Source organism: Alphaproteobacteria bacterium, from assembly GCA_016699735.1.
In the GTDB taxonomy this organism is placed as follows: domain Bacteria; phylum Pseudomonadota; class Alphaproteobacteria; order Micavibrionales; family Micavibrionaceae; genus JAGNKE01.
Window position 1 is genome coordinate 745848 of the sequence record CP065008.1, and the last position, 230686, is coordinate 976533.

Sequence of the window (230686 nt, forward strand, 5' to 3'; positions counted from 1 at the left end):
TTGACAATTCGCAAGACATGACAGTCTTAAGTGCCCAGGTGCAGGAGGTCTTGCGCGACCGCCCCGAAACGCCCGCATATCTCATTCGTGGCCACGGGCTTTATGGCTGGGGCCGCACCATGAAGGAAGCCGCGCAGGTTGTCGAAGGCCTCGAAGTTCTGCTATCCTGCGAGCTCGAAATGCTGAAATTGGCAAAGGACATAAGACGATGAGCCGCCTGACGATTTTCCCCGACAACGATCCAAAAACCGCCGAGTTGGATACGGATGACGGCGCAGTGATGGCTAAAAAGCTGCACGAAATCGGCGTGACCTTCGAACGCTGGACGCCCAAGGCGATCCTGCCGAAAGAGGCCGACGACAAGGCCGTGATGGAATCGTATGCCGACGATATAGAGCGCCTCAAGAAAATCGGCAATTACAACACCGTGGATGTCGTGCGCCTCTCCCCTGACAATCCGAAAAAAATCGAAGCCCGTAACAAATTCCTCTCCGAACACACCCACGCCGAAGACGAAGTGCGTTTCTTCGTAGAAGGCGAGGGGATATTTTACCTCCGCACCGGCGGCAAGCTCTACATGACGCTATGCTGCCGCGGCGACCTCATCAGCGTCCCGGCGGGGGTCAAGCATTGGTTCGATATGGGGCCGGAACCGTCCTTCACCTGCATCCGCTTCTTCCAGACCCCGGAGGGCTGGGTGGCGGAATTCACGGGCGACGACATCGCCGACAAATTCCCTAAATTCGAAAAACACGCGGCTTAGAACGGAAAAAAAATGACCAAGTCAAATATTAAAGCGGTCCTTACAGACATCGAGGGCACGACCAGTTCGATTTCCTTCGTCAAGGACGTCCTCTTCCCCTATGCCTACAAGCACCTCCCTGAATTTGTCGAGGATTACAGCGAGGAAATCGCGCAGATTCTTGACGATGTCCGCGCCGAGGAAAAAAACCATGGTCTGACTCAGGAAGAGGTGGTCGAGGTTTTGCAGCGCTGGATCGAGGAAGACAAAAAACTCACGCCCCTCAAAACCCTTCAAGGCATGATCTGGCAGGCGGGCTACGAGGCAGGCGAACTGCACGGCCACATCTATGAAGACGCCGTGACGGGCCTGAAACGCTGGAAAAAATCGGGCCTCAAACTCTATATCTACTCCTCCGGGTCCGTCGCCGCGCAAAAGCTGCTCTTTTCGAATACATCGGCGGGCGACCTGACAACACTTTTCTCTGGCTATTTCGACACCACGACCGGACCCAAGCTCCAGCAGGATTCATACGAGAAAATCGCTCGCGAGATCGGCCTTCCGCCGGAGCAGATTCTCTTCCTCTCCGACAACACGCAGGAAATCGAGGCGGCGTATAAAGCCGGTATGAGCGTCATCGTTCTCGACCGCGACGGAATTCAGGACGATGTCCGCAGACACCGCGTCGTGAAAAACTTCGATGAGATCGAGCCGGAAAAAATCCCGGCCTGAGCAGGGGCGCCATGAAAATAAACGGCAAACATTACCGCTCGATCGAACTCACGGAGAACGGCTGGTCCGTTCGCATTTTCGACCAGCGCAAACTCCCGTGGGAGCTTGTTTTCGTCGAGTTGACGCAAAGAGATCAGGCCGCAACGGCGATCAAGGAAATGTGGACGAGGGGTGCCCCTTTGTTGGCAGCAACCGCCGCCTACGGCCTCTGTCTGGCACTGAGGGAAGACGCCTCCGACGAAAACCTGAAAATATCCTATGATCTTCTCCTCGCCACTCGCCCGACCGCCGTCAATCTCCGCTGGGCGCTGGATGAGATGCTCAAGGCGGTCAAACCCTTTCAGGGTCAGGACAGAATAAAGACCGCCTATGAACGCGCCAAGGAAATCTGCGACGAGGATGTGGAGATTAACCGCCGCATCGGCCTCAACGGCCTGCCGCTCCTGCGCGAATACGCCCGCAACAAACAGGGCAAGCCTCTGAACATCCTGACCCACTGCAATGCCGGATGGCTGGCCACGGTCGATTACGGCACCGTGACATCCCCCATTTACATGGCGCATGACGAGGGCATCCCCGTCCATGTCTGGGTCGATGAAACCCGCCCCCGCAATCAGGGCGCCTCCCTGACGGCCTTCGAACTCGCGCAGCACGGCGTCCCGCATACCGTGATCGCTGACAATGCCGGCGGCCACCTCATGCAGATCGGAAAAGTTGACCTCTGCATCGTCGGCACCGACCGCGTAGTCCGCAATGGCGATGTCTGCAACAAGATCGGCACCTATCTCAAGGCGCTGGCCGCTTACGATAACAACATCCCCTTTTATGTGGCTCTGCCTTATCCGACCATCGACTACACGCTGGAAAAAGGCGAGGATATCCCCATTGAGGAGCGCAGCGCGGAAGAGGTCACCCATATCGAGGGCCAGACGGTCAGCGGAGCGATTGAAAAAATTAAAATCACCCAATCCCCGGCGGCCAATCCCGCCTTCGACATCACGCCTGCCCGCTATGTGACCGGCTACATCACGGACCGGGGCTACTGGAACCGAATTCCAGAACGCGTGGAAGATTTCATAAAAAAGGCGGTTTAGAAATGACGGCAAAGGAAAAACCCGCGAAGACCTTGGCGACCACTTTGCTGAACGTGGCGTGGCTATCGGTTCTGCTGGGCTTGGGAATGGAAATCCTTCTGATTCTGGCCGCTGCTTATTTTGGCAGTGATAATGCGACCGCCGCGATTATAGCCGACGCCGTGCAGAAAATCTCCTGGTCCACTTTGGTCTGCAGCGGCGTAGCAGTGGGCATGGCCGCAGGAAAAATGCGCCCGCAGGTGATGGGCTTGGCTGGATTGATTGCTGCGCCCGTCGCCTTCTATACCGCCAAAGTCCTGCACAAAAGCGCCTCGCAGGCGCTGGCCATCGCGGGGCAAGCCGCAGTGGGCGGTCCGTCCCCCGTCCTGATCGTCTCGATAAAGGCTCTGGAATACGCGGCGCTGGGCTTGATTATCGGCACCCTCTCGAATCGTCCGTCCTTAAGCCTCTGGCACAATCTGCTGGCGGGTCTGCTGATCGGGATCGTTTTCGGAGGCACGATTGTCTATCTCATGGTCACCATGGCCACCGAGCCACTGCCCCCGCTGGGCATTGCCACCCGCTGCATCAACGAGATCATCTTCCCCGTGGGCTGTTCGGCAGTCCTTTTCGCGGCGCAAAAAATCGGCGAAAAAGGCGCCGAAACCACGCAAAAGGAGGCGAATCTGGAGCGCGAGTTCGCCCACGAGGAATAGGGGAGGCACGGGCCAGGAACCCCTAAAAAAGGCTCTTTTTCAGGCCGTTTCGTTAACTTTTGCTAAAAATTTACAAATGCTGTAGAATTTTGTATAAGTTTAGAAAATGAGGGGGAGTGTGCGCCAAAAGGGTCAGCACACCGCGAACAAAACAAAAGGAAAACAAAGACATGTCATTGCTTCGTTTCGAAATGCCGGATATGACCCAGGGAATTGATCTCACAGGCCAGCAAAACGGCCAGAAAAGGGACGTGGCCGATCCGAACGCGAATGTCAATGAAAGGGTTCTGGCCGGAGCCAATATTGAGGACATATTAGCAACGGGCGTGGATATCGACCGCAACGATCTCGCCCGCGAAGAATATTTCGACAATGCACTTAGTTCCGTTAATCTCCGCATGACCGATATCGATCTGGTCAATATGCAGCAACAGCGCGTTGCTAAGGAGGGCGTAGCCACCGATCTCCTCGAAGTTGGAAGCACAACAGGCGACAAGCTCGGCTTGAGCGACAGGCTGGAAGTCACAACGGATCAACTCCTGCAGGCCCGCAGTGGTAATCGGGAAGTCGCCCTCAGCACCCTGCACCGCGAAGACGGCTGGCACACCTATGACCCGGATAATGAACATGGAATATGGCAGGTCGGCCACCACCACGACAATGATGGCATCTACAGCGATTTCCGGGCCACGATCAACGGAATGGCCGTCAGCATGAGCCTTCAGGGTGTGGATTGGAACGACTTGAACCAGGCGCTCGGCCCGATGGGCAATCTCGATCAGATGCGCGATGCTCTGGACGGGCTGAATGATATTGCCACATCCCGCGCAGGTCTGGCCGGATTCGGTGCCTTCTTCCAGGCGCTCGATCAGGATCTGTTCAACCGCCAAAAGGTCGAAAACCCGAAAGCGACCGATCTGCGCACGCCTCTCGGCACCCCCGAAGAGGACATCAAGACCCCGCAGATGGCCTACAGACCGCCCGAGAAACAGCTCGACGGTCCCGGCGGCAGTGGCCCCGGAATGTCCATGGGCGCCCCGAATATGCGGGTTTAATAGCCAGACGGAATACCGGAAAACCGGGCCACAGGCCCGGTTTTTCATTTCGTGCGTGACTCAGTTGTCGGCAACCGCAGAATCCTCTAGGGTCTGGAAACACGCTTTTTCTGGAGGATATCTCATGCGCTCATTTCTCGCCGTTATGACGGTTCTTTTTTTGGGGTTCTGGACCAACCCGGCCTCAGCGCAGGGTGTTCCTGTGAATACCATCGGCGCCCGCACCATCAACGTCAGCGGCGAAGCCGAAATCCGCGTCGTCCCCGATCAGGTGTTGATTTCCCTGACCGCTGAGAGCCGCGGCCCCGACCTCAGCGCCACTCAGAAGAAAAACGACGAGGCGGTGAAGGGGCTGGTCTCTTACGTAACGGAAACCTTAGGGCTGAAAAGGGAACACATCCAGACCGACTACACCACCGTGAGCCCCACCTACCGCTCCTGCAATTACGAGGATGAAATGAGCGGCCGCTGCAACCCTCTGGACATCGTCTATTACAGCGTCCGTAAGGGCATCCAGATAAGGCTGAATGACCTCTCCCGTTACGAGGAATTGGTTGCAAAAGCCCTGCAGATGGGCGTAACACACATCGACAACATCCAGTTTATCACCACCGAACTCCGCAAGCACCGCGATTCCGCCCGAGTGCAGGCAGCAAAAGCGGCCAAGGAAAAGGCCGAAGCCATCGCCGCGGTACTGGGGGTAAAGATAGGAAAGCCCGTGTCCGTCAACACCCAGAATTTCTCCTCTTTTTACTGGCACGGCTACGGCGGCGGACCTCGCGCTTATAACCAGATGACCCAGAACGTTATTCAAGAGGCCGCACCGCCAGCAGGCGGTGAAGGGGAGGGCGCACTGGCCCTCGGCCAGATCAACATCACCGCCTCGGTGCAGGTGACGTTTGAGATTGAATAAATTCCCAATGATTTGCAAAATCCACTGCGGGAGATTACGTTTTCCGTGTAAAGCGTTTTGGAGAAAAAATGCATGAAAAAGCTAGTGCTCATCATCTGCCTGTCAGGATTTTTCTCTTTTACTGCGAATGCCCTAGAAAAAATTGATAATGAAAAGGAGCAACGCACGCTAAGCGTCTCGGGCGATGCAACGGTTTTGGTCGCCCCAGATCAGGTTGTCATTTCTTTAACAGCCGAAAAACGGGGATTGAATGTTCTGGAGATACACAAAAAAAATGACGAAAGCGTGAAAGCACTTAAAACCTTCCTCACACAGGAGAAAAAGGTAAAAAGCGAGCACATCCAAACGAACTATATAACCGTTCAACCCGTATACAAAAAATGCGGTTTCGAGCTGATCAGGCTTGGCAAATGCGACTCGGAGCAAATTGAGTATTACAGCCTATCAAGAACCATGAAAATCATTCTCGACGACCCTACAGCGTTTGAAAGCGTGATATTCAAGTGTCTTGAACTGGGACTGAGCCGAATTGACAGTGTCGAATTTCTGAGCACTGATTTTAGAAAATACAGGGATCAGGCGCGCGGCATGGCCATGAAGGCGGCACAGGAAAAGGCCCTTTCGCTTGCCGAGCCCTTGGGCATGAAAGTCCTTAAGCCTTTGGAAATTAAGGCTGAGGATTCCTCAACCTCTCCATCTTGGAACAAACTCTATGTTGTCGCGTTTAATGTAAGGACTGAAGATGAAGATCCATCTGAATTAGGCCCTAAGATCCAAAGCGAAGGGTTCGGCCAGATCAACATCACCGCCTCGGTGCAGGTGACGTTTGAGATTGAATAAAATCCTCAGGATTTGCAAAAATTGCCTGAGGAGTTTAGATTCATTCTGAGGTGCCATGATGAAAAAATTTCCGGCCTTATCACTCCTTCTCAGCGCACTGATCGTTGCGGGCGCGGTTCTCTATCACGCCCAGACCCACCAGAGGTACCAGATCGCCAGCGCCGGAACGATTCCGGCGGTCTACCGGGTCGATACCCGCACGGGCGAGGTCTCCGTCTGCTCCCCCCTGGGAGGAGAGGCCGGGTGCCAGTCCATCGAGGGTTTACAGCAAAGCGTCCTGGCGACCACCGCCGGCCTGCAGGAACAGCTCAGCCAGTCGCAGGACCAGTTCATGCAAAGCGCGGAACAGATGGTCTCCGGTCTCATGGGCATCATGAACGTCATGAAGGAGGACAAAAAGAACCAGGAGGAATCACAACAAAACGCGGAATAGGAACGGATATCACAGAATTTGTCAGTTTTCGATAATATTGCTAAACTGGCCCAACAAGAATTACGGGTGAAGCGTGAAGAAGGATTTTTCGAAACCTTCGGGATTTGATATGCGAGACGGGGAGGAAATGCCTGTCGCCGCAGGCGTCTTTTGCGATATCACCGGCACCCTCATTTCCTACGATGAAAAATCCCCGGACATTCAGACCAATCATGACGTCGTAGCCTTCTTGCGCTATATCCGCGACGTGCGCCAGCGCTCGGTGACCCTCTGTTCGCGGGTACAGGAAAACGCCCTCACCCCCGCAGCTTTGCACGAGGAGTTCGGCTTTGTGGTCGGAAAGGCGATTTACCGCGCCCAGATCATGGAAGTCCTGATTGACAACAACCCGGACGAATATCTCCACGCCGAACATAAATTCGGCCCAGAGGCGCTCAAGGGCTTCGCCAGAATGACGCCGGAAAGACAGCATCAGCTCTACGCCCTCCTGACCGGGGATAAAAGTCCAGCGCCAACGCATCAACGGGCTGCTTTCGAACAGTAAGCCGTTTAACCTGAAGCAGTTCGGCACACCTCATCCGCGCAGGCATGAACTTCCACCGTCAGATGCCGGATGCCAAGTGCAGCGGGCAGAAGGCTTTTGTAATAATCCGGTTCCCGCGGGTCGTGGGTGACGATCCCGATAATCGCCGCATAAACCCCCGGCGCGATCAGCCAGACATGAAGATCGAAAATCTCGGTCTGACCGTCGGATTCAATCGCCTGCCGGACCGCATCATGAATCTCCTCCGGCGCCTGATAATCCAGCAGCCTGAGGCCCGTCTGCCGCAATAGGCTCCACGACCAGCGTAAAATCAGAACCGCCCCGACGAATCCCATGACGGGATCAAGCCACACCGCGCCGAAATACTTCCCGGCCAGCAGCGCAAAAATCGCCAGAACGGAGGTGAGCGCATCCGCCAGCACATGCAGGTAGGCCGACCGCAAATTTAGATCGTCATGGGAATGATCCTCGTGCGAATGATCATGGGTATGATCGTGCGGGTGGTGATGGTGGTGATCATGTTGATGACTATGACCACCGTCCGAGCCGATGTTCAAGATCAGAACCGACGCGGCATTCACGGCCAGCCCGACAACCGCCACGAGGATCGCCCAGTCGAAGACTATGGGCTGCGGGTAGAGCAAACGCTCCCCGCCCTCCCAGACCATCGTCACGGCAAACCCGCCCAGCAGGACCGCGCCCGTATAGCCGCCCAGCGCGTTGATCTTGCCCGTCCCGAACGTAAAGCGCGGATCGTTCGCGTATTTACGGGCATAGACATAGGCCAGCGCGTTGATCCCCAGAGCCGTAGCGTGCGACCCCATATGCAGCCCGTCGGCCAGCAGCGCGATGGACCCGAACTGGATCCCCGCCGCGATCTCGACAACCATAGTCACCACGGTAATAACCAAAACGATCAGGGTGCGCCGCTCCGCCTCCTGCTTCTGGTCGAGGCCAAAACTGTGCAGATGCCCGCAATGTTTATCAGGGTGGGTTTTCATGCCGTAACGGTAGAGAAATTGAACAAGGGGGAAAAGCGAAAAAACGCAAGAATACCGGAAACTGGCAGGGGCAGAGGGGATTGAACCCACGACCTACGGTTTTGGAGACCGCCGCTCTACCGCTGAGCTATACCCCTGTAAGGCCGCTTAAGGCCTCGCAGTCTTACGCATTTCTATCACAAATCTCAAGAGTTTTCTATTCTTGTGGAGCCAGCGGGTTTTTTAGGCGAACTTTCAATTCCTTGCCGCTGTAATCGGGTTCCTCTTGATTTTCCCGCGCAAAACCCTATAAGAATGATCTATCGGCCTTCCGCGGGTGTAGTTCAATGGTAGAACACTAGCCTTCCAAGCTAGATACGTGGGTTCGATTCCCATCACCCGCTCCATTTTTCCTTTTATCTACATTCCGGGCAACGGCCACCGTCAAACAAAGGCTCTAAGCCTCCCCTATTCCTTATTTATTTCAGCGTTTGAATGGGCTAGCGTAAAAAACGCTTTAGAGGGGGATCTGAGGAATGCCGATTCTGGACTGGCTGGATCGTGACCGGGACGTAAGGGCGGCGGAGTCCGTGCCCTACCGCCTGCTCGAAAGCGTGGAGAGCCTCTCCTGCGGCGACCCGGCCGCCCCGAATATGCTGATTCAGGGTGACAATCTGGAGGCGCTCAAAGCCCTGCTGCCCTACTATTCCGGGCAGGTAAAATGCATCTTCATCGACCCGCCCTATAACACGCGCAGCGCCTTCGAACATTACGACGACAATCTGGAACATTCCCAGTGGCTGTCCATGATGTATCCGCGCCTCGAACTGTTGCGGGAGCTGCTGTCCGAGGACGGCAGCATCTGGGTCACGATTGACGACAACGAAGTGCATTATCTCAAAGTGATAATGGACGAGATTTTTGGCAGAAAAAACTTTCTATCAAACTTTATCTGGAAGAAATCTTATGGTGGAGGAGCAAAAGCAAAGCACTTTGTTGGACTGCATGAGCATGTTTTGGGATATGCAAAAAATCTGGATACTTTTCCTGAGTTATTCCTACCCCCAGATGAAAGTGTTTTGAAATACTACAAGTTCACAGATGAAAAGTTAAATGAACGAGGGCCATACAGATTACAGCCATTAGCCACAAATAGTATGGATGAGCGCCCAAATCTTAGATATGCAATCATTGCAGATGATGGCTATGAAATATGGCCTCAAAAGCAATGGCAATGGTCACGTGAACGCGCACTCTCTGCACAGCAGAATAATGAGTTAGTGATTGTAAAAAAGAGCGGAAAATACACCGTTTCGTATAAACAATATCTTAAAGATAAAGATGGTGAAGAAAGGCGAACCAAGCCCAAGAGCATTATTGATGGGATTTATACGCAGCATGGCACAAAAGAGAGCGTTGAGCTTTTTGGACAAGAAGACAAGTTCTCATTTCCTAAACCAGAAAAGTTGATCTGGACTATTTTTGAGGCGTGTTCTGCGCCGAATGATCTTGTACTTGATTCCTTCCTAGGTTCTGGCACGACTGCTGCTGTGGCGCATAAAATGGGCCGCCGCTATATCGGCGTGGAAATGGGCGAACACGCCATCACCCACTGCCAGCCGCGTTTGAAAAAAGTGATCGAGGGTGAACAGGGCGGAATTTCAGAGGCGGTGGGCTGGACGGGCGGCGGCGGCTTCCGCTTCTATAAACTCGGCGCCCCGATTTTCGATGCGGAGGGGAATATCAACCCGGCAATACGCTTCCCGCATCTGGCCGCCCATATCTGGTTCTGCGAAACCAGGACCGCTTATGCGCCAGCCAAAAAGAAATCGCCCCTGCTCGGCGTCCATAACGGCACGGCCTATTACCTGCTCTATAACGGCATTCTGGGCGACAGGACCGTGAACGGCGGCAACGTCCTGACCCATCCGATCCTTAAATCCCTGCCACCGCATCACGGGCCGAAGGTGATCTACGGCGAAACCTCGCGCCTGTCGCCCGAACGCCTGCGGAGCCTGAAGATCGTCTTCAAACAGACCCCCTATGATGTGAAAGCGCGATAGGAACCGGCCATGAGCAACGTGCAGTTAAAAAACTACCAGATCAAAACGCTTGAGACGCTCAAGGCGTACCTGACCACGGCGCGTTTCAGAACCGCGAAGGATGCCTATGAAGGTATGGATAAGCCGGGTGTCGTCAATGTGCGCCCCTTCAGGCCGCTGCCCGATCTTGAAGATGTGCCTTTCGTCTGTCTCCGCCTGCCCACCGGCGGCGGCAAAACGCTGCTCTCGGCGCATACCGTGCGGATTGCCGCAGAAGTGTATCTGGAGCGCGATTATCCGCTGGTCCTCTGGCTTGTGCCCAGTAACACGATCCGCCAGCAGACGCTGGAAACCCTCAAGACGCCGGGCAACCCGAATTACGAGAGCTTAAGAGCCGCCTTCGATGGGAACTTTATGGTTCTGGATATTACGGATTTCACCATGATCCGCCCCCACGATCTGGCCGGTAAGGCGGTTATCGTGGTCGGCACGGTGCAGACCATCAAGACCGAGGAAGCTAACACCGATTCCCGCAAGGTTTACGCGCATAACGAAAACCTTGAACCGCTCTTCTCAAAAATACCCGAAGGCTTTACGGGATACGACACGATCCGCGAGGGCCATCATCAGGGCAAAATCCGCTTTTCCTTCGTCAACCTGCTGCGGATGCACCGCCCTCTGGTTCTGGTCGATGAGGCGCATAACAATTCAACTACGCTGGGCCTTGAGCTTTTTAAACGGATCAACGCCGCGTGCGTGATCGAGTTCACAGCAACCCCGGCGAAAGACAGTAACCAGCTTCACAGCGTATCGGCTATGGACTTGAAAGCCGAGGAAATGATTAAGCTGCCGATCGTCCTGACGGAACACCAGACATGGGATGAGGCGGTGCGGGATAGCATCCTGACCCGCAAGCGTCTGGAGGAAAAATGCAAGGGCGAGGACGAATATATCCGCCCCATCATTCTCTTTCAGGCGGAAAACAGGGCGCAGGATATAACGTGGCAGGTGCTGAAACAGCACCTGATCGAAGTCGAGAATATACCGGAGCATAAAATTGCTGTCGTTACGGGGGATCAGCGGGAGCTGGACGGGATTAATCTGTTCGATCCGGCCTGCCCGATTGATTATGTAATTACCGTGCAGGCTCTGAAAGAGGGCTGGGATTGCTCCTTTGCGTATGTGTTCTGTTCCGTTGCTAATGTTCATTCCGCCAAGGATGTTGAGCAAATCCTGGGCCGCGTCTTGCGGATGCCTTACGCAAAAAGACGCAAGAATGAAGACCTGAACCGCGCTTATGCCCTTGTGTCGCAAACCTCATGGCCCAATGCGGTCAAGCTGTTGCATGACAGGCTGGTGGACAAGATGGGCTTCGAGGAGCAGGAGGTTGACGAAAGCATCGAAACGCGGCAGCCGAACCTCGATCTTGGCGGAGACCAGGACGGGCTTTTCCGCCAGCCCGATCCAGTTGTCCTGCATCTGCGCGAAGCGGCGGATTTGAACGATTTTGAGGAAGAGGATAGGAAAAGCCTGCAAATTGAGAACACACATGAGGGCGTGATCGCCACGGTCACAGGGGCAATCAGCCCCGCAGCGATAGAAAAACTGGTTAAAAAGGTTCAGCCGGAGATCAAGGCGACCGCCAAAGTGCAGTTGAGCATCCATCAGGCAGCCTTATGCCGCGCCGTAGCACCCGTTAATCGCGGCGAAAAGTTCATTATCCCGCAACTCTGCTTGCGGATTGACGGTGAACTGGAACTGCCCGAAGAAGGCACGTTCCTCTATGCCGGGGACTGGAAACTGACCGGGCCTGAAAATCTGACGGAAAGCGAGTTCAAGCTTCAATCCGATGGCAAAGCCTTTTCGATTGATATTGAAGATGGCCAAGTCAGGCACCACTTCGTGGCGAATACCGCGCAGATGAACCTCGACCTGGTGGATACGGGTTGGACTGTCAATGCGTTGGCCCAGTGGCTCGATAAACGCTTGCGACTACCGGACATATCGCAGCCGCAGATGCTGGAATATTCACGGCGCACCGTTGCATGGCTCGAGGAGGAGCGCAAAATCCCGCTTACGGCGCTGGTGCGGGGACGCTTCCTGCTCCAGAAAGTGCTGGAAGGCAAAATTAAGAAACACCGCAGCGAAGCCAAGAAGCGCGGCTATCAGACCCTGCTTTTTGGGCCTGAACCGAAGGTGGAGGTCTCCGGGGAACTTAACTTCTCGTTTGAACCGGATATTTACCATCCGCAAAGGCGTTATCAGGGTGCATTTCGCCCGGTGAAGCACTTTTACCCGGTCATTTCGGATATGAACGGCGAAGAAGCAGAGTGTGCCAAGGAAATAGAAATGCTGGGCGATAGAGTGAAATACTGGGTTCGCAATATCGAACGTGACCCTAAGGCTTTTCGTCTGCCGACATCAACGGATTTTTTCTACCCTGATTTTATTGTGATGCTCAATGACGGGCGCATTCTGGTAATCGAATACAAGGGCGAACAATATCGCGGCACACCGGATGTTCAAGAAAAACAAAATCTAGGTCAACTATGGGCCCAAAAATCTGGTAATCTTTTTGTTATGGCTTGGCAAAAAGAAAAAGGCCTGAATATTTACCAGCAATTAGATGATGTTCTCAGAAAATAAATTGACATAAATTATACTTTCCTTGCCTATGCCAACCTCTCATATACTTTCCGCATAAAAATGTTGTGTGATGTCTTGTTTTAAATAAGCCAGAAGTAAAGCCGATCAACTCCCGAACAAAAGCTTGAGTGAGACATACAGAATTAACAATCCCGTGACTCTTTGGATATAGGCCGGGCTAAGAATAGTACAGCTTAAACGCACCCCAACCTGCCCCCCGATTAACACCGCCAGAATGAGAACAGTGTAAGGCATACCAGCGCCGATAAACTCAAGGCTTTCGGTCTTGAACATCTGCCCGCACAAACCGGCCAGAGAATTCACGAGGATGAAAAAGGCGCAGCCGGCACTGATCTGCTGGGCTGTTCCCCATTTCATAATATACAGTGCGGGCGCCAGGAAGATCCCGCCGCCGATGCCGGTTAACCCGGCCAGAAAGCCGAGGCCCACACCCATGGTGGGGTACACAAAGGGATACGCCAGGGGCTTTTGAGTGTTATCAGCGTGATCGTCGTGTTTTTTCGGCCAGAGCATCCTGACCCCTGACGCCAAAAGCGCAACCCCCAGAAGGACACTAAAAAGTGTTTCAGGAATTTCGACTAAGCCGCCGATAAACGAAGCCGGAATTGAATAAAGCGTCAGGGGAAGCATCCGTTTAATGCTCAGGTGCTTATGACGGCTGAACTGCCAGACGCCCCCGGAAACGACGACGATATTACAGGCCAGCGAGACCAGAGGAATCACCCGGTAATCGGTTCCGTAAAGAACAAGAAGCGCATTATAGGTCGAACCTCCCCCAAAGCCCACGCTGGAATAGACGAGAGCGGTAGCAAGGAAGGCCGCGAACAGGAGGGGCACAGCACCACCGTTTGCGTCTTCATGGTTTACGCGGACGGCTGTCGCTGCGGACATCGACCTGAAGAATGATATCGATACCGTCTACATGCGCGAACAGCCCCTTCGCGTTTTTGCCCATGTCGGAGAGCTTCCTGATTTCCTCTGGAGTTGTACAAAGCATCAGACAGGACTCGGCCTTGTCGAGGATCAGTTTGAGCGGAGCCGTTTTAAAATCTTCGTAAAATTCATGCGGATCGGGGTCAATGACCATAGAAAAATGGGTTCGGCCTATAATAACCTTTTCTTCGATCACGCTACCCGACAGAAGCCCCTTCATTTCGTGCTCCGTAATCTTGAAGGTCACGGAAGACGCGCTGACTTTGACTTTCATAATTTACCTCATGGCCTGTTTCCACTCTTCAGGAGTGTTGATGTTTTTCATACAAAAAGAGAAATGTGGGGGCACCTTAAGGACGACGGCATCCTGAACCTCAAGCAAGGCACGGACAGAATCCCCGGTATATTTCTTGAAAGGCGGAATAAGATAAGCCGGGAGAGGAGAGCTTTCGAAATACGCGCTGATGTTTTGCTCGATCAAGTTGAGCAGAAAATCAGGCGTAAGAAACGGCATATCCACCGGGACAAACAGATAGCCCCGATAACCGGGAATAAGTTTCTGGATGCCGGACATCGCTTGTGCAGGGCCAAAGAAAGGCCGCGCATCGGGAATGCATGGGTATCCCTCAACAGTGCCGCTGACGAAAACATCACGAAGACCCGTTTGAAGAAGTATCTCAATCATATGCCGCACTAGCGGTTTTCCGTTAAATTCCATCAGCGCCTTGTTCTTCCCCATGCGGCGGGACTGCCCCCCAGCCAAAACAATACCAGCAATATCCGCAGTGTTACGCATGATTGACCAACCGGATTCTTTGAGTGAACATAGGGGCTGAGGTCTCTTCGTCGTGCAGGGAATGACCGGGCAGCCAAGTGCTTCGCCCGCTTTCATAGTGTTCCTGCTTCCAGATTGGAGCGCGCTTTTTGATTTCCTCAATCACGTAGCGGCAGGATTCAAAGGCTTCTAACCTGTGCGGAGAGCTGACGGCGATAACGAGGCTCTTCCCCCCTACGGGAAGTTCACCCTTGTAATGAACCACGACATACCGCGTTCCGGGCCAGAAACCTTCGGCTTCGCTGCAAATTTCTCGGAAAGCTTTCTCCGCCAGACCGTCATGAGCGTCATACGTGATGCCCGTTACAGATTGCCCCTGATGATGATTACGGACCGTCCCGATAAACAGATCGATCGCGCCATGGCCGTCATCGCGCACGAAATCGACCAACGGCGCCAGATCGATTGGATCAGAGGTAACGCGGACAAGGATAGTCATGGACACTAGCCTCCGCAAACCGGGGGAAGAAGAGACAGGTTGCAATCAGATTCGATCACAGAATCTCTGTTGATAATGGAGGTCTCTGTGGCAAGGGCGGAGGACTCGATCAGGGCTTTCTGATGATTGCCCAATGAGGAAATGAGCATATCCTTTAAATCACGAACGCTGACAGGTCCGGGGACATCGAAGGCAATATCCTGCCCGAATTGACGGAAAGTCCCGAAAAACTGGATGGTTACGATCATGATTGAACCTCAAATCCTTGCTTTTTGATCTTGTCGAGGGCATCGCCGATAAAAGGACTCAGGACGTCCCAGCATTCTTGCACGGCCTTGGGAGAACCGGGCAGCGCGATGACAAGAGTAGCCCCCACCATTCCCGCAGTCGTGCGGGACAGCCACGCGGTATCCGTAAAATAAAGGCTCTCGGAACGAAGGACATCGCCAAGCCCCTCAAGAACCCGGTCGCAAATGACGCACAAAGCGTCGGGCGTTACGTCTTTGGGGCCAGGCCCGGTGCCGCCGGAGGTCAGCAGGAGATCAGGCTTTTCCTTCTGGCAAATATTCAGGATCGAGGCAGATATATCGTCCTTCTGATCGGGTATAAGAGTCTGAGAAAGTAAATTTGCCCCGGCCTGTTCAAGTAAAACCTTCAGGATCGCTCCGGATTCATCCTTATAAGTCCCGGCCGAGGCCCGGTCGCTCATCACAAGGATCGAGGCGGATTTCCCCTTTAAAAAGTGCGGATCAGGCAGTTGTCCCACCAGCCAGTCGGGTATTCCCTCAGGGTTCACCCATGTGCCGCTTTTGCCGCCGGTTTTCACAAGCAGGCGGACACCCTCAATCAACAGGCTGGGATCTGTCCCCTTGGTCAGATCCCAGATGGTCAGAAGCGCCGCATTGACCCCGGCCAAGGCTTCCATCTCCACACCGGTTTTAGCGAAGGCGGCGGCTTGAGCATAGACAGTGACCGCATGATAATCTGCGTCCAGGTCACAGTGGATCGTCACCTGATCCAATGGCAGCGTATGGCACATGGGAATGAGATCGGGTGTCTTTTTGGCTCCAGCTATGCCTGCGGCTTCGGCAAGCGCGAGTACATTTCCCTTGGGAAGGCTCCCGGTCCTGATGGCGTTAAAAGCCTCGGCGTTCATGCGGATTGTTCCGCAGGCAACGGCCCTGCGCCGGGTTGGCCTTTTCCTTCCCACGTCGATCATCGTAAAGTTCGGCTTGTTGCTGACGGGAAAACTTATAATTTCGTTGCGCCTTTTCATGGTCTGTCTCTCTGTTATCCGCCGATGGAGGCTAGGTGGCGTGTCGATCCTGAGTGTCCTTCATGCAAAAAGTGCCCTGACTTTTTGAAGTTCATCAGTTTCAGGATTGTGTCCTTAAGCTCTTCCCGTTGTCCGTCGCATTGAAGCAGGGGTCTTAAAGGGAAGCCGCCTTCACCGAAAAGGCAGAGGTGAAGAGCGCCCTTGGCCGAAACCCGCAGGCGGTTGCAGCTTTTGCAAAAATCCTTGGAGTAAGGGGCGATCAGGCCAATGGAACCAAGGCTTTCCTTATGAACAAATTCAAGGGCCGGTCCTGAATCGTACCCACGGGGCCGGAGGGTCCAGCCCAGTTGAAGAAGACGTTCGGTCACGGCCGCGCCGGAAAGGTGATGATTTTGGAAGTAATCCCGATTATCGCCTGTTCGCATCAACTCGATAAATCTCAGGGAGATGGGCTTATCGGCGACAAATTGGACGAAAGTGTCTAGTTCCCTGTCATTGAAATTTTTCAGGAGCACGGTATTAACCTTAACGGAATCGTATCCAAGCTTGAGGCAGCTATCCAAGCCTTCGAGTATCTCTCTCAAACGGTCATGTCCCGTAATTTTTTCGAACTGTTCAGCGTTAAGGGAGTCGATGCTGATATTAATATGCCGCAGACCGGAATCGTAATAGGCCTTCGCTTTCTCCAGCAATTTATAACCGTTGGTCGTAAAGGCCAGCTTTCGGATACTTTCAATACCAGAAATATTTCTGGCGATATCAAGAAAATCCGGGCGGATCGTCGGCTCGCCGCCGGTCAAACGGATTTTCTGAACGCCCAATTCAGAAAAAGTCTGAACGAGCCTTAAGATTTCAATCCGCGATAAAAACATCTCGCAGCCGTTCTTGTGGTATCCGTCGGGAAGGCAGTAGCTGCAACGGAAGTTGCAGACATCCGTAACCGAGAGCCGCAAGTACGGGAAGCGCCGCCCGAAGGCATCCGCCAGCAATAAGGACCCAGACACAAAAATTCTCCTTTCCTATCGGGGAGGCCGGGGCGTTTCCACCGCGACCCCGGCTGAAAGGCCATATCCTTGAAGGGACTTAGGCGCAGACAGCTCGGAGCAGTTCACTCTCAAAACCCGGACATCATGGGGGAAGTAAGAAAAGGCTGACTTGATTTGAATCAAGTTAAAAAAATTATTGACCTGCTGGAATGCCAAATGATTACAAAGGTTTAGATTGAATTCATGTAGGAAGAGAAAAGATGATATTGGCCCAAACCATTAAAAGGACGGCACTATTTCATGCAGTTGATATGCCGACAATCGAAAGTCTGGCCAAGCAGTGCCACCAGAAAAACTACGAAAAGGGACGCGATCTCTTTGTGATGGGAGACCGTGCCGATTCATTTTTTATTATTCTGGGCGGATGGGTGAAGCTCTACCGCACCTCCAAGGAAGGAGAAGAAGTGATCATCCACGTTTTCGGCCCAGGAGAGTCCTTCGCCGAGGCTGCGGTATTCGGAGACAGCAGGATCTACCCTGTCAATGCCCAGGCTGTCGAAGACGTAACGGTGATTGAGATACCACGAAGTATTTTTACTCATAAAATTGAAAAGGACAGCAGGTTCGCTCTGCAAATTTTAGGTGCTATCGCCGCCCGTCAACACTATCTGGTGCAGCAGCTTGAGCAGGTGACGACCCGCACAGCACCACAGAGGATAGGCGCATTCCTGATCCGCTTTTGCCAGAAGACCAAGCAGGGGCCGGGGGGCTGGACAGTAAGTTTGCCTTACGACAAATCAATTATATCGACAAGGCTCAATATCAAGCCGGAAACCTTTTCCCGTGCGCTGGCGAAACTGGAGCCATACGGCGTTGAGCTTCAGGGACGTGATATCGTGATCACGGATATGTATGAGTTGGCCGAATTTTGCGATGTGCCGATGGTAGAAATTCCCTGCTGATATGTTGCAAGGCAAAACAGTTATTTTTAGTAGTTATCATCTAGATGTGCTAAAATAACACAAAAATAATGAATCCTTTTTTTCAGTTGTATTTATTGCGACTGACAATCCTACAGAACAGGAGGTTTGTCATGACAACTTTATTTGAATCAGACATTACTTATGACTTTGATGATGGCCTTGGCCCGGTTCCCGCATATCGACATCCGAACGGCGGGGGATGGGTTTCTGAAACAGCACAGGTCGAGAAGACGGCAACGGTCGGCCCGCAAGCACGGGTTCATGGCTACGCAGTCATCAGGGACTTTGCTGTAATTAACGAAAGGGCGGACGTGTCGGGTTATTGCGTGGTCAAGGACTATGCCACAATCCGGGGCAATTCCGTTGTGAAGGGAACGTGCGAAATTTCCGGAAAGGCTGTAATCGCCGGGGAGGTTTTTCTGTCCGGCCACATTCGCATAGGAGGCAATACGGTCTTGGAGGGTAAAGGAGCATATTTCAGCGAGGTGGATTGTCTGGTCTGTCCGGCCCTTCTTGATGAAAATTATTTATCTACCCACGAAAACCCCTGTCTGGATTGTCTGGAAAAGCAAAAGCTGGCAACCAAAGAGCGCAATTTCAGATCAAGGCGTGTTCCCGTCTGGGCGCGGTTGAAAAAGAAACGGTCCGAAGGAAATAAGGTAGGCGACAAAGCATAAAGACCAAAGGGTTGCAGAGATCACGATCCAGAGTGTCGTTTCCGAGGGCAGGAGGATCGGGCCGAAGACCCGAATCACGGCAGCCAGTTGAATCAAGATGAATGAAAGGGTGGTCAGACGGCTGGCCCTTAAAACACGGCCTGTATGCCCCAGCGTGACACGGCAGATCATCCCCAAAATCATGGAGCCTATGCATCCGGCAGTAAGGGCATGGATCACGGCAGGTATGGAAAACAAACCAAATCCCGTCAGGGAAAGAAGCGCAAGTCCTATAACAAGCCAGAGGTATCCGGCATGAAGAATCCAGAGCAAAGGATCGCTGCCCGTCTTAAGAGTATGATAAAAGCGCATCCGCAAAAGATGAATCAACGCGGAAAGTGCGGCGGATAGCCCTAGAATAACCGTACCTTTGGCGAAAACAAGGCTGAGCGTGACAGCGAAGAGCGAGAGCAGGGCGGCTGCATCTATCCGGCCCTGATCCGTCTGGTAGGCTTCGATCCCCTTCCTTCGCAGGGCAGCGACGGTAAAGGAGGGAATGATTCTTCCTCCAATCAGGGAGACCATCATGATAATGATCATAAGTGCGGTGTGAAGTGCAGTCATATCCGTACTCAGGAGAAACCAGAGATCGCACCCGAACAGAAAACTGAGCAAAAGCAGAAAGATAAAGTTTCTTTTATTCCAGCTATGCAAAAGGGGAAGAGCAAGGGCGATGGCCAAGGCGGGTATAAACAAAACTTCCGCAACTATAATGAGACCTTCGGGCAGCCCAAGATCAAAGTTCATGACGATTCGACCCAGAAGCCAGAGCAAGGAAAGACCAGCGAGCCGGATTTGCCGGACGGGGGCGCCGCCGGTCCAGTTCGCAACTGCCGTGAGGAGGAATCCTGCGACGATGGCCATACTGAAACCATAAATCATTTCGTGTGCGTGCCAGGAGATCGCATCCAGAAAGACCAGCGGCGGGGTAACGTAACCCGCATAAAATCCTCCCCAGATCCCGATTGTAAGGACACCGTAAAGGGCGCCCATCAGAAAGAACGGACGGAAGCCTCTTCCCCAGAAGGGAATATCAAAGATTAAAAACACAGATCCCTCCGCAAAAAGCGTTTCAAACGGGAGCTTACCGGACTCAAAAGAATATCCCTTGATCTGAATCAAAGGATGAAATCAGCATCATTGAACGAGAGGCGATGTGGAGCCCTCCAAACGGAAGCCACTGATCTTAGCGCGACCGGCCAGAATCTGTACGTACTGCTGAAAGGCCTTGCGCCAGCTTTTTTCATGGAGATCCTTGGCAATCCATTCCGCGACATTTTCAAATGGCAACTGTTGCCCCTCGGCACGGGCATGAACCTTGATGATATGGTAGCCGACTTCCGTTCTGACCGGGTCGGCCGATATTTCACCCGCCTTCATGCCAAATAGCGCGGCCTCGAAGGCTGGCATGGTCTGGCTGCGGCTGATTTGCCCCAGCCTTCCCCCCTGAGCGGCGGAGGAGCAGGCCGATTCTTCCCGTGCAATGGTCTCAAACTGACTCGGTGAGGGTCTCAGTCTTTCAAGTGCAAACTGGGCCTTCAAAAAAGCGTTCGAGCGTGTCTCCTCATCGCCGGGGGGGGCCAGATAGAGGATATGGGAAGCTTCAAAGAGCGGGGAAGTGAAAAAGCGGCCTTTGTTATTGTTATAATAGCGCTTGCAGGTCTTTTTGTCCGCACACGGCACCTTGATTTCTTTTGCCAAAAGCTCGTCAATAACCGGATCAGGGTTCATGACGGCTTCCTCTCGGCCGCTTATGCCGAGCTCGGAGGCTCTTTGCAGTAAAAGCTCACGGATCACCAGAGCGCGCATAGCTTCATACTTGGCAGAAAAGAGGCTTTCCGCAGGATGGTACTGAACCTCGGTGCGGATATCATCGGGTGAAATCCTGATGCCGTTAACTTCAATGCCGGGAGCCAAAGAAACCATCGTCCACCGTTCTATGTTGCGCGTTTACGCACGATCTGATACGGGCGGGCCACATATCCGAGCGGAGCGCTCAAAGCATGGACAAGCCGCGTAAAGGGGAAAACCACCAGCAGGAAGAGGCCAAGCGTAATATGCATCTTAAAGACCAAGGCAACGTCCGTTAGGAACAGGTGGGCATTCCCCCTGAACGTGACGATATGTTGCGCCCAGTTCATGAATTTGACCATTTCATGCCCGTCGAGGTGGTGCATGGAAACCGGAATGGTCATGAGGCCTAGCAGGAGCTGAGCGAGAAGCAGGACAAGAACCGCAATGTCTGCAAACGAGCTGTTCTTGCGGATTCGGGGGTCGTAAAGCCGCCGATGTAAAAGAAGCAGCAGGCCAATCAGGCAGAAAATGCCAGCAATCCCTCCGGCGGTAATAGCCAGAACCTGCTTGGCGCCATGGGAGATGCCGATCGCATCAAAGGCCTGTATAGGAGTCAGAAGGCCGACCGCGTGTCCGGCAAAAATGACAAGGATACCCAGATGAAAAAGAACACTGCCCAGTATTAGCTGTTTGCGCCGCAGAAGCTGGCTGGATTTTGTGCGCCACGAATAAGGGTCGCGGTCAAAGCGCAGGACGCAGCCAAGCAGAAATATAAAAATCGCTATATAGGGGAAAATCTGAAAGAGAAAAAAATTCCAAAAGCCGCCCATGATTAAACCCTTTCATCGTCCTTGTAATTGTTAATCCGTGCAAGCATCTCCTCGGCTTTGGGGCAGCCGCTTTCCTGCCCCGTAGTCTGAGCCGTATTCTCGAACGCGAATTGCTCTTCCCATTCCCTGTCGATTTCTTGAGTGGTAAGGGCATTCCCGGCGGATTGGATCAGGTAAGCTTCGACCGCTTCGGGATCGGGTGACCGTGAAGCCGTTTCGGCCATAGCATCCATAATATGAGCGTAGAAGGAACCGCGGTTGCGTAAACGCTCGGCCAAGGATGAAAGGATATTAACAACGCTCCCCAGTGTTTGCGAAGCCTCGGCATGACCGAGGGTTGAAACATATTCGATAAACAAAGGCAGGTAATCCGGCGTTTCGGCCGTGTTTATGAACAAGTCCGCCTCTTCGTAGACGCGCAGCAGGTCGGCCAGAGCCTGCCCCCGGTCGCGGGAATCCCCGTGAATATGTTCAAATAGATGCAAGGAAAGGGAGGGCGTGCGGTCGAAAAGCGCAACGTACTCTTCCTGAAGATCCAAAAGATCCTTCGAGTGGAAATCGGCAAAAGCCGCATCCATCTTTTTCAGACTTGTGGAGGAAAGCCAGCCTTCGGATTTCAGAAACGATGAACACTCTCCTAGAACGGCCAGATGATCCTGAGTGGGGTAAGTCAAGAGAAATCCTAGTATTTTTAAAGTACGCATGACGCTCTCCAAAGGGCTAGTGCCGCCCGCCTCCACAGGAACCGCAGCATCCGCCGGACTCGTGGGGATTTTTAGGTTCCTTTTCGCTGGCGGCAGGATCCTGGACCAGATTTTCAGGCTTCTGCGGACTTTTATCCTGTGCTTTCAAACCAAGGGCTTTAAGAACATCCATAAGACTCTCCTTTGTTAAACTTTAACTACAACCGCCGCAGCTTCCACCGCCGCCGCAGCCACTTTTGACCGCCGAAGACTTTTCATAGAAGTCGCGCTCAAAAATCGTATTTACTCTGTTGCTTCTTGTGCTTCCGGCCTGTCCGCGGGATTGTTGGGGATGCTCAAAAAGGTCAATCGCGCTGTTGCTGTGCGACGAGCAACCGTTTCCGAACGAAAACCCGCATCCGCCGCTTTCCCCGTATGCATCCAGAGTTTCCTCCCGGTGACCAGTAGGAATGACGTAACGGTCTTCGTAATTGGCGATAGCCATGATTTTGTACATATCCTCTACCAGATCTGTGGTCAGACCGACTTCCTCAAGGACTCCGGCATCGGGCTTGCCCTCGAACATCTTGCTCCGCATATAATGGCGCATAGCCATCATGCGCTTAAGTCCCAGGCGAATTGGTGCTTCCTTCCCGCCCGTGAGCATATTCGCCAGATATTTGACTGGAATACGCATATCGTCTAAGTCCGGCATGATGCCATCGGACCGCGAAGGAATCTTGCCCTGCGCCGCCGCCGACTGGACCGGAGAGAGGGGCGGAATGTACCAGACCATCGGCAAAGTTCGGTATTCAGGATGAAGCGGGAAAGCCACTTTCCAGTCAATCGCCATCTTGTAAACAGGGGAGTTCTGGGCACCCTCGATCCAGTTATCCGGAATGCCGTCTTTCCTAGCCTGCTCGATGACCCTTGGATCGTGCGGGTTCAGGAAAATGCTGCACATCGCCTCATAGAGGTCTTCCTCTTTCACGCAACTGGCAGCCTCTTCGATACGGTCAGCATCATAGAGAATGACTCCCAGATAGCGGATCCGCCCGACACAGGTTTCCGAGCAGACCGTAGGATCGCCATTTTCAATGCGCGGGTAGCAGAAGGTGCATTTTTCCGCCTTTCCCGATTTCCAGTTGTAATAGATTTTTTTATATGGACAGCCCGAGATGCACATCCGCCATCCTCTACACTTGTCCTGATCGACCAGAACGATCCCGTCTTCCTCTCGTTTATAGATCGAACCGGAAGGGCAAGAGGCTACGCAGGTCGGGTTAAGGCAATGTTCGCACAGGCGCGGCAGATACATCATGAATGTATTCTCGAACTCACCGTACATCTCCTTTTCGATATCCTTGAAGTTATAGTCCTTCTTGCGGCGCTCAAACTCCGTTCCCAGTATTTCTTCCCAGTTCGGTCCCCAGTGAATTTTCTCCATCCGCTCTCCCGTCACCAGCGAACGAGGCCGAGCGGTAGGCATGGTTTTCATCTCCGGCGCTTTCTGAAGACGATCGTAATCGAACGTAAAAGGCTCATAATAATCGTCGATTTCGGGAAGATTGGGATTGCCGAAGATATTGGCTAAAATCCGCCAGCGGCTGCCCTGCTTGGGATGAATCTTGCCGTTAGCGTGGCGAGTCCAGCCGCCGTTCCATTTCTTCTGGTTTTCCCATTCCTTGGGATAGCCGATCCCCGGTTTGGTTTCGACGTTATTAAACCAGACATATTCCATGCCTTCGCGGGACGTCCATACGTTCTTGCAGGTGACCGAACAAGTATGGCAGCCTATACACTTGTCTAGGTTCAGAACCATGCCAATTTGTGCTCGTATTTTCATTATTCTGCCGCCTCCACTTGTCCTTCTCCGTCCATCCAGTCCACCCGGTCGATCTTGCGGACAATCACAAATTCATCGCGGTTGGAACCGACAGTGCCGTAATAATTAAACCCATAAGACAACTGGGCGTAGCCGCCGATCATATGTGTTGGCTTGACGGTTGTCCGGGTGACAGAGTTATGAATTCCACCGCGGGCGTTGGTGATCTTGCTGCCCGGGGTGTTCACGATTTTCTCCTGCGCGTGGTACATCAGCATCATGCCCTCGTTCACGCGCTGGGAAACAACAGCACGGGCGACAATGGCGCCGTTCGTATTGAAAACCTCCAGCCAGTCATTGTCCCTCACGCCAATTTTCCGTGCATCGACCTCGCTGACCCACACAATCGGGCCACCCCGCGAAAGGGTAAGCAGATGCAGATTGTCCGAGTAGGTGGAGTGAATGCCCCATTTTTGGTGTGGTGTTATGAAGTTGAGCAGGATCGTCGGCGATTCCTTGCCGTGCTTGTCCAGCATAGATTGAACAGTGCGCGTATTAATTGGCGGGCGATAGGACACCAGAGCCTCACCGAAATCAATCATCCACGGGTGATCCTGATAAAGCTGCTGACGGCCGGTCAAGGTTCTCCAAGGGATAAACTCATGAACATTCGTATATCCGGCGTTATAGCAGACATGTTCGGACTCAAGGCCGCTCCATGTGGGGGAGCTGATGATCTTGCGTGGCTGCGCCTGTATATCGCGGAAGCGGATTTTTTCCTCCTCCTTGGGCTTGGCCAGATGCGTATGATCGCGACCGGTAATTTTGCCAAGCGCCGCCCAAGCCTTAACAGCGACTTCGCCGTTTGTTTCCGGGGCAAGGCTAAGAACCGCTTCGCAGGCATCAATATCGGTTTCGATTTTAACGCGCCCTTGTTTTTCACCGTTGAGTTTTTTTAGGAAATCAACCTCATGCTGCGTATTCCAGCCAATACCTTTTCCCCCATTGCCCAATTTTTCCATCAGCGGACCAAGGGTCGTAAACCTCTCATAGGTCGCCGGGTAATCGCGCTCCACCACTTTCATGGTTGGTGCCGTTTTGCCCGGAATAAGTGGGCATTCACCCTTGCGCCACTCCTTAACATCGGGTTGAGAGAGTTCTCCAGCCGTATCGTGCTGTATAGGATTCAGGACAATCTCTTTTTCTACCCCCAGATGACCAACACAAAGCTCCGAGAATTTTTTGGCAAAACCTTTGTATATTTCCCAATCGGATCTGCTTTGCCAGACCGGATCAATGGCTTTTGAAAGCGGGTGGATGAAGGGGTGCATATCGGAGGTATTGAGATCGTTCTTCTCATACCAGCTAGCCGTCGGCAGCACTATGTCCGAATACATACAGGTTGTGGACATACGGAAATCAAGGGTAACAACGAGATCAAGTTTTCCCTCGGGAGCCTTGTCATGCCATACGACTTCCGATGAACGGCTTTTTCCTTCCGCTCCAAGATCCTTGCCCTGCACGCCATGCTGCGTACCAAGAAAATATTTTAGGAAATACTCATGTCCCTTCCCGCTGGAGCCTAGAAGGTTGGAGCGCCAGACAAAGAGGTTTCGCGGCCAGTTTTTTTGATCGTCCGGGTCTTCGACGGACATACGCAAATCACCCTTTCCCAGACGCTCGACAACGTAATCCACGGCATCGCGCCCTTTGCTTTCAGCCTCTTTTACGAGGCTTATAGAGTTTTCCTCAAGCTGAGGGAAGAAAGGCAGCCAACCCATTCTGGCGGATTTGACGTTGCAGTCCATCAGCGTCCCGGACCACTGCCCACGATCGGCCAAAGGCGAAAGAATTTCATCCAGTTCCAGAGTTTCATAACGCCACTGATCGGTATGGGCATAGAAAAAGGATGTGGAGTTCTGTTGACGCGGCGGACGGCTCCAGTCCAGCGCGAAGGCTAAAGGCGCCCAGCCCGTTTGGGGGCGCAGTTTTTCCTGACCCACATAGTGCGACCAACCGCCTCCGGATTGGCCGACACAGCCACAGAAGACCAGCATATTGATGCAGGCTCGGTAATTCATATCCATGTGATACCAATGGTTCATCGCTGCACCGATGATGATCATCGACTTGCCCTTGGTGATGTGTGCGTTCTGGGCAAAGGCCCGGGCGACATGAATCACCTTTTCGGCCGGAACGCCCGTAATGCTCTCCTGCCATTTAGGGGTATAGGGGATGTTATCTTCATAGCTTGCGGCAACGTGATCGCCGCCCAGACCTTTGCGCTCAATACCGTATTGCGCACAAAGAAGATCGAAGACGCAGGCAACGGCCACTTTCTGCCCGTTCAGGTCAAGGACGCGCACGGGAACATTGCGCCCCAGGACATCATCGTTGGCATTGGGCTCGAAATATCCTGTCTCATGTGTCTGTCCGCCAAAATAAGGGAACCCCACTTTGACGATATCATCATGCGCCCCTAAAAGAGTTTTGCGAGGGCGAATGGTTTTTCCTGTTCTCGAGTCTGCGGGGGAGATATTCCATTTCCCTTCCTCTCCCCAACGGAAGCCGATCGATCCCGTAGGCACGGTAATCTGATCCGTTTCCTCATCAAAGCAAACGGTTTTCCACTCGGGATTGTTTTTCTCGTTCAAATCACCCTTGAAATCGGATGCTCGTACCATACGCCCTGGCACAAAAAGGCCATCCCGCTGCTCAAGCTTGACCAAAAAGGGCATATCCGAGTAGGCACGGCAGTAATCATCGAAATATTCCGAAGGATTTTCGAGATGAAACTCCTTGAGAATGACATGCCCCATCGCCATGCCGAGTGCAGCGTCAGTGCCCTGACGAGGGTTCAACCAGATATCGCCAAACTTGGAGGCTTCGGAGTAGTCAGGCGTAATAGTGACGACCTGGGTTCCCTTATATCGGGCTTCGGTCATGAAGTGAGCATCGGGCGTCCGCGTCTGCGGCACATTTGATCCCCACATGATGATAAAGCCCGCATTATACCAGTCGGCGCTTTCGGGAACATCCGTCTGTTCGCCCCATGTTTGCGGGCTGGATGGGGGAAGGTCGCAATACCAGTCATAAAAACTCATGCAAACGCCGCCGAGAAGAGACAGGTAGCGCGAACCGGCAGCGTAGGAAATCATCGACATGGCGGGAATAGGAGAAAAACCGATGACACGGTCTGGCCCGTACTCCTTGATAGTGTGGATATTTGCGGCCGCGATGATCTCATTGACCTCATCCCACCCGGCCCGCACAAAGCCGCCAAGGCCGCGAACCAGCTGATAGGATTTTCTCTGGGCAGGATCCGCCTGAATGGCTGCCCATGCCTTGACGGGGTCGCTGCCGGATTTTTGTTTGGCGCTCCGCCAGAGTTCGAGTAACCGTTTGCGGACCATGGGATATTTCAGGCGGTTGGCCGAGTAGATGTACCAGCTATAGCTCGCGCCGCGCGAGCATCCGCGGGGTTCATGATTCGGGAGATCAGGTCGCGTACGGGGGTAATCGGTTTGCTGTGTTTCCCATGTAATCAGGCCGTTCTTGACGTAGATTTTCCAGGAGCACGACCCAGTGCAGTTGACACCGTGCGTGGAGCGGACCACTTTGTCGTGCGCCCAGCGGTCCCGGTAGGCTTTTTCCCATCCCCGGTTCTCATCGGTGGTAATCCCGTGGCCGTTTGAAAAAGGCTCACGTTTCTGGGAAAAGTAAGTAATCCGGTCTATGAAATAGCTCATGCTCTAAACTCCTGATGGCCGCATTGTGTCCATATCCGCAAAACCTCCCCTTGATCTGAATCAAGGGGAGAAGAATAGTTACGGATTTTTGTATTTCGCCCCGGGTCTGAGATACGCCGCCCAGTTCAGAATGAGGCAAAGCATATAAAATCCTGCAAAACCATAGAGCGCCAGTTCGGGGGTTCCTTGCTCGATCTGCTCTCCGAAAACGATCGGGATGATGAAGGCGCCGTAAGCGGCCACCGCCGACGTCCAGCCCAGTACCGGGCCAGCCTGCTGCCGGTCAAAGACTACAGCGACGGTGCGGAAAGTCGATCCGTTGCCGATGCCTGCCGCCAGAAACAGGGTCATGAAGGTTAGAAAGAAGGGCATGAAAAAGACTTCCGGTGTCGCGGAAGCATAGGCGGCCTGCATATAGTGCGCCGCGCCGAGAGCGCCTGCGACCATAACGACAGAGCATATCTGTGTGACCAGTGCCCCTCCCATTTTGTCAGACAGCAAGCCGCCGATAGGACGGATCACCGCTCCGATAAACGGCCCGATCCATGCGTAGGTGAGCGCACTGGGGGCATTCGGATTCGCCAGCGTATGCGTCAGGACGCCATCCGGCCCCGCAACGTGCTGAAATCCAAAAATAACCTTGATCGAGAGAGGCAAGGCAGCCGAATAGCCGATGAACGATCCGAACGTCATGGTGTAAATAATCGTCATGATCCAGGTATGCGGATGGCTGAAGATTTTATACTGGGCACGCACACGCTGGCTGAGTCCGGGCAGGATAGCCAGTATTCCAACCGTGGCCGCGATGACAGCGGGAAGCACGATCCATTTGCTGACATCCAGACCGGAGCCGTTTGCGCTTTCAGGGAGGATCAGCCAAAGCCCGACGACGGAAGTGAGCAAACCGACGGCCAGCATAACTGCAATCTTAATAAAGGAAGACAAGGGGTTGCCAATTTGCGGAGAAACGTGTTCGGCCCGCACGTTGCTTAGCATCATCCAGGACAGGATAGTCAGGGGAACAAGGATGGCCGCCCAGATGTAACCGGAGTTGGCGATCCAGGTAGCAGAGCCAGCCGGGATTTTTCCAATCAATGTGCCGGAATCGCTGGTCAGGATCATCGGGTCGCCGCCAAAGAGCCCGAAAGTCATCACAAACGGAATAAGAATTTGCGTAGCCGTAACACCGAAATTACCTAAACCGGCATTGAGCCCGAGGGAAAGCCCCTGCATTCTTTTCGGGAAGAAAAAATTGATGTTCGACATTGAGGAGGCAAAATTGCCGCCTCCGAAACCGCAAAACAGGGCAAGAAGTTGAAAGACCCAGAGCGGCGTGTTGATATCTTGCAGCGCGATACCTGTTCCAACCGCCGGAGCGATCAAAAGCAGGGTGGTAAAGAAGATCGTATTCCGCCCGCCCGCGAGCCGGATGAAAAAGGATGAAGGAATACGTAAAGTCGCACCAGAAAGTCCGGCGATGGAGTTCAAGGTGAACAGGTCGGTCTTGCTGAACGGAAAGCCCAGATTAAGCATCTGCACGGTGATGACGCTCCAGTAAATCCAGACGGCGAAGCCGCAAAGTAGACACGGAATGGAAATCCATAACGTTCTCCACGCGATGCTTTTCCCTTCCGCTTCCCAGAACGCCTCGTTCTCGGGATCCCATATCTGAAGATCTTTAGCCATGACCGTCTCTCCTTAATGTGTGTTGTTATGGGGGGCATCCCCAAGTTCAGGCAGGTATTTTGACTTCTGGAGGTTGCGCTCCATCAGGATGATTGTTATATGCATCCAAACCAGAGCCACCGCGACAAGGGCGAACATCAGCATGAAACAGCTGGTCCAAATATTCAGGACATCATTCATGAAGCCAAAGCATATGGGCAGAAAAAAGCCACCCAGCCCGCCAATCAGTCCGACGATTCCGGCCACAGAACCGACATCGTTTGGATAATAAACCGGAATATGTTTGTAGATCGCGGCTTTGCCAAGCGACATAAAAAAGCCCAGGACAAAAACAATAGCTGTAAAGGGGATAAACCCCCACCCGAAGCTGAAAGCAATATCGCCCTTGATGCCATGAACGACGTAATCGGTCTGCGGATAGGACAGAAGGAAACAGCAACCGGCACAGACGAAGAATGTCCAGTACATGACCATCCGTGCGCCGTATTTATCGGACAAGTATCCGCCGACGGCCCGAAAAAGAGATCCCGCTACGGAAAACAGGGCAGCCAGAACGCCTGCGGTCTTGATGTCCATACCGTACACACCCACGTAGTAGCGCGGAAGCCACAGAGCCAAGGCGACAAAGCCTCCGAAAACGAAAAAGTAATAGAGGGAAAAGCGCCAGACCTGCAGCTTCTTAAGAGGCTTAAGTGAATCCCACATTGATTTAGGCGCCGTCTTGGAGGCCTTTTGTGCCTGAATTTGGGGCTCGTCTTTGGTCATGATCCAGAACAAAACGGCCATGACCACTAGCGAGACCGCCCAGATCTGCGCCACGGTATGCCAGCCGTACGAAACCATCACAAATGGGGCAAGGAACTTGGTGACGGCGGCCCCGATATTGCCCATACCGTAAACACCTAAAGCTGTTCCCTGATGAGCCTTGTCGTACCACTTTGAAAGGTAAGCAATGCCGACAACGAAACTTCCGCCCGATAAACCCACGCCTAGAGCCGTGAGCAGGAGCATTTCGTAAGTATCGGCATATATCAGGCACCAAGTGAAGAAAGCAGAGGAAAGCATCACGGCCATGAAGATCGGGCGACCGCCATATTGGTCCGCCCAGATTCCTAAAAATAATCTTACAAGCGAGCCGGTAAGAATGGGCGTACCGATGAGCAGGCTGAATTGTGTATCGTTCAGCCCCAAATCTTCCTTGATTTGGACCCCGATAATGGCAAAGATCGTCCAGACGGCGAAACAGATCGTAAAAGCAAGGGTCGTAAGAGAGAGCGCAAAGTTCTGGTCTGTTTTTAAGCTCATAGGTGGCCTCCGACAACATATTAAAATAGCGTCATTTTTTTAGGGAATGGTGCTTCTCTTCCCTCAAATTTGCGCGTAATATTGCACCCGCTAAGGAAGGCGGACTTGATTCAGATCAAGCGCAAGCAAATAGAGAACAGCGAAAAGAAAAGACATGATAACCCTTCCCAAGGATTTACCGGGTGCTAGAAAACCTCAGATTTTCGACGGGTTGCAGGAGGACAGCCTCCAGAAGATTTTATCCCATTCCGTTATTCAGGAGCATGACCCCACTCACCTACTTGTGCAGCAAGGAGACAAGCCTCAAGGCCTGTATCTCGTCCTGGAGGGAACGCTGAAAACCCTTCGGCTCAACGAAGACGGCCACGAAGCAACGATACGTATGCTGGAGCCGGGGGATACCTGTATGGAGGCTGTTCTCTTTATGGGCGGCCCATCGCCGATATCCGTGCAGTCTATGACAAAATCAAAACTGCTGATGATTCCAGAGCGTACAGTAAAAAAGCAGGTTCTTGAGGATTCGCATTTTGCCGTCAACATCCTGAAGATTGTGACCCATCACTACAAAAACGCTATGCACCAGATCGACGCCATGAATATCAAGACCCCCCTTCAGCGAGTCGGCTATTATTTTCTGACAAAGCATCTGGAGGCCGGTCACGACAATTTGGAGTTTTGCCTGCCTTTCAGAAAGCAAACGATCGCCAATTATCTGGGAATGACTCCCGAGACTTTTTCCCGGACGCTCAAGCAGATGAAAGGGTTGGGGATTGAGGTTGAAGACGATAGCATCCGCATGAAGGACGCTTTTGCCCTCTGCCATTTTTGCGATGCCGATACGGCTTCCCTATGCCAAAGACACAACAAGGAAGAGTGCAAGGAGTGCCCTCTTCATCACTAAATAGCCGGATAGACCTCAAACAGTTCGTTCTGTACGATTTCGGAATGATCTTCGGGGATGTGCGCCCAGGCATTCATGGTAAGGAACGGACGGGTTTTAAAGGATTCCTGTCCGTCCAAAATCTCGAAGGAGACCTGCCCGTTTTCTGTATGGTTAAGTACGCATTTGAGGATCAGGTGTAATCCGGGTTTTTTGGACAAATTCGTCATACAATGTGCAAACAGGGGCTTTTCAGGGGGCTGCCTTTGCAGAACACGCAGGGCTTCACGGACAAAAAAACGCAACCCGACCGCCGTCGCCACCGGATTTCCGGGCAATCCGAAATACGGAATTCCTGAGGGAAGATGCGCCAGAAGATTAGGCTTTCCGGGCTTGATTCGAACCTTATGATATAAAATATTTGCGCCGATGGCCTTTAAAGCCTCTTTAACAAAATCGTATGTTCCCGCAGAGACGGCTCCCGAAGAAACGATAAGGTCAAATCCGTGCGCCTGCGCATCCGCCAAGGTTTTTGTAAACATGTTCGGGTCGTCTCTAAGGGCGTGAATCGCGTGAACTTCCGCGCCGAGTGCCTGCAAATAAGATTGAGCAAACGGCCCGTTCGAATTGTAAATCTGACCGGGACCAAGCGCCGTGGCCGGATCGTCGATAACCTCATCCCCGGTGGAAAGAAAAAGGATTTTTGGCTTTTTATAAACCCGTAGAGCAGGCACACCGGCGGTGGCCAGAGGCAGAATATGCAGCTGTGTAAGATATTGTCCCCTCTGAACGAGCGGGGAACCGGATTTAAAGTCCTCTCCGGCGCGCCTGATATGTGCTCCGGCCTTAGGCAGGGATGCGAAGATCACCCTGTCTGCCGTCACTTGCACATCTTCGAAGGGAACAACAGAGTCCGTGTCAAAGGGAATCGGTGCCCCGGTCATAACCTGCCAGCACCCGCGCTCGAAATCTAAACCTTCCACGCTTTGTCCGGCAGCAATAATACCCGACAAAGGCAGCGCAAAAGGCTCAGGAAACCGTGCGGCTTTGAAATCTGCAAGCCGCACGGCAAAACCGTCCATCGCTGTGTTGTGAAAGGGCGGATTATCAACTCTGGCCTGAATATCATCTGCGCAAACACGCCCCACAGCGGAGCCAAGAGAGACAGTTTCAACATCCAGACTGCGGGATTTAATCAAGTCCGAGATCATACGCAGGGCATCACGATAAGAGATCATGAATGCTCTTTACTCAGTCCGTCGCTTTATCGCAAGCCGCTTTTTCCTTGTGGCTTAAAATTATGGACGAAGGTTTAAGAACAGAGAAGGAAGGAAGCGCTTCGAAATCGCATGCGCCACCGAGGTATGACGAGTTTGGATCTCGAAAATCTGGCAGGGAAGAGGAAGAAGACATCTTATAACCTCATTTTTAAAAATAATATAAGCATATCAATGGGATCATAGAAGGCTATTCGGTCGTTTGATCTGGATCAATATATATGGACTTCTCCGACCCTAATCTGTCCTGCATGAAAAACCGGGCAGGCAGACAAATACACAGGAGCGGGCAAGGATCGTCTTTGGCAAGGGGACTCTATTTTTTGTTCGCTCCTCTTCCTTTACCCCTCGTCAATAGAACCTTCGGGCGGATGATGGCGGCGGTAAGCGCAAAGCGGCCCGAATTGTTTGAAAGACTGACCGGACACTATCATAAAAAAATTCTGATCGACCCGACCAACCTTCCTTTTGTCATAGAATTATCTCCCGATCCCTTTAGGCCAAGGCTCAGAGCTCATCGAAGGGGCGCGATCAGAGTGGCGGATGCTCGGATCAGCGGTTCGTTTCTCACGCTTTTAGGTCTCATTGACGGGCGTTTGGACGGCGACGCTCTTTTTTTTAGCAGAGACATAAAGGTGGAGGGTGATACCGAAGCCGTTGTAAGTCTTCGAAACGCCTTGGATGACATTGAGGGAACGATTGCACAGGACGTTGCAAGTTTTTTCGGTCCCCCCGGTCGCGTCGCTCTTAGCCTGACAAGAAGGATAGGTAATCGTGTCAGCAGAGCATAAACCAGAACTTGTCTGTCCCGCCGGTACCCCTGCTTCGTTGAGGATAGCGGTCGATTCGGGGGCGGATGCCGTTTACTGCGGGTTCAGGGACGCAACGAACGCCCGCAATTTTCCCGGTCTGAATTTCACCGTGGAAGAATTGAGGGCAGCCGTGCATTACGCCAGGAAAAAATCGGTCAAAGTTCTACTGGCGATCAACACTTTTCCCCCTGCAGGTAAATTCGGCCTATGGAAAAGCGCCGTCGATCACGCCTTGATGCTGGGTCTGGATGCCCTGATTGTCGCGGATATTGGCGTGGCTCATTACGCGCGTCAGAATTATCCTCATGTAAGGCTTCACCTTTCGGTGCAGGCCGGAGCGCCTTCACCGGAAGCCATCAGGTATTACTGTGAGGAATTTGGCGTCAAACGCGTGGTCCTGCCCCGCATACTGACGATCCCTGAAATCCGTCAGCTCAAAAAAGAGATACCCTGTGAAATCGAATGTTTTATCTTTGGCAATCACGGTCTGATGGCTGAGGGACGTTGCAGCCTTACAAATTACGCAACGGGCCTGTCCACGAATATGGATGGAGTATGCTCCCCCGCGCAATACGTGGCCTATGAAGAGCAAAAGAACGGTGAGATGACGACAAAACTGAACGGTTTTGCGATAGACTGCTTTTCCTGCACTCAAAACCCTGGATATCCGACAATCTGCAAGGGCCGCTACCGCGTGCCGCATAAGACGGAGGGCTACTACGCGTTTGAGGAGCCAATTAGCCTGAACCTTGCCGAGCTTTTGCCCGATCTCATAGCAGCCGGGGTCGATGCCTTCAAGATTGAGGGGCGCCAGCGGTCCAAGGCTTACGTCCAGAAGGTTGTCTCCTCATGGCGCAAAGCGATAGATCGGGTTATGGCGGGAAAGGATATTGATATGCCTGATTTGCTGTCGCTGACAGAAGGTCATAAACAAACCCAGGGCGCGTATCAAAGCAAACGTTGGAGATAACAGAAGATGCAAGGAAAATTGACGCTTGGTCCTGTTCTTTTCCATTGGCCTGCAGAAAAAAAACGCGATTTTTATTTCAAGATCGCTGATGAAGCGCCTGTCGAAACCGTGTATCTGGGGGAAGTGGTCTGCTCAAAACGTTCGCCCTTTTTTGAGCAGTATTATGATGAGGTTGCTGAACGCTTAAATGCTGCGGAGAAAAAGGTTGTCTTTTCAACCCTGGCGGAAATCATGCTCCCCAGGGAGCGAAAAATGACCACAGGCTTATGTGAGTTAACGGATTTTGAAATAGAAGCGAACGATACCACTGCCCTCTATTCTCTCAGGGGCAGGTCGCATCGGGTAGGCCAATACTTTAATGTGTATAATGAGGAAACAATGGGATTTCTCTCCAAGCAAGGAGCCTCACATATCGCTCTCCCTGCGGAATTGCCGAAATCGTCCCTGAAGATACTCGGTCAAAAGGCCGAAAGCCTAAAGATCAATCTGGAGGTGCAGGTTTTTGGGCGCGTTGGTCTGGCGCTGTCCGCAAGGTGCTATCACGCCCGCGCTCATGGACGGATCAAGGATAACTGCCAGTTCATCTGCGAGGAGGATCCAGACGGCCTCCCTTTGCAAACCCTCGCCGGACAAGATTTTCTGGCGGTAAACGGCGTTCAGACGCTTTCCTATTCCAGTCTTAACTTGATCCATGAAATGAAAGAGATGGCGTCTATGGGCATAGGGTGGTTCCGATTATCACCCCAGGACTGCGATATGGTCGAGGTTGCCAAATGCTTTGAAAGCGTTATATCCGGCCGCGTTTCCTCTAAAGAGGGGGAGCAGCAACTCTTGAATATATCGAATAAATTTCCGTTTTCTAACGGATTTTACTACAATAAAGAAGGACATCGTTGGATCGACCGTGTTTAGGATTTTTTTGAGCCTCTTGTTAATGATGGTCTTGCCCTCAAATGCTTTGGCAAGCACATTGTGTTGTGTTCAGGCCGTAAAAAAAACCACCGCGACCGAAAAACCGTGCCATCAGGAGTCGCAGCAACATGAGCATAAGGCTCATAAGTGCGGAGATTGCGCGTTTTGTTTACTAGGCACCTTTATTAAAACCTCTCAAAACAGATTTGGTTCCTTCGTCTTGCGCCCAGACAATCTTGAAACAAAGGTGGACTTTTCAAGCTATCGGCCCAACCCACCCTTTAAGCCTCCCAAAGCAGCCCGATCAGATCGAATAACCTGATTATAAATACATTCTAAAATTTAAAGGAGATCATCAAATGATCAGACTCACTTTAACCTTGGCATCAGTTCTGCTTTTGGCGGCCTGTGCCGGTATTACTGCCCAAACTTCGCAGTCTTCTGCGCCTTCTATGTGTCATGCATCGGGCACGTGCTCGTGTTGTCAAAAAGGCGAGTGCAAACACTGCGATTCCTGCAAGTGTTGTTCAAAACATATGACGGGATCGGCGTCTGAAAAACCGTGCAAGGTTTGTGAGGAAAGCGAGAAAGCTTCCGAAGCAGCCAAAAAGTAATATGCCTTGAAAAGTCGGCGGCCGGTGAGATTCGGCCGCCGATTACTGTCCCTGCATAACCGTGTGATTGCTTAGACCTGCGAACAGTCCCAAGTCGGGGTCGGGCTGTCCTTCTGTGATGTATTTTTCAATGCAGCACGCCAGCACAGGAGCGAGCAGATAACCATGGCGGAACAATCCGTTACATCGCATATATCGGTTTTGGGAATCAATATGAAGACGGGGGAGGTTGTCAGGATAAGCGGCTCTGACCCCCGATTGTAAGTGTAATATTTTAGCCACGGCAAAGCTCGGATGAAGCGTAAAGGCCGCACTCAGCAATTCCATTGCGGATCGTGCGGTAACCAGCCCATCGGCATCGCCCGCACTTTCGATCATGCTCGCGCCGACGGCAAAGATGTGATCGGGTCGGGGAATGATATAGAGTGGATAGCGAGGATGCATCAGTCTGACAGGCCGGGAAAGGTGAAACTCTTTATTTCTGATAATGACGAGTTCTCCTAGAACACCACGCAAATCACGATCCAGATTTTCTACATATCCCCGGCAATCGACGACCCAATGGAAATCGGTTTTCAGCGTGGCAGGATCGGCCTCCGCATGAACGATCTGTCCTCCGTGTTGAATATAACACTCCATAAGCATTTCAAGGGCTTGAGCGGGGATCAAAAAGGCTTCATCGGGAATAAAGATTCCCTTTTGAAAAATTCGATCCAGACAGGGCTCCAATTCTCGAATCTCTGCACCGCCTGTCCAAGACCATCGGTGACCTAAAATTTCAAGATTTTTGGCAAATCTCTCAAGCATATGACTATCAGCCGGATGGGACAGCAGCAGGCTTCCGGTCTTATGAATGAGCTTATGGGCGTTTTCCTCTCCTAGGATTTGGCTCCATAGCGCTATGCCGCGCAGTCCAACCTGAACCAGCCTCATGGGTAGTGTTTCTATTTCACTGTAGGGGGCCAGCATCCCTCCGGCGATGCTGCTGGGGTTGACAGGCGGAAACTCCTGCCTTTCAAAAATGGTGACCCTGTGACCAGCATGGGCTAGAAAGCATCCCGTCTGTAAGCCTGAAATACCGGCTCCGATGATCGCAACCTTGTGGCTCATAAGGGGCGTTCCTGACAGCCGAGGCGTACGAAAAGAATATCCCATGAAAAGCTTGTTATTCCTTTGGAGTCCAATGTTCTGCAGGCCATGCGGATTTCCGCAGGAGACAAGGGGCGAATATCACTTCGTCCACAGGTGGTCCCTGTGTTTTTAAGGGATTTTAAAAAGGAGTAAGCGTCCTGAAAGTTTTCCCGAAAAACCCGCTGGCGATATATCCCGCGGAGAGGAAGATGAAACTCAAGCAGAGCGCAAGGAAAATGAAGTTCATCGAGAACCTTGCGCCATTCCAACAAAGTATTCGGGCCGGGCATATTAAAAAGCAATGTCCCTGTCTCCTTTAGCATGGTTTTAAGATTCATCAGCCCCGATTGTAAGTTTTCAAACCATTGGAACACCATATTGGCAACGATTAAATCGTAGGTTTTTCCGGTCTTTTGCACTTCACCGTCAAGAATTGACCAGGTGACTCGGTCGCATACGACATTACTACGCGCACATTTCAGCATTTCGGGACTGACATCGGTAACGTGAAGATTCTGAGTCTGATAGACATTCACAAGCTGTCGAGTAAAAAGACCACTTCCGCACCCGATCTCCAAAATATCGGATTTCTCCGGCAAGGATGGAAGATCATCGGCGAGGTACGCAGCAACCTGACTTTGGACCCTAGCCCAAGCAGCATAGGTCTTCGCCCCCTTATCGAAGGCCAAACGAACATTATTTTTCCAGTCTGAGGCCATCGATAAAGTCCATGATTTTAGTAGAGCACCAGCGAGGCTCTGACCAAGGAAGGCTATGTCCGCCCAATTCACGGATTTGCAAGGGATAGCCCGACCAGTGCTGCCTCATAATTTTGATAGGTAAAACAGGATCGTCCTTGGCTGTAAGGCTTAGGACAGGAAGACCCAGATTACGGATTTCCTTGGTGGCGTTGTCATGGATCAGCCAGTTCATGCCCTCTTGCAGTCGCTCAAGGTCTAAGAGGGAATTTTCAGGATGAATCCCGCAGCGTCTCCAGAAGACTCCCATCTGTGGGATGGGATCCTTCGTCAAGCGCTGCTTCATGGAAAGAAGAGCTTCCTCTTCAGAAAAGACCCTGAAGTTATAAAACCCGTTGATTGCGATCAAAGCCGACATCTCCATGTGCCGATTCTTGAGTGCCCACAGGGTTCCAAGTGAATGCGTGACATACACTTTCTTGGCTCCTGTACTCAAAGCAGAGCGATCCGAAAGGCCATCAAAGCTCCCCTTGATGAATCCGAGGTCAATAAAGGTCTTAGGAATATCCCAGAAATAGGCCGCCGTCTTATCCCAAAAGTCAGGCCCGTTACCCCATCCATGCACGAAAACAAAATGAAACCCCAAGCTCACCGTCCTTTTTCTGAGGCCTGATTATTACCGACAAAAAACCTGTGAGAATTGATCCAGATCAAACCCGAAAAACAACATATGGCGTATTAATATCGAAATGCATACTAAATCTAGTATGTTTAAAACTTTTCATCACAAAGCCCTAAGCTTTCGCTTCTGCGATGGATCAGAAGGCGGAGAGCTCATGGTCAAATAACTCTTAAGGAGAACCGTATGTCTTCACCCGCTCTGAAACGATCTGCCATGGAAACACCCCAATTATCTTCTGGAAACTGCCTGACAGGGCATCCGGTCCATCCACGGACGGATCAAATCGTTACATTATACGGGGGGCAGCAGGTCGATTGTTCAGAGGCCGTCAGCGAGTACATCTCCGGTTCCGACTGGCGGATCAACGCGAATGCCAACACGGGTTACTCGAATGCCGGAATGATTAACAACGTCGCGGGCAAGGTGATCGCCAATTTCTGGCTGGATGAAATCTACAGTCCTGAAGAAGGAACGGCGCACCGCCACGGCGATATCCACATCCACGATCTCGACTGTTTGACCGGATATTGCGCCGGCTGGTCGCTGCGCGAACTTCTCAACAGCGGGTTTAACGGCGTTGCAGGGCGCGTATCTTCCCGCCCGCCCCGCCACTTCCGCGAAGCCTTGGGGCAGATGAGTAATTTTCTGGGAATCCTGCAGTCCGAATGGGCCGGGGCTCAGGCTTTTTCCAGTTTCGATACGTATCTGGCACCTTATGTCTTTTACGATCAGCTCTCCCTCAAAGAAGTTAAAAAAGCGATCCGGCAATTCGTTTATAACCTCAATGTTCCGGCACGCTGGGGCCAGTCGCCCTTTACCAATATTACGCTGGATATTACCGTCCCCGAAGATCTTCAGAATCAGTGTCCGACCTTCAATAATCTCCACCTGTTTAAGGGCATAGAAAGGGACGATCTTCTCCTAAAGGCGCAAGGCCGGGACATGGGGATTCGGACCCTTGAGGACGTGACGTTCAAGCATTTCACCCCCGAGATGGAAATGATCAACATCGCCTATTATGAGGTCATGACCGAAGGGGACTCAACCGGACAGCCATTTACCTTCCCCATTCCTACGGTCAATATTACGGAGGATTTTGATTGGGACAGCAAGGTAGCCAAGGCGATTTTTGAAAACACGGCCAAGGTCGGATCGTCCTATTTTCAGAACTTTGTCGGCAGTCAGTTTCTTGTCGATCCGGTGACAAAGGAACGCCAACCCAACCCCGAAGCCTACTCTCCCGGTGCGGTTCGTTCGATGTGCTGTCGGCTTCAGCTTGACCTCAGGGAACTACTAAAACGCGGTAACGGTCTGTTCGGTTCCGCCGAGATGACGGGTTCCATCGGAGTAGTCACGCTGAACATGGCGCGTCTGGGCTTCCGCTTCAAGGGCGATCTTGCGGGATTGATGGGGGAGATAGACCGCCTGATGGATATTTCCAAATCCACTCTGGAGAAAAAACGGATTTTCGCGCAGAAAATGTACGACCGTGGTCTCTATCCCTATACGGCGCGTTACCTTCCGTTTTTCCGCAACCATTTCTCGACCATCGGCGTGAACGGGATGAATGAAATGATTCGCAATTACACCGGCGATGCCTTCGACATCACGGATGAGCGCGGCATCAATCTCTGCCTTGAGGTTCTGGATCATATGCGCGCCAAATTGGTAGGTTATCAGGAGGAAACAGGAAATCTCTATAATCTTGAAGCCACCCCGGCGGAGGGAACTACATACCGTTTTGCGAAAGAGGATAAAAAAAGCTACCCTGAGATTATCCAAGCCGGGACAGGAGAGAATATATACTACACAAACTCCTCGCAGATTCCGGTCGATCACACCGACGATCCTTTCGAGGCTCTGGAACTGCAGAACCGTCTGCAATGCAAATACACTGGCGGAACCGTTCTTCATCTGTATATGAATGAAAAACTCTCAAGCGCTGAAGCCTGCAAAAGGTTTGTAAAAAAAGTTATCAGCACCTATCAGATGCCCTACATCACGGTCACGCCTGTCTTTTCAGTTTGCGATACGCACGGATATCTGAACGGGGAGCAGGCAGAATGTCCGCACTGTGAGGCCAAAACCAAAGTTTGGACTCGCGTCATGGGGTATTTCCGGCCTGTAGACAGCTTTAACAAAGGCAAACAGGGCGAACACCGTCAGCGCCGCCATTTCGTCGAGGACTGGGTGGAGACTGGAAACCTGTTTACAGGCGTTTGACAGATGGCGCTCACGCCTCAAAGTTCTAAAACCACCCGAGGACGCCCGGAGGATCATCCGGGCGTCCTTCCGGTCTATTCCGTAACGCCCTTCACCATGCTGGACTTTCCCGAACGGACGGCCTGTATTATCTGGTTTTCGGGATGCAATATGCGCTGCCCTTACTGCCACAATCCGCAAATCGTCAAGGGCCGAGGGCGCGGCGATATCGGTCAGGTCATGGACTTTCTGCAAAGACGGCAAGGTCTTTTAGACGGCGTGGTCCTCTCCGGCGGCGAAGCCTCAGCTTACCCCAGATTACCCTCTTTTATCAGGGATGTGAAAGCGCTGGGCTACGCTGTTAAGCTGGATACGAATGGGTTGCGCCCGGATATTATTGAGGATTTCCTGTCCCAAGGGTTTCTGGATTACATCGCACTCGATTACAAAGCACCGCCGGAGAAGTTCAAAACAGTGACGGGGACCGATAAATATGACCTCTTCTCCCGGACCCTGGAGATATTGTGCTCTCAAAAAGCAGTAGAGTTTGAGGTTCGTACGACTGTTCATACGAGCCTTATAGATGAAAATGATATTACAAAAATTATGGCTGATTTGGAAAAGCGCGGCTATGAGGGATTTTATGTTCTTCAAAACTTTATCAATAGCGATGACCGCCCGACTTTAGGCTTAATGCCTCCTCAAAAGCGAATACTTGACAGGGCGGCCATAAAACAACATCAACCATTTAGACTAACGTTTAGAAATTTCCCTGGGTGACTTGATTCAGATCAAGCGATTTTCTGAAACGCGGCACTAGACTCCGCGCCAGTTGAAGATGCGAAGTGAGGTTAAGTCCATGAACAAGAAGATAATTTTATGCCATTTGTTGGCCGGCGCCAGTTTTCTGGCATTTCCTACGCCCTCTCTGGCTGGAGATACCCCCGAGAGTCTGGTGAGCGAAGGGCAGGTCTTTGGCGAGCTTCGCTACCGCTACGAATATGTCGATCAGGACGGTCCGGCCCCGATCGCGGATGAGGCGAGGGCTTCGACCATTCGGGCAAATTTGGGAGTCAAAACGGGCGAATATAGGAATTTTCAGGCACTGCTGGAGGCTCAAGTTGTAGCCAATGTCGGCGCCGATGATTTTAACGACACGGTCAACCGTCAAACGCAGTTTCCGGTCGTCGCTGACCCTGACAACGAGGACATCAATCAGGCTTGGGTTTCATGGAACGGTATCAAGGGGGCCGTCATAAAAATCGGGAGGCAGGGTATCAATCTCGATAACCAGAGGTTTATTGGCACGGTGGACTGGCGGCAAAACGACCAGACCTTCGATTCTGTAGTCTTCAACTACTCGGGATTGGAAAAGGCAAATTTGACCTATGGTTACATCGCGAACGTGAATAGGGTTTTCGGCGACAAGCATCCTCTGGGCGATCTGGACTCGACCAGTCATATCCTCAATGCCTCTTACGGCGTTGCTGACTGGCTGAAGGCCACAGGTTATGGATACTGGCTAGAGTTTGACCGTCTTCCCGCTCGCTCATCGCAGACATACGGCCTAAGATTGACCGGAAAACAGGCAATCGATGAGAATTGGGCTTTTTCCTATGAGGCTGAGGTGGCCAGACAATCTGACCGCGGGAATAATACGTTGAATTACGATGATTCTTATTACCATATAGCACCGTCCGTCTCCGGGCATGGCCTGACGCTGACGGCGGGGCATGAGGTTCTGGGCGGGGACGGAAGCCACGCCTTCCAGACTCCATTGGCGACACTTCACAAGTTCAACGGCTGGGCGGATAAGTTTCTGGATACGCCGGCAGTCGGCCTCGAAGATGCCTATATCAGCGTTTCCTACAAAGTCTCAGGCGTTCACAAGAACGTCGATGGAACCACTCTGAACGCGGCCTACCATGACTTCGAAGGGGAGGAGAGCGGTGATTTCGGGTCGGAGTTTGATGCTTCCATAACAAGATCATTCGAACTGCCTAAGCCGCTTCCTATGGAAAAGCTGAACCTCATGGTCAAGTATGCGGACTATAACGCCGAAGACACGCCCTACACGGATACGCAGAAAATCTGGTTCCAGGTGGGGGTAAGCTTTTGATTGGGAGCCGTACCTGATAAATAGATCTGTGGAGTTTTAACCATCGTTAATTTGTTTAATAGAACTTGCGGAGAGGTTCTATCAGAAGTTCGCACGAACTCCCAATAAACAGCAGTAAATTCTTGGCAAGAAGACTATGAAGTTCTGCATAGGTGCTTTTGAAATAAAAAAAGGGGGCAGAATTGGGGGCAGAGTGTAAGTTCACATTGAGACTCTCTTCTGAGTATCAAATGCTTAGCTTTTAATTGCGATTCCCATCACCCCAGCCGACCCTCCGCCTCCGTTCATCCTCATGCGTTGACGTTCAAAAAATCCTTATAAAACAAAGGATTCCAAAGCCGCTTGCGTTCGTGCTAATACTTTTTCCTCTGAAAAATATCTGAAAAAACAAGGACCAGACCCTAAAGTTTGCTAACTCAGAGTAAGACTGTTAAAATTCTTTCATTATTAATGGGTTTATAGAAAAGCGCGATAATTTAAGGAATGAACATGCCAGATCCCTCAGAAGGCCTATTCAATCCGAACTGCAGTGGGTGGAATACGATAGGCAGGACCAAACGCTGAGCCTGATCCACGACGAAGGCCAGATTCAGGATCTGGGTATCCGCCTCAACGACGCCATGCGACAAAATATCAGCCAAGGCTGTGAAATTACGCTCGTAAAACTGGAAAACGGCAAACTGCAAGACGAGCAGAGAGTTGTATTGGTAATTAAGAATTATGAAGGTTAGTACCCTTTATCGCAACTGCAGTCGCCGCAAAAAAGGGTCTGAAACGGCGCACACCGAGTCAAAAACCCGTTGACACACGGCCCGTCTTTTTCTAAACCACTGGGATGATTGCAAAACCGCTGACGCGGGTGGATTGAGTTGACTTTAAAATGATGCGAGGAGCATGACAGACCATGGCAAAAGAGAAATTTGAGCGGAACAAGCCGCACTGTAATATTGGGACGATTGGTCACGTGGACCATGGGAAGACGACGCTGACGGCGGCGTTGGCGGGTATTTTCGGCAAGGGCGAGACGGTGGATCAGATTGACAAGGCTCCTGAGGAGAAGGCGCGGGGGATTACGATTTCGACAGCGCACGTGGAGTATGAGACGGCGAACCGTCACTACGCGCACGTGGACTGCCCGGGTCACGCGGACTACATCAAGAACATGATTACAGGTGCTGCCCAGATGGACGGAGCGATTTTGGTGGTGAACGCGGCGGACGGGCCGATGCCGCAGACGCGTGAGCACATTCTGCTGGCCCGCCAGGTGGGCGTACCGGCGCTGGTGGTGTTTTTGAACAAGGTGGATCAGGTGGACGACCCTGAGCTGCTGGAACTGGTGGAGATGGAGGTGCGTGAGCTTCTCTCATCTTACGAGTTTCCGGGCGACGAGATTCCGATCATCAAGGGATCGGCTCTGGCCTGCGTGGAGAAGCGCGATCCCGAGATTGGGGAGAATGCGATCCGTGCGCTGATGAAGGCAGTGGATGAGTATATCCCGCAGCCCAACCGTCCGAAGGACAAGCCGTTTTTGATGCCGGTCGAGGATATTTTCTCGATTTCGGGTCGGGGAACGGTGGCGACGGGCCGGATCGAGCAGGGCGTGGTCAAGGTCGGCGAGGAGATTGAGATTGTGGGCATCCGCGCAACGCAGAAGACGGTGGTCACGGGCGTTGAGATGTTCCGCAAGCTGCTGGATAGCGGAGAGGCCGGGGACAATGTGGGCATCCTGCTGCGGGGCACGAAGCGCGAGGATATTGAGCGCGGTCAGGTGTTGTGTGCGCCGGGGAGCATCAAGCCGCACAAGAAGTTTGTGGCGGAGGTTTATATCCTCTCCAAGGAAGAGGGGGGCCGTCATACGCCGTTCTTCACGAACTACCGCCCGCAGTTTTACTTCCGCACGACGGACGTGACGGGGATGGTGCATCTTCCGGCGGGGACCGAGATGGTGATGCCCGGGGATAACATCAACAACATGGAAGTGGAGTTGATCACCCCGATTGCGATGAACGAGGGTCTGCGCTTTGCGATCCGCGAAGGCGGCCGCACCGTCGGCGCCGGCGTCGTCTCCAAAATCATTGAGTAGGGAAAAAGCCCTTAAAAAATCGAAGAACCCCGCCTGTTTCCGGCGGGGTTTGTTTTTTTATAAAAAAGCACGAATTATTGTTATAATAAGCACTGGTCAGGATAAGTTTTTATATGAGGAAAATATGTTAAATAAATTTGGTTTAACGATGCTCGTATTTTTAGGTATGGCTTTATGGCCGATTCCGAGCTTTGCTCAGGAGGAGTCTGTCCCCTTACAACCAACGCTTCAAGCCCCCCAATATCCTGATGTTTTACCTTACTCGGAATTGGCCTGTAAAAACTATGAGGAAAAAATCAGTTATATTTATAAAGGATCCAGACGTTCTAGCACTATGGGACCATTAAGAGTAATGTATTCAAGATGCCCTTACTATGACCCATTCGGGGAAGAAACTTTAAGGAGTATGCTGAAGCTATCAGAAATGGCGAAGAGCAAGGATCCTTTAGAAGCTATAAACTCCATCAAAGATTATAAAAATTTGGTTCGTAAGCATCTTGCGAATCTGTCTGTTGTCCAGATGGCTATGGAAATAAGCAGGGAGGACTCCAGATACGGTGATCCTGATTTTTTTAGAGAAGTAAAAAAAATGATTACGGAAAGTCTGACTGAAAAAAAAGGTGACGGAACGGAGTTATACAGGCCAGTAAAAATTACAACGATGGGCGAACAAGACTACATAGTATCTAAACAAGACGGAAAAGTTGAAAAAAGCGAAATAATAGAGGCAAACGGCATCTTCTATAATATATATGACTTTGTCGCCTCAGATAAGAAAACACGCTACAGCCTGTTTCTGGATATAACCACACCAATGTCGGCTATTAAAAGCCGAAGCGAGGAGTTGGAAAAAAGCAGAAAGCTGGATCTTAATGTTCAATAGAAAAACTTAGGAAAAAATCTACAAATTTTGGCGGTTTCGTGTCTCAATTTTTATTTTCTGCTGATAAAGAATTTGGATTTTCTCTTGAACACTATAGGCACCTTCAAGCTCATTGCGAATATCCTGTAAAATTTTTTGCAAAGAGACCTCGTTGTGCGTAACGGCGCAATCCTTTCCATGAATTGAACCTCCCTGATCCATACTGTTTTCTGCAGGCAATAAAAAAGATTGAATAGAAGAGACGAGTTCCAAAATGGCCTGTTTATCGCTCTGGCTTAAATCAGGGGGGAGGATATCTCTCTCAAAACGCCTAAAAAGATCAGAACAGTTAAAATCAGTATTTAGTGTACGGGCTGACCGTAACTCAGAAAAAGGGCTCTCATTATTTACATAGGGAGTGTCCAGCCACTGTATATTTGAATCGTCTTCCGTATCCCCGCTGGCAGTTTCGAGAGCATTGAAGTTGCTTGTTTTTTTCTGCTCCTCGTTGTTTGTGATTAAGCCTTCTTCCTGAAGCGGAGCGGTCTCTAATATCTGAGATTTAGAGGATTCCGGTTGAACAGAGGGATCGAGCTCAGAGTGCTGAGATCCGGTTTTAACAATAGAGCGGGGATGACTCTCAGAAACATTTCCCTCAAGGTTGGTCCGCAAGACAGGCGAATTAGAGCTTTCTTCGTATTCTTTTAAAAGGGCCTTCCCCTCATTCTGATCGGAAACTGTACCATCAGAGTTTGACAAATCAGCGCCCAACCTCAGCCTCAGCTCCTTATTCTCCTCTTCCAGCTGCGCTATCCGGCTTTCAAGAAGGCGCAACTCTCTCCCGTCTTTTTGCGATTGTGAAAGTCCAAGAACATCCTGCCCATTTGTACAAACGGAGAGTTTGTTACGCAGCGACTCCTTCTCTTTCTCCAGAAGGCTGAATTTCTCATAAAAGCCGCGAAGCGTCTCCTGATCGACACAACTGGCATCAACTTCATCGTCAACGGCGAACGACCCCGCGCTGTGCCCAAAAAAGCACAACGTGAGTAATAGCCAACAATGAAGCATTACTAGTTTTTTCATAACAGAAATTTGATAGGGACAAGAACATATCCCCGTATTCAGATTAATTAAGATCCAGGGAAACCCCATCCATTATTTAGGCTTTTCCTCCTTTCGTTAACAGCTTTCACAAAAACCATGCTTGTCCAGAAATCCTATTTGACGTAACAAAGCATAGCTGTTTTTGATGAGCTTCAAATCGATTTCATATTGCCGGGTGCGCGAAGTAAAAAGCCGTTCCTCACCCTCAATCAGGCTCACGATATCTCCCTCGCCAAGCTCAAACTGCTCGGTGTTAAGGGCTTGAAGATCCGTATTGGCTTCGATCTCCTGTTGCAGGGTGCGGTGTTCGTTCTCAAGAGCCAAAATCTGATTATAAGCCACCTTGAGTTTTTGCATAACGTCACGCTGAACCCGTTCACGGCGGTAATCGACCTCGTTAAGCTGGCTTTCGATCTTGCCCTTGGAGGCGTCCCGGGCATAACCATCGAAAATCTTGTAGCTGACTTGAAGAAGGGCGATCGCGCTGCGGTCGCGTCCGACATCGCCCCCGGTATCGTGCGACTGGCTCATTTCTACGATCATATTGACGGTCGGAAGAAAGCGACCGTTAACGCTGTTCAACTGGTGTTCCAGCGCCTTTTTGTCGGAGGCATTCATAAGGAAATTGGTATTGTTCTCTTCCGCCAGTTTCTTGTACTGGTCCAGCTCGATCTGGACCAGATCGCCTACCTCAGGCAGCTTTGCCCGGAAATCGGGAAGTTTTCCTGTAAGAAACTCTAGGTCCGTCAAGGTATCGTGGAGCGCGGCCTGGGCGTTCTGGTAATCGGACTGGGCAAACGCTAGGCGGGACTCGGCATATTTCAATTTTGTCTTGCTCTCCGCTCCTGCCTCAACCATTAGGCTGATTTTATTGCCAATTTTTGTGAGTTTTCCGATGAAATCATCATACTCGTGCAAGGTTTTTTGCATTTTGTAGACTTCCATATAGGCTTCGATGGTTGTCTGGAGAATGCGCTCCTGAATCAAATCACTTTGAAGCTTGGAGGACTCTTGCAGCGTTTCGCGTCGCTTCACCTCTTCACGGCTGCTCGAGCCGTCATAAAGCAACTGGTTTGCGGAGAGTATAAACTCGGCGGAGGGGTTGGTGTTGCTCTTGCCGATAATCGCGTCCGGATCCACGAAATTCGCCGGGGCGTTATACTCCTCGCCCGCCTTGAGGGTAGCATCGATCTGCGGGTAGAGGATCGCCTCCGCTTCCTGTGTAGAAAATCCGGCCTGTTTTTCCTGTTCCAGCGCGATATTGATTTCAGGGTTATTATGCAGGGCAAACAGAATGGTGCTTTGCAACGACAACTCAAAGCCGCTCTCTTCGGCATGGGAGGCAGAAAAGCTCAGGAAGAGCAGAAGAAGTCCCAGAAAAGCATGTCTTGGCACCCTCGTAAGTCCGCAGATTGTTCTAGTTCTCATCGGCAGCCACCGATATTTTGAGCCAGTTATAACCGCTGTCGATCTCCTGCGGCTTCGAATATTCGACCTCGACCTGATGGGGCGCAACCTTTTCACGGATCAGGACGTTACGAACGTTCAGCGACCGCGCAAGGCTGATTTCACGCGATACAGACAGAGTCTGAGCATGAGGATTATCGCTGGTGATCAGCCGGAAAGCGAGAGGCCGCCCCTCTGCCTTCTGCAAAACTTGATCGAGATAGGCTTCGATGACGGCAATCGTTTGATCGGAGAGGTTCACATCATTCTTGTTATAAAGAATGACAAGGCTGTTATCCTCCTTGATCTCTGTTTTCTGGTCCGTTCCGGTTGTCATTTCACCGCGCACCTGCTCAAGAACCTTCTTAAGTTCCTCGACTTCCATGTTCAGAGCCGTGTTTTGTTGTTCAAGGGCTTGGTCTGCGTCTTGTTGTGGCTCGACATGAATATCCTCTTCAAGACTCGCTTTAAGCTCTTCAGGAGTAATTTTTCCCGCAAGAAGCTCTTCGATTTTCTTTTTCATCTCGGTTGAAACGGCCACATCGATCCGCTTCTGTGTTTCGGCCTCCATCTTCTTGCGGGATTGTGCATTAAGCGAATACATGACGAACGTGGTGATGAGGATAAAGAAAAGGAACATCATCAACACGGAAGAGAGGATATCGACAAACCCCGGCCAAGCTATGGCACCGGCATCGTCATCGCGGCGGTCTCCGGCCATATCAGTTTACTCCTCACGCTGCAGAGCCGTCCGGCCCGGGCTCCCGGCGCTTTTTGCTGCCGTTTGTTTCTTGATCTGGAAAAATAGACATATAGGTTCCGGTATTGCCTTGCCGGATTTCTTCAAGAATGGAATTCATTTCCCAGACCAGATTTGAAAGCGCGGCGGTATTATCGCCCTTCTGCCCGGTTTCACGAAGCTTCTGGACTTCGCTGACAAGATTGGCCTGAACCTGACTGAGCACCTGGAAAGTGGTGTTGACATCGTGCATTTGCTGGGTCAGTTGGCTTAAGCGGTTGATTTGCTGGAACGCGAGGTCTTCGCCCGTCGCTTTGGCATGAGACAGATGGCCGCTGATCTCGAAGAGGCTGTCTCTGATACTGGAGTTTAAGCGCAAAGAAGGGTCGATGCTCTGGGAGATATATTGCAGGGAATCCTTAACCGCCCCCATGCGCGCCCCCATGCGCTCGGTCGCCATGAAGATGTCTTTCTGGTAATCGTGAATTTTTTCGGTCTGGGCGATGCTTTTCTGCATGGCGTCGTTCGATCTAGACAGGGCAAGGGCGATCTGGCCCATCTTTTGGTTGCTTTTGGTCGAAAGATACACGAACCCGGCCAGCCAGGCTTTGAGATCGTCTGATTTCGGAACGTTCTGTCCCTTGGTCTTGTCCTGCAGATGCGGATTCAGCTTGGGAATCCGTAAATCGATCCAGCGACTGACCTCCTCGACGAAGTTATTCTGGGCATGACCGCCGAAGAAATTTAGAAAGCCAAGGAAAAGTGATCCCGCCAGACCGAACAGGGACGCACTGAAGGCAACCCCCATACCCTCAAGCGGCGCGGCAATTTTTTGTATAAAAGCGCCCAGATTGTCGCCGCCACCTGATTGGGACGGAGCATCGAAGGAATGGGAAACCTCCGACATGGCCTCCCCGACATCGTCGATGGCGTCCAAAAGCCCCCAAAATGTTCCGATCAGACCCATCATGACAAGAATACCTGAAAGATAGCTGACCACGTTCCGCTCGTGCCGCATACGGCTGCCGAATTTGGATTTGATCAGTCGGGCATCGTTATCGGTGAAGTTCATGTGCCCGTATACGGAGAGATTATCCAGAGCACCGTGCATATTCTGGATGTTCAGCATCGCCCCGTCGGAGTTAAGGCTTTTTTTAAGGCTCTCGATACTGTCGCGGTCCGTGTCGCTCGACTCCTCGGCCTTCTCGACTTTTTTCAAAAACCGCAAAGTCCGGTAGAGGTCGTAATTATTGGCAAAAGCTTTGTAAATCGCCCAGAAAATGATGAAAAAGATCGTGGCATTGAGTTGCGGTGCGGTCCAAAACCCCTCGTTGAGCCTTTCCCGAAGCATATACGAAACGACAAAGAAACCAGTCGTGCACAGCACCATAGAGGGGGTGATGAGTTGAAATAAAGACAGGTTAACGTTAGCGGATGAAGATCCTGAGGTATCTGATTTCATTGAAAATAATCGCGGAAGTGAATACGAACGTAAACACCTAATCATAGGTCCGATATACTTGAAACACAAAGATAAACCGCCACTTTTCCCCAGTTTTAAACCCCTGGCAGGGTATAAAATCCTAAAATTAACATAAAATTTAACTTATCGGCCTAAAATGGGAGGGTAGAGTTTAACCGGATTTAAGGATTCATCCGATGATCAACCTCGTAGACGCCTCAATGCCCGGCCCGTCTGAGCAGAAAGTCCTGCACGTCCGTCCAGGCGATACGATTGATTTTAAAGAAATAGTTTTGGAAAAAACCTACGTGGACATCATCGGTCCCGACGTAATCCTGACGAACAGCGAAACAAAAGCAAAAATCATTTTTCCTGGTCTGGGCCTGATTCTTTTTTCAGCCGAAGAAGCGCCGCAAATGCTGGTCAACGGGGAGGTAATGACCCCGGCGGAGCTGCTGAGCAAAATAGGCCGCGTTCACAACATCACGACAGAAGATTATTTAAGCTTTACCAGCATCGACCTCGATGAGGGCGCATCAGACGGGGAGCAGTCGCTCGAAGAGGGAGAAATTATTATCCAGGAAGAACTGGCCATGGTGTTGGTCAGGGGGCAGCCGCAGAAGGATGCAACCGACCCTGAAACGGCCCGCGAGGAACTGGAGGAAATCGAAGCGCTGCTGGATTACCGTTCGACAGTTCATGATGATGCCTTTGGCACGCCCTACCTGCTGCCCCTCAAAGTCTCCCTCGATAAAAGCTCAAGCCAGCAAAGGCCGGAGGAGGTTGACCCGAACCTTAACAATTTGGCACGAACAGTTTTTGATTTTGATACGAGGATGCTTCAACTCGCCTCTGTAGATCCTGCGGCGGGCGCAGATGTCCATGGCGGCGGTGGGTCCGAGCTTGCGGCCTTCGATCCCGGCGCCAATCCGCAATATTTCGGACAGGAAACGATCGATAAATCCGGAGACAATTCGGGCCTGGTGATCTATGCGGATAACCCGGATTTCTTCGACGACTCGCACGGCGCCCGCAACATCCAGATTTCTCCGAACCTTCCGGACGACTTCGACGTCACGGAAGTAAAACTGACTATCCAGAACATCGTGGGCACGGTCACTCCCTCCGATTTCTCGGTGTTCGGCGTTCTGGACGATGGGACGGGCTTTAACGAGATCGCTGCAGCGTTTAATCCGGCAACCGGGACGTTCACAATTCCGGCGGCCTCAATCCAACTCGACGGCCGCGGCGATATCAACCTTGTTCTGGTGTATGATCAGGCCTTCGCAGGGGATACGTTTGAAATCCTCATAGAGTCGACGGCGGAGTTCGATTTCCTGAGCGGCGGAACTGTCCCGGAAAACCCGATCCAGACGGAAACCCTCACACGCACGGTCAAATTCACCAATGACTACGCCAGCGAAGGCGGCGGGTTTGACTGGTATCTGGAAACCACGCCGAACGATACCCGCATTTTTTCAGGCAGCGGCGATGATACAATTTACGGCGGCATGGGAAGGGATTTTATTGAAACTAACGGCGGCGATGATACGGTCTACGCCGACTCCGGCGATGGAGCCGGAGACGATGAGATTGACGGCGGCGAGGGTGGAGAAACGACAGGCGATACGGTGATTTACACGGGTCGCCTGGAGGCGATCAGCGTCGATCTCGGCGCAGGGGGAGCCGTGGCGGACGGCAGCGGCTTTTACGATGTGACCGTCGGCGTAGCCGGAGAAACCGATAAGGTCAAGAATATAGAAAATATCTCGGGCGGCTCTGGCGACGACACAATAATTGGCGACAATGACGCATTTGGAAACATTTTATCGGGAGGAATCGGTGACGACCTGCTCATGGGCGGCCTCGGCAACGATACGCTGACGGGCGGAAGCGGCACCGACACACTCAGTTACGCCTACATCACGGGCGCCGGCGCGGGAATCACGATCGATTTGTCGGCAGCATCTGTGAATGCGGGAGCGGGCGACGTCGATACGATTGGCGACCTCTTCGAACACCTCACTGCGACCAGCCGCGATGACACGATTATCGGAAACACGCAGAACAACGACATCGACGGCGGCGGCGGCACGGATACGGTCAGTTACGCCGGACGCGCCGGAACGGGCGGATTGACAGTAGATTTCAGTGTCCTTGATATTGACGGGATGTCCGTCCTGACCTTCGGCAGCATCGCCGAGCAGGACCGCCTGATCCGGATTGAAAACCTGACCGGAACCGGGCAGGGGGACACGGTAACAGGCGATGCCGCGAACAACATCTATCTCGGCTTGGCCGGAAATGACACGATCAGCGGCGGCGTGGGCGCTGACACGATCGACGGCGGGGCGGACAACGACACCCTGAACGGCGATGCCGGGGACGACAGCATCAGCGGAGGTGCGGGCATAGATGTCATAGATGGTGGTGCAAATACGGCCATTGGCGACACTGTAGATTATAGCGGCGAGTCGGGCATCCTCGACGCCAATTTGACCACGGGCGTAGTATCGGCAGACGGCGCAGGCAGCACGGACACTGTCACGAATATCGAAAACGTGCGCGGCGGCAGCGGCACCAACACGATCCGCGGCAGCGCGGCAGACAACGTCATGACCGGCGGCGCCAGCACAGATAATTTCTATGGTTCTCTGGGCAGCGACACCTACACCGGAAACGGCGGATCGAACACGCTCGATTATTCCGAGCTTTCATCGGGCAACATTGACGTCCGCTGGAACGGGGCTACAAACACGGTCAATAAGGGCGCAGGGGGAACAGACAGTTTCACAGGTGTGCAAACCATTAACGGCAGCATTCTCGCCACAGACACCCTGACCCTTCTGGTCGCGGGCCTGACGGTGCAGAGCTCTGGCGCTTACTTCTCTCCCGATGCTCTGGCAACCTTGATCGGCGTTGAAAATGTCGAGGGTTCGACCGGAGCGGACACCATCCACGCAATGAACACGGGAACAACCGACAACACCATCAACGGCAACGGCGGCAACGATATTATCTACGGCGGCGATGGCAATCACACTTTGGACGGAGGTCTGGGAACGGACACGCTGCGCTTCGGCACGGCCTCGGCTATCGCCTTTAACCTCAGCACATCCACGGCGGTCTTTGCTACTTATACCAACGGCTTTTCCGGATTCGAGGAATACTATCTCGGTTCGGCGGGCGATACCGTCACGGGGTCCGCAGGTAATGACGGCCTAGTTCATGGTGAAGACGGAAACGACACCTTCCAGGTCAGTGCGGGAATCGACTCCTTCGACGGGGGAAATAATACGGATACCTATGAGTTTCTCGGCGCGGCAGGTGCCATCAACGTCAACATGACCCTCGGCAGCAATCAGGTGATCGACGACGGGTTCGGCAACACGGAAACGATCACATCCATAGAAAATATCTCGGGCACGAACCTGGCCGACACGATCACCGGCAGCACGGTTGCAAACACGCTGCTCGGGCGCGACGGCAACGATATCCTCAGCGGCGATGCGGGAGACGACACGATCAGCGGCGGCAACGATGATGATACCATTAGCGGCGGCGCGGATAACGACACCCTGAACGGCGATGCCGGGGACGACACCATCAGCGGCGGTGCAGGCGTGGATGTGATCGACGGCGGTGCGAATACAGCCATGGGCGATACCGTGGATTACAGCGCGGAAAGCGGCGCCGTGACGGTCAACCTGACGACGGGCGTGGTGTCTGCTGATGGCACGGGCAGCACGGATACAGTAAGCAACATCGAGAACGTGCGCGGCGGCAGTGCCACCAACACGATAACGGGGAACGCCTCGAACAACGTGATTACGGGCGGCGCCAGCACCGATAACTTCTTCGGCTCTCTGGGCAACGACACCTATACCGGCAACGCGGGAAGCAATACCCTGAATTATTCCAGCTTGTCCTCCGGCAATATCGACGTGCAGTGGAACGGTGTAGGCAACACGATTATCAAGAGCGCAGGGGGAACGGACAGTTTCACGGGCGTCCAGATCATCAACGGCACGGCCCTGACCACCGACCGTCTGACGCTGCTGACGGCGGGTCTGACCGTTCAGGCCTCCGGCGCCTATTTCTCTCCAGATGCTTTGGCAACGCTCATCGGCGTGGAACGGGTCGAAGGCTCGGCAGGTTCGGACACGATCTTCTCGATGAGTGGCGCAGGCGTCAACAACACTATCAACGGCAACGCAGGCGATGACATCATTTACGGCGGTAACGGCACCCATACGCTGAACGGTGGCTCGGGCGGCGAAACGCTGGGCGATCAGTTGGTCTTCACGACAGCCTCCAACATGACCTTTAACCTCTCCACATCGACCGCGGTGTTTGGCGGATTCACCAATACCTTCGCGGCCTTCGAACGCTACCAGCTCGGCAACGGCACGAACACGATCACGGGGTCTGCGGCGGCGGACGGGCTGGTCAGAGGCGGAACGGGCAGCGACACCTTCAACGCCAGCACCGGAGCCGATCAATTCGACGGCGACGGCGGGACCGATACCTACAATTTCGCCTCCACGACCAACGGCGTAACGGTCAATCTCCTCCTCGGCAGCAATCAGGTGACGAACGACGGCTACGGCAACATTGAAACGATCTCCAATGTCGAGAACATCACCGGATCGGGATTTGTAGACAATATTACCGGTAGCGCCGTTGCCAACACTTTGATCGGCAATAACGGCAATGACATCCTGAACGGAGACGCGGGTAACGACAACATCCAGGGCGGTAACGGCGACGATATCATCGACGGCGGCGCCGACAACGACACGATTGATGGCGGCGCTAACAACGACACGATTGCAGGCGGCGACGGCGACGACAGTATCGTCGGGGGCACAGGCAACGATACCATTGACGGCGGCACAAATACAGCCGTAGGGTCGGCCTCCGGTGGCGACACGGCCAACTACAGCGCGGCGACGACACTCGTGACCGTCGACCTCCAGACGGTCGGTGTGAATGCAACCGGAACGACCATCGGCAACGATACCCTCACGAATATCGAAAACGTTTCCGGCGGAACGGGCAATGATATCATCCGCGGCGATGGCAATTCCAACAGGTTCGTCGGTAATAACGGCAACGACTCCCTGAATGGCCGCGGCGGCAATGACTTCCTGTTCGGGAGCGCCGGGGACGATACCCTGATCGGGGGCGCCGGGAACGACAGGCTGGACGGCGGCACGAACTTCGATACGGTGGATTACTCAACCGCAGCGGGCGCCATTACCGTAAACCTGGTGACAGGGGCCGTCAGCAACGACGGGGACGGCGGTGCCGACACACTAGTCGCCATTGAATCCATCATCGGGACAACGGGCAATGACACGGTCTCCAGCGCTCACAGCAACTATACCCTAAGCGGCGGAACAGGAACCGATACGCTCAACTACGCCTTCACGACGCAGGGCATAACAGCCAATCTCAGCGGCCTCGGAGCGGTCATCACCGGAACCATCAACAAGACCAACGGCGCCGCCGTAACCACCGACAGCGTCACCAACTTCGAAAGCTTCGTCGGCGGCAGTGGCAACGATATCTTCACCTTCAACACCGACGCAATGATCGACGGATCGCCGCTTCTGGGCACCGTGAGCGGGGGAACCGGAACCGACCGCCTGAACATCAATAACAGCCTGTCCGGCAATAACCTGACCGCCAACAACATCAGCGGTACGACGATTGCGGGAATCTTCAGCAATATCGACGAACTCAACCTCACCGGGGCGACCGTGAACGGCAACTATGACGGCGCGGACTACACCCTCTCCAACGATGCCGACGACTTCGACCTGACGCAGGCCAACGTCGAGGCGCTGGTCGGTGTGGGCGGAACGCTGGCCCTGACGGTCAGCTCCACCTTCGACCTCTTCATCAGCGGCGCGACCAATGCCGGCGGCGGCGTCTACCAGTGGGGCGCGACCACCGTCAACGTCACGGCGGTCTAAAACCGCAGGGACAACTTGCCGCGCCGCGTTGTGGGCATAAGCCTTTTCTGCTAACCTCAGGACAGTAAATCGACGGCAATGTGTAACGGCGGTTTCACGCCGCATTTTCCATTTATGACAACGATGACGACTAAAGAACGGGCGAAGGACAAGCCCCGCACACCGCCGCAGGTGGAGGTAAAAACAAGCCTCGATCCGCTGCTGGAATGTTTTCGCTATACGCTCTCCTTGCAGGGCATGACGCCGGACCTTCAGTCCCTGACGGACTCCCTTCCTCAAACAGGGGAAGTCTTCGAACCCTCCGACCTCCAGCGCCTCGCCGAAAAAATGAATGTCTCGGCCCGCATCAAGAAAATCCCCTTCGGCCTTCTGCAGGAATTGGTGACACCTGTGATACTGCTTCTTCAGGACCGTAAGGCGGTGGTCTATCTCCCCGGCGGCGACGAACCCGGAAAACTCTTCGCCTCGGACACGGGCCTTGCAGCAGGAAATCTGGAAAATCTTCGCAACGCCTATCTCGGTCACGCGATTTTGGTAACGCCGAAGGGAAAAGATCAAGAAAAAACCGAGCATATGTGGAAGCAAGGCGCCATCGACTGGTTTTGGGCGCCGATCAACGCCTATTGGCAGGGCTACGCGGAAATTATTGTCTGCTCTCTGTTCATCAATCTCTTTATCATCGCCATGCCGCTTTTTACGATGAATGTCTATGACCGTGTGGTTCCAAACTTCGCGGTCGAAACCCTTCAGGTTCTGACCATCGGCATCACGCTGGCCTTTATTTTCGATTTCCTCTTTCGCACAATCCGCGCCCATATCCTTGAAAAAATCGCCGCAAAACTCAGCGTCAAATTCGACCGCGACCTGATGGCGCACCTGATAGACCTTCCGCCTGAAGCCATGAGCCTTTCGATCGGCGAAAAGGCGAACATCTTTAAGGAGCTTCAGGGCTTAAGGGATTTCTACTCAACCCGCCTCGTTCCGGCCTTTGTAGACCTGCCCTTTACTTTGCTTTTCCTGATCGTGATTTACCTGATTGCCCCGTCGGTGAGCTTCGTTCCCGTTCTGGGGATTATCATGATTCTGGGGCTGCAGATGGGTGTGCAATCTCTCCTGACCCGCCGCACGAAGGAAATGTTCTCCTCCTCTCAGTCGAAATCCGCCGTGATGGTCGAAATGCTGGGTGGGTTGCAGACGATCCGTATGTTTGGCGCAGGGGGCGCCCGCCTGCGCCGCTGGCACGATGTCTCCGAACGCTCGGCCAACAGCACAAAACGCAATCAATCCGTCATGAACGCGGCGGCAAATATTTCGAATCTCGTTATGACGCTCGTCAATATTTTTGTCGTCTTTTTCGGGGTCTATGCAATACAGGCTGGAGATCTCAGCGTCGGCGGCCTGATCGCGGTCACCATCCTCGCAGGCCGCGCCATCGCCCCCGTCACAGGAGTTGCGGCCGTAGTCTCAAGGCTCAGGCAGTCCCGCGATGTCCTCAAGATGATCGACAGCATCTTCTCGGTTCCCGTTGAAGGCGACCGCGCCGCGAACATCAGTGCCAAGGGGCCATTCACGGGCCGTATGGAACTCCAGAACGTCTCCTATAAGTACAAGGGCCAGAGCCTCGCGGCGGTGCAGGGCATAAACCTGAACATCAGCGCGGGAGAAAAAATCGGCCTCATCGGCCAGACCGGAGCAGGAAAATCAACCCTCGCCTTTCTGCTTGCCGGATTGATCCACCCGCAGACGGGAACGATCCTCTATGACGGTTTCGCGCACGACACCATCCTGTCCGCAGAACTCCGCCGCTCCATCGGCTATGTCCCCCAGAAATCCTTTTTCTTCTCCGGCACGATCCGCGACAACATCCTGATGGGCGCCGAAGACCTCACCGAACACGACTTCGCGCAGGCCGCCGAACTCTCCGGCTTAAATATGTACATCCACCAGACCGGGCAGGGCTTCGACACTGAAATCGGCGAGGGCGGGATCAGGCTGTCCGGCGGGCAGCAGCAGGCCATCGCGCTGGCCCGCGCCATGATCCGCGATCCCTCCATCCTGATTTTCGACGAGCCGACAACGGGCATGGACAACCTGCTCGAACAGCAAATCCACCAGAATTTGAAAACCTATTTGCGGAACAAAACTTTTATCATGGTGACCCACCGCACGACCCTCCTGCCTCTGGTCGAGCGCCTGATCCTCCTGACCAAGGGCCGACTCGCCGCCGATGGCCCGCGGGATGAAGTCCTGCGCCGTTTGGGCGCTCAACCGGGGCAATTCGGGGAACGCGCATGACTGAATTCAGGCTCGATAACTTTGACTCGGACAACTGGAACTACCGGCCCTTGCTCTATGCGGTCATCGCGTTGCTTCTATGCTTCCTCGCCTGGGCGGCCTTATCCCAGATCGACCAGCAGGTCCGTGCTACCGGGCGTATTATCCCCTCCGGTCAGGCCAAGCTGATTCAGCATCTCGAAGGCGGCATCGTGGATCAAATTCTTGTCAAGGAAGGCCAGCGCGTCCAGCAGGGCGATCCGCTCTTTCAGGTCCGCAACCAGAGCGCATCCTCGGAGCTGGAGGGCAGCCGCATCGCTCTGCAGGCGCTCGATATCCGCACAAAACGCTTGCAGGCCGAACTGGACGGAGAGGAGGAATTTTCAGTCGAAGAGCAGAAAGCGGGGGAGGGCTTGGAGGAAATTGCCAGGAACGAAGCTCTCCTTTTTAAATCCCGTATGCAGGCCTACAAGGAAAAAGTCGGCGTTTTCAAGGAGCGCGAAAACCAGAAAACTCTCAAGCTCGATGAATTGAAGGGCCAACTCGGCAACTTGCAGGCGGAAAGAAAAATCGCGCAGGATCAGCACGCGATAAACGAAAAACTCAAACGCTCGGGCGCGATCTCCGAGTCGCGCTATCTCGATTCAAAAAGCCGTATAGGCGACTTCAACACCCGCATCGGCAGCATCGATAAAATGATTCCGGTGACGCAGGCGGAACTCGAAGAGGTCAAACAGCAGACCAAGGAGCTCGCCGAGCGCCTGAAAACCGAAATCCTCGATGAAATGAACAAGGTCGAACTCGACCGCCAGAAATTGCAGGAGAAAATCAAGGCCGACCGCGATCAGGTGGACCGCACCGCGCTCTCCGCTCCGGTGACCGGACTGGTCAATAAGCTTTACGTCAACACGCTGGGCGGCGTCGTCAAGCCGGGTTCCGTGCTTGCTGAGATCATCCCCCTGGAGGATAGCCTGATCGTCGAGGCGCGGATGCAGACCAAGGACCGCGGACTGGTCTGGAACGGCCTTCCGGCCAGCGTCAAAATCTCGGCCTACGACTCGACTGTGTATGGAACACTCAAAGGTACAATCACAGAAATCAGTGCCGATAGCCTGACCGATGACTCCGGCGCGGTCTTCTACCGTGTCAAAATCACCCTCGACCCCGACTCGGTGAAGGGCTTCGAACCCATCTTCCCCGGCATGAGCGTAGAGGCGAATATCCTTTCCGGTAAAACGTCAGTATTGCGCGCAATCTTTAAGCCGCTTTTACGCCTGCAGCAGAATGCCCTGCGCGAACCCTGACGCTATGCACAAAAGATTCCCTGTGGGAATCGCTTTTTTCTCTTAAAGTCGCGGCGAACATTTGCTATGGCTAAAGCAGTTCATTGATATCGCGGGAGAGACCATGACCCTGAAAACCGCCCTGCATGACGCGCACGTGGCGCACGGAGCCAAAATGGGTCCGTTCGCTGGATACGATATGCCTCTTTACTACAAGGAGGGCGTCCTTAAGGAGCATGAGTGGGTTCGCGCTTCGGCGGGTATCTTTGACGTCTCCCACATGGGACAGGTCATTATGGAGGGGCCGGGGCTGGCGACCTTTCTCGAAAAAATCACGCCATCCGCTTTTCAGAACAAACAATTCGGCCGCGCCCAGTACACGGTGCTGACTAACGAGGAGGGCGGCATCGTTGACGACCTCATCATCACCCGTCTGGAGGAGGAGAAATTCTTCATCGTGGTCAATGCCGGCTGTAAGGAAAAGGACATCGCCTGGATCAAGAACCAGATGCCCAAGGCCATCACGCTGGATTATCTGGCCGACCGCAGCCTGATCGCCGTGCAAGGCCCGAAGGCCGAGGCGGTAATCAGTGAACTCTTCGGTGTCGATACGTCCGACCTCCCCTATATGTTCATCATGCCGGATATAGAAATTATGGGCGAGAGCGTGCATATTTCACGCTTGGGCTATACGGGAGAAGACGGCTTTGAACTCAGCGTGCCGAATGAAAAGGCTCTGGATGTTTGGAACAAGCTGGCCGGCCATAAATCCGTCAAACCGATTGGCCTCGCCGCACGTGATTCTCTACGCCTGGAAATGGGCTACTGCCTGTACGGGCACGATATCGATGGCGCCACGTCACCCGTCGAAGCCGACCTTGGCTGGGTTATGAGCAAGACGAATAGCGATTTTATTGGTGCAAAACGCGTACTCAAGGAAAGGGACGGCGGCCCCTCACGCTTGCGTGTGGGCGTGAAGCTAAACGATCCCGGCGTTGCCCGCGAAGGATCGGAAATCTTTAATGAAAAGGGCGAAAAAATCGGAACCCTGACCAGCGGCGGCCCGTCCCCGACCCTGAAAATCTCGATCGGGCAGGGCTACATCCAATCGGGCTTTGCCAAGCCAGGCCAGAAAATCTTCGTGGACGTCCGGGGCCGCAAACTGGCCGCGGAGGTGGCGGATATGCCATTTTTAAAGCCTAAAACCAAATCTATGAAAAAGAAGGATGCAGCATAAAAAGCTGGATCGGACTGTTGAACTTGTTATTTCTCTAAAAAAAGAGGTGAGTATGAGCGCTCTAAAATACACCAAGGACCATGAATGTATCTTCGTAAAAGACGACATCGTCTGGATCGGGATTACCCCTTACGCACAGGATGCTTTGGGAGATCTCGTATTTGTGGACCTCCCGGAAATTGGTAAAAAGGTCGCCAAGGGCGGCGATGTCGCGGTTATCGAATCCGTAAAGACGGCGGCGGAAGTATACTCTCCTGTCCCCGGCGAAGTGGTGGAAGTGAACAAGGCCATGACGGGTGAACTCGACCTGATCCGCAAACCTGTAAACGACAATGGCTGGATCGTAAAGGTCAAAGTCACCGACAAGGGCGCCTTGGCCGAATTGATGGACGAAGCCGCGTATAATGAATACCTGAAAGGACTCTCCTGATGCGTTATCTGCCGCTGACCAACAACGCCCGCCAGTCGATGCTCAAAAGCATCGGCGTAAAGGATGTCGATGCCCTCTACAGGGATATTCCCAAACAGGCTTTCATCAAGGGGCGGGCAGACCTCCCTCTGCATAAGGGGGAGCTAGAGGTGGAGCGTCTCATGGGGTCTTACGCCAATCAGAATACGGCGGCTCCTGATGGTCCTTTCTTTCTCGGAGCGGGAACCTATTACCATCACGTCCCCTCAACCGTGGATTACATCATCCAGCGCTCCGAATTTCTGACCGCCTACACACCCTACCAGCCCGAAATCGCGCAGGGAACCCTGCAGGTCATCTTCCAGTACCAGACGATGATCAGCCGCCTGACCGGGCAAGATATTGCCAACGCCTCCATGTACTGCGGCTCCACGGCTCTCTCCGAAGCGGCGCTGATGGCTATGCGCCTGACCAAGCGCAAAAAAATCGCGGTCGGGACGCCCCTGCATCCCCATTACCGCGACGTCCTTAAATCCTATATGGGCAACTTTGATGATGTGGTAATCGAAGATGCCGAACCCGATGAGCAGGCAGCCTGCGTCATCGTCCAGTCGCCGGATTTCTTCGGAACGCCCCACAAGTATGACAAATGGCGCAAGCTCTGCGACAAAACCGGAGCGCTTCTGGTTGTATTGGTCACGGAAATCGTTTCGCTTGGACTTCTTCCACCCCCGGCAGAAGCCGATATTGTCTGCGGCGAGGCCCAGTCGATCGGTCTGGCCATGGGCTTTGGCGGCCCGCATCTGGGATTTTTCGCCTGCAAGGAAGCCTACCTTCGGCAAATGCCCGGGCGCCTGTGCGGTATGACCGAGGACGCGGACGGACGGCGCGGCTTCGTGCTCACCCTCTCGACCCGCGAGCAGCATATCCGCCGCGATAAGGCGACATCGAACATCTGCACCAATCAAGGCTTATGTGCCTTGGCCTTCACCGTTCATCTGGCGTTGCTGGGCGAGGACGGGTTCAAGCGTCTGGCCCGACTGAACCATGAAGCGGCGTGCCGACTGTCTGACACATTATCGGCCATCAAAGGGGTTAAGATCGAAAACGAATCGTTCTTCAACGAATTTGTAATCGAACTGCCAAAGCCTTCCAACCCCGTTGTCCAAAAACTGGCGAAACAGGGAATTATTGCAGGATATCCTCTGCAGGGGAACAAACTGCTCGTGGCGGCCACAGAAATGACTACGGATGAGGATAATGCAACGTTCGCCAAGGCCTTGAAAGAGAGTCTATGAAATTAAAAACGCTCGTTGCCGTTGTCCTTTTTATCCTTTGCGGGGCTAACGTCGCGCAAGCAGAGAAAGCTTGTACGCAGATGTGGTGTCAGGAGGGCACGACCGTCAATCTGAAGTCCGATACGTGGCCGCCGGGAAACTACGAATTCGTGATCACGGCCGACGACCGGACAGTAACCTGCAAATCCACCCTTCCCTTCAAAGCTTGCGAAGGCAACACGAACTGTGACGGGGAGGGCGTGACGATCGGCGAGTCCGGCTGCGCCCTGCCTCCGGAAGCGCATAGCTTTCACGCAATCATGCTTCCTGCTATTCCCGAGAACATCAAAATCGTGGTGACCCACGAAAGCGGCAAAACTTTTTCCTATCAAACCCCTTTAGAAAAAAACTGCTTTTTTCCGAACGGTGAAGGTTGTGATCCCAAACAATGCTGCTCGGCCATGCAGGACTTGATCTTGGATTGGAAGGAATAGCGCATGAGTTCATACCAAGGGTTCATACTCTTCTTGCTTGGTATCCTGACAGGCCTATCTTTATTTGGTGCTGTAAGCTTTTTTAGCCTAGGCGACACAGGTAAAAAGCTTCTCCGCTGTGAAGCGGACAACAGAGAGATAAAGATAGGACTGATTATCAATGAACGCAACCGAACCGTGACCTTGGAAGGAAAAGACATATCGTACGAAAACATTAAGACTTTTTCTGACTCCTTAATCTATGCAAAATGGAGCCATAGCAAAGGATATACGGAAATAAATCTGGATCGTTTAACCGGTGTTCTGGAAGTAACTGAAACTTCAAAAAACGCATCAAAAAAAGAATACAAGAAATTCGACTGTGCACATATAACACAAAAATTTTAGGAGTAAGTCAAAGTGAGCGCGGAAGCAAAAATAACGAAGGCAATAGAACAAATGCAAAATATACCCGGGAAAACGGCCCTAGAGAACAAGGGTCTTCATTATGAGGAAAACCTTCTCTGGGAAAAGGAGTTCAGCGACCGTCCGGGCGTTGATCTTCCTGAGTCGAAAGGAACAGCCCTCCGCACGGGATCAAATGAACGCACGCGGGTCGGCCTTCCGCAACTCAGTGAGCCGCAGGTTCTTCGGCATTTTGTACGAATGAGTACATGGAATTTTTCGATCGACCACGGGTTTTTCCCGCTCGGTTCCTGCACGATGAAACACAACCCGCGCCTGAACGAAAAAGTTGCTCGAATGAAGGGATTCGCCCATATTCACCCGATGCAACCGGAAAGCACGGTGCAGGGCGCTCTAAAAGTCCTCCACGAACTCCAGAATTGGCTCGCTGAACTCACGGGCTTGTCCGGCGTGTGTCTGGCTCCGGCGGCAGGCGCACACGGGGAATTAGCAGGCATGATGACTATTCGCCGCGCCCACGAGCTAAAAGGGCAGGGACACCGTAAAATTGTTCTCACGCCCGATTCTTCGCACGGCACCAACCCGGCAACGGCGGCCATGTGTGGCTACGAGGTCAGAAACATTCCAACAAAAGACACAGGGCGACTGACGGTCGAAGCCTTCAAAAAGGCTCTTTTCGAAACCGATCCCAAAGGGGCAGACATTGCCGGAATGATGGTCACCAACCCCAACACCTGCGGGCTTTTTGAAACCGATATCATCGAAATGGCCGATCTGCTGCATAAGGCTGGGGGTTATTTCTATTGCGACGGCGCGAACTTCAACGCGCTTGTCGGCAAGGTCCGCCCGGGCGATTTCGGTGTGGATGTCATGCACATCAATCTTCACAAAACGTTCTCGACGCCGCACGGCGGCGGCGGTCCAGGTTCGGGGCCGATCTGCTGTACGCCTGAACTGGCCAAGGCGATGCCGGTGCCGACTGTCATTAAGGACGGCGAGACATATAGGCTGGAAACGGAACAGGATCGCCCGGAAACCTTGGGGCGTTTGAAAGCCTTTCAGGGCCAGTTCGGAATGCATGTGCGCGCACTGACATACATGTTCTCCCACGGCGCAGACGGACTGAAGCAGGTCTCAGAAGACGCGGTTCTTAACGCCAACTATATCCTCAGTCAGCTCAAAAACGATTACCACGTCCCCTTCGAAGGGCCGTGTATGCATGAATGCCTGATCACAGATAAGACCCAGAAGGAATCCGGCGTCACGACCCTTGATATCGCCAAGGGTCTGATTGAACGCGGCTTCCATCCGATGACCGTTTATTTCCCGCTCGTTCTCCCCGGTACGATGCTTATCGAGCCGACGGAAACCGAAAGCAAGGACTCACTCGATCGCTTCATTACGGTCATGAAAAATTTCGCGGCCGACATACGCTCTGGAGAGACGGACGTTTTCCATGATTACCCTCTGTCTTCGCCGCGCCGCAGGCTCGACGAGGTCCAGGCGGCTCGAAACCCGATCCTGAAATGGAATGACTCCTGATAGGCTATCAGAGCCTCAGTCAACATCTTTGTTGTTGTGGTAATGAAGGACCGTATCCACGATTATGCTGATCAGCAAAGTGGGGTCTTTCTCATGCTTTGACAGGCAGCGCGAGATATTCAGCTTATCGCACTCATCCTTGGAAATTTTCCGCATATCCAGACCGGTGAGAAGAATGACAGGGGTCGTGATGCCCATCAGCCGTATTTCGCGCACAACATCAAGCCCGGATTTCCCCTGATCAAGTTTATAGTCCACGATATAGATATCGTGAATGTTCTTCTTCATCTCCCGGAGTCCGTCCTCGAAAGACCCGGCCCAGTCCATCTTGTGTCGGAAATCGCGCCCGGTTTCCAGACTCATCTGGGTCAGGACAAAATCCGTTTCCGAATCGTCGATCATAAGGATTTTTGTAATATCTTCTTCGGTATGTGTCACCAGGACATCCCAGAGTATAATTGACCACAGAAACCAACGCAGAAGACAAGGTGAGGCGAACCAATCCAGCCTACCTTTCCATTATAACTTTTAATTGCATTGAACAAAGCAATTCTTTTTGAAAAGACGAAGAACATGAAATTTATGCTGGTTTTTGGCTTTTTTTTGGTGTAGTAACGGCTATTCCCTAAAAATTGATCCTATAAAACGGCAAGAGCCGCCGCGACACAGGTCAATGAAGGGTAAAATAAAGACAGTCATATCAAGGGCTTGTGGCTAAAGTTAAGAGGAAGAAATGGCAAAAACCGGACCCGTGGAATACCTGCGTCAGGTCAGAAACGAAATGAAAAAAGTCACCTGGCCGTCCCGTCAGGAAACGACGGTCAGTATGATTGCGGTTTTTATTATGGTTTTTTTGGCATCGACCTTCCTGTTTTTCTCGGACCAGATTATTGCCTATCTGGTGAGGTCAATTATGAGCATCGGGCTATAAAGGAAAAGGATTAAGACAATGGCTAAACGCTGGTACGTTCTTCACGTTTATTCAGGTTTTGAAGCAAAGGTGGCCGAAGCCATCCGCGAAAAGGCAAAAAAACAGGGTCTTGAGGACAAGATTGAGGAAATTCTTGTACCGATGGAGGAGGTCGTCGAGGTGCGCCGCGGGCAGAAAGTTAGCGCCGAGCGCAAATTTTTCCCCGGCTATGTACTGGCGCGTTTGGATATGGACGATAACGTCTGGCACCTGATTAAAAACACACCCAAAGTCAGTGGCTTTTTGGGCGCAGGCGGCAATAAACCTGTCCCGATCAGCGAAGCTGAGGCCCAAAGAATTTTAAGGCAGGTTCAGGAAGGGATCGAGCGTCCGCGTCCGTCGGTCATCTACGATATCGGCGAGGAGGTCAAGGTGACCGAAGGCCCGTTCGCCTCCTTCAACGGCTTTGTGGAGGAAATCGACGAGGAAAAGGCCAAGCTAAAGGTTTCTGTTTCAATCTTCGGTCGCGCCACCCCGGTGGAATTGGAATTCAGCCAGGTCGAGAAGCTCTGAGGCTTAACGGACTTTATCCTTAAAAAACGCCCAAACTTCTTCGGCGGTCTCGAAATCCCTGTTCTGGCCGTCAACAATGAATCGGAAAAGCGCCCGGTAATGGTGCTTGAGGCTTGGCTCCGTGTGGCCACCTCCAATGACCTTTATCAAAGCCACGGGCGCTGGCCCGAAATACAAATATTTCCTTGCTTTGGTGCCGTCTTCCGGATCGTGGTCCGAAAAGTCTGTAATGACCGGACGGGGATCGGCACCGTTATTTATTACCCACCATGCAACGGAATCCTCGACCGACAAAACGGTCCCTCTGTGCTTTTGTTTGGCTTCTTTTGCAACGTGCCCACCTTCGTAAGGTAGCAAATGATCCTCAGTTCCATTGATAAAAATTACAGGAACAGGCTTTTTTTTAAGAATTCACACGCGCTGAATTGAGGCATAGCCGCCGCCACTGGGGAGATCGCAGCAACTATTTCTGGAGCTTCCAAGGCTAAGCGCAGGGACATATGCGCCCCATTGGAAGTTCCGGTTACATAAATTCTTTTGGCATCAACATTTTTCTCACGGAGCAACGTATGAATGAGCAGTCTGATGAAGCCAAGATCATCGGAATGTGTCTTAGATGATTTGTCCTTACGACAGTCGTTCCAGTCCTTAAATCTACCAGCGCTGACAAGCCCTTTCGGTATGGCAACGATAAATCTTTCGCGACGGGCCAGGTCCAGCCAGGTACGGTTGGGATTATTATCATTCATATTTTTTTGCGCACTGCCCATATAACCGTGAAGGACAATAACGAGTGGACGCTTTGCTTCGATGTTTGGATATGGGTCGTAAAGATCATATGTGCGCTCGATCCCTCCGGAAATAAGCCCTATATAATTGGTGTAGTCCTTAAGATCAAACGCACGGACCGGAGGAAAGGCCGTAACTAGGAACAGAAAAAGGCAAAAAACCCCGACCGCGACACTTCTGAAAATAAAAGGCTTCATGAATTCTAGGCGCTCCACATAATCTTGAACTGCTCGGGCTTGAGGACAAGTTGTACAAGAGTGTTCCCAATCCTATCCAGAAATTCAACGGTGCATGAGGGCTCAGGCTGTTCATGGACGGCGACGATAAACCCGTGCTTGCCGCTGACCAACCCGTATTCCGGGAGATCGACAGAAAGCGTGATGACATCGTCTTTTTTCATGGAGCCCTTTTGGGTTCAGGTTTCTTATGCCCGCGTTCCCTCTATAGTCCAGCAATCGTTTTGCGGCAAGGGAAGGGGGCAATAGAGGTTAATTTTTTTCTTGATTGATCGGAACCAAGAGTTTATGGTCCGCCAAATCGTTGTGGGAGGCGTTCTCAAAAAGCCCATTGGGCGCCGCACCACGAAACCTTAACCTTTAAGGAGTAGACAATGGCAAAAAAAATAACAGGTTATATTAACCTGACCATCCCCGGCGGAGCGGCCAATCCGTCGCCGCCTGTAGGTCCAGCCCTCGGTCAGCAGGGCGTGAATATCATGGAATTCTGTAAGGCGTTCAACGCCCGTACGGAAAGCCAGAAAGGTGTTCCCACGCCGGTTGTCATCACCGTTTATGAGGATCGTTCATTTACCTTCATCACCAAGACCCCGCCCGCAAGCTACTTCCTGCTGCAGGCCACCAAGCGTGAAAAGGGCTCCGGTACCCCCGGTCGTGAAGTTATTGCCCAAGTCAGAAAATCGCAGGTGCGCGAAATCGCCGAAAAGAAAATGGTCGATCTCAACGCTAACGATATCGACGCGGCGATGAAAATTATTGAAGGCTCGGCCCGTTCTATGGGCATCGAAGTCGTGGAGGGATAAGTCATGGCGAAAGCAGAAAGCAAGAAGAAATCCGAAGGCAAAAAGCCGAAAAAACAGCAGGTTGTGGTCGACCGCAATAAGTTTTACGGAATCGAGGAGGCGGTCAGCATCCTCAAGGCGGATTCGAAGAACCGTAAGTTTGATGAAACCATTGAAATTGCAATCAATCTTGCGGTTGACACGAAACACGCCGACCAGCAGGTCCGCGGGATGCTGAGCCTTCCCAACGGCACCGGCGCGAAGGTCCGCGTGGCTGTCTTCGCCAAGGACGAAAAGGCCAAGGAAGCGAAAGCCGCTGGTGCTGATATTGTCGGCGCTGACGATCTGGCGGAGAAAATCCAGAAGGGCGAAATCGATTTCGATCGCTGTCTGGCGACCCCGGACATGATGGGTCTCGTTGGCCGTGTTGGTAAGATTCTCGGCCCGAAAGGGCTGATGCCGAACCCGAAACTGGGAACTGTGACGCCGAATATCGGCGAAGCGGTCAAATCCATGAAGGGCGGAGCTGTTGAATTCCGTGCGGAAAAGGCAGGCATTATTCACGCCCGCGTTGGCAAAGCCTCTTTCGACGAAGCCAAGCTGGTGGAAAACATCCGCGCCTTCTATGAGGCGATTATCCGGGCCAAACCCGCCGGAGCCAAAGGCAAATACATCAACAAGGTGTCCGTAACATCGACCATGGGCCCGGGGATCAAGATTGATCCTGAAACCCTTCGCAAGACGGCCTAAGTAGCTCTCTGACGGAAAAATTTATAAAGAAGCCCGGTTTTTTCCGGGCTTCTTTATTTTGGCTCTTGTCAAAGACGAAAGATGTGATTAAGAGTCATTCTCAATAAAGAGTAACTCTTACTATCATCAAGGAGCACAAGTTGATGTACCGCAAAATGACCCTTTTATCCTGTGTTGCCATTACACTCTTCAGCCCGTCTCAGGCTAAGGCCGAAGGGTACATTCTGCAAAATCTGGTCGCAAACCGGCAGATTTATATGCCCGAAATCGTCGATCCGCAGATGGTCAACGCCTGGGGTCTGGCGATCCGTCCGGCGGGAGCGGGGGGTCATTTCTGGATCAATAACACCGATACAGGAACGGTCAGCCTTTATGTTGGCGATGTAGGCGGGAAAAAGCTCTTTCAGGATGATGTCAAGCGGATCACTCTGCCCGCCGCGGACCCGAAGGCCGAGCATTCCACTCCGACGGGGCAGGTCTTTAACGGCGTCGAGACGGAGTTCGTGGTGATGACGCATGATGGCATCACCGGCCCCAGCAAGTTCATATTTTGCACCGAAGACGGCACGATCATCGGCTGGACTGAAAAAAAGAATGACGATGGAACTTTTATTCGTCCCTCTCATGGCGTGATTACCGTCGATCAATCTAAACAGGGAGCGATTTACAAAGGGATAACCGTTTCCGTCAACCGCGAAGGCGGAAACCGACTTTATGCGGTGGACTTCGCCAACAACCGCGTCGATATATTCGATTCCTCCTTTAAACCTTTGAAGATCGAAGGAGCATTCGCGCATCCAGCCGGAGTTCCCTCCGATTACGCGCCCTTCAACGTGCAGGAGCTGGGCGGCATCCTCTATATAACCTATGCCAGACTGACAAAGGAACCCGGCGAAGAAGAGCAGGGCACCGGGCTGGGCTATCTTGCGGCCTTTGACTATGAAGGCAAGCTGATCCGCGAGTTCGAGGGCAGAAAAGATCTCGACGCCCCTTGGGGGCTGGCGATCGCACCGGCAGACTTCGGTCAGGCGTCCGGCCGTCTGCTGGCCGGCAACTTCGGCGACGGCAAGATCGTGACGTTTGATCTGGAAAGCGGCAAGCAGGAAGGCGTTTTGAAACGGCCAGATGGCAACCCGCTGGAAGTCGAGGGACTTTGGGGCATATTGTTCGGAAATGGTCAAAGCCTTGGCGATACCAACGCACTCTACTACGCCGCCGGCCCTGCCGAGGAGGCGGACGGTGTCTTCGGAAAAATCGTCTGGACACCATAAATTATCTCAGAAAACGCTTGACGGGCAGGTTTTCCTTCTATAGACCTGCCCGTAGTTTACAAAAACCTGTCAGGGACTGCAGGGGCTATAGCTTAAAAAGCCTGCACAGATAGGAAGAATAAAAAGCCAAGCCTAAGATCAAGGCCGCTTTTCTTCTTTCAGACTGATCCCCGCAGGCGGCCAAAAGGCCGCTTTAGTTTTTTGGGAATTTAACTTTGATCGTGGAGACAAAGCCATGGGCATGAGCCGGGCAGAAAAAAACGAGGAAATCGTGGCGCTGAACCAGCGTTTTAACGAGGAAGAGCTTGTGGTCGTCACCCAGTATTCCGGTCTGACCGTTAAGGAGCTCACCGACCTGCGGAACGAACTCCGCAAGAACGGTGCAAAATTCAAGGTTATTAAAAACCGCCTCGCACAGCGCGCCCTGAAAGGGACGAAGTTCGAGAAGCTGGAAGATATGTTCGCCGGCCCGACCGGCATCGCCACCTCAAAAGACCCTGTGGCCGCCGCGAAAGTAACATTTGAATTCGCCAAGAAAAACCAGAAGCTGATTATCGTTGGCGCGGGCATGGGCGAAACGGTTCTCGATCCCAAGGGCGTGGAAGCGCTGGCCAAACTGCCGAGCCTTGACGAAATCCGCTCCAGGCTGGTGGGTCTTCTGGTGGCGGCCCCGACCAAGCTGGCGGGAGTTCTGCAGGCTCCGGCCCGCGATCTGGTGGGCGTAACTAAGGCTTACGGCGAGAAACAAGGTTAGTTTTTTAATTTTCAGAGAAATGATCAAGTTTAAATTCTAAGGAGGAAAAAATGGCTGCTGATCTGAATAAAATTGTTGAACAACTCTCGACCCTGACGGTTCTGGAGGCTGCGGAACTATCCAAGCTTCTCGAAGACAAATGGGGCGTAACCGCGGCTGCGGCTGCTCCTGTCATGATGGCAGCGGCTGGTCCGGGTGCGGCTCCTGTCGAAGAGAAGGACAGCTTCAATGTCGTTCTCGTTGACGGCGGCGCAAACAAGATCAATGTGATCAAGGAAGTCCGCGCAATCACCAGCCTCGGCCTGAAAGAAGCCAAGGATCTGGTCGAAGCGGGCGGCAAGACCGTTAAGGAAGGCGTCAAGAAGCCCGAGGCCGAGGAAATCAAGAAGAAACTCGAAGCCGCCGGCGCCAAAGTCGAGCTGAAATAATCTTCGCCTGAAACATCAAGCATTTCCCGCATGACTTTAAGGGTGTGGGAAATGCTAATATTTCATGGAATGAAGGTTGACAAACAGCAAAACGATGGTCCATATAGCTTACAAAATTTCTGAGACAGACGTGAAACCCGTACCCGTAACGGATGCCGCTTTGCGGAAAAACTAGGGATTTGAACCTGTTACCCTGATGTTGAAGGGGCAACAGGTTGTTTTTGTTTGCTTGATTAGCAACTTTTGGAATTTTTAAAAGGTGAGAAGAAATGAGCGCAGCCAAGACCTCAAGAGCAGTAACGCAGGCCAACGATATCAGCAGCTTTACCGGCCGCAAGAGGATCCGGCGCAATTTCGGACGCATCCGCGAAGTCGCCCAGATGCCCAACCTCATCGAGGTGCAGCGCAATTCCTACGAACTGTTCCTTCAAAAGGACGTTCGCGCCGAAGACCGAGAAATGCGTGGCCTTCAGGAGGTTTTCTCCTCCGTCTTCCCGATTAAGGATTTCAGCGACCGTGCGGAAATTGATTTCGTAAAATTCGAATTCGAAGATCCCAAATACGATGTGGATGAGTGTCAGCAGCGGGGGATGACTTACGCCGCACCACTGCGCGTGACCTTGCGCCTCTCGGTCTTTGATGTGGATCCTGATTCGGGGCTCCGTTCGATTCGGGACATCAAGGAGCAGGACGTCTATATGGTCGATATGCCCCAGATGACCAATAACGGAACCTTCGTCGTGAACGGCACGGAGCGGGTTATCGTCTCCCAGATGCACCGTTCCCCAGGCGTCTTCTTCGACCATGACAACGGCAAGACCCACGTTTCCGGTAAATACCTCTTCTCGGCTCGTGTCATCCCCTACCGCGGCTCATGGCTCGATTTCGAATTCGATGCCAAGGACATCATGTTTGTCCGTATCGACCGTCGCCGCAAGCTGCCATTAACCACTCTGCTACGCTGTCTGCACAGCGCGGAAACCGAAAAACTCCGCAAGAAAGCCGAAGACAAGGGCGAAGATATCGACCCGCTGCTAGTCCAGGGAATGTCAAACGAGGAAATCCTGAAGACATTCTACGATGTGATTGTCTACGAACAGGACAAAAAGGGCTGGCGCACGGCTTTCAACCCGGACAGGGTGCGTGGGATCAAGCTGAATTACGATCTGATAAACGCGAAAACCGGACGCACTGTTGCCAAGGCCGGGGAAAAGATCACTGCACGAGCGGCCAAAAAATTGGCCGAGGCTGGATTGGAGGAAGTCCGCGTCGAGAGCGAAAACCTCGTCGGCAACTTCCTCGCCGTTGATATCTTTGACCAAAAAACCGGACTGGTTCTTTTCGAGGCCGGCCATGAAATCGCGCAGGAAGATTTTGCCAAACTTGAGGAACTGGGCGTCAGCGAAATTCCTGTTCTGTCCATCGACTTCCTCAATGTTGGACCCTATATCCGCAATACACTGCTGGCTGACAAGTGCGACACCCGTGAAGCAGCGCTGGTGGATATCTACCGCGTTATGCGACCCGGCGAACCCCCGACAGTGGAATCCGCCGAGGCGCTCTTCCAATCGCTCTTTTTCGATGCCGAGCGCTACGACCTGTCCTCTGTGGGTCGGGTCAAAATGAACGCCCGTCTCGACCTAGAGGCAGACGATCAGTTCCGCGTTCTGAGTAAGGCCGACATTCTGGCGATCGTGAAATACCTCCATGGCCTGAAAGATGGCCGCGGCGAGGTGGACGATATCGACAACCTCGGAAACCGCCGGGTCCGCTCGGTCGGCGAACTCATGGAAAATCAGATGCGTATCGGCCTTCTCCGCATGGAACGGGCGATCCGCGAACGGATGTCCTCCGTGGATATCGATACCTATATGCCCCACGACCTGATCAACTCGAAGCCAGCCCAGGCCGCCGTGCGCGAGTTCTTCGGCTCCTCGCAGCTCTCCCAGTTTATGGACCAGACCAACCCGCTCTCGGAAATCACGCACAAGCGCCGCCTCTCGGCCCTTGGCCCCGGCGGTCTGACCCGCGAGCGCGCCGGCTTCGAAGTCCGCGACGTACACCCGACCCATTACGGTCGGATATGTCCGATCGAAACGCCCGAAGGCCCGAATATTGGTCTGATTAATTCGCTGGCCACCTTTGCCCGCGTGAATAAATACGGCTTCATCGAAAGCCCTTACCGCAAAGTCTCAAAGGGCAAAGTGACCGATGAAGTCGTCTATATGTCCGCGATGGAAGAGGCCAAATACGTGATCGCGCAGGCGAATTCCGTACTCGATAAGTCGGGCAAGTTCGAAAGCGAACTCGTCTCCTGCCGTCAGGCCGGCGAGAACATCATGTCCCAGCCCGAAACGATCGAATATATTGACGTTTCGCCCAAGCAGATCGTCTCTGTCGCGGCCTCGTTGATCCCGTTCCTTGAGAATGACGACGCGAACCGCGCCCTCATGGGATCGAACATGATGCGTCAGGCCGTTCCGCTGCTGCGCTCGGCCGCCCCGATCGTCGGCACAGGCATGGAAGCAACGGTAGCGCGGGATTCCGGCGCCGCCGTCTCTGCCCGTCGCGCCGGCATCGTGACCAAGGTGGACGCGACCCGGATCGTCGTTCAGGCCACCGAGTTTGAAAAGGCCGATGATCCAGTCGTGGACATCTACAAACTCTCCAAATTCCAGCGTTCCAACCAGAACACCTGCATCAACCAGCGCCCGCTCGTAAAAGTCGGAGATGAGGTCAAGGCGGGCGATATCGTGGCGGACGGTCCTTCGACCGACCTCGGCGAACTCGCTCTGGGCCGCAACGTCCTTGTGGCGTTCATGCCTTGGAACGGCTACAATTTCGAGGACTCCATCCTCATCTCCGAACGCATCGTCAGCGATGACGTCTTCACCTCGATCCATATCGAGGAATTTGAGGTCATGGCCCGCGACACCAAGCTGGGAACCGAAGAAATCACCCGCGACATCCCCAACGTCGGCGAAGAGGCGCTCAAGCACCTTGACGAGGCGGGAATCGTGCACATCGGCGCCGAAGTCGCCCCCGGCGATATTCTGGTCGGTAAGGTCACACCCAAGGGCGAAAGCCCGATGACGCCCGAGGAAAAACTCCTGCGCGCCATCTTCGGTGAGAAGGCCGCGGACGTGAAGGATACCTCCCTGCGCCTGCCGCCCGGAGCCATCGGAACGATTGTCGAAGTCCGCGTCTTCAACCGCCGCGGCGTCGATAAGGATGCTCGAGCGCTTTCTATCGAGCAAGCCGAAATCGAGCGTCTGGCCAAAGACCGCGATGACGAGCGCCGCATCCTCGAAGATGGCTTCTACGGTCGTCTGGAACAAATGCTGGTCGGGCAGAAACTGGCCTCGGCTCCCAAGGAAGCCAAGCTGAAAAAAGGCGAATCGATCAAGAAAGCCGATCTCGCGGAAATCAAGCGCGGCCTCTGGCGTCTTGTCTCTGTCGAAAGCGAGAAGCGCATGGCCGAAATAGAGGCTATGACCAAAACCTTCGATGCCGCCGTCGATGATCTCAAGAAACGCTTCGAAAACAAGGTCGAAAAACTCCAGCGCGGCGATGAACTGCCTCCTGGTGTGATGAAAATGGTCAAAGTCTTCGTGGCTGTAAAACGCAAGATGCAGCCCGGCGACAAGATGGCGGGACGTCACGGCAATAAGGGTGTGGTCTCCAAGATCATGCCGGCCGAGGATATGCCCTATCTGGATGACGGAACGCCTGTTGACCTCGTTCTGAACCCTCTGGGCGTACCCTCGCGGATGAACGTGGGACAGATTCTCGAAACCCATCTGGGTTGGGCGTCCGCAAGCCTCGGCAAGCAGATCGGCCAGATTATCGCGGCCTTCGAAAACGCCAAAAAGCCGACCGAGCAGGAAATGAAAGACCTGCACGGCAAGCTCAAGGACGTTTACGGCGAACGCGAGTTCAAGGATCGTGTCAGCCAGCTTGAACAGGGCGACCTGATCGAGATGTGCAAGAACGTCAGCGTCGGTGTGCCGATGGCCACCCCCGTCTTCGACGGCGCACATGAACAGGACATCACCGAGTTGCTGCAGAAGGCCGGCCTCGACCGCTCCGGTCAGGTCCGCCTGATCGACGGCCGCACAGGCGAATATTTCCACCGCCCGGTCACCGTCGGCTACATGTACATGCTCAAGCTCCATCACCTTGTGGACGATAAGATTCACGCCCGTTCCATCGGGCCGTACTCTCTCGTCACGCAGCAGCCTCTGGGCGGTAAGGCCCAGTTCGGTGGCCAGCGCTTCGGGGAAATGGAAGTCTGGGCGCTTCAGGCCTACGGTGCCGCCTATACGCTGCAGGAGATGCTCACCGTCAAGTCCGACGACGTGGCGGGCCGCTCCAAGGTCTACGAGGCGATTGTGCGCGGTGAAGACAACTTCGAAATCGGAATCCCCGAATCCTTCAACGTCCTGACCAAGGAACTGAAGGCTCTGGGCCTGAATGTCGATATGAAGCAAACCGCTAAGTAAGGGTAAGGGCGGACGGAAAGACTGATGCAAGCGATCGCGACATTCCTGTCTGCATTGGTTCTGGCGGCGTCCATCGCCGCCGGAGGCTTGTTCCTGCGCGAGGGGATGATCCGCTTCAACGCACAGCAGGGGGTTGTTTCCGTCAAGGGGCTGGCGGAAAAGAGCGTCGAGGCCGATCTCGGCGTCTGGCGCATATCCCACAGCGTCAAGGAATGGGATCTTCCTGCCGCTCGCCAGAAGCTGCAGACCAACCAGCAGGCGATCGAATCCTTCCTGAAACAGAATGGCTTCGCACCAGAGGAATACGCCCGCAAGAGCATTTCCCTTTTTCAGGGCCGCGAAGTCGCCGCGCAGGTCGGAGAGGTCCAGGAATACAAGAACACCTTTGAAATGACCCAGACCATAACGGTCCGCAGTCCCAAGGTGCGGGAGATCGAAAAGGCCGCACAGAATACCTTCGCCTTGATCGCGCAGGACGTTCTGCTCACCAATTCCGACCCGGTGTATATGTACACCAAACTGAACGAGGTCAAGCCGGACATGATCGCCGAGGCGACCCGTAACGCACGCGACGCGGCCACTCGCTTCGCGCAGGATTCCAACAGCAAGGTGGGAAAGATTCTTTCCGCCGATCAGGGATGGTTCAATATCCTCTCCGCATACGGTGACGAGGTGGAGAACGAACAGGCCTCGATCGAGAAAAAAGTGCGCGTAGTAACCACAGTGAATTTCACCCTGATTGATTAAAATCAGGACCAAGACAGAAGAGAAAAGGGCGAAGACGATGAATGAACTGATGAACTTGTTTGGCCAGCCGACCGGACCGCAGAGCTTTGACACGATCCGCATTTCTATTGCATCTCCGCAGCAGATCAACAGCTGGTCCTTCGGCGAGGTAAAAAAACCCGAAACCATCAATTACCGGACCTTCAAACCAGAGAAGGACGGACTCTTCTGCGCCCGTATCTTCGGACCCGTGAAGGACTATGAATGTCTTTGCGGCAAATACAAGCGTATGAAATACAAGGGAATCATCTGCGAAAAATGCGGCGTCGAAGTGACCCTGACCCGCGTCCGCCGCGAACGCATGGGCCACATCTCCTTGGCCTCGCCCGTCGCGCATATTTGGTTCCTGAAATCGCTGCCGAGCCGGATCGGCCTCATCATCGATATGACTCTCAAAGAGCTGGAGCGCGTCCTCTATTTCGAAAACTTCATCGTCATCGAACCGGGCATGACTCCGCTCAAGCCGATGCAGCTTCTCTCCGAAGACGATTATTACAACGCCCAGGACGAATACGGCGAGGAATCTTTCCGCGCCGGAATCGGCGCCGAAGCGCTCAAGGAAATCCTCTCCGCGATTGATCTGGAGCAGGAACGCCTGAAGGTCGAGGAAGACCTGCGTGAAACCAGCTCCGAAGCCAAGCGTAAGAAGCTCGTCAAGCGCCTGAAACTGGTCGAGGCCTTTATCACGTCCGGCACCCGCCCGGAATGGATGATTCTGGACACTGTCCCGGTCCTCCCGCCCGAACTGCGCCCACTCGTTCCCCTCGATGGCGGCCGCTTTGCGACCTCCGATCTGAACGATCTCTACCGTCGCGTCATCAACCGGAACAACCGTCTGCGCCGCCTGATCGAACTCCGCGCCCCGGACATCATCGTCCGCAACGAAAAGCGGATGCTGCAGGAAGCCGTAGACGCCTTGTTCGATAACGGCCGTCGTGGCCGTGTGATTACCGGCGCGAACAAACGCCCGCTGAAATCCCTCTCCGATATGCTCAAAGGCAAACAGGGGCGCTTCCGTCAGAACCTGCTCGGCAAGCGTGTGGACTATTCCGGCCGCTCCGTGATCGTGGTTGGCCCGGAACTCAAGCTGCATCAATGCGGCTTGCCCAAGAAAATGGCTTTAGAACTATTCAAGCCGTTCATCCTCCACAAGCTGGAAATTTACGGTCTGGCCTCGACGGTCAAGGCCGCCAAGCGCATGGTCGAAAAGGAACGCCCCGAAGTCTGGGATATCCTTGAGGAAGTCATCCGCGAGCACCCCGTTCTCCTGAACCGGGCGCCCACGCTGCACCGCCTCGGCATTCAGGCGTTCGAGCCGGTCCTGATCGAGGGCAAGGCGATCCAGCTTCATCCGCTCGTCTGTACGGCGTTCAACGCCGACTTCGACGGGGACCAGATGGCTGTTCACGTCCCGCTCTCGATTGAGGCGCAGCTTGAAGCTCGTTGTCTGATCATGTCCACCAACAACATCCTCTCGCCCGCCAACGGCAAGCCAATTATTGTTCCGACGCAGGATATCGTTCTCGGCCTTTACTATCTGTCCATTGGCCGCGACGGTGAAATCGGTGAAGGCATGATCTTCCGCGGTGCCGGGGAAATCGCCCACGCGCTTCAGGAAAATGTCGTCAGCCTGCACGCCAAGATCAAGTGCCGCTACCGTGATGTGGACGAACAGGGCAATCCGAAAACCGTTCTGGTTGAATCCACACCAGGACGTATTCTCATGTCTGAATTGCTCCCGCGCCACCCGCAGGTGCCGTTCGCGCTAATCAATCAGGTGCTGACCAAAAAGGAAATCATGTCCCTGATTGACATCGTCTACCGCTATTGCGGTCAGAAGGAAACGGTCATTTTCTGCGACCGTTTGATGAAGCTTGGCTTCCGTCATGCCTGTATCGCGGGCATTTCCTTCGGTAAGGACGACCTCGTCATCCCCGAGGCAAAAAAGAAACTGGTCGATGCCGCTTACGAAAAAGTCAGCGAATTCGAGCAGCAATACATGGATGGTCTGATCACCAAGGGTGAAAAATACAACAAGGTCGTCGATATCTGGTCGCGTTGCACCGACGAAGTCGCGGACGCGATGATGAAGGGCATATCCAACATCGAATCCGGAAAGCTGAACGCCGTCTACATGATGGCGCACTCGGGCGCACGGGGTTCCGCGGCCCAGATCCGCCAGTTAGCGGGAATGCGCGGCCTCATGGCTAAACCCTCGGGCGAGATCATCGAAACCCCTATTATCTCAAACTTCAAGGAAGGTCTTTCGGTTCTCGAATACTTCAACTCCACCCACGGCGCCCGGAAGGGTCTGGCCGACACGGCGCTGAAGACCGCGAACTCGGGTTACCTCACCCGCCGTCTGGTTGATGTCGCGCAGGACGCCATCATCACCCAGCATGATTGCGGAACGGAAAACGGAATCATGATGCGCGCCGTGATGAACGGTCCCGATGTCATAGTCTCTCTGTCCGAACGCATCCTCGGCCGTGTGCCGTCTACGGATATCAAGAGTCCCCTCACCGGCAAGACGATTGCTGGCGCCGGGATCATCATTGATGAGGTTACAGCCGAGCAGGTAGAAACCGCGGGCGTGGACGAAGTCAAGGTCCGTTCCGTTCTGGTTTGCCAGGGGGATAATCATGGCATTTGCTCCAAATGTTATGGCCGCGATCTGGCCCGGGGAACCGAAGTCAACGTTGGCGAGGCCATCGGCGTGATGGCGGCCCAGTCTATCGGCGAGCCGGGAACCCAGCTCACCATGCGGACGTTCCACATTGGCGGCGCGGCGCAGAAGGGCGCTGAGCGCTCCCATGTCGATGCGAATATCGAAGGCAAGGTTGAAATCCGCAACAAGAACCTCGTTAAGAACTCCGCCGGTGTCACCATCATCATGGGCCGCAACACGGAACTCGTCATTCAGGACAAAAAGGGCGCCGACAAGGCAACTTACCGCGTTCCCTACGGCGCACGCCTCTTGATCGAAGACGGCGCCAAGGTCAAGGCCGGAGAAAAAATGGCCGAATGGGATCCCTACACCCTTCCGGTCATTACCGAAAAGGACGGTGTTGCCCATTACTTCGATCTGGTGGAGGGAATCTCCGTCGTCGATCAGGCCGACGAAGCAACCGGAATTTCTTCCCGCCGCGTCATCGACTGGCGTTCACAACCCAAGGGAAGTGACCTCAAACCGCGCATCGCGCTTCTGGACAAAAAGGGCAACATCATCAAGCTGCCCAACGGTCTGCCTGCGAACTACGAACTATCAGTGGACACGCTCCTCTCCGTCGAAAGCGGACAGGAAGTCAAGGCAGGGGATATCGTCGCCCGTATCCCCCGTGAAACCTCGAAGACCCGCGATATCACCGGGGGTCTCCCGCGTGTGGCCGAACTATTCGAAGCCCGCCACCCCAAGGATTTTGCGGTCATCGCAGAACTGGACGGTTACGTTGAATTCGGCAAGGACTACAAGTCCAAGCGCCGGATTGTCGTCCGCCCGGTCAATGTAGATGAGGAAGCCCGCGAATACCTGATCCCGAAGGGACGCCACTTGGCCGTTCAGGAAGGCGACTTCGTCCGCAAGGGCGACCGTCTGCTCGACGGATCGCTAGTGCCCCACGATATCCTGAATATTCTGGGTGTAGAGGCGCTGGCCGAATACCTGACGAACGAGGTACAGGAGGTTTACCGCCTGCAGGGCGTTCGGATCAACGATAAGCACATTGAGGTGATTGTCCGCCAGATGATGCAGAAGGTGGAGGTATCCACCACCGGCGACTCCACGTTCCTGGCCGGAGAGCATATCGACCGGGAGGAGTTCGAGGAAGCGCGCCGACGCTATATCGAGGAAGGAAAGATCGCACCAGAGGGCAAACCGGTCCTTCAGGGGATCACGAAGGCCTCGCTGCAGACCCGTTCCTTCATCTCGGCCGCCTCTTTCCAGGAAACGACGCGTGTCCTCACCGATGCCGCCGTCAACGGCAAGGTGGACCGCCTGAACGGCCTCAAGGAGAACGTCATCGTCGGCCGCCTGATCCCGGCGGGAACCGGCGCATTCGTGAACCAGATGAAACGTCTCGCCGCTGAACGCGACGAAGAGGTTCTGGCCAATATGCCAAAACCCGAAAGCCTCGAAGATCAGGCTTCTGCCGAAGCACAACATGAAAGTTCAGAATCCCGCCCGCGCAAGGAAGTTGCAGCGGGATAGCACCGAATAATATGAACTGTATTTCTAAGAACCCCGAAAAGGGGTTCTTCTTTTTTTTATGTGTGTTTACCCATCCTGACTTTGAAGCAAGAATAAAGAAAGAGAAATAGCCAGGCTACTAAGCCTGAAAGACTGATCAAAGCGCCGACTTGCTCCTGAGGCAGAGCGGGTATGAAAAAAGACAATGTGTAGGCTCCTGGCGGCAAATTCACAGAAATCTGACCATAGGGCTCAAGAGGGCTTATCACCAAATCGTTGTGGTTGCCGTCTTCAAACGTAATCTGTGAACGCCAACCGATAAAGTGAAATTGCCTCAAGATAAAAACTGTCTGGTCTGGTGAATTAACTCGAAAAACCATCTGCCTCGGCAAATTCTTCATAATCGTGACCTCGGCAAGAGGGCCGTCAAACCTCCATAGCGGGTACGCAGGCGTCTTTTCGACGAAATCATGAATAGTGACCGTCATTTCCTTGTTTTTCGGTATAAACTCGCCGGTAAGGATCTTGTGCTTGATACGATATTCAAAAAACGCCGAGTCAGGATGCCACGAAAGCCTCACGAAGTTGAAGGTAAACAAACTGAGGGCAAAAAAGGCGGAAGATATAAGGCAGAGTCTGAAAAAAGACACGAAACGGTCATTCTGTCTACCCGATGGAGGCATTGAAATAAAAAACGCGATCAACGAAACGAAAAAAAAGTCCGAAAGCATCAGGAGCCGAAAAGGAAATTGAATTTTCTGTAAAGGTTCAAAAAGAACCCAAACGAAATGAGAAAAGGGCGTCATCAGGAAAAAACAAAAACCAGCAGAAAGCATGAAAGGAAGACCATCTTTGACTCTACTTTCGTCCAAGTTGAGAAAAAAATAAACAAACAGGGCAAGAGGAACAAAAAACTGAAAGCTGGCGATTGCAAAAAGCAGCACTCCGTAGTTTTTGAAGACCGGAGGCCATGAAGAGGAGGGCCACCACAGGAACCATTGCTTGTAGTCATAAAAGGGGCCGCTCCAAAGCACTTGCGAACGCACGGAATCTAGCAGAGTTAAAGCAGGGTAGAGGTAAATGCCTGCAAGGCACCCGCCAAGAAAAAGACAAAACAGAAAAACGCCAAAGGTCGAAATCTTTTCAATACTACGTTCATGAGCAGTCAAAATACTGCAGCCCTTCGCAAAAACCAGAAAAGGTGTCACGAAGACGGCGCTGGGCAGGTGGGTGACAAGGAAAAGCGCATAGACTAGTGCCAGTAAGATACCGAGAACATACTTGGGGAATGGCTGCCGTAAAGAAAGCAAAAACAGCAAGGGAATCCAAGCAAAGGCCGCAAATTCGGCCACGTTATTACGCTCGTAAACATCGATAAATAAATGGTAGGGCGCGATCATGTAAAGAAGGGCACCGACAACAGAAGCGTACCTTGAACAAAATGATGAAAGCCAAAAGTAGCAGGTAATGCCTGATAAAATTAGGAAGAAAGAAACGTTAAGAATTAGAACATGAAGAGTATCAAACTGTTGAAGTCCGACGATATCAATAAAATAGCTGACATAATAAATCAGGGGGGGATAAAAAAACAGATTGGCGCCACCAAAGCCGTGATTGATATTATGAAGCCACCTTGGGTATAGCTCTCCGGCTTGTACTTGTTCTTTAAATGCTTCATAGGCTATGATTTGGTTCTTGTAATCATCTCCGATGGGAAAACCGTTGAAAAACACAAGCCAAAGAGCTCCTAAACCCATCAAGGCGATTAGGAAAAGATCAACAAATACAGATCTTCTAATAAGCAAAGCTAATCCCCGTAAAACTTACCCCTACAAGCTCCCTTAAACAATAGGGGCTTTGAGAACAGGCGGCAAACAGCTTTTAACAGATTCAAAGCTTGACACGCTTTTGACCCACAGCTATAGTCCGCGCCACTGATTACGGATTGGCTGGCTGTAAGCCGTTTCCGGGCCAAAGAATCGGCCTGTAAAAGGAGCTTAAACGCAGCTGTAGGCTTTATCGAAAGGGCTCGGGATTGACCCCCAAAAGCACCAAGTAGATCAAGCGCAACATCCGCCGATAAAGTGCTTGGATCTTCTTTAGCGCGGACCAGGCGGGCGGATGCTCTGCGGAAAAATGCGGATGTCACTTGACAACCCGCAAAAATCCGCGCTACATGCCGCCATCCATGAAAGAAAATGCACGGCCCTGCGGTGCGGGGTTTTAATTTTGTTTAACGAAGGAGTGGGCAAAACGATGCCAACCATTCAGCAGTTGATCCGCAAGCCGCGGAAAAAAACGGTAAAACGCAAAAAGAACCGGGCGCTCAAAAGCAATCCGCAGCGCCGCGGCGTATGCACCCGCGTCTATACGACAACCCCGAAAAAGCCGAACTCCGCGCTTCGGAAGGTTGCCAAGGTGCGTCTGACCACGGGCCTTGAGGTCATCTGCTACATCCCCGGCGAAGGTCACAATCTTCAAGAGCACTCCGTTGTTCTGGTCCGCGGGGGTCGGGTCAAGGACTTACCGGGCGTTCGCTATACGATCATCCGCGGAACCCTGGACACGCAGGGGGTTAAGGACCGCAGGAAGTCCCGTTCCCGTTACGGCGCCAAACGCCCGAAATAAGTATTAAGTGAGGAAAAAAGCACATGTCACGTCGTCGCAGAGCAGATAAAAGAGAAATTCTTCCAGACCCCCGGTTTGGGGACTTGGTCCTGTCTAAATTCATCAACTGCGTAATGGAGCAGGGGAAAAAGGCTGTAGCGGAATCGATCGTTTACGGAGCCATTGAATCTCTTGAGAAAAAATCGGCCAACGAAAATAAAAAGGACAAAGAGAGGGACGGTGCAGCCCCCGTAGAGTCTGATCTGGACGATGCAATCGCGGTCAAGAGCCGGGGTCTGCGCCTCTTCCATGACGCCCTTAAAAACGTCCGTCCACGCATCGAGGTACGTTCCCGCCGGGTCGGTGGTGCAACCTATCAGGTTCCCGTCGAGGTCCGCAATGAGCGCGCCTTGGCGCTGGCCATCCGTTGGATTATCGATTCGGCCCGCCGACGCGGTGAAAAAACAATGAAGGACCGTCTCGCAGCGGAATTGTTCGAGGCAGCTAACGAGCGTGGCGCAGCGATGAAAAAACGCGAAGACACCCACAAGATGGCCGAGGCGAACAAGGCCTTCGCGCACTATCGCTGGTAATCACGCAGAATAGACTAAGTAAACGGAACGGATAAAGAGAGACATCATGGCACGCGAATACCCCTTGGACCGCTACCGCAACTTCGGCATCATGGCTCACATCGACGCTGGTAAAACGACGACCACTGAGCGCGTCCTCTATTACACCGGAAAATCGCACAAGATCGGCGAAGTGCATGACGGTGCCGCCACCATGGACTGGATGGAGCAGGAGCAGGAGCGTGGGATCACGATTACCTCTGCCGCCACGACCACCTTCTGGAAAGGCCCGGCCAACGGAACGCATCCCGGCGAAATGTTCCGTCTCAACATTATCGACACCCCCGGACACGTGGATTTCACGATTGAAGTCGAGCGCTCATTGCGCGTCCTCGACGGCGCGGTATGCCTGCTCGATGGTAACCAGGGCGTAGAGCCGCAGACCGAAACCGTCTGGCGTCAGGCCGACAAATACCGGGTGCCCCGGATTATCTTCGCCAACAAGATGGACAAGATCGGCGCCGATTTCTACGATTGCGTGGACAGCGTCAAAAAACGCCTCGGCATCAATCCTCTTATTTTGACTCTTCCCATAGGTCTCGAAAGCGATTTCGTAGGCATCGTGGACCTTCTGAACATGAATGCAATCATCTGGAACGCCGAAACTCTGGGCGCTTCCTTTGACATCGTGGAAATTCCCGCCGATCTTAAGGATAAGGCGAAGGAATACCGCGAAAAGCTGATTGAAATGGCCGTCGAAATGGATGACGCCGCGATGGAGATGTATCTGGAAGGAAAAGAGCCGGACATCGCCACTCTGAAAAAATGTATCCGCAGGGGGACGATCGCTTTCAAAATCATCCCAATGATGTGCGGCTCTGCCTTCAAGAATAAAGGCGTACAGCCTCTGCTGGACGCGGTCGTAGATTATCTGCCCGGTCCGCTGGATGTGGGCGAAATGAAAGGCAAGAAGGTGGATTCCGATGAGGATGAAATCCGCAAACCTGACGATGCCGAGCCGTTCTCCGCTCTGGCCTTCAAGATCATGAACGACCCCTACGTGGGAACCCTGACATTCGCACGCATCTATTCGGGTGTGATTGAATCGGGCTCCTATGTTCAGAATTCGGTTAAAGGCAAGCGCGAGCGCGTCGGTCGGATGCTGCTCATGCACTCCAATAACCGCGAGGAAATCAGCATCGCGCACGCCGGAGATATCGTGGCGTTCGTCGGCCTCAAGGAAACCACGACCGGAGACACGCTGTGCGACGTCAACAAACAGGTCGTCCTTGAGCGCATGGAATTCCCCGAGCCGGTCATTGAAATCGCCGTTGAGCCGAAAACCAAGAGCGACCAGGAGAAAATGGGCATCGCGTTGCAGCGTTTGGCGGCCGAAGACCCGTCTTTCCGTGTCTCCGTCGACCACGAATCCGGCCAGACCATCATGAAGGGCATGGGCGAGCTCCACCTCGACATTCTCGTAGACCGGATGCGCCGCGAATTTAAAGTGGAAGCCAATATCGGTAAGCCGCAGGTGGCCTACCGCGAGACGATCACAAGAAAAGCCAGCGTGACCTACACGCACAAGAAACAGACCGGCGGTGCCGGACAATTCGCAAAAATCGAGTTGGTTTTTGAACCGGGCGAACGCGGATCAGGCTTCGAATTTGAAAGCAAGATCGTCGGCGGCGCAGTTCCAAGGGAATACATCCCCGGCGTGGAAAAGGGTTTGACGATCGCCAAGGAAACCGGCGTGATCGTCGGCTTCCCCTGCGTGGATCTGAAGATCGCCCTCGTGGACGGTTCATACCACGATGTGGACTCGTCCGTTCTCGCCTTCGAAATCGCGGCCAAGGCCGCCTTCAAGGAAGGGATGGCGAAAGCCGGGCCCCAGCTCCTTGAGCCGATGATGAAGGTCGAAGTGGTGACGCCCGAGGAATACATGGGCGACATTATCGGCGATCTGAACTCCCGCCGTGGACAGATCAACAACATGGAAAACCGCGGAAACGCAAAAGTCATCACCGCTCTGGTGCCGCTGGCGCAGATGTTCGGCTACATCAACGACCTCCGCTCCAAGTCGCAGGGCCGCGCACAATACACCATGCAGTTTGACCACTACGAGCCAGTGCCCTCAAACATTGCGGAAGAAGTCAGGGCATCCCTCGGGGGCAAGAGCTAATTAAATTTTATAGATAAGGAAGGAAAAAGACCATGGCAAAAGAGAAATTTGAGCGGAACAAGCCGCACTGTAATATTGGGACGATTGGTCACGTGGACCATGGGAAGACGACGCTGACGGCGGCGTTGGCGGGTATTTTTGGTAAGGGCGAGACGGTGGATCAGATTGACAAGGCTCCTGAGGAGAAGGCGCGGGGGATTACGATTTCAACGGCGCACGTGGAGTATGAGACGACGAACCGTCACTACGCGCACGTGGACTGCCCGGGTCACGCGGACTACATCAAGAACATGATTACAGGTGCGGCCCAGATGGACGGCGCGATTTTGGTGGTGAACGCGGCGGACGGGCCGATGCCGCAGACGCGTGAGCATATTCTTCTGGCCCGCCAGGTGGGTGTACCGGCGCTGGTGGTGTTCCTGAACAAGGTGGATCAGGTGGACGACCCTGAGCTGCTGGAACTGGTGGAGATGGAGGTGCGCGAGCTTCTCTCATCTTACGAGTTTCCGGGCGACGAGATTCCGATCATCAAGGGATCGGCTCTGGCCTGCGTGGAGAAGCGCGATCCCGAGATTGGGGAGAATGCGATCCGTGCGCTGATGAAGGCGGTGGATGAGTATATCCCGCAGCCCAACCGTCCGAAGGACAAGCCGTTCCTGATGCCGGTTGAGGATATTTTCTCGATTTCGGGTCGGGGAACGGTGGCGACGGGCCGGATCGAGCAGGGCGTGGTCAAGGTCGGCGAGGAGATTGAGATCGTTGGCATCCGCGCAACGCAGAAGACGGTGGTCACGGGCGTTGAGATGTTCCGCAAGCTGCTGGACTCGGGAGAGGCCGGGGACAACGTGGGCATCCTGCTGCGCGGGACGAAGCGCGAGGATATTGAGCGCGGTCAGGTTCTGTGTGCGCCGGGCAGCATCAAGCCGCACAAGAAGTTTGTGGCGGAGGTTTATATCCTCTCCAAGGAAGAGGGGGGCCGTCATACGCCGTTCTTCACGAACTACCGCCCGCAGTTTTACTTCCGCACGACGGACGTGACGGGGATGGTGCATCTTCCGGCGGGGACCGAGATGGTGATGCCCGGGGATAACATCAACAACATGGAAGTGGAGTTGATCACCCCGATTGCGATGAACGAGGGTCTGCGCTTTGCGATCCGCGAAGGCGGCCGCACCGTCGGCGCCGGCGTCGTCTCCAAAATCATTGAGTAAGAACGCGAAGATACAAGGGACATATCATGGAAACCCAAAGCATACGCATAACGCTCAAGGCCTTTGACCACCGCATACTCGATACGGCGGCTTCGGAGATCGTGAATACGGCAAAACGAACCGGCGCCCGCGTTCGCGGTCCGGTGCCTTTGCCAAACCGCATCAAGCGCTTTACGGTCATCCGTTCCCCGCACGTGGACAAGCGTTCGCAGGAGCAGTTCGAAATGCGGACCCACAAGCGGCTGATGGATATTGAAGACCCCACCCCCCAGACGATCGATGCTCTCATGAAGCTCGACCTTCCCTCCGGCGTGGATGTCGAAATCAAGATCGGTCAGGCGGCATAAGAAAACAAATATTAGGGATTAACGCTATGGCTAAAATTCTGAGATTTAAGGACGGACAGATGATCAGCACGGACCGCATTACCGGGCTCGTGAAATTCGACCGCTATCCGGACAATACGCCAGTGGTGCAGGTCACAGGCATTGATGGTCATGTCACCATCGAATGCGGCAGCGCTGCGGAGCAGGAGCAGGTGCTACACACATTGGGCAAGAAACTGGAAAGATATCATGACATTGAGGATATGACCGACCTCGATGATAATATCAGCAAGAAAGTTAATTAAAGGAAAGCTGTTATGAGAACAGGATTGATCGCAAGAAAAGAGGGCATGAGCCGGGTATTCGACGCCGAAGGGCGTCAGGTTCCGGTCACGGTGCTGAAGGTGGATGATTGCCAGGTCGTGTCGGTCCGCAGCGAGGCGAAAGATGGCTATGTCGCGCTCCAGATTGGCGCGGGCAAGGCGAAGGTCAAGCGCACGAGCAAATCCAACCGCGGCCATTTCGCCAAGGCGAAGGTCGAGCCGAAGAAAAAACTCGCCGAATTCCGTGTCACGAATGAAAACGTTCTCGATGTCGGGGCCGAACTGGGGGTCAATCACTTCGTACCCGGCCAGTTCGTCGATGTTACCGGCACGACGATCGGTAAGGGCTTCGCAGGCGGTATGAAACGCCACAATTTTGGCGGTCTGCGGGCTTCGCACGGCGTGTCCGTTTCGCACCGTTCGCACGGTTCGACAGGTCAGCGCCAGGATCCCGGCCGTGTGTTCAAGGGCAAAAGAATGGCCGGACACATGGGCGATGTCCGTGCGACCAGCCAGAATCTGCTGGTCGTGGATGTGGACACCGACCTAGGCATCATCCTCGTAAAGGGTGCGGTCCCCGGCGCAGAAAAGGGATGGGTTTTGATCCGCGATGCGGTTAAGAAACCCCTGCCTAAGGACGCACCATTCCCGGCTGGTCTGAAACAGGACGCCTCCGCAGCAAAGGCGAAGGAAGAGTCTCCTGAGCTCGCCCCGCAGGCAGAAAACGAAAATTCCGGTGAGGCAAAGGAATAACCCATGAAACTCGCAGTCAAAAATCTTGATAACAAGAACGTCGGTGAAATCACCCTCGATGAATCCGTATTCGGCGTCGAGGTGCGTAAGGACATTCTGCACCGCATGGTGAACTATCAACTCTCCAAGCGCCGTGCAGGCACTCACAAGGTGCAGATGCGCTCCGAAGTGACCGGAACAGGCGCAAAGCCCTGGAAGCAAAAAGGCACGGGCCGCGCCAGGGCAGGCGACCTGAAAAGGCCGCAGGATCGTGGCGGCGGTGTGGTTTTCGGCCCGCATATCCGTTCCCACGCGTTCGATTTGCCGAAAAAGATTCGCAAGCTGGCCCTGAAAATCGCCCTGTCGGCCAAGGCAGCAGAAGGCAAGATCGTCATCATCGACGAAGTCAAGGCCAAGGAACACAAGACCAAGCCGATGGCCAAGGCGCTGGAAAAACTAGGGCTGAACTCGGCTCTCATCGTCGGCGGCAAGGAAATCGACGTGAATTTCGCCCGCGCAACGGCGAACATCCCGAGCATAGATGTTTTGACGTCTCAGGGGGCGAACGTGTATGACATCCTGCGCCGCGATGTTTTGGTGCTGACGAAGGAAGCGGTCAACGACCTGACGGAAAAACTCAAGAGCGAATAAGGCACAGAAAAAGGATTGAGGCGATGGCAAAGGCAAAAAAAGCAGAAGCGGCAGAATGGATGTACGAACTCATCCGCCGTCCGCACGTAACTGAAAAGGCGACGATGGGCAGCCAGAACGCCCAGTTGACCTTCCGCGTCCCTGTCGAGGCGACGAAACCCAGGATCAAACAGGCGGTAGAAGTTCTCTTCGGTGTGAAGGTGAAATCCGTCAATACATTGATTCAAAAGGGTAAAATTAAGCGTTTCCGCGGAATGAAGGGCCGCCGCTCCGATTTCAAAAAGGCGATCATCACTCTGGAGCCCGGTCAGACAATCGACACCGAAACAGGAATTTAAGAACGTAAAGTTTTAACTATGGTGATCCGCCGATAAGGGATGATTAAAGGAAGAAGACGATGGCACTGAAAAAATACAACCCTGTAACGCCCAGTCAGCGTCAGCTGATTCAGGTGGACCGCAAGGGACTCTGGAAAGGGGCACCGGAAAAGAAACTGACCGAAGGCAAGAAAAAGAGCGGCGGTCGCAATAACCACGGCCACATCACAACGCGCCATATCGGCGGCGGTCACAAACAGCGCTACCGCATCATCGACTGGAAGCGTGACAAGAGAGACATCGAAGGCACCGTCCTGCGACTGGAATACGACCCGAACCGCACGGCCTTCATCGCCCTGATCGAATATCCTGACGGTGATCGCCGCTATATCATCGCGCCCCAGCGTCTGGCGCCCGGCGCGAAAATCGTCGCGGGCGAAAGCGCGGACATTAAGCCCGGCAACGCCCTCCCGCTCAAAAATATGCCCGTGGGCACAATCATTCACAATATCGAAATGAAACCCGGCAAGGGCGCACAGATGGTCCGCTCCGCCGGAACCTTCGCGCAGCTTGTGGGCCGCGATCAGGGCTACGCCCAGATCCGTCTGGCATCCGGTGAGCTGCGCGTCGTCAGCGCCGAGTGCATGGCGACCGTGGGCGCGGTTTCTAACCCCGACCACATGAACGCCAACGACGGCAAGGCCGGACGCACCCGCTGGAAGGGCCGCCGCCCGACGGTCCGCGGCGTTGCCATGAACCCGGTCGATCACCCGCACGGAGGCGGCGAGGGCCGTACATCGGGCGGACGTCATCCGGTTTCCCCGTGGGGCAAGCCAACAAAGGGCTATAAGACACGCAAGAAGGCCAAGTGGACGAACAAGTCGATCATCCGCCGCCGTAAGAAGAAATAAGTTTTAAGGAGAAAAACACATGGCACGTAGCGTTTGGAAAGGCCCGTTCATCGAGAGAAATCTCCTCAAGAAGATCGAGGAGGCTCGCACGAGCGGCAAGAACACCATCATCAAAACCTGGTCGCGCCGCTCGACCATCCTGCCCAACATGGTGGGACTGACGTTTGGTGTGCACAATGGCCGGAAGTTCATCCCTGTTCTGGTGACAGACCAGATGATCGGCCATAAATTGGGCGAATTCGCGCCGACCCGCTCGTTCACCGGTCACGGCGGCGACAAGAAGGCGACCAAGGAAGCATAAGGTAAGAAGGAAGAAATATCATGGGTCAATCTGCAAATCCCAAACGGCTGAAGGAAAACGAGGCGAAAGCATCCGCCAAGTATATCCGCATCAGTCCGCGCAAACTGAATCTCGTGGCACAGACCATCCGGGGCAAAAGCGCTTCGAAGGCTTTGATCGATCTCGAGTTCTCCAAAAAGCGCGTCTCTGAAAGCGTCCGCAAGCTCCTTCAGGCCGCTGTCGCAAACGCCGTGAACAATCACAATCTGGATGCGGACCGTCTGGTGGTTGCGGAGGCCCATGTCGGCAAGTCCGTCACCATGAAGCGCTTCCGTGCGCGGGCCAAAGGGCGCGGCACACGCATTATTAAACCGATCAGCAATATGACCATCATTCTTAAAGAAGCAGACGAGGCATAATTCATGGGACAGAAAGTTAATCCAATAGGTATGAGGGTCGGCATCAACCGGACGTGGGATTCCCGCTGGTACGCCGGACGCGATTATGCAGACAAGCTGGTCGAAGACCTCAAGCTGCGCGAATATATTTTTGAACATCTGAAGCCCGCAGGCGTCAGCAAGGTGATCATCGAACGCGCCGCAAAGCTCACCAAAGTTACGGTTCATACGGCCCGTCCCGGTGTAATCATCGGTAAGAAGGGCGCAGATATCGAAAAGCTCCGTCAAAACCTCTCCCGCCGCGCCGGTGGGGACGTCAGCCTCAACATCGTCGAGATCCGCAAACCGGAAATCGACGCCCAGCTTTGCGCTGAGGGTGTAGCCCAGCAGCTCGAGCGCCGCGTATCTTTCCGCCGCGCCATGAAACGCGCCGTTCAGAACGCCCTGCGCTTCGGCGGACTGGGAATCAGGATTAACGTTTCGGGTCGCCTGGGTGGCGCCGATATCGCGCGTATGGAATGGTACCGCGAAGGCCGGGTGCCTCTGCATACCCTCCGGGCAGACATTGACTACGGTACGGCCGAAGCGCTGACCACCTACGGGATCATCGGCGTGAAGGTCTGGATCTACAAGGGCGACATCATGGATCACGATCCGCTCGCCCGTGATAAGAGATCCGGTGATACCAAGGCCGGGGAGATTTAAGGACTTTACCCCCTGAAAAAATTAGTTATAAAAGACTGGATTTTGACAGGGAAATGAGATAAGGTTCCGCCGGATTTGCCAAGGCAGCCAAAAATCTCAAGCATATGGAAACTATTGTTCAGAGAACAAAAAGTCCATGTGACAAGATTTTTTTTGTGTGAGGCGTCCCCGGTGGGACAGAGATAGATAGAGTTTTAACAAGGTAAGCAAGACAGAGAATAAAGATGTTAAGCCCCAAGAAGTTTAAGTTCCGCAAGCAGTTTAAGGGCCGTATCCGTGGCAATGCCAAGGGCGGAGCGACACTGGCCTTCGGCGAATATGGTTTGAAGGCTCTCCAGCCTGATCGAATCACTTCGCGCCAGATCGAGGCCGCGCGCCGTGCGATCACCCGTCACCTGAAACGTCAGGGCAAGCTCTGGATCCGTGTCTTCCCCGATGTTCCGGTTTCAAAGAAGCCTCTTGAAGTGCGTCAGGGTAAAGGAAAGGGGCCGGTTGAATTCTGGGCCTGCCGGATCAAACCCGGTCGTATTATGTTCGAACTCGACGGCGTCTCCAAGGAGTTGGCCCGCGAAGCCTTGGACCTTGCTGCCGCCAAGTTGCCGATCAAGACCAAATTTGTGGCCCGTATCAATGCTGAGGAGAACCACTGATGAACGTCGAAGATATCCGCGCAAAAACAGAAGACGAGTTGAAGGCTTTGTTGCTGGACCTCCGCAAGAACCAGTTCAACGCCCGCTTTCAGAAAACCCAGGGGACACTGGAAAACACGTCTGAAATCCGCAAAACGCGCCGCACTATCGCTCGTGTCAAAACCATTCTGACCGAAAAGAAGTCCGGAACGCCAGAGGCCAGGAGGGCGCCGAAAAAAGCGGCGGATAAACCCAAAAAAGCCAAGGCAGAAACAAAAAAGGCCGCGTCTAAAAAGACCAAGGCGGCATAAAGGATAAGAGGAGCAAAACAAATGCCACGTCGGATACTCGAAGGGAATGTCGTCAGCGCAAAAAACAACAAGACCGTAACGGTCATCGTTGAACGGCGCTATATGCATCCCGTTTATAAAAAATATCTCAAGAGCACGCAAAAATTCACGGCGCATGACGAAGCCAACACCTGCAAGGAAGGTGAGCGTGTCCAGATCATCGAATGCCGCCCGCTCTCCCGTACGAAGCGTTGGGCGGTCATCGGCAAGGACGGGCAGGCGCTCCTCCCCCCCCGCAACTCCGAAAAGCGCAAGCTGAAATCCGGTCAGGCTCCGGCCGCTGAAAAGGCCGAAAGCAAAAAGGCCCGCAAGGACGAAGCCAAGACAAAAAAGGAAGCCGCCCCGAAAAAGGCTGCTTCTGAAAAGAAATCCAAAGCGAAGAAGGACGCCTGATCATGATTCAGATGCAATCCCGTCTGGCCGTAGCCGACAATAGCGGCGCCCGAGAAGTCCAGTGCATCAAGGTTCTGGGCGGCTCCCACCGCCGGACTGCCAATATCGGCGATGTCATCGTGGTTTCGATCAAGGATGCTATTCCTCGTGGTCGCGTCAAAAAGGGCGAGGTCCGCCGCGCCGTGATCGTGCGCACGAAGTTCGGCCTCAAGCGCCGCTACGGCGAGCAGATCCGTTTCGACGGTAATGCCTGCGTACTTATCAACAATAACGGTGAGCCGATCGGCACCCGTATTTTTGGCCCCGTGACCCGCGAACTGCGTGCGTCCGGTTACATGAAAATCATTTCTCTGGCATCGGAGGTGCTGTAAGGATGACCAAGGCAGCGCGTAAAATAAAAAAAGGCGACAAAGTTGTCGTCCTCGCCGGTAAAGACCGCGGAGTAAAGGGTGAGGTTCTCAAAGTCCTCACCGAAGAAAACCGCGTGGTCGTGCAGGGCGTGAATATGGTAACCCGCCACCGCAAACCCTCCCAGATTTCCGGGGGCGGCATTGAAAAAAAGGAATCGTCCATTCACGTATCCAACGTGGCGCTGCTTGACCCCAAGTCGGGGGAAGCAACGCGGGTCGGATACAAGGTACTCAAAGACGGGAAGAAAGTCCGCGTCGCCCGCAAATCCGGCGAAACGATTGAATAAGGATAGAAAAGCGAGAAAGCCATGAAACCGCGCTATAAAGAAATATACGAAAAGGAAATTGTACCCGCGCTCGACAAGAAGTTCGGTTACAAGAACCCGCACGAACGTCCGCGCCTCGACAAGATCGTCATTAACATGGGTGTCGGCGAAGCGACTCAAGACCGCAAGCACATCGATCAGGCCGTTAACGACCTCTCTCTGATTGCAGGGCAAAAACCGGTGGTCTGCAAGGCAAAGAAATCCAACGCGTCGTTTAAAATCCGAGATGGCCAGTCGATTGGCGTGAAGGTCACACTACGCGGCAACCGTATGTACGAATTTCTCGACCGTCTGGTGACCATTGCACTGCCCCGCGTCCGCGACTTCCGCGGCATTAACGGCAGAAGCTTCGATGGCCGCGGCAACTACGCCATGGGCATCAAGGAGCATATCATCTTCCCGGAAATCACCTACGACAAGGTAGACAAGATCCGGGGGATGGACATCATCGTCTGCACAACGGCAAAAAGCGACGAAGAGGCCAAGGAACTGCTGCGGGCGTTCAAGATGCCCTTTAGAAATTGATCGGCGAGTAAAACGAAGCATTAGAAAGATAACAACAGGAAGACACAAACAATGGCAAAACTCTGTTTGATAGAAAGAGACAAAAAACGCAGAAAGCTGGTCAAGAAGCTCGCGGTCAAGCGCGCGAAGCTTAAGGCGGCCGTGCGTAACCTCGACCTTTCGGCCGAAGAGCGTTTCGAGGCGATGCTGAAACTCGCTGAGATGCCCCGCAACTCCGCGAAGATACGCATCCGCAACCGCTGCCAACTCACCGGGCGCCCGCGTGGTAACTTCCGCAAGTTTAGCCTGTCCCGGATTGCATTGCGCGATCTGGCCGCCAAGGGTCAGCTCCCTGGCGTAACCAAGTCCAGCTGGTAAGTAGGAGGATTGAACGATGAGCATGAATGATCCCCTCGGCGATATGTTGTCCCGCATCCGTAACGCCCAGAAAGCGAAACTGAAGATGGTGCAGTGCCCGCATTCGCGCCTTCATGAAAAAGTCTGCGAAGTTCTCAAAGACGAAGGTTACATCCGCGGCTACACGGTTCAGGATTTGGGCAGCAACCGCAAGTCGATAGAAGTTCAGCTGAAATACGCTGAAGGTCTTGGGGTAATTCGCCAGATCGACCGTATCTCGACTCCCGGTCGCCGGGTCTATACCAGCGTGAAGGATATGCCGCGCTTTTATAATGGTCTGGGCATTCTGGTCGTATCGACTCCGCAGGGCGTCCTCCCGGACTACAAGGCGCGGGCGGCCAATGTGGGCGGTGAAATTCTATGCCGGGTCTTCTAGAAAGATCGGCGAAAACAGAAGCTTGATTGAGGAAAAGAGAAATGTCTCGTATTGGTAAAAACCCGGTTGAAATCCCTGAAGGCGTCGATGTGCAGCTTCAGGGGCAGACTGTTAAGGTGAAAGGCAAGCTCGGTGAGCTGAGCCTCAACGTACACGATGAAATCGGCGTGACGATTGAAGACGCGGAAAACGACGACGGCAAAAAGAGCAAGGTTGTCCGTCTGACACCGAAAACTGAGAACCCTGTTGCACGCGAAGTTTGGCCGACGATGCGGACCTTGGTGAACAACATGATCATTGGAGTAACCGAGGGCTACAAGAAAAAACTCGAAATACACGGCGTTGGCTTGCGGGCCAACCTTCAGGGTAAAGAAATAGTGATGAGTCTTGGATTCTCGCACGAGGTTCGCTACACAGTTCCTGCAGGGATCAAGGTTGAAATTGAAAAACAAACCGAACTGACCGTGAGCGGCATTGACAAGCAACGGGTCGGGCAGGTGTCCGCAGAAATCCGCGAACACAAAAAACCCGAGCCCTACAAGGGCAAGGGTATCCGCTACGCCGGGGAATATATCGCATACAAGGAAGGCAAGAAGAAGTAAGGAAAAGTCATGGCCAAGGCAGCATCTAGGAAACTCAAGCCCGCAGATCGCCGTACGTTCCGTACGCGTAACAAGATCCGCAGGGTCAATATCGAGCAGAACAGCAAACGCGAGGTGCGCCCGCGCCTCTCCGTTTTCCGCTCGGGGAAACAGATTTACGCTCAGGTTATCGACGACATTGGCGGCAAGACTCTGGCTTCGGCCTCCACTCTCGATAAGGAGTTGAAGGAAAAGCTGAAGAACGGAGCCAATAAGGATGCAGCCGTTGAAGTCGGAAAGCTCGTTGCCGAACGTGCGAAAAAGGCGGGCGTCAGCAAGGTTGTTTTCGACCGCGGCCCCTACCTCTACCATGGCCGGGTAAAGGCATTGGCTGAAGGGGCACGCGAAGGCGGACTGGAATTTTAATCAAAAGGAAAAATGAAATATGGCACGTGCGTTTGAAAAGCAGAATCAAAACGAGGAACCCGAATTCATCGAGCGCTTGGTGGGTATCAACCGCGTGGCGAAAGTCGTAAAGGGCGGTCGTCGTTTTGCTTTCTCCGCGCTTGTAATCGTTGGCGACGGCAAGGGCCGTGTCGGTCACGGTCACGGCAAGGCCAAAGAAGTGCCCGAGGCGATCCGCAAGGCCACCGATCAGGCCCGCCGCAACATGATCCGCGTTCCTCTTCGCGAAGGCCGCACTGTCCACCATGATGTGACGGGTACCGACGGCGCAGGCAAAGTCCACCTCCGCTCCGCTCCGCAGGGTACGGGAATCATCGCCGGCGGCCCTATGCGCGCCGTGTTCGAGGCTCTGGGAATTCAGGACGTCGTCGCCAAGGCCATCGGCTCCAGCAACCCCTATAACATGGTGAACGCGACCTTCGATGCGCTGAAGAAAATTCAGAGTCCGCGACATGTGGCGGCACGCCGCAACAAGAAGGTCAGCGAAGTCGTCTCCAACCGCGAGATTCAGTCCAGCGATTCGCCCGAAGGATCCGAGGAATAATATAGTAGGTTTATACGATTAAGGATTTGAACAATGGCAGAAGAGACAAAAAAGGCAAAAAAACCTGCAGCGGAAAAGAAAGCTTCTCCGGCAAAAAAGGTGGCAGCCCCCAAAGAGTCTAAGGCGAAGAAACCTTCGCCTTCCGGAAAGACAGTTCGCGTCACGCAGATTGGCTCTCCAATCGGCCGCAAGGCTTACCAGCGCGCAACCCTGATCGGTCTCGGCCTGAACAAGCTGAACCGCACCAAGGAACTCGAAGACACACCCTCCGTGCGCGGCATGATCGCCAAGGTTAACCATCTGGTAAAGGTTGAGGACATCGCCTGAACCTGCAGAAACAAAAAAATTAAGGAAAAACTATCATGAAACTCAATACGCTAAAGCCGAGCGAAGGCTCAAAAAAAGTAAGAACCCGCCTCGGACGCGGTATTGGCTCCGGCAAGGGTAAAACCTCAGGGCGCGGAGTCAAGGGCCAGAAGGCCCGTACAGGCGTAGCCATCAAGGGCTTCGAGGGCGGCCAGATGCCGCTCTATCAGCGTATGCCCAAAATAGGTTTCCGTAACACTGCATTCGCAACCAAGTTGGTCGAACTGACCCTCGAAAACCTCCAGGAGGCGATTGACACCAAGAAACTAGACCCCAAAAAGCCGATTGATGAAGACACGCTTGTTAAGGCGGGCGTGGTCAGCCGCAAGCGTGACGGGATCAAGTTGCTGGCAACCGGAACCCTGTCAGCGAAAGTTGATCTCAAACTGACCAAGGCCTCAAAAGCCGCTCAGGCTGCGGTGGAAAAGGCCGGAGGCAGCATTGAATTAGCTCCGGAAAAGCCGGCCAATCCAAAAAAACTGCCTAAAAAGGCAAAGAAGTAAGAGACTGAGGCACAAGAAAACAAGCCCTTCCCTTAAAGGAAGGGCTTTTTCTTTTTGACATATTTTCCAAGCCCGATTAGTCTGTTAGCTGTATTTTCTGACCGTTAGGGGCTAAATCATTATGCGTCGCTTGTTGCCACTTATTCCCGTGTGTTTACTGGTTTTCGTCATGTTTGCAGGGCAGGCGCAGGCGCAATCCTGCCCTCGCTCAAACCCCGAAACCGAAGTAAAAAAAATAACATTAAAGACCAAATATTACCGCGGAACATCTGCGTGGTACTTAACGGCATGGACCGGTCACTGGGGCAAGGGTGTTGTCCTTGGGCTTCATACGGGTAAGGACGGAAATGCCCCTTTTTGGGCAGACTATGATGCCAAATTTGAGTTCACGCCTGTGCGCAACAACCCCAACGCGGTTTGTGTAAGCGTATCAAAAATAAAAATGAAGTTTTACATTCAGCCTGTAGTGCATATCGCATCCGAGTATCCTCAGGAAAGTTGTGAATTCAGGGAGGTTCTAAGGCATGAAAAAAAACACGTAAAGGTGACAAAGGAATGGCAGAAGGAATTCACCCCGCAGTTGCGTCGGGAGTTGAGAAGCATAGCTCATAAGATTCCGGCTTCTTCGCCAGTAGGAGAGCGCCAGATCCCGGCAACACAGCAAATGATGATGAACATAATTAAATCTCACCTAGAAAAATTTATGGAAAAAAAAGCGGTTCCTACCTTAATTCGTCGCCAAGGAAAAGTTGATGACCCCTTGGAATATAAGTTGGTGCCGGAACGTTGCGAAAACTGGCAAGATTACCATATTACGGCCTATGAGCCAGGGTATGAAAAAGATGACTCCGATGATAAGGGGGAGGGAGATGATGGGGGCGAAGACGATTCTTCCGACGATGATTCAGAATCAGATAATAATGATGATACCGGTGAAATTGGTGACCTTCCGGACTACGGAGCCAACTGATTCTTGTCTTTCTTAAATGCCCAGAAGTTTTTATAAAACAGTCAGTGCTATAAAAAGAACAGGTGTATTTCTTGTTTACGTACTTCTGATGTCAACATCAGCTAATGCTGGCGAGTTAGTTGACAAATGTCCTGTTTCACGCCCGGAGACGTTTCTAAAATCAAGGATCGTCGGTGCAGAGGTAACAAAAACAAAATCCGCGGTCGATATGACAGAATGGCAGCTTGGCCACAGCATGGCTCCAAATGGTGGTCAGATTCTGGGGCTGGGTGGCGGGGAAATAGAAACCAGCTACAATGCGGAATTCGAAGTCTCTCCCTTCCAGACCGGGTATTGCGTAGTTCTTCATGAAATCCGGGCGAAATTCATCGCAAAACCGCAAATCCATGTCGCCAGCAATTTCGAGGAGGGGAGTTGCGAATACAGCGAGGTTCTCTTCCACGAGCAAAAGCACATAGAGGCGCTTCGTCTCTTTCACCGAAGGCATACGAAAGATCTGAGGGCTAAGCTTAGAGAAGTCTCCAGGTCCATGCCCTCGGTCAAACCCGTACCTCAGAAAGAAGTCTCCGGCGTACAGAAAAAGCTTCTCCATTATGTTCAGGTAGAAATGAATAGCTATTTTCAGGAAATTCTGAAGGAATTGCAGCAAACTCAGCAAAAAATCGACAGTCCCGAGGAATATGAGCGCGTGGCTAAAAAATGCCGGAAATGGGAACAAAAACTCTCGAAACAGCCGGATTGAACGCAAAGACTCGTATCGGACAACCACGAATCCGCTCTTGTGTCCCGCGTATCTTTTCATTATGACTGATTGACTGTTTTTATAAGAACAAAGAAAGAGAATAAGCGATGGCATCGGCCGCCGAGCAGCTTGCACGCAACGCCAACTGGGGTGCGCTTGCAAAAGCCACCGAACTGAAAAAACGGATATATTTTGTCCTGGGAGCCCTTCTGGTGTATCGGCTGGGAACCTATATCCCCGTTCCGGGAATTGACATTCGGGTCTGGGAGGAGATTTTCTCGCAAAAGGGCGGCGGAATTCTGGACATGTTCAATATGTTCTCCGGCGGCGCCCTGCAGCGGATGACGATTTTTGCCCTCAACATCATGCCCTACATTTCGGCCTCGATTATCATGCAGTTGGCCTCCTCGCTCTTCAAAAGCCTTGAAGAATTGAAAAAGGAAGGCGAACTGGGCCGCATGAAGATAAACCAGTACACGCGATACTTGACGGTTCTCTTGGCCACCGTTCAGGCTTACGGCTTGGCGGTGGGGCTTGAATCGATGCAGGGGCAGGGCGGTTCCGCGGTCCTCGACCCGGGGATGTTTTTCCGTATCTCCACTGTGATCACGATCGTCGGCGGCACAGTCTTCCTGATGTGGCTGGGCGAACAGATTACCCAGCGAGGGGTCGGTAATGGAACATCCCTGATTATCTTCGCTGGGATCGTTGCCGAATTGCCCCGGGCTCTCGGCAGTACGTTGGAACTGGGACGGCAGGGAACGATCAGTCCGGCCGTGCTTCTGCTCCTCGCGGTCATGGTTGTGGCCGTCATTGGCCTGATCGTCTTCATGGAGCGCGCCCAGCGCCGGATCGTGGTCCAGTACCCGAAACGCCAGGTGGGCAACCGAATGACCGGCGGGGAAACCAACCACATCCCCCTGAAACTCAATACCTCAGGCGTTATCCCGCCTATCTTTGCATCCTCGCTTCTTCTTCTGCCCCTGACCATCATCAAATTCGCAGGGGTCAATGGCGGAGATTTCTGGGCGGATGTCGAGCGTTACCTCGCCCACGGACAGCCGATCTATATGTTACTGTTCGGATCATTGATAGTGTTTTTCGCTTTTTTTTATACGGCAATTGTCTTCAATCCCGAGGAAAACGCGGAGACTCTCCGCAAATACGGTGGATTTGTTCCCGGTATGCGTCCCGGCAAGAATACGGCAGACTATTTCGATTATGTCCTGACCAGAATCACAACGGTTGGCTCTCTTTATCTGGTCTTTATCTGCCTCCTGCCGGAATTTATGGTCTCGCAATACAGCGTCCCCTTCTATTTCGGCGGAACCAGTCTGCTAATCGTGGTCAGTGTCACCATGGATACGGTCGCGCAGATTCATTCGCATCTGATCGCCCATCAGTACGAGGGGCTGATTAAAAAGGCGAAGCTAGGGAATCGCGGCGGTGGACGCCGTAGGTAGAAAAGCTGAAAAGCGGCATGGCAAGAGGAGCAGGAGACATGAACATCATCATTTTCGGACCGCCCGGCGCAGGAAAAGGTACACAAGCCGCGAGAATCCAAGCCGAACACGGTCTCAAGCATCTCTCGACGGGCGATATGCTGCGCGGCGAGGTCTCCAGAAAGTCCGATCTCGGACTCAAGCTCAAATCGATCATGGACGCCGGACAACTCGTCTCCGACGATATCATGATCGAACTCATCGGCAACTGCGTCAGCGAACCTGATTGCGAAAAGGGCTTCATTCTCGACGGTTTCCCGCGCACGATCCCCCAAGCTCAGGCACTGGATGATTCTCTCCGCCATATGGCGCGTAAGGTGGATCATGTGCTTGTGTTGGAGGTGGATGAGAATGCACTGATCGACCGTATCCGCAACCGCGCCAAGGAAACCGGCGGTGCCCGCAGTGACGACAACGAGGAAGTCCTGAAAAAGCGTCTGACCGAATACCGGGCTAAGACGGCACCGGTCCTGCCCTATTACGAGCAGAAAGGGCTGTTGCGTAAAATCGACGGCATGAAGCCGATTGAGGAAGTCACCGCACACATCGAAAATATTCTGGGATCTTCCCTGTCAAAAAAACACGCCTGATATGAGCGGGAGATGAGCGACAATTTCGTTCTTGCTGTTCACGGCGGAGCCTTTATGAATCCTCGCGATTATTCGCAGCAGACAAACTTCATCGAAAATTGTCTCAAATCTGGCTGGCGTGACCTGAAGGGCGGTCAATCGGCCCTCGAAGCCGTGGTCCAGGCGGTTGTCAAAATGGAAGACTCTGCCCTCTTCATCGCCGGAAAGGGCGCAGGTCCGAACTCCGAAGGCGACTATGAACTGGACGCCTCGCTGATGGAAGGCGAATCGGGAAGAGCCGGGGCTATAGCCGCCGTTCGGGGAATAAAAAACCCGATCATCGCGGCCCGCACAGTCATGGAGAAAACGCCTCACGTCCTGCTGGCGGGTCTGGGGGCGGAGCGTTTTCTGGTCGAACAGGGTTTGGAGCAGGTCAAAGACCCCGCGCACTATTTTACACCCTCCCATACGGAAAATCAGGTCATACCGCCCACGGCTCTAAGCTCCAGCCATGGCACAGTGGGTGCGGTCGCTCTGGATCGGGACGGCAACCTCGCCGCCGCAACATCCACGGGCGGACTGGTCGGCAAGAAGGCGGGCCGGGTCGGGGATTCGCCGATCATCGGTGCGGCAACGTGGGCGGATCGCAACCTCGCGGTATCCACAACCGGATACGGCGAATATTTTATGCGCGCCGTGGTGGCCTACGATGTCCTGGCCCGCTGTCTCTACGGAGGTAAAGCCCTCGAAGTGAGCGTTTCCGATGTATTGGACGGCATCAGAGACGCCGGAGGGTGGGGAGGTCTGATCGCTCTGAACCGTAAGGGGGAAGTCTGTCTGGATTACCGCTGTGCCGGAATGCACCGCGGTTTTGTGAGGCAAGACGGAACGGTTTATGCCGCAAGCTTCCCGGACGCCCCATAAAGAGCCAAAAGACCCAAAAAAAAGTCAAATAGGCGCAAAAAAGACTCAATAATCGGATTTTCCACATAAATTCTGTTGACCTGCCCTTTTGAATTCCTATAATGCGGCATCCCGAAAGGGGGCTTGCGCCTGCATAAAGGCAGCCGGAAGCTGAATGAAGTTTACAGACTGGCGCGGTGAAAGTTTAACGGACGGAGCCGTATACGGTCTGGCAAGAGCAGGGGCAAAGGGCTCCGGCTCGGAAAAATTGAAAGGAAAAGACTATGGCACGTATTGCGGGGGTCAACGTACCCGACAATAAACGCATCCCGATTGCTCTCACTTACATTCACGGCATTGGCCGCACATCGGCGCTGAAAATCTGCAAAAAGCTGGGCATTGATCTCCAGATGCGCATGGGGCAGGCTGACGAGGACACACTCAACCGTATCCGCTCCGAAATTGAAAAGGGCGGCTTCAAGATTGAGGGCGATTTGCGCCGCGAAGTCTCCATGAATATCAAGCGCCTGATGGATATGCGCTGCTACCGGGGTCTCCGCCACCGCGCGGGTCTGCCCGTGCGCGGCCAGAGAACCATCACCAACGCACGCACCCGCAAGGGACCGGCCAAGCCCATCGCCGGTAAGAAAATGGCGACCAAGTAAAGGAGACGCACAATGGCTGCACCAAGAGCTAAAAGAAAAGAGAAAAAGAATATCGTTTCGGGCGTCGCGCACGTCAACTCGACATTCAACAACACGATCATCACCATCAGCGATGCCCAGGGTAACGTGGTGTCATGGTCGTCCTCAGGAACGATGGGCTTTAAAGGCTCCCGTAAATCGACCCCTTACGCGGCCCAGATGGCTGCCGAGGATGCGGGCCGCAAAGCACAGGAGCACGGCATGAAGGAACTCGAAGTCCTCGTCAAGGGACCGGGATCGGGCCGCGAATCCGCGCTGCGGGCATTGCAGATGGTCGGCTTCCTGATCAGGTCGATCAAGGACGTCACGCCCGTTCCGCACAACGGCTGCCGCCCGCCCAAACGCCGCCGCGTGTAACTCAGGTGAATTATTATTAGATCACAGGCACTTTTAACCAAAGAGCAGGAACATGTTGATACAGAAAAACTGGCAAGAACTGATTAAACCCGCGAAGCTTGAAGTCAAACCCAGCCGCCAGCCCAATACGGGTGTGGTCGTCGCCGATCCGCTGGAGCGCGGCTTTGGCTTGACGTTGGGTAACGCATTGCGTCGTATTCTCCTTTCATCGCTTCAGGGCGCGGCCGTCACGGCGGTGCAGATCGAGGGCGTATTGCACGAATTCTCTTCGATTGAAGGTGTGCGCGAGGACGTTACCGACATTATTCTGAACCTGAAGGCGCTCAGCGTGCGTATGCACTCCGAAGGCCCGAAAAGGATGCGCCTGTCCGCCGAAGGGCCGTGTGAAGTCACCGCCGCGCAGATCGAAGCCGGGGCCGATATTGAGATCATGAACCCGGACCTCATCATCTGCACCCTCGACAAGGGGGCAAGGCTGAACATGGAAATGACCGTGAACACCGGCAAGGGCTACCGTCCGGCGTCTCTGAACAGACCGGAAGAAGCTCCCGTCGGTCTTATTCCGATCGACAGCGTCTTCTCACCTGTCCGTAAGGTCACCTACGAAGTCACCGACACCCGCGTCGGCCAGATCACAGACTACGACAAGCTGACCCTGACCGTAGAAACCAACGGCGTCATCAGCCCCGAAGATTCCGTAGCCTTCGCCGCCCGCATTCTTCAGGATCAGTTGCAGATATTCGTAAACTTCGATGAGCCACAGGAAGTCAAGGAGAAATCCGAAGAGCAGGAGCTTCCCTTCAACCGCAACCTTCTCAAGAAGGTCGAAGAACTGGAACTGTCGGTCCGCAGCGCCAACTGCCTCAAGAATGATAACATCATTTACATCGGCGATCTCGTTCAGAAATCCGAGAGCGATATGCTCCGCACCCCGAACTTCGGCCGCAAATCCTTGAATGAAATCAAGGAAGTTCTGGCGCTGTTTGGTCTGCATCTCGGTATGCAGGTTGAAGGTTGGCCACCGGAGAATATCGAAGACCTCGTCCGTAAAATCGACGAGCAGCAGTTTTAACCAATACTCAAGGTCGAATTCATACTTCGGCCTTGACGAGACCAAAGGGACAATGTGTCCACCCCTTCCATGAAACGGCCCCTTTGCAAGGCAAGTGATGAAAGGAAATACCATGGTTCTTGTCCTATCCGGGGCAAGGCCGCAGCAGCCGCTAAAAACGGCAGGAAAGGAAGACTAAAATGAGACATGGATTGAAACAGCGCAAGTTGAACCGTACCAGCAGCCACCGTAAGGCGATGCTGGCCAACATGGCAGCGGCTCTGATCAAGCATGAGCAGATCATCACGACCCTGCCGAAGGCCAAGGAGCTTAAGCCTTACGTCGAAAAGCTAATCACCATGGGCAAGCAGGCGGCCGCCAACCCGAAGGTGTCCCTGGCCAAAAGACGTCAGGCGATAGCGATCCTGAGGGACGAGACACAGGTCAAAAAACTTTTCGATGTTCTGGCCGAACGCTATGAAGACCGCCCCGGCGGTTATACCCGCGTTCTCAAGGCCGGCTTCCGCTACGGCGATGCGGCGCCCAGAGCCGTCATTGAACTCGTGGACCGCGATCCCGAAGCAAAAGGTAAGGACTCCGGCCCTACCCAGTTCGACGATGAAATCGTCGAAGACCAGGAAGCCGTTTAGCAGACTTACATAAGTTGGAATCAACGATAAAAGGCTCTTTGGAGCCTTTTGTTTTGCAATAAAGTTTAACCAGCGCAAAAAACAGTACCAGTCAGCTAAATAATGGAAACATTATCAATTAGCCGCGTCTTCCCAAGCCAGACGGCGGCCAAAACTCGCCCCCAACGAACCTTGATGTAATCGACGCTTCTGAAACCGCTCTTGAGAAGTTTCTCAGCGGCCTCGGCACAGATATCTTCGGCTTTTTCACCGTCGCGGATGGCATCGGCAGCGACGGATAACGCACGATTGAGGGTGCGGGCGACAATAAGTTCTTCCGGCGAAAGGTAAGCGTTTCGTGAGGAAAGGGCAAGACCGTCCGCATCGCGTACGATCGGTCCTCCCACGATTCGAATGGGGAGCTTGAGAGCCTCCACCATCTCGCGGATCACCTGTAATTGCTGGAAATCCTTTTCTCCGAACACAGCGACATCAGGCTTAACGGCATGAAAAAGTCGACTGACGACATTCACCACACCGCCGAAAAAATGCGGCCTAAAATCGCTTTCAAGCCCTTCGGCCGAGGGGCCGGGGGTAATCGCAGACCCGAAACCGTCAGGATAAATCTCGGCGGCGGAAGGAAGGAAGACGATATCCGCGCCGACAGATTGGAGCAACGCAAGATCGGTCTCTTCGGTGCGGGGATAGGAGCCGAAATCCTCATGCGGGGCAAACTGCGTTGGGTTGACAAAAATACTGACGACCACGCAATCGGTTTCGCGCCGTGCGGTCTGAACAAGCGAAAGATGCCCTTCATGAAGGGCGCCCATGGTGGGAACAAAACCGACTGTGCGCCCGTCTGAACGGGCTTTTAGGACAAACGCTTCAAGCGCGGATCGTGTGCGAACGATATTCATGTCTTAGTTTTAGCATCTGATTTATAAACATGACTCTCATCGGGAAAGGCTCGGACCCGTACATCCTTGGCGTACGAAGAAACCGCATCCGTAATGATCTTTCCCAGATTGGCGTATGTCTTGACGAATTTTGGCGTATGATCGACGGTCAAACCGAGAAGATCTTCGGTAACCAGAATTTGCCCATCGCAAGCCGGAGAAGCGCCGATTCCAATCGTTGGAATGGAGACGGCCAGCGTTATCGCGCGGGCTACGGGCTCGACTGTGCCTTCTATGAGAATGGCAAACGCCCCTGCGGCTTCCACGGCACGGGCATCCTCTATGAGAGCATCCGCCTCTTCGGGCGTTTTCCCTTTAATTTTGTAACCCCCCTCTTTCACGACAGACTGAGGCTTCAAACCAATATGCGCCATGACGGGGATACCCTTTGATGAGAGATAGGCAATCGTCTCTTGCATCTCGCGCCCTCCCTCAAGTTTGACCCCGTCACAGCCGGTCTCCGTCATAAGCCTGAGAGCGCTCTGGTACGCCAAGGCAGAGGACTGTTCATACGTGTCATAGGGCATATCAACTAACACACACGCCTTACGGCGTTTACGCATGACGGCCCGCCCGTGTGCGATCAGCATATCCAGCGTGACGGTCAGTGTGTTGTCCATCCCATACAACGCCATACCCACGGAATCGCCGACCAGCAGAATATCGCAATGCGGATCCAGAAGTTGGGCCATAGGGGCGGAATAGGCTGTAAGACAAACCAGAGGCGCAGCAGAGTTCTTCCGCGCCCGGATGTCGGAGATGCTCAGACGTAAAGGATGAGGATCAAGAGTCATAGCGTCCTAACGTTATGAATCAAAAGCATTTTCTCATGAAGTATTGCAACAAAAAGCAACCTGTCTTATACAACACCGCTATGCTTAACAGAATTTTTTTTCCCATACTAGTCTTGCTTGTGGCCATTTTCTTGGGCTTGGCCCTGTCCCAAGAAGCGCACATTGCGGCTCTGGCCGAGGAAATTCCGCAAAACCGGGAGCAGATTCAGCTGTCCTTCGCGCCGCTGGTCAAAAAAGTCAAGCCCGCCGTGGTCAACATTTACACCAAGCGCGTGGTGGCCGCGCAGAATCCCTTTATGGCCGACCCGTTTTTCCGTCAATTTTTCAGAAACAATATGCTCGATATGCCGATACGTCAGCATATCGAGGCCTCTTTGGGATCGGGTGTCATTTTACAGCCCGACGGTTTGGTCGCCACCAACGCCCATGTCATAGACTCGGCAACCGAAATCGTGGTTGTTTTAACGGACGGAAGGGAGTTTCCGGCGCAACTCGCCCTGATTGACAAAGCCTCTGATCTGGCCTTGCTGCGGATTGACCCCGGTTCGGAACCCCTGCCTTTCGTGACCCTCAAACCCAGCGAATCTCTTGAGGTTGGCGATCTGGTTTTAGCCATCGGTAACCCCTTCGGTGTAGGTCAGACGGTAACAAGCGGTATCGTCTCGGCGCAGGGACGATCCTCTCTGGACATTAATGATTTCAATTTCTTTATTCAGACCGACGCCGCGATTAACCCCGGAAACTCGGGTGGTCCTTTGGTCGCCATGGATGGCGGTGTGGTCGGAATCAATACCGCCATTTTTTCAAGCAGCGGCGGCTCATTGGGAATCGGCTTTGCCATCCCTTCGGAGATGGTCGCCACTGTTGTCGCCTCGGAAAAAGGCGGTCAGGGAAGTGTAAAGGGTGTTGTGCGCCCATGGCTCGGCGCTAATGTTCAGTCGGTGACCCCTGACATCGCCTTAAGCCTTGGGTTATCGCGCCCTGGCGGCGCGATCATCATGGATATGCACCCTGCCAGCCCACTGCTGAGCGCCGGCGCAAAACCGGGTGACATCGTGACGACCTTTAACGGCCACGCCGTTCATGACGCCGCAGAAATGAAATTCCGTATGGCCACGGTTCCAGTCGGGGAAAAGGCCCAGCTCGAAATCCTGCGAGAAGGCAAGACCCTGACTTTAACGGTGCAGGCTCTGCCGCCGCCGGACGATCCGCCAAGACAGGAAACTACTCTGAAAGGTCGCCACATGCTCAACGGCATAACCATCGCGAACCTGAATCCAGCCGTTGCTGCCGACTTGGATTATAGCGGGCCGGAAAAGGGTGTGGTTGTTCTCCGTGTGCCGCAGAAAATGCGCCAGCGGTTCCTTTCACCCGGAGACATCATTTTGGAAATAAATGACAAGAAAATGAAAAATGTAACGGATGTCATAAAAGCAATCGGAACACCTGAGCTTAAAGGATACACTCTGGTATTGCTCAGCCAAGGCCGTACGAAGACAATTTTTTTTGGATATTAAGAGAGATAACTGAATGAAGACTAATTTTTAAGCATGAATAAAGGCAGAACCCTTTCATGGACAATCTTGTGGTCGGGGGACGGCACTTTTCAGTTTCAAAATAGCATCGTAAAAAACAGTCCGACAACAGTCAATTCAGCTGCAGCTTCAAATATTTTCATAAGACAAATCTTGTTCGGGGCGTCCAAAAAGCCTAAAGCCCAAAAATCCACCAATCTCAGAAAAAGATAAATTGCTGGGCTTATAAGAGGACATACTAAGTAAAAGCATATCCCGCTCAAATTCCTCTTTTTCCACTTCATGATTTCTGCCCCGGTCAGCCGAACGCTGCATACGGGCGTTAGTTCTAAAGCTCAGCCACGCTGAATCTCGTCTCAAAGAGCCGTTGTTCGAAGGGTCATAATCCTGGAAAGACCTCCGTAGATGATCATCGTCAGTAGAAGGATCGTAAGCAAAAAGAGTCATAATATCACCATAAGGAAATTATAAAAAAATACATAATAAAATGCAAATAAAAAAAACAGTAGGCAAATCTGAAAGTAAAACAATAAAGCATCAATAACAATAATAATAAAACAAAAAAATAAATTAAATAATATTACATCCCCTTAGGGTAGATATAGTTCTGATTTTTGTAAAAATAGCTTCGAAAATGAAAAAGGCGCCGAACCCGCTCGGACGCCCCTTTCCCCCAACTTCAAAGGCTTTTTCGCCTTACTTCTCTTGTCTAAAATTCTTACTCGTTCAGCCGTAATCCAATTCCTTATGCAAGCTCTGCACAACGGCGGCAAAATTAATTGAGCCAAGCCCCCCTAAGCCGATCCCCCTGACGACACCGATCTCTGAACTCGGTCTAAAGCCGTCCAGCATAACTTTAGATGCAGAGGACCAGTCCCCGCCACCCCTTCTGGTCGCGGTCGCCCTTATGTCTTGAGCCCTTGTCCTGTTAATCTCTCGCGCGGCACCACGCGTAAAAGAATCCTTATCGCCAAGATTCCCGGCGGTGGGATTGATATCCTGAAATGAGCGAATGTCATCTGACATCTTTTTTCTCCTAACAAGGTCAATATAATAAACAAAGCATAGAACTGTCAAGAAAAAACAATGTATTTTTTATTATTAATTTTACTTAAAAAATACAATAAAAGTAATTATCGCACAAAAAAAATAAATAAACAGCATTAATAAAAAGGAATAATATTATAATAATATACTACATAGTGCCGATTTTGGAGTAGATAGTTCCGATTCTGAAAAAATAATCACAGGAGGCGGCGACCCCGAGTCATTTCGACGCATAATCGGGGTCAATATCTTGTTTTATGGGGAGTTTCAGGTCATGATGAGCGGCGCTTCAGTTCGCCCCTGAACCTCGGATGCGCCCCTGTGTAAAGTAATAAAAAACGGATTATTTGGTGATGAAAGACATTGTTTCCCTCTGCAAACGTCGCGGTTTTATCTTCGCAGCCTCCGAAATCTACGGCGGAATCAACGGATTCTGGGATTACGGCCCGCTAGGCGTGGAACTAAAGAACAACCTGCGCGACCGCTGGTGGAAGGATATGGTGATAACACCGCCCATAGGGCCGGACGGCAGCCCTGTGGAGATCGTGGGCGTCGATTCGGCCATCATCCAGAACCCGAAAGCCTGGGTCGCCTCCGGCCATGTCGGCGGCTTTTCCGACCCGATGCAGACCTGCCGCAAGTGTAAAAAGCTTTTCCGAGCCGACCATGTATGGGATATGCTCAAGGATTGCGAATGGGTTTTGTCGTTTGCGGACGCATTTGGCGAAAGCGGCGATAGCGAATCTCTGAAATTTGATAGCGGCAAGGCTTTGCGGTGGGCGGAAACGAAGGGCAAAAAACTGGCTCCGGGCCTCGCTTTAGTTCGCAATCCGCAAGTGACGATGTCTTGGCTGGCGCAGGATTTACAGGAGAAGGCCGGAGCAACAGAGTTTTCCGGTCCGGCGTCTATTGTCGAGATTTTGCAATACATGGCCACGGAACAGAAGGCAGCCACAGGGTTGCAGACTCCTTGCCCGAATTGCGGCGGCGATTTGACGGAACCGCGTGATTTCAACCTTATGTTCGAATCGCACGCGGGCGCAATCAAGGATGACTCAAGCAAAGTCTATCTCCGCCCCGAAACGGCGCAGGGCATCTTCCTGAACTATAAAAACGTGCTCGATTCGTCGCGCGTGCGCGTGCCTTTTGGCATCGCCCAGATCGGCAAAGCCTTCCGCAACGAGGTCAACCCGCGCAACTTCATCTTCCGTTCGCGGGAATTCGAACAGATGGAGCTCGAATGGTTCTGCCACCCCGACGAGGCGAAGATGTGGCGCGATTTCTGGTTCGCCGAGCGTCAGCGTTTCTGGAAATCCGTGGGCCTCTCCAGCGCGAATCTGCAAATGCGCGACCACGATTCGGATGAACTTTCGCACTACGCCAAGGCGGGCCTCGGCACGGCGGACATCGAATACCGCTTCCCCTTCACCGCGCCGGGTTACGGCGAACTGGAGGGAATCGCCCACCGCTGCGACTTCGATCTGACGCAGCATCAGGAACATTCCGGCGCAAAGCTGGAATATATGGACCCGACCGATTCGAAAATCCGCTATATGCCGCACGTCATCGAGCCGGCGGCGGGCCTCTCGCGGGGCGTTCTGGCCCTGATCTGCGAGGCCTACACCGTAGACGAGAAGCGCCCCTCGGGCCTTTACCTGAATTTCCACCCCTCCATGGCGCCGAAAAAAGCCGCGATCCTGCCCCTGACCGCCAAGGACGAACACGTTCCCCTCGCGCAGAAGCTTTATCTGGATATCCGTGAGGATTTCGCCGTCGATCTGGACATCAAGCAGAATATCGGCAAACGCTACGCAAGGCAGGATGAAATCGGCACACCTTTCTGTTTCACCGTCGATAACGAAAGCGCGGTGGATCATTCGGTGACAGTGCGCGACCGTAATACGATGGCGCAGGAACGCATCCATATGGATAAGGTAAAATCGTTCTTGCACGAAAAGATGAAGGCCTGATCGATCTAAAAACTTTAAAGCCCATACTGCGAACGGGCCAAGCGGTCTTCAACCGCATCGATCAGATCGTCGGGCAGAGAGGAGGCGGAGGAAACACCGCCTCCGCGCAGATCAAACAGCGCCGACCACCATTTGCGCGGCGCTGAAAATTCAAGAAACTTGACGTCCTTTCCAAACCGCGCCCGGCAAAACGCCCGCATTTCGGCAAACCCGTCGATGAACCCGTTCTCAAGCGCACCGCCGCCCGTCCAGAACGCACCTTCGAATGACTCGTTATCTTCGCCCTTGAGCTTTTCGCCCCGCCGCTCGCGCACCCAGTCTTTGAAAACCGCATGCATGTCCTTTTGAATTTCAGAGAGGCGCTTCACATCCGCCGCCTTTTCGGGCTCAAACGGATCGAGAAACGATTTATCCTTCCCCGCCGTGTGGATTCGTCGCTCGACTCCGGCCTTTTCGATCAGATCCTTGAGACCGAAAGAGGCGGAAATCACGCCCACCGACCCGACGATGGACATTTTCTGCGCGTAAATCTCATCCGCCGCGCAGGCCAGCCAGTATCCGCCGCTCGCCGCCACATCCTCGACGAAAGCGAGGACAGGAATTTTCTTCTCCTCCGCCAGAGCGCGAATCTGTCCTGAGATAAGGGCGCTCTGCGCCCCCGACCCGCCGGGGCTGTTGATCACAAGCGCAATGGCCTTGAGCGGCTGCGCCTCGAACGCCTTCTCGATCAGCGGAGCAAACCGCTCATGGCTTATCCCGCTGCGTCCGCCCAGGCTGGTATCGCGGATCACCCCCGCCAGCCGCAGCACTGCGATCTTCGGCTTTGGCGCGAACCACCCCCCGACGACCGGAGTCTTGGCCAGCACCGTACGGGTTTTATGAAGGGCTTTTCGAGCGCACATGGATAATCTTCCTTTCATAAGTGCCTTTTTCTTGAGGCAAATTCAGAACGAATGACAGTGCATAAATCCGTGTGATAATACAAGCTTATGGCAACATTTGCTGAAAATCTTGAAATCATACGAAAAGACCTGATCGGCCTTCCCGTCACCTTGCCTTGGAAGGGCCATGGATCGACGATTTTTATTGAACTGGGAAAACTTGTGCCGTTCAGTTACAAAGATAGAGAAAGGTACAAACGAGGCGAAGCCTGCATATCTATATCGTGGGATTGGAGGGTCGAGAGAGGGCATGAAATTCTTTTCGGAAGCTCAAACCGCGGTACCAAAATCGAACAAGGAATTCAACTATTCAAAAATCAGATTATTGAGGAAGTCGATATTACAGGGACAGTCCTAGAGCTTGAGGTAAAGCTTTCTGGCGGATTTCTTCTTCGGTCTATGTGTATGTGCAAAGGCGAGACGGAATGGTCCATAAGATTATCAAATGGCCAATACGCAAAGTCAGAAAAAGGCATGTTAATTATCGATCAAGGCTTGGGGGGTAAGGTTAGCGAAGAAGAAAATCGCGTGTTTGATTTAGCTAAAAAAACAGCGCAGAGATGGGCAGTTCCCTCTATAGAACCAAAAAAAGGAAAATGCTGGGACTGCCAATATTACATTCGTCTAGATGGCAATGGCCATATGCTGGACTATGGGGTATGTGTGTCCAAAGACAGTGCGTTAGACGGCAGGGTTGTGCACATAAACAGTGGTTGCCCCGTTTACGCTTCAAAAGAGTCAAACTAGATACCATCCCCATCCCTCAAAACCCTATCCGCCGCCGCTGTATACGCCCCGTCCGCCTCATGCAGGACGAGTCCGGGATGAATCACGCTGGGCGTCTTGCGGTTCTTGATCGCGCGCAGGATCACGCGCTTCGCCGGAACCCCCGCCCGCGGCCAGAGGGGGAGTATCTCCACCGCGCCGAATCTCTTTCCCAAAGCTTGAATGATTGTATGCGTCTCCCCCGCCATATGAATGACGGTCAACGTCCCGCCGTTTTTCAGATTGTGGAACCCCGCATCGATCCAGTCCTTGAGGATCAAATCCTCCTCCATATGCCCTCGCGCCAAAGCCTTCGAGGGGGAGGGGGAGGGCGTGTGCTTTCCCGACTCGGAAAAAGGCGGGTTGGCGATGACGTGATCCTGCGGCGCCCCTTCATAATCTCTTATATCCGCGCAAACAAAAGATGCCGCAACGCCGTTCAGCGCAGCGTTCCTGTCCGCCAGCGCCACATGATCCGCTTGTATGTCGATCCCCGACAGAGCTATCCCCGGTACCCGCGCCGCCACGCACAGCCCCGCGCTGCCCACCCCGCAGCCGAGATCCAGGACACTCTGCCCCGCCTTGGCCGGACACGCCGCCGCCAGCATCACGCTGTCCAGAGAGGTGCGGAACCCTTCAACGGGCTGGTAAAGTCGAACGCGTCGGTTCAGGACATGGATGGGATCGTCTGCACTCATGCAGGACGTTTTAGCCGTTCAGCCGCCGTTTGTCATCAGACGCCGCAGGCTTTGCGTCCTCCTCCGGGGCCGGGTTCAGGTCCGACTGACTCAGCAGCATCAGATCGACCGGATTGGTCATCAGGCTCTTGAACGGCTGCGGCGGCAGGTGTTGGCCCCTAAAAACGCTCTCCTCCAACTGGACCATCGGCTTGGCGGGCAGGGCGGGGATCGCCCCCGGCGCCTGATGCAGGGCGGTGAATTCATGGAAATCATAGACCTTGCCCATCGGCGCCGGATGACGGGTGCGGGCCTTCGCCGGATAAAGCGAATTTGTGGCGTTGGGGGCAGGGGCTTCGTTGCGGGCCACCATGAAGGTGGACGGATCGGGCGTTCCACCCTCGATCTGGAATTTTTTATCGAAAAACTGATAAACTTGCTCCAGCGTCCGCGGCTTGCCCGTCTGGGAATCGTAGAACACGCCCCGGTTCGACCGCGCCGCCTTCGGGAACAAATCCGCTGCCGGGGTGAGAGCATTTTCATCCTTGGCATTCAAAAACGAAGAAGCCCCGCCCGCACCCAGGAAATGCGCGAGATAAAGCTCGGTCGCGCCGACCTCTCCGCCCCAGAGCTTATCCAGAGTCTGCTCGTTCTCCAGCGCGAATTCCGCCGCCATCTGCGCCGAGACGACCGGATCGTTCCGCAGAGCCAGAATCTCCTTCTTCGCGGCCTTGTCCTTCACCCGGAACCGCGAATCGATTTTATCCGCCAGATCGCCCAGCCCGTATTCCTCGCCATGTTCCTTGATCATCGCCAGCCATGTGCGGTCGATGAACTGGTAAAGCCCCGTGGCCGAACTGGTCCCCGCTTTGGCTTTCGGGTTGAAATTGCTCTCCGCCTTCGCCTGCTGCAGCAGATAGGCAAAATCGACCCCCGTGGCATCGCTGGCCTGGGCAATCGCCTCCACCACCGGGGTCGGCGCCTTGTGGGTCAGCGCCGTTAAATTCTTGTTTTGTATTACGTTTGTTAATCCGTTCATGTCATACTCGAGTCAGAGACAGGGCTGTACGCGAAATTCCTCAAAGACTCCGTGCAACCCTCGTGCCAGAAATCATTTGGGAGAAGACGGAGATGAGTGATTACGCCCCCCCGGTAAATGAGATGCTGACGATGCTTTTTGATGTTCACGGCTTTACGCACCCGGACATCGACCGCGACACCGCGATATCCATATTAGAGGAGGCGGCCAAACTGGCCTCCGAGGTGCTGGCCCCCCTCAACCATCCCGGCGACAAGGCAGGCGCTAAATTTGACAGCGGAACAGTCACAACCGCCCCCGGCTTTAAGGATGCCTATAAGCAATACTGCGCGGGCGGCTGGAACGCCGTGCCCTTCGATCCCGAATATGGCGGCCAGGGGCTGCCATGGGGGCTGGCCTTCTGTATTCAGGAAATGTGGCAGGGGGCGAATATGTCCTTCGGCCTGTGTCCGCTTCTCAATCAGGGCGCGGTCGAGGCGATTTCTCTGCACGGCTCGCCGGAACAAAAAAGCAGATATCTGCCCAAGCTGATCGCCGGCCAATGGACCGGCACAATGAATCTGACCGAATCGCAGGCCGGCTCCGACCTCGGCCTCATTCGCACAAAGGCAGAGAAACAGGGCGACGGCACCTATAAAATTACGGGTCAGAAAATTTTCATTACCTACGGCGAGCATGATATGGCGGAGAATATCATCCACCTCGTTCTTGCACGTACGCCGGACGCCCCGCCGGATGTCAAAGGCATCTCGCTCTTTATCGTGCCGAAATTCATGGAGGGCGGCTCTCGCAACGCTGTGCGCTGTATCGGGCTGGAACACAAGCTCGGCATCCACGCATCCCCGACCTGCACGATGGAATTCGACGGGGCGGTCGGTACACTGATCGGGCAGGAAAATATGGGCCTGAAATATATGTTCACCATGATGAACAACGCCCGCCTCTCCGTCGGACTTCAGGGCGTGGCCATCGCCGAACGGGCATACCAGAAAGCGTACGCCTATGCCCATCAACGCGTACAGGGCAAGTCTCCTGTGACGGGCGAACGCGTGGTCATCGCCGAACACGCTGACGTGCGCCGAATGCTGCAAGAGATGAAGGATCAGATCACCGCAGGGCGGGGGATGACTCTGGAGGCGGCCGTAGCCTTGGATCAGGCCGCGGCAGGAGATGAGGATGCCCGGAAAAAGGTTGAATTGCTAACACCGATCGTTAAGGCCTGGTGCACCGATATGGCCTGCGAGGTCACGTCCACCGCATTACAAGTCTTCGGCGGCATGGGATACATTGAGGAAACCGGCATAGCCCAGTTATTTCGGGATTCGCGCATCCTTCCCATTTACGAGGGCACAAACGGCATCCAGGCCGCCGACCTCGTCTTCCGCAAAATCATTCACGATGAAGGGAGGACAATAAACAATTATCTTGGAAAACTTGAAAGAGTGCTCAAGGCTGAAGATCTGGAGGAAGTTCGCAAAAAAACAAACGAAATCATAGAATCAGGCTACAACAAAAACACTACATTAACAAGCCTACTAGCCTATCCATACCTAAAAGCGATCAGTAGCCTCTTGGCAAAAAAATACACAAAAAAGCTAGTTTAAAGTAAAAGTGCGCTGTTCGTTCTGACACTTGCTCATCGTCATGCGCGCAAGAGCACCAGTAGAATTCGAAGAAACTCTGGTTCCCTCAAGACCTTCGAATCCTTTTGCAAATTGATTTGCGTAACATTCACAAAATTTCTTTACATTCTTGAGATGAAGGGGCAGAAGGGCGGGTTTGGAAATACAGTCCTTATAAAGAAATCCAGCCATCTGAGTGCCATTAAGACAAACGCCCTTGAGTGTTGATAGAATAGAATCACGACTAGGGAGACGCCCTAATTCCTTTCTCTTAGCAACAAACTCAGAAGCCAAACACTTGCAATCATGGTATATGGGCATATAAGCGTCAGCTTGACACCACTCAAAGACATAGTTAGCTTCCTTAATCTCCGCCTCTGTGAATTCCTCTCTTTCTTCTCCTTGATCAGAGTTAAGAGCGGACTTGTCTTCCGAATTCTTAAGGCACAACGCACGCACATCAGAAAAAACTTGCTTATGAGAAGCCTCATCGCCCCGGGACATTCGTGCGACAAGATACTCACCGGCAAGGCATTTACAATCATGTTGCAAACTTAACTGCTCATTATTAGAACAGGCCTTATAAAAACGCTGAGCTTCGTTAATTTGCTGATCGGACGCTTTGCTGATATCAACAGCATCCTTATGAGATTCAATCGGCTGGCCCGACTGCTCTTCAGCACCAGAATCCGAGCCTGCAGCAGAGTGTTCAAGCACCTGAGCTTTCTCATCGAAGGTTTGAGAATCATCAGACTCCAACCCCTGACCATAAACGCTCACGGAAGAAAAAAAGGCAAAAGCTGCAATAAAAATAAAAACGCGCACGTCAATTCCCATACAACAACAAGCGACAAGGGAATTATAGCATTATGAAAGGCGAAAAACCAACGGAACTTAAGAGATCAGGCCTTGGCCTTTTTCCAGAACATAAAACGCGAAGCACCAGCGTTACTATTAGCATTCTGGTTGCCCGCGCTAAGTTTTTTCGCTGCCGCCGGAGCGGCACCCGGTTCAGATCCCTGAGAGCTGCGTTTGGGCTTGATTTTCTGGTCCATTTCACGGACCTCAGCCCTTAAATCCTCGATTTGCTTATGGGTATGCTGGGTGGTCAGCAAAACCTGATTGGCTTGATTTTCCCACTTGTCGCGCTGGTCGCGCAAATCTTCGATCTGTTCCTGCGCGTTCTCAAGCCGGAGCTCCAGCAACTTTATTTCAAGAGCCAGACGCTCTTTATCGATATCGCTGTCAACCGCCGCCGGGGCGTTTTGTGCCGCACCCGCATTAAGACTTTCGGGCTTTATGCCGAAAACGCGCTCCAGTTCCGACACGTCGATGACCCTCCGGTCATTCTGATCGAGAGCATAAGACAGCTTGCCGCTGTTCATGGCTCTCTGAATGGTGGATTTAGACTTCCCTGTCAGGACAGCGGCTCTTTGCGCTCCTACTTTTGCCATTGCGACGACCCTCTTTGAATGACCTCTGATAAATAAGCGGTACCATGTGACCCGCAAACGGATCAATCCACCGCATCAAAACATCCACAGACTTCTGCAAGTTGAACGTGAACAGGAAATACTAACAGACAGGAAAGACAGGACGATTAGGCCGCTTCTTTCTCAAGGCGCTCATTCAGCAACTGGCTCAGCAGGTGCCACTTTGAACCGGAAAAGAGATGAGCGTAAATAAACGGAATCCAGCCGTTTTTTCGGAACTCAAGAAAAGTCTTGTCGTCCAGTGCATCGAGTTTTTTCTGATCGATGATTCGGAAGCCGGAAAAATTGACAACCCTGTTCCCGGCAAGCTCGATTCGAACCCCGCGAGGATCGGCGAGAAGATCTTTTTCAACCAGAGCCTTGCTGAAATCCAGCGTTTGCTGGGCGGCGGCATGATAGGACTTGCAGAACTCAAGCGCATCTTTGGAAAGCTGGCTGGGGGTTCCGTCTTTTTCGAAAAAGGCACGGTCGGAACCCTTTTCGACCACACTGTCGTCCAGATCGACGCAAAGCGTCAGCTGGTCTTTGGTAGGCATCTCCGAAAAGATAAACGGATAGCGCCGGATATAGGCGGGAATATAAGTATGCTTGTTCCATTGTCCCCGCGAATCAACGAACAGATTCTCATTGTCGCGCAGGCCCAGAATCGCAACTGGGGTGGCGTTCCCGTCCGGGCTGAAGGCGATAGGATACGAATCGGCGATCTGCGTCATCTCGATAAGGTTAACAGGAACGGCATTCGCGGTGCTGGTAAACTCAAAGCCAAAATTGCGCTTCAGGGACAAATCGGAATGCTTTTTGGCATCCAGGGGCTCAGGGTGAGAATAAAAGAGCGGAAGGTTCGCCGCAGGGGGTTGCTTCGCGCCGCCGTCTTGGTTGCCAGAGGCTTTCTTCTCAGATTTTCCTTCAGATTTGGCCATAAAAATTCCTTTGGTACGGTATTTGAATTTGGGTTCACGGATATTTCAGGGATCATAGGCAAAGTATCTGGCGCTTTGCAACGGTTTTTGAAAAATCGCCGGCTTTCGCCCCTTAATTTTAGCGAAAAGAGGGTTAAAAACAGGTTTAAACCCCTTAAAGGAAGCCATTTATTTGTTTTCTTGGACTATAAAATGGTTTACGTTCGCGGGGTTTAAAGAAGGCCGGATTTCTTAGAAACACAACAGAAGGACAGTTGTCATGCGGATCGCAATGGTCGGAACGGGATATGTGGGTCTGGTCTCGGGAACCTGTTTCGCGGAGTTCGGCCATACGGTCGTCTGCGTCGATAAGGACGCCGGGAAGATCGAAAGCCTCAAGCAAGGCAAAATTCCAATTTTTGAGCCGGGCCTGGAAGACCTCCTCGAGCGTCAGATCGAATCCGGTCGTATTGAGTTTACAACCGATATCAAGACCGCCGTGAAAGACGCGCAGGCTGTTTTTATCGCTGTGGGTACACCCTCACGCCGTTACGGCCGGGATGCGGACCTGTCCTACGTTTATGAGGCTGCCCGCGAAATCGCCCGCAACATCAAGGGCTACACCGTTGTCATTAACAAATCCACCGTCCCGGTCGGAACCGGGGCCGAAGTCGAACGCATCATCCGCGAGGAGCGCCCGGACGCCGATTTCGATGTCGCCTCCAACCCTGAGTTCCTGCGCGAAGGCGCGGCGATCGAGGATTTCATGCGCCCCGACCGCGTCGTGGTCGGCGTGACAGGACAAAAAGCACAGGACGTACTGCGCGAAATCTACCGCCCGTTGAATCTCAACGAAACGCCCATCATGTTCACGGGCCGCGAAACGGCGGAAGTCATTAAGTATGCGGCCAATGCCTTTCTGGCCACCAAGATCACCTTTATCAACGAAGTGGCCGACCTGTGCGAAAAGGTCGGTGCCGACGTACAGCAGGTCGCCAAGGGCATCGGCCTCGATGGGCGCATCGGCGGTAAATTTCTCCATGCCGGACCCGGTTATGGCGGCTCGTGCTTCCCCAAGGATACGCTGGCGCTGGCCCGCACCGGACAGAAATTCAGCGCCCCGCAGCGCATCGTGGAAACGGTCGTGGCCGTGAACGAGGACCGCAAGGCCAGAATGGCCGATAAGGTCATGGACGTCTTCGGCGGCAATGTACGAGGCAAACGCATCGGCATCCTCGGCGTGTCCTTCAAACCCAACACGGACGATATGCGCGACGCCCCCTCCCTGACCATCATCCCCATCCTGCAGCAGGCGGGGGCGAGCGTTGCGGCCTACGACCCCGAGGCGATGGACCATGCCAAGACGATGATTGAGGACGTCGAATGGTGCAAAAGCGCCTATGATGTAGCCAAGGATGCCGACGCGCTGGTGATTATCACCGAATGGAACGAATTCCGCGCCCTCGACCTCAAGCGCATCGCAAGCGCTATGAAATCCCCCTGCATCGTGGACCTCCGCAACATCTACAAAATCCCGGAAATGCAGGAAAATAACTTCCATTATGTCTCGATTGGGCGTAAAGAAGTCTGCCCGGAAACGAATGTAGGCCTCAAAAAAGTCTCGAACGCCTAGCGCTATGGCAGTAACTGGATAGGGATTGAAGATGTATAAATACCTTGATGAACTCGAAGCCAAGAGCGTTTACATCATCCGCGAAGCCTATAATCGCGTGGACCCGCTTTGTATGCTCTGGTCCATCGGTAAGGACTCAACCGCGCTGCTCTGGCTGGTCCGTAAAGCTTTTCTTGGGCGTGTGCCTTTCCCCATGGTTCTGCTGGATACGGGTATGGAAATGCAGGAGGTATACGATTTCCGCGACCGGATCATCAAGGAGTGGGAACTGAATTGCATCAACCATATGTGCCCGCCCGAGGAGGAGATGGACCAGACCCTTCCCCCCGCGACGCGCTCCGCCATGCGGAAGACCGAAGGTTTGAAAACGCTTCTGCGCGAACATAATTTCAAGGGCGTGATTGCGGGCATCCGCCGTGACGAGCAGGGGCTCCGCGCCAAGGAGCGCGTCTTTTCGCCCCGCACCATCGACGGCAACTGGGACTTCAAGGACCAGCCCCCCGAATTCTGGGACCAGTACAAAACCGAATTCCCGGAAGGGGCGCATCTGCGGATTCACCCGATCCTGCACTGGACGGAACTCGATATCTGGCGCTATACGCAGCGCGAAAACATTCCCTGCTGCGATCTCTATTTCGCCCGCAAGGACGCGAAGACAGGAAAAATGATGCGCTACCGTTCTCTGGGCGAGAAGAACATTACCTTCCCTGTCGAAAGCGGCGCCCGCAACATACAGGAAATTCTTCATGAACTGGAGACGACAAACACTTCGGAGAGGGCGGGACGCTCCATGGACAAGGAAACCGAGGACAGTTTCGAGCGTCTGCGGGCGTCCGGCTATATGTGATTGATGTCTGGCTTTTTCGAAGAAAAAGCCTAGACGAGATCATCCCCGCGAAGGCGGGGATCACCAACAAGCTAAGAATAGGATATTGAATTTAGGTCAAAAGAAAATGAGCGCAGAACCAGCAATCAAGATCGTAAAAAGTGACAAGGTGAAGCGGAAGCAAAGCACGCATCAGCAGCTCCGCGTGGTCATCGTGGGCCACGTCGATCATGGAAAATCCACCCTGATAGGGCGTCTGCTCTATGACACGAACTCGCTCCCCGAAGGTAAGGCCGAGGAAATCGAAGCCATCTGCAAACGGCGCGGAACGGACGTTGTCGAATGGTCCTTCGTTCTGGATGCCTTTCAGGCCGAGCGCGATCAGGCCATTACCATCGACTCGACGCAAATTTGGTTTTCCACCGACCACCGCGATTACGTGATTATCGACGCACCAGGGCACCGCGAATTTCTGAAGAATATGATTTCCGGCGCCGCCGCCGCCGATGCCGCCATCCTCGTCGTTGACGGGTCGGAAGGCGTACAGGAGCAGACCCGCCGCCACGCCTATTTGCTTCACCTTCTGGGCCTGCAGCAAATCGCGGTCGTCGTCAACAAGATGGATATGGTCAAGCATGACCCCGAGGCGTTCGAGAATGTCTCCCGCGAAGTGCGCGATTACCTGCATACCATCGGCGTCACCCCGCGCTTTATCATCCCAATTTCTGCCCGCCACGGCGACATGATCGCCGGACGCGGCGATTCGATGGACTGGTATTCCGGCAAGACTCTGATCGAAGTTCTGGACAGTTTCGAGAACGCCACGCTGCCCGTCTCGCGCCCGCTGCGTTTCCCGGTGCAGGACGTCTACCGTTTTCAGGAAAAGCGCATTATCGTCGGCCGCGTGGAAAGCGGCATCCTCCGCAAGGGCGACCGCCTGATGTTCTCCCCCGGTAACGAGGAAGCGACCGTAACCTCCATCGAAGTCTGGCCCGAGGATAAGGACAAGGTCGAGGCCCGCCCCGGCGAGGCCATTGGTATAACGCTGGACCAGCGCCTGTTCGTCGAGCGCGGCCATATCGGGTCGCACACCAAGAACCCGCCGATGCTCTCCAACGTGTTCAGATCGAGCATCTTCTGGCTCTCGCAAAAGGCTCTGAGGGTCGGTAATTCATATAAAATCCGTTATGGCTCGCACGAAGCGATGGTCACGGTTCAGTCCATCGATAAGGTGATTGACACGCAGGATCTCGCCGATCAGGCCGACAAGAGCGAGGTCAAGCGCAACACGGTGGCGGAAATCACCCTGCGGGCCCGTGATCTGCTGCCCATCGACCCTTACGTGGACAATGAGCGTTTGGGCCGGATTGTCATATACGAAGGCTACGACATCGCCGGCGGCGGCGTCATCAGTATGGAAGGCTATGCCGACCAGCGCCGCAGACGCGCCCCCAAATCCGAAAACATCCATAAGGTCGAACACCTGCTCAACCACGATGTTCGCGCAAAACGCGCCGGACACAGGGGCGGGGTCTTCTGGTTCACCGGACTCTCTGGCTCAGGAAAATCGACTCTCGCCATGGCGGTTGAAAAGGCGCTCTTCGAAAAAGGCCACGCGACCTACGTTCTGGACGGCGACAATATCCGCCACGGTCTGAACCGCGATCTGGGCTTCTCTCCGAAAGACCGCTCGGAAAACATCCGCCGGATCGGTCATGTCGCTGCATTGATGGCCGATGCCGGAGTGGTCGTGATTTCGGCCTTTATATCGCCCTACCGCGCCGACCGCGAACGCGCCCGCAGCGCCGCGCAGGATCGCTTCAATGAAATTTACATTTCCGCTGACATCGATACGTGCGAAAAGCGCGATCCGAAGGGACTCTACAAAAAGGCGCGGGCAGGGGAGATCAAGGATTTCACCGGGATCGATTCGCCCTACGAAAAACCTGAAAATCCTGAGTTGATCGTGGACAGCGCCCGTCAGGACGTCGAAACCTGCGTCGAGCAAATCGTGGCCTATATTGAACGCCAGATTGCTCTAGGTGACCTCGCCGGGGACGGCAAGGGCAGGGAACAGGTTCTCGATTATGTCGTCTAAACTCCTCCTCCACCGCGCCGCGCTCTGCAACAGGGTGCGCCGGATCGCGTTGGAAGCGGGCCAGATCACCCTCGATTACTTTGACGAAGCCGGATATCAAGGCGCAGACGCTAAGGCGGACGGCTCACCCGTCACCTTGGCCGATCAGGAAGCAGAAAAACTTATCCAGCAGAAACTCGACGAAATGTTGCCCGGCATCCCGATGATCGGAGAAGAGGCCAGCGCCGCCGGACACTGGCCAAACCTCTCGGGCCAGGAGTATTTCTGGCTCGTCGATCCTCTGGACGGCACCAAGGAATTTATCTCCGGCAAGGGCGATTACACGGTCAATATTGCTCTTATTCACAAAGGTGAACCGATTCTCGGAATCGTCTATGCTCCCGCCATCGGCGAACTTTATGCCGGCTATACGGAGGAAAACGGGAACAGAAAGGCGCTCCGCTGGCTGGAGGACACCGAATCGGAAAAGGACATTCACGTCCGCAAGCCGCCGAAAGAGGGGCTGACGGTCGTCGCCAGCAAAAGCCACGGCAGCGCCCAGCGCCTCGATCAGTATCTCAGCGAACATAAGATCGAAAAGCTGCTTAAGCGCGGCAGTTCCCTGAAAATATGCGTAATCGCCGCCGGTAAGGCCGATCTTTACCCCCGCTTCGGCCCGACGTGCGAATGGGATACCGCCGCCGGGGACGCAGTTTTGCGCGCCGCAGGAGGGATTATAAAGGATTTTCAGGGAAAACCGCTGGTTTACGGAGGGTCGAATCCGCAATTCCTCAACCCCGAGTTCGTGGCCGCCCCGCTGGGGTTTTTTGAGTAAAGCCCCCTTCTTTTCGCTTTTTCGCAGTTTTTTTTTGTTTCCGGACCCCTTACCCTGCTAAAATGACACTCTGTCAATCGGCGGGTTTTGATTGTATCATGCATGGACCCGGTGGCTTATGTAAGGATTCTGACGGCGATGCGGACACTCATCATTTTTTCGTTCCTGATTTCTGGCTTGCTTTTTTCAATGATTCCGGCCCCGGCCTTCGCACAGGGCGTTGATGAGTTCGAGGAGATTGACGTTGATGCCTCGGCCTTCCCCGATACCAAACGCGGCTGCGCCAAACGCGCGTCCTTCAAGGTGGGGATAGCTGACCTCTACAAAAAAGGCAAGGATCCCCAGGATTTGAGCAAGATGAAAATCATCAAGCCGCTGGTCCAGAAGGTCTACGACGAAGTCGGCACCAAGGGATTGACGCAGTTTTATGTAGACACGCTGGAATCCTATCAGGAATGCGGCAAGAACGCCAAGGCGGAGCGCAGTTCGGAACGGGAAGCCCAGCAGGTGGTCGTCTACGAATCCTGCAGCGGCATCAACGAAGTGACCCTCGAAGCGCTTGAAGCAGCGAAAGCGGGACGCTCAAAGGAATCCCTGATCTCCCGCGCCGAAAACAAAAGGCTCAACGTCAAGGGTACGACCCTCGAAAAGGTCGAGGCTCCGGCCGTTTATCTGGTTGAGCAGGTGTTCACCAAGGCCGAAACCTCCTATGACGACGCCGTCGATTTCGCGGTCAAGATCGGCATGACCTGCCTGAATAGCCGCGACCGCGACCCTCCGGTCAAGAAGGACATGACCAAGCCGTAGAATTTTTTACGGCCTTTTGGGTTCTCTTTTATATTCGAAAAACTTCATAAAAACCGCGCCCTAAGCCTTTGCGGGAGGGGGCGCAACGATATTTGCATTATCGTTTTAATTGGGGTATAAAAGAAGCACAGAAAAATTCTGTTAAATTATAAAAACATCATAAAAGGGAAGATCATGTCCAAGAAAGATAAAGCGAGTGATGCGGTGGCCTTGGCTTTGGCCGGAGTATTAACGGTAACCTCTGTTCCGGCGGGTTCGACTTCGAATTCCGTCCCGGATGCGCTCAATCATACGGCCCCGATCACCGAAATGGCCTCGATCAACCGCAGCCCGATGACGCTGCCTCCCGGCGTGGAACTTCCCGCCGACATCAGCCCCGGCCAGTCCACCCAACCCGAGCAGGCGCAGCCGATCCGGTACATGGATTTAACGAAAAGAGCGGATGGCTGGGACTTCGGGCAAGGCTTGGCGATTAACGGTTCGAGCAACAGAAGGATAGTTATTGTATCCTATCTGGATGAAGCAACAACGGCCTCTTTCTTGCGGATAGCCGAGTCGTACAGAGGCGGGAAGACAAACCTGCCGATTTTCGGCGTCTTAAGGTCTCCACTGCCCCCGGCCAGCGTCTCAAGAACACCGAATCCTCTGGGTTTTGATATCTTTTTTGACGGAACTGCTATCCCACCGATGGAACGGCCTGACCCAAGATTTACACGGACGGATCAACTGAGTGCCTTTATGCGCGGCATTCACAGGAACTACTTCGCCGCGACGGCCTCTCTGGGGTCCGATACCCGCGTCGCCGCCAACATGGTCACGGGCGGAAAATCCTCTGGCGGAACTGGTTCGGCTACGGGCAGCGGCTCGGCGGGCGGCAAGTCTGGCGGCGGCACGGGCGATCTGGCTGCCGTCAACTTCAATCCCGAATTTTAAGGCTTAGCGCAAGTCCGCAAAAAACCAAAACGCCCGTCAAGACGGGCGTTTTTCTATGGTTGCTAAAATAAGAAACTAGACCTTCATCCCCGCGCCGGACGTTCCTGTGCTGTAGGAAGCAACGCGGTCCTTCTCGGCCGCGGTCGCGGCAAGGGCAGAATCGGCGCTGGCCACGGCCTCCGCCGGAATTTCCCCGTTCGTGGCGCGGGCGAACGTGCCGGAAATTGGCTTGATCCCGCCCGTGGCATCGCCCATCCCCAGCTCAGCGGCGAAGGAGCCAGTGGCGCGTGGCGTGGCGGGGGCGCTGGCCCCGGTGAGAACACCCTGCGGGATCAGATCGAACAGTTTGATATTCGGTGCCGGAATCTTCATATCCGCAGGCAACAGTGAATTAACGGGCGCCAGCAACTCGGCAGGTGTTTCAGGTAATCTGGAATTCGCCAACTGAGGAGCTTCGGTCGGAGCAACGGTGCTTATGCCCGAAAGGTTTGCCGCGGCATCCCAGCCGCTGCTGGCGTCAGTATTGTGGGCGAGTACAGTCGCACTCTCGGCGGAAAGTCGTCCTGTCTGCTGAAGGACTTCTGCCTTCTGAGCAACAGAAAGATCAGGAGAGTTTTGAAGAACAGTATACTTCAAGCTTTGTGATCCCTGCACAGAAGAATCCAAGCGCCGAGTTTCCTCAAGTGCCGCCGGATCGCCCGCACTGGCGCCCTTAATCTGATTTCGCAGTTCGGGATTACTCTTCAGTAACGCATCACGATCTCTTTGAGCGCGGATTAACTGATCGATATACTGATCTCTCTGCCGCTGCGCATCGCGCATCCTCAGCCTGTTTTCCTGCTCATCGCGCTGCCATTTTTCCTGATCGAAGCTTCCATCGGCCTTGAAATAGGCATTGGGATCAAGTCCGGCGTCTTGAATCGCCTGACGCAACTGCTCTCTTTTCGCGTAGGCGTTAAGCGTGTTGTCGTTGATATCGGCATCGTTGCCGAGGTCGAAAGCCTTGTCGAACGCATTGATTTTCTTGTCGAGTTCATCGATCTTTTTCGTCAACTCCGCAATCCGCGCATCCAACTCCGCCAGACGCCGCGCCGCCTCATACTGCTCAAGCATGAGATGCAGCAGATCGTCGGCCTCGCGTTCGCGCTTCTTGCTTTCGTCGAGTTCGTCTGAGCGAACCGGACCAACTACAGCATAGCCGGCCTTGTTGACCGAGCCGGAACCACCATCCATGCTCTGGTCTATACCGTAATCCAAAAGAAATCTGCCGAGTTTCGACGGGGGAGACCCGAAATCATGACCCGGATCGTCGCCATCCAGCCCGTCCATGCGGTACCGTGCATCGTTCGCGCTTTCGTCGTCCGCTGTCTGTTCGGCGGCAGGATTTGCGGCATCGAGTTCTTCATCAAGAACAAGCTTGTTGGCTACGCTAGCACCCACGTCAGTCACTTTATAACCCACACACGTTAGTAAAGACTATACTAACGGAGAGGGTATCTCCTAAAAGTTAATATTATGTAAATACAATAACCTTTTATTCCAATTACATTTTGAGAACCGAAGACTGTCGCCTGTATAAAATCCGCGGCCAAGACGGTAGGCTAAGGTATCCCCCCTGTAACACTATGTTCCGTATGGTTTTTTCAAACTCTTATGCACGGAATAGAAAAAAACTACGCCTTTTTTTTGTGATTTGCAAACAATTTCAGAATTTTTTTTCAAAACCGGAACTAATATTCAATCCATTGAATATAAAGGAGTTTTTCGCGAGAAAAAGAGGGGGAGTAACCCTATGATATTTCATAATTAATTACCATAATGATTAATTAATAGACGATCATACAAAAATAATTCGTATATTAATTTTATCTAATATTATCAATTTCTGCTGGGTAACTCAGCGTCCGCCGCACCAAGTGATAAAGCGCGAACAGATAAAGTATCACCCCGATCCAGTGGCTCTGCCATAACCCATAGGAAATCGCGGCAACAAGCAGGACCAGCAGGAACAGGGTCAGGCCGCAGCGGGCGCTTTCTGGGCCTTCCCGGCGCAAGCCTTCGAGAATCGTACCCAGAAGGGCGCAACCCCAAACCGCGCCGGCAAACCCGAAATCCACCCAGAGCTGGAGCGCGAAGTTATGCGGGTGCAGAACGCTGTCCTCGCGGTGATAAAGCCGCGCATGATCGAACGACTCAACATACCGGGTTGCATCCATCCCGTGACCGATCAAAGGGTTTTGCAGCGCATAGCGGCTGGTAAAATCCCAGATCTCCATCCTCGCCCCCGCATAACCGCTCTTCAGCCAAGGCAGAGTTTGGGCATCGGCGGCCAGCGTGGCGAACATCCATTGCGCCAGCCACGGAGCGATCAGAAGCAAAAGACACAGGATCGCCGCTAGTACCCTATACCCCGGCCGCCATCCCGCCGGATACAGGAAATAAACCCCGAATCCGAAAACCAAGGCCAGTTGCGCCACCTGTGCTTGCGAAAGGGCCAGCATGAGAACAATCGCGCCGAACAGGGCCGCGCCAAGTTGAAGACGCATCTTCGGCGGCGCATCCCAGACCCGGATCAGGCTAAGCGCGGCAAAAGCGCATAATACGATATTGACCGCCCCGCGGTTCATGACGGCGGTGCTGATGGTCCGCGCCGGATCGGTGTCGTGAAAAACCTGATAGAGCGGCATACTGAACGAAAGCTCCGCCGCTCCTATAAGAGCGGCCAGCATCAGCAGGGCGGGAAAGACCCATGCGTTGTTTTTGAGGCTTTGCGGATCAAGGGTCCGGCAGACGGCAGGAAGGAAAACGCCGCTGAAAATAAGCGCTCCCGTCGTAACCGCCTTCCAGATGACCTCATCAGGATGGCCGGAAGAAAAGGCGCTCAAACCGCACAGCAAGCTGATGCCCAAAGCGATCAGAAGATAGAATCGGCTGAGGGGCGGGGGTTGTTTTCGGATGTAAGAAAGATAAAGATACGCCCCAAGCCCCAGTGCCGAAGGCAAAAAGGTCATAAAACGCGGCAGCAAAACCGAGATCAGCGGCAGACAAGAAAAAGCCAGAAGAAAATAAAAGGTGAAATCGCGCCGGACAGTCATAATTATAAGTGCCTAAAAATCAAAGCCTGCATTCTCTCACCCGACCGCAAAAAAACAACCCCGTCCCACTCATAAATTTTTTCCAAGTTTTCGCCTGTACAAGGCGTCCTATTGTTATAGGATGGGGAAAATGTTCCCTATCATGGTTAAAAATGAATGCCGGACGCTGAGGACAAGGAGCTGATCAAACGGGCGCAGGCCGGTGACGCAGCCGCGTTCGAGTCACTGGTGAATAATTATTACGGGATCATGTTCAAAATGGCCTTTAAATGGTGCGGGGACCGGACGGCGGCGGAAGATATCACACAGGAAGCCTGTATGAAGCTCGCCCGCGGAATCGATTCCTTCCGCCACGATTCGGCCTTCACTTCATGGCTCTACCGCCTTGTGATCAATACCGCCAAGGACTGGTTCAAATCCCAGAACCGCCACCCGAGCGCCGACATCACACAGGCGGATCATGTGGTATCGGAAGAGGGCGCCCCCGAAGAGAAAATTCTGATGAAGCAGGTCTGGGCGCAGATACAGATTTTACCCGAAGGCGAGAAGGAAGCGCTTCTACTGGTCGTCAGCGAAGGCCTCTCGCACAAGGAAGCGGCGCTGATTTTAGAGGTGAAGGAAAGCACCGTGTCCTGGCGCATCCACGAAGCCCGCAAGAAGCTGGAGAGCTTTTTCGGCAAGGAGAAGAAATATGGATGAGTCCGCGCTGAAGAAAATCGTGCAGGAATTCGAGGTCCCCCCCGTCGATGAAAACGCCAAAAAACGGGCGGTGAACCTATCTTTGGCTGAATTCAAGACCCACCAGCAGCAAAAAACACAAAAATCCGCCCAAGGAACCTCGGTTCTCTCCCGTCTTATCGGCAGATCAACGCCTGAAAGAGGGAGAGACGATATGAAGTTTAATAAGGGATTTGTTTTCGGAGGTATGGGAACCGCGCTGGCGGTCGTTCTGGTCGCCGGACTATATTTGAACGATGTAGCTGAAAAGGGGCAATCTGGCGCAGGAGCTTCAGCGGCCATGATGTTCTCACCGCAGTTTAATATAACGGACATGGCATCTTCCCCTTCTACCGTTAACGCCCCGCCTGGAACGGCTGAAGCTTCCCCGGCTTATGTTCAGGCTGTTGAAGAAGCGAACGAAGCCGACATGGAAATGGCCGAAATGGCTAAGTTAGAAAAGGCGCTTCGCTCGGGCGAAAGTTCAATCCCCGTTCCGGTCGAAACACCGTCCGATCGGTTGCAGTTGGCCCAGGAGTTCAGAACTGAGGGGGAGCGGTCAAACGCGCCGATGGCCGATGAATTTGCATCAGGCAGAGCAAAAGGCGATGACGGCATGGTCGTTGCCGAATTGAAAAAGAACGAGGCTCAGGGAAAAACCGCGCAAGGTGAAAAACAAGGGAAAGATTTCAGCAGTCTCTTGCAAAATATGGAACAGCCTGCCGCGCAAGCCCCCGCGAAGGAAAAAGCCCTGCGCCGCGACTTGAGTGACAAGGACTCCTCTGCGCCTGCGGTTTCTTCTCCCGGAGTTGTTAGTTCCAGTGAGGCGACAACTATTTACCCCGAGCCATACCCATACCCACAGCCGATTCCCGTTCCCGTCTCGCCCCCGGTGGATTACATCCAGCCTTATTATCAGGAGCAGGGCCGCGACCGCTTCCCCGAATACAAGCCCAACAGCTTTAAGTTGGCACAGGAAGAACCTGTCTCCACCTTCTCCTCCGACGTCGATACGGCCAGCTACAGTTTCGTGCGCCGCGAACTCAACAGCGGCCGCCTCCCGCCCGCCCAATCCGTGCGAGTCGAGGAAATGGTGAATTACTTCGACTATAACTATGCCGTGCCCGAATCGAAGGAGGAGCCCTTCAAGCCCACCGTCACCATCGTCGACTCGCCGTGGGCGCCGGGCCGCAAGCTCATGCATATCGGCATCAAGGGCTATGAGATTACGGGCGAAAAACCGCACAGCAATCTCGTCTTCCTGCTCGATGTCTCCGGTTCGATGGATGCGCCGGACAGACTCCCGCTGGTGAAAAACTCCATGAAGCTGCTGCTCGATAGCCTCCAGCCCGACGATACGGTTTCCATCGTGGTCTACGCGGGCGCCTCCGGAACGGCTTTGGCCCCGACCAAGGTTTCGGACCGAAGCACGATCTACAACGCCCTCGATAACCTTCAGGCGGGCGGCTCGACCGCAGGCGCTGCGGGGATCGAACTCGCTTATCAACTCGCCGAGCAGAACTTCAACAAGGAAGCTGTGAACCGTGTCATCCTTGCCACCGATGGCGACTTCAACGTCGGCATCACCGATCGCGACCAGTTGAAGGATTATGTGGCTAAAAAACGCGAGACGGGAATCTTCCTCTCCGTCCTCGGCTTCGGTCAGGGCAACTACAACGACGACCTGATGCAGGCATTGGCCCAGAACGGCAACGGCACCGCCGCCTACATCGACAGCCTCAATGAGGCACGTAAAGTCCTTCTGGATGAGGCCAGCTCGACCCTGTTCCCCATCGCCAAGGACGTGAAGTTCCAGATCGAATTCAACACCGCCCAGATCGCCGAATACCGTCTGATTGGTTACGAAACGCGCCACCTCAACCGCGAGGACTTTAATAACGACAAGGTCGATGCCGGGGATATGGGCGCGGGCCATACCGTGACCGCGATCTATGAGTTCGTCCCCGTCGGCAGCGCCTCAGCCCGCACCGTGGACGATCTTCGCTATGCGGCTGAAACTCCCAAACAGGCGCCGATCGCGGAAACGGCCTCCGACTCGCCCTTCGCCAGTGAGTACGCGTTCCTCAAGATCCGCTACAAGCTGCCCAACGAAGACCGCAGCCGCCTCATCACCCGCCCGGTCACGATGCAGGATCAACTCACCCTGCAAAAGGTTGAGTGCGGCCCCGCCGAATCCTGCCCGGCTTCGGCCAGTGATGACACGCGCTTCGCCACGGCGGTCGCCGCCTTCGGTCAGATCCTGCGCGGCGAAGTCAACATGGTTGATTACAAAATTGACGACATCATCGCTCTTGCGCAGGACGGCAAGGGAGCCGATGAATTCGGTTACCGCGCGGAATTCATCAATCTGCTCCGGCTGGCTAAGTCCTTCGAAAACCGTTAGAAAAAACCAGAATATATTAACATAATGCAAAAAGAGGCCCCGTCATAAGCAGGCGGGGTCTCTGTTTTTTATTCCTGAAAAGTTGTAACCTGTCTCCGGCTGCGTTCGAATCGTTACGAAATTGAACGTTTCAATTTAAAACTGATCATTTATTTTAAAAGGAAAAAACTGATGACTAAAACTGTAAGGAAAGAGGCACAGAGAGCCAAGGTGAACAAGAAACTCGCAACCGTTGCTCTGGCTGGCATGCTGGCCGTGGGCACGTTCTCGGCCTCCCCGGCTTTCGCCGGCTCCGGCGGCAACGCCTGCAGCGCCAGCGGCTGCGGCAGCAAGACCGAGGGCAACGCCTGCAAATCCGGCTGCAAATCCTCCGACAAGCCTACGGGCGGCAGTTCCTGCGCCAGCAAGACCTCCTGCCAGACGAAATCGTCCTGCCAGGCCGCCGCTACGGAAACGAAAGCCACTTGCCAGGCCAAAGCCTCTTGCGAGAACAAAGCCAGCTGCAGCGGTCATAATGACAAAAAACGCTACAACGACTAATCAAAGTCCCTTCAAAAGGATCGGATATGGGATGGGCCTGCGCCCGTCCCATTATCCTTTTATCTTCGAGCATAAACCGGCCATCGACTGGTTCGAGATCATCTCTGAAAACTTCATGGACACCGAAGGCCGCCCCGTCCGCCGCCTCGAAAAAATCCTCGAGGACTATCCCGTGGTCATGCACGGCGTTTCGCTCTCCATCGGCACAGTGGACCCGCTCAATTCCGAATACCTGCAGAAGCTCAAAAAACTCGCGTCATGGGTGAACCCGCCATGGGTGTCCGACCATCTCTGCTGGACCGGAACCGCGCATAAGAACACGCACGACCTCCTGCCCGTGCCGTATACGGAGGAGGCGCTCAAACATATCGTGTCCCGCATCAAACAGGTGCAGGAGATACTCGAACGTCCCATCGTGCTCGAGAATCCCTCGACCTATCTCGAATTCACCTGCTCGACGATGACCGAGTGGGAGTTCATTGCGAGGATGGCGGAAGAGTCCGGCTGCGGCCTGCTGCTCGACGTGAATAATATCTACGTGAGCTGCTACAACCACCGCTGGGATCCGAAGACCTATATCGATGCGCTGCCCCTTGATCGCATCGCGCAGATTCACCTCGCGGGCCACACGAACAAGGGCACGCACATCATCGACACGCACGACGATTACGTCATCGACGAGGTCTGGGCGCTTTACCGCTACGTCATTTCAAAGGCCGGACCAATCAGCACGATGGTGGAGTGGGACGATAAAATACCAGAATTCCCGGTTGTGTTGGCCGAGGTTGAAAAGGCGCGTAAATGGGCCGCCGCCAGCGATGGCCCGGTGCCCATCCCAACCTTCAAATCCTTCCGCGACAATATCCGGCCCTCCGAACGCCTCACGCCGCTGGCGGAGGAAATGGAGGATATGCAGAACGCAATCCTGCAGGGCGACGGTGAAATCATTCATCCCGACGAGCGCATCGTGCCCAAGCCCGACTTCTCCCCGCAGGAGCAGATTCAATCCTACATCAACGGCTACCGCTATCGCCTGTTCGATATCGTGGCGATGGATTACGGCGCTCTGAAACACGCGCTCGCCCCCGAGCAATTCAACGCGCTCATCGACGGGTTCATCGAGGCCACGCCCTCCACCCATTTCAACATCGCGCGTTACAACAAAAAATTCCCCGAGTATGTGAAGCAAAACGCCGATCCCTTCGCCTATGAGCTGTCGGTTCTTGAAACCGAACTCACGCAACTCGCGGACGCGGCGGAAACAAAGGCGCTGACGCCCGAAGACCTCGCGGGGCTGGACGCGGAGAGATTCATGGGCGCGAAATTGACACCCCGCGCGGCCCTAAAGCTTTTCGCGTTCTCCTATCCGGTGAACGAATATTATCAGGCGTTTTTAGACGGGCAGACCCCCGCGCCGCCGCAAAAGGGCGCAAGCTTCTTGGCCATCTATCGCCACAACGACGAACTCTGGCGCCTCGATCTGCAGGAGCGGGAATATATGGTCCTAAGCTCTCTCTTCGCGGGCGTTCCGGTGGGGGAGGCGCTGAGTGCCGCCCTGCCCGAAGACGAGGATAGTGAAAACCTCATGGCCGACGTGCAAGGCTGGTTCGGCAAATGGATGAATAACGGCCTGCTGTCCAAGGCGGCATGAATTTAAGATATAATTTCTAAGGAGGTGGCGGTTTACTAAACCGCTCAATAGGTAAATTAAATTTTGAAGAGTCGACACCAAGTGTTTTCTGTTTTTCACGCGCCCACGCCAAGATTTCATCTTTGTTCGCAGGATAGTCATAAATAATCTCAATCTTAAAACCGCCGTCCTTAATAGCGCTGAGCAAAGTGACGGCGGTCATGCCGATGCGGGTTTGATAAGCGTGACGCCCCGGCAAGATTGACCAGTAGGCTGAAAGCGTCACACCGCAAAAATCCTGACTGTCCACGACACTCAACAGATAGGGAATGTCCTGCTCTCGCGGCCATCCTTTTATCACGGCATTTGATGAAATCATCAGATCGGAAGTTTCCTGCAGCAGCGCTATAAAGTCTTTAGCCGACATTTTCACAAGTGCGTCATGAGCAATATCACGACTCGGTTTAGTGAAAGCATGGGGATACCACACGCTGCTCCAGTAGCCATCGGTTCTGACGTAAAAATAGGAGAATAAGCCAGCCAGCAGGATAAGCAGCACAGACCATTGAAGGGTAAATTTTACTTTTACGGGCTCTTCCATAAACCCATTATAAGCGAAAGAAAGAGAAAAAATAAATCACCCCGCGCTTTCCCTCATCCCCTCCAGTTCCAGCCATCGTGTCTCGGCGGTCTCCAGCTCCTTCTGCGCGCGGGCCAGACGCTTCGAGACACGGTCGAATTCCTCCGGGTTCTCCATGTAAAGGCGCGGATTCTCCATCGCCTGTTGCAACGCCGTCATCTCCCGCTCCAGCGCCTCAATCTTCGCGGGCAACTGCTCCAACTCATGCCGGAGCTTGAAGGTCATCTTCGCACCGGCCTGTTTCGGGGGAGCAACGGGAGCAGGGGCCTCTTTCTTTTCCGGCGGCTTGCTCTCGGCCTTCACAGGAGACATCTCCGCCGCCTGCGCCTTCTTGAACGCCACATAATCGCTGTACCCGCCGATGATGCCTTCCACCACCCCATTCCCCTCGAACACCAGCATCTTGTTCACCGTGCGGTCGAGAAAGTCCCGGTCATGGGAAACGACGACCATCGTCCCCTCATAGGTCCGCAGCACGTTCGTCAGCATATCGAGAGTATCCATATCCAGATCGTTCGTTGGCTCGTCGAGGATCAGAAAGCTCCCGGGATTCGCCAGCACCTTGGCCAGCATCAGGCGGTTTTTCTGCCCGCCCGACAGCGTGGCCACCGACCGCCACGCATCCTCGGGATCGAACAGGAAATCTCTCAGATAGCCGCACACATGCCGAAGCTTGCCGCGCACCTCAAGGTAATCCGTCCCCGGCGGGCAGAGATTTTCCTTGAGCGTCTTGTCGTTCTTAAGCTGCGAACGGTTCTGGTCGAAATACGAAAACGCCAACTCCTTGGAAATTTTTACCTTCCCCGTATCCGCCGTTTCCTCCCCGGTCAGCATCCGCAGGAACGTCGTCTTGCCCGACCCGTTCTTGCCCATCATGCCGATCCGGTCGCCCTTCTTGATCCTCATATTGAACTTGTCGAGAATGAGGAGCTTGCCGCCTGTCTTGGGCCTGTCGAAGCTTTTGCACACCTGCATGAAATCGGCGATATTCTGTGAGGATTCCTCGGCCTTCAGGGGCGGCAGCTCGATCTTCGAGGTAATACGCTTGTACTGCTTCTGCGCCGTCTCCAGCGCATCCCGCGCCTCGAAGGCCAGCTCCTGCCGCCTGATGTTCCGCTTGACCCGCGCCTTCACCCCCCGCGTCGCCCATTCCATCTCCAGCTCGACCTTCTTGGCCTGATTCTGCAGGGCGCGACCTTCCTGTTCCAGAATCTCTTTCGACCATTCCTCGAAATACCGGAAGCCTCGGGGACTCACTTTAAGCGCCCCCCGGTCCAGCCAGAAGACCCGGTCGGTGATATTCGCCAGAAACGCCCGGTCATGCGAGACACACAGCACCGCGCCCCGGTAGGATTGCAGATACCGCTCCAGCCACTCAATCAGCTCCAGATCCATGTGGTTGGTCGGCTCATCAAGAAGAAGGATGTCCGGCTCCTCCACCAAAGCCCGCGCCAGCGCCGCCCGCCGCAACTGCCCGCCCGAAAGCGTGTTCAGCTTGTCGTTGACATCCAGCCCCAGCGGCTGGATCACCATCTCGACTTTATAAGTCTTGTCCCAGTCCTCGGCATCGGCCTCCAGCCCCTCGAAGACAAAATCCATAACCGTCTGGTCCGTCGGCTCGACATGCTGGCGCATATAGCCCGTGGTCACACCGGGCAGGGTCCAGCGCGTTCCGTCGTCCAGCTCCCGCTCCCCGGTAATCAAATTCATCAGTGTGGTCTTGCCTGCCCCGTTCTTCCCGACGAGGGCGATCTTGCGCCCGGAATGGATGTGAAAGGTCAACCCCTCGAAAAAGGGCTTCCCGCCAAGGATGACGACGGCGTCTTCAACGCTGAGAATAAGGTCCGACATGCGGGGGGTTTTAGCAGGGGCCGCAGATTCCTGCAAAGCTTATCTGCGCGGAATGCCGGACTTACGACGTCGCGTAGCTATGCGCGGCCCGGCGCTGCGTGTCCTGTGTGACGAAGGCAATCGGCGGCTGCTGGATCAGAAAAGCCTTGCCGGAGATCACGCCAAGGCTGTGAACGATGTTTAGCGGATCCCACTGCAAATAATTGCAGGTGATTTCCTCTCCCTTCTGAATATCCCTCAGGGCGTATTCAGGCTGCAGGGCAGGGTCGATGGACGAATCAAAAAGCCCGCTGATCGGGGCTGTATTGGGGGTATCGCAATGGTTGGCATGACGGCTCAGATCTTCCGAGACGATCAGGCCGATGACGGGAGGTCGTTCCTGCAGGGCCGCGATAGGAACCGAATAGCGCCTGACTTGGGCAAGATCCTCGCCGGAAAGGGAGAAATACTGCTCTACCGACACGAAACGGGATACGGCAGGGTCGTAGGTCCAAATGAGTGTTCCCTTAGGGATATCCTCCCCGGCGAAAAGTCCCTTGCCACCGAAGGAGTCCGGACCGATAAACCCTTTGACCAATAACATAGAGTCCCCTGTTGAATGACCTCTCCTATTATTCTCTATCTGAGATTAAAAAAATCTCAACAAACATTTTTATAAAACCCGAACTATGAGCATTTTTATCCGTCCGGGAGGGGGGAAGGAGGGGGGCACTCAGGCCGCAACCGACAGGTTTTTAAGTCCGAAAACCGCGGCCACTTTGGTCAAAGAGGCTTTCTCGATCGCAGCATATAAGGCAAAGGGATCAAGCACTTCGTGCCCCAGCGCCGCCTCGAAATCGGCCTTCGAAGAACGTTCGAAATCGTCCTTCCAGTCCTTGGTCGCGGCGTTGGAGGCAAAAATCCCTGCCGCGCTCACAGGCAGGAAGTCCTCATAAACGATGGGGGCAAACGCCACCAGGTCCGACTCGACCAGCCCGTCGAGAGAGGCGGGCGCCTGTCCCTGATGCTTCCGGCCCTTTTCGGTTACGTAATACTGGAAGTACGCCAGCCCCTCGCGCCGCATCCCGGCGGGATCGGCGGGGAAAGCTCTGAAGGTTTGATCCAGAAAAGCATTATATTCCGCAGCATTTGACCCGTCCGCCTTCGGCTTTACGTTTTCCAGCACTCTGGCCAGAAGCTGATCGTAAAGCTGCCGCCCCTTGGGCGTCAGGGCGGCGCTGCGCTGCTCAATCTCCCCGAATCGGGCGGTATGTTCGCCTTCCTCACCCGCAAACCGGACCTTCTCGGTCAGCGCCCTGAACGACGTTTGCCGCAGCAAAATCGGGCAGGAGCCGGGCGGCCCCTCCACGACATTCTTCGCGTTCATCCCGCGCTTGGGCATATCGGCCTGTATAGTGTCGATCTCCAGCGTGCGCGGGGTCAGGTGGTTGATATGCGGCCCCTTGAAGCACACGATATCCGCCACCCTAGGGTCAGCATCCCGCATCTGGATATAAAGTTCTTTCGAAACCCCCGGCGCGGCGTCGGAATGCCACTGGAAGACCTTAGTGGCTTCGGTGATAAAACGCCTCGCATCCGCCTCAGACAAACCGCCGTCCTTTTCAGCCTTCTCGACCAGAGATCGAAGCGGATCGCTGAAAATATCCCGCGCCGCCAGCAGCTCTTCCGCCTTCTCTCGCAAACCCTGATCCTTGATCAGCTCCGTCCGCAGCAGGGAACAGAACACCCGGAACGGCGAACGCGACAGGCTCCCCCCCTCCACGGCGCGGAAGGCTGTTGAATGCACCGGCACGTTGGCTTGCGTCAGATCGTAATACCCCACAGGCTGCATCCCCATAACCCCGAACACGCGGGCAATCATCTGCAGCTCTGAGGCCTTGCCCAGTCGGATTGCCCCGTGCCGCTCCTCTGAAATCCGCTCCAGATTGTCCGTCTCCTCAAGCTGTTTCCGCAGCGCCGGATCGGCGGCCAGCACCCGGTCGTTCACATCCCGCACCAGCTCCAGCAGCGTGCCATAGGCGGGTACTTCCTTGCGGTACATCTCGGACATCGCCCGTGAAAACCGGGCGCGGATGTCATCGGGGGAGACAAAGCTTTTGGTCATGGCGGATTTGTCCTGTTTCACTGTTCAGTGGCCGATAAGACCATGATAAACTATTCCCGCAATTTTCAAAACCTTTCGCGTTGATCCAAGGAGTTCCGCCATGACCGCACCGCAGCAAATTTTCTCCGCCCTCGGACTGGATAAAAAGGACATCGGCGGCGGCGATCTGGCCGTGCATTCGCCGATCGATGGCGCCCTCATCGCCTCCGTCAAAACCCACAGCCCGAAGGACGCGGACAAAATCATCGCCCAATCCGTCAAGGCGTTCGAGGTATGGCGCAGCGTTCCGGCCCCCCGCCGCGGCGAACTGGTTCGCCTCTACGGCGAAATCCTGCGCGAGAACAAGGAGGCGCTGGGCAGGCTCGTCACCCTCGAATGCGGCAAGATATTTCAGGAAGGCCTCGGCGAGGTACAGGAGATGATCGACATCTGCGACTTCGCGGTGGGGTTGAGCCGCCAGTTGTACGGCCTCACCATCACCTCCGAGCGTCCCGCGCACAAGATGCGCGAACTCTGGCACCCCGCCGGCCCCGTGGGCATCATCAGCGCCTTTAATTTCCCCGTTGCGGTCTGGGCGTGGAACGCGGCCCTCGCGCTCGTCTGCGGCGACAGCATAATCTGGAAGCCCTCGGAAAAAACGCCTGTCTCCGCTCTGGCCTGCCAGAAGCTCTTCGTTGAGGCCTGCAAGCGCTTCGGCAAGGACGCGCCGGACGGCCTCTCGCAGCTTCTCATCGGCGGGCCGGATATCGGTGCAATCATGGTGGAGGACAGGCGCGTCCCGGTCATCAGCGCGACCGGAAGCTGCGCGATGGGGCGCATCGTCGGGCCGAAAGTGGCGCAGCGTTTCGGGCGCAGCATCCTGGAGCTTGGCGGCAACAACGCGATCATCGTGGCCCCCAGCGCCGACCTCGACCTCGCCTTTCAGGGCATCGTCTTCGGCGCGGTCGGCACGGCGGGGCAGCGTTGCACCACCACGCGCCGGATTTTCGTGCATAAATCCATCTATGCGAAATTTGTCGGACGCCTGAAGAAGGCTTACGGCAAGCTCGCCGTCGGCAACCCTCTGGAGGCCGGAACGCTGGTCGGCCCGCTGATCGATAAGCAAGCGTTCGAAAATATGGAGAGGGCGCTCAAAACCGCGAAGAAAAACGGCGGCGAGATCACGGGCGGCGGCCGTGCTCTGGCGAAGAAATACCCCGGCGCCTACTATGTGAATCCCGCGCTGGTCGAAATGAAGGGCAAGGTAGACAATATCCATGAGGAAACCTTCGCGCCGATTCTCTACGTCTTTTCCTACACGGATTTAAAAGAGGCCATCGCCCGCCAGAACGCGGTGCCGCAGGGTCTATCCTCCTCCATCTTCACCAATGATTTGCGCGAGGCGGAACTGTTCACGGCGGAGGCGGGCAGCGATTGCGGCATAGCCAACGTGAATATCGGTACAAGCGGGGCCGAGATCGGCGGCGCCTTCGGCGGCGAAAAGGAAACCGGCGGCGGCCGCGAAAGCGGCTCGGATTCATGGAAGGCTTATATGCGCCGCGTCACCTCGACCGTGAACTACTCCGACAAACTCCCCCTCGCGCAGGGCATCGCGTTTAACGTGGGGGATTAGGTGTCTGGCAGCGGAAAAGAACAGCTCAAGATTTATGAAATAGCCATTTTTCTGGCGTTTTTCTGCGCCTGTTATTTATTTTCTGCACCCTATAGAGAAAAGCTGTTTTTACGAGAAATCAAGGCTGATGGCCTGCACCAGATGAGTGCAGAGGAATATATGAATATGATGTTCTGGACCTCTAAACTAACAGTCTCGGACGTTTTGTATGATTGGCCGCACAAGAAAGACATTCCATATCTACTAAGCCGTGTTGACAGTTACATATATTCTGGAACAACTTCATGTGAAAATTCAAAATCGTTTGAAGAGATTGGCGATTCAATAAGAATGTTCGGATATGACTATGGAACAACGCAAGGTGCAGCCGCAGTACGCCTTTTAAAAGCAATAAAAAAGGGCAAATTTGAAGGGTATTGGCAAGGTTATCCTTACGACAAAGACGAAATCATCGCTTGGGCACGCGCAGAAGCCGCGAAGATGGAACAGGAAAAAGCGCAAACCCGCAACGCCCCTCCCCCTTAATCCCTCTCCCTCGGGAGGGGGGAGCAAGAGAGCGCAGGAAAAAGATGGCCTTTTACACCGCCCGTTTGTAATGTGAAACTCTTCAAGGCGACCGGAAATGACCAAGGAACTCACCGAACAGGAAAAACAGCATCGGATCAGGGAAACCGATCAGAATCCCTGGCTCCTTCTGGCGCGGGAGGGGCGGCAAAGCTGGAACGGCTTTATGCTGCGCCATTACGGGGAGCAGACTGTTCCAAAAACGGCGGCGCCGGAGATCAAACCGATGGAGGAGGGGCGCTATCTGGCCTGGCTCGAACGCTTCCGCAAACACGAGAAGGAGGGAACGGAGACAAGTCTGGAAACGCCCTCCTTTAGGGGAAATATTATAAACAAGCCCTTCGATGCCTCCGGTTTTGTTTTCCTCGGCACCCCGGATTTTTCAAAAGCTTTATTTTCCGAGAACGTTGATTTTTCTGGCGCAGTTTTCCTCAAGGGCGCGGATTTCCACGCCGCAGAATTTCTGGGCCCGTCCCACTTTTCGCAGGCGGTTTTTAAGGAGCGGGCCAATTTTTCGGAAGCCTCTTTTTCTCACGCCTTTTTCAAAAAGACCGAATTCACAATCGCGGATTTCCGGGCCGCCAGCGTGAAAGTCGCGATCAACTTCAAGGAGGCGAAGTTCAAGGAACCGCCACGCTTCGGCGGACTCCAATGCGACACGGTCTTTTTCGACGGGGCGGAGTTCGGCAACGACCTGAAGGAAGACCGCCTCCATATCTCCGCCTCTTCATGGGCGGCCCTGATCCGCCTGATGGAGAAGGTCCATAATCTGCCGCAACGCCAGATTTTCCATGAAAAACTTCTGGAGGTGGAAAAACACTATAAGACCGAAAAAAGCGCCCGCCCGCTTTATGCAGGGTATAGGGCGCTCGGCTCCGGGCGTTCGGCGTTCCGGCCCTTTTTCTGGTGGCTGTTCTTTTCTCTGGCCTTCGGCGTATTTTATCTGGGCTGCGCCAAAACGCTCAACGCATCTCTGGCCTTTGCCGTTTCAAACAGCCTGCCTTTTGTCGGAAGCGTCAACCCGCAGATCGGGCAGTTTTGGTCGGAGGTTCCCGCTGAGTTCATCCCCCTCGTAATGCTAATCGCAGGTCTGCACGCAATCCTCAGCCTGATCTGCATTTTCTGCATCGGTCTGGCGCTCCGCAACCGCTTCAGGATCAAGCTCGGCGGCTTCTGATTGTCCGCCCGATCAAAGACCGCCGGAGGGGAACAAACTTATTGCTGTCCGGGGGGCTTCTTGCTATGAAAAAAGCTTGAAAACATTGAATGTCAGCGGACAGGCGCTGGAAGGGGTTAGTTCATGAACGTACTCATCATCGGAGCCGGCGCCGCCGGAAATGTCGTGGCCAAGAAATGCGCGATGAACCGCGATATTTTCAAATCCATCCATCTGGCCAGCCGCACCCTCTCCAAGTGCGAGAAAATCCAGAAAGAATGTAAGAAGTATTTCAAGCAGGATATCGAAATTTATAAACTCGACGCGGATAACGTTGCCGAGACGGTGGCCCTCATCAGAAAAATCAAACCCGACCTCGTCATCAACATGGCGCTTCCCTATCAGGATCTGGCGATCATGGACGCCTGCCTTGAAACGAAGGTGAACTACATGGACACGGCCAATTACGAACCGATCGACGAAGCCAAGTTCGAATACCACTGGCAATGGGCCTATCAGGATAAATTCAAAAAGGCGGGCATCGTCGCCATCCTCGGTTGCGGCTTCGATCCCGGCCAGACCAATATCTACTGCGCCTACGCTCAGAAAAATCTCTTCGATGAAATCCACGAGATCGACATTATCGACTGCAACGCCGGCAATCATGGGCAAGCCTTCGCCACCAACTTCAACCCGGAGATCAACCTGCGCGAAGTCACCCAGAAGGGCAAATACTGGGAAAACGGTCAATGGATCGAAACCGGGCCGCTGGAATTCCGCAAGATGATCGACTACCCCGAAGTCGGCGAGAAGGCCAGCTACCTACTTTACCATGAAGAACTCGAAAGCCTTGTTCAGAACATCAGGGGTCTCAAACGCATCCGTTTCTGGATGACCTTCGGCGATGAATATATTAAGCACATGGAGGTGCTGCAAAATGTCGGTATGACCCGCATCGACCCCGTGATACACAACGGCGTGGAGATCGTGCCGATCCAGTTCCTGAAAACCCTCCTGCCCGAACCATCTTCTCTGGCGGAGAATTACACGGGCAAGACCTCCATCGGCTGCATCATGACGGGCATCAAGAACGGCAAGGAAAAAACCGTGCTGATTTACAACGTGTGCGACCACGCGCAAACCCACAAGGAAGTTCAGGCGCAGGCCGTCTCCTATACCACGGGCGTCCCACCAGTGACCGGCGCCATCATGCTGGCCAAGGGCTTATGGGGCAAGGAGCCGGGCGTCTGGAACGTCGAACAACTCGACCCCGATCCCTTCATGGCGGAGGTCGCCAAACAGGGTTTGCCCTGGCACGTCAAGGAGCTAAAAGCGGGCCTCGGAGAACTCACCGAACGCCGTAAGGACAAGAAGGCGGCTTAAGTAAGCCCTAAAGGAACACGACATGAAAAAAATGCTATTTTCTTTTATAAGTATTCTGGTCCTGCTGAGCGGCGCATCTCTGGCCTTCGCTCAAGCCTCTGACGCGGAAGTAAAAGCATGGGCCGAAAAGGTCGCTGTAACGGTTATGCACTTCGGTTTCACCGATTTTGATGAGCGCAAGGCCGCCAATAAGCCGTTCTTTACCGAAAAGGGCTATCAGACCTTTTATGAGGCGCTGGAGCAATCCATGTTCTTTAAAGTCGCCAGCAAGGGTAATCTTAGTGCGACGTCGGTTCTCAAATGTCCTGCCCAAGTCAAGGAAGCCGTTAACGCCGAAGGCGTAAAGGGCTGGCAGGTCGATTTTCCTCTTGAGGTCTCTTACACCAACAAAAACGAAAGCTGGCTCAGCCTTCAGAAGGTTACCGTGCGGGTCGAGCAGGACACTTCAACGCAGGCTCTGGGCATAGCGCAATGGATCGCCATGCCGTTCTCCGAAATTGATACCTTGCCCTGTACGCCGGAAACCCCTGCCGCGCCCGCGCCGACAGATGAATAATCTGAAATCGCTTCAAAGCATCGCAACACCCGCCTATGTCGGCAATATCGCTTCGATCAGCGCGAACATGGAAAAGGCCCGGCGGATCAAGGCGCAAACGGGAATAAAGCTCCTGCTCGCCACCAAGGCCTTTGCCATGCCGGCCGTGTTCCCCTATATGCGCGAGACACTCGACGGCACGACCGCCAGCGGCCTTTACGAGGCCCGCCTCGGCGCCACTCATTTCGGCAGTGAAGAAGAGGGCAAGGAGGTCCATACCTACAGCCCCGCCTATACAGAGGAAACTTTAAAAGAAATCCTGAAATACTCCTCCCACATCTATTTCAACTCGATCCACCAGCTTAAAAAATTCGCGCCCCTTGTCCGCGCCACACGAAATGCCGCCGTCATCGGCCTGCGCGTCAACCCGCGCCTGCCGCTGGTTAAAAACAGCAGCCTGTATGACCCCTCCGCCCCATGCTCCCGCTTCGGCGTGCAGAAGGAGGAGCTGACGGAGGAGATTCTGGCGCAGATTGACCTTCTGCACGTTCACAATCTTTGCGAAAACCTCGCGGAGGATTCAGAAATACTGATCGAACACGTGCGAACGCAATTCGCCTTCGCTCTGCCGAAAATCAGGCATATCAACCTCGGTGGCGGCCATTTCTACACACATAAAAATTACGACATCCCGCGCCTCATCGCCGCGCTAAAAAAACTCAAACAGGATTTCACGGGCACGGTGACGCTCGAACCCGGCGCAGCGCACGTCCTGAACGGCGGCTATCTGGTATCCACCGTGCTGGATATCATCCCCCACGCGCAGAAAATCGCCATTCTCGACGCGTCCGCCTCCACCCATATGCCCGACGTGCTGGAGGTTCCTTACACGCCGGAAATCATCGGCGCGGAGATCGTGGAGCAGGAAAAGGCAGACGAGCCCAACACCTATATACTCGGCGGCAACACCTGCATGACCGGGGACGTGATAGGAACCTACAAATTTGAAAAGCCTCTGGAAATCGGGCAAAAAATAATCTTCACCGATATGATGCAATACAGCTTCGTGAAGAACACGACCTTCAACGGCATCCCGCTGCCCGACCTCGCCCTCCTGCATGAGGACGGAAGAGTTGAAATCGTCAAGCGCTTCCTCTATGAGGATTTCGTGGGCAGATTGGGCTAAAACGAATCTCGAAAGGATCGGCCAAGAAACTGGAGTGCTTTTTCCCGAGGCTTTGTGCTATTTTGACCCGTACCACAGGCAACAGGAGGCTCTGACATGACCCAGATCAAAGACCGGATTATCTTCATCACAGGCGCGAACCGCGGGATCGGCAAGGCGCTGGTCAAGGCCGCCCTCGACCGCGGCGCGAAGAAAATTTACGCCGCCGCCCGCGATACGGCGAAAATCGACGATTTCGGCGACAAGCGCGTGGTCAAGATCGCGCTGGATATCAATAACAAGGCGCAGCGCGAAGCCGCCGCGAAACAGGCGGCTGATACCCAGGTTCTGATTAACAATGCCGGGGTTCTCTCGTCCTCCGGCGCCCTGACCGGGCCATTCGAGGATGTCGAGCGCGACATGAAAACAAACTATTTCGGCACACTGGCGGCTATGCGCGCCTTCCTTCCGGCGCTGGAGAAAAACAAGCCAGCGGCGATTGCCAATGTCTGCTCGATTGCCTCCTTCGTGAATTTCCCCTTTATCGGCGGTTATTGCGCCTCAAAGGCGGCGTTGTTCTCCATCACACAGGGCGCGCGGATCGAACTGTCGGGCAGGGGGATTGCGGTTCATGCCATCTGCCCCGGCCCCATCGACACCGACATGGCCCGCGACATCCAGATGGAAAAGACCAGCCCCGAAGACACGGCGGCGGCGATCATCAAGGGTTTGGAAGCCGGGGAGGCGGATATCTTCCCCGACAAGGGCGGGCGGGAGATGTTCGCGGTCTGGTCGAAAAACTACCGCGACCTCGAAGCCTCCGTCGCCGGAATGATGCCGCAGGACGAGGCGGCTTAAAGGTTAAGCGCGAACCCCTCTCCCGTAATCCCTCTCCCCTCGGGAGGGGAGAGGGACAAGAGGACGACTAATGAAAAAGGAAGATAAAAAAAGCTTCGTTAAATCGCTGATCGAAACCGACGAAAATATTCACCTGTTTCTGATCCTGCTTTCGATTGTTGGCTTGTTCGGCTTTTATTTCTGGCTGTCCTATAACCCGAGAATCCTCGGCGCCCGCTCCATCAGCAAGGAGGAACTGACAGGCATGAGCGCCAAGGAATATATCGCCATGATGCAACAGACCTCGATTCTGGTTATTCCAAAAAATATCCCCTTATGGCCTAAACCCGAGGATATCCCTTATCTTTTAATGCTCACCGAAAGCAATCAATACGCCGGATCGACCATAAGCAATTTTGACGATCTGAACGCTGTCCGCGACTATGAATCAACAGTCGGAATTACTGCTGTCTTTTTGCTGAAAGCGATTACTGAAGGAAAGTTTAAGCCTTATATGACTCATCAGTACCCTGCTGATAAGGATGAAATCATAAAAAAAGCGACAAATGTGATGAAGACAGGGGAGCTTATTTTTCATACTCCACTAGCTGGTGAGCCGGAATACTATGACCATGAACTTGTCACGCTAAGTGCTGAGGAAGTGATTGCAACGCTCAAAACTGCAGATATCCTTACGCTTTGCTCTCGTGATCTTCAGGGGCCAGATTCAGTCGTTGTTGTGGGTTGGCCGAGGCGGGAAGATATTCGCTACTTGCTGAGCGTGATCGACAGTAAGGAGCGATCCGGCGTTTTTTTCTGGTGTCATTTTTCAGTCATTCCATTTGACGATGACTCTACTGTAGGAGATAAAGCGCTCCTGCTGTTGAACGCAATTAAATTGGGAGAGTTCGATATGCGACATCCACCCAAGCCGGAAAACCCGCAGGAACTCCTAGTATGGGCGCGGGCGGAGGCGGCAAGGATGGAACAGGAAAAAGCGCAAAAACAAAACACCCCTCTCCCTTAATCCCCCTCCCCTCGGGAGGGAAGAGGGAAAGAGGGCGCAGCCCGAAAGGGAGAGGGGTGAGATGTCGTCTTGGACGTTTAAACACTTATTTTATAGATCAACGATAATGGTCTCTATGTTGTAGGCCGAGTTCCTATACTCAAGTTTCCCATTATCTCGAAAAGAGTAGATATTGTCCTCTATATCATTAAAGATATGCCAGAGAGGTTGGTCTTCACTTTCTCCCTCAAGCCGCATATGAATTTCGCCGCCGAGATCGAAATAGACATTTGTCTTTACTTGATCAGGAAAAATTTCAAACCGTTTTATGATTTGTCCGTCAATTAAATTTATTGCTTTACGGATAATAGACTTGTTTGAGTTTCTATCAGCCATCTTTTCCCCGCGAAAAATAATATCCCAATGACAGCAATCTATCCAAAACCAAAAATCACCTCTAACCCTAACTCTACGCAAAGAGTTTTTTTGTTTTAGCCGCGCAGAATCTAATCTCTCGAGAAAGTCGGTGTCTTTTGGCTCGATAATTTCTAGGCGCGGTGTACCAAAATTAAGACTGAGCCACGAATATTCAGAATTTTGAACATCCCAACAACACAAGCGGGAGAGCTTCTGCAGGTCATTCCGAAGTTGCTGCTCAATATCAAAAGCCATTTATCCCCTCAAAACCCCCAGCCATTCCTTCTGCTCCGGTGTCAAACGCTCGTCCGGCGTCATCACCGCGCCCTTGAGCGCCGTGCGGATGTTCTCCGGCGTGGCGCTGATCCCGTTCTGCAAAAGGCGTACGACCAGCGCCTTGATCTTCTCGATGTTTTCGAAATAGACCTTGAACACGGCCTCGACGCTCACGTGCTCGTCGGGGTCTTCGCGCCAGCAATCGTAATCCGTGGCAATCGCCAGCGTGACGTAGCCCATCTGCGCCTCCCGCGCCAGAAACGCCTCCGGCACGTTGGTCATGCCCACGACATCGCACCCCGCCGCGCCGCGCAGGAAATGACTTTCGACCTTCGAGCCGAGCCGCGGCCCCTCCACGCAGGCATAGGCCTTGCGGGAGTGAAGCTTGATGCCGAGTTCCTTCGCGGCCTTTAGAACATCCTGCGCCAGAACGGGGCAGGCGGGTTCCGCCGTCGAGATATGCGCGGTTACGCCCTTACCGAAGAAGCTTGCCTCCCGCTTGCCGCGCGTATGGTCGAAATACTGATCCACCAGCACGAGGTCGCCGGGCGCAATCTCCTCCTTCAGCGAACCCGACGCCGAAACGCTCAGGATCGTCCGCGCGCCCAGCTTTTTAAGCGCGTAGATATTGGCGCGGTAATTAACCTCCGAGGGTAAAAATTCATGGTTGCGCCCATGCCGGGGCAGGAACAGCGCGGTGTTTGATCCGACCTTGCCCTCGGTGATCGGGGCGGAAGGCTTGCCGAAGGGCGTAGTAAAGTCGTGTTCCCTGAGCAGTTCGAGTTCCTTGAGCGCGTAAAGGCCGCTGCCGCCGATAATTCCGAGCATAGTGTTTCCTTATGACGTGAAAGTGACTGTCCGGCGCGCAGCATAGCAAAGCCCATGCGCTCTGAAAATCTTTTATCGCCCCCCTTGAAGCGGAGGCTTGCGGGGTCTATGGATGGAGAAGGCTAAACCCCCTAAAAACAGAGAAAACCATGGCAGGGCTTATCTCCTCCCAATTCACGCCTAAAATATTTTCTATGCTGAAGTCCGGCTACGGCAAGGCGGATTTCCGTTCAGACGTGCTTGCGGGCCTTACGGTCGCCATTGTCGCGCTGCCGCTCGCCATGGCGCTGGCGATCGCCAGTGGCGCCTCCCCCGATAAGGGGCTGGTGACGGCGGTCATCGCGGGGTTCCTGATCTCCTTCCTCGGCGGGTCGCGGGTGCAGGTTGGCGGCCCGACCGGGGCGTTCGTCGTCGTCGTTTTCAACGTCATCGCGCAGCACGGCTATGACGGGTTGCTTCTGGCCACACTGATGGCCGGGATCATGCTGATTATCTGCGGGTATGCGCGTCTGGGCGTGGTGATCAAATATGTGCCCTATCCCGTGATCACGGGTTTTACCGCCGGGATCGCGGTGATTATCGCCTCCAGCCAGGTGAAGGATTTTCTGGGCCTGACCATCAAGGAGGTGCCCGCAGAATTTATCGAGAAATGGTTGAGCTATTTCGAGCATATGGGGACTCTGAACCTCTGGACCCTGGCGGTGGGCCTGTTCGCTCTGGCCATTATTATCGTCATTCGGAAGAAGGCACCCAAACTGCCGGGCTATCTCATCGCCGTCGTTGCGGCGTCTGTCGTAGTAACCCTTTTCCATCTGCCGGTTGAAACCATAGGCTCGCGCTTCCCGCATATCCCCTCCGGCTTGCCGTGGCCGGAGATTCCCGCGTTCAGCTATGAGAAATTCCGAGATGTAATCCCCTCCGCCTTCACGATCGCTTTTCTGGCGGGGATCGAGGCGCTGCTCTCCGCCGTCGTTGCCGATGGCATGACGGGCCACAGGCACCGCTCCAATCAGGAACTGGTAGGGCAGGGGGTGGCCAACGTCGCCTCAGCCCTCTTCGGCGGTTTGCCCGCAACGGGCGCGATTGCGCGGACCGCGACGAACATCCGTTCCGGCGCAAAAAGCCCGGTGGCGGGCATGATGCACGCCGTCTTCCTGCTGGTGTTCATGATGGCCGCCAGCGATGTGATGAAATACGTCCCCATGGCCGCGCTGGCCGCAATTCTTTTCATCGTGGCATGGGGCATGAGCGAGATCCGCCACTTCATCCATATCTATAAGCTTTCGCGCACGGACCGAACCGTTATGATCCTGACCTTCCTACTCACCGTTCTCGTGGACCTCACGGTGGCCATCGGTGTGGGCGTGACGCTGGCCTGCCTGATCTTTATGATGCAGATGAGCAAGACGGTGGAGATTGCCGCCGGCAAGGGCAACGACGAGGAGGATCAGCGCCTGAGCCTGCCCAAGGACGTTGAAGTGTTCCGCATCAACGGACCGTTCTTTTTCGGGGTCTCCAGCGAGCTCATCGACGTTCTGACCCGCATGGGTCAGATGCCCAAAGTCCTGATCGTGCGGATGCGCCTCGTGCCGTTTCTGGATACATCCGGCGTTTCTGCGCTTGAGGATATGGTCAAGAAATGCAAGGCCGCCGGAACCATCGTCATCTTCGCCGCTTTGCAGCCGCAGCCCAAAGGTCTTTTGAACCGTCTGCATTTCGGGGACGGGGTTTTGTACGCGGAAAATTATGAAGAGGCGCTGGAAAAATCGCGGGAAATTGTCGGGACTGCTCCGGCCGATTAAATCTCTCTGCCGAGCTCTATTCCTCCAAGAGTGGAGAGGTGAGCCGCTTTTTCCGGGAAGGTTCTGGTATAGACTTTCATAGCCTCATCCAGCCGTAACCGTGCCGCCATGATGACCTGCTGCCCTTCCGCCGATGCGGGGTCGATCTGCTTGACGGTCATATCATGATAAATAATCCGGCCCTCCAGCGCGGCCTCATAGACCTGCTCGGCCTCATCCAGTTCCTCGGGCGCGTGCAGCACATTCGAGACATGGTCGAAATATCCGGAAAGCCTTGTTTTTGCTTGATCTATCAGCTCTTTGAACATCGACCCATTCCTACAATCTGGCGTTCTGACGGCAGCATTAATTATAGGAAAGTTGGATTAACGGGGCGTTAATTCCTCAGATTGCGCGGGCTTCCTTGTTTCATGTAACAGATATTAAGCGGCTTTGCTAAACAACGTCCGGTTCGCGTAATCGCCAAACGTCTCTTTGCCCTTGCGGTCTTTGACAAAGGAACCAAACAGGATATCCAGCTCGCTCAGGATTTCCGCTTCATCCGCTTCTTCCTTATAGACGCGGTTGAGCCGTTCGCCCTGATAATCGCCGCCGAGCCGCAGAACGTAGCGCCCCGGCCCCTTGCCCACAAGGCCGATTTCGGCCACATAGGGGCGACCGCACCCGTTGGGGCAGCCCGTGATCCGCGTGGTGATGGCTTCCTCGATCAGCCCGTGCTTTCGCTGCAAATCCTCGACCTTTGACACAAACGCAGGCAGGTATCTCTGCGCCTCCGCCAGCGCGAGCGGGCAGGTGGGCAGTGCGACGCAGGCAATCGCCTCTTCCTTGGTCTTGGTATGATGCCCCTGCGTGATGCCGTGCTTCTTCAGGATGGCGTCGATGGCGGCTTTATTCTTCTCCGCGACGTAGGTCAGCATCACGTTCTGGTTGGCTGTGCAACGCAAAGAGCAGAGATTTTCTTGGGCAATCTCCATCAAGGCCGATTTGATGTTATAGCCGTCCTCATCTTTCACGCGCCCGCAATCGACAAACACCGTGTTGTACCATTGGCCTTGATGATCGGCGAACCAGCCGTAAGGGTCGCCCCGGTGGGTGAATGATACGGGTCGCGCCGGAGCCAGAGTAAAACCAAGGCGTTTTTCCAGTTCGCCCTTGAAGAAATCGACCCCGAGCCGGTCCAGCGTGTATTTTAAACGCGCCAGAGAGCGGTCCTCCCGGTTGCCGTAATCGCGCTGCACGGCGGCAATCTGCCAGCACGTCTCGACGGCCTTGTCCTTTGGTACGAAACCAATCACGTTCCCAAGGCGTGGATAGGTCTTCGGGTTTCCGTGCGTTGCCCCCAGCCCGCCGCCGATGGAAACGTTAAAGCCCTCAAACTGATTGCCTTTGCCGATAGCAATCAGGCCGATATCGTGGACATAGACATCGACATCGTTATGTGGGGGGATAGCGACCGCGATCTTGAACTTGCGGGGCAGGTAACGGTTTTCGTAAAGCGGGTCCGGTTCGGCCTCCTTGCCGCTCTCCAGCTTTTCGCCGTCCAGCCATATTTCCTTGAAGGCACCAGTCTTGGGCAGCAAAGCTTCGCTGATCGCGGTCGCGTATTCGTGTGCCTCCGCATGATAGGGGGCAATCGCGGGGTTGGAGCCGGAAATCACGTTGCGGTTGACATCCCCGCAGGCGGCTATCGCATCCAGCCCCAGAACGTCGAAATCCTTCATCGTCGGTCTCATCCGCGCCTTGACGACACCGTGGAACTGGATCGTCTGACGGGTGGTGATTTTCATGACACCGTTGGCGTTTTGATCGCAGGATTCCTGCAAGCCGACCCATTGCGCCGCTGTGATATCTCCGGCGGGAATTCTCAGGCGGATCATATAGGAATAGGCCCACTCCAGCTTTTTTTCCTCGCGCTCGGCGCGGCGGTCGCGGTCGTCCTGAACGTACGAGCCGTGGAATTTAATCAGCTGCTTGCCCGTCTCTGTTACGTTTCCGGTCAGAGAGTTGTCCATTTGCTCGGCCAGATCGCCGCGCAATCCGCGGCTGGATTTCTTCATCCCCTCGACGGCGGAGAGTTTTTGGGGATCCGAATTGATTTCGTCGCTCATGTCAGTATACGTCCTTCAGGTAACGGTCGGCTTCCGCCATCTCCGCAAGGTAATCCGCCGCCGCTTCAGGGGAAAGAGATTTCTGCAAGGCGATGATCTCGATGAGGGTTTTCTCGACGTCATGGCTCATCGGGTCTTTAGCCCCGCAGACGTAAATCCGCGCTCCGTCTTCGATCCACTCCATCAACTCCTTGGCGCGCTCCTTCATCTTATGCTGGACGTAAACCTTATGGTCGGTGTCGCGGGAGAAGGCGAGGTCGATCCTATGCAGCGTGTCGGTCGCGATATGCTCCTGCCACTCCGCCTGATACAGGAAATCGCAGTGCGCGTGCTGATCCCCGAAGAACAGCCAGTTGCGGCCTGAGGCGCTGCGCTCCGCCCGCTCGTAAACGAAGGACCGGAAGGGTGCAACGCCTGTGCCGGGACCGATCATGATGATGTCCGTATCATCCGGCGGCAGGCGGAACATCTGGTTCTGATGAATATAGAATTGAAGTTCATTTCCCTCTTTCATATCGGAGAGATATTTGGAGCAAATGCCGTAACCTGTGCTGCCATCGTCTTTTTTGTATGTCGATAGAGCAACCGTAAGGTGCACCTCGTTCTCGTGCATGGAGGGAGCGGAAGCAATCGAATAAAGCCGGGGTGTTTGTTCTTTGCCCTCGGCGTCCAGAGGGAGAATAATCCCCGCCGCATCGCCGCAGCTATAGGGCACGGAATCATCATAGGCGATTTCGATATGGTAGGTCTGTTTGCGGGAGTCGATATCGTTCAGGTTGACGATGTGCTTGATCCGTCCCGGAACAGGCTCCAGCCTTGTATAGCCCTTGCCGGTGCGAATGGTAGGCGCTTCGGCGAAAGAAGCAGTCGTGGCTTGCGCCGTATCACCGACAACTTTGTTTAAGGTCTCGACAGTCTGCGAAACCCATTTCGGCGTGTGGGCCGCGTAATCCACATCGAACAGCGCGATCTCCTGAAACGTCTTTCCGCCAAGACGGATCAGTTCCTTTTCCAGTTCCACCGCCGCTCCGCAGAAAATCTGATAGCTCTTGTCTCCAAGTCCCAAGGCAGCGAATTGCAGGCCGGACAGGCTGCCGTCCGCGGCGCCCCGCACGGATTCAAAAAACTTCACCGCGCTTTCCGGCGGGTCACCTTCGCCGTGAGTGCTGGCCAGAAAAATTGAAAACCCGTCCCTGGGGATGTCCGTAACTTTCATCCGGTTGACGGCGTTGTTTTTCGCCTTGAATCCTGCGCCTTTGAGAGCCTTCATCAGAGAAAGAGACAGCGCCTTGGAGTTTCCGGTTTCCGTTGCGTAATAAATGTTTACTTCAGGTTTGTTGGACGATACAGAAGCGCCCGCCGCATCGGGCAGGCGTCCGGTCAGACCTTGCACATATCCGGCCAGCCAGATTTTCTGCTCCGGCGAGAGTTTTTCCAGCAGGGATTGCAGCAGGTGTTGCTGTTCTTTATCGAGCATAATCAGGCCGTAACGGGTTGTTTGATGCGAACGAGCTTGCCGTCCTTGATATGCAGGCCGCATTCCTGATCATTCTCCTGCTCCCACCACCAGCGGCCGGAGCGGGGATGTTCGCCCGACGCAACGGCGCGGGTGCAGGGGGCGCAGCCGATGGAGGGAAATCCGCGGTCGTACAGCGGATTATAGGGAATGGCATGATTCTCGATATAGGTGCGAATATCGCCCTCAGTAAGATCAATCAGGGGATAGATTTTAATGATATCCCGTCCGGCATCGTATTCAACGACAGGCAGGTCCGAGCGGTTCTCCGAATGCTCACGCCGCAGGCCACTGATCCAGATATTCGTTCCGGTCAGCGCACGGTTCAATGGCTCGACCTTACGGACAAAGCAGCAGCCTTTGCGGTTTTCAACGGATTCGAAAAACCCGTTTATACCTTGCTTCCTAACAAGAGACTCAAGAGAGCGCGTGTCGGGGTAGTAGGTTTCGATTTCAATTCCGAAGTACGTCTCGCGGGTCTTCTGAAAGGTTTCGTAGGTTTCGGGGAACATACGTCCCGTGTCGATGGTAAAAATCCGGATGGGCAGGGCATATTCGGCAATCGCGTGGGTGATCGCTTGATCCTCAAGGCTGAAGCTGGTCGAAAAAGCGATTGATTGACCCGAATAGTGCGCCAGCTTTTTTAGCCGCCCCTGCCACGGCAGGTCGGCAAGTTCGGCCAGAAGGATAGCGGCCAGCTCTTCATTTTTTGATTGCAGATTAAGCATTTTCGGCCTCTTTCGCCGGGGTTAGGGGGGAGAAATAAGGGAGCGCCGTTTCAGACGCCTCCTTCCATCCGTTTGTTTCCCGCCAGCGCACGACATCGCCGACGATGATCAGGCTGGGGGAAATAAAGGGATGTTCGCCGAAATCGGCATCGAAACGACCGAGGGTGGAGACATAGTCGCGGTGTGCGGGGGTCGTGCCCTGCTCGACGACCATAACAGGCGTGTCCGGATGATAACCGACCGCCTGCAATTTTTCGCACAGCAAAACATAGTGCGGCGTACTCATATAAAAGACGAGAGTCTCGTTCTGCGCGTATCGCAATCCTTCCCAGAAATCAGTCTGGTGCAGGGTTTTGGTGTAGAGGGTCAGAAACCGGACGCCTTTGGCGCCGTCACGCTCGGTCAGCGGGATTCCGGAAAAGGCCGCGCAGCCGTTGGCCGCGCTGATCCCCGGAACGATCTGATAGGGGACATTCAAACGACGGGCAACTTCAATCTCCTCGGCACCATGGGCAAAGATACCGGGGTCACCGCCCTTCAACCGTACAACGATATCGCCCTTTTTCAGGTGTTGCTCGATGAGGGACGCGATATCCTCCTGCTTTTTCAGGTGGTGGTCCCGTGTCTTGCCGACAGGGATTTTATGCGCGTCCTTGCGGGCGTACTGTTCCAGAATCAGAGGAGAAATTAGGCGGTCATATAAAACGACATCGGCCTGCGAGAGCAGGCGGATGGCTTTGAGCGTAATCAACTCAGGATGCCCCGGACCCGCGCCAACCAAATAAAGCGCGGCCTGCTTTTCCTTGGGAAATTCCGCGAGAGCCTCCTCAAACAGAGCGTTAGCCCGCAGAGAATTGCCCTCAAGCACTTCCTCGGCAATCGGCCCACGGATGATCTGCTCGTAAAACAAGCGGCGGGGCTGGATGGAGTCAAAAAACTTCCGCAGCACAGACTTTTTTTCATCCATAAAGCGGATCAGGTTTTCGAACTGTGCAGGAACGGCCTGTTCAATCGTATGCTTGATCAGCCGCGCAAGAACCGGGGAAATGCCGGATGTCGAAATCGCAATTTGTAGAGGTCCGCGTTTAACCAGCGCCGGAAAGATGAAATCGCATAAAGCCGGGTTGTCCACAACGTTAACCATAATACCTCGGGCGCGGCAATCGGCGGCCACGCGCTCATTGAGATCATCGTCGTTCGTTGCCGCGACGACAATTCTGTATCCCGATAGAAATTCTTCTTGATAGGCGGCTTGTGTGGCCTTAAAACCATGCTGGTCGCACAGGATTCGCACCGAGGGGCTGATGGTTTCCGACAGGATATCAACCCGTGCGCCCACACTGGCCAAAGCCTCGGTTTTTGCGGCCGCAATCGCCCCGCCGCCGACCACGAGGATCGGGGTTTCGGCGGAAGCCCGCAGAAACAGGGGAATGTAAGCCATAAGCAGTGCTCCAGTATGTTCCCCAGTATAAAAGAACATTTTAAACTTGTAAATACAAAAAAATTATGTAAGATATCGCTATGGGAATGTTACCGGACAGATTAGTGATGGCCATGCGGGCCGCTTACTATATCGCCTATAATGGGCGGCAGGATCGGCCCGTGACCAGTGCCGATATTGTCGAGCATTACGACCTCAAGGAACGGGCGCTGGAGCCTGTCCTGCAGCGTCTTTCCAGCGAGGGGATTATCGTGTCCATCAAGGGGCCGAAGGGCGGATATTTTGTTCCCGATCCGGTCAATACGACCCTGAAGGACATCGTTGAATGTTTTTTTGAAACGGCTATCGACGGCGAGGGACATGAGCATCCAGATGCGTTCGACCGCATCCTGTTCGAGCAGGTTGAGGCAGGGTTTGAAAAATGGCTGGGGATTCAGTCGGCCACCAGCCTTCAGTATCTTTGTAATGAAGCCCGCAAGCGTCATATCCCGACGATCGAATCGCCGCCCCCGCTGGATTTCGTGGTCTAATCTTCGCTTTTGGTCCCTTGAGGGTCCGCGAGGTGTGTGTTAATTCTGCTTTATACAGAGACAATCCAGAGGGATGACCGCATGACCAAGGCCAATATGCTGCTCGGGGGCGTTGTGTTCGTGCTGGGACTTGTGGCTCTGAGCATGGTACTCTCTCCCGATATTGTCAGCGACTTGACCGCCCGCGGATCGCAAGTGACGCAAACCATCACCCCGCGCTCTCTCATCCGTACCGAATCCGCCATCCAGAACCAATCTGCGGCACATACGTCTCAGCAAAAGCCCCAGGATCAGCCGATGGCCGAGATTTCGCCGGATTTCAAGATGAGCGGCGCCGACCAGACCGTCAAGGCGGAGGATCACGGGGACTGGCGGGTCGAATGCACGAAAACCCCCGAGGGGAACCCCGTTTGCCAGATGTTTCAGCGCCTGCTCTGGAAGGATCAGAAATCGGTGGCTCTGCTCGTCATGGGCGCTATGGGTGACAGAGACGGTCAGATGATCCCGCGGATGCGCTTTATCGTTCCCATGGGCACCTTCCTTCCACCCGGCCTGATCCTGAGTATCGACGGGGAGAAGGAATACCGCATCCCAATCCAGTTTTGCGTGCAGCAGGGCTGTGTCGTGAATCTCGATCTCGGCGGCGATATCGTCGAAAAGCTTAAGGGGGGCAGCGCTCTGCGGGCTGTCTATATGCGCCCGGACCGATTGACGGCCAGCCTTCAGGTCTCGCTCAAGGGCTTCCCCGAAGCGCTGGAGCGCATCAAAAATCCTTAGGAGTACTCTGAGATAACTACATGAAAAAGCATTTCATAGTCCTTCTGGTCCTCCTTTTCAGTGGCATTGCTCTCGTAATTGCAGAAAATACTTTTACACTCATCGTCGCAGGAGTGCCGACAACATGAAGGCGAAGTCGCCAATCATCTTGGGTCTTGTCAGCATTCCTGTCCTTGCCGTGCTGCTGCTGTGGCTTGGCAAGGAATACCCGTGGGGCACGTGGCGATACCGCGTGACTGTGGAGATTGTAACTCCCGAGGGAATCAAGACCGGATCAGCAGTCCGCGAACTTCGTGTACATACCGAGCCCGGCTTTCTGGGTGTGCGCAAGCAAGGCGTTGCCCATCTCGTAGGAGAAGCGGTCGTTATCGACCTCGGAGAGCGGGGCGTTCTGTTTGCCCTGCTTTCGGAAGACGACATCTTTCACGCATTTCCCTACAACAATGGAGCGGGCGTGAAGGCTCCCGACGGGATTCGCTTTTACAACGGACTCAGGCCGGACATCACGGGACAGCTGCCCCGTGAACACTACCCAAGGTTCGCGATTTTCGAGGATATGCAAGACCCTAATACATTGCGGCTAATCTACGGATCGCACCTTGATCTGGAGACCCGCAAGAGTGTGTACGTCGATGAAGTCGCAGAACTGCTTGGATATGGCGTCAGAATTCGGAACGTAACTATAGAGATCACAGACGATGCGGTGACGTGGGGTGTTGAGAATGTGATTCCACATTTCGGTCCTGTGCCTCGGCCCATAGGTTTTGACGACTTCGTAAGGAAAGGTAGATGACTAATGAATCCGACTCTGATGAAGGCCATTCTGGCCATGGATTCTTACAACCGTGGGTACGATCCATAGTTAGTGCGATTTCTGACATAAGCAATGAATTAAAGCCCTGAATCTAAAATTTTATCAAGGGACAAGATCGCCGTACATCTCCGGTCTGCGGTCACGAAAGAACCCCCACACCGCCCGGTATTTCTGCAGCGCATCGCGGTCGAACGCCTGCACCAGAACCCCATCCTCCGTCTTGCCGAAGGCTTGCAGCAGATCGCCGTTCTGCCCCGCGATGAAAGAACTGCCGTAAAAACTCTGATCCGCGCCGTTCGCGTTTTCCGTGCCGATGCGGTTGGCGGCGATGACCGGAATGGCGTTGGCCACCGCGTGGCCCTGCATCACGCGCTGCCAGATTTTGCTGGTGTCGAGCGTGGAATCATAAGGCTCAGCACCGATGGCGGTGGGGTAGAACAGAAACTCTGCGCCCTTCAGTGTCATCGCCCGTGCGGCTTCGGGGAACCACTGATCCCAGCAGATGCCGATGCCCAGCGCGCCGAATTTCGTCTCCCAGACCTTAAAGCCCGTATTCCCCGGCCGGAAATAATATTTTTCCTGATAACCGGGTCCGTCGGGTATGTGCGTCTTGCGGTAGACGCCTAATATCTCGCCCTTATCGTCGATCATGACGACAGAATTGTAGTATTCCGGGCCGTCCTTTTCGAAAATGGAAACGGGCAAAACGACGCCCTTATCTTTCGCCACTTTCTTGAGTTCAACGACGCATGGATGGGTGTCCGCAGGGTAGGCGGATGAAAACCATTTTTCGTCCTGATGCGTGCAGAAATACAGCCCCTGAAACAGCTCGGGCAGCAGAATGATATTGGCGCCTTGCTTGGCCGCCTCGCGGATCAAGACGGAAACCTTGGCGATATTGTCCTTCATATCGGCGGAAAAGGACGCCTGCACGGCGGCGAGTGTGGTGATGCGGCTCATATCTCATCCTTTCCAGAGGAGCGTATAACAGGAACCTGCTGCGTGATGCAATGAAAAGAACCGCCCCCGGTCAGCAGGGTATGGGAGCGCACCGCGCTCACGGTCCGTGAGGGAAAGAGTTTCTGGAGGATGTCCAGCGCGGCTCCTTCGGACTCCGTCCCGTAACAGGGCATGACGACGGCCTTGTTGCCGATCACGAAATTCATATGCGAAGCCGGAACGATCAGGCCGCTCTCATCCCGCACCAGGCCGGGGGAGGGGATGCGAACGATCTCAAAGCCTTCGGCGATCAGCGTTTGGGCAGTTTTCTCATAAACCGCCTCGTTCGGATCATCGTCTCCGAACGCCTCGGGGCAGGCGATGAGCCCCGGGGCGACGAACCGGGCGAGATTGTCGATATGCCCGTCCGTATGATCGTTCAGCAGTCCGTCATCCAGCCAGACAATCCTTTTCGCGCCGAACGACTCACGTAAGGCTGCTTCCGCGTCTTGTTCGCTCCAGTTTTTATTGCGGTTGGGGTTGAGGACGCACTGCCGCGTCGTTAGGATCGTGCCTTTCCCGTCATGCTCGATGGCTCCGCCCTCCAGAATAAAGTCAAAACGCCGGATGTGAGCGCCGGACTGTTCTGCGATAAAATCTCCAACCGTATCGTCATGTTCGTAGATGAACTTGCCGCCCCAGCCGTTATGCCCAAAGCGAAGGGCGGTCAAACGGCCAGCCGGATCGTACCCGAACACCGGACCCGTATCGCGCAGCCATGTATCGCCGAACAGCGCGGGAACCACTGCCGCCACATCGCCGATCTGTGCCCTTGCATCCGCTAAGCTTTCATCCCCACAGGCGAGAATAATCACTTTCTGCCCCTGCGCCAGCGCCCGCACCATCTGCGCGACTTCGCTCCGAGCCAGCGCCAGCCTTTCCCCCGGCCAGCGATCATCGTCGTCATGCGAGGGCCAAGCGGTCCAGATGTCCTGCTGCGGCTCCCACTCAGCGGGGATATAAATACCTGTCTTCATCGTCCATGCATTCGAAAAGCGAAGCTTGTGTCTAGCATAAAATATGAGAAAGCGTATCCTAAAAACCAGAGAACTGGAACCGACGTATACCGCTCCCCGACCTCGCCCTCCTGCATGAGGATGGAAGAGTTGAGATCGTCAAACGCTTCGGTTATGAGGATTTCGAAGGAAGGTTAGGCTAACTAAAAAATTCAGCAAGGATCGCATTCTGACGAATCTTCTAGATCCTTCCATCTGTCGGTGCTGACAAGAAAAACAGTCATAGGATTTTTTATCTCACGCGAAAGCTTAAAACGAACAGAAGATATAGGGCTTTGCTTTAATAAATCTACATCGCCAAAAATAACCTGCGAACACAAGCTTAACTCCCCTTCTCCTGTTGAGAAGTTTGTCATATGCCAAGACTCTCGAACAGACAAAGTTAAGGGGAATTCATTCTGTGCAGTATCGGTAACGTAAGCATCAACTAGGGCAAAAGGATAGGGAGCATCCTTCTCAAGGTTGCCTGAAGAAGAGAAAAAATTCTCAACGAAGTTTATTTCCTCTTCTCTTGAGCCTGATTTAATCATGCCAATTAAAAAGCAAACACTTGTGCTACGAAGAGAAAAAACAGATACAGGAGCAGACGCTACAAATTTAACCTCATGGGTGCCAAGCAAAGCATCTTTCGCCAAAATAACTTTGCTCTCGTTAACCTGTGGGAAAAAGGCATAAGTAGGTAAGCAAATAAGTACAAGCAGAAATGAAAAGAAGACTGATTTAAAAGATAAAGCAAAATTATTTGAGATCAACAGCATGGTTACATCCTCAATGACCCTAAGTTTAAGTAAACTGCACGTCGTGAAGCAAGCTTTTTGAAAGTTATGTTCAAAAAAAGGCCCGCCGGAGCGGGCCTTCCTGAAATCTCAAATCTCTCCGCCTAAACCAGCAGGATCGTATCGCACTTGCCGAAGCCGTTGAAATCGGTCCGCATCGTCTGGCTATACGCGCCCGTATTCTCGAACACGATCCAGTCGCCCATGCGGATATCGGCGGGCAGGGTGAACGGCCCTTCCATCATATCCAGCGAGTCACAGGTCGGCCCCGCAAGGCGGAAATCCATCGTTCCGCCTTCGAACACGCCTTCGCCGCGCACGGCATGGACCGGGAAACGCGTCCCCAGCAGCGGCCCGGCGTCGAACAGGCCGCCATAGGTGCCGTCGTTCAGGTACAGCAGATTGCCCTTGCGGAGTTCCACCCGCGCCACCAGCTTGCCGCCCTCGGCCACGAGGCAGCGCCCCGGCTCGGCCAGAAGATCCATATGCTCCAGTCCGGCCTTGCGGACCCCTTTGCGGATGACATCCATGCAGGTTTGGATTGAGGGAACGTTCTCGCCCGTGTAGAAAACGGGAAAGCCGCCGCCGACATCCAGCATATCCACCTTGACGCCGCTATCCGCAATCACACTCTTGGCCAGCATCAGAGCCTGGGTGAAGACGGTTGCATCGGAAATCTGCGTTCCGACATGGAAGCACAGGCCGAGTTTCTCGCTCACCGTCCGGCATTTCCGCAGCAGTTCCGAGGTTTCCATCGGCGTCGCACCGAATTTGGAGGACAGGTCGATCGTCGCGCCTTTATTTTTAGGCAGCGCGAGTCGAACGTGCAGCTTCAGATCCGTAGCCAGCCCGGTCTCGCGGATGATCTTGTAAAGCTCATCCTCGCAATCCAGAACGAAATGACGCACACCGTAACGGTAATACGCCTCGCGGATCGCCTCGGGCGTCTTGACCGGGTGCATAAAATATATTTCGGCTTTGGGCGCATGGGCGCGGACCAGACGCACCTCGGCGATGGAGGCGGCGTCGAAAGCGCTCACCCCGGCCTTCACCAGCGAGGCGATAACGGATTCATGGGGATTGGTCTTGACGGCGAACATGGTCTTGCCGGGAAAAGCATCCATGAAACGGCGGGCCGCGGCTTCAATCACGGCGGGCTGCAGGACGTGCAGAGGCTTCGCAGGCTTGCGCTTGCGGATGAGCTGCTCGTCCGTTCCCTTGAAGACGACAGGCGAACGCTTGACGGTTTTCAGAGCGCCGCCTTGATTTGCTTTTTTTCGGAAGGAAACTAATTTTCCCATTTCATAAAACCTCTCAAGAACAAAAAACAGTTAAGGGTAAGTGTTAGGCTTTCTGGAACAGCTTCCCGAAGAGGGAAACCGAACCCGCCCGCCTGTGTTTTCTTCACAGACGGTGTAGCCGCCTTACCGAATGTTTTTCCTTGGAAGACTTGTATGAGAGGTCAAAGTGAAGGATCGAACGCACAAAGCCCCGCCACGGGGCTCGGGTTCATCAGCTTCAACAAATCGGGGATGACGGCCCCGGCCGGTAATAGCAACTTTACGTTTCATCACGTAAACCCTTTCAAATCAAAGGAAGCAGTTATAAAAGTTCTTCCAGTCCAAAAAGTTTACGCCGTTGCATAACCATATCTAGTGTGACCTAGGGGCCAGAGACACGTGCGTAAGGATCAGTATAATATTTTTTTGCAAGAATCAAAACAATTTATGTGTAAAGAAAGCCTTAAGGCACAAATTTGCCACGACGCGGGTTTTCAGTGATAACAGAGGGGGTCTAAAAGATTAAGGAAGAGTAACTTTTCAGGCTCTTGACCCGAACGAAGAATGACCGGAAACCAACCTGAAGGAAACAGATATGGCCGCAAAAACCGCTCTGGCTCACGCGCCCGAACAAACCATAGAAGACCTTCTGGTCACCCGGACGGTTAATCTCCACGGCGCGGACCCTGAGGCCAAAAGGCGCGAAATCCTTGAGTATTTCGAGAAAAGCTTCACCCTGTACGAAAGCCTGTTCGAATGCCTGAACGGCGAGGAGGCGTTCTACGCCCGGGCCAACACGCTCCGGCACCCCTTAATTTTCTACTATGGCCATACCTCTGTTCTGTTCATAAACAAGCTCAACGTCGCCAAGCTCATCGACAAACGGATCGATCCGAGGCTGGAATCCATGCTGGCCATTGGCGTGGATGAGATGTCCTGGGATGACCTGAACGAGGCCCATTACGACTGGCCGACCCCGGCGGAGGTCAAGGCGTACCGCGGCAAAACCCGCGAAGTTGTGCGCGATTTCATCATGACCTGCGATGTCAGCCTGCCCATCGGCTGGGACAGCCCGCTTTGGGTCATCATGCTGGGGATTGAGCATGAGCGCATCCATTTGGAGACCAGCGCCGTCTTGATCCGCGAACTGCCCCTGAAATACGTCAAGCCGCACCCCGTCTGGAGCCGGATATGCCGCCAGTCGGGTGCGGCGCCCGAAAACAGCCTTCTCGCGGTGAAGGGTGGCCCCCTGACCCTCGGCAAGGGCCGGGACAACCCCTATTACGGCTGGGACAACGAATATGGCCGCTTGGAGACGACAATCCCCGACTTCAAAGCCTCCAAATACCTCGTCTCCAACGGCGAGTACCTTGGCTTCGTAAACGACGGGGGCTACGAAACCCGCGAATTCTGGGACGAGGAGGGCTGGAACTGGGTCACCTTCAAACAGGCGAAAATGCCCGTCTACTGGCGTAAGGAGGGGGATAAATACCGCTACCGTTCCATGCTGGAGGAAATCGATATGCCGTGGGATTGGCCCGTCGATGTCAACTGCCTGGAAGCCCGCGCCTTCTGCAAATGGAAGGCCAAAATGACCGGCAAGCCGATCCGCCTGCCCACCGAACCGGAATGGGCCAAGTTGCGCGAATTGCTGAAAACCGACCAGCCGGATTGGGACCGGGCGCCGGGCAACATCAATCTGGAAGGCGAGATGTCCCCCTGTCCAGTGAACCGACATGAGGGGCCGGGAGGGTTTTTCGACATCATCGGCAATGTCTGGCAATGGACGGAAACGCCGATCGACGCCTATGAGGGGTTCGAAGTCCACCCCGTATATGATGATTTCTCAACGCCGACCTTCGATGGGAAGCACAACGTCTTCAAGGGCGGGTGCTGGATATCGACGGGCAATTACGCCATTAAGGACTCACGTTATGCATTCCGGCGGCACTTTTTCCAGTATTCGGGCATTCGTTATGTGGAGGCCGGACTCCTGCCGGAGCAGCAGATGAATATCTATGAAACCGATGCCATGGTGGCGATGTACATCGAGTTCCATTACGGGCGTGAGTATTTCGGTGTCCCGAACTTTCCGGTCGCTTGCGCCAGAGCGGCGCTGGAAGCGGTCAAGGGCGGCAAAACCCGCAAGGCGCTCGATATCGGTTGCGCGACGGGCCGCAGCGCCTTCGAATTGGCCAAACTCTTCGATCATGTCGATGCGCTGGATTTCTCAGCCCGCCTCATACAGGCGCCGACACACCTCCAGCAGAGAGGCATTCAGCGTTATGTGGTCCAGGATGAAGGCGAGATCGTCTCCTTCCGTGAGATAAAAATCGAGGATTTTGGGTATCAGGACGTCAAGGACAAAATCCTTTTTGCACAGGCCGATGCCTGCAACCTGTTGACCAAATACAGCGGATATGACCTGGTCTTCGCCGGAAACCTGATCGACCGCCTCTACGATCCAAAAAAATTCCTGACCGAAATAAAGGACAGAATCAACCCCGGCGGTCTTCTGATCCTGACCTCGCCTTATACCTGGCTGCCGGAATTTACCGAACGCGAGAAGTGGCTCGGCGGGTTTAAGGCGCGAACGGGCGAAAACTATACCACGCTGGAAGGAATAAACGATGCGCTGGCGCCTGAATTCGAAAGAGTAGGAGAGCCGAGAGACATTCCCTTTGTCTTGCGCGAAACAAGCCGGAAGTTCCAGCATACTCTGGCGCAGTTTTCGGTCTGGAGGAAAAAAGACGTTTAACCGCGTCTTCCCTTAACTATCAGGACGTTTTAGGATAGCACGTATAACGAAGTCCGCAGGAGGTGGGCGCAAGCATGACCCTGAAAAGCGTCAATCCGGCCACCGAAGAAGTTCTGGCGACATTCGAGCCTTACAACGATGCCCATATCGCCGCGGCGGTCGAGTTTTCGGAAAAGGCCTTTTATACCCACCGCCAAACGGGAATGAAGGAACGCGCAGAAAAACTGCGAACGGTGGCAAGCCTTCTGGAAACGGAAATCGAACGTCACGCGCTGACGATCACCCGGGAAATGGGGAAAACTCTGGCATCCGCAAGGGCGGAAATATCGAAATGCGCTTGGGGTTGCCGCTTTTACGCCGATAACGCGCCGGTCTTTCTCGAAGACCAGTTCATCAAAATAGAGGAGGGCGAAGCGTTCGTACGCTATCTTCCGCTCGGACCTGTGCTGGCCGTCATGCCCTGGAACTTTCCGTTCTGGCAGGTGTTCAGGTTTGCAGCCCCCGCCCTCATGGCCGGAAACACGGTGCTGCTCAAACACGCCTCGAACGTGCCGCTGTGCGCTCTGGCGATCGAGGATATCTTCCGCCGCGCCGGTTTAGGCGAGGGAGCCTTCCAGACCCTTCTGATCGGTTCGGCGCAAGTCGAACAGGTGATCGCCGATCCCCGTGTCCGTGCCGTGACCCTGACAGGGTCCGAAGCCGCAGGGGCCAGTGTTGCGTCAATCGCCGGAAAACACATCAAGAAAACCGTCCTCGAATTGGGCGGCAGCGATCCGTTTATTGTCATGCCGTCCGCCGATCTCGATCAGGCGGTCTCGGCGGCGGTCCAAGGCCGCGTTCAGAACGCCGGACAATCTTGTATCGCCTCCAAGCGCTTTATTGTTCACGAGGACATCTATGAACTTTTCTGCAAAAAGCTCATGGCCGCTTTCGAAAAATTGAAAGTCGGCAACCCGGAGCAGGAGGAAACGGATGTCGGCCCGCTTTCAAGCGCCAAGGCGCGGGACGATGTCGATGCGCTCGTGCAGGCGTCGCTGTCGAAAGGAGCCGTTCGCCTCTGTGGCGCTGAAAGAATGAAGGGAACAGGGTTTTACTACCGCCCCGGCCTGCTGGAAAATATCACTAAAGACTCACCCGCTTATTCCGAGGAGCTGTTCGGTCCTGTCGGTCTGCTGTTCAGGGTGGACGATATCGAGAGCGCTGTGATGCTCGCCAACGACACGCGCTTTGGTCTGGGATCGGCAATCTTCACGCAGGACGCGGAGGAGATCGACCGGGCGGTCAACGGTCTTCAGGCGGGCGCGACCTTTGTTAACGGCATCGTCGCCTCGGACCCGCGCCTGCCCTTCGGAGGGATCAAGGCATCTGGCTACGGCCGCGAACTGGCGGAGGAAGGCATCCGCGAATTCACCAATATCAAGACCATCGTCATCAAAAAAGCAGAAAAATAGAAGAGTAAATTACTGTTTTTATTCAATATTATAGATTAATTTGCTCAATCTCATATATTCCCCTATGCTTTCCCCAAGAACAAAGATAAAACACAACAGAAGATTTTATTAGTGACTAAGCCCCGCAGTGACATCTCCCTCAGATTTGACAGGACGGCGTTTCAAAACGAAACGTTGCTGGATGATCTTGACATTCACTTTCAGCCGATTGTCGATCTCGTCGGCGGTTCGCGGATCTTGGGCTTCGAGGCCTTGGGCCGCAAAACCGGAGCACACGGAATCACATCCATCGGTCCACTTCTGAAGGATATACATGACGCCGGGTTAAGGCCGGAACTTGAGATGCGGGCTCTTCAAGCCGCAAGAAATTTTATCCGCCTGTGCGATGAAAATCTTGATCACGCCCATGCATCGAATGTGTATGTGACTGTCAATCTTCATCATTTGACCTTGGCCCAGCCGAAGCTTTTGCAAGGTATAGAAAATCAGATTCTCGATTATCCGTCCGCGCAGCCGCGTATCCGTTTTGAAATTTTAGAACATCCCTTTCCTCGCAGAACTCACGGAAAGATCATGGAAAATATCAGGGCGCTGAGCGCCGAGGGCTACAAACTTTATCTCGATGATTTCGGCGATCATGCGGGGATCGACGAAGACCGTTTGGAAGACACCAAACAGGTCGTCACGGGAATAAAACTGAGTAGTTCTTTATGGCAGAGGGACGAGGAGGATCGTCATCGTTTTCTTGACTATCTCGCCAGTCCTGACTTGCAGGGAAAAATCATCGTTCTCGAAGGCATTGAAACGGACGAACAAATAGCAAAGACAATGCAAATGCCCGGAGAATATGGGTTCACGAAAGTCCTGGCGCAAGGCTGGCACCCGCTGCTGGGGGCGAGTATGTCGCCTGAGAGTGCCGTAGAACTCCTCGGCCAGTTGCAGCAAAAGCCTCAGGAAAATGCACTTGAAAAATGAGCATGAGGCGGCTTACGCCAGCGCGGGTGCCCCGGTCGTACGCTTGAAATTCCGTTCCAGACCGTCCTGTTGCTCCTGCGCCAGCGCGATCCGCTGCTCGGCCAGAACCGGATCGGCATTCGCGGCAAAGAAATTGACCGCGCTGATCCCGCCGATGGTCAAAGTCGCTTGATCGCCGTCATGCAGGGTCACCACAGGCGCTCCGCCCTTGATGGCGCCGACATCAATTTTATCTTTATCTCCACCGGGGGGTGATGGAGAGGTCTCTGCATTCAGGGCAGGTGAGGCTTCAACAATGCGCCTTTCCACGGCCCCGGCATAGGCCGCGATGAATTCACGCACGTAAGGGTTGGGATCGGCGTTATCGAAGGCGCCCGAATCCAGCAGACGTTGAATATGACCGGCATATTCACGCTCATGAAATTTCCTCATGTTGCCCAAATCAGACTCGCTGATCCCAAGATCATTGAGAAGAACGCGGTTCATAACATCGGCATGGTCCCTGGCAGCCGTATAGTGCTCGGTAGTGGCCACTTGCCCCGGCTCATCGCCAAGAACGGCCAGAGCGGCATGGCCCGGATCGCCCGCAGCAGACAAGGCGCGGAAATCAATCAGAAGTTGGACCATCTCCTCCTGCCCCTTGGCCCTGAGCCAGGATATTCCGGCAAGGTCGGACTCCAGTTCCCGGTTCATGATGTTGGTATCTTGTTCGATCCGGCTCTCAAAAGTTGGAAGAAGAGGTTGATTGGGGTGCGTTCCCTCGTGAATACCCCAGAATCCGTCCCAGTAAACATCCTCTCCGGGAATAGGCGCTAAAGAGTCGGCGTCGCGGTTCGCCACCAGGGGCATAAACTCATCCCGGTGATCGGCGCGGCTTCCCTGAAGGCTGATCATCGCAAAAGCCGTGGTTGGGGTTCCGGGCGCACCTTCAGCGTCCCCGAATTCATATCGTCTGGCGAAGGGGGGATTGGTAAGGGATTCTGCGATACGATTCGCAATTCGGCGGTCATCGAAAAAAGAGGAACGCCCCGGCAACTGAGCGTCGATCATTTGCCTCATAACCGCGATATCCGCCGGATCGACCTTTCCGCTTTTTTCAAAGTAGGCGCGGTTAAAGGCATCGGGGTTGATGAACGCAATATCCTGTATAGTGGAGGTCTGGCGGACAAGCTGAACAAAAACCTGATCGCGGGCGCTTAGAATTGGGGGCGTAACAGAACCTTCATTTTGTAAATTTTTGGAATCACCCATAACTCATCCCATCAATCTTATATCTTCCGGGAATTATAGCCCCAAAAGCGCAGGAAAAGCAAAAAGTGACCTCCTAAAGGCTTGCTTAAGCCATCCCATAGGAGCCAACGGCGGGAGACGAACGCTGGAAGTCACGCTCAAGCCCGACGCCGGATTCCTGCTCAAGGGCGATCCTCTGCTGGGCCAGATCGTTGTCCGCATGGCTGGCGAAAAAAGCCGAGGCGCTGACGCCGCCAATCGTCATGGAAGCCTTGTCCCCATCGTTAAGGGCAACAACGGGCGCCCCCCCGCTAACCGTGCTGACATCCATATCGGCATAGGCGCTGGGCATGACGATGGCATCTGTACCGTTATAATTTGCAACGGCGAAGGCATCAGACTTTGGATCAGAAACATTTTCACCAGAAGCGACCCTAACGTCTTCTCTGCCCGTAACAGGATCGGTAGCAGCCCCGTGCCTGTCATGCCCGTTAAGCCGTCGCTGCTGTTCAAGTTCCCGTTCAATCCGGCGTTCGGTAATCTGACGATCCACGGCGCCCGAAAAGGCTTCGATAGACTCCTTGACATGGGGATTGGTGTTACCGTCAAAGGCGCCGTTACCCAACAGCCTCTTAAGATGGCCGTTAAATTCCTCAGGTCGGTCATTAAGCATGGCTTCCGCATCGACCTGTGAAAGACCCTGATCCGTAGCGACTTTACTGATCATTTCAGAACGGAAAGTACGAGCCGCATTAATATGGTCTATAGTGACCGGGCCGGGCTTATCCATAAGAATTGCAGTAGCATGTTCGTGATCAAAAGCTGCACCAAGAGCACGATGGTCAATAAACGCCTGAGCGATATCATTCAGGCCGTTTCTACGCGCCCAGTCCACAGCAGCCTGATCGGCTTGGGTCTCATCTCTAAGTATGGTGACAGCCTCTTGATCCGGTGTCATGCCTGAGGTGTTGACTGCCGGTTGGTTGCAGTGGGTACCTTCATGCACTCCCCACATACGGTCCCAATGGTCGGTCCATCCCGGTATCTCTCTTATTCTCTGGAGATCCTGTGCTGAAACAAGGGGCTGAAAGGTGTTTTTGTGGTCAAGAAGACTCCCGCGCTCATTCACTATGCAAACAGGAAGAGGGGCGGCAGTCGAACCAGCCGGAGGAGCGACCTCCCCGCGGGCAGCAAAAGGTCCCCTGGTAAGAGACAAAGCAACCGCTTGTTGAAGGGACGCATCGGTAACGCCGTTGGTAATTCCGGGGAGCTGTCTTTCAAGCATCTCCCGCATCTTCTTGACATCGTCCGGGTGAACTGTCCCAGTAGAGTTAAAATGATCACGATTAAACTTGTCGGGATCCATAAAAACAGTAGGTACGGTGGAGGTCTCGCGCACGGCGTCCTTATAGTCATCTATAAAGATGCTTCTAAGATCTTCAAAAAACCCTCTTCCCATCACCTGCTCCCAAAGACCGCATTAAACTCTCAAGGCTCGTGCCCTGGAGCTTCTACGCTCTTATCTCCCTGTTTTTTTAACTTTACTTCTGGAACAATAACCTGCTGAGGGATTCTCAGGCCACCTTGCGGTCCTGGCTCCATTGAAACGACAACGCCATTTCCGCCGGTTCGTTCCTCAACTGTCAGGGGCTTCTTACCGGGAACCTCAGAACCAGCCGTAGTAACTGCGGGGGTGGCACCGCCCTGTGCATCGGCTCGAGGCTCCTGAGCAGGCTCATTGGTCGCACAACTGCTCAGCAAAACCCCGGCCAAAGCCGCGCTTAAAATAGTATTTCTTTTGGTCATAATAACGATCTCTTCATAGTCACACCCATTATAATTTTTTTACTCCCCCAAAGGCAAAGAAATAAAGTTAAGCCAGATCAAAGCCATAGAAAGTTTAAACCGCTCAGGTCATGTTCGACTGCCCACCAGGCAGACGCACTGAAACGGCTTGATTTCCAAGGTTTTGCCCCTCCAGACCAGTATCCTTTAAAGCCAGCCGCTGTAGCGCAAATACCGGGTCGGCCATCTGCCGCCAGTAATCAGGGGCGCTCACCCCGTCGATAGTCAGAACCGCCTGATCGCCGATCCCCAATGCGACCACGGGCGCCCCACGGCGCTCTTTTCCGGCTGCCTCTTCTTGGCCCTCAGCCTCGGAACCGACGGACAAACGACCGTCTTCAAGATCGGACTCCGTCAAGGCGTAACGTGGCCTCTCCTCCCCATCGGCGACATCAAGGCTCCCTTGTTTGTTTCCGGCGGGTGCGGCAGGGGGCTGTACCGGGGCCGTACTGGGCGTTGGTGTAAGGGGTCTATCGATGATCTGCCGACGGTAAGCCCCGGCATAGGCGCGGATATAGTCTTCAATGAGGGGGTTGCTCTTCACGTCAGCATTCTGGGCCGGACTGAACGCGCCGCGGGCGAGTAACTTCTCAATCCGGTCAACATACTGAGCCGGCTGTTTTATGGACATATCGACGACTTGCTCCATGGTCAGCTTGTAATGGGTCATAACACCCATAACCATCTGGAACCTGAAATCATGGACCGCATCGATATGTGCCTGGCTGGAGGTTAAATCCGGCCGATCGATTAAAACCGCGGTCGCATGGCGAGGATCGTCGCCTTTGAGCGAACCCAGAGCGCGGATATCGATCAGGGCTTGCGCCACCTCGGGGAGTTTATTATCGCGCAGCCACTTCACGGCCGCCCGGTCGGCCTCGGCTTCGCGCCCCATCAGGAATATATCCTTCTGCTCGTCGGTCATGCCCTTGGTGTTCATGTCCTGAGCGCAGTGCGTACCCTCGTGAATCCCGAAAATGCGCTCACGGTGCTGCTCCCAGCCGGGGATAAGGCTGAGCTTGGCCGGATCGATTCCCGCTTGTTTCAGAAGAGAGTCGGAGCGCCCGTTGATCGCCCCCTCCGGTCCGTTGGCAAGGCAGATTCGCATCGGGTTGCCCTTGACATCGTCCACATCCATAGCATGGCCGAACGGTCCGGCCAGCGACCGCCGCACAAGGCTGGTCAGTTGCTTGTCACTAAAGCCGCTGTCATCGACGCCCTGCAGGCGGATCACATTGCGGGCCTTCTTGATGTCGTCGGGATGAACTTCGCGTGTTTTTAAAAAATGTTCGCGGTGAAAATCGGCAGGATTGAGAAACACAATCGGCAGAGTTGTCACACTCTTGACGCCGTCCTGAAAACCTTTGGAACCCCCGGTACCCATATTTTAAACCCACAGCATGAATGTCTGTTTATTTTTTTTGAAAGTATAGCGCCTTTAACCAGATGCCCGCAATCAATAAAACAACAGGCCCGTGATTGCTAGGCTTCGTGGGTATATGTTAGAACCTGAGAAATTATGAGCTTGTGGGAGGAAAAGACTTGAACGATCTGGCCAAGATACTTGCTACGTGGCGCACATACAGCCGCACACTCAAGGAAAACCCTGAGACTTCCTGCGATATCCGCATCGGGATCGCCGGAAGCTTTACGGTTGATAACCTGATCCCTCATTTCGGAGGCTGGCTTTTGCAAAAAGGCTTCACCGCGCCGGAAATCGTCGCCGGACCCTACAATCAGCTCCATCAGCTCTGCATCGACCATAAGACGGTTCTGGATCGGGATCATGATTTCGATGCCCTGATCCTGCTCTGGCGGCTGGAGGATATCCTGCCCGAAGCCTTGGAAGGAGCACTGCAGCAGGATGAAAAAAGTTTCGAGCGCATGGCGCAGGAAATCCGGCAACTGGCGCAATCCATAAAAAAGTTAAGGTCAACATTCGCCGGAACCGTCATCATTTCCACGCCCCCTTACCCCTCCCTGAACGCCTTCGATCTGCAGGAACTCGGCCAGTATGAAAAGGGCAGGGCGGTTTATAACCATCTTCTCGAAATCTGGAATAACGAGTTGGACTCCATCGAGGGCATAAAAATCTTCGACCTTGCAGGTCTGCTGACCGTTGCCGGGTTAAATCCCGCGCACGACCCGCGCAAATGGTATCTCTACCGCCAACCCTATACAGAGCAGTTCAGCCTGCAGATCGGCAAGGTTCTGGCCCGCATTCTTGCCAGCGGGAAAATCAGCGCTAAAAAATGTATCGTTCTGGACGCCGACAACACCATGTGGGGCGGGGTCATCGGCGAAGACGGTCTGGGAGGAATAGAAATAGGGAACGATTTCCCCGGCCTCGCCTTCCGCGATTTCCAGAAACAGATGCTGCACTTTCAGAAACAGGGCATCATGCTGGCCATCGCCAGTAAGAACAACGAGGAGGATGTGCTGGAGGTTTTGGACAAGCACGATGCAATGGTGCTGCGGCGGGAGCATTTCTCCGCCATGGAGATCAACTGGGTCTCCAAGGTCGAAGGCATAAAAAACATCGCAAAAAGGCTGAATATCGGCACCGATGCGCTGGTGTTTGTGGACGACAACAAAAAGGAAATCGGCGAAGTGCAGGAACGCTTGCCCGAAGTCACGTGTTTCCTCGTCCCCGAGGAACTGGCGGAATTTCCAGGACTGCTGAAAAACACAGGTCTGTTCGATCTCGGTGAAGTCACGAAAGAGGACCGTGAGCGCACGAAAATGATGGCGCAGGAATCCATCCGCAAACAGGCCTCCGAACAGGTCAGCGAGGAGGAGTTCCGCGCCGCGCTGGGCCTGAAGGTTAAGGTGTTTGAGGTCGATAGCCAGCATCTCGCCCGCACGACCCAGCTCATCAACAAAACCAACCAGTTTAACGTCACGACCATCCGCCGTTCGCAGGACGAGGTGAAGGCGCTGTGTGACTCGCCCGACGCGATCGTTCTGGCGACTGAAATCGAGGACCGTTACGGGGAATACGGCCTCGTCGGCGTGGCGATCCTGAAAAAATCAGAAGACCCCAAAATCTGGGACATTGACACGCTGCTGATGAGCTGCCGCGTTCTGGGCCGCGGCGCGGATACGGCCTTCCTCGCGCAGGTCATCGAAGCCGCCCGTCAAAAGGGGGCGCAGACCGTGCGCGGAAAATATATCCCAACCCAAAAGAACAAGATGGTCGAAGACCTCTACAAACGCCACGGCTTTACGTCCGGCGCGGAAGAGGGAGAATGGACAATCGAGCAAAAACAAAAGATAGACGTGCCGGACTATATCGCGACAATGCTCACGACTCTTAAAAGCAATTGCTAAGAAAAAAGCCTAAACCTTCTTCTGCAGCACATAAGCCAGACTCATCGGCAGGTCTCGTTCAAGACACTCTTCGACGGACTTGCCTTCATAAGGTAGGTAAAAGGGTTTGACGACCTTAAGCCCGCACTCATCCATCATATCCTCGACCTCCTTGGGTGTGCGAAAGAGGTAGATATGATCGATCACGGCCGCGTTGCAGCAGGTGGTCAGGTAGATATAGGCATCCGGTTTGGCGATATCCGCGATCCGGCGCAGGAAAAGTTCCGGCTCCTCGACATGCTCGATAACCTCTCCGGTCACGACCGCGTCATAGCTGTTGGATTGCAGCTGATCGGCATCCAGAAAATCTTTAAGCTGTAAGGAGTACTTCGGCCCCTTGTCGGGAAGGAAAAAATCGACGATTTCCTTGGTTTGCCCAAGGCTGGTCTCGCTGATATCAAGCCCGACGAAATGATCAAAGGCGGTGGTGGCAAGCGCACTCATGAAAAACAACCCGTGCCCCGGCCCGACCTCAAGATATGTACCCTTTTTCCCCTTCGGTACGGTCTCATTGAAATAGCGCAGCATCCCCAGATGGTGCGGCCAGATAAAACAGGATACGGCAATCCCGTAGACATACTTCGACATATAGTCAGGATCATGGTAAACGCTGCCCGCAACCTCGTCGAGTGTCGAAAACCTGTATTTTTTGTGCTTCTGGAAGTAAAGCTGCTCTTTCATCGTGTCGAACACGAACATCAGATACGACTCTGAAAGATAATCAACCGTCAGCCCCTTGCCCATGTTGAACTTGATATAGGTCTCAAGATTGATAACCTCTTCCTGCGTCATCTTCTCCAGAGAGACCGTGACGATTTTTTTATGCAGGGGGTTCTTCTCCAGAATGTCGTTCATCAACTGCTCGACAAGTGGAGGAAGCGGCCTTTGTGTAATTTCCTTAACAGTTACAGACATCTCAAAATCCTTGATAAATGAACTCAAGCTCAAATCCAGAGCCAAAATAAGCTATACCCATGAGTATAGCAAAGAAAAAGCCTAAAATAGCTTCCAGAACGTACAGCCTGAGCCTCTGATTGACGATTTTTGGGGTTTTTACATCAGGGGTTTGATTATTCGTCATGTTTGCCGGACTCAGAGCTTACTAAAAGTTTATGAATTTCCCCCGAGAGAAACAGATCGAAGTCCCCCTCCTGTTCAAAATGAATATCGTCATCTTTGACGTAAACAGCATTTTTCAAGACTTCCTGAGGAACATCTATAAGAAAACGAAACTTCTCTGATCCGTATACCCTTTCCAGAAACCGGAAGCGCTCTTTAACCTTTTGATAGATGTTCCAGGCCTCCGGATCATCCCTCATCGCCTCGGAGGCAGGCTCAATATAGATTATGGCTTTGGCTCCCTTTTTTTGTATAGCCTCACATATTTTTATCAGAATGATATTGTTGATCGAAGATGGTTCGAAATTGTTCAAGCGGATAACTTGTCTGTACCACTTGGAGTTCACTGTTTCGTTATTTTCGTTTAGGAGGGCGGATATGTTACCCTTGAGATATCTCTGGACGATCCAGAACACCAAGGCATTCTCAGGCAGACTCTCTTTTTTTGCAAACGGAGAGCTAAGTTTAAGATCGGGGAAAAAAGCAGACCATAAGTCTTGTTTGATCAGATCAACATCCGCGGCATAAGAAGGCGCAAGCGTGAAAACAGGAAAGTTACGAATGAAAAGAGCCCATAAATGGTCGCTGGGGGAGGCAAAAAGAAAAAGCCATGGCCATGTTTCTAAGCTCTCGCTCCAAATCATGCTGGCGCGTGAAAAATGGCTGTCTCCTTTGAAAACAGCGTGGTTATTAAAAATAAAAACTGGACTGACTGACAAAACCAGTAAATCAGGATCGTCCCTCAGGGCGATCTGTGTGAGCGTATAAGACTCGAGGCTTCGCAGAGAAATTCTCAGAAACAAATCAATATGTGCATCAATAAGCCAATGGCTTTGAAGAGTCTTTAAAGTTTGCTCGGCTAAAAGCTTGTGGTCGCTCATTGCGTTAAGATCAATAAGTTTTGCGCCGGGCTTATAAAGAATCGCAGAGGAATCGGATATCCAAGCTATCTTGTAGCCCTTTTCACCAAGGGGAACTTCAGAGTCCTTAACAAAATACGGATCGCTTTCCAAAGTAATCTTTGGAAAAATGGCAACAGCTTCATCATTCTTGTGTTTGAAGGTTTCCGGTGCACGATAAGGGATATATTGTCCGGCCAAAAAAATAAAGAAAATAGCCCACGCGGCGATTCGAGCCAAGCCTAGCCAAGAAGCTTGATACCCAAGTAAACGAATAAAATCGTCAATACTTCTCATTTAATGCAGCCCGAGTAATGTAGCATAAAAGGAAAAGGCTGTTCCGAGAGGAAGGGTAATAAGAGGAAACCCAAACCCTACAAAAACATATGTAACAAATATACATAAAATCTGGGCTATAGGGGTTTCAAAATTTAAGCCCCTCTTTTGACGCCACTCACTGAAATATCTGTGAACGATGACCCCGATCGTATGGTAAAGACCATAGATTAACATGGAAAGGCTTAAGCTATGCCATAGCGCAATACTGACCATGGTGCAGGCTACTGCAAAAAGATGACGTTCGCGCCTGTAACCTCCTAGGGGAACAAAAATGTTTCTGCGGGCAAATCTATATAAACTAATATGCCATCCCGACCAGAATTCAATCACATTTCGTGCAAAGAACGGGTTATTGAAATTTTCCTTTAATTTGTATCCATGAATACGCGAAAGCCCGATGGCGATATCGGAGAAGCCGGAAAAATTAAAATAGAAATACCAGGTGTAAGCGAAAAGATAGAGCCATAGCGTTAGGACATTCTGCCCTTCATAATGCTCTAGGATCATGGTACTGGGTTGCAAAAGGGATGTAAGAAATAGAACCTTAAAAAAGCCCCACGAAATTCTGAAACTACCGACAAGAATATCGTCCGGCTCAGGAACCACTGCGGTTTTGCCTTTAGTTTCAATTTCCTCATACTCAATGATAGGGCCGACAACAAGAACAGGAGGAAAAAAGCCATAAAACAGGACTCTGTCGAAGGAGAGTTTTCCGATGACGCCGATGTAGGTCTTAATGATAAGGTCCAAAGCTCTGAACGTAGCAAAGGACAAACCAATCGGCCCATAGATGTTCCGGGTAAGATCGATCTCCCAGATCGTTCTGTTAATAAAAAAAAGGGCATCATTGGTATGAAGTGTGTAAAAAGTAACCAACGCCCATTCGTCTATTTTCCAATAAAGCATAGGCAGAAAAGCAAAAATCACAGAGAGCCAGAAAACAAGAAGGCTAAGAGTTGCTGCTGAAGGATCGTGCCTGCGGATTAAGGCTCTATGTTCGCAGAAGAATACAAATCGTTGGAGTGCGGCGATGGATATCCAGTAAAGGGAATAGAAGATGGCTAATCTGGGCGCGATAAAAAATAGAATATAAGACCCGCCAAAAATGAAGACGAGATGCCTGAAGACAGGTTTCCGGCAAAACCAGAGTAAAGGGAGGATTAGGATAGAAAAAGCGAGAAGGTCGACAAAAAAATTAGCAGCATTATAGTCGAGGTTAAATTTCATAGGGCGCCTGCGATCTGAAAAAAAACCCCAAACAATTTAAGGGAAACGATCACACAAAGCTAAACAGCAACACCCTTGCCGCGGAGTGTTTCACGCGCAAGACCAATGGTCGTCATTTTCATGATTTCCTTGGTGGTGAGTTGCACGCCGAACTTCTCCTCAATCGCAACCACCAGCCCCATGGCGGCCAGACTGTCCCACTGGGAGGTGTTGTCGGGGGAGGTATTGTCATTGAGTTTGCTCACATCAACCTCAAGAACTTCGGCAAACAAATTCAGCAGGGCATCGCTCATAAGTCGTCAACTCTCTTTTTAATCGAAGGAAACCAAGTCCATAATCATATCTTCCGAAGGCAATATACAAGCCTTAGCAGCAAGAGTTAAGCCCATTTTTCCCTTAAAGGCTTAATTCTTGAAATTCTTTTGCAGGGTTTGCATTTGTTTGATTTTTTCGGCCAGCATATTCCGCAACGCCTCGCGCAAAAACGGCTCCAGTTCACGGTCATGCTCCCCGCTGTGGGAAATGATCTGATCGTAGATTTTTTTGGTATCCTCGCCAACGTTAATAATCACTGTGTTATTGCTGACACGGTCGTCGATAAGGTCGCGGACATACCCGCTGATATTGACCCCCATTTTTTGCAGCATATCATGCTGGTCGCGGCGGATCATCATACTTACGCGCATAAGACTTTTGGGCATGGATTATGTCTCCTTATTGTGTCATGCAAGTTTAGGCGCAAAACTGTATATTTTCAATAAAAGCTTGCATACAGGAAAAGTGATATATATAATCATATATATAAATATATAACAAAGGGTATGTAAAGACTTGATTTTTAGTTTGATTCCATGCCTTAAGGCATGAAATATACCTTAGAGTTGAATGACAGGAAGGCATCAGGAGGAGTTTAGGACATGACATCAGGCAGCGCAAAAGGCTCACAAAAGCAGCAGACAGACATCGAGCAGCTCATGCAGCAGGCGCGGGCGACGTCCCGGAAGGAGTCGGTGACCGAAAAAACGAAGGCGCAGGCGGATGACACGCCCTCAGCAAAAAAATTCGCCAAAATAGCGGACAACCCCTTCTACAAGGTTATGTTCGATCCCAATGCGACACCCGAAGCCAAAATGGAGGCGGTGTCCAAAATTCTGGTGTTTGCGGAGAACAAGGACAAGGCGAAGGAGGAACTCGAAGCCTTCAAGATGTTTAAAGAATATCTGCAGTTCGAGCGCAAGCGCATGGCGCAGCAGATTATCGAACTCACCGACACCGAAGCCTTCAGCGAACTCAAGACGGTTTATGACGAACTCAATACCGCTCTGGTCGCCTTCGAAGATAAAATCTCTCCGCTGACCGATATTGTAGACTCGGTATACAAACTCCGCATGAACGGCCTGACCTTTGATGTCTTCCGTGAGATCGCCATGGACCGGGAGGAGGAGGCCCGTCTGGCCGCGCTCCTGGAACAGCAAAAGAAAGACCTGTCCACGCTGGAGCAGAATATCCGCCAGTCGCAGGTGCAGATCGCCCATCTGGGCGAGGATAAATCGCTCTTCGGTTTCGGCCCGGTGAAAGAATCCGCCCGCAAGAAAATCGCCGAACTCGAACTGCAGTTGGGCGAAAAACGCAGCTCACTGACCGACCTTACAAAAACAATCGAGGACACGGCGAAGGCCCAGCCCCGCGCCTCGCAACTCGACCCTCAATTCCTCGAAGCCAAGGCCAAGCTGCGTGAACTTCTGGACATCAGTTCTGACGAACACAAGCAGCGCCAGCAGGATTTGGTCAACGCTGCCCAGAATTTTGTAAACACGACCGAAGAGCGCGTCTCCAGCATTTCCGAGCATTTCGTCGGCATGGACAAGCAGATCGAAAATCTGTTGGAGGCCAATTACTCCATGCGCGAAATCTACGCCATCTTGAACGATGCGACCAAGAACGCGCACAACAACAACGAGAAATACCGCGAGGAACTGGTCGCCAAGGAGTCAGCGGAGGAAAGCGACATCGCCAAGATGAACCGCGAACGCGACAAGCGCGATCTTGAAAACTACATAGGCGCACTGAATGCGTCCTCTTACGACACAACCACGGTTCTGGCCGAACTCACCAACGCCAGCCACCGCATCAAGTCGATGAAGGACGGCAACCAGAGCCAGATCGACAAGACCCGCCAGATCCACAGCTCCGGCGTCGCCGGCGTCGCTGATCAGCTCAGCACGGTCTTGCAGGCTGTATCGTCCGCTGCCCTCGGCGAGTCCTCGGAAATGGCGCGTATGTCGCTTGAGCGCATGAACACCAAGACTCAAGACCTCTCCCAGAAGGAAGTCATTCGTCTGGCGCTGGGAACGCAGGAGCAGAACAACGAACTCAGCAAGGCGCTGCAAGGTCTGGAGCAGTACGGCGAAGTCATCCGCACGGCCACCACGATTACCCGCGAAGGCCTCAAGGAGACCAAGGATCTTCTCGGCCGCCTCGAAGATGCGGCCAAAAACGTGCAGGAAGACGTCAAGGAATCGATTGCCATCGCCGCTGACGTGGTCGCCGGCAAGGGCGGAGCAAAAAAATCCGCCGCCTCGGACGAAGGAGAGGACAGCGGATCGTCAAGCGATGCGCCGCCCAACCCGTTTAAGATTTAACGATCTGAAACGCACTGCAAAAACGATAGGATGATAGCCATGCCCGATGGTTCCAGCCAGAATTACCTGATCCGCGGCGCCGATTATCTCGCCCGCTTTCCCGGCTTTAAGCTAGTGGCGCGGGAGGAGGAGGTCAGGCGCCTCAACCGCATCCTGATGCGCGACAAGGCCAACAGCGTACTGCTGGTCGGACCGGGCGGTGTCGGCTGCACGGCGCTGTGTCTGGAGATCGAAGCCTGTAAATCAAACCCGGAGACCCCTTTTGATATTCTGAGCAAGCGCCTGTTCTGGTTGGATACGGACGGGCTGTTTTCCTCCGGCAATCCCTCGGCCATGAACGAAAACTTCCAGAACGTCCTGCGCCGCCTCTCGCGCTATCCCGACACGCTTCTGGTGATCGAGGATATGAAGGACTTCATCGAAGCCACGCGCAATCACGGCTGCACCCATTTCATCAATGCACTGATGCGGGCGCTCGATCAAGGTAAGTTTCAGGCGATCTTCGAATCCCGTGACGAGCATCTGGAGATTGTCCTCAAATGCCACTCCAACATCACCGAACTGTTCACGATGCTGGATTTGCAGGAACCCTCAAAGGAATCATTGCAAAAAATCGTCAGCGAGTCAGTCCAGCGTCTGGAGGAATATCATAAAATTCCGGTCTCCCGCGAAGCGGTGGAAACCGCCATCGAACTGACATGGAAATACCGCGTCCGTGAAATGAGCCTCAGCCGCGCCCAACCTGAGCGTACCCTCAATCTCCTCGACCGCGCTCTGACCAGTTACCGTCAGGACGCTCACGCCCGCCCGCCGAAACTGTCGGAGAAGGAAAGGGAGCAGGCGCTCGTCTCTCGTGCCCTTAAGGGCGAAAAAATTCAGGGATTTTCAGGAAAGAGCCCCGAGGAACTGAAAAAGCAGAATGAAATGCTGACCGCCCAGATCGAAATCATCCGCAACGAATGGCAGCAGCGTCAGGATCGTTTGCGGAAAATCTACAAAAACCAGACGGACGGGGAGGAGGCGCTCAAAGACCTTGAAGACCGCCTCGAGGATCAGAGAAAAAAAGATCAGGAAACGCGCGACAGCGCAGAAAAAAACCTTGAAGAAAAGGCTAAGGAAAACGGAAAGCAGGGCTTCCAGCCGTTTAACATGAAAACCGCCGCCGCCGGATATGAGTCCGAAAAGGTCAACGCGATCAAGGCTGAAATTGAGTTGCTCCAAAAGGCCATTGAAAAAAATAAACAGGAATTCGAAACCCTCACCCGCGAAATCAACGAGGGGCTGGAGCTTTCCGCCGACCACGTTTTACTGGAATTCAGCAATCTGTCGGGCATCCCGGCCAACAAGCTCAATCAGGACGAACGCGCCAAGCTCATCAACCTCGATGAAAGCCTGTCCAACCGTGTTTACGGACAGGAACACGCCGTCAAGAAACTCGCCGACGCCGTACGCGTGGCCCGCGTCGGTCTGAAAGACCCCAACAAGCCGCAGGCCGCCTTCATGTTCCTCGGCCCCTCGGGCGTAGGCAAAACGGAAATGGCCAAGGCGCTCACCGCCGCTCTGCATGATGACGAACGCGCTTTGCTCCGTTTTGATATGTCCGAATACATGGAAAAGCACGCCGTCGCCAAGCTGATCGGCGCCCCTCCCGGATATGAAGGTTACGAGGCGGGAGGCATCCTGACCAACGCCATGCGCCGCAACCCTTACGTCATCATACTCTTCGATGAAATCGAAAAGGCGCACCCCGATATCTTCAACGTCTTTCTGCAGGTCTTGGACGACGGGCGCCTGACCGATAACCGTGGACTCACGGTTTCCTTTAGTGAAGCCATAATTCTCATGACCACCAACATCGGCCAGAAAAATTTCCTCGATCCGGCCATGAGCTTCGAGGATGCTGTGCAGGAAACAACCCGCGAACTGGATAACACCTACCGCCCGGAATTCCTGAACCGTTTCAACGGGCGCCAGAATATCGTGTGCTTCAACGCACTCGACCTGGCGATCATTGAGAAAATCGCCACCCGCGAAATCGTCAAGCTCAACGCCCAGATCAAGGCGCAGGGCCGCGACCTCACGGTCGAAATCGCACCAGACTCCCTCCGCGCGCTCTGCAAGGATCAGTACAAGCCCGCAAACGGCGCACGCGGAATCCCCGGCTACTTCGCCTCGCAAATCCATCCCGCCGTGGCCAACACGATGCTGGAAGCGGAAAACGCGCACGGGGTCATGGAAGTGATTTACGATGCAAAGACCCAGACTCTCGAAGTCATCCACCCGCGCATCCGCGAAGTCTCCGCACCGAAAAAGGGCGCGGCCTAAATCTGAGGGAAAGTCATGACAGGGCAGGGCAAAAAGGATAACTCAGCCGAAGAGTTGCTCCGCCGCGCCAAAAAGCTTCAGGAACAATCAGAATCCGTCAGCGAAAAGCGCCGCCTGAAGGAAAAACGCTCCGGTGTCGGCCAGATAAGCCGACAAGTATCGGATACGGTCGAAACCTATAATCAGGTGACCGGAACCATAAGCTGGCTCTACGCCAATATCCTTTACCCCTGTTTCTCCCATCCCTGGGCGGGCGCTCCGTTCCGCCTCTATCGAAAAATATGGAACAAATGCGTCTATTCCGTCGATAAAGACGGCGACCGCCAATTCTCAAAAAAACGCGGCGGACTCATGGTCCTGGGCACGCTTTTTTTCTTATGGATTTTGCCAGGAATAATATCCGTAACCGCCGAACTGGTTTGGGATACCAGCCGTATGATGACCAGTTATCACAAGGGCGATGTCATCTATCTGGGCCGCTCGCAGGAAATCGACCCCAAGGGGAATATCTTTTCCGCTCAGGGCTGCGAACAGATTCGCTGCACCGACCAGACCGGTTTTTACTTCCGCATCAAACCCTCTTTGGCCCACCATATCTGGAGCCTCTGGCACAACGGCAACTTCTTCTTCCCCGATTTCGTAACCGCAGGAATACAGAACGATATCAATAAATGCACGGTGACCAGCTATGGTTCGCGTGGAAAATTCATCATCCGCAACTGGGAGATTTACCCGCAAATCCTGGCCGTCGATTGCGTTCCGGTGTCCGAGTCTGATATCAAATCCTTCGAGGAATCCCATAGAACCGGAAAAGTCCCGGTTTCCTCAACCAAACCTTAAGACTATTATGAGAGTTTAAGACCATGTGCCGATGGATTGCATATACAGGAGAACCGATTTTTCTCGACCGGCTGGTCACCAAGCCGGCCCATTCGCTCGTCGAGCAGAGCATCAACGCCAACCTGCAGTTTAAGGAGGATGGTAGTCTCTGGACCACCAACGGCGATGGCTTTGGCATTGGCTGGTACGCGAACAAACCCGAACCGGGCCTGTTCAAGGATGCTATGCCCGCTTGGAACGACCAGAATCTGCACGAACTCTGCGCCCAGACCAAAGCCAACCTCTTTTTTGCCCATGTCCGCGCCAGCACACAGGGCGGGGTCCAGCGCAACAACTCCCACCCCTTTAAATACAAAAACTGGCTGTTCCAGCATAACGGTGACGTAGAGGGCTTCTCAAAACTCAAGCGCACCCTGCAAAACGAAGTGGCCGAAGAATTATATCCTATGATCCGCGGCAACACCGACAGCGAAACCAGCTTCTACCTCGCCCTGACCTATGGCTTGCAGGAAAACCCGAAAACGGCATTGGAAAAAATGATCGGCCGTCTGATCCGCGCACAGGAGGAAGCCGGAATGAAAAAGGATTTAAGCTTCTCAGCCTCAATCACCGACGGGAATAATCTCTACACGATCCGCTACTTCACACCTGGAGCCACAGTAAGAACCCAGTTCTTCACGAAGGACATGGCGAGGGTCGTTGATGTCGGCGGAACGTCGAAGGAGTCGGAATGGCCAAGCAAGGGCGTCGTAGTGGTCTCCGAACCCCTCGACCGCCTCAGTGACTACTGGACCCCGGTCCCTGAATCCTCCTTCATGACCATCCGCAACGGCGAAATCAAAATCGAGGACTTCGCGCCGCTAGCCGTTTAATCGACGTGTATCTCCGGCACACGGATATAAGGCATCTGGATCATTGGTTGGTTCAGCCAGTCAACATGACTGAGATTCATGAACTGCCCGAAATAGACAGAGAACGCTACACTTCCCCACACGGCAAGAGTAGCCAGAACCAGAACCAGACGGCTTGCCGCTTTTATCGTGCGCAGAAGTTTTGTACGCCAGCTTGCTAAAGCGGGGCGGGGATCTGCGGGCGCGAAGTGCAGTCTGTTCAGCAGCAAATCGCGTTCAAAAGGGGAAAGTTGATCATGATTAAGAGCTTGCGAACGCAGCGCCTTCAGAACCCCGATCGCATAAACCCTCGCATTCATGCGTTTGACGATCAGCAATCCGCAGTAAAAACAAAGGATCACAATGAAAAAATGTCCAAAGACAGCATCTTTAACGGCTTTCGGATTCTCAAGGTCAATGTGATAAGCCTGTTCGAAAAACGCAGGAAAAATCTTAGTTCCCGCCATAAGTCCTGCACTGCCCAAGGCGTAAAAAAGAGCCAGAATAAGCAGACGAAAACGCACATGTCGCGCGATCGCTCGCACAGCTCGGAAGTCGAAAAAACTCTTCCACCTTCCGTGAAGTGCCTGACGCGCTTGGGCGATGGGGAGATAAAGCATTATAAATGAAAAGCCTATGACGCTGGCGACAGATAGAACGGCGGCCAAACCCTCTTCCTCATAACCGCGGGAAAATGTGTTGTTCCACCCCGCCCACCACATCCACAACCAGACAAGAGCGAATGGCAAAGTAAGAAGCCACGTGTTGAAGAGCGACAGGACGCCGTTGCGGTACTGGATGAAAAGCGCTCGAAGAAAACGCTTAACACGCAAATATAACTTGTAGGAAAAATTTTTTCTTTCAGCCGCTAAAGACTGTTCAAGCCCAGAAACATCTGACCATCGCGGCCAGTATTTGAGTAAGCTAACATCCTGAGAGTTAAAAAAGCTGGCGGGATCCTCAAGAGTGCTTCTCTTCACCCAGACCTGAACGGCACTGCGAAGCATATAGCGATTCATCCATCCGGAAAGAAGCGGCGCGGTGAACGGAGTCCAGCAGCAGAGAAATCCGACTACAAACCGGACAAAACCGGAAAACAGGGAGAAAAGAGTGTCTCGCAACCATCGACTTGATTTCATCAGTCTTTCGGTCATAGCAAGGCCTCCTTCAATACGACTCCTTCACTTTTTTCGGCTTTAAAACCCATCAAGGCCGCAACCGTCGGAGCTATAGACGTTTGATCGGTTGCAGTTTCAACAATTCTGTTATTTGCGATACCAGATCCATAAAGAACGGCAAAAATCTCGTGCGAGGAGCGCGAGTTGAAATGATGCTGGAAGGGAACATCCATCAGCGGATTACTATCCCGCCCGCAATCCGGAACGATGACAAAGACAGTATTATCACGGTAAAAAGGATCTGATTCCGCAGCCGTGACGATACTTTGGATTCCCTGATCGATCACAGAGATAGCGCGTGTATAATGGCTTTTGATCCCGAAATGTACGTAATCAGGATCCTGATAATTGACCATTAACAACTTAGGCCGCAAATACCGGAGCGACCAGAGCGCAAGCTCTGTGGTCTGTCGGTCGCCACGGGGATGCTTGAGATTATCGTCTCCATAGTAAGATCTCCATTTCCGCCAGAAATTCTGCAGCTCAGGGCTGTACTCAGAGGGTTTCAAAAATTCAGGGCTCTGTTTGCGCACTTCTGTAAGCTGCTCTTCAAGAGCCGAGCGTGCATCAGAGGTAAGAGTGTCCTGCTCAAGCTTAACTTGCAGCAGAAAGGCTCTAAAGCGAGTGGGACTAAGCATTTCCGGACGAAGATCGGAAGCATACTTCTCATCAAGGTGCATATGAAATCCGTCATCCTGCGCCCGGTCTTCTCCATTGATGATGAGCGCCTCATGTGCATCCAGCGCGTATGCTTCGCGCAAATATTCAAAGATGGATGGAACGCTAGGCCGAAGAAAGTTCCCCGGAATCTTCTCATGATGGTTAGTATAGCCAAAATAGCGGCCGGTCATGATGTTGACCGTCCCTTGAGCGTGGTCGGTCTCGTTATTGGGAAGCTCTGCAATGCTCATATTCCGGTAAAGCGTCCCCTTGGGAATCATCCGGTTGAGCATGAATGGGCTGAAACTGGTTTCCGGTTCGATTGTTTCCCGCCTCCGGACCCCGCCGCCGTAACGAATAACGATGACGTTCGGGCCTTTATAGCGCTTGCCGGGACCGGGGGAGGCGAGAGCGGAGTTTGGAAGAAACATCTGTCCGCCCAGAAAAACAGTCGCCGATGCCGTCATCTGCATGAACAGACGACGGGTGAGCAGTGAACCGCACATAGCGCACCTCGTGAAATGTTATGAGTGGCCGAAAAATCGACCTAATTTCACGATAGCATAACACTACTCTGTATTGCAAAGTATTTTTTGGGGGGAGTAAAAAAAGGGCGCTGAAACCCGCTCCACACCTGTATTATAGCAAAATATACTCTGCGTTGCAAAGTATATGTGTTGTCGATAAAACGATAAAGAAATCAGAACGGTTCCAGACGAAGCAACTCACCGTTCTCCTCATCCGTCAAAAGATAAAGAGTCCCATCCGGCCCGTTGCGGACATCGCGGATGCGCTGCCCGAAATCCTTAAGTAGGATTTCTCGAGCCACCACTTTGTTATCCCTGATCTCCATTCGGTCAAGCTGCCGGAAGGACAGGGCACCGACAAACAGATTGCCCTTCCAGGCCGGAAAAACATCCCCCGTATAAAACGCCATGCCGCTGGGCGCGATGGAGGGGGTCCACTGCCAGATCGGGTCTTCCATGCCCTCCAGATGCGTATGTTCGGAAATCTTTGTGCCGATCACGTAATTGCGTCCGAACGTGACTTCCGGCCAACCATAATTTCTGCCGGCTTTAAGAATATTGATCTCATCACCCCCTTGCGGTCCATGTTCAATCTCCCACACTTCGCCTGTATAGGGGTTAAGCGTAAGTCCCTGCGGGTTGCGGTGACCCGTGCTGAAAATTTCAGGCAACACGTCCTTTGAAGCAACGAAAGGATTATCCGCGGGAAGGCTGCCGTCCGGATTGATCCGAACGACCTTCCCCTGATGACGTTGAGGGTTCTGCGCCTGATCCTTGTCGCCCCGCTCCCCGGCCGTGATATAAAGCGTCCCGTCGGGGGCCAGAGCCATCCGGCTGCCGAAATGAATGTCGCTCTCCACTTTCGGGCTTTGCCGGAAAATGACTTCAAGATCATCCAGACGATGCTGCGAATGATAAAGCTTGGCCCGCGCCACCTCGGTTCCCGCAACATCAGGATTCTTCGGGTCAGGTCCGGCATACGTAAGATAAATCCAGCCGCCTTCTTCAAAATCCGGCGGAACCAGAACATCCAGCAGCCCGCCTTGTCCCTCGGCATAAACGGTCGGAACATTCTTGATCTCGGTCCGACGCCCGTCCTTTGAGATATGCCAGAGGCTCCCGCGCCGCTCGGTGACCAGATATCCGTGTTCCCCCGGAAGAAAAGCCAAGGCCCAGGGGTGATGCAGGTTCCCCGCAACCGTCACGAGCTTGAAATCCGCCTTTTCCGAATGAAAAGAGCGCACCGGAGGCTTATGCGTGGCAAACACATACCCCCCTGCCAGCAGCAGGGTGATGATCAGGGCCGTAAAAAATCGCTTCATAAGAAAGCAGGATAAACAAAGGTGATAAGAAAGAAAAGCTCTTGCCGCTTGACTCAACTCCCGCCACCGAACAAGATCAAAAAATCTTCCAAGGAATCTTTTTTAACGGTCGTCTAACCGACAGATCATATTATTGAAATGGATTTAAGCCCATGAAACACAGCCCGATTTTCGTCTTTTTTGCCTTGCTGCTGATGCTGGGTCAGGCTTACGCCTATACGGAAAACGATATGGAGGACGGGCGCAAATATTACGACGAAAAATCCTGGCAGCTGGCCTTGGAGCAGTTTGGCAAGCTTCTGGAACAAAAAACCGAGCGTGAAGACCTGAGCCGTGAAGTGTTGTTCAAATGGTCGGATTGCATTTTGAGACTGAACGATCAGGCGCAGGCGCTTAAGGCCACGCAAAACCTCCAGACGATCATCACGGGCAAGGAACAGGACCGCTGGTGGGCGGAAAGCAACGTCGCGCTGGCCATCTATTTCATCCAGATCGACCCCTACGGCAAGCAGCAGGACGTCCGTCTGGCGCTGGATAGCGCCCGTAACTGGTGGGCGGGCTCCACAGACTTGGACCTCGCCCGTGCCAAATTTCTGGAAATCAGCTTCCAACTGGCCGATTTTATCACCACCCGTTGGGGATGGTATTATACGGAAATTCAGCCAATCCGCCTCGGCGAAGCGCAAAAAATGATCGCCCCGCCGACGCCCAACCCCCAGCCGAGCAATATCGGCCTTCAGGTTCTCTATGAAGAAATCCTGAAAGTCGCCCAAACTGATGATGACAAGGCCCGCGCCCATTATGGCCTGGCCATGGCCAGTATGTCCAATTACACCGGCGACCAGAAGCTGCACGATAAGGCCGCCGAGGAATTTAACATCGTCATCAAGGATTTCCCAAAAAGCGAATGGGCCGACGACGCTTTCTATCAACTCGGAATGTCCTATGAAAACCGGCAGGATTTCGTCAAGGCAGTGGAGATATATAACCTCTTCATCAGTACGTTCAAACCCGGTGAATCGCAATGGCTGGACGAAATAAAACGCCGCGTCGAATACATCACCCAGCCGCAACTGAACATCAGCACGGGCCAGACCTTCGTTCCGGGCAGTCAGGTCAATCTCAACCTCAACTGGCGCAATATCAAGGATGTGGAATTCACCCTTTATAATCTGGACATGACGCAGGCCATGAGCCTGTCCAACTTCCCCAACGGCATCAACAGCTATTATGACGTGGTGCAGCGCTTCCGGGATAATAAGGGCTTGATGGCCAACCTGCCCGTTGCGCTGCAATGGAAGCTCAACATGAACGACGAGGGCAAACATATCTATCATGGTGAGAGTCGGAGTCTGGCCAAATGGCGCGTTTCCGAACCCGGCGGTGCGTTCAAGCCGGAAGACGGAATCCTCCCCGTCGGCGCCTATATCTTGGTCGTTAGATCGGGTGCGACCGAAGCGCTGGATTTAATCCTCGTCAGTGAATCCGCCCTGCTGAGCAAGATTACGAAAGACAAAGCGCTGCTCTGGGCCGTGAACGCGAAAACAGGCCAACCCTTACCGGATGTCGTGATCAAATATGTCTACTCCTACTATGACGTTCAGGGCCACACCTACTGGAAGGAGGGCGAGGGAGTCACCGATTCCCAAGGCCTCCTGACCGCCGATCTGGTCTACCCGCAGGGTGGGCAGGCCTACCAGCGCCAGCACAACGTCTTCGCCGTCGTCTCCGACAAGACAACCGGGCAGGCCTTCGTCCAGAACAACTACTATTACAACGAATACAACAACAAAGGGGAGTGGTGGTTCTACGCTTTCACCGACCGCCCCGCCTACCGCCCCAATGAAACCGTGTCCTTCAAGGGCATCCTTCGGCGTCCCCACGAGGGTGGATTCCAGATTCACGCGGGCAAGCGCGTGAAGGTGCAGATCATGAATCCGCAGGGCCAACAAGTGAAGGAGGAAATCTTTACCCTCAACGAATACGGCGCTTTTTCAGGCGAACTAACTCTGGATGAAAAAGCCGTGCTGGGCCAGTACTCCGTCAACCTGATGGCCGAAGACAACAGTATGTACATGGGCGCTGCCCAGATCTTCCGGCTGGAGGAGTACAAGCTTCCTGAATTCACCGTCACCGTCACGCCCAAGGAAAAAGAAGTCAAGGAAGGCGAAATCAATGCCTACCGCCTCGGCGATACGCTTGAGGTCGAAGTGGATTCCCAATACTACTTCGGCGGCGCGGTCGCCGAAGCCGACGTGGAATATCTTGTCTACCAGCAGCCCTATTACCAGTATTACTGGCCCGTCCGTCCCTACCCCTGGTACTACGAAGATATCTATCCGCGCCAGCAGAATTACGGCTATTACGGCAACTTGATGGAGCAGAAAAAGATCAAGACCGACAAGGACGGCAAGGCGCATTTCACCATCGAGACGCCGAAGGACTCCCCCAACGACCTGCAATACCATGTCGAGGTCCGCGTGGTGGACAAAAGCCGCCGTGAGATTATAGGCTCCAGCGATATCAAGGTCACCAAAAACGCCTTCTTCGCCTTCCTCGAACCCAAGGAAAGTCTTTACCGCCCCGGCGACAAGGCCAAAGTCACGATCCGCACCATGACCGCCAACGAACTCCCGGTCGGCGTCGAGGGTAAGGTCACGGTCCTCCGCAACTGGTGGCGCGATCCTGTGATTCAGGATAGCCGGATGATCAAGCCCGCAGGGTATGACGGCACCGAACTGTTCACGAAATTCGTGAAGACGAATGAAAAGGGCGAGGCTGAATTCGAATTCGAACCCAACGAAAACGGTTATTATGAAATCCGCTTCACCGGCTTCGACAACGGGAACGAAGTTATAGGCCGGACATATATCTTCGTCTGCGAACCCTCTGCCATCAATATAGGGTATCAATACAGCGGCCTTCAGATCATCACCGAAAAAGACACCTACAAACCCGGTGAAACCGCACAGGCGATGATCGTGACCGACCGTCCCGGCCTCTGGGTGATGTTCTCACAGGAAAGTGACGAGCTTTACAATTATCAACTGATCGAGATGAAAGGCACGGTCAAGTTGATCGAAATCCCGATCACCGATAAATTCACGCCCAACATTTTCCTGAATGCCGAGTCGGTCGATATGTTCCAGATCAAGCAGAACGCGGTCCAGATCATCGTCCCGCCCGACGACAAACTTCTGAACGTCAAGGTCACCTCCGACAAGGTCGTCTACCAGCCGCAGGAGGAGGGCACCTACGAGATCGAAGTCACCGACGGCAACGGTAAGCCCGTCAGCGGCGAAATCGCCCTCGGCATCACCGATGCCTCGGTCTATTACATCCAGAGCGAACTCGCCGAAGACATCCGCAAATTTTTCTACGGCGCGAAGAAGTACGACTCCATCCAGACCTACGCCAGCTTCTACCAATACGCCTTCGTCAATTACGCGCTGGATGAAAACGGCAATATCATCCTGCAATCGCAGCTCGATGACCTCAAGAAACAAAAATCTGATGGGGGCGAACAGGAATTGCTCAGGCAGGATGAAAGCCAGGTAGGAGGCATGAGAAGGCTGAAAGAGGGCGTTGCCACCAATGGTTTCGGTGGCGGGGCGATGGGAGATATGGCTTATAATATGGCTTCTCCGGCCCCTGCGGCCGCGCCTATGGAATCCGGAGCCTCCATGATGAGCATGGAGGCCGACGCCGTCGCGCCGATGCGGGAAGAGAAAATGATGGCCAAAAGCGCCGTGATGGCCGACAAGAACTCTGCGGCAATCCCCGGCCAGGCCGGGCCAGAGCCGCAGCTCCGCACCGATTTCCGCTCCACGGTCATCTGGCTGCCCTCGGTGGTGACTGACGCCAACGGCAAGGCGACCGTCAAAGCTAAATTCCCCGACTCCCTGACCACATGGCGCATGACCGCCCGTGCAATCACCACGGAAACCGCCGTAGGTACGGTTACACATGACGTGAAATCCAACAAGGAACTGATGGTCCGCCTGCAGGCTCCGCGCTTCTTCACCGAACGCGACCTCGTGGACGTTTCCGCCCTGATCGACAATATGAGCGGTGAGGAAATCACCGTGACGCCGGAGATTAAAGTTGAAGGCTTGGACGTGACGGGCCTCTTCCAGAACGGCCAGTTCGTCAAGGGCGAGCAGGGGCCGGTCAAGGTTCCCGCCAACGGCCAGACCCGCGTGGATTGGGCGGTCTTCGCCAAGGACGCCGGAACCGCGAAAATCACAGTCACCGCACGCGGCCAGAAAAATGCCGATGCCATGGAAAAAACCTTCCCGGTCATCCCGCACGGCATCGAGAAATTCATCGCCCAGGCCGCGATCCTGAAATCCGAATACGGCAAGCAGGAACGCGAACTGAAAATCTCGATCCCCAAGGAGCGCATCAAGGAAAGCACGTCCCTGCAGATCACAATCTCCCCCTCGATGGCCGCGAACCTGCTCGATGCGCTGCCCTATCTGGCGGATTACCCCTATGGCTGCGTAGAGCAGACCATGAGCCGCTTCCTGCCCGCGATCATCGTCCGCAAGACTATGCGCGATCTCGGCATCGCGGATCAGGATATCGCCGCCTACCTCAGCGATGTTCTGGAACCCCGCAACGATCCCGCAGGCCACCCTGAAAAGCGCACCGACGCCACCTATAAGAAGCTCGATGACATGGTCGATCAAGGCCTCAAGCGCCTCTACGACTTCCAGCATTCCGACGGCGGCTGGGGCTGGTGGAAAGAGGGTGACAGCGACCGCTACATGACCGCTTACGTCCTCTGGGGCTTAAGCCTCACGCAGCAGTCAGGCGTAAACGTGCGCCCCGACATCATCGAAAACGCTAAACGCTTCCTGCAGGTGCAACTGGTGCAGGAGGAAAGCAACCCCGATATGCTGGCCTGGATGCTCTTCGCCCTCGCCGAGTCCGGCTCGAAAAGCGAGTTCGAGGACAAGCAGCGCGAGCGCCTTTGGGAGATGCGCGACAAGCTTAACCCCTACACCCGTGCGCTCCACGCCCTCGGCGAACATAAACGCGGCAACGGGGAGGGAACCAAAATCCTCGCCCAGAACCTCATCAACGGCGTTCTGGAGGATAAAGACAGCGGCACAGCCCATTGGGGTGAATCCGGAATCTACTACCGCTGGAGCGAGGGCGGCGTGGAAGGCACGGCCTTCGTCATCAAGGCGCTCTCCAACATCGACCCGACCAGCGCCTATCTGGAGCCTGCCGTGAAATGGATGAGCCTGAACCGCCGCGGAGCAAGCTGGAAAAACACCCGCGACACCGCCATGGCCATCCTCGGCCTCGCCGACTATCTGAAGGCCTCAAAGGAACTGGCGCCGAACTATAATTATCAGGTGATCGTCAACGGCAAAATGGTGCGCGAGGGCAAAGTGGACGAAACCAACATCTTCAGCTTCAACCGCATCATCGACATTCCGGCCGATGCGCTGAAGGACGGCGAAAACACGGTGAAGATCGTGATGGACGGCAAGGGTGCGCTCTACGCCTCCGCCTACACGAAATACTTCACGCTGGAGGAGCCGATCACCAAGGCCGGCAACGAAATCTTCGTCACCCGCAAATACTTCATCCAGTCCGTCAAGGAAACCCTGATGAAGGGCTTGGCGCAGGATTGGAAACCGCTGAACGACGGCGATACCGTCAACAGCGGCGACCGCATCCGCGTGGATATCGAATTGGAGGCCAAAAATCACTACGAATATCTGGTCAGCGAGGACTACAAACCCGCGGGCCTAGAGGCCGTGCAACTGCAAAGCGGCCCCGGCTGGTTCACGGGGATAGACGCGCAAGGTCACGAAACCGGCGGCCAGAGCTATCTCTATCAGGAATTCCGGGATCAGAAGGCCGCCTTCTTCATCGACAAGCTCAAGCAAGGCAAGCACAAGATCAGCTACGAACTCCGCGCCGAAGTGCCCGGAACCTTCCACGCCATGCCCAACCAGACCCACGCCATGTACGTGCCCGAAATCCGCACGAACTCCGACGAAATGCGCGTAACCGTGGGGGAAAGGGTGGAGGAATAAACCTAATAGCTATGTTTCATTAAAAACGTCATCAAGAACCCCGTACACATACTCATGCAAAAACGAGGTGCTACCGTGGTGAATGAGCGTATCCTGACCATCAAAAAAAGTTAGATAAGGTATTATTTCTTTGCCATCAATTTTTATCGTGGCTGAGTTATCAATCAAACTTGCTATTCCAAAGCAGATTTTTCCTGTCAGCTTTTTTATTTCTTGAGCATCAACATTTGGCAATTCAGCATTCTCAATCGCCCATTTTACCTTTTGAATGATCTCATCAATTAGAATAAGCTGTTTATTATCAAAATCGCCGGTGTCTATCCTGGTTTTTAAATCCATGTGTTTCTCCAACAAAAAAAGGCGGCCTCTCAGCCGCCATTATTGTGCCTAAGGATAAAAAAATCTATGTTATTCTTATGAGGCTGTTCTACGCGCTTGCTTTTATATTCGCATTTGCACCCATTCAAATATTTTCAGAACAGGGATTTTGTATGCATCAGACATTCTCTGAATTAACGGATGACGATAAAAACAGGCTGGAAGAGCAGCGGAAAATTATCACGAAATATTTAGACGAAAATAGCGTTGAGAAATTTAAGACACCAGCAGGTAAATTAGGGACTCTCAGGGCGCTTTTGACCGCAAAAGTCTTCAAACCTGAACAAACATACGAATTACAATCCATGGGAATCGTACTCGGGGACGTTTTCGTTCAGGACAAGGGGTTCCACTGGATCATGGTTGAGGATGAATATGGGCGTGATCCCGCAATCAAATTTGAAGACACAAGCATTATAGCTTTTCCTCTAACGATGATTTCAAAGCGTATCGAGCGCGGAGAGGAAGTTGATGTGTTTGATCTTTACAACGGAGTAGCGGATACTCTTATAGAGCTAATTGAAGAAGAAAAGACGGACAGTATCAATAAAAAATAAAAAAGGCGGCCTCTCAGCCGCCTTCACTCTAACCTTTTCCGCGCAATAAAACCACTTACACGCTGGCCAGGGCTTTCTTTTTGCCGCGCAGGGCCGGGTCGTTCGCCGCGCCGCGCCCCTTCATGATCCGGTCGAACAAATCGGTGCCGAAGCTTGAAAGCACAACGTTGAGCAGGCCAGAGAATTTCTCGTGATCCCCGCGCCGCGCATCGTAAATGATCCGGTCTTCATAGCCCGAAATCCACAGCGCCTCCGGGTTGCTCTTGGCGATAATCAGATCGCCTTGCGACTCCGCCTCGTGCGGCGAGCGGTAGCATTTAAAGATCGTAATGCCCTCACCCAGCAGGGCCATGAGCATGAAACGCATCTTCTCAGGCAGCAAATCCATGCCGTTTTCCAGCAAATCCAGCCCCTTGATCACACTCACAACTTCCATCTTGCCCCACTCGGTGGACATGACAAAGCGCGAACGTCCGCCATCGGCGATGCCCTTCATGGCATCGTTGTGGATTTTCCATGCCGTTTCAACGGGTAGGGAGAACGCCTTGTGCCCCTCGATATCCCGCCCCTGAAACAGATATTTGGGCGAAATATTCATCCGGCGCATTTCCTCATGCAGGATGCGGATCGCCTCGGCATCGTCATTGACGTGCCAGATGATCGGGGTCTGCGTATGGATGCTCACGAACCCAAGCTGCAGAAGCATCTCAACGGGGCGCAGCGAAGCATCCATCCACTTGTAACCGATCCCGTCCGCATTCGGGATGTAGTTCCCCTCCGCATCGCGCTCCAGAAACTCGTCCGGGTGCGTATAGTGCGAAACGATATTGATATGCAGGCTCGGATAATTGGAATGGAGAATCCGCAGAGTCTCGATAAACGCCTCATCCACGCGCTCGGGCCGGAACGCCAGCTCCTTCGAGCCGATCCGCAATGTATTGACCCCCGCCTGCGCTGCCGCAACGGCAAACTTGTAAAGTGTGATATTGGGCAGGACCAGAGGATCGCCCCCGGACAGCAGAATTTCACGCACCGGATAGCGCCGCCCGCCTGTCTGCGGGTCGATGCCCTTATGATCCTTTACCCACTTATTGTAATTCCGCACGTAATCGCGCAGCTCTTCGGGCGTAATGCTGGTCTTGCCCGTGTCCTTGTTGAACAGATCAAGACGATAGCAGTAACGGCAATGTGCCGAGCAGGTGGGGGAGGCATAGCCCAGAACGATCTCGTCATACTTATGTAAAAGCTTACCGGCCAGACTGTTATTTTTAGCCGTATAGCGCATCTGGTTGGAGGGGTCTTTTGCCCCGTCCATGCTCAAAGTTTCTTCAAGACGCGGCAGGATCAGTGCGGCCACGGCCTTGCTCGGTGGCATTTTGGGAACCAGAACCGTGCCGTCCTCGGCGCAAAACTCATCGCCCATGGCCAGAGCCTGATAATGAGGGTTGGTGCCGAACATCATGCGCTGATCGACGCCTTTCTCCTGCATAAGCTTGTATTTTTCTTCGCCGTAGATATTCAGCAGCAGCCCGGAGACGCGCTGGTGGTCGAAGCGTCCGCGCAACGGCGCGACGTGCTTCAGGTTGGATTTGGGAATATCGATATCGATCTCGATTTTATCTGAATTTTCAATAGGCATGGTCATAACCCTGGCGCTCCCGCATTCATAAAAAGATAGTCGAAAAATGTATGGCTAAAATCTTAAAGCACCCCGCTTTTATGGATATAGGGCAAAAAAGTCAAGAAAATTTTTGCAAAACTACATTATAACTTATTGATATTGCAGCACAATATATGCACTGCAGCATTGCAGGCGCAGCATTAAAGATATGCAACAAACGCATAATAGAATCGTGTATTACTGGCGAAGACAATGAAATTGAAGTCATATTTTGTTTATGACACAATGCGCCTGTCGAAGTTTCTCAGCACGAAAAGGAAAGAGTGTGGAAGGAAAGGAAAGCCGCGCCGCTGTTAGGGACATGGCCGGGAGCCTCAAACATACACTGTTCTACGCCGACCTCCGCCAGATGCCTTGGTGGAAGGCCTTTTTCGTGCATTCCTTCAGGATATTTTTCGCGGTTTCAAAGGATATTTACGACGACCGCATCACCCTGCGCGCCACCAGCCTCGTCTACACGACCCTGCTCTCAATCGTCCCGACTTTTGCGATTGTCTTCTCGGTTCTGAAATCCTTTGAATACCACAATAAATTGAAGGAGAGCCTGCAGAACTTTCTCAGCCCGATGGGCGACCGGGGCATTGAGATTACAAATTACATCATGGCGCTGGTCGAGCGCGTGGACCCGAGCGTATTGGGGTCTGTGGGTTTGGTATTCCTGATTTACGCGATCATCTCGATGGTCAGCAAGGTGGAGGCCTCGATTAACGAAATCTGGGGCGTAGAGGTCCATCGTCCACTTGTCCGCCGCTTCAGCGATTATCTCAGCGCTGTCGTTCTTGGCCCGGTGCTGATCCTGATTATTCTGGGGATTATGGCCAATTTTTTCGCCGGCGCCGCATCGCAGTTTTTCCCCGTAATCGCCGGAATAAAACCCTACGTGGACATGGCCTTGCCCAACGCGTTGATCACGATGGTTTTCCTGTTTCTCTACAAGGCGCTGCCCAACGACCGTGTTTCCCTGATCTCCGCGCTCATTGGCGCGGTCTGTGCCTGCCTCCTCTGGCAGGTTAGCAGTTGGGCGTTTGCGCATTTCGTGGCCTCCTCATCCCGTCTGGCCGAACTCTATTCTGTCTTTGCCACGATCATCATTTTCTTCATCTGGCTCAATTTTGCCTGGCTGATTATCCTGATCGGCGCAAGCATTGCCTTTTACCACCAGTACCCGCTCGAAACCGTCTCCCGCAATTTTATGCGGACGCCCGCAGCCATGGATTTGCGGCGCGTATCGGTTGAAACAGCGTTGCTGATCGCGCAGGCGCACCAGCGCGGATACACACCTTGGACGGCCGAAGGTCTGGCGCGCCGTCTTCATGTGCCGAAAAAACTCATTGACCATCTGTTAAGCGCCATGGAAAAGGCAAAGCTGGTGTACGCCATCGACAGCCGGCCGCCGGGTTTTATTTTTTCAAGGCCCATAAACCAGATCAGCATACGTCATCTGATGGACGCTTCGCGTGTAACCGATGCGCCTTTCCTCAAGCGCGACCCGGTGACAGGTCTGGATGAGTTAATGGAGCGTCTGGACGACGCCAAGGAAAAAATTCTGCGCGAAATGACCTTGGACGATCTCATGGAAGAGCATAAAAAAGCGCAATAAAGACCGAATTTAGTAAAATCTCTGGTTTTTGCCGTAAAGTCTTATTAAATTGTCAGGATGAATAAAGAGACCGGCACAATACGCACGGCGACTCACAAGACGGGCCAGTGGGAAGCGTGGCAGGACGACAAGCTGGAGCGTTTTCGTCTGGCAGCCTACCTCAATACGGTCATAGCAACAATTAGCCAGCCCTTTGTCATCAATATCAGCGCCCCCTACGGCACAGGCAAAACATTCTTTCTGAAAAACTGGCACAGGCAGTTGAAGGATGAAGCCTATCGTGTGGTCTATCTCAACGCATCGGAGACGGAAATCTCGGGCGACCCTGTCGTCGCATTGGTCAGCGCCATCCGTGAACAGGTTATTGCCGGAGGGCCGGAGGTTCAGGGCAAAGCCTTCGAATATCTTCTCGAAGTGGCCTCGCCCTACATTCTTCGCCGGAAGCAAAGCGAGGGAAAGGACCAGAGGCAGTATTCCGGGGAAAATATTGAACACCTTCACGGTCATATCCCCGAAGCGAAGGAGCGTCTGGCACGCCACGAAAGGGTTATGGACTCGATGCGGGATTTCCGCTCCGGCCTTGCTCATTACTTCAGTCAGGTCGCGGCAATAGAGCCGGACCCAAGGCGCCGCAAGCTGATTCTACTGATCGACGAACTTGACCGCTGCCGCCCGGCCTATCTTCTCGAGCTTCTGGAAACCCTGCGTCACTTGTTTCTTGTCCCCGGCGTGGTCGCTGTTTTGGCCGCCGATCAGCAGCATCTCAGACAGGCTGTATCCGGCGTCTATGGAGGAGAAGCAGGAGGGGAAGGGTATCTTCGTAAGTTTATCGATTGGGAACTGGTCTTACCCGATCCGTCTTACCGCACCTTCGCGCGTCACCTTTATGAGACCTTCAGAATCGCCGACGCAGGTATATTCATCTCAGGCCGAGATCCCTTCCGGGGCGAGGACCACTTGATCGAGGGGTTCGCTTTCTTCGCCGATCTCTGCAATCTGACCCTGCGCCAGCAGCACCATTGTTTTACGAACATCAACATCGCCGCCCGCGGCATGGGCAAGGACAGCCAACCCTTCGGGTTCCTGCTGGGGGCTTTGACGGCCCTGAAAATGGCGTACGGGCAGGAAATCCGCAAATTTTGCTTCGGCTCCCGTCCGGCAACCGAACTGATTCGCGATTTTGAGTTGTCAGGAATGGAAAAAATCAGCGCCCATCTTCGCGTGGGCTGGCATGATTTCAAGCCGCGCTTTCACGCCTGGTTTGTAACCAGAGAGGAAGTCGAGATCATGCAGGCGGAAAAGGCCGACATTGAAAAACAATTCAAAGCCATGATCGAAAGCCGCGTGATGAACAGCCGTGAACTGCCCTTGAAAAATCGCTTGGCCTACATCGAGGCGGTCCTGAAAACTTACGACAGCTTGCACAAGGACGGCCCCTATAAAAATCTCGGCGTACCCGCGCAGATCGTCTACCGCGATCTCGAACGGGCTTCGTTCCTGAGAGAACCAAACGGGGAAGCGAAATGAAAAGCCCATCAATGGCAGAAATCCGGGAGGTGGAAGAATTCTGTCGCAGCTTCGTGGAAAGGGCCGAAGAGGAGTTCCCCCGCCTTCGCGTAATCACAGCAATCTATACAGGCGATACGTGGCAGGAGTGTAAAAGTTCTATCCTGTCGAAAATTAACCGGGATTATCCGGGAGCAACTTCTCAGTCGCTGGAAGAGGTGGGAAGCAAATCGGGGTCCATGGCGATTGTCCTCGACCCGGATTTTGGTGAGGAAAGACTGCGCGTTGCCGTGATGAGAATTAACCTCGACGATTGCCGCACGGGCTATTGGGGAGATCCGGTCACGGAAGCCAAATCGGTGGTGGCGCACGAAGGCGGACATATTGTAGGAAAACTGATCAGGGGGCAGCATAACAGCCTGTTTGAAGAAAACGCGGCGGACATTTTCGAAATGCTGCTCATGTCGTCAATGGGGTACGAAAATAACCATCAGGCCTTGCTGAAAATGAGAATTTTAAGCCGATCGGATCCGGGTAAATTGGGTGTATACGGCCGATACGGGTTTCCAGCCATATACGACGAGGCAGCAGAGCTATCCAAAAAATACTTTCATGAGCAGGGAAGCGGAGTGTCGCTCATGGATATTCTGCAGGAGTCTGACGAGTTCGTCGAACAGCGTGAAAAAACCCTGAATGCCTGGTTTGGTTTTATCGACGGCATATACGCTCTGTCTGGAGAAACGAAAAACCCGGAGGATATTCTGGGCGCGGCGGTCAAGGCCAATCACCCTCATGCCGCGATTATCAGTCAGGTTTCGGGCTTTAAACCGAATATGGATTTTGAGCCGGCCCACGCCCCCAACCCGTTTATCTCGCGGCGGGCGGCTTTGGATTACCCGTCATCCTTCAATCTCATGGCAAAGGAAAAAGTTGTGGACACGCCGCTAAACCATCACGCGGTAAGCCCGCCGGAGATCGAATGGCCCTCAGGCTACGCGCTTCTCTTGCCGGACGGCGGGACGGTCGGCACTTATGACCTCCACCCCCTGCCTCACGCGCCGCCGGACCATGAACCTCATTTTTCTTGAACGGGAATCGTGCTAGAACGGATCCCTGAACGTAAACGCTGAAAGGGATGAGGAAATGGCCAGGAAAATCAAGGTAACGACCCCGGTGGTGGAAATCGACGGCGACGAGATGACCCGCATCATCTGGGATTTCATCAAGAAAAGCCTGATCCTGCCGTATCTGGATATCGACCTCAAATATTACGATCTCTCGATCCAGAACCGCGACGCCACCGACGACAAGGTAACGATCGAGTCTGCGGAGGCGATCAAGAAATACGGCGTCGGCGTCAAATGCGCCACCATCACGCCCGACGAAGCGCGGGTCAAGGAATTCAACCTCAAGAAAATGTGGAAATCCCCCAACGGCACGATCCGCAATATTCTGGGTGGCACCATTTTCCGCGCACCCATCATCTGCTCAAACGTGCCGCGCTATGTCCCCGGCTGGGAAAAGCCCATCGTCATTGGCCGACACGCCTTCGGCGACCAGTACAAGGCCACCGACATGAAAATCCCCGGCCCCGGAGTTCTCAAGCTGGTCTACACCCCAAAGGGCGGAACCCCTCAGGAATGGGAAGTCTTCGATTTTCCATCCCCCGGCGTGGCGTTGGGGATGTATAATCTCGATGAGTCCATCGAGGGCTTCGCCCGCTCCAGTTTTAACTACGCGCTGCTCCGCAACGAGCCGCTCTATATGTCCACCAAGAACACAATCCTCAAGCAATATGACGGACGTTTCATCGAGATATTCCAGTCGATCTACGAGAAGGAATTCAAGGCCGAGTTCGAAAACCGCAAACTCTTCTACGAACACCGTCTGATCGACGACATGGTCGCGCAGGCCATAAAATCCAACGGCGGTTTTGTCTGGGCCTGTAAAAATTACGACGGCGACGTGCAGTCCGACATCGTGGCGCAGGGCTTTGGCTCTCTGGGCCTCATGACATCCGTTCTCCTAACCCCCGACGGCAAAACCGTAGAGGCTGAGGCCGCGCACGGCACCGTAACCCGCCATTACCGCCAGCATCAGCAGGGCAAGCCGACCTCGACCAACCCCATCGCCTCGATCTTCGCCTGGACCAGCGGCCTGAAATACCGCGGCAGCTTCGACAACAACCAGCCGCTGATCGACTTTGCGAACACGCTCGAGGATGTCTGCGTGAAAACCGTGGAGGCCGGATTCATGACGAAGGACTTGGCCGTCCTGATCAGCGAAAAGCAGAAATACCTGACGACACAGGAGTTCCTGAATAAACTGGTGGAGAATATGGAGCAGCGGAAGGCGGCCTAAGTGTCACCTAATAAGGCGGCTTGTTCCTTAAAAGGCAAATCAATCACAAACGTCGTGCCCTTTCCGGGATCAGAGGTGACAGAGACGCTGCCGCCAATCTTGCGGACCGTTTGGGTGACGGCGGAAAGCCCGATCCCGCGTCCGGAAATGACGGACACACCGCGCTTGGAGGAAAACCCCGGCATGAAGATGTTTTGAACGACGTCCTGGTCGCTTTGCCCCGCCGAATCCATACCCAGAGCCTTCATCCTCTGGCGGATTTTATCAGTATCGACCCCCGCGCCGTCATCCTTGAAAATAATCCTGAACCATGGCTCATCCATCACCGAAAACAGCTCCGCCCGGACCATAATTTGCCCTTCCGGGCTTTTTCCGGCGATCACGCGTTCTTCAGATCGTTCGATCCCGTGGTCGATGGCGTTACGGACCAGATGCACGAGCGATAAAAAAACATCGTCATAAACCCCTGTGGGCACCCGGAAATTATCGCCCTCCAGACGACTGGTTTTCATCGGCTTGCCCAAAGCCGCTGCGGTTTCCCGGATATGCTGATCCAGAGACCGCAAAAGATCGGAAATAGGCACAGTCAGGAATTGTTGGTAGTAGATTTGTTGCAGGGTTGCTGTTTCCGGGGCGCCGCAGAGCTCTCGGTAAAAATCCAACAATTCTTTGCGCCGTAAAGACACAGAGTCGGGATCGAGCATTTCTGCTTCTCCGAAAATCGATTGCATGAAAGCTTTGGCATCCTCGATGGCGGCAAAAATCTCAGGGACAACGCGCTCGATTGTCTCAAACGCGCTGCGAAGGGTGGTGTCCTGCTTGACGACGGAGGATTCCAGCCTCTGCATGATCTCAACAAAATCGTTCATGTAAAAACTGCCCGCCAGACCCTTCATCGTGTGCAAGTCACCCTTCAAATCCACCAGAGAGACTTGCTCATAAAAAAGCGGCGTTTCGGATAGGAAAAAATCTTCAATCTGTGCGATTAAACCCATGAAATCCTTGCGGTTTTGAATCAGGCGCAGAATTTTCTCTGTTTGTTGTTCCCTATCTTTCGCCAGCGCCTTGTAATGAGCCTCCTCGGTCACATCTTCGCCGATAAGCAGGATTCCATGCAAAGTACCGCTTTGCCCGAAAATGGGGCGGTAATTGAGCTTAATAAAAAGCCCTTTCGAATGGCGATAAGATTGAGGCGCAATACGGAAAAGATCTTCGATCGTCATGGCGGAGATATTTTTAAAAGCCAGGGACAGCAGCTTGTCGAAACTGCCCTTTTCCTCCTTCGTACACTTCAGGACGTCCCAGATAGATTGTCCCCCGGGTTCGGCTTCCAGCAAAGTCAGGCAGGAACGGGAGAACGTATCGGCGCATTGCCCGGATTTATTGAAAAAAAGCAGGGCCGGTCCAAGGCTTTCGAGCATCGCTTCCATAGAACGATTCAGCCGCTCCAGCTTGCGGTTCGCCTCGTTCAGTTCCTCCGAGCTTAGGTCAAGATTGCGGAGCGCCATCTTGTTTTTGTCTTCATATTGCTCGTAGGTCTGGGCAACAGCTTCAAAAAACCCGGGAAGACCGTCAAGAAAGGCGAGGCAGGCTTCATGCCCGCCCGAAGCGGCTTGCTCTCGCATCGCCGCAACCAGACTCAGTGGATCATCGGTTTTAAGATGACGTTCAAACTGCCGCTGGGTTTTGTTCCTGATTCTGGCCATCGGCTCATGGGGATTCGGAAAGCTGTGTGATGGTCATGGTCTGGTTATGCAGTTCCGCCGCTTTGGTAACGTCGGAAATGCAGATTTCCCCGTACGAGTAAAATCCGGCCATCCGTGTGCAGGGGCCAAGAACGTGCTGAACGGCTTCGACTTCTTCGATAACGTCGTCGGCCATGACAAGCTTGCGCCCCACGCAACTCACCAGAAGGGCGACGCTTGTGACATGACCCGGCTCGCCCAGATTGGCTTCCTCGGCGGCGTTTTCGGCGCCGACGATCAACTGGTCGACATCGGCGTGCATCAGGCGCACCAGCTTGCCCTCCGGCATATCGCCGGCAAGAATAAGGCTTTTGCTCTCATGGTTGACGTCAAGGATCGTGCGGATCAGACCCGTCTCGCTCTGGTCGTCCTCAAGAATGGAAAACGGATAAAGTAGGCCGCTATAGGGAAGCTGATCGGCTTTGTCTCCAAGATACTGTTTATAAAGATCCAGCGCAGGCTTATTGTCGAGTTCATAGAGGATATTACCATCGGACTTCGTGACCCGCCGTGCTGGCCCGAACGGCGCCCAGCCACCCTTGGATCCCGTGCCGATCTTGATATGCTTCCCATAAAAGCCGACAGCGACAAGGGAGTTCTCCGAAATTTCGCCGTTGAGAAGCGTATGGGTTTTCGAAAAGCTGGTTTTATCCCCGGCCAGTCCCCCGGAGATGCTCACCTTTGAACCCAGAACGCTGGAAAATCCTCTTGTAATGGCGCTGCCGTTGACATTCAGCCCGGGAGCAAGGATAAAAACGCCCGCAAGATCCTCACCGGCCAGACTTTGAGCAAGTGTGCGCGATTGTTCATAGCACGCATCCGCAGAGGCGATTTTAACGCCGGCCGCCTTGATCTTGGTTTTTTCAAAATTGACCGCCAGAAGGGAAATCGAGTCATCGGCCATTTTATCATCGGAAATCTCTCCCGCAGTGGAACAGCCAATGACAGTAATTCCCTTGAAACTCTCACAAATCGATTTGAGGATCGGGCTGTTGACCTTCTGCGAGGAGAAAAAAAGGCAGATAAAATTGGGCGAAATTGCGCGAATTTTTTCAAAAGTCGCCGGATCCATCCCCCCGGAAAAAAGTGTTGAATAAGCTTTCATGAATAGGCCTCATTAATTAAGACTTCTTTTTTAAAAAAAGTAATCATATCGACGGAAAAACGGTCTTTTTGTAGAATAAATTCAAGCTGAAGATGGTCGTCGCTTCCTTTTTCAAAGCGGGTTTTAAAGTCATGTTCAATTTTTGGAATACTCATCAGGAAGGAAAAGCCGTTCTCGTTCAGGTGCTTTTTTACTGCGTTGCATACGATGTTGGCGATTTCGCAAACCGCATCTTCAAAAGTCGTTTCGTGCTTCCCAATCACAGGACCATAAATTTTTTGCAGCAGGGGAGTAAGTAAAAGCCTTGGAAATCCGAAGCGCAGGAGAATTTTGAGTTGATCCTGTGAGAGAGAAACGCAACTGATAAGGTCGTCGTCGTTAAAGGAGGTCTACGACCGATCGGCCTTCTCGACACTGACCCCAAACATACTCTGAAAGATCATCGACACCTGACGCGTGATGACGTCAGGTAACTCCATTCTGACTTGAGGATTTAAAATAAAATGTTCCAAATTTGCATCCCCACAAGGCACAAAACTAAAAAATCTCTTATTCCCGCTGCTTCTTAAGCCACTCAATCACATTTTTGATTTTTTTCTCGAAATCTTCTTGCGAAAACGGTTTCACAAGATAGGAGGTCGCCCCGGCCTCCAGAGCCTCTATTAATCGTGAATCCTCGGATTCGGCTGTAACCATGACAATAGCTGTTTGATCGTTTTTCTTGTCGGCGCGCAGCGTCTTAAGCGCTTCAATTCCCGGGAGATCGGGCATACCCCAATCCAAAAGCACAAGATCATAATGGTTGTTCTGTATGAGTTTGAGAGCCTGACTGCCGCCGGAGGCCTGTTGCAGATTTTGCAGACCCATAGACTTGCAATAGTTCTCGACCATGCTTCGCATCAGCATATGATCGTCAACGATAAGAATTTTAAGGCTATCAGGGTTCATAATGAATAAAGGGTATTTGCCGTATTAATAAAATATTACTCTCTCAGAATAGAGTTAATTTACGACTAAAAAAACAGGTAAATCATAAATATCACCCTTCCAGTATAGCAACGGTGCTATCGAATACAAGGATGGGATAGTTTTTCCAGGGAACGGCTTCAAGATTGCCAAATATTAAGATTTATGTAACCTTTTCTTCTGAGAATGCATTGTTTTTATCAATCCTGCCTAATCCCAATCCCAAAAATAGTCCATGAGCCGTTCAGCTCAGATCAAAAAGTTAATTTTCTGTATTTTTCTCGGGCTTTTACTCATGCCCGTGACGTCATGGTCGCAGGAGTCCGATATTGGGCCGTCTGAGGCAAAGACGGTTCTGAATACGCTCAAATACATCCGCGGGCTTGAGCGTAAAAAAGGCGATGTGGTGATCGCTGTTCTCTATCAGGAAAATGACCGGGAATCCGAGGCTTATGCGCGCCAGGGCGCAGAGCAGATCGAAGACCAGAAAGTTATCCTCAAGAAGATGAAGGTCAGGGCTGAAACGGCCACCCTTGAAAAACTCAACAAGGGGATAATGCCGGATATTCTTCTAATACCGCCAAATTTCTCAACCGCTTACCCGAAAATCAGGGTGTTATCGAAGGAAAACAAACTTCTTACCCTGAGTTTGGGGGCCGATTGCGCCAGACAGGAAGCCTGCGCGATCAGCATAGAAACCAGCGGAGGTGTGGATATTTATCTCAACGAAAAAGTTTTATCGGCCTGCGGCTACGACGTGGACGCGGCCTTCAGGTATATGGCGATCAGGCTATGAGGAGCAGAGCATGAAAAAGGCAGGAACCATAAGGGCGCTGATCGGGCTGTTGGCGTTCGGCACGGCTTTGAATCTTGACGGCTTGGTATGGGCCCAGAATGTCGATTACACCGGGCTTGAGTCTCTCTATGGTGAACCCGTAACAACGAGCGCTACAGGGAAGCCGCAGCCCGTGTCAAAAGCTCCGGTCTCTATGGACATTGTAACGGACAGGGAAATCAGAGCCAGCGGCGCACAGGATATCCCGGAGTTGCTCAGGCGCTACGCCGGAGTGGACGTCTCTCGCAATTTTCGTGACCAAGCTGATGTGAATATCCGGGGCTACAATCAGGCGTACGCTAACCGCCTGTTGGTTCTGATTAACGGGCGGCAGGTTTATATGGATTTGTTCGGAATGACGTTATGGAATTCATTCCCGGTCAGAATGGAGGAAATCAAGCAAATCGAAATTGTCCGCGGGCCGAACACGTCACTCTTCGGCTTTAACGCGGCTTCAGGCGTGATAAACATCATCACCTACAACCCCCTTTACGACAACGTAGGGGACGTAAAGTTAGGCTACGGCAGCAGGGGATACAACTCCTTGGGCGGAATGAAGACATTCAATGTCACGCAGGATGCCTCCATCCGTTTTTCCGGGGAGCGCACGGGATACGATGAGTTTCCGCATAATCACCGGATCAATTCGGCGCGGGTACCCAATGCCGCGGCCGAGGACGCCTTCCAGAAAGAATCTCTGAACCTCGACTCGCAAATCAGACTCCGTGAGAATATCCATGCGCGTCTGGAGACCGGATACAACCAGCAGATCGGCGACAACCTGACCGTTTTCAACACGGCCCGCGACGTCTCGACCCTCTCGCGCCACGCCAAGATCGATCTGACCTATGATGCCGGTAAGTCCGGAGTCTATGATCTGATGGCCTATCACAACTCCACAAGAATTACAGTCGGAATGGGGCGGTTTAACACCTTTCCTGAATTTTCGGTGGCCAACCGACTGACGGTTCTTCAGGCATCCGGGCTGCTCTCCCCGCATCCTGACCACAGCATCCGCTTAAGCGCAGAGTACAGGAATAATTTTGGCCAAGGGAACGCGCTCGGCCGGAATGACAGCGACAATTTCACGATTGATACATTCTCATCATCGGCGATGTGGGATTGGCGCATATCCGACCGCTGGTCCATGGCAAACTCGGGCAGGGTCGATTTTTGGACCTCTGATCGCGATTTCACACTGGACACCTCGAATACCAAAATCAATCTTCCAAGTCTTGAATTGGAGCCGGAGGGAACGGAATTCAGTTTTAACAGCGGTTTGGTCTATGAGGTGGACCCGGAATCCTCCGTGCGCCTCTCTTTGGGCAGGGGGCTGCACGTCCCCAGCATCGTCGAACTCGCCTTTGACGAAAACACGTCTCCCTTTTCGGAGCTTTACGGAAACCCTGAGCTTGATGCGGAAGTCAACTACACAGCGGATCTGGGCTATACCCGGAGATTTACCGAACAGAGCTTCAGCGCAGGAGGAAATCTTATCTATCAGAAAATTGAAGATCTGATCGCACCGACTGTGCGCGAATTTGGCCCTCCCGGCAATCTGAAGGCGGACTATACCTTTGAAAATGTAGGGGACTCAGAGGCGGTTTTTCTGGAGCTTTTTGCCAAGGGCGCCTGTTTGGATGAGTCTTTGAATTGGAATATCAATTATACCTATTCGCTTCTGGCCGACAGCGAAACCGGAATCCCCGACCACCGCTTCAATTTCGAGGACGCACAACCCGACCATAAAATCAATCTGGCTCTGGACTACAAAAAAGGCCCGTTCGAACTGGGCACGGACGTGCATTTTGTATCGGGATTTAAATACTCCACTGTGACGGCGGATTTCTTTGACGCCTATCTACAAAAGGACGTCGATGCCTACGTTGTCCTCAACGCCCGGGCAGCCTATAACCTTGCGGAGAACACAACGCTTTCCCTTAACGGCTATAATTTGGCTGAAGAGCATGAAGAACGGCCGTTTTTTATCCAGCACCCCCTGATCGGGCGGGACGGATCCAACGAACTGGGCCGCACGGTGGTTATGGCGCTGGAACACCGTTTTTAAGAGCGGCCGAGGCCACGTTCGGCAGCAAGCCTTGAACGCTCTGCTCCTGTATGGGAATAAGAAGCGTAAAAACCGTGCCTTTTCCGGGCGCGGAAGCCACCTCAATATGCCCGCCCCATCTCTGCAGGATGCCGTAAACTACGGAAAGCCCAAGCCCTGTGCCTTCGCCGACTTTTTTTGTGCTGAAAAAGGGCTCAAAAATTTTGGCCTTTGTCTTATCGTCCATTCCGCACCCCGTATCCCGGACCTGAATCTCGAAATATGAGCCTGAAGGAAGATTCAAGGCGTTATCGTCGGAAACGGATCGTTCGCAGTAACCAACGGTGATAGTTCCGTTGTCGTCCATAGCGTGGCAGGCGTTCTTGATAAGGTTGGCCATGATCTGAAAAAACCCGGTGGGGTTGATATGGATTGTGGCGTCAAGTCGTTCTTCGGAAGAGCCGTCCTGAATATTTTCGCTGACAAGGCGCACACGGTCAGGAAGACTGTCCTGAAGAAGTTTAAGGTTTTGGTCGAGAATCTCGCAGGCTTTGACAGGGGTAAGAACGCTGCTTTCCTGGCGCGTGAAGGACAGCATATCGCTGACGATGTTTTTCGCATAAAGGGCATACTCATATACGACTTTTGACAATTCATACTGCTCGTGGGCCTCGGGATCGGAGGAAAATTTTTTGGACAAGGCTTCGCTAAGGCCAAGAATGGGCTGGAGCGCGTTATTGATTTCATGCGCCATCCCTCCGGCCATTTCCCCTACAGCGACAAGATTTTGCTGCTTTTTGGCTCCGTCCTCGCGTTCGCGCTCTTCCGATATATCTTCCAACATCAAACTGTATTTGTTGATTTTGCCCTGTCTGTTCAGGATCGGCGCGACTTGCATCCGCACCCAGAAAGCAGAACCATCGCTCTTGTAACAAAGGAGTTCGCGGCTTCCGCTCATGCGCCGTTCAATCCGGCTTTTAAGGAAACTTAAGGCTGATAGGTCTGTAAGGGGGCCGGACAGAAAACTGAAAGGTGCGGCTTTGATCTCGTCAAGTCTGTACCCCGTCATATGCGTGAAGCTGCCATTGACAAAATCGACCATCCAGTTCCCGTTATTAAACAGTAGAACGACGAGGCCGGTTTGACTGGCCTCGAGCGCATTCATGAAAGCTTGGGCACGTTCCTGACTCTCCTGCAAGGCGCCTTCCTGTTTCACTTTTTCGGTGATATCCCGCAGGAAGACGCGGGTCAGGGACTGGTCCTGCAACGCCACAAACGTCGTATACCGCTCATAATATTTATCATTAACTTTACGCACATGAAGAACCGTGTTTTTTCGCGCTGACAGGCTCTCCATCTGCAGATCGACGAAGTCCTTGAAAATCGGGTGAACGGTCCCGTCAACCATGTACATATTCGGAAACTCGCGAATAGCCGCTTCGTTCATATAGGTGATCATCCCGTTCTCGTTCAATTCGATGATGGGGTCAGGGTTACGTTCAGGAATAGTTGCCAGTCTGCGGGCATTAAGGGCGGTTTGTTTGAAGACTTTGAGCGCCTCAATCATCTCGGCCACTTCGTCCATCCGTGTAGTTTCCGGAAGGTCAAGTTCGAGATCCCCGGCGGCAAGTTCAGTCATTCTCTTGGTGACGAGGCCAATCGGTTTCAAAATCCGCACCTTAAGGATAAGGAAGAGGATGTAAAGAATACCGATGGCTACCAGTCCGGCAACGGTAATCAGGGACAGGCGGCGGGTCAGGCTCTTGAGATGATCTTGCAGGGCGGCCTCAGCGGGCATGGAAACGACGTCCTCCAGCCTCTTGATACTGTCCAGAGCCTGTTCAAAGCCCTTTTTCCATTCCTGTGCGGCTACGGGATAAGGCTCACCCGCCATGCTGGAGGAATAAATGCGGCGCCTCATCTCATCGAGGCTTTTAAAGGAGTCCTCAAAATCCTGAAGCCCATAAAACACTCCAAAACCAGGAGTATCGTTCGAGAAATTTTTTCCTCTGTTGATTTTTTCGATCTGCCGAGAGAGCTGGGAGCGCTCGGTTTGCGCGGTATCACGCAGCAGGGTCAGCCGTTGCATGGTTGAATCGTCGAGATTTTCGTCGGCATGAATAAAGGAAAGAAGCAGGTTTCCTTCATAGGCGGTCAGATCAAGGAGATTCTGGGCGGTTTTATGGACAAGAAAGCTTTGTTGAAAGGCAAACTCCGCGGCGCTCTGTGGTTCAAGAATTTCAATCCGCAGCAGGGCCAGAGTTTCGCTAAGATGCTTCTGGGTATCAAGGAAAGTTTCAGGGTGGATATAATTATCTTTCTCAAGAGCTTCGCTCAATTTCTCTGAACCCAGTCGCGCTTTTTCAAGCTCCTGCAGAGTCACGGCAGTCTTAGGGGTATCCGAAATACTCATCGCTGCTTGGACCAGGGCGTTCAGGGCTTCGCTGTTTTCCTTTCGGACATCCTTCCATCCCGATTTGAAAATATCGCGGTTCTCCTTGGTTCCGGAAATCAGGACCATCGCCTTCTGCGTCTCAAGGATCAGGCTGTAATTAAGCAGTCGCGTCTGGTTGACGATCTGGTTTTGCTCACGGATTTTACTAGAGGTATGAAAGGCGCTGACCGTATCAAGAAATATGATCAGGATAGGACTGAAAACAATAAAACCGACCCCGGCAAAGAACAGGAAGAAGATTTTATAAATATTCATGGGCCTGGAGGGGCGCACAGATCCCGGGATCATAAACCAGACCTCCGGTTAAAGGCAGAATCAAGAGCGGCGTTGACCGCCTGAAAAAGCTCGTCATGCGTAAACGGCTTGCGTACGGTTCCCGAAATTTTATCTTTAAGGCTGGCCAGAGGATCAAGGTTGGAAAGCCTGTTCCCCCCGCCGGAAATGGCGATCACCGGCAAATCGGGCGCAATGTCCAGAAGGCGCGAGATAAACTGCAACCCGTCCATCTCCGGCATCTGGATATCTGTGATCACGAGATCAAGGGAACCCTTATGTGTCTGCAGACATTCAATGCCGGAAACCCCATTTTCGGCAATAACAACCTCATGCCCGTCCACCTTGAGCATCGTCTTCAGTGTAATGATGACACCGGGTTCGTCATCGACGATAAGGATACGCGCCATCTTAGGACTCTCTGTCTGTTAAGAGGGGCAAAAGGAGCGAAACGCAGGTTCTCCGGTCAGGGGCGTTGAAAAAAAGAATTGTCCCGCCCATCCGCCGCATCAGGCGGTAACTGTGCCACAGGCCCATGCCCTTATGGCGGGAAATATCCTTAGTCGTATAAAGGGGGTGCAGAGCCTGCCTGAGGGCTTCCGGAGAGGCGGCAGGAGAAGGTCCGGAAAGAGTAAACTGGCCATAATCTCCGGGGCTGAGGTTTAACATTTGCCCCACATCGTCGGAAAGATTTTGGCATTTACAGGAAATCTGAAGTGAATCCGCTTCGGCCCCGGCCTCAAGCGCGTTGCAAATAATATGGGTCATCACGGCTTCAAGCGCCCCGGGATCATGGCGGAGGCAGAGCGGCGCATCCTCCTTGGAGGGGAAATTGGGGGTAACCCCCGTAAGAAATATCAGGGCATCGCTATAGCTCTTCAAGAAGGCTTCGGAATATGGTGTCACACGGCTCTGCAGGCTGGTGCTCGACAGAAGATCGCTGGCTCCCAGAAAGTCGTTAAAGGCACGGAGTTCCGTGGAATAGTCATAGGTATGCTCGATAAACTCGCGCAGAGCCTCATCCTTATTCATTTTAACCAGAATTTCGCTGAACCCCAGGACCGGGCAAATAAGATTGCTGAATTTGTGCGTCACCCGTCCGAGTACGTGGTCCAGCACGTCCAGAGCGTGGTAATCAGCCAAGAGAATCTTCTTATCCATTATAAGCGCCCGGAAAACCGACCCTGCGTTTAAGTCACACTCTAAGGCCAAGGTCTTAAAATAATGTTGAGGGTCAGGGATAAAACCTTAAAAAACCGCATTTTGTTTAGAATTTAGTTACGACAATTCGCTATGCTGCAAGTGAATAAACCGCGCAAAAGGGGAAACAATCGCGTGGATTACGAAAAATTAAGAGTTTTGATCGTCGATGATTACATGATCATCCGCAAGCTGGTAGCTCAGCAACTCGTCATGATCGGGGTCGCCCATGTCGATGCGGCCTCTGATGGCGTGGAAGCGCAGGAAATGCTTGCCCGGAATAAATACGACATCGTCCTTCTGGATTGGGGAATGCCGAACAAAAACGGCTACGACCTGCTGAGGGAGTGTAAGGCGGATCAACGTTTTTCAGACACGGCGATCATCATGATGACGGGCGAGAGCGAAAAGAAGTCGGTCAAGGACGCTCTGGAAGCCGGAGCGTACTCATACCTCGTCAAGCCTGTTGATCTTGACTCCCTGAAGGCAAAAATCGACGCGGCCGTGCAAAAGCTCGCAGAGAGCAAGGTCAAAGCCGATGACTGAAGAATCCTTAAAAAAAATCAGGAAGCTTGCGGAAGAACTTCAAGGCGAGATAGGCAAGGCCATTCGCGCTTCTGTTTCGCACGTCATAGAGGTGATGTTTCACAACCAGATAATTGTCAGCGATGCCCCGAACAATAAAGACGAAAGCCATACCATTTATGCCATGGTGGAAAGCGAGCAGGAATATATGCGCTCAATCCTGAGGTTCGGGTTCGAGCAGAATCTTCTCAAAATGCTGGTGCAGAAGATCTACGGCCCGGACGTAATCATAGACCGGAAGATTCTTGAGGATGCCGCCTGCGAGATTTCGAATATCGTCAGCAAACGTGTCAAGGCATTGATGAACTCCTATGGGATGGCGATCGATATGAGTATCCCGTATATAGAAAGGAAGTTTGATAAGGATTTTATGTATGCCGGGAATATGCTTCACATTCATTTCTTGCTCGATGAAAGCCGTATGGGTGTGGACTTTATGTATAGAATTAAGACGTCGTAAAGCCGCACAGGAAATCGTCCCAGCGGTGCGCAATGGATTCGGAAGTCAGTTGAGCATGGCTTTCCGCGGCCTTTTCTCCCAATTCTTTGCGGTATTCTTTGGAGGTCATAAGTTTCTCCATGGATTCCGCTAAGGCGTTCACGCGGTGCTCGCCCTTCGCGAGTAAGCCGTTGTGACCGTCTTCTATAATTTCATTCGTCCCCGGGCAGTCCGCGAACCCGATGGCTGGCATCCCGTAGGTCATCGCCTCGGCGGTCGCAAGACCGAAGGCTTCATAACGTGAAGGAATAACGAAAAGAGAGGCGGCGGCATATTCACGGTCGATATCACCGGAAAGACCCGGAAGAAAAACGCGGCCTTTGAGGTTCAGTTCAGAAATAAGCTTTTCTAGTTCAGGACGAAGTTCTCCTTCCCCGATAATCCGCAAATCCCAGTCGGGAAAGTCCGGCGCGAGGATTGAAAAAGCGCGGATCAGGGTTTCCTGATCTTTCTGCGGATCAAGCCGTCCGACATTCAGAATAACAGGCCTTTTGGTAAGATCACGAAGCCCCTCAAGGCCCGGAAGGGGCCGCTTCACAGGGTTGGGAACCACAACCATCTTGCGCCGAGCGAAGGCAGGATAGGAGTCGCGGATTTTCTCTGAAACAACGGTAATTTTTCTCAAAAAAGGCAGGCTGAACAGGAAAAAAGCGAACTCCAGCTTGCGGCGGTCATAATGCGCCGGAACGATATGCTCGCTCCCGATAACGGGGATGCCCATGCCGAGAAGGGCAAAGGCGGCGGGAACGAAGGCGCTGTGCATAAAGGCGATCACAACGTCGGGCCGCTCCTTTATCGCGGATTTACGCAGGGCGTGCATTCTCTTAAGGGTAATGCCGACGTTCGACTTTTTTTGCGGGTCTCCCAAGCCGAGATCAATTCTTTTTACGTGTTCTGAAAGAGGATAAAACGGCTTTTCCCCCGGAGCATCAAAAGTCACAAGGCTCACCTCGTGACCAAGACGGCAGAGTTCGGTCGTGATCTGGCTAAGCACTCTCTCGGCGCCGCCCGTGCCATGCGTCATGGTTTTGATGACGAACATCAGCTTCATGAGCGCGCCGCCTCTTTGAACAACTGCTCCCAGAGATCGTATATATGCTCAGGGCGATAGGCTTGAACACTCTCTATCGCCGAACGCCCCATCTGCACGAGTTGCTCCGGTTCGCCTATCAAAAAGCTTAACTCATCCGCCAAAGTCTCAGGATCGCCGTTTTCGGCGGCCAGCCGTCCGTTATAGCCATGCCGGATCAAATCGCTCACCCCCGCGCAACCTGCAAAACCGATACAGGGAACCCCGTGCGCCATCGCCTCGGCAATCACATTCGGAAACCCTTCCCAACGGGAGGAAAGCGAAAAAAGAGACGCCTGCGCGTATTCAGAGCTGACCTTATCCGTCGTTCCAGTCAGTTCCACGCGGCCAGACAAGTCAAGCTCAGCCAACAGTTTTTCAAGGTCTTTACGCTCGATGCCTTCACCGATGATCCGCAAAATCCAGTCAGGATGCTTCGGAGCGATCAACGCAAACGCTTGGATAAGAACGGAATAATTCTTCTGGTATTCCAGCCGACCGACCGAAAGCAAAATTCTCCGTTTTTTCACTTGCCCCAGATTCTCAGGAGCGGCGGGAAAAACCGGATTGGGGATCGTTACAATTTTCGCACGCAGATAAGCCGGATAATGCGCCCGGTAGCTCTCGCACTGGACGGTGATACGCCGCGCAAACCGGAAGGTTTGATAAATCAACTGCCGATATTTGCCCGACCGGATGTGATCGTAGCGCGTGGGCGCATTCCTTTCCGCCAGAATAATCGGATACCCCATCCCCAGAGTATAGACCCGGGTGCTGAGATAAGGCCCGTCCTGAAACCCGATCATGATGTCGGGTTTGACTGATCCAACGATCATTCGAACTTTTAAAGCCCTCTGGATCATCTCGGAAAGCGTTGCTCTTCGTAAGGGATCGCCGATGGCTACCTTGTGCCAGACGATAAGAGAATCAAGCGGATAAAACGACTGCGCGTTCTCAGGGTCCAAAGTCATAAGGCTGATCGAATGCCCGCGCTTCACCATTTCGTTCATAAGAGCCGAGGCCATGCGCTCCACGCCGCCCGCCATATTGTCGATCGCCCGGCAGCACACGAGAATTTTCAAAGAAGAGGGATCGGGCGCTTGCTTCATTTTTCGCTCATGGAAAAAGCGCGCGGGCCCGGTTTTAAAAAGATGCCGCGTGACCGCAATCGGATGCTTGAGCAGTAAGGGAACAAGCGTCATAAAAAAAGTCCTATAGTCTTTTTTAAAGTGGCTGGCGCGTATTTTTGGCCACTCCCGCGCATAGACGTAGCGGTCTTTGCTTTCGAGATAGGCGCGGTGTTTTTCGGCCAGTTGCATTTCCGCCTGCAGGTTTTTATCGGCGCTTTTATCCGAGGATTGCGTGGCATACTGAACAAAAAGCTTTTCAGGGCAACCGATAAAATGCGCCCCTATAAGGGCAGATCGCACAGCAAAATCCAAATCCTCGACACGTCTGAAATGTTCATCGAAGCCGCCAGCCTTGTCAAAAACCTCTCTCCGCGCCATGAGGGAGCAGGTCGGCGTCCCCGAACCATAAAAGCACTCTTTATCCCCTCCGTAAAACAGAATCCGGTCAGCCATCTCCACACCCTGCGGAACTTTCCCACATGAACCGATAGCGTCCAGAATCTTGCGATACCCATTAGGATAAAGCCGCTCGCCCGACGCATAACACAACACAAGGTCGGCCCCAGTTTCCTGTTCATAGGAAACGATGCGCTCATATTGCCGGGAAAGCCGATGCGGAAGGCTCTCATCATCGTCGTCAAAGAAAACAATAAAATCGCCCTTGGCCTCTTGCAGGATCGTATGACGCGCCCCCGCCGCCCCTTTGTTTTTTTCATGCACAATCAGACGTGCTTTTTTTGCGTCTGCAATAGCCTCCCTGATAACCTTCGCTGTGTCGTCAGTTGAACAATCATCGACGATCAAAATCTCCGTATTCGCCCAGTCCTGCGCCAGAGCGCTGCGGAGAGCACGTCCGATGCTTTCTTGTGCGCAATAGGCGGTAATCCCGATAGTGATAAGGGGCAGGGTCATGAGAAACTCTTATAGAATTCCTGAGCATGTTTGTTGAATTTTTTATTCGGCCACGCCCATTTCATCCGGCGATAGGTGAGGAGCGGATATTTGAAAAAGAGCTTGATCATTTTCCAGACAAAAAGACCTTTTTTCCCGCGCAGATAGGCATATTTCGCATCCAGCCAGCGCGAACAGAACAACGGCGAAACCCCGCTGTTTCTTATGAAAATCGCGTGCTTGATGATCAGCTTGCGGTAATAGTCTTCATCCTGCGTCAGGGTTTTATCGTTGCCCGACGTCATGGTTTGATGAACCAGGGGCTCGGCGATCCCCGCGAAATGCCCGCCATTTTGCGCAAACCGGACATTGAAATCCGTATCCTCGCACCGCCGGAAATCTTCATCGAACCCGTCGAGGGTTTGATACGTCGAAAGCCGAGCCATTTGTGAGCAAGAAGCCATGGAGCCGAACCCGTTTTCGACCGGAAGCCCATAGAGAATGCGCTTGGCCATCGCCTCCCCACGAGGGCATAGTCCATCTTCTTTCGTGCCCGCCGTAGGTTCGTAATGCTCCGATCCATCGGGATAATGCTGAATCCGGGAGCAGTGACAGATGACTTCCCGAATGCCCGCATATTTCTCCTCATAGCTCACAATCCGCAGATATTGCTTGTCCAGCCTCATGGGATCGCTCCGGTCGTCATCGTCAAAAAAGGCCAGAAAAATGCCTTTGGCCTCACGGATAATCGTATTCCGCGCACCGGCAACGCCTTTGTTCTCGGGATGATGAATCACACGGATATCTGGGAATTTTAAGGCCAGAGCGTCAAGAATTTCGCCCGTGCGGTCCGTCGAGGAGTCATTGACGATAAGAATTTCCTTAGGCTTCCAGTTTTGCGCCAGCGCGGACTCGACGGCGACCTCAATCGTCTCCTCGGCGTTATAGGCCGTAATCCCCACGGTAATCAGCGGCAGGATGGCGGTGTTTGAGTCCATTGTCTACTTTACGGCCTTCAGGTAATGCGTTCGGATCACCCAGTCTACCGTGAGAGTCATAATCACGCGATAGGCAAAAGCGGACGCCACCGCCCCCGCAATCCCGTAAACGGGGATCAGAAGTGCAGACATCGCAATACGTAAAACCGAGGTAACGATCGTTATTTTGGCAAAATTGGTGGTGTCCAGCTTCGAACGGATATACCGGAACCGGATATTCGAGGCATTGCCGATAGCTACCGAAAGGCAGAGAATTTGAGCGTATATAACCGATTCAGAATAGGTTTCCCCGAAAACAAAAATCAAAATCCACGGCAGCAGGGTAAAGGCAAAAACAAAAACAGCCAGCCCGATCACAAGCGCGGCCTTTTTCAACAGGTCATCAAGATTTTTTGTATAGGTCTCTTCGCGGGCAAAGCGCGGGGCATAGACCGCGATAGCATCCTGAACCACATTCCGGAGAACCTCAGGAATCCGCTCAGCCGCGACGAAAATCGCTGTAGCCGAAGGGGAAAGAAACGCAAAGAGGAAAAGCTTGTCGGCATTGACGGCCACCGTATTGAAAGCCGCATAGAAAGAGGTTCTCAAGCCGTAGGCGATACTCTCCGGCTCGTCCGTCTCTTCCGGCGCAATAGAGCGGAAATCCCTCAGCGTGAAAAGTGTATTGAGTAACGCAGGAACACCCAGAAAAACCAGAACGGGCAGGGCGGTATTATGAGGATACAGCAGGGCAACCGCAACCATCGTGCTATGCATGGTGAATTGCCAGAACGTCTCCTGCTTGAAAAACGCGGAAAACTTCTCCTCGCCGATCCTGATATTCCGCCACTGCGAGAACCCCTCATAAAAAGGCAATAAACAAGCCGCGATCATAAGGGCGGTCGAAAGCTCTGCCTGCCCAGTCTTATGATAAAAAAAAGCAAGTCCAAGCATCACGAAACTGCCAAGAAGACACCCGGAAAAGGAAAGAGGAACCGCCTTGCGGTAAGTCCCCCGATGCCCTCGCGCCACGGACTGCATGATCGCGTTTTTAAGTCCCCCGAAGCCGAAAATCGTCATCGTGCTGACCACACCAATGACGAAGCTATACATCCCGAACTCATCCTGAGTAAGCGCACGGACGAGAAAATAGGTGGAGATTAACCCGAAAGATTTCTGAAAAACGCGTTGAGAGCCCAGAAGAACGATTCCGGAGAAACTGCGCTTGTTCTCCTGCGTCAGGAAACGGCTCTTGGACTCCTGCAAGTTCCGCAGAACCATATCAAAGCACTTTCCGGCAGAAAAGCAGGGGTTTGGAAGATTTGCGCCCCTCAATCTCCTCGATGATCGGAAAATACTGTTTCAAAAGATCGCGGACCGCCTGCTCGTTGCAATGCTTGGGATGGATTTCGACGACAAGCATCTCAACCTTTTTCAGCAAATCCGGCTCGGCGGAAAGAAAAGCTTCCTCGGCGCCCTCAATGTCGATTTTCATAAGATTGACCTGCTGATAGCGGCTCAATTCCAGAATCTTGGAAAAAGTGACACCAAGTACCTTAAGGGAGCCGGAATCGGCCACCCTGTGGCTCATGCTGTCGCCCTTGTCGGAAAAAGCCAGATACGACTCATCTTTCCACGCCGCACGGTGCAGGCAATTCCAGACATATCTCTGCTCGTGGACGGGGGCGCGGTTACGCTTGAGGATGTCGAACGTATACGGGTCAGCCTCCACGCTGTAGATTTCGGCGGCCAGATTAGTCGCAAGGCACCACAGGGCAAACGTGCCAATATGCGCCCCGATATCGAGAACCTGCAGCGGCGCCATTTTGGCGATATGCGGCTTCAGAAACGCATATTCCCGGTCGATCAGCACCTCCTTGAGAGCACCCAAATCCTGCCGGCGGAACACCACGGGAAGCTGGTTATAGACACCCGCACCCAGTAATCCGGGCTTTTTCCGGGCAGAAATCAGAAAGCGGGCGGCTTTGTATTTGCTGCCCGTCAGTCGCGACAGCCAGCCCACGGTAGCCCTGAAACTCTTGATGCGCTTGATGATCTTCATGCCGCTTGCGCCCCTTTCCGGGCCACAAAAGTATAATTGACCGTCCATTTTTTCCGCAGCTCTTCGGGATTTTTACCCGCGGCTTTCATGACTGCGCCCTCCAGCCTGTGAATTTGCGTAATAAGCCACAGAAAAACCCATGAAACCGCCGCGACAAGCCTGATTTTTTTCAGCGGCCCCCGGTCGAAGGTTTTCAGATACATATGAAGATACATACCGGCGATATACCAGAAGCCACCGATCCGGCTCATCTCGATGACTTCAAATCCGTGATCCTTCAAAAGCTTGCTCATCGCATATTCCGTAAACCGCGTATAGTCATGCGGCTCGGCATGGATAGGGCAAAGAAAAGGAAACGAAATCAGCAAGACTCCTCCGGGCTTGAGAACGCGGGCGGTTTCCTTGAGAGCATCCGCAGGGCGCTCCAGATGCTCGATCACCTGGGAGGAAATCACCGCATCTCCGCTGCCGTCTTCGACCGGGACATGATAGGCGCTGCCGATGAGGTCAATGTGATGGGAGTCATAAAACCCATCCTCGATATCCACGCCGATATGATCTTTGACCTTGCCGACCAGAACCGGGCCGAACGGTTTGTTCCCGCAGCCGATATCATAAACTTTCATATCTGAAGTAAGATAACGGTCAAAAAGACCGGAAAGCGTTGTTCTGACCTCATCGCGCAGATTGATGACCCCAAAAAACGAATACGCCACGGCTGATAATATCCCTATTCTGAAAGATGGAGGCAGCATGGAGGATATTGAAGGGAAAAACAAGTCGGGGGGTGGGATGTTTGGCATATCTCCTTGTGGGTTAAGGATCGGGAAAAGACAGATTACGCTTTGACCGGATTTGGCTTTTTTGGTACGTTTCGCCTGAAAACCTGTCCTTCATAGAGATATACCCCTGTGGCGCTAAAAAAACTGATCAAGAACATAGCCCTCTCGCGTGGCTACCTCATTATGAATGTCAGCAGGGATTATGACCCGGAGAAGGGTTACACGTTGCATTCCTACACTACGCCCGACGGAAAATTCGACTATGAAAAATACCGCGCCGTTCAAACCCGCGGCAATAAGGATAAAATTGACCGCGTCTGGGTGGTTCGGGAAAACATTGAATTCCTTGCAGCCTATATCAAAAAGCGCATCCCGAAACCCGAATTTGGGCTTTGTCATGGTACGCGCCGCGGGTTGGAGCAGAAATGGTTCAGGGAACTGTTAGGCTGTGACGTATTAGGCACGGAGATATCGGAAACGGCCACGCAGTTTGAAAACACCCTCCAGTGGGACTTCCACGAGGTCAAGCCGGAGTGGATCGAAAAATGCGATTTCATCTACAGCAACTCCTTCGACCACAGCTATGATCCTGAAAAATGCCTGAATGCCTGGATGTCGTGTGTAAAGCCGGGGGGGCTATGCATTCTCGAACACAGTTCTCTGCACAGCTACGAGGGGGCAAGCGAGCTGGACCCCTTCGGGGCGGATTTGTACCAGATGCCCTATCTGGTCACGGTCTGGGGCGCAGGCCGTTACGGCATCAGGGAAATCTTGAAATGCCCGAGCAACCCGAAAAACCTGAAATACCTGAACTTTATTGTCATCCAGAAATTCACGGACGTTTGAGTCACCAACCGCCGAGTCTCAGCCTTAGACTGTTTTGTACCTTCCGCACCGGCGCCATAAGGGTCTTGCCTCCGGGTATGTTCTCCATGATGAATCGCGCGGCCCGACGCAAGCCCAACTCTATTCTGTTACGAAAGGAATAAAGATCTTCGCAGAACCTGAGATAGACCTCGGAAGTTTTCTCTGCGCTCAGCCCCGGATAGGTCGGCTCCTGATCTCCAGTCAAGACGGGGATAGGCTCCAGACCGTAAGCACTCGCAAGTTGATCGTTTCCGGTTTGAAAATCCTTAAAAAAAGTGCCTTGTTCTTTACGGCTTGCAAAAATTTGATATCCCTCAGAATCCGGAAAATGATCGTTGATCGCCCGGAAGGAGCGGGCGGAAACGAAGGCCAGAGACGGATCAGGATGTATAGAATTATAAAGACGCTTGACCTCAAGGACATCCCGGCTCAAGCGGGTGTTGGCCTCGACGTCCTTGATCGTCGCATTTTCAAAACACGCATCTTTAAGGAAGCTGTGACAAAAATCGCGGATGATATCCTTTTTGACGATATGAAAGTTTTTGAGGTGAATGTTGTCTTTTCCAAACGCCTTTTCCCACAATTCAATATGTTTCGCATAATCATAAATATCTCGGGATTGCGCCAGAAATTCTGAATAGCTGGAATCAATCCCGAAGACATTTTTAACGAATTGATTATAAAGCGATCCGGCCAGCTCATCCTGCGGCCGCAAGGTGCAGGTGACACTGATCTTCTCATAGCCCGCGCAGGCCTCCCTGACCTCCTGAACCAGTCGCTCCTCGTTGTCCCAGTACTCCCCGCTGCGCTCACGTTTTTGCAGGTCGATGAAAAAACCTGTCATCGCATAAAAGGATTCGCCGCTGATCAAAACACTCTGGCAGCCGGAGTCCTTGGCCTTTTCCCTTGCGGAGGCCAGAAAAGCAGCCGCCTCTGAGCTTTTTCCGAAAGCCACACGCGAAGCCAGAAAATTAAAAGCGTATGCGCTGTCGTCGTTCTCAGGATAATAAAATCCATATGAACGAAGAAGGGCGCGGTTCAGCGCAAAGAAGTGCTGCAGGCTGGTCGTAGCCGTCTTGTGTGTACCGATATGCAAAAGAAGATTCATGGGGGCATCCAAAAAAATACGGTAAACGTCTTTAGAGACCACGCTTTTTAGAAGCGGTCAAGCGGAGGAGGATCGAAGGCCACGGGCGATCGCCTTCATTCGCGTGTAAAGCGAGGGAAGTCGGTTTCTGAATTCTCCTTTCAGGAAAAGAAGACGTACGGAAATCAGCCGCCACGGGCTGTAATACGCCCGCTCGAAACGCCTAAGGTAAGCAAAAACTGCAGCCGGATCGACAGCAGTTTCAGGCAGAGCAGGGGGATGATCCGGCAGGCTGAAAAACGACCCCGCCGGTCCCCCGAAATTCTGGGCCAGAAGGCGGTTATCCGCCTTGTGCTGCTCCCACACCCGATCCTTGATCTCCGGCGCGATTGAAAAACGTGTGCGCGGCAAGCCCTTGTCCTGATCGAGAGCATTCAGAAGATCAATCGCCGTCCGCTCACGCACTTTGCTTTTCGGCAGCGCATTCAACGCCTTCTTGATCGTCAGGCACTCGGCGCTCCAACTCAAATTCTCAAGCTTCCGGGGAATACTTTCGTCAATTTTCAAATACGCGTCCAAACCTGTACGGGCAAGGAAATCCTGCGCCGTATCTTCGCCGCGCAACACCCCGCGCTCATACGGGACAACGGAAAACTCGGCGGGGTCCATGATCTCCCGCCAGAGATGAACAAGTCTCAGGTAATCCAGGTGCGGCGCCAGAAGTTGCGCGGCCTGCTCATCGTTTTCATAAACCTTCTGCCCCAGAAGCCCCTCATAGCGGATGATATGCCCGATCGCGGATTCCAGCCACAAATCCTGCCGCCGCAGATAAAGCACGATATGGCAGTGCTTGGCGGGCAGGAGAGCTTTGAGCTTTTCGATTTTCTTCCGGTGAAGGGAAAAAAATTCCTCCGGCGAGCCGGCCGCCCAGATTTGCGGAGTACCAAAAAAACTCTCCGCGCTGAGAAGTAAGGTATCGCAGGAATACTCATTCATCTGCTTCAAAAAATTCTCGGCATAGCGCTCCGGCTGAAGATGCGGATAGCGCATGATGCCCGAAAGGGACTCGGCGAAGGCATTATGCTCGACAAGCTCCAGAGCCACCCCTTTAAAAAAAACGTCGGGATAAAGCACACCGCTATCCCAAAGCGTTTCGCGCTCTTCGCTGAGCAAAGCCTGCAGGGAGCTGGTCCCTGTTTTGCTTTGCCCGATATGCAGGATCAGCTTTTCGATCATGCCCGAATGCTAGCGCCCCGCAGGCGGGGAGGCAAGAAGGATAAGTCTAACCCTCGAACCCTTCGATCATCTGCATTAACTCATCTTTGAGCGACAGGCGCTTCTTCTTCAGGTTTTCAAGGTGCTCGTCGCTGCGGGCGTCTATACCCTTTTCGATCCGCAGGACATCCTTGTTAATCAGGTCGTATTCGCTGAACAGCTTCGCAAAGTGCCTGTTATTGGTCTTTAAGGCATGAATCGCATCTTTATGCTCGGGCAATTCATGGGCAAGGTCATGGGGATCGGAAAGCATTGGATAAGCCTTTCTGTTTACGTCGTTATAATTTATTTCACGGAGACGATTTTAAAGGGCAGGGGCGTCTCGTCCTGCTCGGTGATCGAGACATACTCGCCCTCTTTGAAGACATGCTGATCGAACCGGAAAATCGGCTCCTCGTCCAGGCGCGCATCGTCGTACGCGATGGCCCATTGATGCCCCTTGTGATGGACGAGGCGGCCCCTTTGGTCATCTTCATTTTTCCAGAAACGGCGGACAACGCACTTGTCCTTCTGGCTTTTCCAGCCCTCAAGATCCAGATGCCCTGCCCCGTCAAGCGGCGCAACAATCTCATACCCGCACTCGGCAGAGCCTTGCGGGAAATCATGGGTCCGGGCCAGTTCAAGAACAATCTTTTTAAGCACTTACAGCTCTCCTCTATTGTGGACTTCGAAAATAACCTCGCAAGCCGCACAAAGCCTTGACCTTGGTCAAGCCGGGTAGGGTAGGTATGTATAAAAAATTTGCATTTCCGGTCAGGTCTGCTATAACGAGCCCGCCTTAAATAAAGGCGCCGGTCGCAGCCTACCCGGCCAACAAAACAAGGAACAAAACTATGAAAACCCTCGTCATCTGCTCCGGCGGATTGGATTCCGTGACCTTGGCCTATAAGGTCGCCGCCGAACGCACTCTAACACGACTTATCTCCTTCAATTATGGCCAGCGACACACAATAGAACTAACCTTCGCAAAAAAAGCGGCAAAAAAACTGGGTGTCCCACACCATCGCATAGACATTACTGCTGTAGGAAAATTACTCGGAGGTTCAGCCCTTACGGATAATATTGATGTTCCCGAAGGCCATTACGCAGAAGAGAACATGAAGGTTACGATCGTTCATAACCGAAACGCCATAATGCTCGCTATAGCTTATGGCTTTGCTAGCGCTAACGGAGAAGACAGCGTGGCTGCGGCGGTGCATGGTGGAGATCATTTCATTTATCCGGATTGTCGGCCGGACTTTATACATTCCTTCGAGACCATGCAGAACCGTGCGCTTGAGGGAGTTTCGAATATCAGTCTTTACACGCCGTTTCTTGAAAAAACAAAGGCTGATATTGTTTCGGAAGGAGCGAGGCTGGGCGTAGATTTTCTAAATACATATTCTTGTTACAACGGAGGGTTATGGCACTGCGGGCGCTGCGGCACCTGCGTGGAGCGCCGCGAAGCCTTCCATATTGCGGGTGTGGTAGACCCCACAAACTACGAAGACCCCGATTTCTGGATCAAAACGGTTGAAAAAGCAAAAGACAAAAGGGCAATCTAGAATGTACCGCATCGTCAAGGAATACCATTTCTCCGCCGCCCACCAGTTACACCAGCTGCCGCCGGACCATCCCTGCGCCCGGATACACGGCCACAATTATGTCGTCGAGGTCGAGTTGTGCTCCCAAACCCTGAACCAATACGGCTTCGTCCGCGATTACCGCGAACTGGACGCGCTCAAGGAATATATTGACTCAAAGCTGGACCACAGAAACCTTAACGATGTTCTGGGCGACGATCATGTCACCGCTGAACAGATCGCTCGCCATTTTTACGATTGGTGCAAAACGAAATGGCCGGAAGTGACCGCTGTACGCGTGAAGGAAACCCCACGCACCGTGGCGGAATACCGTCCATGACCGAAAAAATCCGCATCAGCGAGATTTTCGGCCCGACGATTCAGGGCGAGGGAACTTTGATCGGCCAGCCGACTATTTTCGTGAGGACAGGGGGGTGTGATTACCGCTGCGTTTGGTGCGACACACTTCATGCCGTGGACAGCCAGTTCCGCGACACTTGGGAACCCATGAAGCCGGAGGCGGTCTTCGCGGATGTCGAAGCACTTTCCGGCGGCAAAGCCCTGATGGTCTCCCTCTCCGGCGGCAACCCGGCGATCCAGCCTTTGGCACCCTTAATAAAACTCGGAAAGGCCAAGGGTTACCGCTTCGCTCTGGAAACGCAGGGCAGTATCGCGCAGGACTGGTTCGCTGATCTCGATGTCCTGACCCTCAGCCCCAAACCGCCCTCAAGCGAAATGTCAACAGATTGGCAAAAATTGGACCAATGTATCGCCGCAGCCGCAAGCAAACCACAAATAGCCTTAAAAATCGTGGTGTTCGACGAACCGGACTATCAATATGCGAAGGAAGTGGCAAAGCGTTATTCTGATCTCCCTCTCTATCTCCAGCCCGGAAACCACACCCCGCCCGCCGGAGACGATAAAGATGGCGGCGCGGTCGATATCGAAGGTATAAACGCCCGCCTCCGCTGGCTGGCGGAAAAGGTGACGGCGGACCGCTGGTACGAGGCAACAATCCTCCCGCAACTTCATGTGCTAATATGGGGCAACCGCAGAGGCGTTTAAGGAAAAAATCATGTCTAAAAAACCGAAAGAAAAAAAATCAATCTACAGCAACCTGACACAGCTTGGTGGCAAGACAGGCCTTCCCGAATCCCCGGAGCGGGCGGTAATAGAGCGAGTACCCAATCCGCATAAGGGTACGGAATATCTCGTGCGGTTCGTTGCGCCGGAGTTCACCTCGATCTGCCCCATCACGGGTGCGCCGGATTTCGCGCATCTGGTCATCGATTACGTCCCCGGCGACTGGCTGGTCGAAAGCAAATCGCTCAAGCTCTTTCTGGGCTCCTTCCGTAACCACGGCGCATTCCATGAAGATTGCACGGTGGGCATCGCCAAAAGGCTGGTGAAGGAGATCAAACCCGTCTGGCTGCGGATCGGCGGCTACTGGTATCCCCGCGGCGGAATACCTATCGACGTATTCTACCAGACTGGCCCCGCGCCGAAATCTCTCTGGTTGCCCGATCAGGGGGTTCCGCCATACAGGGGGAGGGGTTAGGTCTTGAATATTGCCCCTGCATCATGTCCTGTGTTACCCATAGAAACGAAAATAAATTAAGGACCGTATCATGCGTTTTGGCCGCAAAGCTTCTCTGTTCCTACTCCTCCTTTTTATCTTGGTCGCACCGTGCGCTGCATGGAGCGCAGAGCCGAAGCAACAAGTAGGCACTCAACCAGATCAACCCTCTCAAAAAAATGATGAGGCAACGGCCTTGAATGAAACGGCTCCGGAATCCGGAAAGAGCAATATTGTACAAGACGCAGAGGAAAGTCCCAAAAAAGAAGGATCGAATGAGGTTAAACAGATTTTTTTTCAGGCCATGAAGTATGAAACCGGAAAAGGGATGGAAAAAGATATTAAAAAGGCCGCAGAGTTATACGCGCTAGCCGCAGAGAAAGGTCACGTTCAAGCACAGTATAAGATTGGCTTGATGAATGAGGAAGGGGATGGTTTGATTCAGAACTATAGACAGGCTGTAAAATGGTACAGTTTGGCAGCGGAGCAAGGGCATACATTGGCGCAATCAAGCCTCGCACGTCTTTACTTCGACGGCGAGGACGTTGCTCAGGATTACAGGTTGGCGTCACTTCTGGCGCGTTCGGCGGCATCGCAGGGAGATACAGAGGCACAAATTCTTCTCGCAAAAATGTATCATTACGGAAACGGTATGCCTGAAGATTACAAGGCAGCAGTCTTTTGGTATCGCAAGGCCGCAGAAAAGGGCTCCGATTACGCGCAGTACAGCCTTGCGGTGATGTATTTATATGGAAAAGGATTGAGCCGCGATCCCATAGAAGCATACGCTTGGGCGAACATTTCTGCGGCACAAGGGTATTACGAGGCGAAGGAGTTAAGAGAGGAAATCGCAAGAGCCTTGCCTGGAGAAAAACTAATCGAAGCTCAAAATCGCTCAAAAATATACTACAAGAAATACGTCGAGCCTTTTTAATCATTAGCAACAGGGGTCTCAGGAAAAAATGAAAAGCAAGATATTGCTCTTTTTTGTCATTATTTTTCTTGTATGTCCGGCTGTGATATACGCCTACGTTTTTTTTACATCGGCAAATCTTTCCAGCCTTCCACCCCTCCAGGACGGCGATCTCGTCTTCCATACCGGCGACAGCGGCCAGACTCTGGCGATCTGGATGGCTACTGGAAGCCTCTACTCGCATATGGGCATAATCAAAATCGGTGCCGATGGAAATCCCCTGGTGGTCGAAGCCGCAGGTCCGGTGCGTGAAACACCCTTGCAGGAATGGATAGCGCGGGGATGGTTCGGCCGCCTGACGGTAATGCGGGTCAGAGGCCTGACGCCCAAATACGCAAAAAAACTTCTCGAGGCTGCAAAGGAACATTACGGAAAGCCATATGATCCTTTCTTTCTTTTTGAAAAGGAAAGAATTTATTGCAGCGAACTGGTTTATTGGGCCTTTAAGGAGGGCATAGGTGTAGAGATAGGCCAAGTGCAATCCTTCCGTGAACTGGAATACGAGAACGGCACGGTACAATCCCTGATTCTCCTGCGCTGGGAAAAATACCCGCCCTGTCTGGAAAGTGGAATCGACGAACTGGATGAATGTCTGTCCCTGATATACGACCAGAAACTCATAACGCCCATCAGCATAGCCAAAGATCGCAGGATAGAGACGATCTACTCAAACTACTGATCGGCCTACCCCCCCTTCGGAAAAAAGAATAAATCACTTGCTGATAATCCTCGTCAGGCGCGGTATAATGCCGTCCGAAGTCACGTAAAGAAAAGGAACACGGATGCTCACACAGATTGCACAGGTCGTCGCGCTCACGAATTGGGGCAATTCTGTCCTCCGCCGCAAGCTGGATATCAAGGCGGAGAAATTCTGGCCCGAAGGCTCTGTGTTCAAGACCTGCAAGGAGGTACGCTTTACGGATATTGCGGCTGCCGCAGCCAAAGACGGGCCTAAAGACTACGCGCCGGACCCTCTGGCTTGGTTCAAGATAATAGGGGAGCAGCAGGGGCAGCTTCTCCGCCTGCATTACCGCCCTTCGGACAAGCCGGAAATGTCCGACCGCATTGCCTCAGGGTTGGGACAGGGGGGCCGCTGGTTCATCGAGGTCGTGAAGGTGCTGGCCTCCGATTACTGGGAAGCACAATGGGAAAAGGTTGAAAGCCGTGACGAGAGAGTCTGGAGGGTATCCTACAGGCGTGTCTCCGCAAACGAAACTGTTCGCCCCATACCGTTTCGTTCGTCTCTGGAGGAAATCAACTCCCGGCTCGAAAAGAAACTCGCGGAGATTGCCGCGTTCGCAGATGCCCACAAGCAGGCAAAATTCGCGGAAACGTTTCGTAAGGGGCAGAAAATTTTGTCGGAATCCAAAGCACCTCTGGAGGGCGTTCCACACCCGGATATAATGTATGGTCCCCATTTCAGCCTGAAGGCACAAAGGGCGCTGGCGG

221 protein-coding genes, 2 tRNA genes and 1 riboswitch (2 of these 224 only partly in view) are annotated in these 230686 nt (G+C 53.4%); of the genes, 133 read left to right on the forward strand and 90 right to left on the reverse strand.

Annotated features, from left to right (window positions below; translation table 11 throughout):
• The 10 genes from IPN28_03630 to IPN28_03675 all read left to right on the forward strand — a co-directional run.
• Positions 1 to 212 carry the 3' portion of a methylthioribulose 1-phosphate dehydratase gene (locus tag IPN28_03630; GenBank protein QQS57921.1) on the forward strand. It extends 418 nt beyond the left edge of the window, so only the last 212 of its 630 coding nucleotides appear in the window; its start codon lies off the left edge, out of view; the stop codon is at positions 210 to 212.
• Positions 209 to 763, forward strand: a complete 555-nt coding sequence (locus tag IPN28_03635; protein ID QQS57922.1) for a cupin — start codon at positions 209 to 211, stop codon at positions 761 to 763. The genes IPN28_03630 and IPN28_03635 overlap by 4 nt, the downstream gene beginning before the upstream one ends.
• A 12-nt stretch (positions 764 to 775) precedes the next feature.
• The gene (gene mtnC / locus IPN28_03640) at positions 776 to 1474 is read left to right on the forward strand and encodes an acireductone synthase (GenBank protein ID QQS57923.1); all 699 of its coding nucleotides are present in this window, start codon (positions 776 to 778) and stop codon (positions 1472 to 1474) included.
• A gap of 11 nt (positions 1475 to 1485) precedes the next feature.
• Positions 1486 to 2568: an S-methyl-5-thioribose-1-phosphate isomerase gene (mtnA, locus tag IPN28_03645; GenBank protein ID QQS57924.1), complete on the forward strand. Its 1083-nt coding sequence runs from the start codon at positions 1486 to 1488 to the stop codon at positions 2566 to 2568.
• 2 nt (positions 2569 to 2570) lie between these two features.
• The gene (locus tag IPN28_03650; GenBank protein ID QQS57925.1) at positions 2571 to 3263 is read left to right on the forward strand and encodes a hypothetical protein; all 693 of its coding nucleotides are present in this window, start codon (positions 2571 to 2573) and stop codon (positions 3261 to 3263) included.
• 170 nt (positions 3264 to 3433) lie between these two features.
• Positions 3434 to 4318, forward strand: a complete 885-nt coding sequence (locus IPN28_03655; GenBank protein QQS57926.1) for a hypothetical protein — start codon at positions 3434 to 3436, stop codon at positions 4316 to 4318.
• A gap of 124 nt (positions 4319 to 4442) precedes the next feature.
• Complete coding sequence (locus IPN28_03660; protein ID QQS57927.1) at positions 4443 to 5231, forward strand: SIMPL domain-containing protein; 789 nt, start codon at positions 4443 to 4445, stop codon at positions 5229 to 5231.
• Between the two features lie 72 nt (positions 5232 to 5303).
• A complete protein-coding gene (locus tag IPN28_03665) occupies positions 5304 to 6071 on the forward strand; it encodes an SIMPL domain-containing protein (protein ID QQS57928.1) in 768 nt (255 codons plus the stop codon).
• A gap of 55 nt (positions 6072 to 6126) precedes the next feature.
• Complete coding sequence (locus IPN28_03670) at positions 6127 to 6504, forward strand: hypothetical protein (GenBank protein QQS57929.1); 378 nt, start codon at positions 6127 to 6129, stop codon at positions 6502 to 6504.
• Between the two features lie 73 nt (positions 6505 to 6577).
• Positions 6578 to 7048 (forward strand): hypothetical protein, encoded by a 471-nt coding sequence (locus IPN28_03675; protein ID QQS57930.1) that lies wholly within the window; start codon positions 6578 to 6580, stop codon positions 7046 to 7048.
• A 5-nt stretch (positions 7049 to 7053) separates the two neighbouring features.
• Here IPN28_03675 and dmeF read toward each other — a convergent pair whose 3' ends face one another.
• Together dmeF and IPN28_03685 are read right to left on the reverse strand one after the other, a co-directional pair.
• Complete coding sequence (gene dmeF, locus IPN28_03680; protein ID QQS57931.1) at positions 7054 to 8049, reverse strand: CDF family Co(II)/Ni(II) efflux transporter DmeF; 996 nt, start codon at positions 8047 to 8049, stop codon at positions 7054 to 7056.
• A gap of 62 nt (positions 8050 to 8111) precedes the next feature.
• Positions 8112 to 8186: transfer RNA gene (locus IPN28_03685), tRNA-Trp, on the reverse strand.
• Positions 8187 to 8361: 175 nt separating this feature from the next.
• Here IPN28_03685 and IPN28_03690 point away from each other — a divergent pair.
• The 3 genes from IPN28_03690 to IPN28_03700 all read left to right on the forward strand — a co-directional run bounded on the left by IPN28_03690 (position 8362) and on the right by IPN28_03700 (position 12716).
• Positions 8362 to 8435 (forward strand) — tRNA-Gly (locus IPN28_03690).
• 129 nt (positions 8436 to 8564) lie between these two features.
• Complete coding sequence (locus IPN28_03695) at positions 8565 to 10091, forward strand: site-specific DNA-methyltransferase (GenBank protein QQS57932.1); 1527 nt, start codon at positions 8565 to 8567, stop codon at positions 10089 to 10091.
• Between the two features lie 9 nt (positions 10092 to 10100).
• A complete protein-coding gene (locus tag IPN28_03700) occupies positions 10101 to 12716 on the forward strand; it encodes a DEAD/DEAH box helicase family protein (protein ID QQS57933.1) in 2616 nt (871 codons plus the stop codon).
• Positions 12717 to 12821: 105 nt separating this feature from the next.
• Here IPN28_03700 and IPN28_03705 read toward each other — a convergent pair whose 3' ends face one another.
• From IPN28_03705 to moaA, 7 genes are read right to left on the reverse strand one after another with little or no spacing between them, the layout of a single operon-like run.
• Complete coding sequence (locus IPN28_03705) at positions 12822 to 13628, reverse strand: sulfite exporter TauE/SafE family protein (GenBank protein ID QQS57934.1); 807 nt, start codon at positions 13626 to 13628, stop codon at positions 12822 to 12824.
• Positions 13594 to 13944, reverse strand: coding sequence for a hypothetical protein (locus tag IPN28_03710; protein ID QQS57935.1), 351 nt, complete (start codon positions 13942 to 13944; stop codon positions 13594 to 13596). Before IPN28_03710 ends, IPN28_03705 begins: the two co-directional genes overlap by 35 nt.
• 3 nt (positions 13945 to 13947) lie before the next feature.
• On the reverse strand, positions 13948 to 14466 hold the full coding sequence (locus IPN28_03715; GenBank protein ID QQS57936.1) for a molybdenum cofactor guanylyltransferase: 519 nt from the start codon (positions 14464 to 14466) through the stop codon (positions 13948 to 13950).
• Positions 14459 to 14944 carry a molybdenum cofactor biosynthesis protein MoaE gene (locus IPN28_03720; protein ID QQS57937.1) on the reverse strand — a complete coding sequence of 162 codons (486 nt, stop codon included), beginning with the start codon at positions 14942 to 14944 and terminating at the stop codon, positions 14459 to 14461. The genes IPN28_03715 and IPN28_03720 overlap by 8 nt, the downstream gene beginning before the upstream one ends.
• A gap of 5 nt (positions 14945 to 14949) precedes the next feature.
• Complete coding sequence (locus IPN28_03725) at positions 14950 to 15192, reverse strand: MoaD/ThiS family protein (protein ID QQS57938.1); 243 nt, start codon at positions 15190 to 15192, stop codon at positions 14950 to 14952.
• Entirely contained in the window at positions 15189 to 16220 is a 1032-nt protein-coding gene (locus IPN28_03730; GenBank protein ID QQS57939.1) for a bifunctional molybdenum cofactor biosynthesis protein MoaC/MoaB, read from the reverse strand. Before IPN28_03730 ends, IPN28_03725 begins: the two co-directional genes overlap by 4 nt.
• 14 nt (positions 16221 to 16234) lie before the next feature.
• Positions 16235 to 17209 carry a GTP 3',8-cyclase MoaA gene (gene moaA / locus IPN28_03735; GenBank protein ID QQS58525.1) on the reverse strand — a complete coding sequence of 325 codons (975 nt, stop codon included), beginning with the start codon at positions 17207 to 17209 and terminating at the stop codon, positions 16235 to 16237.
• Positions 17210 to 17215: 6 nt separating this feature from the next.
• A riboswitch (molybdenum cofactor riboswitch) is annotated at positions 17216 to 17336 on the reverse strand.
• Positions 17337 to 17517: 181 nt separating this feature from the next.
• Here moaA and IPN28_03740 point away from each other — a divergent pair.
• Positions 17518 to 18168: a Crp/Fnr family transcriptional regulator gene (locus tag IPN28_03740; protein QQS57940.1), complete on the forward strand. Its 651-nt coding sequence runs from the start codon at positions 17518 to 17520 to the stop codon at positions 18166 to 18168.
• Between the two features lie 131 nt (positions 18169 to 18299).
• The gene (locus IPN28_03745) at positions 18300 to 18866 is read left to right on the forward strand and encodes a hypothetical protein (GenBank protein ID QQS57941.1); all 567 of its coding nucleotides are present in this window, start codon (positions 18300 to 18302) and stop codon (positions 18864 to 18866) included.
• Here the strand turns inward: IPN28_03745 and IPN28_03750 are convergent.
• The 9 genes from IPN28_03750 to IPN28_03790 form a co-directional block, all read right to left on the reverse strand.
• Complete coding sequence (locus IPN28_03750; GenBank protein ID QQS58526.1) at positions 18792 to 19898, reverse strand: NnrS family protein; 1107 nt, start codon at positions 19896 to 19898, stop codon at positions 18792 to 18794. The genes IPN28_03745 and IPN28_03750 overlap by 75 nt on opposite strands.
• A gap of 144 nt (positions 19899 to 20042) precedes the next feature.
• Complete coding sequence (locus tag IPN28_03755; GenBank protein ID QQS57942.1) at positions 20043 to 20831, reverse strand: peptidylprolyl isomerase; 789 nt, start codon at positions 20829 to 20831, stop codon at positions 20043 to 20045.
• An 11-nt stretch (positions 20832 to 20842) separates the two neighbouring features.
• Entirely contained in the window at positions 20843 to 21529 is a 687-nt protein-coding gene (narI, locus tag IPN28_03760) for a respiratory nitrate reductase subunit gamma (protein ID QQS57943.1), read from the reverse strand.
• Between the two features lie 2 nt (positions 21530 to 21531).
• A complete protein-coding gene (gene narJ, locus IPN28_03765) occupies positions 21532 to 22203 on the reverse strand; it encodes a nitrate reductase molybdenum cofactor assembly chaperone (protein QQS57944.1) in 672 nt (223 codons plus the stop codon).
• A gap of 46 nt (positions 22204 to 22249) precedes the next feature.
• On the reverse strand, positions 22250 to 22405 hold the full coding sequence (locus tag IPN28_03770) for a hypothetical protein (GenBank protein QQS57945.1): 156 nt from the start codon (positions 22403 to 22405) through the stop codon (positions 22250 to 22252).
• Positions 22406 to 22426: 21 nt separating this feature from the next.
• Positions 22427 to 24058, reverse strand: coding sequence for a nitrate reductase subunit beta (gene narH / locus IPN28_03775; GenBank protein QQS57946.1), 1632 nt, complete (start codon positions 24056 to 24058; stop codon positions 22427 to 22429).
• Positions 24058 to 27786 carry a nitrate reductase subunit alpha gene (locus IPN28_03780; protein ID QQS57947.1) on the reverse strand — a complete coding sequence of 1243 codons (3729 nt, stop codon included), beginning with the start codon at positions 27784 to 27786 and terminating at the stop codon, positions 24058 to 24060. The genes narH and IPN28_03780 overlap by 1 nt, the downstream gene beginning before the upstream one ends.
• Positions 27787 to 27864: 78 nt before the next feature.
• Positions 27865 to 29472 carry an antiporter gene (locus IPN28_03785; protein ID QQS57948.1) on the reverse strand — a complete coding sequence of 536 codons (1608 nt, stop codon included), beginning with the start codon at positions 29470 to 29472 and terminating at the stop codon, positions 27865 to 27867.
• Between the two features lie 12 nt (positions 29473 to 29484).
• On the reverse strand, positions 29485 to 30777 hold the full coding sequence (locus tag IPN28_03790; protein QQS57949.1) for a NarK/NasA family nitrate transporter: 1293 nt from the start codon (positions 30775 to 30777) through the stop codon (positions 29485 to 29487).
• Between the two features lie 154 nt (positions 30778 to 30931).
• Here IPN28_03790 and IPN28_03795 point away from each other — a divergent pair, with 154 nt between their 5' ends.
• The gene (locus tag IPN28_03795; protein ID QQS57950.1) at positions 30932 to 31678 is read left to right on the forward strand and encodes a Crp/Fnr family transcriptional regulator; all 747 of its coding nucleotides are present in this window, start codon (positions 30932 to 30934) and stop codon (positions 31676 to 31678) included.
• On the opposite strand, the gene IPN28_03800 is transcribed toward IPN28_03795, so the two are convergent.
• Entirely contained in the window at positions 31675 to 32895 is a 1221-nt protein-coding gene (locus IPN28_03800; GenBank protein ID QQS57951.1) for a molybdopterin molybdotransferase MoeA, read from the reverse strand. The two genes, IPN28_03795 and IPN28_03800, sit on opposite strands and share 4 nt — an antisense overlap.
• Positions 32896 to 33185: 290 nt before the next feature.
• Here IPN28_03800 and IPN28_03805 point away from each other — a divergent pair, with 290 nt between their 5' ends.
• From IPN28_03805 to IPN28_03815, 3 genes are read left to right on the forward strand one after another with little or no spacing between them, the layout of a single operon-like run.
• Positions 33186 to 33725, forward strand: a complete 540-nt coding sequence (locus IPN28_03805; protein QQS58527.1) for an SCP2 sterol-binding domain-containing protein — start codon at positions 33186 to 33188, stop codon at positions 33723 to 33725.
• The gene (locus IPN28_03810; protein ID QQS57952.1) at positions 33709 to 34716 is read left to right on the forward strand and encodes a U32 family peptidase; all 1008 of its coding nucleotides are present in this window, start codon (positions 33709 to 33711) and stop codon (positions 34714 to 34716) included. The genes IPN28_03805 and IPN28_03810 overlap by 17 nt, the downstream gene beginning before the upstream one ends.
• A 6-nt stretch (positions 34717 to 34722) precedes the next feature.
• Positions 34723 to 35628, forward strand: coding sequence for a U32 family peptidase (locus IPN28_03815; GenBank protein ID QQS57953.1), 906 nt, complete (start codon positions 34723 to 34725; stop codon positions 35626 to 35628).
• Positions 35629 to 36284: 656 nt separating this feature from the next.
• On the opposite strand, the gene IPN28_03820 is transcribed toward IPN28_03815, so the two are convergent.
• From IPN28_03820 to IPN28_03830, 3 genes are read right to left on the reverse strand one after another with little or no spacing between them, the layout of a single operon-like run.
• Positions 36285 to 37352 carry an FAD-dependent oxidoreductase gene (locus IPN28_03820; GenBank protein ID QQS57954.1) on the reverse strand — a complete coding sequence of 356 codons (1068 nt, stop codon included), beginning with the start codon at positions 37350 to 37352 and terminating at the stop codon, positions 36285 to 36287.
• A complete protein-coding gene (locus IPN28_03825; protein QQS57955.1) occupies positions 37349 to 38092 on the reverse strand; it encodes a methyltransferase in 744 nt (247 codons plus the stop codon). Before IPN28_03825 ends, IPN28_03820 begins: the two co-directional genes overlap by 4 nt.
• A complete protein-coding gene (locus tag IPN28_03830; protein ID QQS57956.1) occupies positions 38070 to 38723 on the reverse strand; it encodes a hypothetical protein in 654 nt (217 codons plus the stop codon). Before IPN28_03830 ends, IPN28_03825 begins: the two co-directional genes overlap by 23 nt.
• Positions 38724 to 38966: 243 nt before the next feature.
• Here IPN28_03830 and IPN28_03835 point away from each other — a divergent pair, with 243 nt between their 5' ends.
• The 6 genes from IPN28_03835 (at position 38967) to IPN28_03860 (ending at position 46040) form a co-directional block, all read left to right on the forward strand.
• Positions 38967 to 40976 (forward strand): ribonucleoside triphosphate reductase, encoded by a 2010-nt coding sequence (locus tag IPN28_03835; protein ID QQS58528.1) that lies wholly within the window; start codon positions 38967 to 38969, stop codon positions 40974 to 40976.
• A 3-nt stretch (positions 40977 to 40979) separates the two neighbouring features.
• Positions 40980 to 41735 (forward strand): anaerobic ribonucleoside-triphosphate reductase activating protein, encoded by a 756-nt coding sequence (locus tag IPN28_03840; GenBank protein ID QQS57957.1) that lies wholly within the window; start codon positions 40980 to 40982, stop codon positions 41733 to 41735.
• A gap of 79 nt (positions 41736 to 41814) precedes the next feature.
• Positions 41815 to 43074, forward strand: a complete 1260-nt coding sequence (locus tag IPN28_03845) for an alginate export family protein (GenBank protein ID QQS57958.1) — start codon at positions 41815 to 41817, stop codon at positions 43072 to 43074.
• A gap of 533 nt (positions 43075 to 43607) precedes the next feature.
• A complete protein-coding gene (locus IPN28_03850) occupies positions 43608 to 43805 on the forward strand; it encodes a hypothetical protein (GenBank protein ID QQS57959.1) in 198 nt (65 codons plus the stop codon).
• A gap of 173 nt (positions 43806 to 43978) precedes the next feature.
• On the forward strand, positions 43979 to 45157 hold the full coding sequence (gene tuf, locus IPN28_03855) for an elongation factor Tu (GenBank protein QQS57960.1): 1179 nt from the start codon (positions 43979 to 43981) through the stop codon (positions 45155 to 45157).
• Between the two features lie 49 nt (positions 45158 to 45206).
• A complete protein-coding gene (locus IPN28_03860) occupies positions 45207 to 46040 on the forward strand; it encodes a hypothetical protein (GenBank protein ID QQS57961.1) in 834 nt (277 codons plus the stop codon).
• 18 nt (positions 46041 to 46058) lie between these two features.
• Here the strand turns inward: IPN28_03860 and IPN28_03865 are convergent, their stop codons facing one another.
• From IPN28_03865 to IPN28_03880, 4 genes are all read right to left on the reverse strand, one after another.
• On the reverse strand, positions 46059 to 47102 hold the full coding sequence (locus IPN28_03865) for a hypothetical protein (GenBank protein QQS57962.1): 1044 nt from the start codon (positions 47100 to 47102) through the stop codon (positions 46059 to 46061).
• Positions 47103 to 47198: 96 nt separating this feature from the next.
• A complete protein-coding gene (locus tag IPN28_03870; protein ID QQS57963.1) occupies positions 47199 to 48518 on the reverse strand; it encodes a TolC family protein in 1320 nt (439 codons plus the stop codon).
• Between the two features lie 22 nt (positions 48519 to 48540).
• The gene (locus IPN28_03875; protein QQS57964.1) at positions 48541 to 49290 is read right to left on the reverse strand and encodes a hypothetical protein; all 750 of its coding nucleotides are present in this window, start codon (positions 49288 to 49290) and stop codon (positions 48541 to 48543) included.
• Between the two features lie 13 nt (positions 49291 to 49303).
• On the reverse strand, positions 49304 to 50770 hold the full coding sequence (locus IPN28_03880; GenBank protein ID QQS57965.1) for a hypothetical protein: 1467 nt from the start codon (positions 50768 to 50770) through the stop codon (positions 49304 to 49306).
• A 197-nt stretch (positions 50771 to 50967) separates the two neighbouring features.
• Here IPN28_03880 and IPN28_03885 point away from each other — a divergent pair, with 197 nt between their 5' ends.
• From IPN28_03885 to gcvPB, 9 genes are all read left to right on the forward strand, one after another.
• Positions 50968 to 56751 (forward strand): hypothetical protein, encoded by a 5784-nt coding sequence (locus IPN28_03885; protein ID QQS57966.1) that lies wholly within the window; start codon positions 50968 to 50970, stop codon positions 56749 to 56751.
• 114 nt (positions 56752 to 56865) lie between these two features.
• The gene (locus IPN28_03890; protein ID QQS57967.1) at positions 56866 to 59046 is read left to right on the forward strand and encodes a type I secretion system permease/ATPase; all 2181 of its coding nucleotides are present in this window, start codon (positions 56866 to 56868) and stop codon (positions 59044 to 59046) included.
• Positions 59043 to 60329 carry an HlyD family type I secretion periplasmic adaptor subunit gene (locus IPN28_03895; GenBank protein ID QQS57968.1) on the forward strand — a complete coding sequence of 429 codons (1287 nt, stop codon included), beginning with the start codon at positions 59043 to 59045 and terminating at the stop codon, positions 60327 to 60329. The genes IPN28_03890 and IPN28_03895 overlap by 4 nt, the downstream gene beginning before the upstream one ends.
• 109 nt (positions 60330 to 60438) lie before the next feature.
• On the forward strand, positions 60439 to 61545 hold the full coding sequence (gene gcvT / locus IPN28_03900; protein QQS58529.1) for a glycine cleavage system aminomethyltransferase GcvT: 1107 nt from the start codon (positions 60439 to 60441) through the stop codon (positions 61543 to 61545).
• 52 nt (positions 61546 to 61597) lie between these two features.
• On the forward strand, positions 61598 to 61975 hold the full coding sequence (gene gcvH / locus IPN28_03905; protein ID QQS57969.1) for a glycine cleavage system protein GcvH: 378 nt from the start codon (positions 61598 to 61600) through the stop codon (positions 61973 to 61975).
• Positions 61975 to 63252, forward strand: coding sequence for an aminomethyl-transferring glycine dehydrogenase subunit GcvPA (gene gcvPA / locus IPN28_03910; protein ID QQS57970.1), 1278 nt, complete (start codon positions 61975 to 61977; stop codon positions 63250 to 63252). The genes gcvH and gcvPA overlap by 1 nt, the downstream gene beginning before the upstream one ends.
• Positions 63249 to 63725, forward strand: coding sequence for a hypothetical protein (locus IPN28_03915; GenBank protein QQS57971.1), 477 nt, complete (start codon positions 63249 to 63251; stop codon positions 63723 to 63725). Before gcvPA ends, IPN28_03915 begins: the two co-directional genes overlap by 4 nt.
• Positions 63726 to 63728: 3 nt before the next feature.
• Positions 63729 to 64112, forward strand: a complete 384-nt coding sequence (locus IPN28_03920; protein ID QQS57972.1) for a hypothetical protein — start codon at positions 63729 to 63731, stop codon at positions 64110 to 64112.
• Between the two features lie 51 nt (positions 64113 to 64163).
• Positions 64164 to 65672 (forward strand): aminomethyl-transferring glycine dehydrogenase subunit GcvPB, encoded by a 1509-nt coding sequence (gcvPB, locus tag IPN28_03925; GenBank protein ID QQS57973.1) that lies wholly within the window; start codon positions 64164 to 64166, stop codon positions 65670 to 65672.
• 15 nt (positions 65673 to 65687) lie between these two features.
• Here gcvPB and IPN28_03930 read toward each other — a convergent pair whose 3' ends face one another.
• Entirely contained in the window at positions 65688 to 66110 is a 423-nt protein-coding gene (locus IPN28_03930; GenBank protein QQS57974.1) for a response regulator, read from the reverse strand.
• A gap of 295 nt (positions 66111 to 66405) precedes the next feature.
• On the opposite strand from IPN28_03930, the gene secE reads away from it, so the two are divergent.
• Positions 66406 to 66603 (forward strand): preprotein translocase subunit SecE, encoded by a 198-nt coding sequence (gene secE / locus IPN28_03935; protein QQS57975.1) that lies wholly within the window; start codon positions 66406 to 66408, stop codon positions 66601 to 66603.
• A gap of 18 nt (positions 66604 to 66621) precedes the next feature.
• Positions 66622 to 67155, forward strand: a complete 534-nt coding sequence (gene nusG, locus IPN28_03940; protein ID QQS57976.1) for a transcription termination/antitermination protein NusG — start codon at positions 66622 to 66624, stop codon at positions 67153 to 67155.
• A 3-nt stretch (positions 67156 to 67158) separates the two neighbouring features.
• Here the strand turns inward: nusG and IPN28_03945 are convergent, their stop codons facing one another.
• The 3 genes from IPN28_03945 to IPN28_03955 form a co-directional block, all read right to left on the reverse strand.
• Positions 67159 to 67449: a hypothetical protein gene (locus IPN28_03945; protein QQS57977.1), complete on the reverse strand. Its 291-nt coding sequence runs from the start codon at positions 67447 to 67449 to the stop codon at positions 67159 to 67161.
• Positions 67450 to 67538: 89 nt separating this feature from the next.
• Positions 67539 to 68141, reverse strand: a complete 603-nt coding sequence (locus IPN28_03950) for a hypothetical protein (GenBank protein QQS57978.1) — start codon at positions 68139 to 68141, stop codon at positions 67539 to 67541.
• Positions 68142 to 68146: 5 nt separating this feature from the next.
• Positions 68147 to 68344, reverse strand: a complete 198-nt coding sequence (locus IPN28_03955) for a DUF4926 domain-containing protein (GenBank protein ID QQS57979.1) — start codon at positions 68342 to 68344, stop codon at positions 68147 to 68149.
• A 210-nt stretch (positions 68345 to 68554) separates the two neighbouring features.
• On the opposite strand from IPN28_03955, the gene rplK reads away from it, so the two are divergent.
• The 8 genes from rplK to rpoC all read left to right on the forward strand — a co-directional run bounded on the left by rplK (position 68555) and on the right by rpoC (position 81660).
• The gene (gene rplK / locus IPN28_03960) at positions 68555 to 68983 is read left to right on the forward strand and encodes a 50S ribosomal protein L11 (GenBank protein QQS57980.1); all 429 of its coding nucleotides are present in this window, start codon (positions 68555 to 68557) and stop codon (positions 68981 to 68983) included.
• Positions 68984 to 68986: 3 nt separating this feature from the next.
• Entirely contained in the window at positions 68987 to 69712 is a 726-nt protein-coding gene (gene rplA / locus IPN28_03965; protein ID QQS57981.1) for a 50S ribosomal protein L1, read from the forward strand.
• Positions 69713 to 69852: 140 nt separating this feature from the next.
• Positions 69853 to 70983, forward strand: a complete 1131-nt coding sequence (locus tag IPN28_03970; GenBank protein QQS57982.1) for a TIGR03118 family protein — start codon at positions 69853 to 69855, stop codon at positions 70981 to 70983.
• Positions 70984 to 71224: 241 nt separating this feature from the next.
• Positions 71225 to 71737 carry a 50S ribosomal protein L10 gene (gene rplJ / locus IPN28_03975; GenBank protein ID QQS57983.1) on the forward strand — a complete coding sequence of 171 codons (513 nt, stop codon included), beginning with the start codon at positions 71225 to 71227 and terminating at the stop codon, positions 71735 to 71737.
• Between the two features lie 50 nt (positions 71738 to 71787).
• Complete coding sequence (gene rplL / locus IPN28_03980; GenBank protein ID QQS57984.1) at positions 71788 to 72165, forward strand: 50S ribosomal protein L7/L12; 378 nt, start codon at positions 71788 to 71790, stop codon at positions 72163 to 72165.
• Between the two features lie 269 nt (positions 72166 to 72434).
• Positions 72435 to 76667, forward strand: coding sequence for a DNA-directed RNA polymerase subunit beta (gene rpoB, locus IPN28_03985; GenBank protein QQS57985.1), 4233 nt, complete (start codon positions 72435 to 72437; stop codon positions 76665 to 76667).
• Between the two features lie 24 nt (positions 76668 to 76691).
• Positions 76692 to 77414, forward strand: coding sequence for an SIMPL domain-containing protein (locus IPN28_03990; protein QQS57986.1), 723 nt, complete (start codon positions 76692 to 76694; stop codon positions 77412 to 77414).
• Between the two features lie 37 nt (positions 77415 to 77451).
• Complete coding sequence (rpoC, locus tag IPN28_03995; GenBank protein ID QQS57987.1) at positions 77452 to 81660, forward strand: DNA-directed RNA polymerase subunit beta'; 4209 nt, start codon at positions 77452 to 77454, stop codon at positions 81658 to 81660.
• Between the two features lie 56 nt (positions 81661 to 81716).
• Here the strand turns inward: rpoC and IPN28_04000 are convergent, their stop codons facing one another.
• Positions 81717 to 83444 carry a hypothetical protein gene (locus tag IPN28_04000; protein ID QQS57988.1) on the reverse strand — a complete coding sequence of 576 codons (1728 nt, stop codon included), beginning with the start codon at positions 83442 to 83444 and terminating at the stop codon, positions 81717 to 81719.
• Between the two features lie 451 nt (positions 83445 to 83895).
• Here IPN28_04000 and IPN28_04005 point away from each other — a divergent pair, with 451 nt between their 5' ends.
• The 35 genes from IPN28_04005 to rplQ all read left to right on the forward strand — a co-directional run bounded on the left by IPN28_04005 (position 83896) and on the right by rplQ (position 106166).
• The gene (locus IPN28_04005; protein ID QQS57989.1) at positions 83896 to 84267 is read left to right on the forward strand and encodes a 30S ribosomal protein S12; all 372 of its coding nucleotides are present in this window, start codon (positions 83896 to 83898) and stop codon (positions 84265 to 84267) included.
• A 23-nt stretch (positions 84268 to 84290) separates the two neighbouring features.
• Positions 84291 to 84839 (forward strand): 30S ribosomal protein S7, encoded by a 549-nt coding sequence (gene rpsG / locus IPN28_04010; GenBank protein QQS57990.1) that lies wholly within the window; start codon positions 84291 to 84293, stop codon positions 84837 to 84839.
• Between the two features lie 46 nt (positions 84840 to 84885).
• Positions 84886 to 87000, forward strand: a complete 2115-nt coding sequence (fusA, locus tag IPN28_04015) for an elongation factor G (GenBank protein QQS57991.1) — start codon at positions 84886 to 84888, stop codon at positions 86998 to 87000.
• A 32-nt stretch (positions 87001 to 87032) separates the two neighbouring features.
• On the forward strand, positions 87033 to 88211 hold the full coding sequence (gene tuf, locus IPN28_04020; GenBank protein ID QQS57992.1) for an elongation factor Tu: 1179 nt from the start codon (positions 87033 to 87035) through the stop codon (positions 88209 to 88211).
• A gap of 26 nt (positions 88212 to 88237) precedes the next feature.
• A complete protein-coding gene (rpsJ, locus tag IPN28_04025; GenBank protein QQS57993.1) occupies positions 88238 to 88558 on the forward strand; it encodes a 30S ribosomal protein S10 in 321 nt (106 codons plus the stop codon).
• 26 nt (positions 88559 to 88584) lie between these two features.
• Positions 88585 to 88842 carry a hypothetical protein gene (locus IPN28_04030; protein QQS57994.1) on the forward strand — a complete coding sequence of 86 codons (258 nt, stop codon included), beginning with the start codon at positions 88585 to 88587 and terminating at the stop codon, positions 88840 to 88842.
• Between the two features lie 12 nt (positions 88843 to 88854).
• The gene (gene rplC / locus IPN28_04035; protein ID QQS57995.1) at positions 88855 to 89613 is read left to right on the forward strand and encodes a 50S ribosomal protein L3; all 759 of its coding nucleotides are present in this window, start codon (positions 88855 to 88857) and stop codon (positions 89611 to 89613) included.
• 3 nt (positions 89614 to 89616) lie between these two features.
• A complete protein-coding gene (rplD, locus tag IPN28_04040; protein QQS57996.1) occupies positions 89617 to 90243 on the forward strand; it encodes a 50S ribosomal protein L4 in 627 nt (208 codons plus the stop codon).
• 23 nt (positions 90244 to 90266) lie between these two features.
• On the forward strand, positions 90267 to 90581 hold the full coding sequence (locus tag IPN28_04045; GenBank protein QQS57997.1) for a 50S ribosomal protein L23: 315 nt from the start codon (positions 90267 to 90269) through the stop codon (positions 90579 to 90581).
• A 59-nt stretch (positions 90582 to 90640) separates the two neighbouring features.
• Positions 90641 to 91471 (forward strand): 50S ribosomal protein L2, encoded by an 831-nt coding sequence (gene rplB, locus IPN28_04050; protein QQS57998.1) that lies wholly within the window; start codon positions 90641 to 90643, stop codon positions 91469 to 91471.
• Between the two features lie 19 nt (positions 91472 to 91490).
• A complete protein-coding gene (gene rpsS / locus IPN28_04055) occupies positions 91491 to 91772 on the forward strand; it encodes a 30S ribosomal protein S19 (GenBank protein QQS57999.1) in 282 nt (93 codons plus the stop codon).
• Positions 91773 to 91792: 20 nt separating this feature from the next.
• Positions 91793 to 92170: a 50S ribosomal protein L22 gene (rplV, locus tag IPN28_04060; protein ID QQS58000.1), complete on the forward strand. Its 378-nt coding sequence runs from the start codon at positions 91793 to 91795 to the stop codon at positions 92168 to 92170.
• Positions 92171 to 92173: 3 nt separating this feature from the next.
• Positions 92174 to 92854, forward strand: a complete 681-nt coding sequence (gene rpsC, locus IPN28_04065) for a 30S ribosomal protein S3 (protein ID QQS58001.1) — start codon at positions 92174 to 92176, stop codon at positions 92852 to 92854.
• 224 nt (positions 92855 to 93078) lie between these two features.
• Entirely contained in the window at positions 93079 to 93504 is a 426-nt protein-coding gene (rplP, locus tag IPN28_04070; protein QQS58002.1) for a 50S ribosomal protein L16, read from the forward strand.
• Entirely contained in the window at positions 93504 to 93794 is a 291-nt protein-coding gene (gene rpmC, locus IPN28_04075; GenBank protein QQS58003.1) for a 50S ribosomal protein L29, read from the forward strand. Before rplP ends, rpmC begins: the two co-directional genes overlap by 1 nt.
• A gap of 21 nt (positions 93795 to 93815) precedes the next feature.
• On the forward strand, positions 93816 to 94226 hold the full coding sequence (gene rpsQ / locus IPN28_04080) for a 30S ribosomal protein S17 (protein QQS58004.1): 411 nt from the start codon (positions 93816 to 93818) through the stop codon (positions 94224 to 94226).
• A 2-nt stretch (positions 94227 to 94228) separates the two neighbouring features.
• On the forward strand, positions 94229 to 94597 hold the full coding sequence (gene rplN, locus IPN28_04085; protein QQS58005.1) for a 50S ribosomal protein L14: 369 nt from the start codon (positions 94229 to 94231) through the stop codon (positions 94595 to 94597).
• A 2-nt stretch (positions 94598 to 94599) separates the two neighbouring features.
• A complete protein-coding gene (gene rplX, locus IPN28_04090; protein ID QQS58006.1) occupies positions 94600 to 94923 on the forward strand; it encodes a 50S ribosomal protein L24 in 324 nt (107 codons plus the stop codon).
• Positions 94924 to 94944: 21 nt separating this feature from the next.
• Positions 94945 to 95487, forward strand: coding sequence for a 50S ribosomal protein L5 (gene rplE, locus IPN28_04095; GenBank protein QQS58007.1), 543 nt, complete (start codon positions 94945 to 94947; stop codon positions 95485 to 95487).
• A 51-nt stretch (positions 95488 to 95538) separates the two neighbouring features.
• Positions 95539 to 95844: a 30S ribosomal protein S14 gene (gene rpsN, locus IPN28_04100; GenBank protein ID QQS58008.1), complete on the forward strand. Its 306-nt coding sequence runs from the start codon at positions 95539 to 95541 to the stop codon at positions 95842 to 95844.
• A 16-nt stretch (positions 95845 to 95860) separates the two neighbouring features.
• The gene (gene rpsH / locus IPN28_04105) at positions 95861 to 96259 is read left to right on the forward strand and encodes a 30S ribosomal protein S8 (GenBank protein ID QQS58009.1); all 399 of its coding nucleotides are present in this window, start codon (positions 95861 to 95863) and stop codon (positions 96257 to 96259) included.
• A 41-nt stretch (positions 96260 to 96300) separates the two neighbouring features.
• Entirely contained in the window at positions 96301 to 96861 is a 561-nt protein-coding gene (gene rplF, locus IPN28_04110) for a 50S ribosomal protein L6 (GenBank protein QQS58010.1), read from the forward strand.
• 9 nt (positions 96862 to 96870) lie between these two features.
• Complete coding sequence (rplR, locus tag IPN28_04115; GenBank protein ID QQS58011.1) at positions 96871 to 97266, forward strand: 50S ribosomal protein L18; 396 nt, start codon at positions 96871 to 96873, stop codon at positions 97264 to 97266.
• 19 nt (positions 97267 to 97285) lie between these two features.
• Positions 97286 to 97849 carry a 30S ribosomal protein S5 gene (rpsE, locus tag IPN28_04120; GenBank protein QQS58012.1) on the forward strand — a complete coding sequence of 188 codons (564 nt, stop codon included), beginning with the start codon at positions 97286 to 97288 and terminating at the stop codon, positions 97847 to 97849.
• Positions 97850 to 97882: 33 nt separating this feature from the next.
• Entirely contained in the window at positions 97883 to 98176 is a 294-nt protein-coding gene (gene rpmD, locus IPN28_04125; protein QQS58013.1) for a 50S ribosomal protein L30, read from the forward strand.
• Positions 98177 to 98211: 35 nt separating this feature from the next.
• Positions 98212 to 98718: a 50S ribosomal protein L15 gene (locus tag IPN28_04130; protein ID QQS58014.1), complete on the forward strand. Its 507-nt coding sequence runs from the start codon at positions 98212 to 98214 to the stop codon at positions 98716 to 98718.
• 121 nt (positions 98719 to 98839) lie between these two features.
• A complete protein-coding gene (locus tag IPN28_04135; GenBank protein QQS58015.1) occupies positions 98840 to 99688 on the forward strand; it encodes a hypothetical protein in 849 nt (282 codons plus the stop codon).
• A 208-nt stretch (positions 99689 to 99896) separates the two neighbouring features.
• The gene (locus tag IPN28_04140) at positions 99897 to 100430 is read left to right on the forward strand and encodes a hypothetical protein (protein QQS58016.1); all 534 of its coding nucleotides are present in this window, start codon (positions 99897 to 99899) and stop codon (positions 100428 to 100430) included.
• Between the two features lie 107 nt (positions 100431 to 100537).
• Complete coding sequence (gene secY / locus IPN28_04145) at positions 100538 to 101893, forward strand: preprotein translocase subunit SecY (protein QQS58017.1); 1356 nt, start codon at positions 100538 to 100540, stop codon at positions 101891 to 101893.
• Between the two features lie 38 nt (positions 101894 to 101931).
• Positions 101932 to 102522 (forward strand): adenylate kinase, encoded by a 591-nt coding sequence (locus IPN28_04150; GenBank protein ID QQS58018.1) that lies wholly within the window; start codon positions 101932 to 101934, stop codon positions 102520 to 102522.
• A gap of 12 nt (positions 102523 to 102534) precedes the next feature.
• Positions 102535 to 103425, forward strand: a complete 891-nt coding sequence (locus IPN28_04155) for an isoaspartyl peptidase/L-asparaginase (GenBank protein ID QQS58019.1) — start codon at positions 102535 to 102537, stop codon at positions 103423 to 103425.
• Between the two features lie 263 nt (positions 103426 to 103688).
• Positions 103689 to 104069: a 30S ribosomal protein S13 gene (gene rpsM, locus IPN28_04160; GenBank protein QQS58020.1), complete on the forward strand. Its 381-nt coding sequence runs from the start codon at positions 103689 to 103691 to the stop codon at positions 104067 to 104069.
• 12 nt (positions 104070 to 104081) lie between these two features.
• A complete protein-coding gene (gene rpsK, locus IPN28_04165) occupies positions 104082 to 104465 on the forward strand; it encodes a 30S ribosomal protein S11 (protein ID QQS58021.1) in 384 nt (127 codons plus the stop codon).
• A gap of 52 nt (positions 104466 to 104517) precedes the next feature.
• Complete coding sequence (locus IPN28_04170) at positions 104518 to 105537, forward strand: DNA-directed RNA polymerase subunit alpha (protein ID QQS58022.1); 1020 nt, start codon at positions 104518 to 104520, stop codon at positions 105535 to 105537.
• Between the two features lie 179 nt (positions 105538 to 105716).
• Positions 105717 to 106166, forward strand: a complete 450-nt coding sequence (gene rplQ, locus IPN28_04175; GenBank protein QQS58023.1) for a 50S ribosomal protein L17 — start codon at positions 105717 to 105719, stop codon at positions 106164 to 106166.
• Between the two features lie 95 nt (positions 106167 to 106261).
• Here the strand turns inward: rplQ and IPN28_04180 are convergent, their stop codons facing one another.
• The gene (locus IPN28_04180) at positions 106262 to 107062 is read right to left on the reverse strand and encodes a pantoate--beta-alanine ligase (GenBank protein QQS58024.1); all 801 of its coding nucleotides are present in this window, start codon (positions 107060 to 107062) and stop codon (positions 106262 to 106264) included.
• Positions 107059 to 107895 carry a 3-methyl-2-oxobutanoate hydroxymethyltransferase gene (gene panB / locus IPN28_04185; GenBank protein QQS58025.1) on the reverse strand — a complete coding sequence of 279 codons (837 nt, stop codon included), beginning with the start codon at positions 107893 to 107895 and terminating at the stop codon, positions 107059 to 107061. The genes IPN28_04180 and panB overlap by 4 nt, the downstream gene beginning before the upstream one ends.
• Before the next feature lie 80 nt (positions 107896 to 107975).
• On the opposite strand from panB, the gene IPN28_04190 reads away from it, so the two are divergent.
• Positions 107976 to 109412, forward strand: a complete 1437-nt coding sequence (locus IPN28_04190; protein QQS58026.1) for a Do family serine endopeptidase — start codon at positions 107976 to 107978, stop codon at positions 109410 to 109412.
• A 147-nt stretch (positions 109413 to 109559) separates the two neighbouring features.
• Here the strand turns inward: IPN28_04190 and IPN28_04195 are convergent, their stop codons facing one another.
• Together IPN28_04195 and IPN28_04200 are read right to left on the reverse strand one after the other, a co-directional pair.
• Entirely contained in the window at positions 109560 to 109877 is a 318-nt protein-coding gene (locus IPN28_04195) for a hypothetical protein (GenBank protein QQS58027.1), read from the reverse strand.
• A 279-nt stretch (positions 109878 to 110156) separates the two neighbouring features.
• Complete coding sequence (locus IPN28_04200; protein QQS58028.1) at positions 110157 to 110456, reverse strand: hypothetical protein; 300 nt, start codon at positions 110454 to 110456, stop codon at positions 110157 to 110159.
• 374 nt (positions 110457 to 110830) lie between these two features.
• Between IPN28_04200 and IPN28_04205 the strand changes: the two genes are divergently transcribed.
• Entirely contained in the window at positions 110831 to 112447 is a 1617-nt protein-coding gene (locus tag IPN28_04205; GenBank protein QQS58029.1) for a glycine--tRNA ligase, read from the forward strand.
• 14 nt (positions 112448 to 112461) lie between these two features.
• Here the strand turns inward: IPN28_04205 and IPN28_04210 are convergent, their stop codons facing one another.
• The gene (locus IPN28_04210; protein QQS58030.1) at positions 112462 to 113349 is read right to left on the reverse strand and encodes a S49 family peptidase; all 888 of its coding nucleotides are present in this window, start codon (positions 113347 to 113349) and stop codon (positions 112462 to 112464) included.
• A gap of 87 nt (positions 113350 to 113436) precedes the next feature.
• Between IPN28_04210 and IPN28_04215 the strand changes: the two genes are divergently transcribed.
• Positions 113437 to 114135: a DUF3027 domain-containing protein gene (locus tag IPN28_04215; protein ID QQS58031.1), complete on the forward strand. Its 699-nt coding sequence runs from the start codon at positions 113437 to 113439 to the stop codon at positions 114133 to 114135.
• Here the strand turns inward: IPN28_04215 and IPN28_04220 are convergent.
• Together IPN28_04220 and IPN28_04225 are read right to left on the reverse strand one after the other, a co-directional pair.
• The gene (locus IPN28_04220; protein QQS58032.1) at positions 114132 to 114851 is read right to left on the reverse strand and encodes a methyltransferase; all 720 of its coding nucleotides are present in this window, start codon (positions 114849 to 114851) and stop codon (positions 114132 to 114134) included. The genes IPN28_04215 and IPN28_04220 overlap by 4 nt on opposite strands.
• 10 nt (positions 114852 to 114861) lie before the next feature.
• Positions 114862 to 115869: a transglycosylase SLT domain-containing protein gene (locus IPN28_04225; GenBank protein ID QQS58033.1), complete on the reverse strand. Its 1008-nt coding sequence runs from the start codon at positions 115867 to 115869 to the stop codon at positions 114862 to 114864.
• A gap of 92 nt (positions 115870 to 115961) precedes the next feature.
• Here IPN28_04225 and IPN28_04230 point away from each other — a divergent pair, with 92 nt between their 5' ends.
• Complete coding sequence (locus tag IPN28_04230; GenBank protein ID QQS58034.1) at positions 115962 to 117473, forward strand: acyl-CoA dehydrogenase family protein; 1512 nt, start codon at positions 115962 to 115964, stop codon at positions 117471 to 117473.
• On the opposite strand, the gene IPN28_04235 is transcribed toward IPN28_04230, so the two are convergent.
• The 3 genes from IPN28_04235 to IPN28_04245 all read right to left on the reverse strand — a co-directional run bounded on the left by IPN28_04235 (position 117465) and on the right by IPN28_04245 (position 119904).
• Positions 117465 to 118316: a hypothetical protein gene (locus tag IPN28_04235; GenBank protein QQS58035.1), complete on the reverse strand. Its 852-nt coding sequence runs from the start codon at positions 118314 to 118316 to the stop codon at positions 117465 to 117467. The genes IPN28_04230 and IPN28_04235 overlap by 9 nt on opposite strands.
• A 77-nt stretch (positions 118317 to 118393) precedes the next feature.
• Complete coding sequence (locus IPN28_04240; GenBank protein QQS58036.1) at positions 118394 to 118945, reverse strand: entry exclusion 1 domain-containing protein; 552 nt, start codon at positions 118943 to 118945, stop codon at positions 118394 to 118396.
• 146 nt (positions 118946 to 119091) lie between these two features.
• A complete protein-coding gene (locus IPN28_04245) occupies positions 119092 to 119904 on the reverse strand; it encodes a SapC family protein (GenBank protein ID QQS58037.1) in 813 nt (270 codons plus the stop codon).
• A 259-nt stretch (positions 119905 to 120163) separates the two neighbouring features.
• Here IPN28_04245 and IPN28_04250 point away from each other — a divergent pair, with 259 nt between their 5' ends.
• The 6 genes from IPN28_04250 to IPN28_04275 all read left to right on the forward strand — a co-directional run bounded on the left by IPN28_04250 (position 120164) and on the right by IPN28_04275 (position 126994).
• A complete protein-coding gene (locus IPN28_04250; GenBank protein ID QQS58038.1) occupies positions 120164 to 121516 on the forward strand; it encodes a UDP-glucose/GDP-mannose dehydrogenase family protein in 1353 nt (450 codons plus the stop codon).
• Between the two features lie 31 nt (positions 121517 to 121547).
• Positions 121548 to 122363: a sulfate adenylyltransferase subunit CysD gene (gene cysD / locus IPN28_04255; GenBank protein QQS58039.1), complete on the forward strand. Its 816-nt coding sequence runs from the start codon at positions 121548 to 121550 to the stop codon at positions 122361 to 122363.
• Between the two features lie 106 nt (positions 122364 to 122469).
• Positions 122470 to 124440 carry an adenylyl-sulfate kinase gene (cysC, locus tag IPN28_04260; protein ID QQS58040.1) on the forward strand — a complete coding sequence of 657 codons (1971 nt, stop codon included), beginning with the start codon at positions 122470 to 122472 and terminating at the stop codon, positions 124438 to 124440.
• Positions 124430 to 125254, forward strand: a complete 825-nt coding sequence (gene cysQ / locus IPN28_04265; protein QQS58041.1) for a 3'(2'),5'-bisphosphate nucleotidase CysQ — start codon at positions 124430 to 124432, stop codon at positions 125252 to 125254. The genes cysC and cysQ overlap by 11 nt, the downstream gene beginning before the upstream one ends.
• A gap of 138 nt (positions 125255 to 125392) precedes the next feature.
• Entirely contained in the window at positions 125393 to 126061 is a 669-nt protein-coding gene (locus IPN28_04270) for a hypothetical protein (protein ID QQS58042.1), read from the forward strand.
• 174 nt (positions 126062 to 126235) lie between these two features.
• Positions 126236 to 126994, forward strand: coding sequence for a hypothetical protein (locus tag IPN28_04275; protein QQS58043.1), 759 nt, complete (start codon positions 126236 to 126238; stop codon positions 126992 to 126994).
• A 75-nt stretch (positions 126995 to 127069) separates the two neighbouring features.
• On the opposite strand, the gene IPN28_04280 is transcribed toward IPN28_04275, so the two are convergent.
• Both IPN28_04280 and IPN28_04285 read right to left on the reverse strand, forming a co-directional pair.
• Positions 127070 to 128434 (reverse strand): hypothetical protein, encoded by a 1365-nt coding sequence (locus IPN28_04280; protein ID QQS58044.1) that lies wholly within the window; start codon positions 128432 to 128434, stop codon positions 127070 to 127072.
• A 425-nt stretch (positions 128435 to 128859) separates the two neighbouring features.
• Positions 128860 to 130089, reverse strand: coding sequence for an O-antigen ligase family protein (locus tag IPN28_04285; protein QQS58045.1), 1230 nt, complete (start codon positions 130087 to 130089; stop codon positions 128860 to 128862).
• 156 nt (positions 130090 to 130245) lie between these two features.
• On the opposite strand from IPN28_04285, the gene IPN28_04290 reads away from it, so the two are divergent.
• The 4 genes from IPN28_04290 to IPN28_04305 all read left to right on the forward strand — a co-directional run bounded on the left by IPN28_04290 (position 130246) and on the right by IPN28_04305 (position 135401).
• The gene (locus IPN28_04290; protein ID QQS58046.1) at positions 130246 to 130788 is read left to right on the forward strand and encodes an RNA polymerase sigma factor; all 543 of its coding nucleotides are present in this window, start codon (positions 130246 to 130248) and stop codon (positions 130786 to 130788) included.
• Between the two features lie 322 nt (positions 130789 to 131110).
• The gene (locus tag IPN28_04295; GenBank protein QQS58530.1) at positions 131111 to 133210 is read left to right on the forward strand and encodes a VWA domain-containing protein; all 2100 of its coding nucleotides are present in this window, start codon (positions 131111 to 131113) and stop codon (positions 133208 to 133210) included.
• 171 nt (positions 133211 to 133381) lie between these two features.
• Positions 133382 to 133750 carry a hypothetical protein gene (locus tag IPN28_04300; protein QQS58047.1) on the forward strand — a complete coding sequence of 123 codons (369 nt, stop codon included), beginning with the start codon at positions 133382 to 133384 and terminating at the stop codon, positions 133748 to 133750.
• Entirely contained in the window at positions 133725 to 135401 is a 1677-nt protein-coding gene (locus tag IPN28_04305; protein ID QQS58048.1) for a DUF692 family protein, read from the forward strand. The genes IPN28_04300 and IPN28_04305 overlap by 26 nt, the downstream gene beginning before the upstream one ends.
• A gap of 16 nt (positions 135402 to 135417) precedes the next feature.
• On the opposite strand, the gene IPN28_04310 is transcribed toward IPN28_04305, so the two are convergent.
• The 4 genes from IPN28_04310 to IPN28_04325 form a co-directional block, all read right to left on the reverse strand.
• A complete protein-coding gene (locus IPN28_04310; protein ID QQS58049.1) occupies positions 135418 to 135981 on the reverse strand; it encodes a hypothetical protein in 564 nt (187 codons plus the stop codon).
• A 36-nt stretch (positions 135982 to 136017) separates the two neighbouring features.
• Positions 136018 to 137871: an ABC-F family ATP-binding cassette domain-containing protein gene (locus IPN28_04315; protein ID QQS58050.1), complete on the reverse strand. Its 1854-nt coding sequence runs from the start codon at positions 137869 to 137871 to the stop codon at positions 136018 to 136020.
• A 61-nt stretch (positions 137872 to 137932) separates the two neighbouring features.
• Complete coding sequence (locus IPN28_04320) at positions 137933 to 138454, reverse strand: SET domain-containing protein (GenBank protein QQS58051.1); 522 nt, start codon at positions 138452 to 138454, stop codon at positions 137933 to 137935.
• Positions 138455 to 138583: 129 nt separating this feature from the next.
• Entirely contained in the window at positions 138584 to 139975 is a 1392-nt protein-coding gene (locus IPN28_04325; protein QQS58052.1) for a VOC family protein, read from the reverse strand.
• A gap of 100 nt (positions 139976 to 140075) precedes the next feature.
• On the opposite strand from IPN28_04325, the gene IPN28_04330 reads away from it, so the two are divergent.
• The 8 genes from IPN28_04330 (at position 140076) to IPN28_04365 (ending at position 148254) form a co-directional block, all read left to right on the forward strand.
• A complete protein-coding gene (locus IPN28_04330) occupies positions 140076 to 141587 on the forward strand; it encodes an aldehyde dehydrogenase family protein (GenBank protein QQS58053.1) in 1512 nt (503 codons plus the stop codon).
• The gene (locus IPN28_04335; protein QQS58054.1) at positions 141588 to 142112 is read left to right on the forward strand and encodes a hypothetical protein; all 525 of its coding nucleotides are present in this window, start codon (positions 141588 to 141590) and stop codon (positions 142110 to 142112) included. It abuts the gene before it with no gap.
• Between the two features lie 97 nt (positions 142113 to 142209).
• Positions 142210 to 143328 carry a pentapeptide repeat-containing protein gene (locus IPN28_04340; GenBank protein ID QQS58055.1) on the forward strand — a complete coding sequence of 373 codons (1119 nt, stop codon included), beginning with the start codon at positions 142210 to 142212 and terminating at the stop codon, positions 143326 to 143328.
• Positions 143329 to 143451: 123 nt separating this feature from the next.
• Positions 143452 to 144690 carry a saccharopine dehydrogenase family protein gene (locus IPN28_04345; protein ID QQS58056.1) on the forward strand — a complete coding sequence of 413 codons (1239 nt, stop codon included), beginning with the start codon at positions 143452 to 143454 and terminating at the stop codon, positions 144688 to 144690.
• A gap of 22 nt (positions 144691 to 144712) precedes the next feature.
• Positions 144713 to 145246, forward strand: a complete 534-nt coding sequence (locus IPN28_04350) for a DotI/IcmL family type IV secretion protein (protein ID QQS58057.1) — start codon at positions 144713 to 144715, stop codon at positions 145244 to 145246.
• Positions 145239 to 146411: a carboxynorspermidine decarboxylase gene (locus IPN28_04355; GenBank protein ID QQS58058.1), complete on the forward strand. Its 1173-nt coding sequence runs from the start codon at positions 145239 to 145241 to the stop codon at positions 146409 to 146411. The genes IPN28_04350 and IPN28_04355 overlap by 8 nt, the downstream gene beginning before the upstream one ends.
• Positions 146412 to 146507: 96 nt before the next feature.
• Positions 146508 to 147248, forward strand: a complete 741-nt coding sequence (locus IPN28_04360) for an SDR family oxidoreductase (protein ID QQS58059.1) — start codon at positions 146508 to 146510, stop codon at positions 147246 to 147248.
• 70 nt (positions 147249 to 147318) lie between these two features.
• Positions 147319 to 148254, forward strand: coding sequence for a hypothetical protein (locus tag IPN28_04365; protein ID QQS58060.1), 936 nt, complete (start codon positions 147319 to 147321; stop codon positions 148252 to 148254).
• Between the two features lie 90 nt (positions 148255 to 148344).
• Here the strand turns inward: IPN28_04365 and IPN28_04370 are convergent, their stop codons facing one another.
• A complete protein-coding gene (locus tag IPN28_04370; protein QQS58061.1) occupies positions 148345 to 148905 on the reverse strand; it encodes a hypothetical protein in 561 nt (186 codons plus the stop codon).
• Positions 148906 to 149754 carry an MTAP family purine nucleoside phosphorylase gene (locus IPN28_04375; protein ID QQS58062.1) on the reverse strand — a complete coding sequence of 283 codons (849 nt, stop codon included), beginning with the start codon at positions 149752 to 149754 and terminating at the stop codon, positions 148906 to 148908.
• Positions 149755 to 149903: 149 nt separating this feature from the next.
• Here IPN28_04375 and sulP point away from each other — a divergent pair, with 149 nt between their 5' ends.
• Entirely contained in the window at positions 149904 to 151556 is a 1653-nt protein-coding gene (sulP, locus tag IPN28_04380) for a sulfate permease (GenBank protein QQS58063.1), read from the forward strand.
• Here the strand turns inward: sulP and IPN28_04385 are convergent.
• The 5 genes from IPN28_04385 to cobA all read right to left on the reverse strand — a co-directional run bounded on the left by IPN28_04385 (position 151553) and on the right by cobA (position 157349).
• Complete coding sequence (locus tag IPN28_04385; GenBank protein ID QQS58064.1) at positions 151553 to 151864, reverse strand: hypothetical protein; 312 nt, start codon at positions 151862 to 151864, stop codon at positions 151553 to 151555. The two genes, sulP and IPN28_04385, sit on opposite strands and share 4 nt — an antisense overlap.
• Positions 151865 to 151978: 114 nt before the next feature.
• A complete protein-coding gene (locus tag IPN28_04390) occupies positions 151979 to 153664 on the reverse strand; it encodes an NADPH-dependent assimilatory sulfite reductase hemoprotein subunit (GenBank protein ID QQS58065.1) in 1686 nt (561 codons plus the stop codon).
• 1 nt (position 153665) lies between these two features.
• On the reverse strand, positions 153666 to 155141 hold the full coding sequence (locus IPN28_04395) for a flavodoxin domain-containing protein (GenBank protein ID QQS58066.1): 1476 nt from the start codon (positions 155139 to 155141) through the stop codon (positions 153666 to 153668).
• A gap of 2 nt (positions 155142 to 155143) precedes the next feature.
• Positions 155144 to 155908, reverse strand: coding sequence for a phosphoadenylyl-sulfate reductase (locus tag IPN28_04400; protein ID QQS58067.1), 765 nt, complete (start codon positions 155906 to 155908; stop codon positions 155144 to 155146).
• Complete coding sequence (gene cobA, locus IPN28_04405) at positions 155901 to 157349, reverse strand: uroporphyrinogen-III C-methyltransferase (GenBank protein ID QQS58068.1); 1449 nt, start codon at positions 157347 to 157349, stop codon at positions 155901 to 155903. Before cobA ends, IPN28_04400 begins: the two co-directional genes overlap by 8 nt.
• Before the next feature lie 80 nt (positions 157350 to 157429).
• Between cobA and IPN28_04410 the strand changes: the two genes are divergently transcribed.
• The 3 genes from IPN28_04410 to IPN28_04420 all read left to right on the forward strand — a co-directional run bounded on the left by IPN28_04410 (position 157430) and on the right by IPN28_04420 (position 159449).
• Positions 157430 to 157879: an Rrf2 family transcriptional regulator gene (locus IPN28_04410; GenBank protein ID QQS58069.1), complete on the forward strand. Its 450-nt coding sequence runs from the start codon at positions 157430 to 157432 to the stop codon at positions 157877 to 157879.
• Between the two features lie 81 nt (positions 157880 to 157960).
• Entirely contained in the window at positions 157961 to 158656 is a 696-nt protein-coding gene (locus IPN28_04415; protein ID QQS58070.1) for an invasion associated locus B family protein, read from the forward strand.
• 124 nt (positions 158657 to 158780) lie between these two features.
• A complete protein-coding gene (locus IPN28_04420; GenBank protein ID QQS58071.1) occupies positions 158781 to 159449 on the forward strand; it encodes a hypothetical protein in 669 nt (222 codons plus the stop codon).
• Between the two features lie 123 nt (positions 159450 to 159572).
• On the opposite strand, the gene aguB is transcribed toward IPN28_04420, so the two are convergent.
• The 4 genes from aguB to IPN28_04440 form a co-directional block, all read right to left on the reverse strand.
• The gene (aguB, locus tag IPN28_04425) at positions 159573 to 160430 is read right to left on the reverse strand and encodes an N-carbamoylputrescine amidase (GenBank protein ID QQS58072.1); all 858 of its coding nucleotides are present in this window, start codon (positions 160428 to 160430) and stop codon (positions 159573 to 159575) included.
• Entirely contained in the window at positions 160427 to 161446 is a 1020-nt protein-coding gene (locus IPN28_04430) for an agmatine deiminase family protein (protein ID QQS58073.1), read from the reverse strand. The genes aguB and IPN28_04430 overlap by 4 nt, the downstream gene beginning before the upstream one ends.
• Before the next feature lie 191 nt (positions 161447 to 161637).
• Positions 161638 to 162243 carry a hypothetical protein gene (locus IPN28_04435; GenBank protein ID QQS58074.1) on the reverse strand — a complete coding sequence of 202 codons (606 nt, stop codon included), beginning with the start codon at positions 162241 to 162243 and terminating at the stop codon, positions 161638 to 161640.
• A gap of 122 nt (positions 162244 to 162365) precedes the next feature.
• Positions 162366 to 163562: a type III PLP-dependent enzyme gene (locus IPN28_04440; GenBank protein QQS58075.1), complete on the reverse strand. Its 1197-nt coding sequence runs from the start codon at positions 163560 to 163562 to the stop codon at positions 162366 to 162368.
• 574 nt (positions 163563 to 164136) lie between these two features.
• On the opposite strand from IPN28_04440, the gene ovoA reads away from it, so the two are divergent.
• The 3 genes from ovoA to IPN28_04455 all read left to right on the forward strand — a co-directional run bounded on the left by ovoA (position 164137) and on the right by IPN28_04455 (position 168725).
• A complete protein-coding gene (gene ovoA / locus IPN28_04445) occupies positions 164137 to 166299 on the forward strand; it encodes a 5-histidylcysteine sulfoxide synthase (protein QQS58076.1) in 2163 nt (720 codons plus the stop codon).
• Between the two features lie 74 nt (positions 166300 to 166373).
• Positions 166374 to 167750, forward strand: coding sequence for an NAD-dependent succinate-semialdehyde dehydrogenase (locus IPN28_04450; GenBank protein QQS58077.1), 1377 nt, complete (start codon positions 166374 to 166376; stop codon positions 167748 to 167750).
• Between the two features lie 174 nt (positions 167751 to 167924).
• Positions 167925 to 168725 carry an EAL domain-containing protein gene (locus tag IPN28_04455; GenBank protein QQS58078.1) on the forward strand — a complete coding sequence of 267 codons (801 nt, stop codon included), beginning with the start codon at positions 167925 to 167927 and terminating at the stop codon, positions 168723 to 168725.
• A gap of 12 nt (positions 168726 to 168737) precedes the next feature.
• Here the strand turns inward: IPN28_04455 and IPN28_04460 are convergent, their stop codons facing one another.
• The 4 genes from IPN28_04460 to IPN28_04475 all read right to left on the reverse strand — a co-directional run bounded on the left by IPN28_04460 (position 168738) and on the right by IPN28_04475 (position 173184).
• A complete protein-coding gene (locus IPN28_04460; protein ID QQS58079.1) occupies positions 168738 to 169976 on the reverse strand; it encodes a hypothetical protein in 1239 nt (412 codons plus the stop codon).
• Between the two features lie 85 nt (positions 169977 to 170061).
• On the reverse strand, positions 170062 to 171414 hold the full coding sequence (locus tag IPN28_04465; GenBank protein QQS58080.1) for a hypothetical protein: 1353 nt from the start codon (positions 171412 to 171414) through the stop codon (positions 170062 to 170064).
• A 29-nt stretch (positions 171415 to 171443) separates the two neighbouring features.
• The gene (locus IPN28_04470) at positions 171444 to 171761 is read right to left on the reverse strand and encodes a hypothetical protein (protein ID QQS58081.1); all 318 of its coding nucleotides are present in this window, start codon (positions 171759 to 171761) and stop codon (positions 171444 to 171446) included.
• Between the two features lie 103 nt (positions 171762 to 171864).
• The gene (locus IPN28_04475) at positions 171865 to 173184 is read right to left on the reverse strand and encodes a hypothetical protein (protein QQS58082.1); all 1320 of its coding nucleotides are present in this window, start codon (positions 173182 to 173184) and stop codon (positions 171865 to 171867) included.
• Positions 173185 to 173342: 158 nt separating this feature from the next.
• Between IPN28_04475 and IPN28_04480 the strand changes: the two genes are divergently transcribed.
• The gene (locus tag IPN28_04480) at positions 173343 to 175130 is read left to right on the forward strand and encodes an HAD-IIIC family phosphatase (protein QQS58083.1); all 1788 of its coding nucleotides are present in this window, start codon (positions 173343 to 173345) and stop codon (positions 175128 to 175130) included.
• A gap of 9 nt (positions 175131 to 175139) precedes the next feature.
• Here IPN28_04480 and IPN28_04485 read toward each other — a convergent pair whose 3' ends face one another.
• The 6 genes from IPN28_04485 to IPN28_04510 form a co-directional block, all read right to left on the reverse strand.
• Positions 175140 to 176084, reverse strand: coding sequence for a class I SAM-dependent methyltransferase (locus IPN28_04485; protein ID QQS58084.1), 945 nt, complete (start codon positions 176082 to 176084; stop codon positions 175140 to 175142).
• Between the two features lies 1 nt (position 176085).
• Positions 176086 to 176250 (reverse strand): hypothetical protein, encoded by a 165-nt coding sequence (locus tag IPN28_04490; protein ID QQS58085.1) that lies wholly within the window; start codon positions 176248 to 176250, stop codon positions 176086 to 176088.
• On the reverse strand, positions 176240 to 177484 hold the full coding sequence (locus IPN28_04495; protein ID QQS58086.1) for a hypothetical protein: 1245 nt from the start codon (positions 177482 to 177484) through the stop codon (positions 176240 to 176242). Before IPN28_04495 ends, IPN28_04490 begins: the two co-directional genes overlap by 11 nt.
• A complete protein-coding gene (locus IPN28_04500) occupies positions 177485 to 178753 on the reverse strand; it encodes a hypothetical protein (GenBank protein ID QQS58087.1) in 1269 nt (422 codons plus the stop codon). It abuts the gene before it with no gap.
• A gap of 59 nt (positions 178754 to 178812) precedes the next feature.
• Positions 178813 to 179046: an acyl carrier protein gene (locus IPN28_04505; GenBank protein QQS58088.1), complete on the reverse strand. Its 234-nt coding sequence runs from the start codon at positions 179044 to 179046 to the stop codon at positions 178813 to 178815.
• Positions 179047 to 179157: 111 nt separating this feature from the next.
• Complete coding sequence (locus IPN28_04510; GenBank protein ID QQS58089.1) at positions 179158 to 179454, reverse strand: hypothetical protein; 297 nt, start codon at positions 179452 to 179454, stop codon at positions 179158 to 179160.
• A gap of 216 nt (positions 179455 to 179670) precedes the next feature.
• Here IPN28_04510 and IPN28_04515 point away from each other — a divergent pair, with 216 nt between their 5' ends.
• Genes IPN28_04515 through IPN28_04530 form a run of 4 tightly spaced genes read left to right on the forward strand, consistent with a single transcriptional unit; the run spans position 179671 to position 185432 of the window.
• Positions 179671 to 181395: a hypothetical protein gene (locus IPN28_04515; protein ID QQS58090.1), complete on the forward strand. Its 1725-nt coding sequence runs from the start codon at positions 179671 to 179673 to the stop codon at positions 181393 to 181395.
• A gap of 39 nt (positions 181396 to 181434) precedes the next feature.
• Positions 181435 to 183720, forward strand: coding sequence for an ATP-dependent Clp protease ATP-binding subunit (locus IPN28_04520; protein QQS58091.1), 2286 nt, complete (start codon positions 181435 to 181437; stop codon positions 183718 to 183720).
• A 15-nt stretch (positions 183721 to 183735) separates the two neighbouring features.
• Positions 183736 to 184560: a hypothetical protein gene (locus IPN28_04525; protein ID QQS58092.1), complete on the forward strand. Its 825-nt coding sequence runs from the start codon at positions 183736 to 183738 to the stop codon at positions 184558 to 184560.
• A gap of 23 nt (positions 184561 to 184583) precedes the next feature.
• Entirely contained in the window at positions 184584 to 185432 is an 849-nt protein-coding gene (locus tag IPN28_04530) for a class II glutamine amidotransferase (protein QQS58093.1), read from the forward strand.
• Here IPN28_04530 and IPN28_04535 read toward each other — a convergent pair.
• The 3 genes from IPN28_04535 to IPN28_04545 form a co-directional block, all read right to left on the reverse strand.
• Positions 185429 to 186604, reverse strand: a complete 1176-nt coding sequence (locus IPN28_04535) for a hypothetical protein (protein QQS58094.1) — start codon at positions 186602 to 186604, stop codon at positions 185429 to 185431. The genes IPN28_04530 and IPN28_04535 overlap by 4 nt on opposite strands.
• Positions 186601 to 187794, reverse strand: coding sequence for a hypothetical protein (locus IPN28_04540; GenBank protein QQS58095.1), 1194 nt, complete (start codon positions 187792 to 187794; stop codon positions 186601 to 186603). Before IPN28_04540 ends, IPN28_04535 begins: the two co-directional genes overlap by 4 nt.
• Positions 187795 to 187988: 194 nt before the next feature.
• Positions 187989 to 189137 carry a PQQ-dependent sugar dehydrogenase gene (locus IPN28_04545; protein QQS58096.1) on the reverse strand — a complete coding sequence of 383 codons (1149 nt, stop codon included), beginning with the start codon at positions 189135 to 189137 and terminating at the stop codon, positions 187989 to 187991.
• A gap of 152 nt (positions 189138 to 189289) precedes the next feature.
• Between IPN28_04545 and IPN28_04550 the strand changes: the two genes are divergently transcribed.
• A complete protein-coding gene (locus tag IPN28_04550) occupies positions 189290 to 195193 on the forward strand; it encodes a tetratricopeptide repeat protein (GenBank protein QQS58097.1) in 5904 nt (1967 codons plus the stop codon).
• A gap of 9 nt (positions 195194 to 195202) precedes the next feature.
• Here the strand turns inward: IPN28_04550 and IPN28_04555 are convergent, their stop codons facing one another.
• Positions 195203 to 195532, reverse strand: coding sequence for a hypothetical protein (locus tag IPN28_04555; protein QQS58098.1), 330 nt, complete (start codon positions 195530 to 195532; stop codon positions 195203 to 195205).
• 152 nt (positions 195533 to 195684) lie between these two features.
• Between IPN28_04555 and IPN28_04560 the strand changes: the two genes are divergently transcribed.
• Positions 195685 to 196128, forward strand: coding sequence for a DUF3806 domain-containing protein (locus tag IPN28_04560; protein QQS58531.1), 444 nt, complete (start codon positions 195685 to 195687; stop codon positions 196126 to 196128).
• Positions 196129 to 196183: 55 nt separating this feature from the next.
• Here the strand turns inward: IPN28_04560 and IPN28_04565 are convergent, their stop codons facing one another.
• Positions 196184 to 197773, reverse strand: coding sequence for a hypothetical protein (locus tag IPN28_04565; GenBank protein QQS58099.1), 1590 nt, complete (start codon positions 197771 to 197773; stop codon positions 196184 to 196186).
• Between the two features lie 301 nt (positions 197774 to 198074).
• Here IPN28_04565 and IPN28_04570 point away from each other — a divergent pair, with 301 nt between their 5' ends.
• The 4 genes from IPN28_04570 to IPN28_04585 are packed head-to-tail and all read left to right on the forward strand — an operon-like array spanning position 198075 to position 203276.
• Positions 198075 to 199409, forward strand: a complete 1335-nt coding sequence (locus IPN28_04570) for a YihY family inner membrane protein (GenBank protein ID QQS58100.1) — start codon at positions 198075 to 198077, stop codon at positions 199407 to 199409.
• Positions 199410 to 199466: 57 nt separating this feature from the next.
• A complete protein-coding gene (locus tag IPN28_04575) occupies positions 199467 to 200936 on the forward strand; it encodes a hypothetical protein (GenBank protein ID QQS58101.1) in 1470 nt (489 codons plus the stop codon).
• Positions 200933 to 202003 carry a hypothetical protein gene (locus IPN28_04580; protein ID QQS58102.1) on the forward strand — a complete coding sequence of 357 codons (1071 nt, stop codon included), beginning with the start codon at positions 200933 to 200935 and terminating at the stop codon, positions 202001 to 202003. Before IPN28_04575 ends, IPN28_04580 begins: the two co-directional genes overlap by 4 nt.
• A gap of 55 nt (positions 202004 to 202058) precedes the next feature.
• Positions 202059 to 203276 carry an NADP-dependent isocitrate dehydrogenase gene (locus tag IPN28_04585; protein ID QQS58103.1) on the forward strand — a complete coding sequence of 406 codons (1218 nt, stop codon included), beginning with the start codon at positions 202059 to 202061 and terminating at the stop codon, positions 203274 to 203276.
• Here the strand turns inward: IPN28_04585 and IPN28_04590 are convergent.
• On the reverse strand, positions 203273 to 204007 hold the full coding sequence (locus IPN28_04590) for a hypothetical protein (protein ID QQS58104.1): 735 nt from the start codon (positions 204005 to 204007) through the stop codon (positions 203273 to 203275). The two genes, IPN28_04585 and IPN28_04590, sit on opposite strands and share 4 nt — an antisense overlap.
• Between IPN28_04590 and IPN28_04595 the strand changes: the two genes are divergently transcribed.
• Positions 204006 to 204149, forward strand: a complete 144-nt coding sequence (locus IPN28_04595; protein ID QQS58105.1) for a hypothetical protein — start codon at positions 204006 to 204008, stop codon at positions 204147 to 204149. The two genes, IPN28_04590 and IPN28_04595, sit on opposite strands and share 2 nt — an antisense overlap.
• Before the next feature lie 137 nt (positions 204150 to 204286).
• Positions 204287 to 204763, forward strand: a complete 477-nt coding sequence (locus IPN28_04600; protein ID QQS58106.1) for a hypothetical protein — start codon at positions 204287 to 204289, stop codon at positions 204761 to 204763.
• A 223-nt stretch (positions 204764 to 204986) separates the two neighbouring features.
• Here IPN28_04600 and IPN28_04605 read toward each other — a convergent pair whose 3' ends face one another.
• From IPN28_04605 to IPN28_04615, 3 genes are all read right to left on the reverse strand, one after another.
• A complete protein-coding gene (locus IPN28_04605; protein ID QQS58107.1) occupies positions 204987 to 206126 on the reverse strand; it encodes an FIST C-terminal domain-containing protein in 1140 nt (379 codons plus the stop codon).
• Positions 206123 to 206389, reverse strand: a complete 267-nt coding sequence (locus IPN28_04610; GenBank protein ID QQS58108.1) for a hypothetical protein — start codon at positions 206387 to 206389, stop codon at positions 206123 to 206125. The genes IPN28_04605 and IPN28_04610 overlap by 4 nt, the downstream gene beginning before the upstream one ends.
• 286 nt (positions 206390 to 206675) lie before the next feature.
• Complete coding sequence (locus IPN28_04615) at positions 206676 to 207074, reverse strand: response regulator (GenBank protein QQS58109.1); 399 nt, start codon at positions 207072 to 207074, stop codon at positions 206676 to 206678.
• A gap of 253 nt (positions 207075 to 207327) precedes the next feature.
• Here IPN28_04615 and IPN28_04620 point away from each other — a divergent pair, with 253 nt between their 5' ends.
• Together IPN28_04620 and IPN28_04625 are read left to right on the forward strand one after the other, a co-directional pair.
• Positions 207328 to 207888: a hypothetical protein gene (locus IPN28_04620; protein QQS58110.1), complete on the forward strand. Its 561-nt coding sequence runs from the start codon at positions 207328 to 207330 to the stop codon at positions 207886 to 207888.
• Between the two features lie 10 nt (positions 207889 to 207898).
• A complete protein-coding gene (locus IPN28_04625) occupies positions 207899 to 209995 on the forward strand; it encodes a TonB-dependent receptor (GenBank protein QQS58111.1) in 2097 nt (698 codons plus the stop codon).
• Here the strand turns inward: IPN28_04625 and IPN28_04630 are convergent.
• From IPN28_04630 to IPN28_04640, 3 genes are read right to left on the reverse strand one after another with little or no spacing between them, the layout of a single operon-like run.
• On the reverse strand, positions 209970 to 212684 hold the full coding sequence (locus IPN28_04630) for a PAS domain-containing protein (protein ID QQS58112.1): 2715 nt from the start codon (positions 212682 to 212684) through the stop codon (positions 209970 to 209972). The genes IPN28_04625 and IPN28_04630 overlap by 26 nt on opposite strands.
• Before the next feature lie 29 nt (positions 212685 to 212713).
• The gene (locus IPN28_04635) at positions 212714 to 213112 is read right to left on the reverse strand and encodes a response regulator (GenBank protein ID QQS58113.1); all 399 of its coding nucleotides are present in this window, start codon (positions 213110 to 213112) and stop codon (positions 212714 to 212716) included.
• 1 nt (position 213113) lies between these two features.
• The gene (locus IPN28_04640) at positions 213114 to 213863 is read right to left on the reverse strand and encodes a sensor histidine kinase (protein QQS58114.1); all 750 of its coding nucleotides are present in this window, start codon (positions 213861 to 213863) and stop codon (positions 213114 to 213116) included.
• Positions 213864 to 214037: 174 nt separating this feature from the next.
• On the opposite strand from IPN28_04640, the gene IPN28_04645 reads away from it, so the two are divergent.
• Entirely contained in the window at positions 214038 to 214448 is a 411-nt protein-coding gene (locus IPN28_04645) for a response regulator (GenBank protein QQS58115.1), read from the forward strand.
• Positions 214441 to 214947: a hypothetical protein gene (locus tag IPN28_04650; protein QQS58116.1), complete on the forward strand. Its 507-nt coding sequence runs from the start codon at positions 214441 to 214443 to the stop codon at positions 214945 to 214947. The genes IPN28_04645 and IPN28_04650 overlap by 8 nt, the downstream gene beginning before the upstream one ends.
• Here the strand turns inward: IPN28_04650 and IPN28_04655 are convergent.
• From IPN28_04655 to IPN28_04680, 6 genes are read right to left on the reverse strand one after another with little or no spacing between them, the layout of a single operon-like run.
• Positions 214934 to 216037: a glycosyltransferase family 4 protein gene (locus IPN28_04655; protein QQS58117.1), complete on the reverse strand. Its 1104-nt coding sequence runs from the start codon at positions 216035 to 216037 to the stop codon at positions 214934 to 214936. The genes IPN28_04650 and IPN28_04655 overlap by 14 nt on opposite strands.
• The gene (locus tag IPN28_04660; protein ID QQS58118.1) at positions 216034 to 218097 is read right to left on the reverse strand and encodes a glycosyltransferase; all 2064 of its coding nucleotides are present in this window, start codon (positions 218095 to 218097) and stop codon (positions 216034 to 216036) included. Before IPN28_04660 ends, IPN28_04655 begins: the two co-directional genes overlap by 4 nt.
• Positions 218094 to 219074, reverse strand: a complete 981-nt coding sequence (locus IPN28_04665; GenBank protein ID QQS58119.1) for a glycosyltransferase family 2 protein — start codon at positions 219072 to 219074, stop codon at positions 218094 to 218096. Before IPN28_04665 ends, IPN28_04660 begins: the two co-directional genes overlap by 4 nt.
• 3 nt (positions 219075 to 219077) lie before the next feature.
• Complete coding sequence (locus tag IPN28_04670; protein ID QQS58120.1) at positions 219078 to 220334, reverse strand: oligosaccharide flippase family protein; 1257 nt, start codon at positions 220332 to 220334, stop codon at positions 219078 to 219080.
• Position 220335: 1 nt separating this feature from the next.
• Complete coding sequence (locus IPN28_04675) at positions 220336 to 221115, reverse strand: FkbM family methyltransferase (GenBank protein ID QQS58121.1); 780 nt, start codon at positions 221113 to 221115, stop codon at positions 220336 to 220338.
• Positions 221112 to 221831, reverse strand: a complete 720-nt coding sequence (locus IPN28_04680) for a methyltransferase domain-containing protein (protein ID QQS58122.1) — start codon at positions 221829 to 221831, stop codon at positions 221112 to 221114. Before IPN28_04680 ends, IPN28_04675 begins: the two co-directional genes overlap by 4 nt.
• Positions 221832 to 222026: 195 nt before the next feature.
• On the opposite strand from IPN28_04680, the gene IPN28_04685 reads away from it, so the two are divergent.
• On the forward strand, positions 222027 to 222743 hold the full coding sequence (locus IPN28_04685; protein QQS58123.1) for a methyltransferase domain-containing protein: 717 nt from the start codon (positions 222027 to 222029) through the stop codon (positions 222741 to 222743).
• Position 222744: 1 nt separating this feature from the next.
• On the opposite strand, the gene IPN28_04690 is transcribed toward IPN28_04685, so the two are convergent.
• From IPN28_04690 to IPN28_04705, 4 genes are read right to left on the reverse strand one after another with little or no spacing between them, the layout of a single operon-like run.
• Positions 222745 to 223872, reverse strand: a complete 1128-nt coding sequence (locus tag IPN28_04690) for a hypothetical protein (protein ID QQS58124.1) — start codon at positions 223870 to 223872, stop codon at positions 222745 to 222747.
• Between the two features lie 57 nt (positions 223873 to 223929).
• Positions 223930 to 225087 carry a hypothetical protein gene (locus IPN28_04695; GenBank protein QQS58125.1) on the reverse strand — a complete coding sequence of 386 codons (1158 nt, stop codon included), beginning with the start codon at positions 225085 to 225087 and terminating at the stop codon, positions 223930 to 223932.
• Between the two features lie 46 nt (positions 225088 to 225133).
• Positions 225134 to 225379: a DUF465 domain-containing protein gene (locus tag IPN28_04700; protein ID QQS58126.1), complete on the reverse strand. Its 246-nt coding sequence runs from the start codon at positions 225377 to 225379 to the stop codon at positions 225134 to 225136.
• Between the two features lie 32 nt (positions 225380 to 225411).
• Entirely contained in the window at positions 225412 to 225768 is a 357-nt protein-coding gene (locus tag IPN28_04705) for a hypothetical protein (protein QQS58127.1), read from the reverse strand.
• 191 nt (positions 225769 to 225959) lie between these two features.
• On the opposite strand from IPN28_04705, the gene queC reads away from it, so the two are divergent.
• From queC to IPN28_04740, 7 genes are all read left to right on the forward strand, one after another.
• Positions 225960 to 226670: a 7-cyano-7-deazaguanine synthase QueC gene (gene queC / locus IPN28_04710; protein ID QQS58128.1), complete on the forward strand. Its 711-nt coding sequence runs from the start codon at positions 225960 to 225962 to the stop codon at positions 226668 to 226670.
• Between the two features lies 1 nt (position 226671).
• Positions 226672 to 227028, forward strand: coding sequence for a 6-carboxytetrahydropterin synthase QueD (gene queD, locus IPN28_04715; GenBank protein ID QQS58129.1), 357 nt, complete (start codon positions 226672 to 226674; stop codon positions 227026 to 227028).
• A complete protein-coding gene (queE, locus tag IPN28_04720) occupies positions 227025 to 227753 on the forward strand; it encodes a 7-carboxy-7-deazaguanine synthase QueE (protein QQS58130.1) in 729 nt (242 codons plus the stop codon). Before queD ends, queE begins: the two co-directional genes overlap by 4 nt.
• A gap of 10 nt (positions 227754 to 227763) precedes the next feature.
• The gene (gene queF, locus IPN28_04725; GenBank protein QQS58131.1) at positions 227764 to 228246 is read left to right on the forward strand and encodes an NADPH-dependent 7-cyano-7-deazaguanine reductase QueF; all 483 of its coding nucleotides are present in this window, start codon (positions 227764 to 227766) and stop codon (positions 228244 to 228246) included.
• A gap of 70 nt (positions 228247 to 228316) precedes the next feature.
• Positions 228317 to 229198, forward strand: coding sequence for a sel1 repeat family protein (locus tag IPN28_04730; protein ID QQS58132.1), 882 nt, complete (start codon positions 228317 to 228319; stop codon positions 229196 to 229198).
• A 28-nt stretch (positions 229199 to 229226) separates the two neighbouring features.
• Complete coding sequence (locus tag IPN28_04735; protein QQS58133.1) at positions 229227 to 229916, forward strand: peptidoglycan peptidase; 690 nt, start codon at positions 229227 to 229229, stop codon at positions 229914 to 229916.
• A gap of 724 nt (positions 229917 to 230640) precedes the next feature.
• A protein-coding gene (locus IPN28_04740; protein ID QQS58532.1) for a hypothetical protein crosses the window boundary here: on the forward strand, positions 230641 to 230686 show its 5' portion. 164 nt of this gene lie beyond the right edge of the window; the window shows 46 of its 210 coding nt (coding positions 1-46); it begins with the start codon at positions 230641 to 230643; the stop codon falls past the right edge of the window.

Bases quoted from the DNA above. Each gene is read 5' to 3' on its own strand.
- IPN28_03635 (QQS57922.1), top strand. From the start codon at position 209: ATGAGCCGCCTGACGATTTTCCCCGACAACGATCCAAAAACCGCCGAG.
- mtnC (QQS57923.1), top strand. From the start codon at position 776: ATGACCAAGTCAAATATTAAAGCGGTCCTTACAGACATCGAGGGCACG.
- mtnA (QQS57924.1), top strand. From the start codon at position 1,486: ATGAAAATAAACGGCAAACATTACCGCTCGATCGAACTCACGGAGAAC.
- IPN28_03650 (QQS57925.1), top strand. From the start codon at position 2,571: ATGACGGCAAAGGAAAAACCCGCGAAGACCTTGGCGACCACTTTGCTG.
- IPN28_03655 (QQS57926.1), top strand. From the start codon at position 3,434: ATGTCATTGCTTCGTTTCGAAATGCCGGATATGACCCAGGGAATTGAT.
- IPN28_03660 (QQS57927.1), top strand. From the start codon at position 4,443: ATGCGCTCATTTCTCGCCGTTATGACGGTTCTTTTTTTGGGGTTCTGG.
- IPN28_03665 (QQS57928.1), top strand. From the start codon at position 5,304: ATGAAAAAGCTAGTGCTCATCATCTGCCTGTCAGGATTTTTCTCTTTT.
- IPN28_03670 (QQS57929.1), top strand. From the start codon at position 6,127: ATGATGAAAAAATTTCCGGCCTTATCACTCCTTCTCAGCGCACTGATC.
- dmeF (QQS57931.1), bottom strand. From the start codon at position 8,049: ATGAAAACCCACCCTGATAAACATTGCGGGCATCTGCACAGTTTTGGC.
- IPN28_03695 (QQS57932.1), top strand. From the start codon at position 8,565: ATGCCGATTCTGGACTGGCTGGATCGTGACCGGGACGTAAGGGCGGCG.
- IPN28_03700 (QQS57933.1), top strand. From the start codon at position 10,101: ATGAGCAACGTGCAGTTAAAAAACTACCAGATCAAAACGCTTGAGACG.
- IPN28_03705 (QQS57934.1), bottom strand. From the start codon at position 13,628: ATGTCCGCAGCGACAGCCGTCCGCGTAAACCATGAAGACGCAAACGGT.
- IPN28_03710 (QQS57935.1), bottom strand. From the start codon at position 13,944: ATGAAAGTCAAAGTCAGCGCGTCTTCCGTGACCTTCAAGATTACGGAG.
- IPN28_03715 (QQS57936.1), bottom strand. From the start codon at position 14,466: ATGCGTAACACTGCGGATATTGCTGGTATTGTTTTGGCTGGGGGGCAG.
- IPN28_03720 (QQS57937.1), bottom strand. From the start codon at position 14,944: ATGACTATCCTTGTCCGCGTTACCTCTGATCCAATCGATCTGGCGCCG.
- IPN28_03725 (QQS57938.1), bottom strand. From the start codon at position 15,192: ATGATCGTAACCATCCAGTTTTTCGGGACTTTCCGTCAATTCGGGCAG.
- IPN28_03730 (QQS57939.1), bottom strand. From the start codon at position 16,220: ATGAAAAGGCGCAACGAAATTATAAGTTTTCCCGTCAGCAACAAGCCG.
- IPN28_03740 (QQS57940.1), top strand. From the start codon at position 17,518: ATGCCGACAATCGAAAGTCTGGCCAAGCAGTGCCACCAGAAAAACTAC.
- IPN28_03745 (QQS57941.1), top strand. From the start codon at position 18,300: ATGACAACTTTATTTGAATCAGACATTACTTATGACTTTGATGATGGC.
- IPN28_03750 (QQS58526.1), bottom strand. From the start codon at position 19,898: ATGGGCGCCCTTTACGGTGTCCTTACAATCGGGATCTGGGGAGGATTT.
- IPN28_03755 (QQS57942.1), bottom strand. From the start codon at position 20,831: ATGGTTTCTTTGGCTCCCGGCATTGAAGTTAACGGCATCAGGATTTCA.
- narI (QQS57943.1), bottom strand. From the start codon at position 21,529: ATGGGCGGCTTTTGGAATTTTTTTCTCTTTCAGATTTTCCCCTATATA.
- IPN28_03770 (QQS57945.1), bottom strand. From the start codon at position 22,405: ATGGATGTTCTTAAAGCCCTTGGTTTGAAAGCACAGGATAAAAGTCCG.
- narH (QQS57946.1), bottom strand. From the start codon at position 24,058: ATGAAAATACGAGCACAAATTGGCATGGTTCTGAACCTAGACAAGTGT.
- IPN28_03780 (QQS57947.1), bottom strand. From the start codon at position 27,786: ATGAGCTATTTCATAGACCGGATTACTTACTTTTCCCAGAAACGTGAG.
- IPN28_03785 (QQS57948.1), bottom strand. From the start codon at position 29,472: ATGGCTAAAGATCTTCAGATATGGGATCCCGAGAACGAGGCGTTCTGG.
- IPN28_03790 (QQS57949.1), bottom strand. From the start codon at position 30,777: ATGAGCTTAAAAACAGACCAGAACTTTGCGCTCTCTCTTACGACCCTT.
- IPN28_03795 (QQS57950.1), top strand. From the start codon at position 30,932: ATGATAACCCTTCCCAAGGATTTACCGGGTGCTAGAAAACCTCAGATT.
- IPN28_03800 (QQS57951.1), bottom strand. From the start codon at position 32,895: ATGATCTCTTATCGTGATGCCCTGCGTATGATCTCGGACTTGATTAAA.
- IPN28_03805 (QQS58527.1), top strand. From the start codon at position 33,186: ATGAAAAACCGGGCAGGCAGACAAATACACAGGAGCGGGCAAGGATCG.
- IPN28_03815 (QQS57953.1), top strand. From the start codon at position 34,723: ATGCAAGGAAAATTGACGCTTGGTCCTGTTCTTTTCCATTGGCCTGCA.
- IPN28_03820 (QQS57954.1), bottom strand. From the start codon at position 37,352: ATGAGCCACAAGGTTGCGATCATCGGAGCCGGTATTTCAGGCTTACAG.
- IPN28_03825 (QQS57955.1), bottom strand. From the start codon at position 38,092: ATGGCCTCAGACTGGAAAAATAATGTTCGTTTGGCCTTCGATAAGGGG.
- IPN28_03835 (QQS58528.1), top strand. From the start codon at position 38,967: ATGGAAACACCCCAATTATCTTCTGGAAACTGCCTGACAGGGCATCCG.
- IPN28_03840 (QQS57957.1), top strand. From the start codon at position 40,980: ATGGCGCTCACGCCTCAAAGTTCTAAAACCACCCGAGGACGCCCGGAG.
- IPN28_03845 (QQS57958.1), top strand. From the start codon at position 41,815: ATGAACAAGAAGATAATTTTATGCCATTTGTTGGCCGGCGCCAGTTTT.
- tuf (QQS57960.1), top strand. From the start codon at position 43,979: ATGGCAAAAGAGAAATTTGAGCGGAACAAGCCGCACTGTAATATTGGG.
- IPN28_03865 (QQS57962.1), bottom strand. From the start codon at position 47,102: ATGAAAAAACTAGTAATGCTTCATTGTTGGCTATTACTCACGTTGTGC.
- IPN28_03875 (QQS57964.1), bottom strand. From the start codon at position 49,290: ATGGCCGGAGACCGCCGCGATGACGATGCCGGTGCCATAGCTTGGCCG.
- IPN28_03880 (QQS57965.1), bottom strand. From the start codon at position 50,770: ATGAAATCAGATACCTCAGGATCTTCATCCGCTAACGTTAACCTGTCT.
- IPN28_03885 (QQS57966.1), top strand. From the start codon at position 50,968: ATGATCAACCTCGTAGACGCCTCAATGCCCGGCCCGTCTGAGCAGAAA.
- IPN28_03890 (QQS57967.1), top strand. From the start codon at position 56,866: ATGACAACGATGACGACTAAAGAACGGGCGAAGGACAAGCCCCGCACA.
- IPN28_03895 (QQS57968.1), top strand. From the start codon at position 59,043: ATGACTGAATTCAGGCTCGATAACTTTGACTCGGACAACTGGAACTAC.
- gcvH (QQS57969.1), top strand. From the start codon at position 61,598: ATGAGCGCTCTAAAATACACCAAGGACCATGAATGTATCTTCGTAAAA.
- gcvPA (QQS57970.1), top strand. From the start codon at position 61,975: ATGCGTTATCTGCCGCTGACCAACAACGCCCGCCAGTCGATGCTCAAA.
- IPN28_03915 (QQS57971.1), top strand. From the start codon at position 63,249: ATGAAATTAAAAACGCTCGTTGCCGTTGTCCTTTTTATCCTTTGCGGG.
- IPN28_03920 (QQS57972.1), top strand. From the start codon at position 63,729: ATGAGTTCATACCAAGGGTTCATACTCTTCTTGCTTGGTATCCTGACA.
- gcvPB (QQS57973.1), top strand. From the start codon at position 64,164: ATGCAAAATATACCCGGGAAAACGGCCCTAGAGAACAAGGGTCTTCAT.
- secE (QQS57975.1), top strand. From the start codon at position 66,406: ATGGCAAAAACCGGACCCGTGGAATACCTGCGTCAGGTCAGAAACGAA.
- nusG (QQS57976.1), top strand. From the start codon at position 66,622: ATGGCTAAACGCTGGTACGTTCTTCACGTTTATTCAGGTTTTGAAGCA.
- IPN28_03950 (QQS57978.1), bottom strand. From the start codon at position 68,141: ATGAAGCCTTTTATTTTCAGAAGTGTCGCGGTCGGGGTTTTTTGCCTT.
- IPN28_03955 (QQS57979.1), bottom strand. From the start codon at position 68,344: ATGAAAAAAGACGATGTCATCACGCTTTCTGTCGATCTCCCGGAATAC.
- rplK (QQS57980.1), top strand. From the start codon at position 68,555: ATGGCAAAAAAAATAACAGGTTATATTAACCTGACCATCCCCGGCGGA.
- rplA (QQS57981.1), top strand. From the start codon at position 68,987: ATGGCGAAAGCAGAAAGCAAGAAGAAATCCGAAGGCAAAAAGCCGAAA.
- rplJ (QQS57983.1), top strand. From the start codon at position 71,225: ATGAGCCGGGCAGAAAAAAACGAGGAAATCGTGGCGCTGAACCAGCGT.
- rplL (QQS57984.1), top strand. From the start codon at position 71,788: ATGGCTGCTGATCTGAATAAAATTGTTGAACAACTCTCGACCCTGACG.
- rpoB (QQS57985.1), top strand. From the start codon at position 72,435: ATGAGCGCAGCCAAGACCTCAAGAGCAGTAACGCAGGCCAACGATATC.
- IPN28_03990 (QQS57986.1), top strand. From the start codon at position 76,692: ATGCAAGCGATCGCGACATTCCTGTCTGCATTGGTTCTGGCGGCGTCC.
- rpoC (QQS57987.1), top strand. From the start codon at position 77,452: ATGAATGAACTGATGAACTTGTTTGGCCAGCCGACCGGACCGCAGAGC.
- IPN28_04005 (QQS57989.1), top strand. From the start codon at position 83,896: ATGCCAACCATTCAGCAGTTGATCCGCAAGCCGCGGAAAAAAACGGTA.
- rpsG (QQS57990.1), top strand. From the start codon at position 84,291: ATGTCACGTCGTCGCAGAGCAGATAAAAGAGAAATTCTTCCAGACCCC.
- fusA (QQS57991.1), top strand. From the start codon at position 84,886: ATGGCACGCGAATACCCCTTGGACCGCTACCGCAACTTCGGCATCATG.
- tuf (QQS57992.1), top strand. From the start codon at position 87,033: ATGGCAAAAGAGAAATTTGAGCGGAACAAGCCGCACTGTAATATTGGG.
- rpsJ (QQS57993.1), top strand. From the start codon at position 88,238: ATGGAAACCCAAAGCATACGCATAACGCTCAAGGCCTTTGACCACCGC.
- IPN28_04030 (QQS57994.1), top strand. From the start codon at position 88,585: ATGGCTAAAATTCTGAGATTTAAGGACGGACAGATGATCAGCACGGAC.
- rplC (QQS57995.1), top strand. From the start codon at position 88,855: ATGAGAACAGGATTGATCGCAAGAAAAGAGGGCATGAGCCGGGTATTC.
- rplD (QQS57996.1), top strand. From the start codon at position 89,617: ATGAAACTCGCAGTCAAAAATCTTGATAACAAGAACGTCGGTGAAATC.
- IPN28_04045 (QQS57997.1), top strand. From the start codon at position 90,267: ATGGCAAAGGCAAAAAAAGCAGAAGCGGCAGAATGGATGTACGAACTC.
- rplB (QQS57998.1), top strand. From the start codon at position 90,641: ATGGCACTGAAAAAATACAACCCTGTAACGCCCAGTCAGCGTCAGCTG.
- rpsS (QQS57999.1), top strand. From the start codon at position 91,491: ATGGCACGTAGCGTTTGGAAAGGCCCGTTCATCGAGAGAAATCTCCTC.
- rplV (QQS58000.1), top strand. From the start codon at position 91,793: ATGGGTCAATCTGCAAATCCCAAACGGCTGAAGGAAAACGAGGCGAAA.
- rpsC (QQS58001.1), top strand. From the start codon at position 92,174: ATGGGACAGAAAGTTAATCCAATAGGTATGAGGGTCGGCATCAACCGG.
- rplP (QQS58002.1), top strand. From the start codon at position 93,079: ATGTTAAGCCCCAAGAAGTTTAAGTTCCGCAAGCAGTTTAAGGGCCGT.
- rpmC (QQS58003.1), top strand. From the start codon at position 93,504: ATGAACGTCGAAGATATCCGCGCAAAAACAGAAGACGAGTTGAAGGCT.
- rpsQ (QQS58004.1), top strand. From the start codon at position 93,816: ATGCCACGTCGGATACTCGAAGGGAATGTCGTCAGCGCAAAAAACAAC.
- rplN (QQS58005.1), top strand. From the start codon at position 94,229: ATGATTCAGATGCAATCCCGTCTGGCCGTAGCCGACAATAGCGGCGCC.
- rplX (QQS58006.1), top strand. From the start codon at position 94,600: ATGACCAAGGCAGCGCGTAAAATAAAAAAAGGCGACAAAGTTGTCGTC.
- rplE (QQS58007.1), top strand. From the start codon at position 94,945: ATGAAACCGCGCTATAAAGAAATATACGAAAAGGAAATTGTACCCGCG.
- rpsN (QQS58008.1), top strand. From the start codon at position 95,539: ATGGCAAAACTCTGTTTGATAGAAAGAGACAAAAAACGCAGAAAGCTG.
- rpsH (QQS58009.1), top strand. From the start codon at position 95,861: ATGAGCATGAATGATCCCCTCGGCGATATGTTGTCCCGCATCCGTAAC.
- rplF (QQS58010.1), top strand. From the start codon at position 96,301: ATGTCTCGTATTGGTAAAAACCCGGTTGAAATCCCTGAAGGCGTCGAT.
- rplR (QQS58011.1), top strand. From the start codon at position 96,871: ATGGCCAAGGCAGCATCTAGGAAACTCAAGCCCGCAGATCGCCGTACG.
- rpsE (QQS58012.1), top strand. From the start codon at position 97,286: ATGGCACGTGCGTTTGAAAAGCAGAATCAAAACGAGGAACCCGAATTC.
- rpmD (QQS58013.1), top strand. From the start codon at position 97,883: ATGGCAGAAGAGACAAAAAAGGCAAAAAAACCTGCAGCGGAAAAGAAA.
- IPN28_04130 (QQS58014.1), top strand. From the start codon at position 98,212: ATGAAACTCAATACGCTAAAGCCGAGCGAAGGCTCAAAAAAAGTAAGA.
- IPN28_04135 (QQS58015.1), top strand. From the start codon at position 98,840: ATGCGTCGCTTGTTGCCACTTATTCCCGTGTGTTTACTGGTTTTCGTC.
- IPN28_04140 (QQS58016.1), top strand. From the start codon at position 99,897: ATGACAGAATGGCAGCTTGGCCACAGCATGGCTCCAAATGGTGGTCAG.
- secY (QQS58017.1), top strand. From the start codon at position 100,538: ATGGCATCGGCCGCCGAGCAGCTTGCACGCAACGCCAACTGGGGTGCG.
- IPN28_04150 (QQS58018.1), top strand. From the start codon at position 101,932: ATGAACATCATCATTTTCGGACCGCCCGGCGCAGGAAAAGGTACACAA.
- IPN28_04155 (QQS58019.1), top strand. From the start codon at position 102,535: ATGAGCGACAATTTCGTTCTTGCTGTTCACGGCGGAGCCTTTATGAAT.
- rpsM (QQS58020.1), top strand. From the start codon at position 103,689: ATGGCACGTATTGCGGGGGTCAACGTACCCGACAATAAACGCATCCCG.
- rpsK (QQS58021.1), top strand. From the start codon at position 104,082: ATGGCTGCACCAAGAGCTAAAAGAAAAGAGAAAAAGAATATCGTTTCG.
- IPN28_04170 (QQS58022.1), top strand. From the start codon at position 104,518: ATGTTGATACAGAAAAACTGGCAAGAACTGATTAAACCCGCGAAGCTT.
- rplQ (QQS58023.1), top strand. From the start codon at position 105,717: ATGAGACATGGATTGAAACAGCGCAAGTTGAACCGTACCAGCAGCCAC.
- IPN28_04180 (QQS58024.1), bottom strand. From the start codon at position 107,062: ATGAATATCGTTCGCACACGATCCGCGCTTGAAGCGTTTGTCCTAAAA.
- panB (QQS58025.1), bottom strand. From the start codon at position 107,895: ATGACTCTTGATCCTCATCCTTTACGTCTGAGCATCTCCGACATCCGG.
- IPN28_04190 (QQS58026.1), top strand. From the start codon at position 107,976: ATGCTTAACAGAATTTTTTTTCCCATACTAGTCTTGCTTGTGGCCATT.
- IPN28_04195 (QQS58027.1), bottom strand. From the start codon at position 109,877: ATGACTCTTTTTGCTTACGATCCTTCTACTGACGATGATCATCTACGG.
- IPN28_04200 (QQS58028.1), bottom strand. From the start codon at position 110,456: ATGTCAGATGACATTCGCTCATTTCAGGATATCAATCCCACCGCCGGG.
- IPN28_04205 (QQS58029.1), top strand. From the start codon at position 110,831: ATGAAAGACATTGTTTCCCTCTGCAAACGTCGCGGTTTTATCTTCGCA.
- IPN28_04210 (QQS58030.1), bottom strand. From the start codon at position 113,349: ATGTGCGCTCGAAAAGCCCTTCATAAAACCCGTACGGTGCTGGCCAAG.
- IPN28_04215 (QQS58031.1), top strand. From the start codon at position 113,437: ATGGCAACATTTGCTGAAAATCTTGAAATCATACGAAAAGACCTGATC.
- IPN28_04220 (QQS58032.1), bottom strand. From the start codon at position 114,851: ATGAGTGCAGACGATCCCATCCATGTCCTGAACCGACGCGTTCGACTT.
- IPN28_04225 (QQS58033.1), bottom strand. From the start codon at position 115,869: ATGAACGGATTAACAAACGTAATACAAAACAAGAATTTAACGGCGCTG.
- IPN28_04230 (QQS58034.1), top strand. From the start codon at position 115,962: ATGAGTGATTACGCCCCCCCGGTAAATGAGATGCTGACGATGCTTTTT.
- IPN28_04240 (QQS58036.1), bottom strand. From the start codon at position 118,945: ATGGCAAAAGTAGGAGCGCAAAGAGCCGCTGTCCTGACAGGGAAGTCT.
- IPN28_04245 (QQS58037.1), bottom strand. From the start codon at position 119,904: ATGGCCAAATCTGAAGGAAAATCTGAGAAGAAAGCCTCTGGCAACCAA.
- IPN28_04250 (QQS58038.1), top strand. From the start codon at position 120,164: ATGCGGATCGCAATGGTCGGAACGGGATATGTGGGTCTGGTCTCGGGA.
- cysD (QQS58039.1), top strand. From the start codon at position 121,548: ATGTATAAATACCTTGATGAACTCGAAGCCAAGAGCGTTTACATCATC.
- cysC (QQS58040.1), top strand. From the start codon at position 122,470: ATGAGCGCAGAACCAGCAATCAAGATCGTAAAAAGTGACAAGGTGAAG.
- cysQ (QQS58041.1), top strand. From the start codon at position 124,430: ATGTCGTCTAAACTCCTCCTCCACCGCGCCGCGCTCTGCAACAGGGTG.
- IPN28_04270 (QQS58042.1), top strand. From the start codon at position 125,393: ATGCGGACACTCATCATTTTTTCGTTCCTGATTTCTGGCTTGCTTTTT.
- IPN28_04275 (QQS58043.1), top strand. From the start codon at position 126,236: ATGTCCAAGAAAGATAAAGCGAGTGATGCGGTGGCCTTGGCTTTGGCC.
- IPN28_04285 (QQS58045.1), bottom strand. From the start codon at position 130,089: ATGACTGTCCGGCGCGATTTCACCTTTTATTTTCTTCTGGCTTTTTCT.
- IPN28_04290 (QQS58046.1), top strand. From the start codon at position 130,246: ATGCCGGACGCTGAGGACAAGGAGCTGATCAAACGGGCGCAGGCCGGT.
- IPN28_04295 (QQS58530.1), top strand. From the start codon at position 131,111: ATGTTCTCACCGCAGTTTAATATAACGGACATGGCATCTTCCCCTTCT.
- IPN28_04300 (QQS58047.1), top strand. From the start codon at position 133,382: ATGACTAAAACTGTAAGGAAAGAGGCACAGAGAGCCAAGGTGAACAAG.
- IPN28_04305 (QQS58048.1), top strand. From the start codon at position 133,725: ATGACAAAAAACGCTACAACGACTAATCAAAGTCCCTTCAAAAGGATC.
- IPN28_04310 (QQS58049.1), bottom strand. From the start codon at position 135,981: ATGGAAGAGCCCGTAAAAGTAAAATTTACCCTTCAATGGTCTGTGCTG.
- IPN28_04315 (QQS58050.1), bottom strand. From the start codon at position 137,871: ATGTCGGACCTTATTCTCAGCGTTGAAGACGCCGTCGTCATCCTTGGC.
- IPN28_04320 (QQS58051.1), bottom strand. From the start codon at position 138,454: ATGTTATTGGTCAAAGGGTTTATCGGTCCGGACTCCTTCGGTGGCAAG.
- IPN28_04325 (QQS58052.1), bottom strand. From the start codon at position 139,975: ATGACCAAAAGCTTTGTCTCCCCCGATGACATCCGCGCCCGGTTTTCA.
- IPN28_04330 (QQS58053.1), top strand. From the start codon at position 140,076: ATGACCGCACCGCAGCAAATTTTCTCCGCCCTCGGACTGGATAAAAAG.
- IPN28_04340 (QQS58055.1), top strand. From the start codon at position 142,210: ATGACCAAGGAACTCACCGAACAGGAAAAACAGCATCGGATCAGGGAA.
- IPN28_04345 (QQS58056.1), top strand. From the start codon at position 143,452: ATGAACGTACTCATCATCGGAGCCGGCGCCGCCGGAAATGTCGTGGCC.
- IPN28_04350 (QQS58057.1), top strand. From the start codon at position 144,713: ATGAAAAAAATGCTATTTTCTTTTATAAGTATTCTGGTCCTGCTGAGC.
- IPN28_04355 (QQS58058.1), top strand. From the start codon at position 145,239: ATGAATAATCTGAAATCGCTTCAAAGCATCGCAACACCCGCCTATGTC.
- IPN28_04360 (QQS58059.1), top strand. From the start codon at position 146,508: ATGACCCAGATCAAAGACCGGATTATCTTCATCACAGGCGCGAACCGC.
- IPN28_04365 (QQS58060.1), top strand. From the start codon at position 147,319: ATGAAAAAGGAAGATAAAAAAAGCTTCGTTAAATCGCTGATCGAAACC.
- IPN28_04370 (QQS58061.1), bottom strand. From the start codon at position 148,905: ATGGCTTTTGATATTGAGCAGCAACTTCGGAATGACCTGCAGAAGCTC.
- IPN28_04375 (QQS58062.1), bottom strand. From the start codon at position 149,754: ATGCTCGGAATTATCGGCGGCAGCGGCCTTTACGCGCTCAAGGAACTC.
- sulP (QQS58063.1), top strand. From the start codon at position 149,904: ATGGCAGGGCTTATCTCCTCCCAATTCACGCCTAAAATATTTTCTATG.
- IPN28_04385 (QQS58064.1), bottom strand. From the start codon at position 151,864: ATGTTCAAAGAGCTGATAGATCAAGCAAAAACAAGGCTTTCCGGATAT.
- IPN28_04390 (QQS58065.1), bottom strand. From the start codon at position 153,664: ATGAGCGACGAAATCAATTCGGATCCCCAAAAACTCTCCGCCGTCGAG.
- IPN28_04395 (QQS58066.1), bottom strand. From the start codon at position 155,141: ATGCTCGATAAAGAACAGCAACACCTGCTGCAATCCCTGCTGGAAAAA.
- IPN28_04400 (QQS58067.1), bottom strand. From the start codon at position 155,908: ATGCTTAATCTGCAATCAAAAAATGAAGAGCTGGCCGCTATCCTTCTG.
- cobA (QQS58068.1), bottom strand. From the start codon at position 157,349: ATGGCTTACATTCCCCTGTTTCTGCGGGCTTCCGCCGAAACCCCGATC.
- IPN28_04410 (QQS58069.1), top strand. From the start codon at position 157,430: ATGGGAATGTTACCGGACAGATTAGTGATGGCCATGCGGGCCGCTTAC.
- IPN28_04415 (QQS58070.1), top strand. From the start codon at position 157,961: ATGACCAAGGCCAATATGCTGCTCGGGGGCGTTGTGTTCGTGCTGGGA.
- IPN28_04420 (QQS58071.1), top strand. From the start codon at position 158,781: ATGAAGGCGAAGTCGCCAATCATCTTGGGTCTTGTCAGCATTCCTGTC.
- aguB (QQS58072.1), bottom strand. From the start codon at position 160,430: ATGAGCCGCATCACCACACTCGCCGCCGTGCAGGCGTCCTTTTCCGCC.
- IPN28_04430 (QQS58073.1), bottom strand. From the start codon at position 161,446: ATGAAGACAGGTATTTATATCCCCGCTGAGTGGGAGCCGCAGCAGGAC.
- IPN28_04435 (QQS58074.1), bottom strand. From the start codon at position 162,243: ATGCTGTTGATCTCAAATAATTTTGCTTTATCTTTTAAATCAGTCTTC.
- IPN28_04440 (QQS58075.1), bottom strand. From the start codon at position 163,562: ATGGGAAAATTAGTTTCCTTCCGAAAAAAAGCAAATCAAGGCGGCGCT.
- ovoA (QQS58076.1), top strand. From the start codon at position 164,137: ATGGCCGCAAAAACCGCTCTGGCTCACGCGCCCGAACAAACCATAGAA.
- IPN28_04450 (QQS58077.1), top strand. From the start codon at position 166,374: ATGACCCTGAAAAGCGTCAATCCGGCCACCGAAGAAGTTCTGGCGACA.
- IPN28_04460 (QQS58079.1), bottom strand. From the start codon at position 169,976: ATGGGTGATTCCAAAAATTTACAAAATGAAGGTTCTGTTACGCCCCCA.
- IPN28_04465 (QQS58080.1), bottom strand. From the start codon at position 171,414: ATGGGAAGAGGGTTTTTTGAAGATCTTAGAAGCATCTTTATAGATGAC.
- IPN28_04470 (QQS58081.1), bottom strand. From the start codon at position 171,761: ATGACCAAAAGAAATACTATTTTAAGCGCGGCTTTGGCCGGGGTTTTG.
- IPN28_04475 (QQS58082.1), bottom strand. From the start codon at position 173,184: ATGGGTACCGGGGGTTCCAAAGGTTTTCAGGACGGCGTCAAGAGTGTG.
- IPN28_04485 (QQS58084.1), bottom strand. From the start codon at position 176,084: ATGTCTGTAACTGTTAAGGAAATTACACAAAGGCCGCTTCCTCCACTT.
- IPN28_04490 (QQS58085.1), bottom strand. From the start codon at position 176,250: ATGACGAATAATCAAACCCCTGATGTAAAAACCCCAAAAATCGTCAAT.
- IPN28_04495 (QQS58086.1), bottom strand. From the start codon at position 177,484: ATGAGAAGTATTGACGATTTTATTCGTTTACTTGGGTATCAAGCTTCT.
- IPN28_04500 (QQS58087.1), bottom strand. From the start codon at position 178,753: ATGAAATTTAACCTCGACTATAATGCTGCTAATTTTTTTGTCGACCTT.
- IPN28_04505 (QQS58088.1), bottom strand. From the start codon at position 179,046: ATGAGCGATGCCCTGCTGAATTTGTTTGCCGAAGTTCTTGAGGTTGAT.
- IPN28_04510 (QQS58089.1), bottom strand. From the start codon at position 179,454: ATGCCCAAAAGTCTTATGCGCGTAAGTATGATGATCCGCCGCGACCAG.
- IPN28_04515 (QQS58090.1), top strand. From the start codon at position 179,671: ATGACATCAGGCAGCGCAAAAGGCTCACAAAAGCAGCAGACAGACATC.
- IPN28_04520 (QQS58091.1), top strand. From the start codon at position 181,435: ATGCCCGATGGTTCCAGCCAGAATTACCTGATCCGCGGCGCCGATTAT.
- IPN28_04525 (QQS58092.1), top strand. From the start codon at position 183,736: ATGACAGGGCAGGGCAAAAAGGATAACTCAGCCGAAGAGTTGCTCCGC.
- IPN28_04530 (QQS58093.1), top strand. From the start codon at position 184,584: ATGTGCCGATGGATTGCATATACAGGAGAACCGATTTTTCTCGACCGG.
- IPN28_04535 (QQS58094.1), bottom strand. From the start codon at position 186,604: ATGACCGAAAGACTGATGAAATCAAGTCGATGGTTGCGAGACACTCTT.
- IPN28_04540 (QQS58095.1), bottom strand. From the start codon at position 187,794: ATGTGCGGTTCACTGCTCACCCGTCGTCTGTTCATGCAGATGACGGCA.
- IPN28_04545 (QQS58096.1), bottom strand. From the start codon at position 189,137: ATGAAGCGATTTTTTACGGCCCTGATCATCACCCTGCTGCTGGCAGGG.
- IPN28_04550 (QQS58097.1), top strand. From the start codon at position 189,290: ATGAAACACAGCCCGATTTTCGTCTTTTTTGCCTTGCTGCTGATGCTG.
- IPN28_04555 (QQS58098.1), bottom strand. From the start codon at position 195,532: ATGGATTTAAAAACCAGGATAGACACCGGCGATTTTGATAATAAACAG.
- IPN28_04560 (QQS58531.1), top strand. From the start codon at position 195,685: ATGCATCAGACATTCTCTGAATTAACGGATGACGATAAAAACAGGCTG.
- IPN28_04565 (QQS58099.1), bottom strand. From the start codon at position 197,773: ATGACCATGCCTATTGAAAATTCAGATAAAATCGAGATCGATATCGAT.
- IPN28_04575 (QQS58101.1), top strand. From the start codon at position 199,467: ATGAATAAAGAGACCGGCACAATACGCACGGCGACTCACAAGACGGGC.
- IPN28_04580 (QQS58102.1), top strand. From the start codon at position 200,933: ATGAAAAGCCCATCAATGGCAGAAATCCGGGAGGTGGAAGAATTCTGT.
- IPN28_04585 (QQS58103.1), top strand. From the start codon at position 202,059: ATGGCCAGGAAAATCAAGGTAACGACCCCGGTGGTGGAAATCGACGGC.
- IPN28_04595 (QQS58105.1), top strand. From the start codon at position 204,006: ATGAAAGCTTTGGCATCCTCGATGGCGGCAAAAATCTCAGGGACAACG.
- IPN28_04590 (QQS58104.1), bottom strand. From the start codon at position 204,007: ATGCAATCGATTTTCGGAGAAGCAGAAATGCTCGATCCCGACTCTGTG.
- IPN28_04605 (QQS58107.1), bottom strand. From the start codon at position 206,126: ATGAAAGCTTATTCAACACTTTTTTCCGGGGGGATGGATCCGGCGACT.
- IPN28_04615 (QQS58109.1), bottom strand. From the start codon at position 207,074: ATGAACCCTGATAGCCTTAAAATTCTTATCGTTGACGATCATATGCTG.
- IPN28_04620 (QQS58110.1), top strand. From the start codon at position 207,328: ATGAGCCGTTCAGCTCAGATCAAAAAGTTAATTTTCTGTATTTTTCTC.
- IPN28_04625 (QQS58111.1), top strand. From the start codon at position 207,899: ATGAAAAAGGCAGGAACCATAAGGGCGCTGATCGGGCTGTTGGCGTTC.
- IPN28_04630 (QQS58112.1), bottom strand. From the start codon at position 212,684: ATGAATATTTATAAAATCTTCTTCCTGTTCTTTGCCGGGGTCGGTTTT.
- IPN28_04635 (QQS58113.1), bottom strand. From the start codon at position 213,112: ATGGCGCGTATCCTTATCGTCGATGACGAACCCGGTGTCATCATTACA.
- IPN28_04640 (QQS58114.1), bottom strand. From the start codon at position 213,863: ATGGATAAGAAGATTCTCTTGGCTGATTACCACGCTCTGGACGTGCTG.
- IPN28_04650 (QQS58116.1), top strand. From the start codon at position 214,441: ATGACTGAAGAATCCTTAAAAAAAATCAGGAAGCTTGCGGAAGAACTT.
- IPN28_04655 (QQS58117.1), bottom strand. From the start codon at position 216,037: ATGAAGCTGATGTTCGTCATCAAAACCATGACGCATGGCACGGGCGGC.
- IPN28_04660 (QQS58118.1), bottom strand. From the start codon at position 218,097: ATGACCCTGCCCCTTATCACTATCGGGATTACCGCCTATTGCGCACAA.
- IPN28_04665 (QQS58119.1), bottom strand. From the start codon at position 219,074: ATGGACTCAAACACCGCCATCCTGCCGCTGATTACCGTGGGGATTACG.
- IPN28_04670 (QQS58120.1), bottom strand. From the start codon at position 220,334: ATGGTTCTGCGGAACTTGCAGGAGTCCAAGAGCCGTTTCCTGACGCAG.
- IPN28_04675 (QQS58121.1), bottom strand. From the start codon at position 221,115: ATGAAGATCATCAAGCGCATCAAGAGTTTCAGGGCTACCGTGGGCTGG.
- IPN28_04690 (QQS58124.1), bottom strand. From the start codon at position 223,872: ATGAATCTTCTTTTGCATATCGGTACACACAAGACGGCTACGACCAGC.
- IPN28_04695 (QQS58125.1), bottom strand. From the start codon at position 225,087: ATGATCGAAAAGCTGATCCTGCATATCGGGCAAAGCAAAACAGGGACC.
- IPN28_04700 (QQS58126.1), bottom strand. From the start codon at position 225,379: ATGCTTTCCGATCCCCATGACCTTGCCCATGAATTGCCCGAGCATAAA.
- queC (QQS58128.1), top strand. From the start codon at position 225,960: ATGAAAACCCTCGTCATCTGCTCCGGCGGATTGGATTCCGTGACCTTG.
- queD (QQS58129.1), top strand. From the start codon at position 226,672: ATGTACCGCATCGTCAAGGAATACCATTTCTCCGCCGCCCACCAGTTA.
- queE (QQS58130.1), top strand. From the start codon at position 227,025: ATGACCGAAAAAATCCGCATCAGCGAGATTTTCGGCCCGACGATTCAG.
- queF (QQS58131.1), top strand. From the start codon at position 227,764: ATGTCTAAAAAACCGAAAGAAAAAAAATCAATCTACAGCAACCTGACA.
- IPN28_04730 (QQS58132.1), top strand. From the start codon at position 228,317: ATGCGTTTTGGCCGCAAAGCTTCTCTGTTCCTACTCCTCCTTTTTATC.
- IPN28_04735 (QQS58133.1), top strand. From the start codon at position 229,227: ATGAAAAGCAAGATATTGCTCTTTTTTGTCATTATTTTTCTTGTATGT.